This is a genomic window from Gemmatimonadales bacterium, from assembly GCA_019637315.1.
Lineage (GTDB): Bacteria > Gemmatimonadota > Gemmatimonadetes > Gemmatimonadales > GWC2-71-9 > SHZU01.
On the sequence record JAHBVU010000007.1, the window covers coordinates 1 to 208,951 of the forward strand.

Here is a 208,951-nt window from a genome sequence, read left to right on the forward strand (position 1 = left end):
ATGACCGGGCCGCTGCCAAGGCGAAAGCGGATGAGTTGGCCGCCGAGCTGCGGCGCTTCGCCTCGACCCGGACGGTTCGCCTGACGCTCGGCGCGCTCTTTGACAAGTATCTGCAGGAAGTCACCCCGACCAAGACGGTGACGACCCAAGGGCACGATCGCCGCAGCGTGCGGCTCTTCCTCACCGTGTTTGGTGCGGACCAGCCGGCGGCCGAACTCTCGCGGCGTGATCTCGAGCGGTTCGTGCAGTGGCGCCGCACGACGGGCGACACGCGCAGCGGGGCCCGGAAAGGCCAACGCATCGGCCCCCGGGTGATCGGGTATGATCTGGCGCTACTGCGGGCGATGCTCAGCTGGGCGGTCGGGGCGAAGTGGCTCGATCGGCATCCGCTCGACGGGGTGAAGGTCCCCCTCGGGGCCCATACGCCGAATAGTCCGGTCCTCAGCCTCGAGCACTACGAGGCGATGCGGTCGGTCGCCGCGTCGATCGATCCCGGTTTCGAATTGGCGCTGATCCTGGCCCGCGAGACCGGGCACCGGATCAATGCCATTCGGCAGCTGCGCTGGTCCGATGTCGATTTCACGGCCCGGTCGGTGCAGTGGGCGGGCGGGCACGATAAGCTGCGGTTCGCCCATGCCACACCGCTGACGCCGGCCGCGCTCGCGGCCCTGGAGGCCCACCAGCAGGCGACGGCGGCGATCGGCAACGCCTGGGTCTTTCCCGCCCCAGGGGACGCCACAACGCCCGTCTCGCGCGATCAGGTGCGCGGCTGGTGGCAACGCGGGGAATTGCTCGCCCGGATTCCCCCGCATCCTGGGCGCGGCTGGCATAGCCTCCGGCGCGCGTTCGCGACCGACCTCAAGCATATCCCGCTGGTCGATCTCGCGGCGCTTGGCGGGTGGAAGAGCGCGCAGACGATTCTGAAGTGCTATCAGAAACCGGATGCCGACACGATGGAGGCCGCGCTCGCGAGCCGCAGCAGTCGCGCGGCGCTCGGCTGAACGGACACCATTACGGACACCATCGGGCGTGGTGTCCACAAAAAAAGTCCCGCTCGACTCCGTAAGTCGTTGCGGGACAGTGCCTAACGAAATGGGCCTGGATAGAGTTGAACTATCGACCTCACGCTTATCAGGCGTGCGCTCTAACCACCTGAGCTACAGGCCCCAACACACACTGCCCCCGACCAGGAACAGCCCTTCAGGATAGCTACCAACCGTCCAGTTGCGCAACCCGACGCCGGAACCACACAGATCCGGAGCCGGGACGCATCCGACTACTCCTCGTTGTCGTCGTCGACGTCGAAACCGAAGTCTTCATCGAGTTCGTCCTCATCCTCGAACTCGTCACTGTCGCCATCGAGTTCGTCGTCGAACTCGTCGTCCTCGTCTTCATCATCGAACGAGAAACCGTCGCCGTCTTCATCCTCGTCTTCATCGAACCGACGACGCAGCTCCACGTCTTCAAATGACGCCCACACGGCCGACATGGGAACTCCTGCCTTCCTAGAGATTGAGGGTAGTACGGTACGCATTACGCATTCGCCTCCCGAGCCATGGCACGGGCCACCTTCCGACGCTCCGTCTGCGGCAAGATCCGCTTTCGAAGCCGAATCGTTTCCGGCGTGACTTCGATCAACTCGTCATCCTCGATGTACTCGAGCGCGTACTCCAGCGTGATCTCTCGCGGCGGCTCGAGCATGACGTTCTCGTCCGACGCCGTGGTCCGCATGTTCGTCAACTTCTTTTCCTTGGCTACGTTGACGTCCATGTCCTCGGGCCGCGAGTTTTCTCCGACGATCATCCCCTCATAGACATCCGTACCAGGCGCAATGAACAAGGAGGCACGCTCCTGCAGATTGCCGAGGGCGAATGCCACTGTTTTGCCCTCCCGATCCGCCACCAGCACGCCCCGCTTCCGCCCGGCGAGCGGGCCAGCCCAGGGACCGTACTCCAGGTACCGGTGATGCAACGTGCCCGTGCCCCGAGTGTCAGTCAGAAACTCGGACCGATAGCCGAAGAGACCGCGGGCCGGGATTTTGAACATCAGCCGAACCGTTCCCTGCCCCGAGTTGCGCATCTCGACCATCTCGGCCCGACGCGGACCGAGCTTCTCCATGACCGCCCCCATGTACGTTTCGGGAACGTCGATCATCAGCTCTTCATACGGCTCGAGCCGCTGCCCATCCTCACCCTCTCGGGTTATGACCCGGGGCCTCGAGACCTGAAACTCGTACCCCTCACGCCGCATCGTTTCCATCAGGATGCCGAGGTGGAGTTCACCACGGCCGCTGACGGCCAGCGTGTCCGGCGAGTCCGTCTCTTCGACCTTGAGCGCCACATTGCGCTCGAGCTCCTTGAACAGCCGGTCCCGCACCTGACGACTCGTGACGAACTTGCCCTCCCGCCCGGAAAACGGCGAATTGTTGAGCGCAAAGTCGACCGAAATGGTCGGCAGCTCCACCGCGATGCCCGCCAGACGCTCCGGATGCTCGACATCCGTCAGCGTCTTGCTGATGTCGATGCCGTCGAACCCGGACACGACCACGATGTCGCCGGCGGCGGCCTCGGGAACCTCGACCCGGGCAAGACCCTCGAACGCAAAGAGCTTGCTGATCCGGCTCCGCTCGATGCCTTCCGTCACCAGACCGGGCTCGCCCAGCGGCAAGAGGGCGATCGGATCGCCCACCTTGACCCGGCCCCGCTCGATCCGGCCGATCCCCAACCGACCCAGGAAGGTCGAGTGGTCGAGGGTCGAAATCAGCATCTGGAACGGCCCCTCGGGGTCGCCCTTGGGCGGAGGAACATGGGCCACGATAGCGTCAAAGAGCGGCTCCAGATCGACCCCGGCCGTTTCCAGGTCCTTCGAGGCGGTTCCATGCCGACTCGAGGTGTACAGGAACGGAGCCTCCAACTGCTCATGCGAGGCCTCCAGATCGATGAAGAGACCCAGAACCTCGTCGTGTACCCTGTACGGCTCGGCGTCAGCCCGGTCGATCTTGTTGATCGCCACGATCGGAGTGAGGCCCAGGCCCAGGGCTTTCCGGGTCACGAAACGGGTCTGGGGCATCGGCCCCTCCGCCGCATCGACCAGGATGAGCACCCCGTCGACCATGCGCAGAATCCGCTCGACTTCCCCTCCGAAGTCGGCGTGACCGGGCGTATCGACGATGTTGATTTTGGTGCCCTTCCACCGAACGGCCGTGTTCTTCGCGAGAATGGTGATCCCGCGCTCCCGTTCCAGCGGATTGGAATCCATCACCCGCTCTTCGACCTGTTGATTCTCGCGGAAGACGCCCGCCTGGCGGAGCATCTGGTCCACCAACGTGGTCTTCCCGTGGTCTACGTGCGCGATGATTGCGATGTTCCGAATTTCCACAGCCCAGCCCCCTTGCGCGGCCATATATAGGGGTAGCCCCGGAGGGGCGCAAGGGATGGGCCAGACGAGCGCCTAGTGGCGGTGGGACTCGTGCCAGGCTCCGTGGAGGTGGTGATCATGATCGCCGTGCTCGGCCAGCGTTCGATCGGCTCCCCGCAGCAGGCAGTCGAGGCCCTCGCAATGGTCCTCGATCTCGAGCTGGAGGGTCGAGTGCTGGATTCCGAGATCGGCCAGATGGTGAAGCATTTCCCGCAGCGCAACCGGGTGCCGGGCGAGGTCCGGCACCAGGGCGTGTCCGCTCATGGCGACCACCCCGCTGGTCACGGTCCAGACATGCAGGTCGTGGATGTCCTGAACCCCGTCCACGCCCAGCAGGCGGGCCCGGACCTGATCGAGCGATACATGGGGCGGCGCCGCCTCGAGCAGGACCGAAGTGCTCTCCCGGAGTAAGCGCCAAGCCGCCCAGAAAATGACCACGGACAGGATGATCGAGACGATCGGGTCCGCGGCAGTCCACCCGGTCAGCCAGACCACGAGCGCCGCCAGCAACGCACCGACCGAGCCCAAGGCGTCGCTCACCACATGCAGATAGGCGCCCCGCACGTTGAGACCACCATGCCGGACATCATGCAGGACCCGAAGGCTGACCAGATTGATCAGAAGCCCGGCCGCCGCCGCGGCCAGGAAGATTCCCACCCGAATCGGCTGCGGGTTGCCCAGCCGCTCGATTGCCTCGAAGATGACGGCGATGGCAATCCCGATCAGCGCAACGCTGTTGACGACCGCGGCAAAGACCTCGAGCCGGAGGTAACCGAACGTCTTCGACGGGGTGGCAGGCCGCCGAGCCAGCCACGCCGTGAACGCGGCCAGCGAGAGCGCCCCGACGTCGACCAGCATATGACCGGCATCGGCCAGGAGCGCCAGTGACCCGCTGATCCACCCGGCAATGGCCTCGATCACCATGAAAATCGAGGCCAGTACCAGGACCAGAATCAGCTTGCGCGATACGACCTCTCGCTCCGGCCGGGTTGCGGTACTAACGTTGTGGCGTATGGAACCCCCAGAATCCACCGGCGTCATCTCAGGCCTGATCGGCGTCGTTGCCCTCGTGCTGGCCAATGCCTTCTTCGTTGCCGCCGAATTTGCCCTCGTCGGCGCCCGAAGGACCCGGCTCGAGGAAATGGTCCGGACCGGCGACCGCAAAGCTATCCTGGCCCGCCGCGCCGTTCAATCACTCGACCGCTACATCTCCGCGACCCAGCTGGGCATCACCCTGTCGTCGCTGGGCCTGGGCTGGATCGGCGAACCGGCGCTAGCACACCTGATCCAGGACCTGTTTGCCTTCCTGCCGAGTGCCGTCCAACCGGTCGCGGTCCACTCGATCGCGATTGCCATCGCCTTTACCATCATCTCCGTCCTCCACATCGTGCTGGGCGAGCTGATGCCCAAGGCCGTCGCACTCCTGTTCCCGGAGGAAGTCAGTCGCTGGACCGCCGGACCACTGATGGGCTTTGCCTGGTTCATGACTGTTCCGATCCGGATCCTGAACGGGTCCGCCAACACCCTCCTCCGCCTGCTCGGCGTGCGGCAGCCCTCCGAACACGCCCGGGTCCACAGCGCCGAAGAAATCCGGATGCTGATCGAACAGAGCGAGGTCGGGGGTCAGGTCAGCCGGGAGGATGCTCGCCTGATCGAGGGTGTCTTCGAGTTTACCGAGAAGACCGCGCACGACGTGATGACCCCGCGGACCGAAATCGTGGCTCTGGAAGCGGGTCTGACGGTCGACGAGGCCGCCGGGATCGTCGCCGCCGCGGGGCGATCCCGCTATCCCGTCTATCACGACTCACTCGATGAAATCGTCGGCATTACCCACGCCAAGGACATCCTGAAGGCGCTGCGGGAGAATCCTTCGCATCCGATCCACAGCATCGTTCGACCGCCGCACCTGGTACCAGGCACCCGGGAGGTCGAAGACGTCCTGGCTGACATGAAGCGGCTCAAGGTCCATATGGCCATCGTGCTCGATGAGTTCGGCGGTACGGCAGGACTGGTCACCATGGAAGATCTGCTCGAAGAAATCGTCGGACCGATCTTCGATGAGCACGACGTGGCCGAGCAGCCGCTCGACACCGCGGCGGCGCCGCTGATCGATGGCGCCATGCCGATCGACGAATTCAACGATGCGTACCAGGCCGAGCTCGACGACACCGACTATACCACGATCGGCGGTCTGCTCTTCGGCGAGTTGGGGCGCCTGCCCGTTTCAGGCGACCGGGTCAGCGTCGGCGGATTGACCTTCGAGATTACCGCGATGGAAGGACGGCGGGTCAAGACGGCCCGGCTGAGCAGCCGCCAGGACGCCACGGCAGAATCGAAGGGCTAGGGTTTGCGCAGCGAAGCCAGCCGGACGGCCAGTTCGAGCGACTCCCGCATGCTGCCCGGATCGGCCCGATCGAGCCCGGCAATATCGAACGCGGTACCGTGGTCGGGCGAGGTTCGCGGAAACGGCAGACCGAGCGTGACGTTGACCCCCTGCCCGAATCCCGCGACCTTGACGGCCGTCATCCCGACATCGTGGTACGGAGCGAGCACCGCGTCGAACTCACCGCGCATCGCTCGGACGAAGACGGTGTCCGCCGGGTAGGGCCCGTGGGCGCCCAGCGCGGCAATCGCCGGTGCCAGCACCCGGGCTTCCTCGTCGCCAAACAGACCCTGCTCGCCCGCATGCGGATTGAGGGCACACACCGCCAGACGCGGCTGGTCGATCCCGAACCAGGCTCTGAGTCCGGCTGCGGTCACCCGACCGGTTCGGATGATCCGCTCCGTCGTCAACACGGCCGGCACGTCCCGAAGCGCGATGTGGGTCGTGACCAGCACCACCCGAAGCGCACCGGCGGCAAGCATCATCGCGACATCGACATCACCTGCCAGGTGCGCAAGCCACTCGGTGTGTCCGGGATACCGGAAGCCGGCGAGATGCAAGGCATGTTTTTCGACCGGAGCCGTCACGATCGCGTCGACCGCCCCGGCCTTGGCCAGCGCCACCGCCCGCTCGACCGCGTGACCCGCCAGCTGCCCCGCGCGAGCCACCCGCCGCCGGTCCTCCGGGCGGGCCCCCGAACCCGCACCCCAGGGGCCCAGCCCGACCGTTGCGACACCCGGAACAGCCGCGACCTGGTCGTCGGCGCCGATCAGGGTGAGATCGGCGTCGAGCGGCAGGGCCAGCGCTTTGGCTACGATTTCGGGACCGATGCCCCGGGGATCACCCAGGGTGACGGCCAGGCGGGGACGGCGTTGCGAGGTCACACGTCGTGAATCAGGACAAAACTCGCCTTGCGCATCCGCTCGAGGTGGCGCCCTTCGCCCAGTCGGCGGGCCAGACTGCGTCGGATCTGTTCACGAACATCTTCGAACCGCACTTCACCGGCGGGAATCCGACGGGTCAGCTGAACGATGGCCCACTTGGACCGGATCGGATCGGGCGACGGCAACTGGAATACGGGCCCCACGCCGCCCTCGGCCAAACCGGCAAAGGCCTGACCGTATCCCGGCGCCTGCTGCGCCAGCTGACCGACGGGATACTGCTGGATCTCGCGCTCTTCCATCCGATCGTGGTAGACCCGCTGCAAGCTGTCGAACGAGGCTCCGGCAACCAGCGCAGCGCGAACTCGCTCAGCCAGCGTGTACGCGCTGTCCGCGTTGGTCGAGTCGATCACGGGCATGATCAGGATGTGCCGAACATGCACTTCGGCCGCCTGGACCCGCTCGACCTGAATCAGATGGAATCCAAAGCCCGTCTCGACCGGATCGGAGATCTGTCCCGGACGCAGCGAAAACGCCACCGACTCGAAGCGCGGGTCGTACCCCTGGCCACGCCGGATCCAGTTGAGCGATCCCCCCTGCTCACGAGTGCCAGGATCCATCGAAAACCGGCGCGCCGCAGTCGCAAAGTCCGCCCCTTTCCGCAACTCGACCAGAATCGAGTCGATCAGCTGGCGCGCGGCGGCCTTGGCCGTGTCACTCGGCTGCGGAGCAATCACGATCTGCTTGAACGACACCAGCTCTGGCCGGGGTTCGAAATTACCCTTCTGCTGGTCGAAATACTGCCGCATCTCCTCATCGGTAGGCGGAACGTCCTTGACCCGTCCGCGCTGGCGGAGATTGTCCCAGAACCGGTTGGCCAGGAAGGTCCGACGCTGTTGCTCCGCACTGAAGGTGCGCCACTCTTCGAGCGTCTGAAAGCCGGTCCGCTGCAACTCGGTCCGGAACTGCTCTTCGGACTGATACTGGCCTCGGACGTTGCGGTAAAGCTGATCCACCGACTGGGTAATCTCCTCGTCGGTGACCTTGATGGTGGTATCGCGCGAGGCCTGCTGGATCACCAGTTCCTCATTGACCAGCGACTCGAGGATGCCGCGCTGCAGCTGGCGAAGCACCGACTGGTCGGTGGGCGCCGGACGCCCGCGGAGTTCGATCAGGATCCGCTCCTGCACCTCCGACAGCAGGATCGGACGAGTCCCGACCACGGCCACGATCCGATCGATCGTGGTCGCCGAATCGGCCGTCTGGGCGGCGGCGCTGCCGGCGGGCGCACCAACCATGGCGCCCACCAGCCCGAGCCACACCAACCGCGCTACCGGCAACTGTCGCATCCAGACACCTTCCACGTTCCTCACGTCGTCAGGGCCGCGGCGGCGCGGCGGGTTCCGCACCTTCGATCGGCGGGCCACCAGGCGCCTGCTGAATCGCACCCGGGGCCGGGCGAGCGCTCGCCTCGGCCGAGTCCTTCTTGAATTGCGTGGTGGCCAACTCGACCGAGCGGGCGATCCCGGGCTGATGGACCTTGCCCAGCTTGAGCCCGCGGAGGTAGGACGCCAGCTCTGGCGGCAACTGGATCATCTGAGCCTGGCCCTCGAGCAGCCGATTGAAGAAAGCATCGATCTTCTCGCTGGCCAGCTTGGCCTTCGCATCCGCGGCAAGCGTCGACGAATCCGAGAGCTCGGGCACATCGAGGCCCAGTTCGCTCTCGATCTGCGTGACGAGCTGGTTGTACCGCACCAACGCAAATTGCTTCATCTGCGGCTCGGGGTTGATCCCGGCCGAGTCGGCGGCTCGAAGCAGCAGCGTGCGCAGCCCCAAATCCTTGGCAAACGCCGTGAGCAGGCTGTCCGGCGCGCTCCGGATCGACATCTTCGCCTGCACGTTGAACATGGCGCCCCACTTGGCAAAGTCGCCGACGGTGACGTTGCCGCTCTTCGCCTTGACGAGCACCTTGCTCGATCCTCGCGCTCCTTCGATGTCCGCAACGGCACTCTTGATGGCCGCCGGAGCTCCGCCGGTGACCTCGAGATTATTGGCCGCGATCAGTTCAGCCTGGTAGGTCGAGTCGACCGACGAGAGCCCGAACTGGGCAAATCCGGTCTGGAACCGGTCCTGCGCCTCACGGAACGAGGGGCGCCGGATCAGGTGGTACCCGAACTGGGTGGTGATCACGTCCGTCACCGCTCCTGGAGCGAGCTCCCAGGCCGGGGCCTCGAACTCAGGCACGAACTGTCCCCGCGGACCGAACGGGAGATAGCCTCCGTCGTTCTTGCTGCCATCGGCGCTCAGCTGCGACGCGATCTGGCCGAAATCGGCACCGCCGCGAATCCGCGCCAGCGCAGCGGTGAGCTGCTGCCGGGCCGCGGCGCTGTCGCGAGCAGTCGGCCCGGACGGAATGACGATGATGTGCTGGAAAACGCGGTAGGTCGGTTCGTTGTAGGCAGCCTCGAGCGCCTCCGGCGTCATCGAGAAACGCTTTGCGCGCACCGAGTCACGCAGCAGATTGAGCCGGATCGTCGCCATGGTCGGCCACAGCAGCGCCTCGACCGCGGCAGAATCGGTCGGGATCTTGTTCTCGGCCACAGCGCGGCCCACCAGCGAATAGTCGAGCCACAGGTTCGAGATGAACTCCGCGGCTTCGACCGTCGGGGTTCCGCCGCCCGACTGGTTCATGATCGACGCCACCCGTTCGGCGGTCAGCTGATGCTCACCCACCTGCGCTGCGACGTCCGATCGCGCCGAGAAGCGCTCACACCCTCCGAGGAGCGCGCTTCCGACTACCAGTCCCAACACCAAACGGCTCATGTCCACTCCATTCAAGTTGCTTGGATGACCGGCGCGGCGCACCGGTCGTATCACTGCGTGACGACTTGCCTCAACGCCCGCACGACGGCGGGAATGATTGCCTCACCGCCCAGGCGAACCAGCCGGAGCGACAACGGTACCGTCCGCCGCACGTCGGCGGACAACTGCACCCGATCGAGCGCGGCCGTGAGGCGAGCCATCCGCGGGGTCGTCCCCGCCCGAAAGCTGACTCGTGCCTCCTCGCCACGCACCAGAATGTGCTGGATGCCGAGCGCCGCCCCGACGACCCGAAGACGGGTCAGGTCGAGCAGATTCTCAGCCTCATCCGGTGGGGCCCCGAAACGTTCCCGAAGCTCCTGGCGTAACTCATCAATTTCGCCAGGCGAGGCCGCCCGCGCCAGTCGCCGATAGACATCCAGCTTGGTGTCGTCATCTGCGACGTACTCGTCCGGGAGGTGCGCGGGTCGGTCAAACACGACATCCGGCGGTGCCGGCGCCTCGACGACCCCGCCCGACGCCCGGAGCGATTTGACAGTCTCCTCGAGCCACCGCAGGTACAGATCGAACCCGATGGCGTGGGCGTGCCCCGATTGCTCACCTCCCAGGAGATTCCCGGCGCCCCGGATCTCCATGTCTTTCAGCGCAATCCGGTACCCGGCCCCGAGTTCGGTGTGGTGCTCCAGCACCTTGAGCCGATCCTCGGCGTCCTGATCCATCAAATCCGGCGTCAGCAGGTAGCAGTAGGCGCGGCGGTGGCTGCGACCGACTCGACCGCGCAACTGATACAGTTGGGCCAGGCCAAAGCGATGCGCATCGTGCACCACCATCGTGTTGGCGTTCGGCACATCGATACCGGACTCGACGATCATGGTCGACACCAGGATGTCGATCTCGCCCAGGACGAAGCGACGCATCACGGCCTCGAGCGAATCGGCAGACATCTGACCATGCGCAACGCCGACCCGGGCGCGCGGGGCCAGAGTGCGCACCCGCTCCGCAATCGTCTCGATCGTCTCGATCCGATTGTGAATGAAAAAGACCTGACCGCCACGATCGAGTTCCCGGGCGAACGCCTCTTCCAGGAGTCCATCGTCCCAGGGCTCGAGAAAGGTCAGGATGGGCGAGCGATCGCGGGGAGCCGTCTCGATCAGGCTCAGATCCCGAATCCCCGCGAGCGACATGTGCAGGGTCCGCGGAATCGGCGTCGCCGTCAGGGTCAGCACGTCGACCGCCAGCCGCAGCGCCTTGATCTGCTCCTTGTGCTTGACGCCGAACCGGTGCTCTTCATCGACGATCAGCAGGCCCAGATCTTTGAAGTGGACATCCGGCGACAACAGCCGGTGGGTGCCGATCGTGATGTCCACCACGCCGGCGGCCACCTCGGCGAGCACCGCCTTCTGCTCCTTCGCAGTCCGGAAGCGCGAGACGACCTCGACCCGAAGCGGAAAATCCGCCAGTCGCTCCGCAAAGGTCCGCCCATGCTGCTCGGCAAGTACGGTGGTCGGAACCAGCACCACGACCTGTTTGCCGCCCTGGACCGCCTTGAAGGCGGCCCGGACGGCGATTTCCGTCTTGCCGTAGCCGACATCACCGACCAGCAGTCGATCCATCGGCACGGGGCGTTCCATGTCCCGCTTGACGTCGTCGGTCGACCTGCGCTGATCGGGAGTATCCTCGTAGAGAAAACTCGACTCGAGCTCCCGCTGCCATTTGGTGTCCGGTGGAAAGGCAAAGCCGGCCTGGACCTGCCGCCGCGCATACAGCTCGAGCAGTTCGGCGGCCATCTTCTGGATCGCCTCGCGGGCCTTCTCGCGAATTCGCTTCCAGCTCGTGCTCCCGAGGCGATGGATCCGGGGCGGTGCCGCGTCGCCGTCGTCGCCCGCGCTGCGATACCGCTCGACCTGGTCGAGCCGATAGAGCGGGACGTGGAGGCGGTCGCCCCCCTCATACTCCAGCACGGCTACCTCGAGCAGGCCACCTTCGACTTCGATGGTCCGGATGCCCCGATAAATCCCGATTCCGTGATCGAGATGGACCACGTAGTCTCCGTTGGCCAGCGCTCCCGCCGCCGCCACCGGCGCCGCCTGGCGGTAGCGCCGCGGCCGTCGCAGCCGCCGGGCCCGCCGGAAGATTTCATGGTCGGTCATGACCCGGAGCGACGGCATCACGAAGCCGCCATCGAGCGCACCAACCGTCAGCGCCGCGGCCGAGGCGCGGCCATGCTCCTCGAGCAGCTCCGAGAGGCGCTCGAGCTGTCCCTCGTTGTCGCAGAGAATCAGGGTGGGAAGGCCGCCATCGAGCAGCGAGCGGAGCCGTTTGATGTCGCGGTCGACCCGCTCGGGCGGAAAGAAGCCAGCCTGGAGATCGACCGGCTCATCCGCCAAGGCAAGCTGCGCATATCGGGTCGCGAGCGGCCGCCACTGCTCCGGATCGAGGAACAGGTCGCTCCGGGCCGGCACCTCCTCGCCCGTCCGCCGGGCCACCTCCAGATGGTGCTCCGCCTCGCGCCAGGCCCGGCTGACCTCCTCGCCAGCTGCGCTGATCGAATCGACCAGGAGCAACGCGCCGGCCGGCAGCAGTTCGAGCAGCGAGCGGCGGACTGGCGGCCCCAGGCCCGGCCCCGCTGCCTCGTAGGGCTTGGTTCGCACAGGCAGCACTGTGACCACGTCGAGCAGCTCGCCGCTCCGCTGGGTGGTCAAGTCGAAGCTGCGGAGGCTCTCGATCACGTCGCCCCACCACTCGGCCCGGGTTGGGGCACTCATGCCGAAGCCGTAGAGGTCGACGATGCCACCGCGGACACTGAACTGCCCGACTTCCAGCACCGTCGCCACTCGCTCATAGCCCATGGCCAGCAGCTGATCGACCGTTGCGGACAGCGGCTGATCCTCGGCCCGGCGCAGTTCCAGGCGCATCGCGGCAAGCGCCGCCGGCACCGCGGTCCGCTCCGCGGTGGCGCGGGCCGTCGTCACCAGGATGTCGAGGCGCCCTCCCAGCAGCGCCTCGATGGTCTCGGTTCGCTCGCCCGCGATCTCGACGTGGTGCTCCTCCTCGCCGAGGGCTTCCCGCTGCGGGTAGAGCGCGATCGGTCGATCGGTGAGCTGGCTCAGGTCTGCCAGCCAGCGCTCGGCCTCCGCGGGCGTGGTCGCCACCACGGTAATGAGCCGATTGGTCCGCTGTTCCGCGAGCCAGGCCGCCAGCACCGCGGCGCTCGACCCGGCCAGCCCGCCCACTCGGACCAGGCCACTGCCCACCGGCAGCCGTTCGAGCATCTCCGCTGCAAAGCGAGTGCGACCGAATGCGTCGAGAACGGCACGCAACATCAGGCTCGCCCCTTACCTCGAACCGCGCTCGCCAGCGCCGCCTCGGCCAGACCCAACAAGAGCGCAGCAAGCAACAACAGGCCGCGCAGATCACTGGTGGCGCCGGCATGGAACGCCAGCGCGCCGGCGCGATCGGGCTCGCCGATCCGGGCTGCGGGCCAGAGGGCCCGGATCTCACTGTCGGTGGCCCGGGCGAGATCGGATTCCCGCGGATCCGGATTGACGTTGAGCACGCCAATCGTGTCGCTGCCGGCGAGCAGGAAATGCGGCCCGGGATGCTGCGGCCGGAACCAGGCTCCGCCCTCGATCGGCCAGCGCTGATCGCCCTGGGCCAACGAGGTGACCCGGTCGGGCACCGCGACGGCATCGCCAGGTGCGGACTCGAGCTGGGTTCCTTCGCCGCGGCTGGCGCGATTGAGCACGCCGTCCAGGAACGGTACGAAGGCCGCCGATACCGGCAGGGCGGTCCACTCCGGCTCCAGCCGGCTGGCGATCAGCACGAGGCGCCCGCTGCGCACCATCCAGGGTTCTCCTCCCGCCGTCACCAGCACGTCGGTCGGGGCGCCGCCCTGAAAGGTCAGGCGGTAGCGCCGAGAGACCCCGACTCGGCCGACCCAGGGACCGCTGTCGGTCGCGGTCGGCAGGACGGTCAGGTCGCCGTATCGCCAGGAGGAACCACGCGCGGCCAGGGCGCGATTGACCGCGCCGATCCCGGCCGGGTCCCGAGGCGGGATTACCACCGATGCCCCGGCGGTGACCGGTCCGAGAGCCACCTCACCCCCAGGCACGATCCGCCCGTTCTGCACCAGCACCTCGGCCGCCGTGGCAATGAACCGGTCCTCGACCGACCATTGCACCCGCGCCGCCGGGGCCACCCGAACGGCTACTCGGCGCGCATCGTCGGCGCGCAGCTCGTCCGGATCGAGTTCGGCTTCGACCGCCCACCACCCGGCCGGCAAGCCGGCGATCCGATGGGTTCCCTGCCCGCCAACCGGAACGAGCAGCTGCCGAACCGGCCGACTGCCGGCGACCACGGTGACTGGCCTCGGTGCCGTCCCGACCCCGGTCACCGTGATTCCGACCGTACCCCCGTCGGCGCCCCACGGCTGCGCACCGACCGTGAGCGTGCTCAAGCCCGCGTTGGCCGGCGGAGGCTCGGCCGGTCGCAGTACGGTCATGGGAACCGAGACCACCGAGCCCGCCAGGGCCGAGCGCTGCAGATCCGACACGACGACGATCTCGCCTGGAAGGGCCTGAGCGGTCACGATGTCAGACGCCCGGGCCACGACGGCCCCGAGATCGAGCCGGTGAGACGAGGGCACGACCGAGTCGAGCTGCGCGGCCAGCGCTGCTGCCGTGCCGGCGCGGGGTACCCCGTCGGCCGTGATGAGCCAGAGCTGATCATCGGGCGTGGCCCGATCGAGCACAGCCCGGGCCGCCGCGACCAGCCCGTCGAGCACCGGCACCCCACCCTGAATCGCGCCGCTCGACAGTGAGTTGTCGAGGACCAGGACCAGCGCCGCGGGAGGATGCGCGCCGAGTCCGGCCTTGGGCCACCGGGGTCCCGCCGCGGCCAGGACCAGCGCGACGATCAGCAAGGTCCGCAGCACCAGCAGCACCAGATGCTCGAGCTGCAAGCGGCGCTGGTGAAGCCGGGTCGCATCGGCGAGGTAGCGGGTGGCCGGAAATACCACCGTCGGCGGCTCCCGGCGGGCCAGCAGATGCAGAATGATCGGGATGCCGGCAAGCACGAGCCCGGCCAGGGCCAACGGAGTCGTGAAGATCATCAGGCGACGTGCGCCGACCGAACCAGCGCCTGGCGGAGCGCCAGACCAAACGGCAAGTCGGTACTGACCCGCTCGTAGCCAATGCCGTGGCGGCGACAGGCGAGCTGCCAGTCATGCACCACGCCCTCGACCGTTCGGGCATAGACGCCGGCCCAGTCGGCAGGACGCAGCGTCACGTGCTGACCGGTTTCCGGATCCTCGTACCGGGATTCGGTCGCACCTTCGAGGGTCATCTCGCTCGGATCCATCAGATGCAGCACCAGCACCTGGTGGCCACGGTGGCGCAGGAACCGGAGCGCCTTGATGGCCAGATCCCGATCGAGCAGCAGATCGGACACAAAGATGACCAGGCCGCGCCGTTGCAGCTGATCCATGACCCGGCGGAGCGCCGGCTCAGCCGCCGTGGCGCGTCCGGCCGTCGTGCGGTGAATCGCACCGAGCAGCTGCTGCCAGTGCGCCATCCGAGCCCGGGGAGGAAGCACAGCGCGAACGGATTCGTCGAACGTGATCAGTCCGGTCGCGTCTCGCTGGCGCAGCAGCACCAGTACCATGGCCGCGACCAGCCGCTTGGCGTACTCCAGCTTGGTGAGACGAACTGCGGCGTTGCCGGTCCAGCCCATCGACTTGCTGGCGTCGAGAACAACCATGGCCCGCAGGTTGGTTTCCTCTTCGAACTGCTTGACATAGAGGCGGCCAGTCCGCGCCAGCACCTTCCAGTCGACGTAGCGAAGTTCGTCCCCTGGCTGATAGGCACGATGCTCGGCAAACTCGACCGAAAAGCCCCGCCGAGGTGAGCGATGCAGGCCGGTGAGAAAACCCTCTACGATGCCCGGCGTCAACACCTCGATGCCGCCCAGGCGGGCAACCTCGAGAGGATCGAGCAGATCGAGTCGTTCAGCGCCGCGGGAGCTGGACATAAGCCGGGGGCAACGTACGGGAGGATGGAATCGGAGTCAACGTAAGTGTCACCAGTGTCCTGTTCCGAGGACGGATCAGGAGGGTCGAATCTCAGACACAATTCACATCTACTTGTAGTGACACGACTTAGCACAGTCACCCTGATGGCACGGCACCTGCTTCCCTGACCACGCGTTGGGAGGTAGGCAGACGTGAGAGTGATTCGTTGGGCTGTTCCCGTGTTGGTCGCCACGCTGTTGATCGGAGCTCGCTCCCCCCGAGAGCCGATCGCAGCGGAGGCGGCCGCACTGGTTCAGTCACAAGACCCACCCAAGACTGACAAAAAGAAGAAACCGACCCGCGAGCCCGAACTGCGGCGTCGGAAACCCCCGCCGCCCAAGCCGCCCAACGACAGCTGATAACCGGACGCTCGCGTTCCTCCTCAGGTTTCATCCGAATCACACCATGAATCAGGTCCGTAGTTTGTCCAACGGTCCTGCCACACCGGTTGCAGGACAGCGGCCGGTCAGTTTGACTTCCGGCCAGTCGACCCAATCGGTCGGCCTCGATCTGGAGGTGGTGACGTGAAGACTCGGCTTCTGGCAGCTCTGCTGCTTGCTGCGCCCCTGTGCCTCGCGGCCCAGGTAGGGCCACGCTCGGACCTCAAATCGGCCGCGGCACGCATCACGGCCGCCGAGATCCAGCATCGGATCGACATCCTTGCCCATGATTCCATGGGCGGGCGCGATACCCCGAGCCCGGGCCTCGAAAAGGCGGCCGAATGGCTGGCCCGTGAGTTCGCCCGTTTCGGCCTCAAACCCGCCGGCGACTCGGGCACCTACCTGCAGCGGTACGAGGTCAACGTCGCGGTGCCGGATCCCGATTCCACCTTTCTCGAGTTGCGGATTCCCGGCAGCGCACCGGCCCGGCTGGCCATCGGCCCCGACGTGCACATCGAAGGTGTGGCACCCCGCACCGCGACACAGTACGAGGTCGTTCTCCTGGGGGGCAAAAGCCTCGATCCGGGCGCGATCAAAGCCGAAGCGGTGCGTGGCAAACTGGCGATCATCGTTACCGACTGGACCGGCGGCATGGGGCCGCAGATTCAGGAGGCCGCCGTTACCGCCGTGACGCGCGGCGCCCTTGGTGTCCTGCTTCCGATCAACAACGATTCACTTGCTGCGCAAATGGGGCTGGGCACTCCGGCGGGGCCAACCGTCCGCCTGGGGCCGCCCCGACCGGCTGGTCCGTCCAACGGCCGGTTCTTTGCCCTGACGTCGGATGCCGCGCTGGCGCGGGCGCTGCCTGATGTCCGCCAGCAGATTGCCTTCTTGCGCAACTCACCGCGCACCACGGTCGCGCCGGTCACGGATTGGCGGGCCACGCTCGTATCCAAGGAAGGCGAGGCACGCTCCGTCCTGGTGCCCAACACGGTCGGGCTCCTCGAAGGCACCGACCCGAAGCTCCGCAATGAGTATCTGGTCATCACGGCCCATATGGATCACGTCGGTTCGTCCTGCGGCGGCGTGACTCCGGAGAATCAGGTCTGCAACGGCGCCGACGACAACGCTTCAGGCACGGTTGGCCTGATCGCCCTCGCCAAAGCGTTCGAACAGGCGCCCCCCGCACGATCCGTCCTGTTCGTGGCCGTGAGTGGGGAGGAAAAGGGACTCTGGGGCAGCGCGCATTTTGCCGAGCGGCCTCCTGTGCCCATCAGCGCCATGGTTGCCAACCTCAACATGGACATGATCGGGCGGAACTGGACCGACAGCATCGTTGCGGTCGGCAAACCACATTCGAGCCTCGGCGCATTAGTCGATCGCCTTGCCGCCGAGCACCCCGAACTGGGTATGACGGTGGTGGACGACCTCTGGCCCGACGAGAACCTCTTCATGCGATCGGACCAGTACAACTTTGCGCGCAAAGGGATACCGGCCCTGTTCTTTACCAGCGGCCTCCACGGCGATTACCACGCCGCTTCCGACACACCCGACAAGATCGACGCCGAAAAGCAGGCCCGGCTGCTCCAGCTGATCTTCTATCTCGGCCATGAGATCGCCAGCGCACCGGAACGGCCGGTCTGGGACCAGGCCAGCTATCAACGAATCGTGAGACCGGCGGGGCAACCCTGATGAGCAACGAAACGAAATCGCTGGAGCAGTTCCACGCCTTCCGGACGGCGATGAACGAGAAGATCTTCGCCGCGGGCAATCTGACGACGAATCGGTTCTTCAACCTCGACACTCGTGCCTACGAAGCAGGCGCGCTGGACGTCAAGACGAAGGAACTACTCGGCCTGGTGGCGTCCCTGGTGCTTCGCTGCGACGACTGCGTCACCTATCATGTCGAGCGCTGCGCCCAGGAAGGGGCAACCGACCCGGAGATCCATGAGGTCTTTTCGATCGGACTCCTGATCGGGGGCTCGATCGTGATTCCTCACCTGCGCCGCGCCGTGGCCCGCCTCGAGGAGGTCCGGACCGCCGGTTAAACCTCCTCGGCCTGCGCCGGTGCGCGGCTGACCAGAATTCCCGCAATCACCAGCGCCGCCCCGACTCCCTGGAGCGGCGTAGGTCGCTCGCCGAGCAGCAGCCAGGCCACCAGGGCAGCAAACACCGGTGTGACGCAGTTGTACAGGGCCGTTCGGCTGCCGCCCAGCGCCTTGAGGCCGCGGGTCCACAGCACCATGGCGACGAGCGAGGAAAAAACCGCAGAATAGATCAGGGCAATCCAAACGATCGGTGAGAGGGCTGGCAGATCGACCGCCACGAGCCCGGGCGTTGCCGCGAGCACCAGCCCCGGGGTTCCTCCGACATGCGTGATCGCCGCGACCTCGAGTGAACTGCGGGACATCGCCACCGTTCGAACCCCGACCAGGAACGAGGCCCAGCAGATCACGGCTCCAATGGTGAGCGCATCGCCCCGGAGTGTGTCGACCGTAAAGTGCGCACCTTGCGCTGCCACCACCAGCACGACGCCCAGGGTTCCCAGCCCGATCCCGGCCCAGACCCGCGCCTCCGGCCGTTCCCTGCCGCTCGCGATCCCGAACAGCGCGACGACCACCGGCAGGGTCGCAAAGATCAGGGCGCTGTTGGTGGCCGTGGTGTGCCGCAGACCGTAGAGAAAGAACCCCTGATTGAAGGTATGGCCAACGATGCCCCAGGCCAGCAAGCGCCACAACACCGACCGAGGGATTCGGCCTGGGCGCTCGACACTCCAGAACACGGCCACCAGCAGCGCGCTGCTCAGCACGAACCGCATCGCCGCAAAGGGCAAAGGACCCAGGTGCCCCAGAGCCAGCTTGGAGATGCTGAAGTTGGTGCCCCAGATCAGGGAGACGCCCAGCATGCCAGCGTCGTAGCGTGAGAAACCGCGACCCATGCTAGCGGCCGTGCGGTGCGCGCACAGCGGGTCGTACCATGCCCTGACTCAAGAAGACCCCCGCAAACACCAGGGCCGCGCCGAGCCCCTGAACCGGCAGGGGCCGTTCGCCAAGCACGAGCCAGGCAACCAGCGCGGCAACGACTGGCACGACGCAGTTGTACAGCGCGGTCCGATTTCCGCCGATGCGCTGGACGGCGACGCTCCAGATGGCGTAGGCCACCACGATAGCGAGGACGGCGGAGTACAGCAGCGCACCCCAGGTCCACGCGCCCAGCTGCAGCCACTCGGTTCGGACCAACTCAGGCCAGGCGAGGAGCACCAGGAGCGGTGTTCCGCCCGTGGTGGTGAGCAATACCACGCGCAAGGGATGGACCCCCCGACCGACCTGGCGAACACCCACGGTAAAGATCGACCAGCAGAGACAGGCGAGCAGGGCCAGCAGATCGCCACGGAGGGTGGCGGAGGAGAAGTCGAGGCCGCGCGCGGCGATGACCATGACCACGCCAACGGTCGCGACCAGGATGCCAACCCAGAGCCGCGGGCTGGCGCGCTCGACGCGGAAGACTGTTCCCAACACCGCGACGGAAACCGGCATGGCTCCCAGAATGAGTGCCGCGTTGGTCGCGGTGGTTGAAACCAGCCCGGTCATCAGGGTTGCCTGATAGGCGGTGTTGCCGATCAGGCCAAGACCGGCGAGCAACCACGCCGTGCGCCCGGGCACGCCCTCACCAGGCCTCAAGACGGCAACCACCGTCCAGAGGAGGCCGCTCGCGATCAGGAATCGAACGGCCGAAAAGGCGAGCGGGGGCACTGAGACGAGTGCGTACTTGTTCGCGCTGAAGTTGGCGCCCCAGATCAGGGCGACGAGCAGCATTCCGAGATCGGACTTGGAGAGTGGCGGCGCTGAGGAGGCCATTGCGGCGTACAATCTAGCAGCCCCCCTGAGCCGCCGCCCGGATTCTCCGAGGCACGGGGGAACACGCTGGGCACCCGACTATATTCGGGCCCATGAAGCAGTCGCGAATCCGGAACTTTTGCATCGTCGCCCACATCGATCACGGCAAGTCCACCCTGGCCGATCGGCTGATCGAAACCACGGGCACGCTCCAGAAGCGGCAAATGCGGGAGCAGGTGCTCGACAGCATGGATCTCGAACGCGAGCGCGGGATCACCATCAAGCTCAATGCGTGTCGAATGGCCTACCGGGGCCGCGACGGACAGGAGTATCAGCTCAACCTGATCGATACGCCGGGGCACGTCGACTTTACCTATGAAGTGTCCCGGTCGCTGGCGGCCTGTGAGGGCGCGGTCCTGGTGGTCGACGCCTCCCAGGGCATTCAGGCGCAGACGCTGTCGAATCTCTTTCTGGCGATGGAAGCCGGGCTCGAGATCGTCCCGGTACTCAACAAGATCGACCTCCCCGGCGCGGAGCCCGAGCGCCGAGCGCTCGAACTGGTGGAACTTCTGGGGGTAGCGGAGGAGGACATCCTGGCCGTGTCGGCCAAAGAAGGCACAGGCGTCCCGGAGCTGCTCGAGCAGATCGTCGCCAAGGTGCCACCGCCCAAAGGTGACCCCGACGGCCCGCTTCGGGCGCTGGTGTTCGATTCGTACTACGACCGGTATCGCGGTGCCGTGCCAAGCGTGCGCGTCGTCGACGGCTCCGTTCGCAAGGGATCGAAGATTTTCTTCGGTTCGCATCCGGGCGACATCTACGAGGTCGATGAGGTCGGCTTTCCCGCCCTTGGTCGGCACCCGACCGACGTGCTCGAAGCCGGCGAGGTCGGCCATATCGTCGCCAGCGTGCGCGGCGTGCGGGACGCTCGGGTGGGCGACACCATCCTTGACGCGGCCAATCCGGCTGCGGAGCTGCTGGCTGGGTACCGGGACGTCCGCTCGATGGTCTTTGCCGGCATCTACCCGACCACGACGGATCAGTACGAGGACCTGCGCGACGCGCTCGAGCGTCTCCAAGTCAACGACGCGAGCCTCAACTACCAGCCGGAGTCGTCGCAGGCGCTCGGGTTCGGCTTTCGCTGCGGCTTCCTGGGCCTCCTGCATATGGAGATCATCCAGGAGCGGCTGGAGCGCGAGTTCGATCTCGACCTGATCACGACCGTTCCGACCGTGGAGTACCACGTCTACCTGACCAGCGGCGAGATGGTGGTGGTCGAGAACCCGTCGACCCTCCCGGAATCGGGGTTGCGCGATCATATCGACGAGCCGTTCGTGAAGGCCCGGATCGTGTCGCCGGTCGATTACATCGGGCCGATCATGAAGTTGGGGCAGGATCGCCGCGGCGTGTACCACGGCATGCATTACATCGACACCACGCGGGTCGAGTTTTCCTGGGACTTCCCGCTGGGCGAGATCGTGCTCGATTTCTACGATCGGCTCAAGTCGATTTCGCGGGGGTACGCCTCGCTCGATTACGAGATGGCCGGCTATCGCACCAGCGACCTGGTCAAACTCGACATGCTGATCAACGGCGAGCAGATCGACGCCTTCAGTGTGATCATTCACCAGGACAAGTCGTACGACTGGGGCCGCAAGGTGGCCGAGAAGCTGAAGGAGCTGATTCCCCGACAGCTCTTCGCGGTGTCCATTCAAGCCGCGGTCGGCGCCAAGATCATTGCCCGCGAGACGGTGTCGGCGCTCCGCAAGGACGTGCTCGCCAAGTGCTACGGCGGCGACATCACGCGAAAGCGCAAGCTGCTCGAGAAGCAGAAGGAAGGCAAAAAGCGGATGAAGCAGGTCGGCCAGATCGAGATTCCGCAAGAAGCCTTTCTCGCCGTGCTCAAGGTCGACAGCGACTGAGGATCGGATCCGTGTCGCAGAGTGGCTCCGGCCCGATCGACGGCGGCACGCTGGTGATTCAAACGGCCTTCCTCGGCGACGTGGTCCTGACCACAGGACTGATCAGCCGTCTCGCGACGCAGTTCGGCCCGGTCGACATGCTCGTCACGCCCGGCGCCGTACCACTGGTGGAAACCCACCCTGCCGTTCGCGAGGCACTTGCCTACGACAAGAAGGGGCGCGATCGCGGTCTGCGCGCCTGGTGGCGACTCGTTGGCACCCTCCGCGACCGGCACTACGCCCGCGCCTACCTGCCGCATCGATCGGCCCGCAGCGCTGCGCTGGCATTGGCCGCTCGGATCCCGATTCGGATCGGCTTCGAGGGCTCGGCCGGCGCACCGCTTTACACCCACCGCGTGGCACGGCCGGACGCTGCGCACGAGGCCGAGCGGCTGCTGGCGCTGGCGTCACCAGCGCCGGGCGAGATTGCCGAGTTGCAGGTGGCGCTGACCGACGACGACCGTGCCGTGGCCTACGCGTGGCTCGCAGCGCGCGGCATCGGTGATGGCTTCGTCGTGATGGCACCCGGCTCGGTCTGGGGCACCAAGCGGTGGCCCTACTATCCGGAACTGATCAAACGGCTTCCCGGCCGGATCGTGGTGATCGGCGGCCCCGGCGACCGCGAGTTGGCCCAGACCCTGGTCGATGCCGCGCCCGACCGGGTGGCCGATGCCACCGGTGCGATGTCACTCCGTGAATCGGCGGCCCTGCTCGAACGGGCCCAGCTCCTGATCACCAACGACTCCGCCCCGCTCCATCTCGCCAGTGCACTCGGCACCCCAACCGTGGCGATTTTCGGTCCGACCGTGCCGGCCTTCGGCTTCGGCCCCCGAGCGCCGCAATCGGCCTTGATCGAGCGTGAGCTCGACTGCCGCCCCTGTTCGCTCCACGGCCCGGCACGCTGCCCGCTTGGTCATCATCGCTGTATGCGCGAGATTCCACCGGACAGCGTACGGGACGCGATTCACCAGCTGACGGGATCGTGACGCGAATGGAATACGTCCTCGGCATCGACATCGGAGGCACCAACCTGGTCGTGGCGGCGGTTGCGACCGACGGCAGCCGGATCGAGGGGTTGCGATCGGAGCCGACGGAGGCGGGCCGAGGCGCTGACGACGTGATCAGCCGCCTGGTGGCCATGGCTCGGCGCACCATCGACGATACTCGGGCCGCCGATCCCTCCAGCCGCCTGACCGGGATCGGCATCGGATCGCCAGGACCGGTCGATGTCGGGGCTGGAGTGGTGCTGCTGACGCCCAACCTCGGCTGGGTCGACATGCCGGTCCGAGACCTGATCGCCAACCCGCTCGGCTTGCCGGCGACCCTGGACAACGACGCTACCTGCGCAATGGCGGGGGAATGGTGGCTCGGGGCGGCCCGCGGGGCGCGTCACGCGGTGACCTTCACGCTTGGCACGGGTATCGGCGGCGGATTGGTGGTCGACGGTAAGGTCGTCCACGGCGCCTCGGACGTGGCGGGCGAAATCGGCCACATCACGATCGAAACCAACGGGCGCCGCTGCGGCTGCGGCAACGACGGATGCCTCGAAGCCTATGCCTCGGGAACCGCTATTGCGCGGCGGATGACGGAGGCAATCGGCGCGGGTGGGGAATCGTTGCTAGCCGGCCCTGGTGATCGTGGCCCGCTGACGGCGCAAGCCGTTTACGAGGCCGCGGCGTCCGGAGACGCGCTGGCCCTCGAGGTTGTGCACGACACCGCCAAGTACCTCGGCGTCGGGGTCGCCAACCTGATCAACATCCTCAATCCGGAAATCGTGGTCATCTGCGGTGGCGTGACGCAGGCCGGCGAACGGCTGTTCACCCCGCTTCGCCGTGAGGTGACCCGGCGGGCCTTCAAGCCGGCGGTCGAGGTGTGTCGGATCGTACCCGGCGAGCTGCCCGGCACGGCGGGCGTCGTCGGCGCTGCCAAAATCTTCTTGGAAACCCATGCCTAAAGTCGGGGTCATCGGCTCACTGGTCTGGGATGAGATCCATGGCCGAGACCCCGGCCGCGCCGCGGTGGAAGAATGGGGCGGAATCGCCTACGCACTGGCCGGTTTCGATGCGGCTCTCGCTGACGATTGGGAAATCGTCCCGCTCATCAAAGTGGGGCGCGACCTGGCGGGGCCGGCGGAGCAGTTGCTGCGCTCACTGAGCCATGTGGCGCGGTCGGTTCGGTTCATCGAAGTCCCCGCCCCCAACAATCGGGTGGTACTGCGGTACACCTCCACGGAGCGCCGGACCGAGCGAATGCAGGGAGGCGTCCCCGGTTGGACTTGGGCAGAGCTCGGGCCGCTGGTCCGCGATCTCGATGCGATCTACGTCAACTTCATCTCGGGTTTCGAGCTGAGCCTCGGCACCGCCGCCGCGCTTCGGGATGGATTCCGGGGGCTCATCTATGCCGACCTTCACAGCCTCTTCCTGGCCATGGGCCGCGATGGGATGCGAGCGATGCAGCCGCTGCCGGACGCCGCCGGCTGGTACCGGTGCTTCGATCTGATCCAGCTCAACGAGGACGAGATGGCGGAGCTCTCGACCGACCCAATCAGCCTGGCCGCCGCGATGATGTCGGTTGGCGTCAGCACGGTTCTGGTTACCTTGGGAGCTCGGGGAGCCGTGTACCTCACCGACGGCAGGGTCGGTGGCGGCGAGCCGGGTCCGCTGCGTACGGCGCTGATACCGTCGCCTGCGGTGGACGACGCGGATCCGACGGGGTGTGGCGATGTCTTCGGCGCAACGACCTTTGCCCGAATCCTCGCGGGTGAGCCGCTCGACCGCGCTGTCGCGGCCGGCACGCGCGCCGGCGCCCGCAACGCGGGGTATCGCGGTGCCACCGGCCTGGCGCATCATCTCAGGGGCTCTCTCGTCTCACTATGATTGATCCATGATTCACGTCGCGCCGGTTCCGGCATCCTTTGATGATCGCGGTCTCGACACGCTGGCGCAGTCACTGGGCGGATGGCCGCCGCCCGAACGCCTCCTGCTCGATGCGCGGGGTACCACCTGGGCCTCGCCGTACGGCCTTGCTGCGCTGCTCACGCTCGGGCAGTCCATCAAGGAGCTCGGCCTGCCCCGCCCCAAGTTCGCCGCGCCCGACTCCGACGACACTCGCGGCTACTGGGCCCGGACCGGATTCTTTGCCTATGCAGCGGAGTACTACGATCTGGTGGGCAAGATTCCCCGCCGGAGCAGCGAAGCAGCCAGCGACACCCTGCTGCCGCTGACACCGATCCGAGATGCAGAAGACGTGCACGAGGTCGTCGGCAAGCTTCAGGAAGTTGCCACCCGGATCCTCACCTCCGAGCTCAAACTCGAGGCCAAAGCCACGATGGGTTTTGCCATGGCATTGTCGGAAGCCTGCCAGAATGTCGTCGAGCATGCCGAAACCGGCGGGTGGGTTGCTGCGCAGACCTATTTCTGGAAACGTCGGCTCGGTCGCAAGGTCGCGGTCATTGCCGTCAGCGATGGAGGCATCGGGTTCCGTCGCTCGCTCGAGGCCACCGAGGCCAAGAAGGTCGGCGAGCGCTGGGGCGACGGCGCCGCGCTCGAGTCGGCCGTGCTGCACTCGGTCAGCCGCTTCCGCGACAAGGAAAAGGGCCGCGGCCAGGGCATCGCCGGCATCAAGCGCTACATTTTCCGGTGGCATGGCAAGCTGTCGGTTCGAAGCGGCTCAGCCCGCATTGCGTTGCTGCCGGAGTGGGATGACGACGTCCCGCTGGCCGAGCATCTGCCGTTCTTTCCCGGTGCTCAGCTCCAACTCACGATTCCAGCGCAGGAAGCGGTGTCCCGATGAGAGAGCACATCGACCTCGCTCCGATCCTCCGTGACAGTGTCCGGACCAGCTACTCCGACCTCGTGACGCGACCGACCGGCGCCAATGTCCGTTCCCGGATCCAGGCGGTCATCGAGGCGAGCCCGTACCCTACGACGCAGCTCGATTTTCGCGCCATCGGCTTGCTCGACTTCAGCTGTGCCGACGAAATCGTGGCCAAGCTGCTGCTGCTCGAGGACTTCGACCGCCCCCGCTACATGGTGCTGCTCAACGTGTCCGAAACGCACCGCGAGACGATCGACCACGTGCTCGAGACGCACAACCTGACGGTGGTCGCGCTCCTGTCCGACGGACCGGGGCCCGTCATTCTCGGCTGGCGAACGCCCGATCTCGTGGCGGTATTCGATGCCGTGATGCGGCTCGGACCAGGGGATGCGAGCCGGGTGGCCGACGCATTAGGTTGGACGGTAGAACGTGCCGCTGATGCGCTCCAGTCGCTGGCGCTCAGGCGCCTGGTTCAGGCAGCATCAGGAACCTATTGCCCTGTACCGATCCGATGACATCGCCACGTCCGGGCCGCTCCACCATTGCCGTTCACGGCACCCCGCATCGGATTCCCGATGGGGCGCCGGTGGTGCAGCCGGTCTATCAGAGCACGACGTACGCGCTCCCTGTCGGTGGCGGCAGTGAGGTGTTGTATGAGCGCTACGGCAACACGCCGAATCAAACGGCCCTGGCGCGGAAGTACGCCCTGCTCGAGGGTGCGGAGGCGGCGATCGTGGTGGGCAGCGGTGCGGCCGCGACCGCACTGGCCCACCTTGCGGTGCTCCGACCGGGAGACCACTTGCTTGCCAGCGCCTGGATCTACGGCGGCACCAAGTTGTTCTTCGACGAAGAGCTGGGCCGCTTCGGCATCGACGTTACCTATGTCGATCCAAGCCAACCTCGCGCCTGGCGGCGGGCCGTCCGCAAAAACACCCGGGCCGTCTTTCTCGAATCCCCGACCAACCCGTTGATGCGAGTGGTCGACCCCGCTCCGATCGCCGCGATTGCACGGGAATCAGGGCTGGCGCTCCTGGTCGACAGCACCTTCGCGAGCCCGATCAATTTCCGTCCACTCGAGCATGGCGCCGATGTCGTCATTACCAGCGCGACCAAATACCTCAACGGGCATTCCGATGTAACGGGCGGGGCGGTGGCAGGAGCGCAGGCGGTCATCGACGAAGTCGCTCGCCTGGCGCGGATCTGGGGCCCCGCTCTCAGTTCGCATGCGGCGTGGCTGCTCGACCGGGGCCTCAAGACCCTGGCCCTCCGGATGGCTCGACACAATACCAATGGCCTGGCCGTCGCAACCTGGGCCAGCCGGCAGGCGGGCATCAGTGCGGTGTTCTACCCCGGGCTTCCTGACCACCCGGATCAAGCGGTCGCGTCGCGCCTGCTGGACGGGTACGGCGGCATGGTGGGTATTGCGCTGGCCGGCGGGGTTCGTGCCGCCGAGACCGTGCTTCGCAGGCTGCGCATTTTTTCCCATGCTCCAAGCCTGGCAGGCGTCGAGAGTCTCGTCTCAGAGCCACGACTCACGTCTCATGCGGCCATGTCGTCGGAGCAGCGGAGTGCCATCGGAATCCCGGACGGGTTCCTGCGGCTGAGTTGCGGTATCGAAGACGCCGATGACCTGATCGCCGATCTGCGACACGGACTCGATGGACTATGATCCGGTTCAATCACGTTACGAAATCCTATCCCAACGGCGTGGTCGGCCTCGCTGACGTCACCTTCCATATTCCGAAGGGTCAGTTCGTCTTCCTGACCGGCCACTCGGGCGCAGGCAAGTCGTCGATTCTGTCGCTCATCTTTGCGGAGCAGCGACCGACGGAGGGCGAGGTCCGGGTTTCCGGGTATCAGATTGCCAAGCTGACGAGCAAGGAAATTCCGCGACTCCGCCGTCGCCTGGGCGTGGTGTTTCAGGACTTTCGACTGCTCGAGTATCGCACCGTGGAAGAAAATGTCGCCTTTGCGCTCGAGGTTACCGGCGCCCGTCGCGAGGGCATCCCCAACCGGGTCATGCGGGTCCTGACCCAGGTCGGGCTCGCCTCGAAAGCGCGCGCTTACCCGAAGGAGCTGTCGGGCGGTGAGCAGCAGCGGGTCGCGATTGCGCGCGCACTCGTCAACGATCCGCACATCCTGATCGCCGACGAACCGACGGGTAACCTGGACGAGCGCGCCACCCGGGGCGTCTTTCAGCTGCTGCGCGAAATCAACGCGGGCGGCACGGTCGTCGTCATGGCAACGCACAATATGGACCTGGTTCACGACACCGGGTATCGCACCATCGAACTTCGCGGCGGTCGGATCGTGTACGACAGCGCGGTCGATGTACCGGAGAGCGCATCATGAAGCAGCGAACCCCGGTCCGCGAGGCCATGCTCACCTTTCGACGCACCCCGCTGCTCTCCGCTCTTTCGGTGGCGTCGATCGGCTTCTCGCTCTTTACGGTTGGCCTCTTTGCGCTGGTCGCCCTCAACTTCCGGCAAGCCCTGGATACCCTGGCCGAGCGGGTCGAGGTGGTCGCCTTCGTGCTGCGGGGCACACCCACCGAGGCCGTCAGCCAGGCCACCCAGGACATCGAAGCCTTTCCCGAGGTGCTGTCCGTCCACTACGTGACCTCCGATGAAGCGTTGAGTCGGGCGCGCCGGGAACTGGTCGAGTTCCGGGAGGCGTACCAGGAGCTGGAGGTCAATCCGCTCCCGCCGTCGTTTGAGATTCGGCTGCAACCGGCATTCCGAGATGCGGCGCATGCGCAGGCGGTCGCCGAGCGATTGCGCGGCTTTCCGTTCATCGAGGATGTCCGCTATGGTCGAGACTGGGTGGAACGGCTCGACAAGATTCGCAACATCGCCGCCGTGGTCGGTCTCGTCATCGGCTTCGCGTTTGCGGCGGTCGCGGTCGTCATCATCGGTGTGACGATCCGGATCACGGTGCTGCAGCGAGCCAAGGAGATCGCCATCATGCGCCTGGTCGGCGCCACCAACGGCTACATTCGGGGACCCTTTCTGATCGAAGGGGCAGTCAAAGGCGTGCTCGGCGGCTTGCTGGCGGTCCTGATGTCGTGGCTCATGTTCACGATCTTCCAGCGCACCGTGGGCGACGCCGGAACGACACTGGCCTTTTTCCGGGTCCCGGAGATTCTGTTGATGCTCGTCTTCGGCACTACGATCGGTCTGGCCGGCAGCATCATGTCGGTCGGCAGGCAGCTCAAAAGTGTCTGAGACCCGCCGGGTCCGGTATCGGCAGGCCGCGCTGCTCGTGCTGCTGGCGGTCGGCTTGGGTCTTGCCGAGCCGGCCACTGCGCAGCAACCCACAGATCTGGAGAAAAGCCGGCAGCGCCTCGAGGAGATTCGCGCGGAGCGGGAACGGCTGCGGCGCGATCAGGAGCGGCTGCAGGGGCAGGTCCGAGACGCGGGTCGCGAACTCGACAATCTCGAACGGCAGCGCGATGTCACCAACCGGATCGTCAACGAACTCGAACGGCAGATTGGCGGGCTCGGCTCGCAGCTGGATGGAACGGCGACGCAACTGGCCCTGGCGCAGGACAATCTGATCGACCGTCGCGCCGTCCTCGAGCGTCGCCTGGTCGACATCTACAAGCGCGGCTCACTCCACACGTTTCAGGTCCTCTTGGCGGCCGAATCGTTTTCGGATCTGCTCTCCCGCTACAAGTACCTCTTCCTGACCAGCCGACAGGACCGCGCGCTGGTGCGCGACGTCGAACGACTCCGCAACCGGATTCAGGCGCAGCGAGGGGAGCTGGTCCTGGTTCAGGAGCAGCTCGACCGCCGCCGGGCCGATCGCGAGACCGAGCTCCGGAGCTATCGCTCCCTTGCCGACGAGCGAGCGGCCCAGATCCGACGACTCCGGCAGAGCACCCAGACGACCGCGCGCCGGCTGACCGTGCTGGCCCGCGACGAAGAACAGCTCAACGAAGTCCTGGCGGCATTGGAGCGAAGTCGCGCCGCAGCCGGGCGGGCCCCTGCTCGTCCCGCTCCGGGGGCCGCACCGTCGGCGGCGCGTACTACCGGCGTGTCGACGGCCGACCTGGGCCGGCTCGACTGGCCGGTTGCCGGACGGATCCTTCACAACTTCGGCCCCGACACGCTGACGAGCGGGGCCCGGGTAACCCGCCACGGCATTTCCATCGCGGCGGCCGCCGGAACACCGGTCACGGCCGTGTCGCCGGGTCGCGTGGTCATGGTGCAGCGGCTCGGTACCTACGGACTCTCGGTCATTCTGGAGCACCCGAGCGGCTACTTCTCGCTGTATATGCAGCTGGCTTCGTCGGTCGTGAACGTGGGTGACGAGATCGGCAAGGGTCAGACGATCGGAACGGTCGGTGGTGAGAACACCGAGTTCGGTCCTCACCTCTACTTCGAGATTCGCGGCGACAAGCAAATCGCCATGGATCCGACCGCCTGGCTCAGGCGCCGGAACTGAGCCCCGTGCTGAAGCGCCGGCTAGGCTGCGTGGCTGGCCGGCTTGGCCTTCCGTTCGATCAGCCCGGCCTCCGCCGCCGCAAAGAGATCTTCGGGTGTCAGCACCGTTGCCGCCGGATAGCTGACCCACCCTCCTGAAATCGACAGGTTCTGACCTGCGTCATCGAAGGTGTGACTCGCGATCGCGCTGCGCAGACGAGCCAGCATATCCCGGGCGCCCGCCTCGTCCGTTTCCGGAAGTATGAAAGCAAACTCATCCCCGCCGTAGCGCGCCACGAAGTCGGGAGACCGCAGTTCCCGCTGAAACAGGCCACCCAACTCACGCAGAATCTGGTCGCCCGCTTCAATACCGTGCTGCTGATTGATGAACCGGAGGCCATCAACGTCGACCAAGAGCAGCGAGAACCGGCGGCCATACCGGTCGGACCGCTGGGTCTCATCGCGCACCCGGCGATCGAGCGCATCCAGCCCGCCACACCCGGTCAGCGGATCGATCACGCCCGCGCTGGCCTGACGGCGGTAGACGGTGGCTCGGCGGTCTTCCTGCTCGAGCAGGCGGGCAGTTGCAGCGACCAGGGCTTCGATGAAGGCCACATCGTCGATCGTCAGATTCGGCTGCGGCAGCGCGGTCCGAACGACCAGGACGCCGACCGTACGACCTTGAAAGGCGATCGGGACTGCCGCGGCGCTGGTCGGCACCTGCGCCTTCCAGGCGGAGTCCGGTGAATCACCGAAGAGCGGATGCTGCGCGACATTCGGCACGAACGCCGTGCGTCCGGTGCGCACGGCATGCCTCACCTCAGGGTACTCCTGCAGATCCACTTCGAGGTTGCGAACCTCGGGACGTTCGGCGACCGAGATGACCCGACCCCGCGCGGCATCGATCGTAAAGATGCAGGCGCAGTGTGCCGCGCCCAGCGACGCCGCAATCCCGCGCACCAGCAGCTGCAGCATCTCCTCGGGCCGAGCCGCCATTGCCACGTCTTGAAAGACGGCAAAGAGCTGGGCCTGCCCGTTGGCCGACCGCATCGAACGGAAGCCGTCACGGACGCCGCGGAGCCGCGCCACCACCCGCGCAACGAGCTCCGGCAGGTAGACGGGCCCGACCATAACGTCGAGCGCCCCCAGCGAGAGGACCCGCTCGACGGCGTCCGTGGTGCCTTCGGGAAGCAGCACGATGGCGGGCACGTTGCGCCAGGCCTCGTTCGTAATCGGCAGCAACTGGGCCGTCAGTTCTTCACCGACACACCCGAGCGACAGAATCACCAAGTCCGGCGAGCCGGCATCACCCGGCGCCTCGGGCAGGAAGCCAGCCTCGCCCAAACCAAAGCCCGCGCTGATCAAGGATCGCTCGAGCCCAGGGGGACGGGCATCTGCATTGCCAAGCAAGAGAACGCGAGTATGCACGCTGGGTTTCTGTAATCCGCAAAAGTCAGGTTCGCAAACGCCCCCGATCCGAGTGACCGGGCAATCGCGGAATTCGCACGATCTGTACCCACTTGTGCCAGCCGGCGACTAGCGAAGCAAAACCTTACCCTGCAACAAGATACACGTCGGCAACGCAAGAAAATGCAGTCCGGGAGAACCGTTGGATTGTCGCACTGAAGCCACTACCGCCCGGCCACCACGGCCCGATCCCTGAACCTCCGGACGTCGAGCACCAGTACGACAAAGGCCTGCCTCTGGCTCGAGGATGGCACAGTCCTTGTCTGGTAGGACCATACGGTCGATCTTTAGCAACTAGTCGCTAACTTCGCACGTTTCAGTTTGCTACAACGCTAATGACGGGCGTGATTCGCGTCCCTTTCATTTTTAAAGGCCTATGAACGCACCCCTGAATCTGTCGGCCCACGGTATCACCACGAAGACCGTATGGGCCAACCTCACGAACCCCGCGCTGTACGAGCATGCGGCCCGGCGGAACGAAGGCAGCTTCACCGATCACGGCGCGTTTGCCGTCAATACGACCCCGCACACAGGGCGATCCCCCAAGGACAAGTTCGTCGTCGATGAACCGGACTCGACCGGCCGGATCTGGTGGGAGAAGAACGAGCGAATCTCCGAAGCGCACTTCGACCGCCTGCTGGCCGACGTCAAACAGTACCTGAACGGACTACCGGAGCTGTTCGTGCAGGATCTCTACGGCGGCGCCGATCCGGCGTACCGGCTGCCGGTCCGGTTTCTGACGCCGAATGCCTGGCAAGCCATGTTCGTTCGCAACATGTTCATCCGGCCCGGCGCTGCCGACCTGCCCGCGTTCTCACCGTCGTTTACCGTCTACCACGCGCCTGAGTTCCAGGCGGACCCCGCGACGCACGGCACCCGGACCGGGACCTTCATCGTCCTCAACTTCGCCAAGCGGACCGTGCTGATCGGCGGAACCCGCTATGCGGGTGAGATGAAGAAGTCGATCTTTACCGTCCTCAACTACCTGTTGCCCCAGCAGGGCGTCCTCCCGATGCACTGCTCGGCCAACATCGGCAGCGGCGGCGATACGGCCATTTTCTTCGGCCTGTCGGGCACCGGCAAGACGACCCTCTCGGCCGACCCGAACCGCAAGCTGATCGGCGACGATGAGCACGGTTGGAGCGACCGCGGCACTTTCAACTTCGAAGGTGGTTGCTACGCCAAGGTCATTCGACTCTCCGCGAGCGGTGAGCCCGAGATCTACGCCGCGAGCCATCGGTTCGGCACCGTGCTCGAGAACGTCGTGATCGACCCGACCACCCGACGCGTCGACTTCGACAGCCAGGATATTACCGAGAATACGCGTTCGAGTTACCCGATCCATTTCATACCCAACTTCGAACCGAGCGGGGTTGGCGGGCATCCCAGGAACATCGTGTTCCTGACGGCCGATGCCTTCGGCGTCATGCCCCCCATTGCGCGGCTGACACCAGAACAGGCGATGTACCACTTCCTCTCCGGCTATACGGCCAAAGTGGCCGGTACGGAGCGAGGGGTGACGGAGCCGACGGCCACCTTCTCGTCCTGCTTCGGAGCGCCCTTCCTGCCGCTTCACCCGGGTGAGTACGCCAGGATGCTGGGAGAACGAATCGCCAAGCACGCGGCCAACGTCTGGCTCGTCAACACGGGATGGACCGGCGGCGCCTACGGGGTCGGGTCGCGGATGAAGCTCGGGAACACTCGCGCCATGGTCACGGCCGCCCTGTCCGGAGGCCTCGACAAGGCATCCTACCGCAAGGACCCGGTCTTCGGTTTCGACGTCCCGACGGCCGTCCCTGGCGTCACCGACAAGGTGCTCGACCCGCGGTCCACCTGGGCCGATGCGGCGGCCTACGATGCCCAGGCCGCGAAGTTGGCCGCCATGTTCAGAGATAACTTCAAAGGATTTGCCGGTCAGGTGCCGGATGCGGTGACCAGCGCTGGCCCCGCCTGACGAATCCGGAATGACGGGAGGCTCGGCGCCCGCCGGCCTCCCCTCGTTTGAGATGCCCGAGATCATTCGCGATCCCCTCTGGGACAACATCGAACTCGACGCGACCATGATGTCGGTCGTCGACACCGCGCCGATGCAGCGGCTCCGCTACATCCGCCAGCTCGGCCACGCCTTTCTGGTCTATCCCGGCGCAACCCACACCCGCTTCGAACACGCGCTTGGCGCGTACCATCTGACCGCTCGGGCGCTGGCGATCCTGGGCCGGCGGGGCGAACTGGAGGGCATTGCCGCGGTGGACCAGCAGGCAGTCCTGCTGGCCGCGCTGCTCCACGATGTCGGTCACTATCCCTTTTCGCACGGGCTCGAAGAGGCCGGCTTTGCCCACCACGAAGAGCTCGGCGTTGCCCGCCTGCGGACCGGTGAGCTGCGCACCGTCCTGGACGGATTGGGCGGACCGGCTCTGATCTCGGATATCGGCGCACTGATTCAGGGGCGCAGCACCAACCCGCTCCAGGGCCTGATCTCGGGCACGCTCGACCTCGACAAGGTGGACTACCTGAGTCGTGATGCCAGAGGCTGCGGCGTTTCCTACGGCACTTTGGATGTCGACCGCATGCTGGCGACCCTGACCCTGGTACGGAACGACGCGGGACAGCTCGAGGTCGGGATTCTCGACAAGGGCATCAGCGCACTCGAGACCATGCTGTTCGGCAAGTATCAGATGTACCGCAACGTCTACTGGCACCATGCGGTTCGGTCGGCCACTTGCATGTTCAAGCGGGCCGTACGGTCCGCAGTCGCGACCGGGCGCATCATGGCGGTCCAACTCGCCGACGCCACCGACGGAGCGCTGATGGAACGACTCCTGGCATCAGAACCAACCGGCCTTGCCCGCGCCGTGCACGAGCGGCGCCTCTACAAACGGGCGCTCGACCTGCCCGCCAGCGACGTTCCAGCCAACGCGGGAGATTGGATTGATCGCGACCCTGACCTGCTCGAGCAGGTCGAGAACGCGCTCGCGAAGGAGCTCGATCTCTCCCCGGGCGAGCTGCTGCTCGACTATCCCGCCCGCAGCAACATGCTCGCGGTCGACCTGGCCCTCAAAACGCGCGACGGGCGGACCGAGCGGTTGACCGGTGCGGGGCGAGCCGGCCAGTTGGGCTTGCCCAGGATTGCGGCGGAGTTGTATCAGAGCGCTCGGCGCCTCCGGATTTTCACGGCACGCTCGCCGCGGAAGGAGCTGAAGGGCATCGTTGGAATGCTGACCTTGCCAGAGGACGAGATCCTTCGCCGACTCCAGACCGGAGCACCGCTCCAGTAGCCCCCTGGCGCCGATAGCGGCTGCGGGGCCTTGCCTCCGACCCTGTGGTCTCGGTGCGCTGGCCATGTGGACCACGCAAGGCTCGACCGTCCGTAGAGGTTCCGGTCGACAACATCAATTTCAATGTCACCGCCATCCGTCAGTACGCGGCAATCGAGATCCACCAGTGGCGTTCGGCCGTTCTGATCGAATACACGGCCACGGGCTTCCGTTGCGGTGCTATCTTCCTCCAGACCAGGACCTGACCGCTCGACCGGCCCGGACCTTCCGGCGCCCCGATTCCGCAGCCCGACAACCGGGCGGCAGCTGATGGCACCCCGCCATGAAGAGGCACATAACATGTCGACTCGTCCCATCTTCGCGTTGATTCCGATGCTGGTGCCGCTGCTGGCGGCGAGCGGAGGCCCGCTTACGCTCCGTTCGTCAGCGGCTGACGCATCGGTCGCTCCGCAAGGCAACGGCAGCTTCGCGTTACGAGACGTCCGTGTCTTCGACGGCGAACGTGTCATCGCCCGCGCCAACGTGATCGTCAGGGATGGCATGATCCAGACGGTGGGTCCGGATCTGGCGATTCCCGCCGGCCTTGCTGTCACGGATGGTACAGGCAAGACCCTGCTGCCCGGCTTCCTCGATGCGCACACCCACAGCTGGGGCGATGCGCAGCGTGATGCGCTTCGTTTCGGTGTGACCACCCAGTTCGACATGCTGGGGGACTGGAACCGAATCCCCTCGCTGGCAGCTCAGCGCAGCTCGACTGCACCCACCGCGCTTGCGGATCTGTGGACCGCCGGAGCGGCCGTCACGGCGCCCGGCGGGCACGGAACTCAGTTCGGGATGCGAGTGCCAACCCTGCCTGCCGACGCCGATGCCTCCACTTTCGTTCGGGCGCGGTTGGCCGAGGGCTCCGACTACGTCAAGATCATCGTCGAAGACATGAGCGTGTACGGTGCTCCAACCCGAATGCCGACGCTCTCACCTGCGCAGGTTACCGCCGCGATTGCCGCGACCCGCTCCGGCGGAAAGCTCGCGGTGGTGCACGTCGCCGCCCAGCGAGATGCCCGACACGCCGTGGCATCCGGCGCGAGCGGTCTGGTCCACATCTTCCAGGACGAGATCGCTGATGCCGCGTTCGTCGCCGATGCCAAGCGCCGAGATGTGTTTGTGATTCCGACACTTTCGGTCATCGCGACTATGGCCGGCAACGGCGCCGGCCCGGCCCTCGCGGCGGATGCTGCGCTCACCCCGCTCCTCACCCCGGATCAAACCGCCGGCCTGGCCCGCACCTTCGGCTCGTTGAAGCAGCCGGCATTCCTCGAGCGAGCGCTCGCGTCGGTCCGCGCGCTGCACCAGGCTGGTGTCACGGTGCTTGCCGGCACCGACGCGCCCAATCCAGGCACGGCGCACGGTGTCAGTATCCACGGGGAGCTGCTGCTGCTTACGGAGGCCGGCATGACCCCTGCACAGGCGCTGTCCGCTGCCACGGCACGGGTGGCCGATCGTTTCGGCGTGCCTGACCGCGGCCGAATCGCGCCAGGGAAGCGGGCCGACCTGATCCTCGTCACCGGTGACCCGACCACCGATATCCGAGCCACCCGCGCGATCGAGGCCGTCTGGAAGAACGGCTATGCCATCGATCGGAGACTGCCCGCGCCTGTGGCTGCCACGGCCACCGGAGCCCTCATTCCGGCCGATGGCCTGATCAGCGATTTCGACGGGGAGCGGATCGAGGCACGGTTCGGAGCCGGATGGCAGCCGACCACCGATGCGATGATGGGTGGAACCTCGTCGGTGACGCACCGCCTCGTACGGAGCGGCGCAAACGGCTCCCCAGGTGCGCTCGAGGTCGCCGGCGAGATCATGGCGAATGCGGCATTTCCCTGGGCCGGAGTCATCTTCTTTCCCGCCGCGCAGCCGATGCAGCCGGCCGATCTCTCGGCGCACGGTGAGCTCGTCTTCCAGGCCAAGGGTGATGGGCGAACCTATCAGGTAATGCTTTTCTCGGGCGAGGCGGCCCAGGGCGCCCCGGCCGTGCAGACCTTCACGGCGGGGCCGGAGTGGGCTCAGGTGCGCATTCCGCTCACCGCCTTCGGTGGCGGCAACCCGGCCCTCGTCCGCGGGTTGGTTTTCGCTGCCGGGCAGCCGGCAGGGGCGTTCCGGTTTCAGCTCGATGAGGTTCGCCTGCGCTGAGGCAGCAATCGCGAGGACCAGGATTCCTCCGCGCCGTGAGCGGCGGAACTTCCGCTCGGTACCAGGCGAGGTACCTTATGGCATACCATCCCCGGGAGCGTTCCATGCGTCGCATTGCCACCGCCATGTTCGCCGCGGCCATCGCGGTAAGTGCACCGGGCGCTCGGGCTCAGGCTGTGCCTGAGGGCTTCGCGTCCGAGTTGCTCAGACAGTTCGACGGATCGATGCAGAAGTTCATCGCGCTGGCTGAAGCCATGCCAGCGTCGGCCTACGGCTGGAGCCCGGGTCCGGGCGTGATGACCGTTGCCCGGGTATACGGCCACGTCGTTCGTTACAACTACCTGTACCCTGCCACCTCGCTCGGCGTTCCCGCGCCGAGCAATCGGGACGCCGCAGCCACTGAGGACATCACGGACAAAGCCCAGCTGGTCGCGCTGCTGCGGGAATCCCGAGAACACGTTCAGCGCGCCATCCGAGGCCTGCCAGCAGACCTGGCCCAGCCGACGAGGCTCTACGGGCGGGAGGTGACCCAGGCAGCCGTGCTGCTGCAACTCGTTGCTCACATGAATGAACACCTGGGTCAGTCGATCGCCTACGCCAGATCGAACAACGTCGTGCCGCCGTGGTCTCGCTAGGGGGGAACCTCAGCCGGACGACAGCGGCAGAGCCCGCCCGGCGCGGGCACCTCGATGATCTAGTCCAGGGAGGCTCTGGCGGACGGAGACGGGTCAGGGTCGCCGGGCAGCGGGAGTAGCGACCGCCACGGTCACTCGTGGCGGATGGCCTCGATGGGGTCCAGGTTGGCTGCGCGCCGCGCGGGATAGAGGCCGAAGACGAGACCGATGACCATCGAAGCCCCGACGGCAAAGACAAGCGTCCCCGCACTCGTCGCTGCGTGTACCTCAACGCCCGCCATCCTGCGCATCAAGCTGGAACCGGCGTACGCAATGGTCAGCCCCAACGCGATTCCCAATCCGGCGCCCACTCCGGTTATGGTCACCGACTCGGCGAGAAACTGAAGCAGGATATCGCCCCGACGAGCTCCAGCCGCCTTGCGGATGCCGATCTCACGGGTCCGCTCAGCCACCGAAGCAAGCAACACGTTCATGATCCCAATGCCGCCGACGAGCAACGAGACCCCGGTGATGGTTCCCATCAGGACCTTGAACACCATGACACCGCGCTCGACCTGCGCCACCCGCGCCGCGTTGGTTTCGACTCGGACCGACGCCCGCCAGACCGGCCCCTGCTGATCACGCCATTGCTCGGCCACCCGCTGCGCAGGCAGGACGTCCTCGATCCGAGCGAGCCGCACCACCAGCGTATCCGGTCGCGGCCGTCCAACCGCGGTCATGACCCGCGCAGCCAGTCCCGGTGGCACGAGCACCTCGTGCAGCGAACCAACATCCTGGCCCGAACGGTGCACGCCAACGACTTCGAGGTCCGTCGCTTCGAGCCGGATCCGACGCCCCAGCGCCGAGCGACCATCCGCAACGAGCGCGCGCGCCAGGCTCTCGTTGATCGTGGCCACGAGCTGCTCGCTCCGCACCTCGTCCTCTGACAGCGCCCTGCCCTCCACCAGCGGCAGCATCGTCGGACCCGCGTGCCCGGTCACGAGAACACCGAGCGGACGCGCGAGCCCCTCGGCGGAGGCGACGCCCGAACCGCGCGCATACAGCGTGACTTCGGCGTCGGACGGCAAGCGTCCGATCAGCGAATCGCGATCGGCCATGGTGAAGACGGGATAGGAATCGAGCGGAACGGTGATGCCATCGACTCTGGTCGTCGTGGCCGCGGTGATCGAAAGGAACTGCAGACCGGTGGTCGAGCCAACTTCGCGGCGGCCGTACTGCTCGACCCCGTCGCCGATGGCCAGGACCGATACCAGCGCGGCAACACCCATGACAATGCCCAGGGTCGACAGCATGGTGCGCATCGGATTCGCGCGTAAGGCGTCGAACCCGGTCAGCAATGCGATGAGATCGCGCGATCGCACAGGTTAGGTCGTCGGGCCGACTTCGTCGATCCGAACGATGATGGCCGTGATGTTGTCGAGTCCGCCGCGCCGGTTGGCCTCGGCGATCAGCCGGTTGACGACCACCTCGGGTGGATCGCCGCCCTGGAGGAGTTTGGCCAGCTGCTCGTCCTCGAGCATGCCCGTGAGGCCGTCGGAGGCGAGCAGAATGATGTCATCCCGTTGCAGGGTCCCGAAGTACACGTCGGGCACCACATCCTCGTTGGCACCGACACAACGCGTGATCACGTTGCTGTACGGGTGGGTCCGAGCTTGCTCCGCAGTCAGCAGACCAGCGTCGACCTGTTCCTGCACATAACTGTGATCTTTGGTCAGCTGGATCAGGTGGCGACTGCGGAGGAGGTAGGCCCGGCTGTCTCCCACCTGACCGATCAGATAGCGGCTTCCCGAAAGCACCAGCACCGTGGTCGTCGTGCCCATGCCGCGCTTATCGGCTTCGGCCAGGGTACGCTCAAAGATCGACTGGTTGGCGGTGCGGATTGCCAGGCGAATCCGCTCGTAGGCATCGCCATCCGGAAGCCCGCGCAGATTGCCGATCTCGCGAGCGATGATCTCGACCGCCATCTCACTCGCGACCTCGCCGGCGGCATGCCCACCCATCCCGTCGGCCACGATGAATACACCGTGCTTGTAGTCGAGCAGAAAGCTGTCCTCATTACCACTTCGCACCACACCGACGTGGGTGTCGCCAGCACACGAGATCAACATGCGTTAGACGACGAAGGCGAGGAGCGCGAGGGACACGATCAGAACCGCGATCGCGACGTGCATCAGGAGATTCGGCCGGGCCGCAATCGGTGCGAGCAGGACCATTGCCCGCTCACCGGCCCGGCGGCGGCGCCGGTCGGCCTCAACCTCGGGAGAATCGACACTGGAGTCGACGTCGACGACGACGTGGTGCGGTCGCTGCCGCCCGCCGGGTGCCGCGAGTTGAGCCGGATAACTGCGGCCTGACGTACGACCAGACCCTTCTGCCGTGCGGCCCGCGGCGACAGGCTCAGGGCGCCGCACCGGTTCATCCTGCGGCTCGAATGAAACGACCACGCCGCCCAACAGCAGCGTCGATCCGGGCGAGAGTGGCGCGTCATCCTCAACGACGACCCCATCCACCCAGGTACCGTTGGCCGAGCCGAGGTCGCTGATCGACCAGACGCCATCCCGCAGCAGAAGCTTGGCGTGGGCCAAGCTGACCGTCGGATCGTTGAACCGCACCTCACAAACGTCGGCCCGACCGATCGTGACCGACGGCGACCAGACCGGGATCCGCCCACCCTTATTGAGACCGCTCTTGATCCGCAACGAGGCGAGCGGCCGAGCGGTCGGATTGGACAGGGGTACCGGCTGCGCTCGAACCGTTAAACCCACCAGCGTGTCGCGAAGGCGCAACTCAGCACCCAGGGCGGGCATGGACGCGGTGAACTCGCCGGGGTGGTACCTGAACTCGGAGGTTCCGATTCGCAGAACGTCGAGCGGCTGGAGCCGGTGCCGGCCGCTGATCCGCTCACCGTTGACAAAGGTGCCGCTCGACGACAGGTCAACCAGAATGTCGCCATCAGGGCGCGACACGATTTCGGCGTGACGGCGGGCAACGTTCGGCGCGTCGACCACGACCTGAGCGGAGGCATCCCACCCGAGCGTGAAGGGAACGACGGCAATCCGATACTCGCGGCCATCGGTCTGGCTGATCAGTCGCCCGGCCCCCTCGACAAGCGCGGGGTCCAGGCGCGTGGGAGCCTCATCCGGAGCCCACTCACTGTCATTCCGACTCGGGCCCAGAACGATCACCTCATGCTCTCCGATCCGGAGTCGGTCACCATGCAGCAAGGGCGTAGGCTCGGGACCCACTGCCGTGCCGTTGACCAGAACGAGCGCTCCCGACACCGCCGGGCGAATGGCCAGGTGGCCACCCGAGAGTCGGGATACGACGGCATGCCGAGGCAATACGGTCTCCCCTTCAAGACGGAGATCGGCCTGCGCAACGGAACCGATTGAACACTCACCGGCGGCGACGGAGACCCGCTGCCCGCCGTACTCGAGCTGCATGCGCCGTGTTTCCTGTTCGAGCGTCGTGGGCCACAAACGTAGGCCGAGCCTCGCGGCTTAGCAAGCAATTTCAGCCGGTCGGGCTGGGGTCCTGCTCGATTCCCCGAAGCCCCTGACGGACCCATCGGGAGAACACGATGGAGCCGAAAACAATGGTATAACCGCTCACGACCAGGCGCCAAAGGAGCACGTACAGCGGCGCCAGCGGTCGCGGCACATAAATCGACATCACCGCCGTCGACAGGAGCTCTCCGATCCCAGAACCGCCCGGTGTCGGTGCGAAGAAATAGAGAACGAAGGTGATGAACGTCTGGAGCAGCAGAACGTCGACGAACTGCGCCTCGACACCAATGGCCCGGAGCGCGACATAGCCAGCCAGGAGCTTGTTGGCATGTGACGGCCCCGAAAGCACAGTCGCAACGGCCAGGGCCATCCACCCGCGCGGGGAATTGAAGCGCTCCACCGCCTCATGCGTCTGATCGATACCGCGTTCCAGGGCCTCGAGCCGATGGCCCACCCACTTGCTGCGGCGGCCGAGCAGGAGTGCCAGCTTGCGAACGACGTCTCGAATGGCCTTCGGAAAGAGGATAATGACGAGGAAGAGGACGCCAAGTGCGCAGAATATCGCCAGGCTGCCGATGAACAGGTCGTACAGCGAAATCCCCAACGCCACGCCATGGCTACCAAGCGACTTCCCGGCCCCGAAGGCAATCGCAATCGGCCCGGCAATCGCAAAGAACGCGACGGTGGCGATAAAGCTCATGAACGTGATGGTGAAGCCGACCGGAACCGGCACACCATAACGCTTCATGGTGTAGACCATCATCGGACCAGCCCCCGACATGACCGGCGTCAGGTATCCCGCCCAGGCACTCATCCCGCCGGAAAGCACCATCCCCTTCATCGAGGGGTTGGGCATGATGTTGCGGGCCAAGACGTAGTTGCGCAGTCCTCCGCCGAACCAGTCCATCGATGCCAGCCCCACCCCAACCAGGAGCCATTCGAGCCGAATCTGCGGAATGGCCTCGAGGAAAGCCGAGGTCCCTTTGCTGTACCAGAGTACCGCCCCGAAACTGATGAGCGATATCAGGAGGAATAGTTCGAGCCCGCGAAGCAGGACCTTGGGGGTAAGGAGTTTGGCCATGGATTCCTGGTCAAGTTAATGGGGCCCGAGGGGGTAAACGAGCCAATCCGGCTGCAAGATCCGACTCGGCGTTATTTTGCCCCGGTGCCGGAACCGTTCCTTCGCGTCGTCAACGCCCGCCAACACAACCTGAAAGGCGTCACGGTCGAGCTTCCCCATCGAAAGCTGATCGTGATTACGGGCCCATCCGGGTCGGGCAAGAGCTCACTGGCCTTCGACACGATCTACGCCGAGGGTCAGCGCCGATATATCGAGTCCCTCTCGACCTATGCGAAGCAATTCCTCGAGCGGATGCCCAAGCCCCTGGTCGACCGGATCGAGGGTATCGCGCCGGCCATTGCCATCGAGCAGCGCAACCCGACGGTCTCGAGCCGCTCGACGGTTGGGACCGCAACGGAGGTCTATGACTACCTCCGCTTGCTTTGGGCCCGGGTCGGGGTCCAGTACTGTCGAGTCTGCGGCGCCCGGGTGGTCCGGGACAGTCCGGCCACGGCCGCCGATGGGGCCCGGGGCTTGGGCCAGACGCCGATTCAGATCGCTTTCCCGCTTCCCGACTCGGCCCGACAGTCTCATGCCGCAATTGCCGACAACCTACGAGCGATGGGGTTCGTCAGGATTCAACTCGGCGGGGTCGCGACCCATCTCGACGACCTGCCGACTGGTGCGGACCTGAGCACCGCCCCGGATCTGCTGATCGTCGTCGATCGCCTGACGGACCCGACCTCGGCCGGTCCGCGACTCGAGGAGGCAATTGCGCAGGCCATGGCCGAGGGTGACGGCGTCGCCGTGGTGCTGCACTCGGAGGGCCGACTTCGATTCACCGAGCACCCGGCCTGCTCGACCTGCGACACACCGGCGTTTACGCTGAGCCCGGGCCTGTTCTCGTTCAACAACCCGCGCGGCGCCTGCGCCGGTTGCAACGGGTTCGGCGCGGTCCTCGAGTACGACGAGTCCCTGATCGTGCCCGACCCGAAACGCTCACTACTGAACGGCGCGATCGACCCCTGGACCAAACCCCGCTACGAGAGCCGCCGGCGGCTGCTCTACGATACGGCCCGAAAGCTGGGCGCCGACCCTTCGGCCCCGTGGGATAGCCTCAAAGCCACGGTCAAGCGCGAACTTCTCTATGGCAGGCAGGGCCGCTTCCTGGGCGTATTCCCGTTCCTGACCAGCCTCGAGGAAAAGCGCTACAAGCAGTACGTCCGCGTGTTTCTCAGGCGGTACCAGTTGGCGAAGGAATGCCCGGCATGCCATGGGTCCCGGCTCAATGAGCAAGCACTGGCGGTGCGGATCGGCAGCAACACGATTGCGGAGGTCGGGTCGTTGGCGCTAACCGAGATGCGAGACTGGCTCGCGCGGTTGGAGTTGAACGAGACCCAGCGTCGGATTGCGCAGGACGTCCTGACGGAACTGGTCGCCCGGGTGGAGTATCTGACTCAGGTCGGGCTCGGCTACCTCACCCTCGATCGGCAGACCCGAACATTGTCCGGCGGTGAGGCCCAGCGAATCTCTCTTGCCAACGCGCTGGGCGCCCGGCTGGTCGATTCGCTCTACGTGCTCGACGAGCCGTCGATCGGCCTTCATCCGCGCGACACCGATCGCCTGCTCGGCATTCTCGAACGGCTCCGCGATGCGGGCAACACCGTCGTCGTGGTCGAACACGATCTCGAGGCGATTCGTCGGGCCGACCATATGGTGGAACTCGGTCCCGCATCGGGAGAACGCGGCGGCCGCCTGGTCTATGCAGGCCCGCCGACCGCGTCGACCGAAACCGTGACCGGCCAGTACCTCACCGGAACCAAGCGAATCGGCGTGCCCAGCGGCCGTCGCCCGCTGGGTGCACGCAGGCTGCGCATAACCGGCGCCCGGCTCCACAATCTGGCCAGCGTCGACGTCGAGATCCCGTTGGGCACTCTCGTCGCGGTCACCGGCGTTTCCGGCTCTGGCAAGAGCACCCTGGTCCACGACGTCATCTACCGGCAGCTCGAATCCCAGCTGACCGGCGAGTCGTCAGTCAAGGCCCACCTGGGCGAGGTTGCCGGCGCCATCGACACGATGTCGGGGCACGAATGGATTCAGTCGGTCGTCATGATCGACCAGTCGCCCATCGGCAGGACACCTCGTTCGAATCCGATTACCTACGTCAAGGGATTCGACGAGATCCGTGAGTTGTTTGCCGACCAGCCCCTGTCGCGGTCTCGGCGATACACGCCCGCGACGTTCTCCTTCAATACCGCCGGTGGTCGCTGCGAACAATGTGACGGCGCCGGTCAGGTCATGGTGGAGATGGTCTTTCTGGCCGACGTCTTCGTGCCGTGCGAAGCATGCGGCGGGACCCGTTTCAAGCGCGAGGTGCTCGACGTCAAGGTGCGCGGCCACTCGATTCACGATGTGCTGCAATGGACGGTCGACGAGGCCATCGGGCGGTTTCGGCATCAGCCGAAGCTGGGCGCCGCGCTTTGGCAGGTGCAACAGGTGGGACTCGGCTACCTGCGCCTGGGTCAGGCCGCCACCACCCTGTCGGGCGGCGAGGCCCAACGGCTCAAGATTGCCCGTGAACTGATTCAGGCCAGCAAGCGGTCCGGTCGCAAGCTGTACCTGCTCGACGAGCCGACGACCGGTCTGCACCTCGACGACGTTCGCCAGCTCATCACGGTGCTCGACCGCCTGGTCGATGCCGGCAACACCGTGCTGGTCATCGAGCACCACCTCGACGTCGTCAAGCGGGCCGATTGGGTCATCGACCTGGGACCCGACGCTGGCCCCGCAGGTGGTCGAATCGTCGTCCAGGGCCCGCCCGAACTTGTCGCCGCCACCCCAGGGTCGGAAACTGGCCGATTCCTGAAGCCGCTGCTGGCGTCGGCGCCCTGACGCCAGCCGCGCACCGCACGATCAGGCCGGGCTCAGGCCCTCGATCGAACTGAGGACCCGGTCCCAGACGCGTCGGACGATCGCTTCGTCGGTCGAGAGATGACCAAGCGCGAGCCGGAGGGTATACTGCCCGTCCAGCACGGTGTGGGTCAGGAAGAGATCGCCATCGGCGTTGATCCGTTCGAGCAGCCGGCGATTGGCGTCATTGACTTCCTCCTGTGCCAGCCGACCGTCGACTGGCCGCCACCGGAAGCAGACCAGCCCGACCGGCGCCGGCGCCGCCAGTTCGACCTCCGGGTGCGCCTCCACCCAGCCGGCAAAGAGCAACCCCAGCCGCACGTGCTCGCGAATCATGGCGCGGAGTCCCTCGACCCCGTAGCTCCGGATCACGAACCAGAGCTTGAGGGCGCGGAACCGCCGGCCAAGCGGAATGCCCCAGTCGCGATAGTTGACGACCTCGGCGTCATGCTTGGTCTTGAGATACTCGGGCGAGGTGCCCATCGAGCGTACCAGAGCCGCCGGATCCCGAACGAAGTAGGCCGAGAAGTCATGGTTGACCAGCAGCCACTTGTGGGGATTGACGACCAGGCTGTCGGCGTGTTCCACACCATCGAGCACCCAGCGCAGCTCCGGCGCCACGGCGGCCGAGCCGGCAAAGGCCGCGTCGACGTGAAGCCAGGCGCCTTCGCGCTGCGCAATCGGCGCAATCTCCGAAATCGAATCGAAGCCCGTCGTCGAGGTGGTGCCCCGCGTCGCGATGATGACCGACGGCACCAGCCCCGCAGCACGATCGGCCCGAATGGCGGCGTCGAGGGCATCGATCCGCATGGCAAAGTTCTCATCGACGGGAACGGCGCGAATCAGCTCGGGACGATAGCCTGCAAGCCGCGCACCCTTGGCAACCGACGAGTGCGCCTCACGCGAGGTGTACACCGTGGCGCGATCGAGTTCGTTGCGATGCCGATCGCGAGCGGTGATCAGCGCCACCAGCGTGGAGCTCGAGGCATAGTCCTGAATCACGCCGGTGAATCGGTCGGACAAGCCGAGCATCTGCCGCAACCAGTCCATCACGACCTGCTCGACTTCGGTGCCCGCCGGGGACGTCTGCCACGACATGCATTGCGCACCGATCGCGGCCATCATCATCTCCGCCAGAATCGAGGGCGGGCTGTGATTCGACGGGAAGTAGCCGAAGAACCCGGGATGACCCCAATGGGTCGTGCCCGGAAGCACGATCCCGTCGACGTCCTCACGAATCCGCGCGAAGGGCTCCGGAGCCTCCGGAGGAGTCGACGGCAACGCTCGCCTGACGGTACCGGGTTCGACCAGCGGAACGACGCGGCGGTCGTCGACCGTCGCGAGATAGTCCGCCATCCAATCCGCGAGGCGGTGCGCCTCGAGCCGGAACTGCTCCAAGTCCATGGGTCTGCCTGAGCTGAGACGTTCGGGCGTGTCCGCTACCGGATCGGGACGGTCCGGCGGGACGGAGTTGCGGCCCCCGCAGATCCCGCCCCAACGGGTGGGATCTGTGGCGGCCTCAATCTATTCGTTTGATCGCTGCGCGGTATGTTTCAGAACCCGGGCGAGCCGTCGCTCGATGGCCGGTAACTCGAAGGGCTTGCGGAGATAGTCGACCACGCCGAGGTCGATCATCCGCATCACCGTGGCACGCTCGACCGTGGCCGTGATCGCCATCACGGGCAGTTGCGCGAAGGCGGGGTCCGCTCGAAGTTCCGCGAGGACTTGAACTCCATCCGTGGCGGGCATCGAAATGTCGAGGAGCAGCAGGTCGGGTGCCTCCTGCCGACACGCTTCGAGGGCCTGCGCACCGTCGGCCGCTTCCCGGACCACGGCACGGAAACGCCGCTCCAACACCCGGCGGACCAGCAGCCGCGCAGTTGGATCGTCGTCGGCAATCAGAACTCGCGGCCCAGCTTGGGCAACTCCAGATCTTACCGGTTGAACCGACAATGACACCCTCGGCGTTTCCTGTCCTTGCTCGACTGTGGCGCGACGACCCGGGCCCGATCGTCGACCGGGACGTTGCGCTCCGAAACCTCAGCGATCGCGACCCGGAACTGGGACGCATCATCGCGCGGGTTGGTCCGCTGAACCTCGCCCCGCCGGCCATCAGAACCCCGCACCACTATCTCCAACGCGCCATCGTGTACCAGCAGCTATCGGGCCGCGCTGCGGAAACGATCTACGGTCGCTTCGCTGGCCTCTACCCCGGTGGCCGCCTGCCCTCTCCCTCGAGGATTCTGGCCACGCAGGAAGCGGTTCTCCGATCTGCCGGGCTCTCGTCGGCCAAAGCGCGGGCCATCATCGATCTGGCAAAGCACACGAAGTCGGGCACCGTGCCGAGCAGGCGGGTATTGGCGCGACTCGACCCTGAGGCCGTCATCGAACGACTGACCCGGGTCCGCGGCGTCGGGCGGTGGACGGTCGAGATGCTGCTGATCTTCTACCTGGGCCACCCCGATATCCTGCCCACCAGCGACCTCGGGATCCGCAAGGGATTCAGCCGAAGCTTCGGCGTCAAACGGCTGGCCAGTGAGCGGACCGTGGCCCGCCGGGCCGAGCGGTGGCGGCCCTGGCGCTCGATTGCCTGCTGGTACCTGTGGCGGTCGCTCGATCTCGAGCTGTAGCGGCCAGCCCCGTCACCGCGCCCGAGCCAAGATGACCGAGGCGTCTTCCGGCAAGCGTCCGAGGCCGCCTGCAATTCGCTCGATCATCGATTCGAGCGGGCTGTGCCGGTGGCGCCAAAGGGCTGCCAGTTCCCAGACGTCCACGACGCCATCGGCAGCCAGGGCCAAGGCCCCACCTCGCGGCCACGGCAGGGTCCTGACCGTCGGCACTTTGGGAAGCCCGAGACCGACCGTACCAGGCTCGCTGGTCAGGACGGCCGGGACGTCGCCCGCGACGAAGCCGTAGACGCTGCCGATACCCGCAAACTGAAGTTCGCCGCGGTCCGGGTCGATGCGGACGATTCCCAGCGAAACGCCGCCCCCGCCGCCGAGGGCCCGGTGGGCCGGCTCGAAGACCGAGGCCGGATGGTTGTCCGCCTGCCGACGGACCACCCCTTCGACCACCCGAACAGCGGCCTCCGCCTCGGCGCTGCGCCCCGTAGCGTCGATCAAGGCGAGAATGACGTCGTCGCCGCGGTCGATCACGACCGCCGCGTCACCCGAATGCGCCGTACCGGCCAGGGGTACGCAGCGCGTCAGGCTCTCGATCCTCGTCAGAGCGGATATCATGGCTCAACTATCGGCCGGACCTGACGATAGCTCAAATCTGGGGATGCGTGACTCGCATCTCGACACTATGTTTCGAGACTTGTTCAACAGGGAAGGCCCGGACATCCTGATGCGGATCCTGCTTGTCGATGACGATGATATGAGCCGCCGGACCATTGACCAGATGCTGACTCGAGCCGGTCACGAGGTCACCAGCACTGGCAGTGGCTCCGAAGCGCTGACGCTGTTTCGGGAAAGCAGCGTGGACCTGATCGTTACAGACCTGATCATGCCGGACACGGATGGCCTGGAACTGATCCAGGAACTCCGTAAGCTCGACCCGAAGGTCCGAATTCTGGCCATTTCCGGGGGCGGGCGCGTCAACGCCAATGAGTACCTCACGGTCGCGCGTAAGTTCGGCGCCGCCGGCATTCTGGCCAAGCCGTTTTCCAATCAGGAGTTCAAGGACGCCATCAACGCCTTGATGAGCGCCAAGTAGCGGAGGGGCTCGAGACGCGAAACGCCCCGGTTGCATCGAACGATGCGACCGGGGCGTTGCCTTAAAGACTTTCAAGTACTCCCGAGACAGGACTCGAACCTGTGACCCGCTGATTAACAGTCAGCTGCTCTACCAACTGAGCTACTCGGGATCGTGCGCTTGCGCGCGACGCATAAAGTACCCGGGGCCCTCCCGACGAGCAACCACCCGGGCGGACCCCGCCAAGTTGGCCCCTGATCGATTCCGATCCAGTCGGTTTTCACCGTATCTGCAGGATCATGCATTTGCCCGAGCCTCGGACCTGACACCTGGCAAGAACTTCCGACCCGGTCAAAACCCAACAGGACAAAGACTTACTGGCACCCCCCACGACCGGGGGTCGAATAGTGAACAGTAGCTGCCGTTGAGACGCGGGACCAGGCTGCAATGATCGGCACGATTCGAGTCCTCGACCCTGGTGCTTAAAATCATGATTTGAAACAACTTACACGGTCGCAGACCCCTTCTTTCCCGCTGCCGGTCCGGTTAACTTTTCACCCCGTATGAGCGACCCGTTCATCATCGGACACGAGCAGGCGCGGACCAACCTGGCCGCGGCGCACCAAGCCGGCCGGCTGCCGCAAGTCCTCCTGGTTACCGGAGAGCGCGGGGTTGGTAAGCAGACCTTGGGGCGCTGGCTCGCTGCGCTGACGTTATGCGAGAATGCCGGCGCCCCGTGTGGCACCTGCCGGGGCTGCCGGCTGGTTGCCGGGCTCAGTCATCCGGATTTCCACTGGTTCGTCCCGATACCGCGCCCCAAGGCATCAGATCCCGACAAGCAGGTCGAGGAGGTCCGCGAAACGCTGGGCGAAGTCATGGCGGGCCGCCGGGAAAACTCCGCCTATCTGCCCCCAGACGGTCTGGCGATGCACGGGGTTGCCTCGGCACGCCTGATTCTCCGAACGGGAACCCTGACCACGGTCCACGGCGGGCGCCGGGTCATTCTGATCGGTGGAGCCGAGCGCCTGGTTCCCCAGGAAGCCAATCAGGAGGCGGCCAACGCGCTGCTCAAGTTCCTGGAAGAGCCGACCGCCCAGACGATCGTGGTCCTGACCACGACCGATCCCTCGCGGGTCCTGCCGACGATTCGCTCGAGAGCGGTTCCGATTCGGCTCGGGCGACTCACGCCGGACCAGGTCGAGGCCGGGCTGACCCGCCTGGCGCCCACCCTCTCAGCGGCGGAGCGCCGCCAGCGGGCCGCCCACGCCGACGGATCGATCGGGCGCGCCCTGGCGGTCGAGGGCGGAGCAGCGATCAACGACGAGGTCGAGCAGCTGCTCACCGCCACGCGCGACGGTGGCAGCGCCCGCTTCGAGCGGGTGCTCAAGCAAGGACCTTGGGCGGCCCGGGGCGATTTCAGCCTGCTGCTCGACGGCCTGACCCAGGTGTTGAGCAATGCCGCCCGGGCAACCGCGGGAGGCCCCGCCGAGCCGGTTCCGGCCATGCTCAGGGACGTCCGAGTACCGGGTCGTTTCCTCCGGGCCCTCGACCGAATCGAGGCAGTGCGGGAAGCCGCGCGAGTCAACGTCAACCCGCAGTTGCTCCTGGCCACCCTCACTGCGGAGCTATCGGACGCGCTATGGGCTTGAGCCATATCGACGCCGAGGGACGCGCCAACATGGTCGACGTCTCCGCGAAAACGCCGACCGAGCGGACCGCCACTGCCGAAGGATGGGTCAGGATGTCGGCTGTCGGGTTCGACCAGGTCCGGACCAACAGTCTTGCCAAAGGCGACGTGCTCGGCACCGCGCGGCTGGCGGGGATTGCGGGAGCCAAGCGCACGGCAGACCTGATTCCGCTGTGTCACCAGCTCCCTCTCGATAAGGTCAGCGTCGAAATCGTGTTAGATGAGGCCCTTCCAGGCGTCCATATAACGGCGACCGCGAAGGTCACGGCCCGAACCGGGGTGGAAATGGAAGCCCTGACCGCGGTTTCAGTCGCCGCTCTGACAGTGTACGACATGGTAAAGGCAGTCGATCGGGCCATGGAGATCGGTCCGATCCGCCTGGTTGCCAAACAGGGGGGGCGCAGCGGGGTCTACCACCGCGACGCCACGCCCGAATAGACGAAGGAGACACCAATGCAGCGGATACGACGGACAGCAGGCCTGATTCTACAGCGCGGCACCCTGCTCCTGGCAAGCGGGTTGCTCCTGGGGGTCGGCATGAGCGTGTCGGAGCGGTTGACGGCGGCGCGGGACGTCCCGCCGGCCCCGCCGGCCGATGTCGATCACGAGCTGTCCCGACTCAGCAGGCTGGTCGAGGAACTGGAGGGAAAGTTGTCGGTCACTGATCTCAAGCTCGATCGGCTGACGCGGGTGGCGCAGTACTCGACGGCATACCGCATTCCTGCGAACTTGGCGGGGCAGATCTATGATGCCGCGGTCGCGGAAGGGCTGCATCCCTCCCTCGGCTTCCAGCTGGTCAAGGTCGAAAGCAGCTTCCGCTCAAATGCACAGTCGTCCATGCAGGCACTCGGGCTGACCCAGGTCCGTCTCGCCACCGCCCAGGAAGTCGACCCGACGATCACCCGGCGGGACCTGCTCGTTCCGGAGACCAATCTGCGGATCGGCTTCCGGGTCCTGCGCCGGTTGCTGGCCAAGTACGATCACGATCTGGAAATGGCGCTGCGGGCGTATAACCTGGGACCGACGGGTGCGATGATGTCGTTCGAGGATACCACCTCCAACGCCCGCGTTGCCGTCTACGCGGATAAGGTCATGCGCGGCGTGCGGGGAGCTCCCGTCACGCCGCGCCGACCCTGATCACTTCGGAATGGTCAGGCGCTGTCCCGCCCGGAGTGCGGAGGCCGACGACAGCTGGTTGGCCGCCATCAGTTGCTGCACCGACACCCCGTAGCGCCGCGAAATGGCCGACAGGGTGTCGCCGCGACGAACGAGGTACACCGTGGGGGTTGCCGCCGCGGTCCTCGCGGGCGCCTGCGCAGCAGTTGCGCGCCCCGATTCCGAACCGCTGACCCGGATCCGCTGACCCACCCGAATCACACTGCTGGCCCGAATCCCGTTGAGACGCTGGATCTGGCTGAGCGACATCCCGTACCGCCGCGCAATTCCGCCCAACGTTTCGCCCTGACGAACGACATGGACTCCAGCTGAGGCCGGTTCGGCCCCGCGCAGGCGCGCGATGCCGGGAATCCTGAGCACCGTGCCCCGCTTGAGCGGGCCGCTGGCAATCTCGGGATTGTAGCGGGTCAGCTCGGCGGTCGTCATACCATAGCGACGTCCGATGGCGCGAAGGGTTTCGTTGGGGCGCACGGTGTGTGCGATGGTCGGCAGGCGTTCGGCGCTCGGCAGCGCAGCAAGCGCTTCACTGGCCGCCACGCCGGCCCCAACCGGCACTCGAACCCACCAGGTGGACGATCCGGGCGGCGTCACCCCGCGCAGGTAGTGTGGATTGAGGCCGGTAATGACGCTGGCCTCGGCCCCGCTGGCCGTCGCCACGACCTCGAGGCTGGTCGGCTCACTGACCGCGACCGAGTCGTAGGCGTACGGCTCGACCTTCGGAATCGGGTCGAAACCGTACTTCTCCGGCTGCTTCGCGATCATCGCGGCCGCAATCAGCTTCGGAACGTAGTCCTTGGTTTCCTGATGCAGGTAATTCGACTCACGGAGGTGGAAGAAGCGATCGTCGCCCGTGGTGTCGGCAGCGAGTTCGCCGGCGAAGTCGGCCGGGTTGAAGTACTCCACATCGGCACCCGCACCGAGCATCCGCAGGCCGCGAGACACCCGGCCTCCGCCACCATTGTACGCCGCCGCCGCGAGGTAGTGGGATCCGGAGAACCGACGGGTCAGGTCAGCGAGATACCGGGTGGCCGCCAGGGTGGCTTTCACCGGGTCTCGCCGCTCGTCGACCCAGCCATCGACCCGCAGCCCGTACTCCCGAGCGGTCGGCCGCATGAACTGCCACATTCCGACTGCGTAGGAGCGGCTCACGGCGGTGTTCGAATACCCCGACTCGATCAGGGCGAGATACAGCAGGTCTCGCGGCAGCGAATGCGCAGCGAGCGCGTTATGGATCATCGGCTCGTAGACGGGCAGCCGTTCGAGCCAGACCGCCATCCGTTCGCGGGCGCGGGTCTGGAAGAAATCGAGGTAGAACTGGACCCGAGAATGTTCGGCGTACCGGGCCACATTGATGTCGAAGAGAGCACTCAGGCTGACTTCAGCCTCGGTCTCGGCTGCAGACACGTCGTGCAGCTCATCGAGCATCGCCATGTCCTTCTCGTCCTGCACCGAGTCGGCTGCGAGCCTGCGCAACAATCCGGTGTCCGAGGCAGCACCCTTGGCACCAAGCTCAGCAGCCTGGGCGCCGGGCGCCTGATCGGCCGCCACGGGTGCCGGACGGAGCACCGGGTTTCCACCATTGGGAGCAACGGAGGCACACCCCGCCCCTCCTCCGACCACGAATACGACAGCGAGCCAGCGCTTCATATCACCTCGCCCACGGTGATTGGAAATCGACCGTTGATTCAGAGTCCAGGTTGCAAGTTAACCGTGTGAGCGGGTCCAGTGAGACCCAATCAGAAGTTTGATGCCCGAACCGGGCAAACCGTTGCAATGTATGAAATTGGCCACTAATGCCTCAACTCGCTCGACGAACCGATCAGGCGGTTCGTGGCATTCAGGACCGCAAGGGCCGCGCCGCGAGGGGAGTCCTCCTGAACCAGGGCCGACCCGACGACCCGCGGGCCGTCCATCCGTCCCTGCGTGGCAAGCGATGCGATCACCACGGTCGCATCGAACGCCCTGACGGCCTTGACCCCAACGAGTTCGAAGACGGCCTCCGGCATTGCCCGGGAGATCGCCGCCAGGCACGCCTGGGCGGCACAGCGCATTTCCCCGGCGGGTGAGGACAGGCCCGCGGCCTCGCCTACGAAGGGCGTGCTGGTCGGCCACGACAGCACCACGCGGGCGCGGCACAACCCGGTTGCGTCCCGGTCGAGAACGAACTCCGCAAACTTGAGACGGCCGCGGCCCTCCACTCAGGCGGCCCCGGAATCGAGATTGACCTCGAGCTGCGGACCGAGCTCGTCGAGCGGCAAAGCCACGTCGACCGAGAGGTGCGGACGCCCGGCATCGTCGAGCTCGATGGCCACGACCAGGATTCGACCGTCGTCCAGCTCGACTTTGAGCTGACGAAGATCGGACCGCATCACACAATCACCGATGGTCTCGCCCTTGAGTGCCTGGAGCGTTCCAGCCACCCGGCGGAGATCCTGGAGCGGAATCTGCTGCAACATGATACTCGCCTATCGCCGCGCCAGATACTCAGTGAGCACTTCCTGCAGCTCCCGATTTGAGAGCTTCTCGGCCTGAGCGTAGATGGTCGCCTTGGAAGTCGACTGCATGGGGACGGGCGCCCAGAACCGCTTGGGAACCGGACCGGAGGATCGGAACGAGAGGACCAGGCCCCACTGCTCCGAGTTGGCCCGGCGCTCCGCAGCCATCGAGATGTTCCAGGTTTCGTCGCCTACCTCGAGCACGCGCCAGGGCACGGGACGGCCTCCAAGAATAACCCGTGAATAATGAAGCCAGCCGCGTCGAGCGGCAATCCCGCAGTCCGCCCGGATATCGCCGGGCGGACCGCGGACCTGGCGCTACTCTCCGCGCACCAGGGCGCGATAACGCCGCATGATCTCCTGCGTTACCGGTCCGGGCCTGCCGGTGCCGATGGTGCGGCCGTCATAGAGCCGAACCGGGGCAACCTCGGCTCCCGTCCCGCAGAGAAAGATCTCATCGGCGGTGTAGAGGTCATACCGGTTGAGCATGGCTTCGCGCGCGTCATATCCGGCGGCTGCGGCCACCTCAAAAATGACCTGGCGCGTCACGCCAAGCAGAATTCCGGCGTGCGGCGGCGGGGTCTTGAGCACACCGTCCTTGACCATCCAGACGTTCATGCCCGACCCCTCGCAGACGTGACCTGCCGAGTCGAGCATGATGGCGTCGTCGGCACCGGCGACGTTGGCCTCGTGCTTGGCGAAGACATGCGGGAGATAGTTGAGCGACTTGATCCGAGGCGACAACGCCTCGCGCTGCGGAATCGGGGTCCCGGCCGTGACCAACGCCAGGCCGTTCTCGTACCGATCGGACGGCCACATCTTGATACCGTCGACGATAATGATCACCGTCGGCGAGGTGCACTTCTTGGGATCGATGCCGAGATCGCCGTCACCACGAGTGACGATAGGACGGATATAGGCTTCGGAAATGCCAAGCTTCGCGACACCCTCCTCGATCAGCCGCGCCATCTCTTCGCGCGGCATCGGGATGGTCATCGCAATCGCCTGTGCTGAATCGTACAGGCGATCGACATGTTCTTTGTTGCGAAACACCTTGCCGTTGTAGGCGCGGATGCCCTCAAATACCCCATCACCGTACAGCAGACCGTGATCGAACACGGATACTTTGGCGGCGCTGCGATCGACCCAGGCGCCGTTCATCCAGATAATGGCCATCAGACCGTCTCGTCTCGAGTTACCGTTTCACATTCGTTAGCGGACCCGGACAACTTAACCCTGCGAGTTACTCACTGCAGAGCGGCGGGCCATTCTCGCGTCAGGTGTTCGCGTCGGATGATCAGATGGTGCCGGTTCAGCCAGTTGAGGGCCCGGTCGCGCGTGGTCATCCCGGTCTCGACCGGATCGAACGGGAAACCGTAATAGGTGATTCCATCGAGCTCATAGCACCAGACCGCCCCGTCCAACCTGTGATCCGGCTGCTGCGGCCGCGCTTCCGGATCGTCCGCAGCGATGGCCCGCCACTCGATTGACTTATTGCACCAGCGAACCGTGTGCCGACCGACCGTTTTCGCCACAACGACGCTCCTTTCTTGAGCCACGAGCGTTCTACCCGGGCATCCAGAGCCCCCAGGGACCATGGGGCGGGTCGGCATTCGATGCCGACCCTCGGCGCTGTTCCAGCAATCAGAGTGCCAGATAATCAGACAGTCAAAAAATCAGACAGCAAATTGCCATTTTTACCTGTATGACCGGCTCAACTGACTAGATTTTCCACCCCAGCAAGTTGAAGGTCGAGAGGGACCAAAAGAACAGCAGTGCCAGTACAACTACGGCGCTGTGCCTGACTCGCGCCATCACCGTTCCGGCGCCCTCCCGCCATTGCCCGATAGCCACCCACCCTGCCAGGAGCGTCAGGACTGCGCCAAGAACTGGCAGGACCAGAGCCACCTTGAGGCTGGTTGGCGTCTCCTGGAAGATCGCCTCGGCACCTTTGGCGAAGATCGATACCAGCACCAGGACAAACACGATCTGACTCAGGGCAATCAGCACGGTCAGGCGCCGCCCCCGGCCAATCAGGTCGGGAACCGGCTGGCGTCCCGGGTTCCCACGATTCGCGAAGCGAACCAGCGCGATGATCAGGATCAGGACGAAGACGACGAGCCCGGCAATCAACACGTTCCGGTGGAAGGCGATGCCACCCAACCCCTCGTAACGTTCGATGGCCATCATCGGCCCGGCACCCATGAAGCCGTGGGTGATGACCCCACGATCATTCTCCCGGAAAGCGAAGAGACCACCGGACACCATGTCACGAAACAAGAGTGAATCGACAGGCACCAGCCGCGCACCGATGCTCGGCAGATACAGCGATCCGTCCTCATCGGCCTGAATCACCACCGGACTCGCCAGGTCGAAGACTGCCATGTAGGTGGAGTAGTTGCGGCGGTTCATCAGATACTCACCGGCGTAGCGCTTGGCGCCCGTCTTGGCCCCCTCGCTGAGCACCGGGAACGGCGTGGTGTCGGGATAGAAGCGATCGAGCACGGTCTGCAGAAACGGAGCAAAACTGACCGCGCCACCTGTGCTCGTGTTGGTCGACATGAAGATGCCGACGTTGTCCTCGAGGATCAGCGCCAGGTCCGAATGAAACCACTGGGTGTCGCCACCGTGACCAATGATGCGAACGCCGTGGCTCGACTTCTCATAGAAGCCGTGGGCAAAGCCAGGAATCCTCGGGTCATGCCCCTGCAAACGGCTGTACATCAACGCGGCCGTGGCCGGCGAAAAGATCGTGGCCGAGCCGGACGTGCCATTGCCGAGGTAGGCAATCATCAGTTTGGCCATATCGTTGGCCGAAGCGGAGATCGAACCGGCGGGCGCTGCACCTGTGACGATCTCGAAAGGTCGCGGCTCGTACCGGTGCGCCTTCCACTCGTAGCCTTCCGACATGTAGGGCACCAGGTTGGCTGGCAGCGGCTGCCGTCCGGTGGTGTGCGCCATGCCCAGCGGCTGGAAGATGTGCTGTTCGATGTAGTCATCCCAGCTCAGACCAGAAACCCGCTCCACGATGTAGCCGGCCAGCGCGGTCCCCCAGTTCGAATAGGCAGAAAAGGCACCCGGCGGCCTGACGCGCGCCGGCATATGACTGGGCAGCCATTCGCTCATCGGCCGAATGGCGGTGGAGTCCGTAGTGAAGAGCCCGCGCGGATCTTCTTCGAGCCCTGGCGTATGCGCCAGGATATGCCGCAGCGTGATTGGCTCGGCGAAGGTGTCCGGAATCTTGAAGTCGAGGTACTCGTTGACGTCCCTGTCGAGATCGAGTTTGCCCTGCTCGACGAGCTGCATCACGGCCGTCCAGGTCACCAGCTTGGTGACCGAACCGATTCGGAACATCGTGGTGGCCGGATCGACGGGGGTCCGCTTGGCTATGTCCGCGTAGCCATAGCCCCGGGAAAAGAACAGCGCCCCATCCTTGACGACCGACACGGTCACGCCCGCGATATTCTTCTCGCGCATGTAGACCCGCACCACACCGTCCAGGTAGGTCTCCAACTCTGCCACACTGTGAATCCCGCGCGGTGGGGCCGACGCCGCAACGGGAACCGACTGTCCTGCCGCTCCGGTCTGGCCAGCCACCAGCAGAGCCATCACCGCCAACACGAAACCTGCGAGAGCCGGCACCTGGTGCCTCCCGGGGAGAACGGTTCGCTGCTTTGTATACAATTATTGGAAATCATACGTTGCATCCTGCCGGCAGGTTTCGCAAGCCTGGCGGTCACCGCTGGCCGGGCGAGCAGGTAGCGTAGTACTTTGGGATCCGTCCTCCTTCACTTCCCCAAGACGCCGGAGCAACCCCGACGGTGCGAATCGCCGTAGTCTTCGACACCCCCTATACCGGGTGGACGGCCGAACGACATCGCAAGCAGATGCAGGACGAAATGGCCGGTACCGTCGACGTGCCTGACGTGGAGGTCGAGTATCAGGTGACGGCGGCGCTGGAGGCCAACGGCCACGAGACGCTGATGATCGGGGTTTACGACGATCTGCGTGTCGTCCTGGACGCATGCCTCGAGTGGAAGCCCGACCTCGTGGTCAATTGTGCCGAGGCGTTTCGCGATCCGCGGAACGACTATGTCTTCCCTGCGCTGCTCGATTCGATCGGGGTCCGCTATACCGGCTCGCCAGCACAGGGGCTCCTGGTCTCGCGAGACAAGGCGATGAGCAAGAAGGTGCTCGCCTACCACGGCATCAGGGTGCCGGGCTTCACCACGTTTCGCCTGGGAGAAACGGTGAGCGAAGCCCCGACCATGCCCTTTCCGCTGATCGTCAAGCCGCTCTCGTCGGATGCGTCGGTTGGGATTGCGCAGGCTTCCGTGGTCAACGACGTGGCCAGCCTGGCCGAGCGGGTGGGGTTTGTTCATCAGCGCTACCAGCAGCCGGCCATCGTCGAGGAGTTCGTGGCGGGTCGCGAGTTGTACGCCGGGGTGCTCGGCAACGGCCCAGGTCTCCAGGTGCTGCCGCTCACCGAGCTCGTGTTCGACAAGGAAATGAACGCGCCCGAAGAACGGATTGCGACGTCGTCCACCAAATGGGACGAGCCGTACCGACTCCGGCGGCGGATCCGTTATCAGTTTGCCAGGCCGGTGTCGGCAGCTGCGCGAGAGCAGATCGAATGGATTTGCCGCACCGCCTGCCGCGCATTGTGGCTCTGCGACTATGCCCGAATCGACGTTCGGCTCACCGACAACGACGAAGTCTGGGTGCTCGAGGCCAACGCGAACCCGTATATCTCGGAAGGGCACGAGTTTGCCAACTCCGCGGAGAAGATCGGCCTCGACTACCATCAGTTGATCGAGCGGATCGTCACCGACGCCATGGCCCGGTACGCCAATGCCTAGGGTGCCGCCGGACGATCCGCGCTGTCGGTGCGGCTACCCGCTCAAGCGGTACTGGTGGTATTGCCCCGACTGCGGCCGATCGCAGCGCTGGCCGGAGATGAGCGAAATCACCGGCAAGCGCTGCCCCGAGTGCAGCTGGGCCGTTTCGCCCAAGTTCTCCTATTGCCCTTGGTGCGCATCCGACATCGCGGAATCCCGATCGTCGCCGGAACCGCTCAAAGCCCCGGCCGGCTTTCGCATGGACGCCCGCTGCGATGGGGGGTGCGGCGGCGGGGTGCAGTACCCGATGGCCTACTGCCCTTGGTGCGCCGCGGAACAGGAGTGGAACGAGGACAGCAAGTTCGAAGGCGACTGCGCCCACTGCGCGCGGGGGGTGGACGACTGGATGGATCACTGCCCTTGGTGCGGTGAGGATGCCACGGGCCGAGATCTGATTCCGCGCGCGCTGCTCCGGGTTCGCCGCCTGCTCAAAGTGTCCCGGGTACCGAGCTGGGGCTATCGGGTGCTGCTCCGACCCGGAGTGTCAGGGGTCGATCCGGCCTATCCCAAGATCGTCGAGATCGAGCAGAAGTATGTCTCGGGCCGTCGGCGTGACGAGATACCCTGGACGATGCTGGTGGGCCTGATCAGCCATGAGCTGGGCCACAGTTTCCTCTATCACCATTGGCATTGGACCCAGTCCGCCGCGTTTCGGCGCGTCTTTGGCGAGGCCAAGAAGGCCTATCGCGTCAACGACGATGCCTGGGTCGATTTTCAGCGGCGGCGGGTCGCCATCAATCCCGTCGATCACGTCAGCGGCTATGCCGCCCGGCACCCGCAGGAAGACTTCGCCGAGACGTTCCGGTACTATGTCACTCGGGGCGGCCGCCTGCGGGAGCTGTTTGCCGAACTGGGCCAGAAGCGCAAAGGGGTCCCGGTCTACGAGAAGTTCCTGGTGCTGCAGTCCTTGATCCGATCGGTCAACGCCTCGCGCTGAGGGGGGCTGCCGGCCCAGGCCCTTTCTCGCCGGGTGGCACCCCGTTACCATCCGGGGCGGAAGCTGCTGTCCAACGCGGAAACCGGGAGGTCATGTGGGCAAGAAGGAAGACGCGATGATCGCGAAGCTGGTCAAAAAGGCCAACGCGAAAGTCGCTCCGCCGAAAGATCGTTCGTCGCAATACGATGACACGCTTCGGGTCCGGCAGAACGACGAAAATTCCGAGACGAAGCAACTGTTCAAAGAGATGCGGCGCCGCGAGTTCTGACGGCGCCGTTGTCGTTTGTCGGACTGAATCAGGGCTCGGTGTTACGCTGCAGGTGCAGCCAGGCCTTCGCTTCGCGATAGGCGTCCTTCCCGAACCGGCTGTCCGAAAAGTACTTACTCCGACCGCGATAGCGGGCCTGCCATCCGCAGGTCGTCGCAGAGTCGAGCCGAACCACGCATCCTCCCGCCGCCTTGCTCGTTGGCCCGTGAAACGGCGCCGCAACCCGGTCGACATGAGAATAGGTCAAGCCGCGTAACGCGTCGCGGAGTGTCTTATAAGAAACACGATTCGCCCGGGCCATGCGCGCAATGGGATAGTAACCCATCCCGTGCGCGGCACGTCGGATTTCCATCACGAAATCTTCGGACAGGCGAGCGGAGCCGTGTCGACTGCCGCGCTTCGGTGGCACAGTTATCGTTGGCATCGAGGCAGATCAGTTTCCAGGTACGACATGACGGTGACGTGCAACCCCTGTATCTCGTGAGGACGATCGAGCAACGAACCGCCAACACGCGCGGATCGACCGCAATGAAGAACGACCGTTGCCGAAACCACGAGGCTCGAGAACACCGGAACGACAGGACGAGTGAATCAGCACGGCAGAGGCCCCGTCTCGGCAAAGCAAATGCGAATACACAATTGTATACGAACTTCGGGGATACTAAGGGTCTCTCGGGCTGTTGTCCATCGGCCAGTTGCAACAAAACTGCTTCGATACGGGCGACGAGTGAGGAGTCGCCGCGAGGTCACCCCGTTTCATGTAGCAAACGCGACGATTACCTGATCGGAGGCGGAACCACCGCCGAGGCGCCAAACGACTCTGCCGCGAGGAAGTACCCGAGGGGGACGCGACTCGGCGTGGTCAGATTCACGACATTACCTCGGACCGAGACCGGCGGGGCAGCGAAAGGATTGCCGCCTCCGGTCATTTGCTCGAGCAGCACGAAGTAGTAACGATATGCATCCTCAGAGAGGGCAACCTGTCGGATCTGGACGTGTTGACCCGGCAGAAGGACCTCTTCGTCGAATGGCGTGTAACCAACTATTCGCCCCCCGTCGTAGAAGCGGTCGGCGCTGAGAATCCGGAATCGCGTTCCGGGGTCGATCTGAGCACGGCGACGACCATCGACGCTCAGTTCCCAAAAGTAGAAGTTGTTGACGCCCGGCGGGTCGGCGTAATCGATCGTCGCGCGATACCCGGCTTCGCTTCCGAGCGAGGCTTCCTGATAGACGAAGTAGAGCTCCTCGATCGGGGCGACCGGCAAGAGGGTCGAGGTGGCGCGATAGCGATCGCCTTGATAGTCGATCAGCAGCGTGTACCGACGACCCACCACCGGTGTGAAGCTCCCATGCAGGTACTCGCCGCTGCCCCGTTGACGCTCCGTGAAGAGATAGCTCTCGCCAGGCTGGCCTTCGACTCTGACCACAGCGCCGGTGGCTGCGGGAGTGGCGCCGACTCCGGTGACCGCATCGGTCGTGGTCAGCACGATCCGCTGCTCGCCGGGGTTGCCCCAGTTGCGGAGCTCGATCCGGGCATCGACGACCAGACGACGCGGCCCTTCCGGCAAGTCGAGCTCGACCACGCGCGTGCATCCCGGCAGCGCCAGGAGTGCGAGGAGCGCGAGCAACCGGAACGGCGAATCGAGACGCGGCATCGATCAGAACCGGAAGGAGAACGAGGCGCTGGGAACCAGACCAAAGATCGAAGTCTGCACCGCCTCGAGCTGGGTCGGGTTGCCTTCGACTTGCTGAAATGCGATCGACTGAGCGTTGAACCTGTTGTACGCGTTGAAGAGACCGAGCTGGAGCTGCTTCCCGCCCCAGCTGCGGGTAAAGGTCAAATCAAGCCGATGATAGGCCGGGAGCCGCGCCGCATTCCGGTCGCCGTACTGGAGCAGCCAGAGGCCATCGTAGACACCGCGCGATACCGGGTAGGTAACCGGCAACCCGCTGCGGAGGACGAAGGTGCCGCCGACCGACCAGCGGCCACCCAGCGGATGCAGCGCCACGACTGCGAGATCGTGGGTCTTGTCGAACGGTGAAGGATAGAAGCGGCCCTGGTTGATGCCGGCATCACCCGCTCCGAGTCCGGTCAGCTGTCGTTCCGATCGACTCAAGGTGTAGCTGACCCAGCCCGTCAGCCGGCCGGACCGCTTCCGAGCATGGACTTCGAGACCATACGCGCGCCCTCTTCCCTGCAACATCTCCGTTTCCAGCCGTTCGTTGAGCGCGAGATCCGCACCATCGACGAAGTCGGTGACATTGCTGAGCCGCTTGTAGTAGCCCTCGACCGACAGCTCGTACTGGTCGCCGCCGAGCGTCGCGGCGTAACCCAGTGCGACCTGATCTGCTTGCTGCGGATCGAGATAGGGCCCCACCGGCTCCCAGACGTCGACCGGCGTCGGGGCGTTGCTGTTCGAGACGAGATGGAGATACTGACGGGTCCGGGTGTAGCTCGCTTTGAGACTGGCCGTCGGACTGACACCGACCCTGAGTGAGACGCGTGGTTCGAGGCCGGCAAACCCTGCAATCCGTTCCCCAGTGCCATAACGCACACTGTCGATGGGCTCGCCGCGCTGGTACCGTTCGAGCACCCGATCGTACACCACCGGCGCGTTGTCGGCGTACTGATACAAGGTTCCCGGTCCGTTGCGATGAAAGCCCGCATACCGGATTCCGTAGCGAACCGAGACTGCCGGGGTGAGGTCGATCTCGTGACTGAGATGAACCGCCCGGCTCGTCCCTCGACGTTCGTCGAGCCGAAACGGCACCACGGGCGACGCGCCGACCGGATCGACGCTGCCCGGTTCGATCCGATGCCAGACGAGCTCGGCGCCAGCTTCGACCGTGTTGCCGTTGCCGATGTAAAAGGTCTCGTTCACCTCGAAGGTGGTGCCACCGATCCGCGAGGCCCAGCGCAAATCTCGGCCCGTGCCGAGGAAATCCAGGGCATAGTCGTATTCACTGCTGGCCAGCACCACCTTGGAGAAGATCCGATTGCCGACCGCCTGATTCCAGACAGCGCTCCCTGCGGTGTTGCCCCACCCTGCCTGAAACCGATCGATCAGGCCCAGGCGGTCGCGGCCGCGGTATCCGGCCAGCATGAGCGAGCCGTTCGAGCCCAGGCGCAGCGTGGTCTTGACATTGAGGTCATAGAAGTAGGCCGTGTTGCGGTTGAGCTCCGGATTGCTCGACAATCGCAGAAACAGATCGGCATAGGTGCGCCGACCGGCAACCAGGAACGAGCCCAGCTCGTTGGGCAGCGGTCCTTCCACCGCCAGTCGACTGGCCAGCACACCGACCGACCCGGTTCCTTCGACCCGGTTGCGGCTGCCCTCACGCTGCCGCACATCGAGTACCGAGGAGAGTCGCCCGCCGAAACGGGCCGGGATAGCACCCTTATATAGCTTGACGTCGTCGACCGCGTCGCCGTTGAAGACGGAAAAGAAACCGAAGACGTGTGACGGGTTGTAAATGGTCGCCTCGTCGAGCCGAATCAGGTTCTGGTCGACGGTGCCGCCACGAACGCTGAACCCGGTCGTGAAGTCGCTGGCGTTGCTGACACCGGGAAGCAGTGTCAGAGTACGGATCGGGTCGACCTCACCAAGCACGGCGGGAATCAGTCGGACCGTCCGGATGTCGACCCGTGCAGTGCTCATCTCCACGGTTCCGGGATCGATATCGGAGCTGTCGCGTCCGCCCTGCACGGCGACTTCCTCCAGTTCGTACGGGCGCGGAGTAAGCAGGAAGTCTCGAGAGAGCGACGTCGTCAGTTCGACCGTCGTGGTATCGGGGTAGTAGCCCACCGCGCGAATCCGGATCGGCGTGACACCTCGCGGCAGCGACAGCACGAAGAAGCCGTCCTGGTTCGTCTCGGCTCGAATCCCTTCGGATCCGGCCACCAGCTGCGCGCCGCGAATGACTTCGCGACTGGCCGACGAACGAACGTATCCGCTCAGTCTGACGCGGCCCGTTGGCTCCGGTTCCTGCGCGGAAAGCGAATCGCCCAGAAAGGCGAGCACGGCGACGAGCAGGCAGGTCGCGGCCGGACGGAAAGCGGCCTGCGTGGTCGGGGTCCTGCCGGGCGGAACGAAGGGATGACCGTTGAGCGGGGGTCGAATCACGAGGTACCGGTCAGGAGGTCGAGTGAGGGCGCTGGGACTCGAACCCAGAACCTACGGATTAAAAGTCCGGTGCTCTACCATTGAGCTACGCCCCCGACCTCGATCAAGATAATCGGGCCAGCACCGGTCTCACCATCTGACCCGGTGCCCGGCCGCCTCCCCTGACGGGCGTCATAGTTCCCGCCAGGGCCCTTCCGTCAGCGGCCCTGTCCGAAGACCTCGCCGAACATCCGGAGCATAGCCGCCCAGGATTCCCGGTCGGCGGTCGCATCGTACGCCAGGCCATCCATTCCGAAGCTCGCGGCGTCCGGATTGGTAAAGCTGTGCTTCACGCCCGGATAATTGATCACCTCGAATCGGGCCCCGGCGGCCGCCAATTGCTCCGAAAACGAGCGCACCGCCTCAGGGGGAATCATCGGGTCGTCGGCGCCGTTGAGCACCAGGATCCGGGCTTTGACCGCTCCCGAGTCGACCGGCGGATTGGTCAGCAAAGCACCGTGGAAACTCGCCACCGCATCGAGGGCGACACCGGCGCGCGCCGCACCAAGCACGACCGCGCCTCCAAAGCAGTACCCGATTGCCGCGGTGCGGGCCGAATCAACCCGCGCATCCTGTTTTAGAATGTCGAGGGCCGCGGCCAACCGCGCCGCCGTCGTTGCCGGGTCGCTCGTAGCAGCCATCATGAACGCCTGGGCCGTGTCCGGGTGAGTCGTCGAGCGCCCGTCGCCATACATATCCACGGCAAACCCGACATAGCCCGCCTCTGCCAGGCGGCGAGCCTGGTTGCGCGCGTGCTCGTTATGGCCCCACCACTCATGCACGACAAGGACACCCGGACGGCGATCAGTCCGGGCGGCATCGTACGCGATAAAGCCTTTCAGGGTGGTTTCGCCCTGTCGATACTCGATTTCTCGGGTTTGAACGTCCGGACCGGCAGGGGATTCGGAACGACCGCAAGCAGCAGCCAGCGCCACAACGGCCAGCAGACCACGATTCAGCAGCATCAGTCAGACCTCGAGGCAGAGATTCCGTTCAATCTATCGCTCGAACCCGACCCGCGCAGCGAGTGGCACGCCCCACAGGACGGTGTGGAGGTCGTGCGATCGGAAAACGTCCCCCGACGAGACGGGACCAACAGGAGAAGCCATGAGTTTACCGATTCGCCTTGCTGCGACCCTTGCCGGTGCCAGCCTCGTCACTGGTTGCCTGCTGGCTGCCGCTGGCGCTGGCGCCGGCGGGGCCATCTACGTCAGCGATCGCGGGGTCGAATCCACCGTTGCCGTGTCGCCGGATCGAACGCTGGTGGCCGCGCGGGCCGCCTTTCAGGCGTACGACGTCCGGGAAACCAAGACGAGCAGCGAGCAGGAAGGGGCCGTCAGCAAACGCACCCTGGAAGGGGCTACCAGCGATCGCGAGGTCACGGTCACGATCCGGACCGAGGGCACCGGATCTCGCGTCGTGGTCGTGGCGGCCAAGACTGCAGTGACCTGGGACAAGGAGTTTGCCCGAGCCATCCTCGAGCGGATCAGCGCCGAGGTCCGCTAGCTACGGAGTTTCGAAGAGGCGGAGGATTTCCCCGGCCAGGGGCTCCAGGCCGCGGTGACTCGCGTTGCTGAGCATGGCGACGGCCAGCCCCAGCTCCGGCACGACGAGGAGATAGGCCGCGGCGCCGACATGCGACCCGCCATGCCCGACGGCGCGCCGGCCACCGAGCGCGGTGACACGCCAACCCAGCCCGTACCCGGTCGATTGCCCCGCAGCCGTCGTCATCGGGGTGAAGAGCAGTTCGCGGGTCCGGTCGTCGATGCTCCGGGCCGTGACGACGCCGTGGGCAAAGCGAACCAGGTCATCGGCGGTCGACAGAAAGCCGCCACCTGCCCAGACATCACTGTTGTCGACGGCCGGACCGTTCGAGACCGCACCGGCTGAATCCACCAGGTAGAACGCGGTGCGGCCCGGAATGATCCGGGCGTAGTGATCCGCAATCGTCTCGCCCATCCCGAACGGATCGAAGACACGCCGCTGCATTTCCCCGAGGAACTCAGCCCCTGCGGCACCCTCGACCACGGCCGAGATGAGGTTCCATCCGAAGCTCGAGTAGGCGTATCGCTCGCCGGGAACGAAGAGGAGCGGACGATCGCGAAACTTGTCGAGGGCTGCCGTCACGGTGGGATAGTGGACCGCGTTGACGATATCGGCGGCGTTGTAGTGGGGAATGCCCGACAGGTGGCCAGCGAGTTGGCGGGTGGTAATCGGGTAACCCTTGTCCGGAAAGGTCGGAACGTAGCGCTGCACCGGAGCGTCGAGGTCCAGCTTGCCCTCCTGCCAGAGCGCAGCAACCGCAATCGAGGTCAGCGTTTTCGAGATGCTGCCGATCCGAAACCTGGTCCGAGGTGTGGCCGCCACGCCGAGTTCCAGATTGGCCATGCCAAAGCCTTCCGACCAGACGATGGCACCATGCCGGGCCACCGCAATGCTGGCCCCCGGAACATGATACCGAGCCAGGTGAGCCCGGAAGAGCGCGCGCGCCGAGTCGACCGGTGGCGTCTGGGCGCTGGTGACACCGACCAGCCCAACCACGGCCAGCAGTGCAGCTCGGATCGGACGCATCAGCATCGGGTACCTTCCTACAGTTCGAGACCGAGTTGGACAACCGGCATGAAAGTACGACGATGATGCGGAGTGGGGCCGGCCGCCTCGATGGCCTGCCGGTGCCGCTCCGTGCCATAGCCGCGGTTGCTGCCCCAGTGGTAGGCCGGATGCCGGGCGCCCAGACTGCTCATCAGGCGATCCCGAACCGTCTTGGCGATGATGCCGGCCGCAGCAATCGAAAGGCAAAGCGCGTCGCCGTCGACGAGGGCGTCGTGATCGAGCCCCAGGTCAGGCATGGGCAGGCCGTCGAGCAGGATCTGATAGGGTCGGCCCGCCGGCAACGCGGGAAGGGCTCGCCTGACCGCGCGACGCATGGCGAGCACCGTGGCGCGCCGGATGTTGAGCCGATCGATTTCACGAACCGAAGCGGCGCCAACCCCGATCGCAACCGCGTGCTGGCGAACCAGCCCCGCCGCAACGTCGCGCTTCGCTTCGGCGAGCGTCTTACTGTCACGGATACGCCGGAAGCGGGTGACACCTTCCGGGAATACGACGGCCGCAGCCACCACTGGACCGGCCAGGGGACCGCGGCCTGCTTCATCGACGCCGATCAGCAGCCCACCTGCCTGCCAGGCGAGCCGCTCGCGTTCCAGCGATGGCACCTTGCCGGCCATGAGCGCTCCGGGAGGCCCGGGACGGTGCGTCCCGGGAGATCGACTGTCAGCCGGGCAGCGAGGCCGCCACCCGGACCTGCAACGGAGCTACTTCTCGCCCTTGCCGGTGTGCGCCGGGTCGCGACGCTCACGGATCCGGGCGCCCTTGCCGCTCAGATTGCGCAGGTAGTAGAGCTTGGCGCGCCGCACCCGCCCCCGTCGAACCACGGAGATCGAGGCAACGGTCGGGCTGTGGAGCGGGAAGATGCGCTCGACACCAACCGACGCGGAGACCTTCCGCACCGTGAAGGTCTCGTCGATGCCACCGCCCCTACGCGCGAGGCAAACACCCTCGAACGCCTGCAGTCGCTCTTTGTCGCCTTCACGAACACGGACCATCACTTTGACCGTGTCGCCTGGCGCAAAGGTCGGGATATCGGTCTTGAGACCTTCCCGGGTAAGCGTCGAAAGTTCCGTCATAACCCCTGCTCCTTGAATAGCGAGACGTCCCTCACGTCTCAGTGTCGTGTTCCCGTTTCCAGGCCGCCCAAAGGTCGGGCCGCCGCACCGAGGTCAATCGCTCGGCTTCCTGCTGCTTCCACGCCGCAATCTCGGCGTGATTGCCCGACCTGAGCACCGCCGGCACCGCCATTCCCCGGAACTCCGGCGGGCGGGTGTAGCTCGGCGGGCTCAACAACCCGTCATAGAACGAGTCGGAACTGGCCGACTCATGGTCTCCCAGCGCACCCGGGAGCAACCGTACCACCGCGTCGATCAGGCAGAGCGCGGCCGGCTCCCCACCCGAGAGGATGAAATCGCCGACGCAGACTTCCTCGGCGTTCAACCCGTCGACAATGCGCTGGTCGAGGTCCTTGTAGTGACCCGCAATCAGCGTCAGCACCGGTGCCAGCGAATACCGCACCACCGCGCGGTGGGTGAGCGGAACTCCGCGCGCCGACATCACCAGGACCCGTCCTGGGTTACCCAGTGACTCGACCGCCGCAAACACGACATCCGGCTTGATCACCATCCCGGCCCCGCCCCCGTAGGGCGTATCGTCGACCGTCCGATGCCGATCCGTGGCGTAGTCTCTCAGCTGCACCAGCCGGAACTCCACCAAGCCCTTCTCCACTGCCCGGGCCGGAATGCTGGCCGCGAGATACGGCGCCATCACCTCCGGAAAGAGCGAGATGACGTTGATCCTGGTGCGGGGCGGCGCCTCGGCCTCACTCATCGATCAGGCCATCGGGCGCATCGAGCACCAGCCGGCGCGCCTCCCGCTCCACCTGGACCACGAATTCCTTGCGAAACGGCACCAGGAACTCACGTTTCCTGCCCTGCACTTCCAGCATCAGCCCGGTCGGGTACTCCTCGACCGCGGTCACCACACCGAGCGGGTTACCCGCCGGATCCTGCACCGCGAAGCCCTCGAGCTCGTGGAGGTAGACCTCTCCCTCAGCTGGCGGCGTCAGCGTCTCGGCTGGCGCGGAGAGCAGGTAGTCCCGCCACCCCTCGATGATCAGCCGGTCCTCGTACCCGACAAAGGTGACGAGGATCTCGCGATGATAGATCCGGCTCCGCTCGATCACGAGCGGTCCCGCAACCTGCTCACCTGCCAGACTCGTGACCCAGACCGACCGCCCCGGCGCAAACACCGTCTGCGGGTCGTCCGTGAGCGGAAAGACCGCACACTCGCCCTTGAGTCCGTGCGGCTTCCGCAACCGTCCCACCACCAGGTGGCGGGGCGGTAGATCCGTCACGCCGTGACGCCCGCCTTCTTGAGCAGCGTCCCGACAGTGTCCGACGGCGTCGCGCCCTTACCGACCCACTCCTTGGCCGCTTCGACGTCGATCTGGAGCTGCTTGTCGGTCTCGGCGCGCGGATTGTAGGTGCCGAGAATGGCGATGAAACGGCCATCGCGCGGCTTGGTCTTCTCGGCCACGACGATCCGGTAGATCGGGAGCTTTTTCCGCCCGACGCGGCGAAGACGAATACGAGTTGCCACAGACTACTCCTTAGATAATCGTGAGGGTAGAGGTTCCGACCTCACCCGACCTGCCGTTTACCTCAGCCCCGCCTGCCCGGGAACACTGCGCCCCCGCCGCCGAACGGCAGCTTGGGCCCGTTTTTCCCGCCCTTCATCAGCTTCTGCATCTGCTTGAACTGATTCAGCAGCTGATTGACTTCCTGAACCGTCCGGCCGGAGCCTTTGGCCACGCGGAGCCGGCGCGATCCATTCATCAGATCAGGATCGGCCCGCTCACCGGCAGTCATCGACAGCACGATGGCTTCGACGTGTTTGATCCGATTGTCGTCGACATTGGCCGACTTGAGCATCTGCGAGTTCACGCCTGGCAGCATGCCCAGCACGTTCTTGAGCGGCCCCATCTTCTGCATCTGCTTCATGGCGGTGAGAAAGTCCTGGAGGTCCAGGCCCTTCTTCGACATCGCCTTCTTGGCCAGCTTCTCGGCTTCTTTTTCGTCGATGGCGCCCTGGGCTTTTTCGACCAGGCTCAGCACGTCGCCCTGCTGGAGGATCCGGCCCGCCATCCGCTCGGGATGGAACGGCTCCAGCGCATCGAGGCCTTCACCGACGCCGACGTACTTGATCGGCGCGTGGGTGACACCGTAGATCGACAGCGCCGCACCGCCGCGGGAGTCGCCGTCCATCTTGGTGAGCACGACGCCGGTGACACCGAGCGCGTCATGGAAGCCCTTGGCAATCCGAACCGCGTCCTGGCCGGTCATGCCGTCGGCGACCAGCAGGATCTCGTGCGGTTTGATGGTGCTCTTGAGCTTGATCAGCTCGGCCATCATCTCGTCGTCGATCTGGAGGCGGCCCGCGGTATCGACGATGACCGAGCGCGCGCGCGCCTTGCCGGCCGCTTCGATGCCGCGCCGGACGATGCCGACGACGTCGGTCTGCCCGGGCTCGCCGTGGAAGCCGACCCCGACCTGCCGAGCAAGCGTATCGAGCTGCTCGACGGCGGCCGGACGATAGACGTCCGCCGCAATCAGGAAGGGCGCTTTCTGTTCGAGCTTGAGTCGCTTGGCGAGCTTGCCGGCGCTGGTCGTCTTACCAGAGCCCTGAAGACCGACGATGAGGATGACCGTGGGCGGAACCGACGCGTGAGCAATCGGCGCCTGCTTCTCACCCAGCATGGCGACCAGTTCGTCGTAGACGATCTTGACGATCTGCTGGCCGGGCTTGACGCCCTTCATCTGAACGACGCCGACGGCCTTGTCCTGAACCCGCTCGAGAAACTGGCGGGTCAGCTCGAAGCTCACATCGGCTTCGAGCAGCACCCGGCGAATTTCCCGGAGGCCCTCTTTGACCGCGTCCTCGGTGAGGACGCCTTTGCCCGCAAGACGCTTGAGGGCATCGGTCAGTTTGGTAGACAGGTCGTCGAACATAAGCCCTGAAAGATAGCCGACTTACAGGGGGGGCTCAAGACCGACGGAGCCCACTGAATCGGCCCCCGCCAGGAGCCAGAGACATGGGACGCCCCGGTGGGGAGACTACCTCAGGCGGCGATGATGCTGTCGTCGTCCCGCTCCGGCAGGTAGAGCACCTGGACCGCCTCGCCGACCTGCCAACGTTCTGCCCGATTTCGCGACACCAGATCGGAGCTTCGAATTACCCGCCCGTCGACCTCGAACTGGTATCTGACTCGCATTTCTTTGGTTCCGAGGCTGGAGGTCTCGATTTCCATGCCCAGAATCACGGCCTCTCTCAACTGGCCGCTCTCGAGAAACGGGCGGACCCGGTTCCGGCGGTTTGCCACGGTAACGCCGTAGATCAGGGGGAGGACCCCGAAGCTGACTGCCGAGAAGAACCCGACCACCAGCATATCGATCAGGCGCCACCGTCCCCCCCGGCGGGCGGCATCGGGGTCAATGGTCTGGAGGACGCCGGGGGCCAGCCTGTGGTAGAGTTTCTTCAGGTCGCCAGTGATGACCCGCGGCCCGGGGTCGAGGGCGATCGGCGGACCAAGAGCCGGGACCCGGACGGGGGCCGAAGACTGGGCCACGGCCACCGCGACCCCAGGACCGGTCGGTGCCGCCGCTGGTGCGCGGAACAGGCTGTCGCGGACCTCGCGGGCCGACTGGTACCGATCCGATGGCGACGGTTGGAGCATTCGGGCCAGAACCGATCGAAGCGGTTCCTGGCAGGACAGCGCCTCGGGCACCTCGATCCGGCCGGCCGGATTGAGGAACATCGGTGGCGGGGATCCGGTGACCAAATGCAGGAACGTGGCGGCCAGGGCATAAAGGTCGCTGCTGGCGGTAGCCTGCCCCATGTACTGCTCGTACGGCATGTAGCCGTAAGTTCCGGCGATGGTGGACCCCCCATCGCCTCGCACCACGTTGCGGACGGCCCCGAAGTCCACCAGCACCGGATTGCCATCGGCCTGACGATGATATTGGCCGGTTTGATATCGCGATGGAGGATGGGCGGGATCCGGCTGTGGAGGTGAGTCGAGCACGCCGAGCATTTCGAGGAAGAGGTGCATCACCCCGGCCCGGTCTAGCCCTCCGCCCTGCTCGATCCGCTGGGCAATCGACTGGCCATCGATGAACTCGAGCGCAATGGCGTGCACCTGGCGGCCGAGCCAGTCGCCGCGCACCGTCTCGAACACCTCCGGAATACCCTGGTGCCGCAAGGTCTTGAGGACGGCGGCCTCACGTTCGAACATCTCGAACGTCTTCCAATCCTCGGCCTGCGCCGGATCGAGGATCTTGAGGGCAACCTGACGCCCACCGGTCGAGTCCTCGGCCAGATAGGTCCGCGCAAAGGCGCCCTGACCCAGGCGGCGTACCACATCGTAGCGGTCGGCAAACCGAGTTGGCCAGTCAGTCATGACAAGATCGGATTCCGGGTAGCTGGGCACCGAGAGGACCGAGGGCCCACAGGTCGCTCCCGCACGTCACTGCAGGATCGAGCCGGGCCGGACCGGCAATCTACCTGTCCGGGGTGGCTGATGCCGGATCGGTCGGCTCCTGCCCGAGCACCTCGCGCACCTTCTTGGTCAGTCCGCGCGGGGTGTACGGCTTCTGAACGAAGGCAACCTCGGCTGCCAGCAAACCATGGCGAACGATTGCGTCGTCGGTGTACCCGCTCATGAACAGCACCTTGAGGCCCGGAAACCTGGCGCGAAGTACGGCCGCCAGCTCCGGACCACTCATATTGGGCATGACCACATCGGTCAGCAGCAGGTCGACCGTTTCAGCACCGTCGTCGAGCACCCGGAGCGCTTCGAGCCCGTCGACCGCAGTAAGGACCCGATAGCCGTGCCGTTCCAGGCTCCGGACGGTGAGCCCCCTGACACCCGGGTCATCTTCGACCACGAGGATGGTTTCGGTGCCCCGTTCAGCCTCGGTGGCCGTTGCAGCTGGCACCTCGGTGACCGGTTCGTCAACGGCGGGGAAATAGAGTTTGAATGTGGTCCCGCGCCCGGGTTCGCTGTAGACATGGATCGAGCCCTCACTCTGTCGTACCGTACCGAACACCATCGGCAAGCCAAGTCCGGTGCCCTTCCCGACCTCCTTGGTGGTGAAGAACGGATCGAAGATCCGGGCCTGGACTTCCGGGGTCATTCCGCACCCCGTGTCCGTCATCGCGAGCATGACGTGTGGCCCCGGCCGGCAGTCAAGCCGACTGGCGGCATACTCCTCGCTCAGCACCACGTTAGCCGTTTCCACGGTGAGCTTCCCGCCGCGGGGCATCGCGTCCCGGGCATTGACCGCCAGGTTCAACAACACCTGACCGATCTGGCCCGGGTCAACTTTGACCCTCCCCAAGCCGGGGTCCAGGACGGTGTGGAAGGCGATATCCTCACCAATCAGGCGGTGAAGGATCTTCCCCAACTCTTCGACGATCGCATTGAGGCTGACGACCCTCGGCTGAAGCATCGACTGGCGGCTCAGTCCGAGCAGTTGCCGGGTCAGTGCGGCGGCGCGCCCGGCCGCTTCGGCGATCGCGGTGATCGCTTCACGATCGTCGCTCGGCATCTCGGCGTTGCCAAGCATCAGCTCGGTATAGCCGGTAATGATCGTCAGCAGATTATTGAAGTCGTGCGCCACACCGCCCGCCAGGCGACCAACCGCTTCCATCTTCTGCGCCTGGCGGTACTGATCCTCGAGGCGACGGCGCTCGGTCACGTCGCTCTGGACGCCAACGAAGTGTGAGACCCGCCCGTGCGCATCATGGACGGGGTTGATGGACAGCGCATTCCAGAAGGGCGTTCCGTCCTTCCGGTAGTTGAGCACTTCGACCGCGCAGCCGCGCCCTTCGGCGATCGCCTCGCGCATCGAACGCACCGTCTCCGGGTCGGTGTCCTTGCCTTGAAGAAATCGGCAGTTCCGCCCCACGACCTCGTCGGTGCGCCACCCGGTGATCCGTTCGAAGCCGGCACTGGCGTAGATGATCGGTCCGTCGGGCTCGTTCGGGTCGGTGATCAGGATCCCTTGCGACACCTGCTGGATGGCCCGATCCCGCAGCTCGAGCGCTACCTGCGTCTCCTTGAGCTCCGTGATGTCTCGGGATACGCCGATGACACCAATCACCTCGCCCCGCTCGCTGCGGTACGGGGCCTTGATCGACTGGAAGATCCTCGGCTTGCCGTCGACAGGAATGAGATCCTCGACGTTGTGAACCCGGCCGGACTCGATGACGAGGCGGTCGCTCGCCCGAACCGCTGCGGCCTGGACCGGCCCGAAGATGGCGTCGTCGTCCCGGCCCAATACTTCGTCGACCGGTCGTCCTGCCGCTCGGCTGGCGGCCTGGTTGAACAGCAGGTAGCGACCCTCGAGGTCCTTGACGAACACCGTGTCAGTGGTGCCTTCGACCACGGCCTTGAGCAGCTGGCTCGTTCGAGCCAGCTCTGCTCCGGCCCTGCGGATCTGGGTCACATCCCGGGCTTCGACCAGGCTTGCCGGCTTCCCAGACCAGGTCAGCCCATAGGCAAAGATCTCCACCTCCAAGATCTCACCCGACTTGGTCCGGTGCCGCCACACCCCCCGTACCTCCGAGTCGCCGAGGGATCGGCCGACCATCTCGAGCAAGGCCGGAATGTCCTCCGGGGGCCGGATGTCCTTGATCGTCATCGTCAGGAACTCGTCGCGGCTGTATCCGTACCGATCGACGGCGGCCTGATTGACCGCCAGATAGCGGAGCGTCTCGCGGTCATAAACGAAGAGCGGTTCCGTGATCGCCTCGAAGAGACTGCGGTACCGCAGTTCGCTCTCTCGGCGAGCCACTTCCGCCGCGGTGCGCTCGGCAATCTCGGTTCGGAGTCGTCCGTTGGTGGCTTCGAGCTCCCGCACTTTCTGTTCGAGCTTTCCGATCAGCAGCGCGTTGTGTCGTTCGATCAGGTCCGGGGTGGCCGTCCCCGCCCGCAACCCCACCGAGAGCTCGCCCCGGCCGGCCCGCTCCAGGATCTCCCGGATCCGATCCATGAACTCCTCCGGTTCGGCCGGTTTGACGATGAAGTCGTCCGCGCCGAGATCCATCGCCAGCCGCTCGTCCTTGGGGTCGGTATAGGTTGCCGTGTAGACGACGAAGGGAATCGGCGCGAGCCGATCATCCGCTCGCCAATGACGCAGGAGGGCGTAACCGTCGAGCACCGGCATCAGCAAGTCTGAGACGACGAGGTCGGGTGCCTGCAGACGTGCGCGGGTCAGCGCTTCGGCGCCGTGGACCGCCTCATCCACCGTGTATCCATGGCCCTCGAACAGCGACCGCAACATGTAGCGATTCGTCTCGATATCATCGACGATCAACACCCGTGTCATGATCCGGCCGCCTTGGGTTTCATCTGAAGAAACCGCTCGACGTCTGCGACGAACGTTTCGGGGTTGATCGGTTTTTCGAGGTATCCGGTCGCGCCGGCGGCAAGACACTTTTCCCGATCGCCGACCATCGCATATGAGGTTACCGCCACGATCGGAATGGCTGCGAGCACCGGATCGGCCCGAAGCGCGCGAGCGACCGCGTACCCGTCCATGCCTGGCAACTGAATATCGAGGAGGATGAGGGCCGGGTTGGCCGACGCCGCCAGCGCCAATCCCTCGGGTCCGGTCCCGGCCTGTACCACCGTGTGTCCGCGCTGTTCAAGGAGAAAACAGGCGAGATAGCGATTCTGGGGGTTGTCCTCGATCAGGAGAATAACGGCGCTCATGAACTCTCCTGGGAACGGAGCGGCAGCGTCACCGTAAAGACGCTTCCGACTCCCCATTCGCTCTCAGCAACGACATCGCCACCCATTAAACTCGCTAGCCGGCGGCAGATCGCCAAGCCCAACCCGGTGCCGTCGTGTCGACGAGCCATGCCGACATCGAGCTGCCGAAACGGTTGAAACAGGGATGCGAGGTCCTCGGTGCGGATGCCCGGACCGGTGTCCGCCACGCGAATCCGAACCACCGGCCCCCCAGCTTCGGGGTGCGGTGCGTCCGCCAGCTCCGCAATAACCGAGACCTGTCCCCGTTCGGTGAACTTGATGGCGTTGCCGAGCAGATTGAGGAGGATCTGCTCCACCCGCCGCTCGTCGCCAAGGATGGTGCCGAGATCCGCAGCCACCTCGGACACGAGCGCGAGTCCCTTTGCCTCTGCCTGCGGAGCGACCGAAGCAACAACCTTGGCCACCGACCGTCCCAGGTCGAATGGCTCGCGCGCGACGTCGAGCTGCCCCGCCTCGATCTTCGAGATATCGAGCACGTCATTCACCAGCGCGAGCAAATGGCGGGCGCTCCGTCTGACCATGTCGAGTTGCTTGTGCTGCTCCGGATTGACCGGGCCGGCCAAGCCCTGGAGCATGATGCCGGTGAACCCGATGATCGAGTTGAGCGGGGTCCGCAGTTCGTGTGACATGGTGGCCAGGAAGGCCGATTTGATCCGGTCGGCGGCCTCGGCGCGGTGCCGCTTCTCGCGTTCGGCGTCGGCGGCCTTCCGCTCGGTCACGTCGCGAACCACGGCAATCAGATTACCATCGGGGGTCCCGGCAGCAATCACGTCGGCCGGAAAGGTCGATCCGTCCTTCCGCAGGAAGGTCCATTCCTGGTTGTGGGCGCCCACATCCCGGATTTCGCTCAGGGTTCCGGCAACACGACGCAACTCCGCAGGGGGAAGAATATCCACCGGGAGCTTGCCGATGAGCTCATGTCGCGCATAGCCGAGCATCCGGCAGATGCTCGGATTGGCGTCGAGATAGCGGCTTTCCGGATCGGCGATCAGGATCCCGTCGGGCGCGTACTCGAACAGCGTTCGGTAGCGTGCCTCGCTCGCCCGCTGCGCTTCCTCCGCACGGCGGCGCGCCGTGATGTCGGTTCCGATACTCAGAAACTCGACCAGCCGGCCCTCGGCGTCTCGGATGATCCGATTGGTCCAGGCAATCCAGACCCGGTCCCCGTTTCGAAGCATGTTCTCATTGACGCTCTGTTCGTAGGACTCCGGCGCGGAGCAGATATCCTCGATCAACCGCCGGAGATCCCGGCCTCCGCTTTCGGTCGTCGGGACGATCGTTCCGATCACATGGCGTCCGAGGATCTCGTCGGCGCTGAAGCCGAAGAAGCGCTGGCCGTACTCGTTGAGCAGGGTAATCCGTCCGTCGGCGTTCCAGCGAAGGATGATGCTGTTGGCATGTTCGACCAGCTCGCGATACCGCCGTTCGCTTTCGGCGAGCCGGTCTTGCGCGCGTTTCCGCTCGGAGATGTCAATCCCGACACCCACGAGACAGGGTTTACCCTCGAGTACCACCCGGCGGCCAGTGAACAGATATGGGGTGGCCGTGCCATCCCGGGCAATGAAGTCCGCCTCGATGGCTGACCCTCCGCTGGCAAAGACTTCGGCGATCCGGCGCTCGAGCAGGGGCCGGTCGCGCTCGCTGAAGAAATCGAGCGGGTGCATCCGAGTGATCTGATCCGCCGAGTAGCCGGACGCCACTTCGAACGAGCGGTTCCAGCGCAGGAACCTCCCCTGCTCGTCGTAGCAGTACAGAATCCCGGGCAAGCTGGCGACCATTGCCTCCGAGAAGACACGTTCGTCGGGCAACCCGCTTCCCCCGGGCGTGATCGTCATAGGCAGTGCCTCGCGCTGGGTCCGGCGCCGGTTGAATGGTTGGCCCGGGTTGGGATCCGGGTCATTCGCCTAATGATGCTGCACGAACCGCGCCGCGGTCCAGGCAGGGGGCCTACCCGCTACGGCAACCTTGCTCGCGGCCGGCTGCCGTCGACCGCTCGCTCATGGGAGGCCTTCGCGGTGCCCCGGCAGCACGGCGACGCGGACGATCGGCAGGTCCGCACCGCGGCGCAAGTCGCGGTCGAGCAGGTTCCAGACCGCAAAGCCATCCTCGCTGGCGGGCTCCAGCAGGTACGCAGCGAAGAGCCCCAGGCGCTGATCGGTCGGCACCAGGTACGACCCCTGTGCCGCCTCCGCGTGGCCGGGGCGCCAAGCACCGTGAACTCCGATCAGGCGATGCCCCTCGAATACGCCGCCGGCCACCGACAACGAATCGACCCGGAAGACCTCGGCGGGACCGGACCAGGGAGCCAGCAAACGCTCGACGAGGATGCCCTGTCGTCGCAGCAGGGCGACGAGATGCTCGTGCTGCGGCGGCAGGATGTATCCGGCGCGAACCGGTTCCTTGGCCGCGGCAGCGAACCGTACATAAGCCGGCATCCGAACGGTCCGGAAGGTTCCCGTCCGGAGCCGTCGCGCAAACGGGCCAGCTCCTTCCCCGGCGGCGTGGGTAATCTCGGCAATCACAGCTTCGTTGACGGGGTCGGCCCACCGGCTGCTCACCACCACCGAGTCGGGACGCGCAATGGCAGTGGCGGCATTGATGGCCTTGATAGTGGTTCGCTCCGCTGCCGTGTACCGCAGAATCTCGAGCACGAAGTCGTAGGTTGCCCGGATCCGGGTCGGGAAGTCGGCATTCGAGTAGGCTTCACTCAGAATCGACATCCGTCCGCGGAGGCCGAACCAGTTGGTCGCGTATCGGGCTCCGGGGTCAAACGTCTGCCAGCCGCGCACCAGCGAATCGGGATGCTGGCTGAGAAAGTTGCCGTACCAGTAGGTCTCGTGGCCATGCCTGGTCCGCATCCGGGTCCTGATTTCGGGGAGGAGGCGATCGCGGACATAGTCGTTGGCCAGCGACGGGTTGGCATTGTTGCCCGCTGAGTAGGTCAGGACATAGCCGTGGTAGCTGCCGTTGGTGGTGTGGAGGTCCAGGTAGAGATCGGGATCCCAGCGATCGACCAGGGCCAGGAGATGCCTGGTTTCCGGTGCCTCCTGCTTGACGAGGTCGCGGTTGAGGTCAAGTCCCTGCCCGTTCTGGCGGCGCCCGACGACAGCAGGGCCCTGTTGCCCTCGACGGTTCTGGTCGCCCGGCCCGAACGCCTCGTTGCCATCGGCATTGTAGACCGGCACCACCACGAGCACGAGGCTATCGAGCAGCGGCTGCAGCGACCCGACCGTGAGGTCCCGGAGGAGCATCAGACTCGCCTCCTTCCCTTCGACCTCACCGCCGTGAATGTTGGCCTGGATGTACACGATCGGCCTGCCTGAGCGATGTGCGTCCGCCGGGTCAGTGACCAGCGGCCTGGACGCGACCACATAGGGCGTCTGATGCCCCAACGCCGTCCGACCGAAGCTGGCGATCCGAACGAATGGAGTTCTGGCGGCAAGGCTATCGAGGAACAGACGCACGTCAGCGAGCGTAGAGGTCTCACGAGACCCGGTCCGCTCTGCCCGGGTACTCTGGCCAGCCACGGGTGCAGCCATCGCGCCCGCGAGCAACAGCCCGAATGAGAAGCGGATGATCATGCTCCCAAGATAGCGCCCGCAGCCGCTCACGCGGGCACGAGCTTCGGGCCCGCCCGCCGGCACGCGGCTATCGCTTGACTCCCAGCACGTCGATCGCGACGGCTACGAAGAGGCGCAGCGACTGGTCGAGGCTGCTCTCGTCGATGTCGAACCTGGGATGATGATGGGGCTCGACGATACCGCGCGACGGGTTCCCTGCGCCGGTGAAAAAGAAGGTTCCCGGCGCCTTCTCCATGAAGGCCGAGAAATCCTCGCCGCCCATGTTGGGCTTGAGGGTCACGACCCGATCGTCGCCGAACAGATCTCGCGCCAGCGCGGCAACCCGGCGCGTCACCTCGGGATCATTGACGACGGGCCGGTAGCCGTTCTGATAGGCGAACTCGTACCGCGCTCCGTGGGCTTCGGTAATGCCCTTCACGATCCGTTCCATGACCTGCGGAATCTCGGCACGGAGCGCCTTGTCGAAGGTCCGGACCGTGCCGGCCAGCTTGGCTTCTTCGGGAATCACGTTGTGAATGGTGCCGGCGTTGAACTGCGTGACGCTCACCACGGCCGGCTCGATCGGATCGACGACCCGTGAGACAACCGTCTGGAGCGCCATTACGACCTGCGCACCAATCATGACCGGGTCGACCGACTTGTTGGGCTGCGCAGCATGACCTCCCTTGCCGCGCACTGTGATCCAGAACGTGTCAGGAGCGGCCATCATGGGGCCTTCGCGAAACGCGACCTGCCCCTCCTCGAGCAGCGACCAGACGTGCTGGCCGACGACGAGGTCGACACCATCCATGACCCCGGCATCGACCATGGCCTGGGCCCCGCCTGGCAGCACCTCCTCGGCATGCTGGAAGATGAAGCGGAGTTCACCGGAGAGTTCGTCGCGCCGCTCGAGCAAGATCTTGGCGACGCCAAGCAGGACGGCGGTGTGTCCGTCGTGTCCGCAGGCGTGCATGACGCCGGGGACCGTCGACACGAACTCGTGGTCATTCTCCTCGTGGATCGGCAGGGCGTCCATGTCGGCCCGAAACGCCAGGGTCGGCCCCGGGCGCCCGGTCACCAGGCGCGCGAGCACGCTCGTTTCCGTCGGACGGGTCACGGTCAGGTTGCCAAATCCGACCAGCGTGTCGTGAACGAACCGGGCCGTTTCGTGTTCCTGGAAGGAAAGTTCAGGATGCTGGTGGAGATGGCGCCGCCAGGCCACGACCTGGTCGCGCAATGCGTCAGCGACGGAAGCAAGAGTCGAGTTGGTCATCAGAAAATCCGGACAGGATGGAAGAAGGTCGAAGGGTAGCGCGGCCAGATGTCCGGCGCCAGCGGCGCGGTGGTTTATCTTGTTCGAGGTGCGGCGAACTCGCGTCGCTTCGAGGGTCACCCATCAACCCAAGAGCCGTCTCATGCGAATTCCAACGATTGCTATTGCGGCCGCCATGCTCGCCGCTGCCTGCGCCAAGGAGGGCGCGACCCCCATGACCGCTGCCATCGACTCGACCACGTTTGCCCCGGCCTTGCAGGTCGACTTGAGTCAAGCCACCAAGACAGGGTCGGGCCTGTACTACCGTGATCTCGTGGTCGGCAGTGGTCCTGAGGTCGAGGCAGGCCAGACCGTTGCAGTCCACTACGCTGGCTTCCTGACCGACGGAACGTCATTCGACGCCAACCAACCCGGCAAAGAGCCGTTCACGTTTCAGCCGGGGACCGGTCAGGTCATTGCCGGCTGGGACGAGGGAGTGGTCGGGATGCGGGTCGGTGGCAAGCGCCAGCTGATCCTGCCCCCGGACCTGGGCTACGGGGCCCGCGGGATCGGACCGATTCCGGGAAACGCGATTCTCGTCTTTACCGTTGACGTGGTCGCGATTCGCTGACCGGCACGCTCAGGGCAGCGTGGCGCGCGCCGACGGAATCGAGTCCCAGCGGCTCCAGCCCGTCGGCGCACGCACGATCCGGACACCGGGGCGGCCATCCAGTTCCAGGCGGGTCACTTCGGTTCGGTATCCGTAGCGAGCTCGCTCCGCAAAACGATCGCCGGTCAGGGTGGCGAATCGTCGGGCCGAGGTCGAGTCGTCCCAGACGCTGTAGAGCACCAGGGCCGGACCGGCGGCCGAACGATAGACACGGAACCGGTCTCCGCCCCAGCCCATCGGCAGATGGTCGAGCACTTCTCCCCCGCCCCGCAACTCGGCCGCCCAGATCTGCAGTTCGAGCTCGCCCATCGTATCCTCGTGCATCACGCCGCCAGGTGCAGTCGGGCTTGCTGCGGAGTCGGCGAACGCTACGGTCACGGGCTGATCACGGTTGAGGTATTTGATCGGATGGAGCACTTGCTCGGTCGACTGCGGCAGTTGCTCGAGCGTCGGCAGCGATCCCTTGCCCGGCTGGCCGCTCCACCAACGCATGAACTCCGCGCCACCAAGGTACGGAAAGATCAGTCCTTCGCGAAGGACCAGCGGCGCGGCGCGAAAGACAGGCATGCTCGACTGCGAGGCCCGGACCTGCTCCCGGTACTGCTGCCAGAATCCGGGATTCGCGAGCAGCCCGTCGACGCCACCGGCGGCATCGGCCTGACCCGCGAGCATCACGCCGAGCATGGCCAGCGTGGCGTGGCCTTCGAGCACCGCCTGCACTGCCGCGAGACGATCTGAGTTGGCCGAGTGCTTGAGCAGGCGGTCGAGAGGGAGTTGCTCGTGTTGCAACGCGTGCACGAGCTCGTGTGCCAGCACGAGCCGCAGCTGATCGGATTTGGCTCCCTCGACCGCATACAGCGTGGTGGAATCCGGATCGTAGTAGCCGGCGACCTGCTCTGCGTACAACGGCAGCAGCGCATCGCGAATCCGGAGTGTGTCAGGAATCAATTCGAGCAGTCGGTAAGCAGCCTCGATGCCCTCAGTCCTCGATTCAGGCATTTCCTGGTCCAGTTTGGCCAGGAGAAACGTCTGAACCTCGGCTTTGGTGCGAATGGCGAACTTGGGTTGACTCGTGAAGGAGAAGCCGACGGCCTTCTCGACATGGGGTACCAGACTGTCGACGAGGGCAGCAAGAGCATCCGTATCGAGGGCGGCATCGGCGGCGCGGCCCCGGCACCCGCCAAGGGTCAGGAGCGCCAGCAGGCACAACAGGAGATATCGACGCATCAGACCACTCCGATGAAACCCTTGTACCAGTCGATCACCGCGGGACCGACCAGGTAGGTAACCGCCGCCCCGAGCGCCAGAAAGACGCCGAAGGGCACCAGCTTCTTTTTGCCCATCAGCGCAGGCGGCAGAAAAATCAAAATCCCGACCAGTGCGCCCATGAAGATGGTGAGCAACACGCCCTGCCAGCCGAGGAACGCACCGACCATTGCCATCATCTTGATGTCGCCGCCGCCCATGGCTTCCTGCCTGAAGAGCCAGGTTCCGGCGATTCCGACCGCCCAGAGTAAGCCAAACCCGACTGCGGCCCCCAGCACTGCCGTCAACAGCGCCCCAACGCCACCGGTCGCTGCAAAGACGAGCCCGACAACGAGACCGCCCCAGGTGAACTCGTCGGGTATGATGTATTCTCGCGCATCAGTGGTCGCGATGCCGAGCAGAATGGTGAGGAAGATGGCGCCTTCCAGCGCATCGAGCGAGAGTCCGTGTCGCCAACCCATCCAGGCCCAGATCAGCGCGGTGGTCAGCTCGATGAGCGGATAGAGCGGCGCGATCGGCTCGGCACAGCTGCGACATTTACCGCGCAACCAGAGCCAGGCCAGGACCGGCACGTTGTCGTACCAGGCCAGCTGATTGCCGCAACGCGGGCAGCGGGATCGAGGCCGGACCACCGACTGCTCGGCGGGCCAGCGCACGATACAGACGTTGAGAAAGCTGCCGACCAGGGCCCCGAACAGGCCCGCAATCAGCGCCGCGATTCCGCTATCGGTCACGGGTTGCTCCGTAAAGAAAGATCCCCGCAGCGACGGCGACGTTGAGCGACTCGACGCCCGGGTCGAGGGGAATGGCAAGCCGAAGGCGGGCTTCCTGTGCCAGTCTCGAACGAAGCCCGGCCCCTTCGTTGCCGAGGATGAAGGCGACCCGGTCCGGCAGGGTAACCCGGTCGAACGACACGCCGTCTGTGGCGGTGGCGGCAATCGTCACCTCATGCTCCGCCAGCCACGCTCGGGCCGAATCCTCGTCGACCGTCACGATCGGAAGTCGAAAGCCCGCCCCCATCGAGGCCCGGAGTGTCTTGGGATTGGTCCATTCCGCGGTGCCGGGCAACGCGATCACCGCGGTGGCGCCGAAAGCGAGCGCGGTCCGGGTGATCGTGCCGACGTTTCCGGGATCCTGGAGGCCGTCGAGGACGACCAGCACCGCCCGCGCACCTACCGCGAGCCGCTCGAGCGTCCAGGCGGGAGGCGTCACCACCGCGAGCACGCCCTGCGGGTGATCCGTCGCCGCGAGGTCGGCGAGCGTTGCATCAGTCACTTCGGTGACACCGACGGGCGCCGTTAGCAATGCCCGTTTGAGGGCGCGCCCTCGTTCGGTACTTTCCAGCGCGGGGCTGGTCACGATGGCGCGACACGGGACCTGCGCCGCCAGCACCTCTTCGACGAGGCGGACACCTTCGGCAATCGCCAGACGCCGACGTTCCCGCCCCCGTCGCCGGTGGAGATCCCGAATCATGGTTTGGAGCGCGAGTCCCATGCTTCCCATAGCGCTGACGATTGCAGGGTCGGATTCAGGCGGAGGTGCCGGAATCCAGGCCGACCTGAAGACGTTCCATCAGTACGGCGTCTACGGCACGACGGCTATCGTCGCGCTCACTGCGCAGAACACGCGGGGCGTCACCGCCGTTCATCCGGTGCCGGCCGAGATGGTCGACGCGCAGCTGCTCGCATTGGCCGACGACCTTCCGCCCGATGCGGTCAAGACGGGGATGCTCGCCACGGCGCCCTTGGTCCGTCAAGTGGCCGGGGCCCTCGAACGCTTCGGATGGCGCCGCTACGTCCTCGACCCCGTCATGGTCGCCAGCTCTGGCGATCGCCTGCTCGACCGCGACGCTGAGGCTGAGATCCTAGCGAGATTGGTGCCGCGGGCGCTCCTGGTGACTCCCAATCTCGACGAGGCGACCATTCTCGCGGGCCAGCCGGTGACGGACCCGGCCTCCATGATTGCCGCCGGGCGCGTCCTGCTGGCCCACGGAGCCGGGGCCGTGCTGATCAAAGGGGGTCACCTGCCGGGCGACACGCTGGTGGACGTCCTGGTTGCCGAGGCAGGGATCTTTCAGTTCGAGCACCCGAAACTGGCCACGACCTCGACCCACGGCACGGGCTGCACACTCTCGGCGGCACTGACAGCTGGTCTGGCTCGCTGGGGCTTCGGTCGCGCGGCGCCGGCGGCACCCGAGTTTTCCGAGCTGGTGGCGATCGTGCAAGACGCCCTGGACTTCCTGCAACGCGCCATCGCGGCAGCGCCGTCCCTCGGCAGCGGGCACGGCCCGGTCGACCACTGGACCGTGCCCGGTTCCCTCGGGCGGCCTCGCTGATCCACCCGTTCGGCTGCTACTTCAGCGGCACCGCCACCGGCTCGGGTTCCTTGCGCATCGCCGCCCGCAACATCGTCACCGCTGCGTAGAGCACGACGACCATCACGAGCCACCTGAGGGCAACCAGCGGCAGCGATTTGACGATGAACGCCGCCAGCAAGACGGCCGGGAGACCGCCGATGGTGAGACCCAAGGCGGCCCGAAGGTCATACCGACCCGCCCGGATGAAGCGCATCCCGGCAATCGGCATCAGGAAGGCGCACGAGCCCATCATGATCGGAAAGGCCGCGATCGGGTTCATCCCGAGCAGGCTGATCATGATCAGGCAGGGTGCAAACAGGCCAATGCCGAGCGTCATGAGCGCACCAAGCAAGAAGTTGCCGGCGATCCCGATACCGAGCAGCGTACCGCGCAAGGCCAGCTCGTTACCGCCTTCCGGGCCCAGGTTCATGTTGCGCATGAAGAACAGCAGCGCGGCCGCGAGCAGCGCCGTACCCATACCCCACTGGATCCGGCGTCTCGGCCACTGCGCGACGAAGCCGGCTCCAACCCACGACCCCAGGACAGCCGCGATGATCAGCACCAGCAGCGTGACGAACTCGACCTCGACGATCTGGATGTAGATCAGCGCCTGCGTGATGGCCGCCATGCTGTGGCCGACGTTGAGGGTGCCCGGAATCTTTTCGTCCGGCACCGACCGGGAGAACTTGAACCATGCGGTGGTTGGGGCAAAGGACCCGATACCGAGGGTATCGAAGAACGCCGTCACCATGCCGATCAATACTTGCTTCGCAGCCGGGAGTGTGACTTTGCCATGGGTCCGCTTGACTGCGGTGATCCAGTACGCGACGAATCCGATGGTAACCAGGATGAGCAGCAGCAACAGCACGTTCTTCGGGTCGGCCATCGGCTCACTACCTCGGGAATGTGGAAGGGGAACTGCCCTCAATGAAACGCGGCAATCAGGGCACGAGTGACCTCGGCAGTGCTCGCGGTGCCGCCAAGATCTGGAGTACGGACCTTGCCCGTCTCGAGCACCCGATCGACTGCCTGGCGGATGACGCGCGCGGCGGCGAGCTGCTCGAGGTGGTCGAGCATCATGGCAGCTGCCAGGACCGTCGCGATCGGATTTGCGACGCCCAGCCCCGCAATGTCCGGAGCCGAACCATGCACCGGCTCGAACATGCTCGGTCCGGTGCGGCTGGGGTCGAGATTGGCGCTGGGCGCCAGGCCCAGTCCGCCGACGACCGCAGCCGCCAGGTCCGAAAGGATATCGCCGAACAGATTACTCGCCACGATGACATCGAACTGATCGGGGCGACGAACCAGATCCATCGCGGCGGCGTCGACCAGCAGTGACTCGGTTGTCACATCCGGGTACTGCGCTGCCGTCTCGCGGAACACCTCGTCCCACAGCACCATGCCGTGGGCCTGCGCGTTCGACTTGGTGATCGAGGTCAGCTTGCCACGCCGACCCCGCGCCGCCACGAACGCCGCCCGGATGATGCGGGCGGTACCCCGCCGGGTAAAGACGTTACCCTGCACCGCGACCTCGGCGTCGGTGCCTCGATGCACTCGTCCGCCGACATCGGCGTACTCGCCTTCGGTGTTTTCCCGATAAACGACCAAGTCGACCGAACCGGGGCCGAGCCTGCGGAGCGGCGACTCGACTCCCGGATGCAGCACCACGGGACGAACGCAGAGAAACTGGTCGAAGCGGCGGCGAATCGGAAGCAGCAAGCCATGCAGCGTGACGTGATCCGGAACCCGGGGGTCGCCCACCGCACCGAGCAGGATCGCGTCGGCGGCGGCCAACTCGGCGAGGCCATCCGCCGGCATCATGACGCCGTGGGCCAGCCAGTAGTCGGAACCCCAGGGCAGCCGGCGCCAGCGGCAGCGACCGGCGCCTAACGCCGCATCGACGACCTCGACCGCGGAGGCGACGACCTCAGCTCCGATGCCGTCGCCGGGAATGACGGCAACCTCGAATGGCTCAGAGCGTGCGGGCGACATCACCGATGGCTTGGTCGACCACCTCGACGATCTCATCGGCTTGCTCCGCAGTCAGGATCAGCGGCGGTGAGAAGGTCAGGACATCGTTGATGTTCCGGAGGATCACGCCGAGTTCCTGCGCCCGCCGCTGCACCTTGCCGCCGACGGAACCGGCAGGTTTGAACGGTTCCTTCGACGCGCGCGACTTGACCAGTTCGACCCGCGCGAGCAGACCGATACCGCGCACGTCGCCGACCATCTCGTGCGACCGGAGTCGCTCGAGGCCGTTCAACAGATGGCGACCGACGACCGCCGCGTTCTCGGGCAACTGCTCCCGTTCGACGATGGCCAGGTTCGCAAGAGCAGCGGCGGCGGCCGTGGCATGCCCGGTGTAGGTGTTGCCATGGCGCAGTTCTTTGCCGTCGCCGGGCGTACCCAGGAAGGCCTCGTAGACCTCATCGCGGCAGAGCGTTGCCCCCATCGGGATGTAGCCGCTGGTGATGCCCTTGGCAAAGCACATCAGATCAGGCTGCACTCCGTAGGTGCGGGACCCGAACCAGGTTCCGGTGCGCCCGAATCCGGTGATTACCTCATCGGCGATCAACAGCACGTCATACTCGGTGCAAATGGCTCGGCACTTGGCGAGATAACTGGCCGGCGGGACCACCACGCCGCCCGCGCCCTGAACCGGCTCAGCCATGAACGCGGCCACAGTGTCCGGGCCTTCGAACTCGATCTGCTTTCGGAGAGCGTCCGCCGCAGCGACCGACACCTCCTCCTCGGTCAGGTCCGCACCGAAATCGTTGCGATAGCAGTTGGGGTCCGCAATGTGACTGAACCCCGGCAGCAACGGCTCGAAGGCACGCCGATTGGCCGACACACCGGTGGCGGACAGCGCACCCATGGTGACGCCGTGGTAGGCATTCCGACGTGCGATGAACTTGTACTTGCCACCCTTGCCGCGATTCTTCCAGTACTGCCGCGCGATCTTGATGGCGGTTTCGACCGCCTCTGATCCGCTGTCGGAATAGAAGACCTTGCCCATTCCCTCCGGCCCCGCCAGCCGAACCAGGCGATCGGCCAGTTCGATGGCGGGCTCGTTCGAGAACCCCTGGAAAAGGCTGAAGAAGGCGAACTTCTGCATCTGGCGGTACGCGGCGTCGGCAATCTCGTTGCGCCCGAAACCGACGTTCATGAGCCAGAGGCTGGCGTGTGCATCGAGATACCGGCGCCCACCCACGTCGTAGAGGTAGACGCCCTCACCGCGATCGAAGATGAGCGGCCCCTGATCGAGCACCGTCTGCATCTGCATGAACGGGGTCCAGAGCGCACGCTGATGCTTGGCCGCCAGGCCAGTCGATTCCGCCGTCATTCCCTGTCTCCGAAGTTGTTACAGCGCAGCAATCACACCCTCGATCAGCCGACCGATGGCGTCGCCGGTTTGCCCGGCCATATCCATGACATCCGTATGTGACAAAAGCGCAGCCGTGACACCCGCCGCAGGGTTGGTGACGGACGAAATACCGAGGCAGCGAATCCCCAGACTGCGGGCCGCAATCACCTCAGCCACCGTAGACATGCCCACCGCATCGCCCCCCAGACGCTCCAGCATGCGGATTTCCGCAGGCGTCTCGTAGTTGGGGCCGAGCAGCCCGACATAGATGCCCTGAGCCACCGCAACGCCGAGCCGCCCGGCAACCCGCTCGGCGAGGCTGCGCAGCTCTGCGTCGTAGGCCACCGTCATGTCCGGAAACCGACTCTCGCCGCTTCGGACCGGCCCGATCAGCGGATTCCGACCGGTCAGATTGATGTGGTCCGAGATCAGCATCACCGTTCCTGCCGCGAAGGCACGGTTGATACCGCCCGTGGCGTTCGTCACGATCAGGGTACGAACACCAAGCGCAGCAAAGACGCGAACCGGCAGGACAGCCTCTGCCGCGGAATACCCCTCGTACATATGAAAGCGACCGCTCTGGCCGATCACGACCTTGCCGCCCAGCCGACCGACGACCAGCTCACCACGATGACCCGCCACGGTCGGGAGGTGAAAGCCGGGAATTTCTCCGTACCCGATCCGGATCGGCTCGGCAATCCGATCGGTGAGGGCGCCAAGCCCCGACCCCAGGACGATCGCAACCTCGGGAGCACGTCCTCCCAACTGTCGCTCGATGTGTGCTACCGCTGCGCGCACCGCGTTGGCCGATCCCGGCTGGAGGTCCGTCATGCGATATCCGCAAGCTCCGCACGCACTCGCTCGACCAGGGCGCGCTTACTCTGAGGTGGAAGGAAGGCGGCCTCGAAGCCGTTCAGGATCAAGCGGTCGATCTCGTCACGATTGAAGCCGAGAGCCTGGTGCGCCAGCCAGTACTCGTCCGTCAGGCTGACGCCGCACATCAGCCAGCTGTCGGTACAGAGTGTCGCCGGGATGCCAAGGTCCAGATAGCGGCGGACCGGGTGCTCTGCCGCGCTTCGGACGACCCGGGTCTGCAGGTTGCTCGTGAGGTTGATCTCGATCGGAATTCCGGCCGATGCAACCCGACACTCGAGCTCCGGATCCTGGTACAGCCGAGTCCCATGCCCCAGCCGCTGAGCATGACAACGATCGATGGCCTCGGCAATCGACGGCGGCCCCGCCGCCTCGCCGGCGTGAACGGTTATTGCCAGACCGCCCGCCTTGGCCACGTCGAATGCCCGGGAGTGTACCCCGGGCATCCGACCCGCTTCGTCGCCGGCCAGATCGAACCCAACGACGCCGTGCGCCCGCATCCGGACCGAATGCTCGGCAACTACCACCGACAGTTCCGGCGCATAGTGTCTGAGCGAGCAGTTGATGATGCCGACGACAACACCGAACTCAGCCTGCCCGCGGCTCAGGCCGCGCCACTCGGCCTCGACCACCTGATCCATCGTCAGCCCGCCTTTGGTGCTCAGGTGCGGGCAGTACCTGACTTCCAGGTAGCGCAGGTTGTCACGCGCGGCGTCCTCGACCATCTCGTAGGCCACCCGCTCGACCGCCTCGGGCGTCTGCAGCAGCGGAACCGTCAGATCGAAACGATGGAGAAAGTCGGCCAGGTTGGTCGCGTCGTCAACGACCATGTACCGGCGGAGCGCGTCCGGGTCCGTCGTTGGAAGCGTCAGCCCCTGATCGGCAGCAAGGGCAATCATCGTTTCGGCTCGAAGCGAGCCGTCCAGGTGCACGTGAAGCTCCGCCTTCGGCAGCCGGGCGATCAGCTCCCGCGTGATCATGCGTCCGACGTCGCCTCCGGCAGGTCACGTGTGGCGCTCACGATGACGCGAAGGATGTCACCGGCCGCGAGGATCTCGGACGGATCACGTCGGATGCCCCGGCCATCGGTCAGATAGGCTCGGCCGGCCTCGGCCGCCTCGGCATAGCGCGGATCCGCCTGCGCAGCTGCTGCTCCGGCCGTCGTACCCGGTGCGACGAACAAACTTCCGCTATTCACAAAGACAGGTATTGTCACCGCTTCACCAGAATCCATCGTTTGTCGCTCGGGCCGCGAACCGGACCGGGCTGCCGCTCGAACCAGGCGACCAGGGCTTCGAGCGCCCCGGTGTCGACCACCTGGTAATCGAGGCCCGCGAACATGGTATAGCCACTGCCGCCCCCGAAGAGAAAATCCGAGACAGCCAGCGTGTAGGTTCGATCATTGCGAACCAGCCTCCCGCCAACCGTCCGCATCTCGACGACCCGCTGCCCCTGCGGTCGAGCAGGGTCGTAACGGACCCGCATGCCTGAGAGATGCGCATCCGGCCGGCCATCGGCCAGGGCGTGCTCGACCATCCGGCGCACTACCGCCCCGTTCACGCGGACCCGCAGCATCTGGTTACCGAACGGCTGCAGCTCGAAAAGGTCGCTGTAGGTGACCGGGCCGGCCAGGAGCGAGCGACGGATCCCGCCGTTGTTCATCAGGGCAAAGTCGGCGCCGACCGCCTCCCGCTGCGCATCTGCGATCAGATTGCCCAGGGTGTACTCGACTCCACGCGCCGTGGTGAGGGCCGACGCCAGGTTGGCCACCACTCGGCGAGCCATCGGGCCGGTCTGGGCGTCGTAGCGGGCCACCAGTTCGCCCGCGGCCGAATCAGGCCGCACCGCATCGGCGTAGACGGTCTCGACCCGGACGGTCCAGCGTCGACCGCCATCAGCCGCCTGCACCAGATCGACGACGCCGACGGCGGTGCCGTTGGCCCGCGCCGAGACGATCGGGACGCCGCGCTGGATCGTGCTGATCAGCGTGTGGGTATGGCCCGCCACGATCAGATCGAACGCCGTCGAATCGTACTGCCTGGCAAGCGAGACGATCTCGCCTTTGCAGGCCAGCGAATCGCAAAACGCGCCTTCATGCGCAACCAGAACGGTGAAGTCCGGCTGCGCAGCTTTGACGGCAGCAAGCGCATCGGCAATGGCGTCCGGCGCCTCGCGGAACTCCAAGCCACGGACGTGCCGCTCTATCACGATCGACTTGGTCGCGGTCGTCAGGTACCCGACCACACCGATGCGATAGGGCCCCTTGTCGATGATCGCATACGGCCTGGCCCAGGCAGGCCGGGAGCCGGTCGTCGAATCGAAGACGTTGGCTGCCAGCCAGGCATAGCGGGCCTCCGCCACCCGCGCCGCCAGGGTGTCGGCGCCCCAATCGAGTTCATGATTGCCGATGGCCGCCGCATCGAGTCCGAGCAGGTTCATGGCCTCGACCACCGAGCGCCCATACATCAGATTGGAGCCGAGACTGCCCTGCAGCTGGTCGCCGGCATCGAACCGGAGTGTCGGGCACCCGCAATCAGCCTCGAGGCTGTCCATCATGCCCTTGAGCGCCGCGAGGCCGCCGATCGGACGCCCGTTGGACCAGGGGAGGACGCGAGACCCGAGCGCACCGTGGAAGTCGTTGATCGACAGGACTCTGAGCACCACAGAGTCGACAGGCGCGGCCAGCAGTGATGCGGCGAGAAACAGGGTCAGCATGGCCACAAAACATAGACGCGACCGCCGGCCCTGGCGAGGCAGCGTCACAGTCCTGTCACGTGCCTTGTAGGGCGGCCGGCCGGCTTCCATATTCGTTGCGACGCATATGACCGCTCAGCCTTCTTCGGTCGATCTTCTGGCCACCGTCGCGGAACCGACTCGGCTCCGAATCCTCAACTGCCTGGCGGCGGCCCCGCTATTCGTCTCCGATCTGCAGGACGTCCTCGACCTGCCGCAACCGACGGTCTCACGCCACCTGACCGTGCTCAAGCGCGCCGAGCTGGTTCAGGATACGTCCGTCGCGCCGTTCGTCCTCTACCGTCTGAGCCGAGACACCGGTGTGCTGGGCCGCTTGATGAGAACCATTCTTGATACCGTCGCGACCGAGAGTGATTTCCGTCGCGAACGAGACCTGGCTCTGGAACGGAGCCGCAGCCGAGGAAAGAAGCTACCGAAGCGATGAGCCATCGCATCCTTGTCGTCGACGACGAACCGGATATCACTGCCCTGGTCGCCTATCACCTGGCGAAAGCCGGCTACCGGGTGTCGACCGCGGCAAACGGCACCGACGCACTGCGCGCCGCGGCCGAGCAGCGCCCGGATGTCATTGTACTCGATCTGATGCTCCCCGGTTTGTCGGGTTTGGATGTGCTGCAGGCCCTCCGCAAACAGGAGGAAACCCGGGACGTCGGCGTGATCCTCCTGACAGCCCGGCGCGAAGAGGCCGATCGGATCCGAGGACTCTCGCTCGGTGCGGACGACTACCTGACCAAGCCCTTCTCTCCCAACGAGCTCACCCTCCGCGTGGCGGCCATCATTCGGCGACTCGCCGCCCCAGCGGTTGCGGGTGGCTCACAGGTTTCGGCCGGGCCGCTCACGATCGACCGGTCGGCTCACCGCGTCACCGTGGATGGCGAGGACCTGCAGCTCACGGCCACCGAGTACAAGCTGCTGGTTACCCTGCTCGAGCGGCGTGGTCGGGTCCAGACCCGACCGCAGCTCTTGGAAACGGTCTGGGACGCGCAGCCCGACATCCAGACCCGCACGGTCGACATGCACGTGCAGCGCCTCCGCACCAAGCTGGGCTCCGCCGGCGACCTGATCGAAACCGTACGCGGCTTCGGCTACCGGTTCACCGCACCGGAGAAGGCCCGCGCCCGGTGACCTACGCCGGGCGGGTGGCGACCGGCACCTTCATCGTTCTGGTCGCCACGGTGGTCGGGGTGCTCGGGGCCGTCGGCTACTCGGTTCGACGCGACCTGGAGCGCGACACCCGCGCGAGCCTCGAGCGCAAGGCCGCGCTGGTCGCGATGGCTCTCCCGAGAGATTCGCTGGCCTGGCAACGCACCGCGGAGGCGGTCGCGAGTCGAACCGGTATTCGTATCACGGTGGTCGATGGGACCGGTCGGGTCCGGGCAGAGTCCGAGGCCACTGCGGCCGACCTCGCCAGGATCGAGAACCATCTCAACCGCCCGGAGATCGTGGCCGCCCTGGGGGGCCAGCCCAGCGAGGATCGACGGCCCAGTGCTTCGATGGGCGTGCCGTCCATGTATGTCGCCGTTCCCGGCGGTCCGGGCGCGATCCGAGTCGCGATGAGCCTGGAGGGGGTCGACCGGTCGGTTCGCACGGCGCAGCGCCCGATCCTGATTGCCGGCCTGATCGCGCTGCTGCTGGGTCTTCCCCTGGCCTACCTGGCGGCCCGGCGCGTCGTGCGCCCTTTGACCGAAATCGCAACAGCTGCGCGCAGGATCGCATCGGGCGAGTCCCCGGAGTTCCCCTATGCGGGCATCCCCGACATCGACCGTCTCACGGCTGATCTGCACGCCATGCACGATCAGCTGGCAGGGCGCTTCGAGAACCTCCGCCGCAAGCAATCCGAAACAGCCGCCATCGTCGACTCGATGGTCGAGGGGGTGCTCTCGTCGGACGCCAAGGGCCGAATCATCACGGCCAACCCTGCGGCTCGGCGCCTGCTTGGGTTTCGCGACACCGAGCCGATGCCCGACCTGCCCCTCATCTTCCGAACCAAGGATGCGCGCGACCTGATCGACCGGGTTCTCGAAGGCACCGCCATCGCCGATCGCGAAATCACCTGGGGAGAGCGCACCTATCTCATGAACGCCCGGCCGCTCCCCACCGGGGGTGCGGTGGTGGTGCTGCACGATCTGACGCACCTCAAGCGCCTGGAAACGGTTCGCCGGGATTTCGTCGCCAACGTTTCCCACGAACTCAAGACGCCGCTGACGGCGATTTCCGGCTACGCGGAAACCTTGCTGGCCGACGATACGGATCCGGAAACCGCCCGGCGGTTCCTCGACACCATTCTCTCCAATGCCCGTCGGATGCAGCGACTGGTCGACGACCAGCTCGATCTGTCCCGGATCGAGTCCGGGGCCTGGACCCCGGCCAACGAGCAGGTCGCGATCGAGCCGACCGCCGCCGACGCCTGGGCCGTGGCCGCCTCGGCATCGAGCAACCGGCCGTCGTTCTCGGTCGACCTCGCGGACGACTGTCAGTTCGTCCCCGGCGACCCCGACGCGGTCCGGCAGATCTTCCGAAACCTGCTCGAAAACGCCATCCGCTACACGCCGACAGGCGGCTCGGTCACCGTCCGAGCCGCGCGCGACGGTGCCGGCATCCGGATCTCCGTCGCAGATACAGGAAGCGGTATCGCATCAGACCATGTGCCGCGCATCTTCGAACGCTTCTATCGGGTCGACGCGAGCCGGGCCCGAGCTCAGGGCGGCACGGGTCTCGGACTTGCCATCGTCAAACACCTGGTCGAGAACCAGGGCGGCCGGATCTGGGCCGAAAGCGCGCTGGGACGCGGTACAACGGTTCATATCTGGTGGCCCTCCCGATCTCCTCACGAAACTGGGGCCGCCCAGCCCCACGTTACCTGAACGTGACGATTAATTGACACGGCAGTGACCGCCGCGTCACATTCTTCGCCTGGTTTCGTTACATCTACAACCACAGCGAAGATTTCCAGGACTCACATCGATGCGGATCTGGCTCGGCGCGTTGCTGGCGGCGGGGGCGGCTGGCGGACTGTCAGCGCAGCGGTATCCAGCGATCGTACTGAATGGACGGCTGCAAACTCAGGGCTACGCCTTCTCCAGCGAGAACCCGGGAGCCTCCAGCAACTTCTTCATCCGACGGGCCCGAATCCAGGTCGACGCCAACATCTCGGACCGCCTCAGCCTCGTCATTCAGCCCTCGTTCGAAGGTGGTCGACCGGGCGGCGTACGACTCAGGGATGCCTTCGTCGACCTGCGGCTGACCCAGCCCGAGTCCAAGACCGGTCTCTTCCTCCGAACTGGCGCCGAGAAGGTTCCCTTTGGTCGCTACGAGTTGCTGTCGTCGAACAATCTTCCGTCGATCGAGCGAAATGCGGGGCGAGGCCTGGCGCAGTCAGCAGCCTACAACCTCTTCGAGGCTGGCGGCTTCATCCAGACCGATCTTGGCGCATCGCTCCGACTGGTCCACCCGCTCGGCGCGGGACGGACCATGGCGGTCAAGGCCGGGATCTACAACGGCGAGGGCGAAAGCCTGAGTGACGTCAACGACGCGAAGTCCTTCGGCATCCGGACGACCGCTGACCTCACTCCGAAGCTCGGCGTAGGCTTCGCCTGGTATTCCCACGAGGGCGTCGTCACGGTGCAGCCCGGAATCACCGACAGCGGCTTCCGCAACCGGGCCATCGGTCTCGACGCTCAGTGGGGTAAACCCGGTGACCGGGGTCTCTTTGCTGTGGTCGATTATCTGTCAGGCGAGGACGACTCGGCCGACCGGAACCCGATTCGCGGGCTTTCGGCGGTCACGGCGTACCACGTTCGCCTCGCTCCAGGCCGGACCGTTTACGCGGTCGAACCTGTCGTTCGGTTCGACTGGGCCGACCCGAATGCCAACGCTCCTCGAAACGGCTCGATGCTCCTGTCAGCTGGAGTTAACCTGTACCTCACGGCTCGAGCCCAGGTCCGACTGATGTTCGAGCGGCAGAACCCCGAGGCGCCCGGAGCGCCGACGATTTCAGGTCTCCGTGGCGCCATGACGGTTAATTTTGAAACGTTACCACTGACGCCTTAGCAAACCTCCCGCCAGATACCCCCTGTTGACGTGTTTGTGATCTGATTGTGACGAACGGCTGGTTAGTTCAAGCGCGGTTTGACTGACCTCGAGCAAGGAGCATACGGTGAGGATCGATCGCACGGCGGCACTGATCGGCTTTGTCACATTCGGCTCAGTGGGTGCAGCCCAGTGTCAAGCCAACTTGAACGGGGCAGGTGCCACCTTTCCCAATCCCGTCTATACCCGCTGGTTTCAAGCCTACGCTCAGAAGACCGGTGTCAAGATCAACTATCAGTCGATTGGCTCGGGCGGCGGCGTACGCCAGTTCACTCAAGGAACCATCGATTTCGGGGCGACCGACGGCCCCATGACCGACGAGCAGATCGCTGCGGCCAAGGGCAACGTCGCGCACCTGCCGACCGTACTCGGCGCGGTCGTACTCACCTACAACGTGCCGGGTCTTGGTACGACGCCTCTCAAGCTCGACGCCGCGACGATCGCCGACATCTTTCTCGGCAAGATTACCAAATGGAACGATGCCCGGCTCGTGGCGCTCAACCCGGGAATCAAGCTGCCCAATCAGGACCTGATCGTGGTGCACCGGTCTGATGGCTCGGGCACTACCTACGTATTTACGGACTATCTGGCCAAGGTGTCGCCGGACTGGCGCTCTCGGGTCGGAACCTCGACGGCGGTCAACTGGCCCAAGGGCCTGGGCGGGCGTGGCAACGAAGGCGTGACGCAGCAGGTCAAGCAGTTGCCTGGTGCGATCGGCTACGTCGAGCTCGTCTATGCCATTGCCAACAAGCTGCCCCACGCCATCGTCAAGAACAGCGCCGGGGAGTTCGTCGACGCCACGCTGGAGTCGGTCACGGCCGCTGCCGCCGGCGCCTCGCTGGCCAAGAACACCGATTTCCGGGTCTCGATTACCGATGCGAAGGGGGCAAACGCCTATCCGATCGCCTCGTTTACCTGGCTCCTGGTGTATGTCGACAACGCCAATCCGGCCAAGGCCAAGCTGATTCGCGACTTCGCGGTCTGGATGCTGACGCCTGAGGCCCAGGGTATGGCCAAGGCCCTCGGCTACGCACCGCTGCCGGCCGAGGTCGCCGGCCTGGTTCGGGAGCGGCTCAAGACGCTCAAGGCCGGCGGCAAGGCCATCGCGTGACCAGCGGCTCCGACGGCACTCCGGCAGTGGCCGGAGTGCCCCTCGAGGGACGCAACATCGGAGATATGGTCTATCGCGGCGTCCTGACGGCCGCCGCGATTGCCATCCCGACCCTGCTGGCATTTCTGGTCTATGAACTCTGGATCGGTGCCGAGCTGGCGATCAGCCGCTTCGGTTTCGACTTCATCACCGGCACGACCTGGGACCCGGTCGCCGAAGAGTTTGGGGCGTTCCCGCTCATCGTCGGCACACTGGTTTCCGCTGCGCTTGCCCTGGTCATTGCGGTTCCCTTGTCGCTGGGCGTCGCGATCTACCTGACCGAGTTCAGTCCGAGCTGGCTCCGGCAGCCGGTCTCCTTCGTGATCGAGCTCCTGGCCGCGATTCCGAGCGTGGTCTACGGCCTGTGGGGCATCTTCGTCCTGATTCCGTTTCTCCGCGCCACCGTATTTCCGTTTCTCCGCGACACCTTGGGCTTTCTGCCCTTCTTCCAGGGGCCGATCTACGGCAACTCGATGCTCGCGGCAGGAATCATCCTTGCCATCATGGTGATGCCCTACATCATGTCGGTGTCGCGGGAAGTCCTGATGGCAGTGCCGTCCAGCCAGCGCGAAGCGGCGCTCGGGCTGGGTGCCACCCGATGGGAAGCGGCCTGGACCGCCGTGGTGCCGTACGCCCGCTCGGGCATCATTGGCGCCGTGATTCTCGGTCTTGGCCGGGCGCTTGGCGAAACCATGGCGGTCACGATGCTGATCGGCAACCGGCATGAGATCGTCGCCTCGCTCTTTGCGCCGGGCTACACCATGGCGGCCGTGATTGCGAACGAGTTCAGTGAGGCTTCGACCGATCTGCACTTCTCGGCGCTGACCTATGTTGCCTTTACGCTGTTCCTGGTCACCGTTCTCGTCAATGCGGGAGCGCGGCTCTTGATCTGGCGTGTGTCCCGCGGCGGAGGCGGCAACTCCGCATGAACCGTCTGATCTGGCGCCGTTGGAAGAGCCGCCTGATGGTCGGCGCAATGATGGGCGCGGTCGTGATTGCCGTCACCCCGCTGATCCTGATCCTCGGCACCCTGTTCGCCAAGGGCGCCAGCAGCATCAACCTGGCGTTCTTCACCTCCCTGCCGGCCCCCCCAGGCGAAGCGGGCGGCGGGGTGGCGCACGCCATCGTCGGCACGCTGATGATGGTGGCCACCGGCGCGCTGATTGGTCTTCCCGTCGGGGTCGGAGCCGGGATGTACTGCGCCGAGTATCCCCGAAGCCGGTTGGCGACGGTGAGCCGCTTCGTGGCCGACGTGATGAACGGCACGCCGTCGATCGTCGTCGGCGTCTTCATCTGGACCCTGATCGTGGCCAAGCAGAAGCACTTCTCCGGTTTTGCGGGGAGCGCGGCACTCGCGATGATCATGATCCCGATGGTGATGCGCACCACGGAAGAGATGATCAAGCTGGTGCCCCACGCGCTGCGTGAAGCGGCGCTGGCGCTGGGATATCCCTACTGGCGGACCGGCTTGACCGTGGTGATTCGGACCTGCTTGCCGGGCATCGTGACGGGCAGCCTGCTCGCTATTGCCAGGGTGGCTGGGGAAACGGCGCCGCTCCTCTTCACCGCGCTGGGCAGTCAGTTCATGAACACCAACCTCAACGAGCCGACCGCCGCGCTGCCGCTGACCGTCTACACCTATGCCACCGGTCCGTACGAGGAGTGGCACCGGATTGCCTGGGCCACGGCGCTGGTGCTGATCCTCGTGGTGCTGGTCCTGAGCCTGCTCGCACGACTCGCAACCCGGCAGCGATTCGATGTCCGATAGTTCGGTTCGTCTCTCTACCGATTCGCTGACCGCGTTCTACGGCAACTTCGCGGCGGTGCGCGATGTCAGCCTGGGCTTTCGCGCTAACCAAGTCCACGCTCTGATCGGCCCGTCCGGGTGCGGCAAGTCTACCTTCCTCCGCACCCTCAACCGGCTGCACGAAGTCGGCGGAGGTCGGGTGACCGGCACGGTTCGACTGGACGATCTCGACATCTATGGCGGGCGGGTCAGTCTGACCCAGCTTCGGCGCCGGATCGGCATGGTCTTCCAGAAGCCGACGCCGTTCCCGACCATGTCGATCTACGAGAATGTCGCGGCCGGCCTCAAGGTCGGCACCCGTCGGTCGCGTCAGGAAAAGGACGCGACTGTCGAGCGGGCCCTCCGCTATGCCGGCCTCTGGGACGAGGTCAAGGACCGGCTGACCGCGAGCGCCGTGGCGTTGTCCGGCGGGCAACAGCAGCGGCTCTGCATTGCGCGGACCGTCGCCCCGGCTCCCGACGTGGTCCTGCTCGACGAGCCAACCTCGTCGCTCGACCCGCAGGGCACTCAGCGAATCGAAGAGCTGCTCTTCACCCTGAAAGAGCACTTTACGATTGTGATTGTGACCCACAACATGCAGCAGGCTGCCCGCGTCTCGGACACCACCAGCTTTTTCTACCTGGGGCAACTGATCGAAACCGGACCGACCAAGCAGATCTTCACGGCTCCGACTCAGGAACGTACCGAAGCGTACATCACGGGACGGTTCGGATGACGGCGCGGGAAGCACCGATGGGCACACCGGCGGTGCAGGCCGACGACTTCACGTTCCACTATGGTGAACGTCAGGTGCTGCACGGTATCTCGCTCGCCATTCCCGCGCGCGCGGTTACGGCCATCATCGGCCCATCGGGATGCGGCAAGTCGACTTTTCTGCGATCGATCAACCGGATGAACGATCTGATCGTGGGCGCCCGCTACGGCGGCGCCATCCGAGTTGGCGATGACGAGGTGGTCGGCGGCAATGTGGACCTGGTGTCATTGCGCCGCAAAGTCGGGATGGTCTTTCAGCGTCCCAACCCGTTTCCGAAGTCGATCTTCGACAACGTGGCATACGGCCCCAAGCTGAATGCGCTGGTGCGCAAAGCGGAGTTGCCCGACCTGGTTGAACATTGCCTGCGCCAGGCCGCCCTGTGGGATGAGGTCAAGGACCGCCTCAACCAACCGGCGCTGGGCCTGTCGGGGGGGCAGCAGCAGCGCCTCTGCATTGCGCGGGCGCTCGGCAATCGCCCGGACGTGCTATTGATGGATGAGCCCTGCTCGGCCCTCGACCCGATTGCGACGCAGCGGATCGAGGAGCTGCTGCTCGAACTCCAGCAGGATTACACTATCGTTATCGTTACCCACAACCTGCAGCAGGCCGCCCGGGTTTCCAGCCGGACCGCGTTCCTCGAGGCAGGCAGGGTGGTCGAGTATGATACCACGAGTCATATCTTTACCGCGCCACGCGAGCCGCGGACCGAGGCATACATCACGGGGAGGTTCGGATGAGTCCGGACGTTCATCGGCATTTCCACGACGAGTTGAGTCAGGTCAAGGTCCGACTGCTGACCCTCTCGGGTGAAGCAGAAGCAGCCGTACAGGGCGCCGTCGAAGCGTTGCTGGACCGCGACGCCGAAAAAGCCAAGCGAGTCATCCAGGGCGATCGGGTCATCGACGCCATGGAGATGGAAATCGAAGAGCTCTGCCTGAGCCTGCTCGCTCTGCAGCAGCCGATGGCGCGGGATCTTCGCCTGCTGGTCGCGGCCATCAAGATTGCCAACGATCTGGAGCGGGTCGGCGACCACGCCGTCAATATCGCGCAGACGGCGGAGCGGCTGGTCCAGAGCCGGCCGATCACGCCGGAGCCGGAGATCATCGAAATGGCCCGCCTGGCGCGTGAGATGCTCTCGGACGCGCTCGATGCCTTCGTGCGTGGCGACCCCGCAGCCGGACGAGCGGTCTGCCTGCGCGACGACAAGGTCGATGCCCTGAACCGCTCCACGTTCCGGATCCTGCTGACGCACATGATGGAAGATCCGCACGCAATCGGCGCGGCCATGAGTCTGTTCCTCGTCTCCCGCAACCTGGAACGCATTGCGGACCTGGCAACCAACATCGGTGAGGAAGTGGTCTTCCTGGTCGAAGGAAAATCGATCAAGCACCATGCGGAGGAGTTCGGCGGCGACAGCTGAACTCCCCGCTCCGCCGGTTGTGACGCGGCTGTGGGCAATCCGCGACCCCCGAGCCGGTGGCCCCACTGGCGAGGTGCCCGCTCGACCGGGTAACCTTCCCCCGTGACTGTCATTTCCAGCGCATCGACGCGAGGCCGGGCCTCCACCGGCGACACCAAGCCCGAGCGAATCGCCGCGATCGACGTCGGATCGAACTCGATCCGCCTGTCGATTGCCGAGTACGATCGGAATCGCGGCCTGCGGATTCTGGACGAGGTCAAGGAGCAGCCGCGACTCGCGGCTGGCATCGCGAGCACCGGTGCCCTCGACGAGCATGCCATGGACGCCGCGGTTGCCGCGCTGAAGCGGATGCGGGAAGTCGCGGATCGGCGTGGGGTGACGCGGATCCGAGCCGTTGCGACATCGGCCGTGCGCGAGGCCGAGAACGGCCGTCTCTTCGTCAAACGCGTCCGGCGCGAAACCGGCCTGGCGCTCGAAGTCATCGACGGTGACGCCGAAGCCACGCTGTCCTATCGGTCAGTGGCGCATCACTTCTCACTCTCCGGCACCCGGACCCTGATCGCCGACATCGGCGGAGGAAGTCTCGAGCTGATCGGCGTGGTCAACGGCCTGGTCGAGATGACCGATTCCCTCCCCCTGGGTGCCGTTCGCCTGACCGAAGCCTGGCTCGACAGCGACCGACCGACGGCGCGGGCCGTCAGCGACCTGCGACGCTGGGTCCGCAAGCGGCTCAAGCGCGCCGTCTCCGGTCGGGACTGGAATGCAGCGGCTGTCATCGGATCGGGCGGCACCTTTACCAATCTGGGTCGAATGATCCGGGCACGGCGGGGTTTCGACATTGGTGACGCGGTTCACGGCGAGACCGTCGCCACCGGCGAGATCGAGCAGATCCTCGAATGGCTCACCACCAAGACCTCGGCCGAGCGGGCGGCCATTCCCGGCCTCAATCCGCAACGCGCCGATATCATCCTCGCCGGACTGGCCGTCACTGCCGAGCTGCTCGATCTGACCGGCTCACCGAGCCTGACCATCAGCGCCTATGGCCTGCGGGAGGGCCTGCTGCTCGACATGGTCGGCGACGACCGTGCGTTGACCGTTGACCCGCTTCGCGCTATGCGGGAGTTCGTCGACCGTTGTCAGGGCGACCGGCGGCACGTCGAACAAGTCCGCATTCTCGCTCTGACGCTCTTCGATCGGTTGCAGGAGTCGCTCGGTGCGGATACGTCGGAACGCGCCTTGCTCGAGGCTGCCAGCCTGCTGCACGATGTCGGGCAGGTCGTCAGCTACCGCCAGCACCATAAGCACAGCTTTCAGTTGATCATTCACGCCGACCGCCTCTCGCTCAACGCGCGTGACCGGCTGCTGGTGGCACTGATCAGCCGGTATCACCGGAAGAAGGGTCCCAGTAAGAAGCATCCTGATTTCGCGCGTCTGAGTGAGGCTGATCGGGCTGTGGTCAGGCGTCTATCGGGCATCCTGCGCATTGCCGACGGCCTCGACCGCGGCCACGCTGCGGTGGTCGATCAGGTCACGACGCGACTGACGCACGATCAGCTCTTCATTCGGGTTACCCCGAAGCGCCTCGGCGCCGACCTGGCTCTCGAAGTCTGGGGCGCATCCCGCAAGGCGGACGTGCTGGAGGACGTTCTCGACCGCAAGGTGCGAATCTCAGTCGCCGCGCCCTGAACCGGTGCCGGCCCCGCGAGGCCACCACCGGACCCTCCCAGGTCACCCGTTCCCCACCCGCATCTCCCCCAGGCACATCGCTGCCTGTGATCCATTCCCGCCGAGTTTCTCGTAGAGTGGCGAGAACCCCGACTGTGGCCGGGGTTCATCACTGCCACACGAAAGGACGGCGCCGATGCTCCGAACCTGGAGACGATATACGGCCGTCACCTGCCTTGCCGCGGCTGCGGCATGTGGCGGCGACGGCTCCACCGACCCGAACGAACCCGGCCCGATGACCGCCCGCATCGACGGCGACCGCTTCGTCGCGATCCAGACAACCGTGCTGGAGAGCGGTGGCATCACCGCCGTCAACGGCGGCAGTGCCGACCTGCGCGCCATCGGCTTCCAGATTCAGAACCTCAGCACCGGGACCTTCACCATCGCGCCGGGGAACTTGGTCAGTGCCGGCGTCACGATCGGCAACGCGGCTTGGGGCGCCGGCGGCAACATGGGTAGCGGAACGATCACGATCTCCATCCTCACCGCCAATCGAGTCGCGGGAACCTTCCAGCTCACCGTTGATGCCATCAGCGGCGGTGCGTCCGGAACCCTGACAGTGACCGACGGGGTGTTTGACATCGACTTCTAGCACCGGCAGACGTCGGTGAGGGATACGCCCCGTCGAAACCCACGCCTCGTCCCAACCGGTGATCCTCCATACCCGAAAGCCAACTCGGCGAACGACGCGAGACCACCAGATCAGGAGGCACATCGATGCGAAACGCAGCCCTCATCCTCGGTATCGTCGGCGGGCTCATCGCGGGCGCCCTGGGCATGAAATGGTTGGCCGATTATGGCCAGCTCAACGAACTCCAACGTCTCGCAGGCGGCGAGCAGCTTCGCAACTTCGGGATCGCCGGTCTGCTGCTTGTCGGCAGTCTCGCGGCCGGCGTCGCGGGCGGGATTCTCTCATTCAGGAGGAAGTTTCTAGCCGGGAGTGTGCTGATGTTGGCTGGCGCAATCCTTCCGCTGCTCTTCACGCGCCAGGCGATCCTCTTTCTTCTTCCGCTGCTTGCGGGCGGCATCGTCGCGGCTCTGGCACACAGCAAGCGGAACACGCCCAGCGAACGGACGGCATAGAACGGGCCGGGGGCCGCGGGGAAGCGGAAGCCATCCCCACGGCCCCAGCATTGCAGCCACTGCGCTTCAACTAGCGGCCATGACGATACAACCGAGGGGCGACACCACGACCATGCACAGGATCGCCAGGATCCAGTTGAGCACGGCGGACGGCGTCTTCTTCATGTGTCGCTGCACATACTCGGCCTCGGAGAGTCTCGCCTCGGGATCATCGGGCGCCTCCCGTACCAACCGCGCGTACGCCGCCTGCGCCGCGACCATGTTGCGACGCTCACCCTTTCCGAACATGCTTGCCTGCGCCCGAAATGCGAATACGAACGCGCCCACGAGCCCTGCCAACGCGAGTAACGCACCCATGGATCTCTCCTTGTGAAGGTCGACCTCGAGAACGGGCCGCACGCTGGTCCACGTCGCGGCGCAGCGGCCGTTGCCTTCACTACGAGAAACTCCGCCGCCCTTTGTCATCACCCATGACGTACACCGACGAGAGGTCCTGAGGAACGGTTGCGATAGCCCTCGAGGCGCGATAGTATCCGAAATCTGATGCCGCCAACACACCCCTCGCTCGACGAGTTGTTCAGTCTGGCGTACGAGGAACTTCGCCGCCTCGCGGCCACGGTACGACAGAACGATCCGAACAGCAGTCTGAGCCCAACCGCACTCGTCCACGAGGCATGGCTCAAGCTCCAGGGCCGCGCTGGCGTGACAACCGAGTCGCGGCTGCATTTCCGCCGCCTCGCGGCGCGCGCCATGCGCCAGATCGTGGTCGATCTCGCCCGCCGCCGTCTCACCGAGAAGCGCGGGGCCGGGCCCGCCCTCATCACTTACGGCGACGACCTGAACGACGCCGGCCCGACTGGCGACGACGTGCTGCTGCTGCACGACACGCTCGAGTCGCTTGCCACGCATGCGCCACGCCAAGCGCGCGTCGTAGAACTGCGCTACTTCGGTGGATTCGACATCCACGAGATTGCGGAGTTGCTGGAGGTCGGACCGGCAACCGTCAGCCGGGACTGGCGGGCCGCCAAGGCCTGGCTCGGCGCCCACCTGGCCCACGACGCAGCACCAGTCGACGGCAAACGCGCATGATGGACGAGACCCGCTGGGATCGGATCCAGAGCCTCTTCCACGCCGCGCTCAATCGGCCCCCGAAGGAACGGTCCGCCTGGCTCCTGAATGAGTGCGGCGGCGACAGCGCGCTGCTCGACGAGGTCGCCCACATGTTGGCGGCCGACGCGCAGCGCGATGGACTGCTCGAGCAGGATTTGGCCGCGGTGGCCGCATCCCTGGTGCGTCGGGAGGACCACGGCACACTGGCGGGGCGCACGTTCGGGCCCTATCGGGTCCTCGACCTGGTCGGCCAGGGAGGGATGGGCGTCGTCTATCGCGCTGAGCGCCGTGACGTGAATCAGCAGGTTGCCATCAAGGTACTGCGCGATGCTGCGGTCTCGCCCGCACGACGGGAACGTTTCTCAGTCGAGCAGCAGACGCTGGCGCGGCTCAATCATCCGGCCATCGCTCAGCTTTACCACGCCGACACGCTGCCAGACGGCACGCCGTGGTTCGCCCTCGAGTTCGTCGATGGCCGCCGGCTGACAGAGTACTGTCGGGAGCAGCAATCCTCGGTGCAGGAGCGGCTGCTGCTGATCCGCGCGGTTGCCGAAGCCGTCGAGCATGCACACCGACATCTGATCGTTCATCGCGACCTCAAGCCTTCGAACATCCTGGTTCGGGATGACGGCAGCGTCAAACTGCTCGATTTCGGGATTGCCAAACACTTGGAGGATCTCGAAACACCAGCCGACCAGACACGGACCGGCCTCCGCTTGATGACGCCAGCCTACGCCGCGCCCGAACAACTCCGCGGTGATCCGATCGGCATTCACACAGACATCTACTCCCTGGGCGTCATCCTGTATGAAGTCCTCGCCGGCCGCACACCGTTCGACCTCGCCGGAAAGACCCCCGGCGAGGCCGAGCGCCTGGTGCTCGAGCGCGACCCCGAGCGGCCGTCGCTCGAAGCCCGCCAACACGCCTGGGCTGCACCTGCGGGCCGCGCTGCCTGGTCTGATCTCGATGTGCTGTGCCTCACCGCGATGCATAAGGACGCAGCACGGCGATATCGTACCATCGACGCGCTGATCAAGGACATCGATCGTTACCTGGCGGGTGAACCACTCGCGGCCCAACCCGACACCATAGCCTATCGAATCGGTAAACTGCTCAAGCGTCATCGGGCTGCGGCACTTGCGGCGGCAGCAACGCTTGTCACGCTCATCGCCCTGATGACGTTCTACACGGTTCAACTCTCCCGGGCTCGAGAAGCGGCGCTGGCCGAGGCGACACGCACACAACGAATTCAGCGCTTCGTGTTCGCAATGTTCCGCGGCGGCGACGAAACCGCAGGGCCGGCCGACAGTCTGCGAGTAGTCACTCTGCTCGACCGCGGCCTCGATGAAGCCCGCACCCTCGACGCCGAGCCACGCCTGCAGGCCGACCTGTACCACACACTGGGCGGCATCTCACATCAGCTGGGCCAACTCGAGCGCGCCGATTCCCTGCTCTCGCTGGCGCTCGAACGCCGGCGAGCGTTGCTGGGTGCAGACCATGCCGACGTCGCGGCAAGCGAACTGGCGCTCGGAGAACTCCGGATCGAGCAGGCACGGTATGACGATGCCGATGCGCTTGTACGCCCGGCCTTGGCCCTCCTCGAACGCGGGCGACCGTCCGATGACCCGACTATGACGGCAGCACGCGTCGCCCTTGGTAAGATCCTGCAGGAACGTGGGCAGTACGAGGAGTCGATTGCGGAGCTCACGCTTTCGGCAGCCAGCGCGTCGCCCCGGCGTCACGAGGATCCGACGTATGCCCTGGCCGTGACAGAACTCGGGAACAGCTACTTCTACGCCGGCCAGTACGGCGCGGCCGACTCTCTCTTCCGCCTGCTCCGAGACTTCCACCAGGCCCGGTACGGACCTCGCCATCCGCTGGTGGCAGGCGATCTCATCAATATCGGCGCCGTCGCGTTCGAGCAGGGTCGCCACCCCGATGCAGAGGGGACCTATCGGGAAGCACTGAGCATCACGGAAGAGTTCTATGGCGGCAACCACCCCAAAGTTGCCGACGGTCTCACCATGCTGAGCCGCCCGTTGCTGTTCCAGCATAAGACCGAGGAAGCGTGGTCCATCCTCCACCGCGCGCTGGCCATTCAGGAGCGCGTCTACGGCAGTGACCACCCAAAGGTGGCCTCGGTGATGAACGAAGTCGGCAATGTAGCAGCACACCTGGGACGGCTGCCCGAGTCGGAGAAGGCCTATGCGCGCGTGCTCCGCATCTATCGAGGCGCTTATGACAGCACGCACTATACGGTCGGCGTGGCCATTTCCAACCTGGCACATGTCCATCTCGTGAGCGGCCAGTACGAAGAGGCTGTTCCCCTGTTTCGAGAGGCGATTGCAATCTTCTCGGAACGGCAGTCGCCCCAGCACACCAACACCGGTATCGCCAGGATCAAACTCGGCCGGGCATTGCAGCGACTCGGCCGGAACGCCGAAGCAGCAGTCGAGTCCCGGGCGGGCTACGAGATCATGAGGGCGCAAGTCGACCCGAGCTCCGGGTGGCTCCGGGCGGTGCGAATCGACCTGCTGGCCGCGCACGAGGCGCTCGGCGATGAAGAGGTGGCATCGCGGTATCGGGCCGAACTTGCCGATACGGCGGCCAGTCCGAGCACGCGCTGAGTGCAGCTCAGGCCACGAGGCTCCTGAATACTACCATTGCGTATATAGCCACTATGGCTATATTTACGCGATGCGTCCCTCGTCCCGTCCCATCGACAGCCTGTTGCCCCTGCCGCCAGTCACGTTCCACATCCTGCTGGCCCTTGCAGACGAAACGCTGCACGGATACGCCATCATCCAGTCGGTCGCAACTCGAACGGGCGGCGGCCTCACCCTGGGTGCCGGGACCCTCTACCGCTCGATTCAGCGAATGGTCGAGCAGGGTCTTGTCGTCGAGACCCGAAGCCGCCCCGCCCCCGAGTTCGACGACGAACGCCGCCGGTACTACCAGATCACGCCGTTTGGGACCAGCGTTGCCCGCGCTGAGGCGGCCCGGCTGACCGAGTTGGTCCGCATGGCTCAAGCGTCAGGCCTGATTCCGCGCCGCGCCTGATGCGCGCCTATCGTGCCTTGCTCCATCTCCTTCCCGCCAGCTTCCGGCGGGAGTTCGGTGCAGAGATGGAAGCGATCTTCGCGACCCGACGCCGGGCGGCTCACGGCATACTCGAAGTCGCCTGGCTGTGGCTTGCGGCGGCCGGTGACATCCTGGTCAGCGCGGCCGCATCGCACTGGGACATCCTACGGCAAGACCTTCGATTCGTTTTCCGAGCCTTCGCGCGCAATCCCGGCTTTACCGTCACAGCCGTGCTCGTCACGGCGCTCGGGGTCGGCGCCAACGCCGCTTCATTCTCGGTCACCGACTTTGTGCTGCTTCGGCCCCTTCCCTACGACGATGCCGGCCGTCTCGTTCGTCTTTGGGAGACGAAGCCGGGCTATACCCAACTCGAGGCCGCGCCAGCCACCTACCGAGACTGGCGCGAGGGCACTCGATCGTTCGAGTCGATGGGTGCCTATCTGTCGATGGCCGTCAATCTGACGGGCCAAGACACGCCGGAACGGCTCGACGTTTCGGTCGTCGAGAAGTCGGTGCTCGAGACGCTGCGAGTCCAGCCGATGATCGGACGGCGATTCTCTGCGGACGACGTGGCCGGGGCCCCCCACACGGTGATCCTGAGCTACGCACTCTGGCAGAGCCGCTTCGGGGGCGACCCCGGCATCCTCGATAGAACAATTACCCTCGACGATCGCGCCTTTCGGGTCGTAGGGGTCATGCCGCCAGACTTTCAGTTCCCGTCATCTCGAACCCGACTCTGGATTGGAATCGCGTTCCATGAAGGCGGGTTCGAGAACCGCAACGATCACTCGTATCTCGTTGTCGCGCGGCTCGCTCCGGATGCAACCCGGCCTCAGGCTCAAGCCGAGCTCGACGTCGTCGCGAGCCGGATCGCCCAGTCGCACCCCGAAACCAGCACCGATTCAGGGGTGGCCATCGGCGACCTCCGCGACGGGATCACTGCGGGAAGCCGCACGCTCCTCTGGGCACTGTCAGGAGCCTCACTCTGTATTCTGCTGATTGCCTGCGCCAATCTCGGCAACCTGCTCCTGGCACGCGGACTGAGCCGCCAGCGAGAACTGGCCGTCCGCGCCGCGTTAGGCGCTGGACGAGAGCGCGTGGTTCGGCAGCTGGTCACCGAAGGTATGGTCATCGCTGTGCTCGGCGGCGCCTGTGGCGTTCTCACAGCGGTGGCGGCGATGCCGTTGCTCGCACGACTGATTCCGGACGGACTTGCCTACGGCGGCGCGCCTGCGGTCAACCTCCGGGTCCTGGCATTCGCAGCTGTCGCTACGGTGCTGACGAGCATTCTCTTCGCGATCATCCCGGTCATTCGGCGCCGAGGCACGCTCGACGCCGATGAGTTGCGAGGTGCCGGGCGCGACGACCGCGCCAAGGTCCGGCTGCGCACAGTCCTGGTAACGGTCGAGATCGCAGCCTCGGTGGTCCTGCTGATCGGCGCCGGCCTGCTGATGCGTGCCATTGCGAAAGTCCAGGACGTCGATCCGGGGTTCCAAAGCGCCGGCGTCTTCACGCTTCGGACGGCGCTGTCTGCACCCAGGTTCGCGACCGTCGCCTCCCGAGAGCGTTTCTACCGAGACATCCTGAACGCGGTCGAGGACATCCCGGGAGTCGAAGGCGCGGCCTATGTCAGCTGCCTTCCCATGGTCTGCGGCGGCATGATCTGGCCAGTCTCGGTCAACGACCTGACGGGTACCTTCAGCGAAGCCAACACCGCAAGCCTCCGCTATCTCACGCCGGGATACTTCCGCACCATGGGTATCGCATTGCTCGACGGGCGTGATGTGACCCGCGACGACCGTCAGGACACCCGGTACGTCGCCGTCGTCAGCCAATCCTTTGCCAACCGGTACTGGCCGGGGGAAAACCCGATCGGCCGACGATTCCATATCGCCTTCGCCGAACGCGAGGTCGTCGGCGTCGTGGCCGATACCAAGGTCCGCGGGCTCGAACGACAGTCCGAACCCCAGGTCTTCCTGGCGGCGGCGCAGATCCCGGACGGTATGCTGCCCTATTACTGGCCCAAGGACCTGGCCGTCCGATCCGGGCAGTCACCCGAGGTCCTCCTTCCGGCCCTGACGCGAATCATCCGGGCAGCCTACCCGGATCAACCGATCTCGGATCCGCAGACGATGGCGGAGGTACTTGCGGGGCAAACAGTGTCTCGTGCTGCGCAGCTCCAGGTCTTAGGGGTCCTCGCGGCGGTGGCCCTGCTGCTGGCCGCGGTCGGCATTCACGGGCTACTGTCATTCATGGTTGCGCAGCGATCCCGGGAAATCGGCGTTCGCATGGCGCTGGGCGCTGGGAGCACGCGCGTGATCCACCTGGTGCTCAAACAAGGCGCCGCCATGGCGCTGACCGGCATCGCGCTCGGTGCGGCGGTTGCCTACTTTGCCGGCCGCGCACTGCAGGCAGCGCTGTTCGGTGTTCCAGCCAGTGACCCGCTGACGTTCGCCATCGTGATCGTCCTCTGCCTGATCATGACCCTGGCCGGCTGCCTCGCTCCCGTACGTCGAGCAGTTCGGGTCGACCCGCTGACCGCTATTCGCACGGAGTAGGTCGCCCCGAGTTCCAGCGCGGCGCGTTCCTGGCGGGTAAGCCATGCGACCTGCGTCCGCTCCCCGGTACCGTCGCGGGAGTCGACGTTGGCGTTCATGGGAACGGGTGTGGCAGCCTCACTCAGAATCTCCGAGGTCACAGCCTGGACAAACGTCGAGTCTGCTTCACTTCGGCTGTATTGAAGCGACTGAAAACGACGACGGCTCCGGTGCACCCGCTATGGGCGCTCCGGAGCCGACATCTCGCGCAGCAATCAGGGCGTCGCGCCCGCCGACTGATCGCCGTACTTCTTGTACCAGCTCATCATGTAGAGCTGCGTCCGCATGAAGTTGGACGGCTTGGATGAGGTACCGTGTGCCTCACCGTTGAACCGCAGCAGCTCGGTCGGGACACCAAGGCGCTTGAGCGCGGCAAAATACTCCTCCGACTGCGCCATCGGGGTCCGGATGTCGTCGTCGCCCGTCATGATCAGGGTCGGCGTCTTGACGTTGCCGACATACATCAGCGGCGACTGCTTGAGCCATGGCATCGGATCTTCCCAGAACGGCTTGTCGAAGAAGTTGTCGGTAAAGAGCGGCACGTCGGTGGTGCCTGCCATGCTGAGCCAATTGGTCACGGGGCAACGCACCGCAGCCGCGGCAAACCGGGTCGTCTGTCCGATGACCCAGCTCGAAAGCACGCCACCGCCACTGCAGCCACCCACATACATCCGCTTGGTGTCGATATACCCGCGGTCGATCACGGCGTCGACGCCGGCCATCAGATCGTCGTAGTCGACGCTCGGATAGGCGCGTTCGATCGCGTTGCCGAACTCGGTGCCGTACCCGGTGCTGCCGCGCGGGTTGGTGTACAGCACCACGTTGCCGTTGGCGGCAAAGTTCTGGAACATGTAATTGAACGCGACGTTGTACATGCCGTGCGGCCCGCCGTGGATTTCCATTGCCAGCGGATACTTGCGGTTCGGGTCGAAGTTGGGCGGCTTGACGATCCAACCATGCACCCGCGTACCGCCCGACGACGTGTACCAGATCTCCTCGACCTCACCGAGCTTGATCCCGGCCAGGACATCGTCGTTTACGGCGGTCAGGCGGGTAATCTCCGTAGGCCGCGCCAGCGCCAGGCGAACGACATCCCCCGGCTGATGGGGGGAACTCAAGGTTCCGACCGCGATACCGGTCTTCGAGATCGACGTCACGTTGAGCATGTGCATACCCGACGTGACCTGACGGTACCCGCCACGAAGCGGCGTGAAGAAGAGCTGGGAGGTTCCCTTGTCCTGCGCTCCGTAGTAGACGCCGCTGCCATCAGAAGCCCATGTGATGCCGCCAACGTCGCGGTCGAGATCGCCCGATGCCAGCCGCGGATTGCTGCCATCGATGCCCATGAAGTACAGCTCGGCCGTCTTATAGCTCTTCCGGGTCGAGTCGTAGCCCGCATAGGCAACCGTCTTGCCGTCCGGTGAGATGGCCGGACTGCTCCAGGCCCCGGGCGTGCGCGTCAGAATGCGCAGCTCGCCGGACTGGACGTTGACCGCAGCCAGCTGCGAGTTGCGGTAGTTGGCGTCGGCGTTGCCCTCGAAGAATCCTTCCACCACGATCGACTTGCTATCCGGCGTCCAGTCATAGCCGGCGCCGCCGAAGCCCAGTCGGTCCATCCGAGCGCCGAGATCGAAGTTGCCCTGCGTCAGCTGACGCGCGGTGCCGCCATCGGCGGGTACCATGAAGAGATGCAGGTGGGCCAGCTGGAAGTAGCCCGCGCGATCCTGGCGATAGTGCAGGTCGGTGACCCGCCGCGGAGCCGGCGTCCACTTGGCACCGGCGGGCGGCGTCGGCATACTGATGCTCCAGGGCCGTTCAAACCGCACCAGACTCGTGAACGAAAGCCACTTGCCATCGGGCGACCAGGCGAGGCTGCCCGGCGACTCGAGCAGTCGGGTCACCTGCGACACCGCCCCCTCCGCGTCCATCCAGCGCACGAAGATCTGCGCCTTGCCGTCCGCCTCCGCAATGTACGCGATCCGACTGCCGTCGGGCGACCAGCGCGGACTGCCCCCTTTCAGCAGGTAGCGCTGACGAGAGCCGTTGGCATCCATGATCCAGATCGCGCTGTCCCAGCGATCCTCGATCTGGTTGATCCAGCGGCGAGTAAACACGATCTGGGTTCCGTCGGGCGAAAGCTGCGGATCGCTGACCTGCTCCCAGTTGAGATAGTGCTGCACCGTAAGCAGCGTGTCCGACGGCACTTCTTGCGCGGCGACTGCGCCCGCGCTGACGGCGAGCGCGATCAACGCCCCCGCGCTACGGAAACGACCCATACCGTCCTCCAGATGATTGAACTGCGATGGAAGCTGAATCCTGCTGTCCTGCCTGCACTGCCCTTCCCAGGCGCATCAGGCGCCGTAGGGAATCCAGATATTCTTGACCTGCGTCGCTGCCCGCAGCAACTCGTCGGAGGGCGGCTCCAGCTCGAGCCAGTCCCGCTCCGGTTCCCGATCCACCCAGGTACGCTTGAGATTGCCGGCGGACAGCCGCTCGACGTCGCTCCCCAACTCCGGTGCGCCGCAGTACCAGAACCCGTCGACATCGTCGTGCGCAGCAAGGACCGGGACCAGTTCCGCGGTCCGCCCGGACACGATGTTGACTACGCCACCAGGCAGGTCGGACGTGTCGAAAAGCTGGTAACAGTCGAGCGCGGTAAGGGGAAACCGCTCCGAAGGAACCGCCACGACGGTGTTGCCCATGGCAATCGCCGGCAGCACGAGCGAGAGAAACCCCGCCAGGCTGGGCGCCTCTGGCGCGGCAATCCCGATCACGCCTAACGGCTCCACCATGGCCACCGTCACGTTCCGATACGGCGTGCCGTGCACTCGGCCGTCATACTTGTCCGCCCAGGCGGCCGCATGATAGATCCGTCGCAAGGCGACCTCGAGCTCCCGGTCGGCGTCCGCCTCCGCCACCCCGGCCGACCGAACGAGCCCCCGGGCCAGCTCGTCCCGCCGCTGATCGAGATTCTCGCCCAGGTAGTAGAGAATCTGGGCCCGCTGGTGCCCCGAGAGCTTGCTCCACCCCGGCTGCGCGCCGCGAGCGGCTTCGACGGCGTTCCGGATATCCTTCCGATTCCCGTGCCCCACCTGCCCGACCGCTCGGCCATCCGGGCCCAGAGCATCGAGCACATAGCCCGAGTCGGGCCGAACCTGCTTCCCCCCAATGTACAGCTTGTAGGTTCGATCGACCGGCGGCAGCTCCCCCCCGGCCCGAGAACGACTGGCTCGCCGCCTGCGAGCCAGCTTGGTACGGGCGGGTGATCTCGGCGCGGCCGTGACGTACTCCCAGAGGCCTTCCTTCCCCCCTTCACGACCGAAACCGCTCTCCCGATAGCCCCCGAAGCCGCTTGCCGCGTCGAAGACGTTGGTGCAGTTGATCCAGACGGTTCCGGCCTTGACCTGCGGTGCGATGTCGAGCGCGGTATTGAGGTTCTCGGTCCAGATGCTGGCGGCAAGACCATACGGTGTATTGTTCGCGAGTTCGACGGCCTCCGCCGGAGTCCGGAACGTCATCATCACGACGACAGGACCGAAGATCTCGACCTGCGCAATAGTCGATGCCGGCGCTACGTCGGTAAAGAGAGTCGGCGGATAAAAGAGGCCGTCGACAGGACACGCCCAGCTGGGCTGCCAGCGGGTGGCTCCCTCCTGCTCTCCCTGCTCGACCAGACCCCGAATCCGGTCGAGCTGCGCGGGCGCCACGATGGCGCCCATGTCGACCGCCTTGTCGAGCGGGTTGCCAATCCGGAGCCTTTCCATTCGGGCGCGGAGCTTGTCGACCAGTAGAGCCGCGATCGGTTCTTGAGCAAGAATCCGCGACCCCGCGCAGCAGACCTGCCCCTGATTGAACCAAATCGCATCCACAACACCCTCGACGACGCTGTCGAGATCGGCATCGTCGAAGACGATGAAGGGACTCTTGCCCCCGAGTTCGAGCGACAGCTTCTTGCCGGACCCCGCCGTGGCAACCCGGATAGCCCGGCCCACCTCGGTCGAGCCGGTAAACGCGATCTTGTCGACATCGGGATGCCGTACCAGCGCCTCGCCAGTGCGCCCGTCTCCCGTTACGATGTTGACGACCCCCGCCGGGAGACCGACCGAGCGGCAGAGCTCGCCAAACAGCAGGCCCGTGAGCGGGGTGAACTCTGCGGGCTTGAGAACAACCGTGTTCCCCATGGCAAGCGCGGGAGCAATCTTCCACGCCAGCATCAGCAGCGGGAAATTCCAGGGAACGATCTGCCCGACCACCCCGACAGGGCCGTACCCAGGCAGTTCTTCACTCATCAGCTCTGCCCAGCCGGCATGATGATAGAAGTGGCGCGCCACCAGCGGCACGTCGATATCGCGCGACTCGCGAATCGGCTTGCCGTTGTCGAGCGTTTCGAGCACCGCAAAGAGCCGGCTCTGCCGCTGGAGCTGGCGTGCGATGGCATAGAGGTACCGGGCCCGCCCATGCCCACCAAGCCCCTCCCAGGCGGACTGCGCCTCGCGCGCGGCGCTGACCGCCCGAGCGACATCATCGGCCGAGCCCTGGGTCACACGGGCCACCTCGTCGCCATTGGCGGGGTTGATCGTCGCGAACAGGTCCGCCCCCGGGGCTTCCAGCACGCCGTTGATGAAGTGGCCAAACCGCCGCTCATGCCCGGCAAGCCAGGCGGCCACCTCGGTGGTCGACTCCGGCGCCGGTCCCCAGTTCATACCTTCGAATTCGTCTCGGACCCGACTCATGACGGCCTCTCCATCACGCCACCGGGTGGCGGTACGCGGCCGAGTAGCGACCGGTCACATGGAACTCGAGCTGGCGTTCGATGTCGGCCAGCAGGGTGCTGGCCCCGAACCGAAACAGGTCCGGACGCAGGTAGCGATCGCCCAATTCTTCCTTGATCATGGCGAGCCAGTCGAGGGCTTCCTTGGCACGCCGAATACCGCCGGCCGGCTTGAACCCGACGACGTGCCCGGTGCGCTCGCGGTAGCTCCGAATAGCGCGGGCCATTACGAGGCCGACCGGCAGCGTGGCATTGACGGCTTCTTTGCCGGTCGACGTCTTGATGAAGTCGGCGCCGGCCATCATGCAGACCAGGCTGGCCCGATAGACGTCACGAAGGGTGCCGAGGTCGCCGGTCGCAAGGATGGTCTTCAGGTGCGCCGAGCCGCACGCCTCGCGGAAGGCCCGGACCTCATCGTACAAGGCGTCCCATTGGCCGCCAAGTACGTGCGCGCGCGTGATCACGATATCGATCTCGCTCGCGCCGGCCGCGACCGAGGCGTGGATTTCGGCCAGTCGAGTTTCGAAGGGGGAGAGCCCGGCGGGAAATCCGGTCGAGACGGCGGCTACCGGAACTCCGCTGCCGGCCAGCGCGGTTACCGCGGTCGGCACGAAGGCGTGGTACACACAAACCGCCCCGACGGTGACCGGCAGGTCGTGCACACCGAGCGACACGAGTAAGTCATCCCGAATCGGCCGCCTGGCTTTGGCACAGAGACGCCGGACCCGATCGGCTGTATCGTCACCCTGAAGGGTGGTCAGATCCATCAACGTCACGGCCCGCAGCAGCCAGCCGAGCTGCCACTCCTTCTTGACCGTCCGGCGAGCCGGGAGCGAGGCCGCCCGACGCTCGACCGCGCTGCGGTTGACACGCGCGTCTCGCACCCAGTCGAGTTCGAGGAGCGTCCCCGGATTCCGGGCAATGGGCGGTTCCGCGGCCGACCTGGGGCCGTGCGACATTCACAACTCGGGCGAAGGACTCGACGTAATTTAGCCGGCCCGACCCGAAACGCCTCCCCTCAAAGTCACCGCCGCTCGACCACCCTGCGGAACGAGGCCCGCTCGGCCGGCGTGAGGCCGAACGAAGCGGCCGAGACCGTGCCATTCGGTTCGGCGTCGAACCGGACGAAGACATACGGCTGGAGCGTCCCCATTGCGCCCGTCAGATCCCATCGGAAGGTGTTGCCGTTCCAGTACTCGAGCCGACCAGTCCACTCACCCCGCGTTGCGACCAGATCGTCGCCCTGCTGCCGGACCGTGAAGTCGCCGTACATGGCGTCCCGATAGGCGCCAGCATACCGCTCGGCAGGTGCGGGAGGCTTGCCCCCGACCCGGGTGCGCTCGAGGGCTCGCGCGCTCGAGTCCTGCATGACCCGCGCTCGGGCAGCACGGTCGGACGCCTCAGCCACCCAATCCTTGAGCGGGGCACCGAGGTGCCGATCGAAGACGTAGCGCATCAGCGCGGTCGGGGCCACGGTGCTCGCCACGTTGGTGAGCACCACCACACCCAGCCGATGTTCCGGCAGCATGGCCACCATAGTCGTGGTGCCGTCGGTGGCGCCGCCGTGGTGCCAGATCAGCGCACCCCGGTAGTCCTCGACGAACCACCCCATTCCATAGGTGCTGAAGCGCCGCAGCGAATCGACCTCGTTGTCACCGAGCACGATGCTCTGGGGCCGGCGCATCTCGGCCAGCGCCTCGCGACTCATGACCCGCTGTCCGCCAAAGCTGCCATCACCGAGCTGGAACCGAAGCCATTGCGCCATGTCGCGGGCGTTCGACGTCATCGCGCCAGCCGGGGCAATCCGATCGGCAAACCAGAACTGCTTTCGGTAGACGCTGTCGCCCATTGGGGCATGGCCCGACGCCAGGTTGGCGAGGCCGTCGATCGTGCTGGGATTGACGATCGTCTCGGTCATCCCCAAGGGGCGGAGCAACCGCTGCCGGACCAGCTCGTCGTAACCGAGACCCGAGACCGCCCCCGCCGCTTCGCCGGCTGCAAGGTACATGATGTTCGAGTAGCCCCAGTGCGCCCGGAGGCCGAACGTGGGCTCGAGATAGCTGACCCGTTTGAGGATCTCGGCGCGGGAGATGTTGCCGGCGCCGATCCAGATCAGGTCGCCTCGCGGCAACCCGGTTCGATGCGACAGCGCATCGCGCACCGTCACGGTTGCCGTCAGGTAGGGATCGTGCAGCCGGAACCCGGGCAGCAGGCTCACCATCGGGTCGTCCCAGCGCATCGCACCATCAGAGACCATCACGGCTGCCGCAGCCGCCGTGAAGGCCTTCCCGGACGAGCCCAGCGAGAACAGGGTCCGGTCGTCGACCAGCTCGGCGCCGCCAGCTGCGCGGACGCCGAAGCCGCGGCTGAACACCACGGAATCGTTGCGCACAACCGCGATCGCGATCCCCGGGACCCGCAGCGCGGTCAGCGTCGTGCGCGCATAGGCATCGAGCCCCGCCAGGGGGTCGCTTCGACGCTGGGCGGCAGCGTCGGCGACGGCTCCTGCAATCACGGCAACCGCCGCCGCGGCGGTGACTCGGCATCTCCACCCTGCCCACCTGGATCGAGCTTCGTCTCTCATACCTTGCCCCTTCGAGTTCGGACGGGTCGCGGCGCCCCCGCAGCGCGCGACCGGGTCGATGTGGTACCACCCAATGCCCTGATAAGGACCTCGTCGCCTGCGGAGCAGACCGCCAGGACGCGACAGCGCCCGCGTCCCTTGCGCAGGTAGGCGTGCCCCATGGTACTGTCGAGGTACGCCGATTCGCCCTTCCGCAGCACGAAGGGCGCGTAGTCTTCGGTGTGGACCTCGACGGCCCCCTCGAGCACAAAAACGAACTCCTCGCCTTCGTGCCGAACCAGCGGACCAAACTCCGCCAGCGAGGTGGCCAGCGGAATTCCGATCATTGGAACGAAGCGCTTCCGGACCAGCTCCGTGCTCAGGTACCAGTAGTCATAGGCGGGCGTCAGCAGCTGCTTTCCCCCGCCAACCCGATTGATGCTCCGCCGGGCGCCGGGTGTCTCCCGAGACCCGGGCGCGGCAAAGAGATCCGCGATGTCAGCACCGGTTCCGCGGGTCACCTGCAGCAACTTGTCGTACGTCAGGGAAATCTTGTCGCGCTCCACCTTCGACAGCGTCGAAATCGAAAGCCCGGTCCGCTGACTGAGTTGCGCCAGGGTCCAGCCGTGACGCGCACGCAGGGCGCGGAGGGCGGCCCCGAGCCGGGGCTCAACCGCTGTCGACATCGCAATTATCCTTTTTGGCCAAAATTGTCTACTAATGCGCAAGATAGATCCGCGCCGCCGCACCCGCCAGATCCCGCACCGGAACCACGGATCCCGCTCCGTCCTCGCCCCGGTCAACCCCGCCTGAAACTGAATCGGGGCTTGACTCGTTGTGACCGCTTCACTGCCACTCCATCGACAACGAGGCCAACTCGTGCACTTCACCCTCCCGACCCTGGCCCTGGGCTTGAGTCTCGCACTCGCAACTGCAACGAGCGCGCAGTCTCCCACTGAGCCGGCGAACCCTCGATCTGCCCCGCCGCTGACCGCGACCGACCTCGAGGCATTCCTCGACGGCATCGTCCCTCTGGCACTCAAGAGCAACGACATCACCGGCACGGTCATCGCCGTGGTCAAGGATGGCAAGCTGCTACTGGCCAAGGGCTACGGTTTTGCCGATCGCGACCGCCAGCTGCCGGTACGCCCGGACAGTACACTCTTTCGGGTGGCCTCGATCTCGAAGCTGTTCACGGCAACGGCCGCGATGCAGCTGGTCGAGCAGGGTAAGCTCGATCTCGACGAGGAAATCGACCGCTATCTCGACTTCGCAGTGCCGAGAAAGTTCCCCGACAAGATCACCCTGCGTCACCTGCTGACCCACACGGCGGGGTTCGAGGAGGCCTTCAAGAAGCTGCCAGCCGACTCCGGCAAGAGTGTCCCTCTCAAGGAGTGGGTCAGCAAGACAACACCGGCCCAGTTGTACCGGCCTGGCACGGTCACGTCGTACTCGAACTACGGCACCGACCTGGTCGGCTACATCATCGAGCACACCTCCGGCACGCCGTTCGCCGAGTATGTCCGGCTCCACATCCTGGACCCGCTCGGCATGCGGCAGTCCTCGATTGCCGAACCGATGCCGCCGGCCCTCCGTGCCCAGCTGTCGCGTGAGTACCCGACCGCGTCCGACTCGGCCGGCGAATTCGAGGTCCTGTTCGGGGAGCCCTCTGGCAATCTCTCCGCTACGGCTGTCGATATGACCAAGTTTGCCATTGCCCACCTGGCTCTCGGTCGTTTCGACTCGATTCAGATTCTCAAACCTGAGACCGCCCGACTGATGGGGACCACGCAGTTCCGGACCCACCCGCGGGTGCCCGGCATGGGGCTTGGCTTCTTCGAAGAGGACCGCAACGGACTGCGAATCCTCGGTCACGGCGGCGACCTAGCCCGATTCCACAGCCACCTGTCGCTGCTGATGGATCACGGCGTGGCGTTCTTCGTTTCGGTCAACAGTACGGGTCGAGGCGCCGCCTTCTACAGCCTCCGCGAGGCCGTTCGCGATGCCTTCCTCGATCGGTATTTCCCGAACCCGGTGCCGCTCGAACCGGTCCTCGCAAACGCAGCGACCGTCTCGGCCGCCCACACCGGGACGTACACCCTCTCGCGGCGGGGCGCCTCGACGCTGGGCGGCGTTATCGCGCTGCTGATCAATCTCGACATCACGGCCAACCCGGATGGCAGCATTCAGATCGGCTTCGTCGCCGGACCAAACGGGCTGCCGATGCGCTGGTACCCCGTCGACGAGACGACCTACCGCAGCGAGGACGGATCCCAGTTGCTGGGCTACGTTCCCGGATCGAACGGAGTACCCGACCGCTTTGGCTTCCTGGGCGGCCACGAACTCCACCGCGTCGGAATGCTGAGCAGCAGGAGCTTCAACCTGGCACTGCTGATCGGTTCGCTGAGCACATTCGCACTGAGTCTGTTGCTCTGGCCGGTCGCCGGGTTGATTCGTCGACGCTATGGCGCGGGTCGGGTGGACGACGGTGTGTCGCCGCGCTTACGGGCTCTGACTCGATGGACCGCGCTTGCGGCCCTCGGGTTCACCGTTGCACTCGGCGTCTTCATTTCGCGAGGCTTCGAGGGTGCCATCAACCTGGACAGCCGCTCGGACGTCTGGCTGGGGTTGATTCGGCTGATCGGCGTGGCCGCAATCGTCGGAACGGTGGCGTCGATCGCTGCGCTCTCGCGTTCATTCCGTCTCGGGCGGAGTGGGTGGGCCAGGGTCAAGTACTTCGGGCTCAGTGCCGCTGGGCTCGCGTTCAGCTGGATTGCGCTGCACTGGAACCTGGTATCGTGGAATTTCCGGTACTAGCTGGGCTCAACCTGGTCCGACCCGGTATCCGACCTCGGCAACGATGACGAATGACCACCTTCCCGGCGGACCCGCTCAGTCGTCTGGGAAGGCGGCGGGACTGCGAAGCGAAGTGCGCCATGGGCGCATCGAACCTCCAGCGGCGAGGCGACCTGAACCGTCTCGCCGTCCATCTCGAACGGCAGCTCACCCCGCCATTCAAGGGTGAGACTGGACACGGAGCGCCGGCTCACCAGCGGTGACGTGCAGTGCCGGCCTGCAACGACGCGGGCGAGTAACCCCAGCAAGCGAAGGCGGGTCGTGGCGCACGCCAGCACGAGATCGAGCTGGCCGTCGCCGAGGGCGGCCCCGGGCACGATCGGCATCCCGGCACCGAACCAGGCCCCGTTGGCGAGCACGCCGGCGGCAAGACGCTGCGCCGCCAAGGGCGCCTGGTCTAGGGACAAACGGACCTCGTAGTCGGCGCCGCGCCAGACACTCCGAATCGCACCAGCTACGTAGCGCCCGGCTGTGACCCGGACGCCCGGCCAGGTTGCCAGTGCCACCGCACGCGCCGTCAGCCCAAAAGACGCCGCGTTGATGAACCAGCGCGTGCCACCGGGCCAGCGTGCTTGCCAGGCATCGACCTGCCGGGTCGTCGATCCGTAGAGCCCCGCGCGCAACCCATCCCACGACGGACGCACACCCAGACTGCGGGCAAAGTCGTTGCCCGAACCGGACGGCCAGAGAATCAGCGTTGGGCCCGGCGTGCCGTCGAGCGCTCCCAGCAATCCGTTGACCACGTCGTGCAGCGACCCATCACCGCCGACGACGACAATCGCGGTCGCAGCTGCGCGTACGGCCTCCGCCGCGAGACGCACACCATCCCCGCCGGACTCGGTAGCGTGCACCCGGATCTCGTGCCTCGCCCGGACCTGGGCCTCGACCCGCTGCCAGGTCCGCGCCGCCCGACCAGCGGCGGCACGCGGGTTGATGATGACGTGAATCACGAAAGGTGCCGGAGCGATGACCGGCAGAAGGTACTCGACAGCCCCCAGAGCCGCGAGACCGCGGGGGCATGCCGGTCGGCTAGCGACGCAGGGTCAGAATCCAATCCGCCAGCGTCTTACCGACGGCGGGTGCCAGCGGAAGCGAGGGATCAGTGTACGCAGCCATCTGCTCCTGAGCCGTTGCCCCAGCGGCCTCCTTCAGAACGTGGTTGACACCGGGAAGGACGACGAGCTTCACATCGGATCGTGCCCCCGCCAGCGCCCGGGCGTCGTCCTGAGTGACCTGCACGTCGGTTGCCCCTTGAAGCACCAGGGTCGGCAGGGCAAGACCGCGCAGGATCGCCACCGGGTCGGCCGCCTGCCAGCTCTGCATGAAGCGTCGGTTGGCGGGCACGAACAGCATCTCCAGGCCAGCCGGAGCCGTGTACTCCCCACCCTCCTTGATGTAGCCCGCCCAGGCGTTATCGAACTGGGCCAGCAGCGGCGGCGGCAGCTGCCGACTCAGTTGTTCGCGCAGAATGGTCGATGCATCCCGACCGGCAGCGGCCACAAGCACGAGCCCGGCAACCGGTGCTTTCTTCTGCGCGGCGAGGAGTGCCAGGAGACCGCCTTCGCTGTGTCCGATGAACACCACCGGGCCGATGTCACTACGTGCGTCGAGCATCTGCGCAGCGGCCGCCGCGTCGGCGGCAAAGTCATGGACCGTTACTGAGGCAGCGTCAAAGCTGCCCTTGCTGCTCGGCAGACCGCGCTTGTCATAACGAAACGAGGCGATCCCACGCTCAGCGAGCGCCGCCGCCACCATCGCGTAGGTTCCCGTCTTGCCCATCATGGTGTTGCCGTCCCGATCCGTCGGACCCGATCCGGCAATAATCACGGCAGCCGGCCAGGGCCCCGCCCCGCTCGGCAGCGCCAGCGTACCCTGCAGGGTGAGGTTCCCGCTGCTGAAGCTCAGTTCCGATTGCCGGACCTGACCATCGGCCTTGCCACCAAGCAAGCTTGCGCTCATAACCACAGCTCCAAGGAAACGACCTGCGATGCGCCTCATGACGAACGTCCTCGATACCAGAAGATGAATGACGCCGCAACCGGCACCAGTACGGCTGTGACAACCGCAGCAATGACAGCGTACGGTAGCCACGCAGCAGAGAGCAGGGCGACCCCGAGAATTGCGATGCCGGCTCCGACAAACAGCCAACCCGTCAGACGATGCGTCCGGCGCCAGATCTCGGGATGCTCGAGCGTCCAGGGCGTGCGAATGCCCAGAAACCAGTTGGGGCGGACGCGACCGAGATAGTTGCCTGAAACCGCCAGCAGCACACCGATCCCACCGGCGGCGACGCGGGAGAGGTCGATCGGGTACCCGACGGCCAACCCCAGCATGCCCAGATGCAGGAGGCCAAAGAAGAGGCCGAGGCAGTTCCCCATGATCCAGTACGCATCAGCGAACTTCTCATAGTTTTCGCGTCGCGGATCGATCTTGGGCAGGATCCGGAGGCCGAGCGCAACCCCGGCAATCATGAGAGGAAGCAACAGCGCCGCAACGAACCGCGATGACCAGCCATCCGGCTCACCGCGAGCATTCCAGTGCGTCGGCACTTCGGCCGGCAGCCGACCCCACGCCAACGCCGACGCCAGCAGCGCCACCGCGAGAACGCCAAACAGCAGCCACCGACTACGCATCGTCGTCACCGGTCCCGAGCACGTTCATCATGTACCGAATGACCTCCTGATAGACCGTCGTATTGAGACTGTACCTTATGTGCTGACCCTCCCGCTCTGCGGCGACCAGCCCGGCTTCCTTGAGAACCCCCAGGTGCCGGGACACCGAAGGGAACGCGATCGGGAACTCGTCGGCGATCTCGCCGGCAGTCAGATCCCGTCGAGCCAGCAGCTCGAGAATCCTGCGACGTGTCGGGTCGGCCAGGGCCCGGAATGCACCATCACTGAGTGCCATTTCCATAATTTAGCTATTTAGCTAAATATATCAATACTGAACCCGGGAAACCGGCCTCAACCTGTCACACGGACCAGGCTCGAGTGAGTACTCTGGCAAAGTTCCCACCAAGAACAGCGACCCGGTCGGCCGGCGTGAGTCCGGCACGCCCCAGTGCATCGACCAGCCCCGCGAAGCCATCGAACCCCTCCAGCCCCTGGACATAACGAAGCGGCTGCGGCGGCAAATGATCCGAGGGGTACCGGCGCGACGGGGCGGCGTCGAGGTCCCACCCGATCCCGACATGAGCGATCCCGACCAGTGACGCGATGTGGGCAACATGTCGAGCCAGGTCCGCCACCGAGGGTACCGCTCCGCCAACCAGCTCGGCCAGAGCGCTGACGCCCACCACGCCACCGGTACGTGCGCAGGCGCGGATCTGTTCATCACTCAGGTTGAGAGGATGGGCATGCACGGCTGCCGCATTCGTGTGGGTAAACACAACGGGAGCCGTACTCAGCTCCATCGCATCGAGGCCGCTCCGCCGGCCGGTCGACGCCAGGTCGATCAGCACACCGCGACGATTCAGCTCACGAACTGCTGCACGGCCATATCGCGTCAAACCAAGATCCGTCGGCTCGTGGACCCCATCCACCGCTCGATTCCGCCAGCCGGAGGAGAGCTTGGTTGCCCGGAGACCCGCCGCCTGCAGGTCGGCAATCAGGCCGAGATTGCCATCGGCCCACTGAAAACCGTGCGCATGGGCCACGACGGCAACCCGCAAGCGCGGCCCAGCCGACCAGTCGGCTGCCTGCTCGGCAGCCACGCAGAGATCCGGCATACCGAGCAGCATCCGCCGGTGACGCGCCAGGGCCAGGAGCGCCGCGTCGCGCCTGGCACCCTCGAACACCGGAACCACCACGACATCGACCCCCGCACCCCTGGCCCGCTCGAGCGTGAGGCGACTGCGAGTGCCCCCCGGGTCACTGACCGGCAGAGTCACCGCACCAACCACGACGGGAACCGTCGCCTCTGACGCGGCTGCCACAACGCCAGGCTCGGCCGCAAGGGCAACTGCGCCGGCACCGGCCGACGAAACGAACGCTCGACGTGAAATGAGATCCTGTTTCATGCGCCCCAGATCTCCCGCCAGACGCGCAGCCAGTTGCCGCCCATCATGGCCGCAATGGCCTCCTGCGAGTGTCGACGTGCAAGCAAGCCCGCCACCACCCGCTCGAGCCCCCGAAAATCTGAGAGGCCCTCGGGATAGACCCAGTCGTCGAACTGCTGCGGATAGGCCTCGGCGGTAAACATGTCGGTGTCGGTAACCGGGCCTCGATACTCCTTGCCGAGGATGAAGTCGAGGCCGAGACCAACGTGCTGAGGACCGATCAATCGGGCAACGTAATCGAGATGGTCGACGAAGTCGTCGACCGTGCCACGCCCCGATGGCACCAGGAAGAAACTGAACGCTGCAATACCCACCACCCCGCCACGATCCGCAATCGCTCGAAGCAGCTCGTCGCTCATGGCTCGCGGCGTGTTCCGCAGGGCCCGTGCCGTGGTGTGAGTGCAGACGACCGGGCCGCGGGTGTGACGCAGCGCGTCGAACGATGTTGCCTCGCTGCAGTGCCCGCCGATATCGACCGCGATACGCAGCGACTGCAACGCTTCGACAAACCCGACGCCGAAACGCGACAGCGGCCCCGGATCGAGCTCGGTGCACCCGGAACCGATGTAGTTGCCGACGTTATAGGCCAGACCGCAGCTGCGAAGGCCGAGCGCATGCAACACCGTCAGCCGTTCGAGGTTCTCCTCGAGCATATCCGCCACCTGCAGGCCGAAGACGATGGCAATCTTCCCCGCTCGGCGTATCCCCTCGATCTCGGCCACCGTGGTGGCAAGCGCAATCCGATCCGCCCGATCGCGCAGGTACTGGTGGTGGGGCGAGGTCTGGCCCGACATCAAGCCGACACCGTTGCGCGTGCTGCTCACGAGACAGGCGCCCACCCGCCCCGCGGAAAGGCTGTCCAGCAACACATCGCCAAAGTCGGAGGCGTCGAGGCCATTGACGAGCACGAGATCGTCGATCAGCGCTCGTGCGTCCCGTTCGAGGCCCGGATCGATCCGCCGACCCGAAACTGCGTCATTCACCGCGCACCTCCCGAAACACTCGCAGAAAGTTGCCACCCAGGATCTTGGCAACATCGTCGGGGCGGTATCCCCACTCAAGCAGGCCTTCCGTCAGACGGGGAAAGTCGCTGACGCTGTCCATGCCCAGCGGTGTCGGGATCATGGTGGAATCGAGGTCACTGCCGATTCCAACATGATCGACACCAGCAACCTGGACCGCGTGATCGATATGCTCCAGGATGCGGGCAAAGGGCGGTCGGGGTGGCGGATCCTTGAAGAAGCCTTGGGATCGCTCGCGGGCCCGATCATCCAGATCCTCCGGCGGCACCACCGGGGGAGCGTTCAACTGTGCGATGATCTGCCCGGTCCGGCGCGACAACTCGTCCCGGTACCCTTGATCGATGAACTCGTTGTAGAAGTTGATCCCGACGACGCCGCCACGCGCGGCAATCGCCTTGAGCAAGTCGTCCGGAAGATTGCGCGGGTGGTTGGTCAGGGCGCGGCAGGAGGAGTGCGAAGCGATGATGGGTGCGCTCGAAAGGTCGAGGCACTGGCGAACCACATCATCGGAGACGTGCGACACGTCGACCATCATTCGCAGCCGGTTCATTTCCCGAACGACCTCACGCCCAAAGGGGCTCAGGCCGCCGGAACGGGGCCGATCGGTCGACGAGTCGACCCAGTCGAGGCTGGCGGTGTGCGTGAGGGTCATCGAGGTGGCGCCGAGCCGGGCGTAGGTCCGGAGGAGACCGAGGTCGTTCTGGATCGCCACCCCGCCCTCGATGGCAATCATCGCCGCCAGCTTTCCATCCGCGGCAATCCGAAGCACCTCAGCTGCGGTCCGCGCCAGTTCGATCTGATCCGGATACCGTTCGAGCAGGCAGTAAAGGGCATCGATCTGCTGCAACGCTCGGCGGGCAGCGTGATACGGCGCGTAGATCGTGTCGATCCAGACCGCAAACACCTGGGCACGTACCCCGCCCTCGCGCCAACGGGTCAGGTCGGCCTGCGCTTCACTCCGGACACCGAGGTCGATCCCATGCTCGACCACGCGAACGAGACTGTCCATGTGAGCGTCCCAGACGAGCGACTGCTCGTGCAGGGCGCTGGCGGCTGTCAGTGCGGACACAGTTCACCTCGCAGGGGGAAGACCGCTGGTGTCACCAATGATAGGGAGGACCGGCAATCGGTGTAAGTTTCGGCTCCCGATAACTCGAGAGTCATGATGCCCCGACGTCTGATCAGTTCCGGATCCACCTTCGAGGAGCAGATCGGCTACTCCCGTGCGGTCGTCGACGGCGACTGGGTCTTCGTCTCCGGCACGACCGGATTCGACTACGCCACGATGACCATTGCTGACGGAATCGAAGCCCAGGCCGAGCAGTGCCTCAAGAACATCGAAGCCGCACTGGTCGAGGCCGGACTTGGGCTGGGTGACATCGTACGGATTACCTACATCGTACCGAAGGCCAGCGAGTTTGAGCAGTGCTGGCCGGTGCTTCGACGCCACCTCGGTGAATCGCGTCCCGCTGCGACGATGATCTCGGCCGGCCTGCTCGATCCGCGCATGAGGATCGAGATCGAGGCCACCGCCAAGGCAGGTCGCGCGACCCAGGGGTAGTCCCGCCCTGCCAGTCCGAACTACCAATCCGAAACACGCTCGGGCCTCAGATTCGTAGTGTCTGATGGAGTCGCGCCCCCGGTCTCGGAAGCCGGGAATGCCACCCTCAGCCTGCGGACCAGTTTTCCATGTGGACTACCCGCCCTCAGCGACCACTGCCCTCGTTGCTATCTGCCTGCCTTGCGGTCACCCTGTCTGCCGCCGGTTGCAGCGGACAGACCGGCCCGGGAGTCGACTTTCCTCCGGGAACGACTCGAGTGCTGTTCGTCGGAAACTCGCTCACCTATACCAATGACCTGCCCCGAATGGTCAGCGCCCTGGCCGGCCTGGCCGGCGGTGCGCCGGTCGGGACCGCATCGGCGACCTATCCCGACTTCGGGCTCGAAGATCACTGGCAGCAGGGTACCGCCCGGAATCTGCTTGCCAGGCATCGGTGGGATTACGTGGTGATGCAGCAGGGGCCGTCGGCACTTCCCGAAAGTCAGCTGAACCTGCGCCACTGGAGCATGCAGTTCAACGGCCCGATCAGAGATGCAGGTGCGCAGCCGGTGCTCTACATGGTCTGGCCTGCCTCCCAGCGCCGAGCGGACTTTCCCGGCGTCAGGACGTCCTATCACAACGCGGCGGCCGCAGTGTCGGGTCTTCTGGCCCCAGGAGGAGACGCTTGGCTCGCAGCTTGGGACGAAGCGCCGAGTCAGGCACTCTACGGACCGGACGGGTTTCATCCCTCGGTAACCGGGACCTACCTCGCCGCCCTCGTCATCCTGGAGCGGATCGCCGGCATCGATCCGCGCTCGCTGCCTGCCACGATCCCGGGCAACGGACTCGATCAGGCCACGGTCCGGGCGCTGCAGCGGGCGGCACGCGTGGCGCTCGATCGCAACCCGGCGCGGCCCAACCCATGACCAGACTGCTGGCGTTCCTCGCCCTGGCTCCCGTCGCCGTCTCTGCTCAGTCGCCCCCGGCGGTCGACTCCGCGGCAGCCGCCCGAACGGCGTGGCAAGCCGCTGTCGCTGCCCAGCGGCAGGGCGATGCCGCAGCCGCAATACGGCACACGCTCACGGCAACGATGGCGTGGCCGGAGCAGCCGTACTATCACGAGATGCTTGGCCTCCTGTCCGCGCGGGCCAGCGACACTGCCAACCTCCTCCGAGCCGTCCGTTCGTTGACCACGATCCAGGCCGGGGCCCGATTGGTAAGTGATTCGTCCGTCGCGAGGCTGCGCCAGGCAGCGGCGGTCGAGACGGCGGTCAGCCAGCTGAGCACCGCGCTCGCGCCGCAGCAGCACAGTACCGTCTGGGCCCAGCTGACCGACAGCACTGTCTACCCCGAGGGGCTCGACGCCGATGGTGCAACGGGAACAGTTTACCTTGCCAGCATTCGGCATCGGACGGTCTATCGGCTCAGTCGCGGCCAGTCACACGCGGTGGACCTCGGTCTCGGGGCCAGAGCGGACATTGGGGCCGTCATGGGCGTGCGTTTCGATGCGGCTCGCAAACTGCTCTGGCTGACGACCGCTGGCCTGCCCACCATGGCCGGGTTCCGGAGTGCCGACACTGCCCTTGCTGCGCTGGTGGCGGTTCGCCCCGACAATGGCGCCATCGTCCATCGGTTCGACCTTCCAGACGGAGAGCCGCACCTGCCCGGCGACCTCGCCATCGGGCCAGGCGGGGATGTGTTCGTCACCGATTCGCGCAGTCCGGTCGTCTTCCGGCTCCCGCCTGGCGGGCACGAACTGGAGAGCATCCGCCACCCGCTCTTCCGCTCCCTGCAAGGCCTGGCGCCGACCCGAGACGGCCGCTACCTCTACCTGGCCGACTACACGCACGGGTTGCTACGCATGGACCTGGCCACTCGCGCCGTCGTGCGGGTGGCGCTGAGCGGCGGGGGTACCTCCCTCGGAATCGACGGCATGGTGCTGATCGGAACGAGGCTCTATGCGGTTCAGAATGGCGTTGCCCCGCCTCGAGTCGTTCGCTTCGACCTCGCGTCGGACGGCATCTCGGCGCGCGTCCAGGTCGTCGACCGGAACCTGCCCCTGGCCGATGAGCCGACCATCCTGACGGTCCTCGGCGATCAGCTCATCTACGTGGCAAACAGCCATTGGGAGAAGTACGATGACACTGGCGTTCGGCGGCCTGGTACCCGATTGACCGGGCCGGTTCTCCTTGCCCTGCCGCTGCAGCGCTGACATCCGGGTGAGGCGTCAGCCGGCCGATGTCGCGCTCGACGACGATGCATTCCACAGGATCGTGACACCGAGCACCGCGGAGAGAGCGGACGCACCGAACACCGCGATCTTGCCGGCCGCAAAGTCACCCGGGTCCGGAAAGGCCTGACCGGCAATGAAGAGCGACATGGTAAAACCGATACCAGCCAGGGCACCGGCGCCGACCATCTGACGCCAGGAGTACTGGTCCGGCTTCCTGGCAATCCCAAGTCGCACCGCCAGGGCCGATGCCGCGACGAAGCCCAGCGGTTTGCCGAGCAAGAGGCCGGCCGTCACAGCCAGCATGAGCGGACCGCGGCCATCGAAGACTTCCGGCGTGATGGCAACTCCCGCGTTGGCAAGGGCAAAGATCGGCAACACCAGATAGCTGGATCGCGGAGCTGCGGTGCGCAGCATCCGATCCGCGGGCGACTCGATTCGATCGTGAATGCTGTCGAGGGCCCTGAGCGCCTGCGCCGAGGGGCCATAGCGCAGTTGCTCACCCCCGCGACTGGCTTCCGCGCGCAAGATCGAATCCGCCTGCACCGCCAGCGCCCGATAGTTGGGCGGCGGACGAGTCGGAATGCATGCGGCGAGGAGGACGCCGGCCAGCGTGGCGTGCAGGCCGCTCTCATGCACCATCACCCACAACACCACACCGAGGATGAGGTAGGGTGCAGCGCGATAGACGCCAGAGCGATTGAGCACGATGAGCAGACCCAGGATTCCCGCAGCTGCGATCAGGAAGGACCAGTGCTGCTCGGTCGTATAGGCAAACGCAACCACGATGATCGCGCCGATATCGTCCACGATTGCGGCGGCGGTGAGAAAGACGCGCAGCTCCACCGGCACCCGCCGACCCATCATCGCAATCAGCGCGACGGCAAAGGCCGTATCCGTCGCCATCGGTACTCCCCACCCGCGCGACCAGACCCCTGCAGGAATCAGAAGGGCATAGAGAAGAGCCGGAGCAACCATCCCGCCTACTGCCGCCGCCATGGGCAGTGCGGCTGACCGTCGATTGGCCAGGCTGCCGATGGTAAACTCGCGCTTGATTTCGAGCCCCACGACGAAGAAGAAGACGGTAAGCAGCCCGTCGTTGATCCAACTCAGCAGCGGCATCGTGAACGCAGCGGTTCCGGCGGACACACCGACGACCGTCTGCCAGAAGCGTTCGACCGCCGGACCCCAGGCAGAGTTGCCGAGCACCACGGCCAGAACCGTGGCAAGCAGCAGCAGCAGTCCCGTCGACGGTGCCCAGCTGGCAAACTGCAACGCCGCCGAGCGGACCCGGTGACCGAGCGTACCCAGGATGGCGTCGGCCAGAGAACTGTCGTCCCAGGGACCGTCGTACCGGGCGCCGTTGATGTAGAACGTTGGCGTAAAGCGCACCCCGCTGGCCCGGGCGCTGGCCTCGTCGGCATCGACCCGAATCTTGGCCTGTTCGGCGATCGCGGTGGCCGCCGCGTCGTCCAACGCCGCCAGTGCGAGCTCCCGTGCGACGACTTCGAGGTCTTCCTCGGTCAGGCGCTCGGACCGGGTCATCAGGAGAGAGTGGGCCCGCCAGAACTGCTCGTCGTTCGGCGCGGATTCGGCCAGCTCCGCCGCTCGTCGGGCCAGGTCGTTGTTGGGAAGCGGCTTGTGGCGAAAGATGTAACGAAGCCGATCGCCCAGGTCGGTGCGGACCTGCGTGACGCGGTCATTGGCAACCCGGCAGTCCGGGCAGGCGTAGCTACCGTACTCGACCAGCGTGACGGGTGCGCGACCGCTCCCCAACACGTGGTCGCGCGTCGGATCGACCGGGCGGTCGAGACGCCCGACGCCGTCGTCAGAATGGGACATCAGACAGCTCCAGGAGGGACATGCTCGCGCATGTAGTATAGGCCCTCCACTGGACAGAAGCGCCTTCCCCACTTCTTTTGTGTCGTCCGCTACCTCCCGGCTCGAGTCACGGAGGTTCCGTCCGACTCTGGTTCGGGTACGATGCATTCCAGATTGTTCAGCTCTTCAAGTGCCAACCGGCCCGCGGCGTGGCTTTCCGCCAGCGCCGTTCTGACAGTACTCGCCGCGACGACAGTCTTGGCGCAGGCGCCATCGTCCCGCCCCGCCCTCCGCGCCGTGCGGGTCGAGGCGGCTCCGGTCATTGACGGCCGTTTGGACGAACAGGTCTGGCAGCGTGCGCGGCCCGCGACCGACTTCGTGCAGAGTGCTCCACAGGATGGGAGTCTCGCCTCGGAGCAGACCGAAGTTCGGATTCTGTATGACACCGTGGCGCTGTACATCGGAGCGTGGCTTTTCGATTCCGATCCGAACGGCATCATTGCCGGCGAGACGCGAAGAGACGCCAGCCCGAACCAAACGGATGCGTTTCTGATTCTGCTGGACACCTTCCTCGACGGCCAGAACGGCTTCGTCTTTGGCACGACGCCCAACGGGATCGAGTATGACGGCCAGGTCTCGCCAGATGGAGGCGGCGGCGGTGGCTTCAACCTGAACTGGGACGGCAGCTGGACGGTCGCCACCAGTCGCGACGGCAACGGCTGGTATGCGGAGTTCCGGATACCCTTCTCGACCCTCCGCTACGGCAGCGGCGAGGTGCAGACCTGGGGCCTCAACTTTTCCCGCCGGATTCGACGGCGCAACGAGCAGTCGTTCTGGTCGCCCATCCCACGCCAGTTCGACCTGTATCGGGTGTCGCTGGCCGGCCGCCTCCACGACCTCGAAGCGCCGTTCCGTCTCAGCACCACGGTCATCCCCTATGTGCTCGGCTCGGGCAAACGAAACTACAGCCTGCCCGGCGGCGCCGAGTTCAATGGCGAAGTCGGGGGCGATGCCAAGATCGCGTTAGGCCCGAGCCTGAGCCTCGATCTGACCGTCAACACCGACTTCGCCCAGGTCGAGGCAGATGACCAGGCTATCAACCTGACCCGCTTCAACCTCTTCTTTCCGGAGAAGCGGCCGTTCTTCCTCGAGAACGCCGGCATCTTCGCGGTCGGGACGAGCCAGGCCACCGACCTGTTCTTCAGCCGGCGAATCGGCATCGAGCGGGGTCTCGAGGCCCCCATCCTGGCCGGCACCCGCCTAACGGGCCGAGTCGGTGAAACGATCGTCGGTCTGATGAACGTGCAAGCCCGGGGAGTCGAGGTCGACGACCCAATCACCGGGCAGCGAACCCCGTGGTCGCCGGCCAACAACTTCTCCGTTGCGCGGGTCATTCGTGAGTTGCCCAACCGCTCACGCCTCGGGGCCATCTTCGTCTCCCGCCTCAACACCGACGACGGCAGCGACTACAACCTGACCTTCGGCCTCGACGGACGCCTTGGCGTCGGCACGGCCTGGACCATCGATGGCTACGCTGCGCGAACCAGCACGCCGGGGCTGGACGGTGGTCAGTACGCCGCGAGCGCCAATGTCGGCTACAACACGGCCAACTGGAACAGCAGTGTCTCCTACCGCGAAGTGGTAGAGGGATTCAACCCGGAAGTCGGGTTTCTCCCTCGCACCGAGTATCGCTTTCTGTCGGCCAGCCTGATGCGGCGAGTTCGTTTCGAGAACACTCCCTGGCTCTATGAGTGGCGTCCGCACATCAGCTATCGGGAGCACTTCGCGCTCGATGGGTTCTCGGAGAGTCGCTTCATCCATATCGATGGCCACTTCCAGTTCGCCAACGGCGCCTTCTTTCAGCTGCCGGCAGTCAATTTCGTCAGAGAGGGCCTCCGTGAGCCGTTCGAGATTTCTCCCGGCGTGGTCGTCCCCCCAGGCACCTACGACAACTTCGAATGGGGCTTTGCTTACAACTCGAACTTGAGCGCGCCGCTGCGGATCGAGGGTCGGCTCGACATTGGGGGCTTCTACAACGGCACCCGCAAAGGAGGCAGTGCGACGGTCAGCGGGCAACTCACCGATGCCCTGGTCTCCTCGTTGCGGGTCCAGTACCACGACGTCGACTTGGACAGCGGGCGATTTCAAACGGCGCTGGCCGCCCTCCGGGTTGCCTACTCCTTCACGCCGCGTATCTACCTGCAGTCACTGATTCAGTACAATGACCGAAGTCGCAATCTCTCGAGCAACGTTCGGTTCGGGTGGCTCACGACCGCTGGAACCGGACTGTTCGTGGTTTTCAACGACCTCGAACACGTCGGTCCCGTGTCCCGTACCGGGATCGACGGCGGTCCCCTCGAACGCGCGCTCATCATCAAGTTCACCCGACAGTTCATGCTCGGGGGATGACGCGACCCTGCGTTTTCGATCCGGCCCCCATCCAGCGGGGCCGCCGACTACTCGCCAGGATGATCCCCGCCAGCGGTATCCTGCGCCTCTAAGAGACACCTGCCGTGGAGGGCAACCAATGCACCACTCTACTCGATCGATTCGCCCCGGCCTGGTCGCCGCCGTCGCGGTCGCCGTTCTTGCCTGTGGCGGCGACTCGACACAACCAACGCCTCCCCCGCCACCGCCCCCGCCGCCCCCGCCCGCCGCCGTGGCCTCTGTGGCCGTTCAACCGGCAGCAGTTACAATCGCACCGCAGCAGACGGAACAGCTGACGGTCACTGTCCGCGACGCCCAGGGCAACGCGCTGACCGGGCGCGCTGTGACTTGGAGCAGCAATGCCCAGGCTGTGGCCACGGTCAGCACTGCCGGACTGGTCACGGCCGTCGGCGCAGGCACAGTCCAGATCACCGCCACCAGCGAGGGGCAGAGCGGATCGGCCACGGTAACCGTCATCAACGGCGTCCAGGTCGGCACGACGGGCGGCACCGTCACCTTCGAGGACGGGGCCGTCACCGTTACCGTCCCCCCCGGCGCCGTCTCCGGTCCGACGCTGGTGACGGTCTCGCGAGTGACGACGCCAACCTCCGTCCCACCGACGGGCTGGCAGCGGGTTGGGCCGGTCTACGCCCTTGGCCCGGCCGGCGTCACGTTTTCGCAGCCTGTCACCGTGACGCTGGCATACCGCATGGAGGACCTGCCGGCGTTTACCATGAGTGGCGATGTCGGGGTGCTCGCCTCGAGCGGCGGCACCGCTGGCAACCTGACGAACATTACAGTGAATACCCAAGCTCGCACCGTTTCGGGGCGGACCACCAGCTTTGGCGCCGCGCCGCTTGCCGGGCTGGCGCCCCGCGGGATGTTCACGACGGCCACTCAGTCAGGAGAGACTGAGGTCGCGGTGATGGTTCAGGACCCGACCGTGAGCCTCTCCCCCGGTGAAGCCAGCGTGAACAGCACCCACCGCTACGCGAACTTCACGGTCGCCGTCGAGGCCCGCGGCGAGGGTGTTCCGTTGCCGGAGAACACGCCGGCGCTGCGCTACCGCTGGCGCTCATCGAATCAGCACGGCGGCCTCGGCATCGACGCGCCCGGACCGAACGAATGGACCGAAACCGCCTCGGTCGAGTACGTCGCTACCAATCCACAGCTCGGGGACATGAGCGGCGAAATCGATCGGGTCTGGGTGGATGTCCTGCTCAATCCCGAGTCGCTGACCAATCCGGAAGCCGGGCCGCAGCGCATCGTCACGGCCGAGGCCGTCGTCGATGCTGATCTTCAGCTCACCTACGACATCACGCCCGACCGGACCACCATCAAACAGGGTGCTGAGGCCAACCTCCGCGCGCGTATCCGCGACAAGCAGGGCCAGGAACGCAACTTCAGCGGCGACCTGACCGCAACCTGGGAAACCTCCGGAAATCACGGGCAACTGCTCGAGACCACTGGGCAGCAAGTGGCATACCGGGCCAACGAAGAATTCGAGTTTCCTCCGCCCCGGGTGGATCGCGTGGTCGTTGTCGTCACGGAGCTACGCCGGCACGATGCCGTGATCCGCGAGAAGCGAGCCATCACCAACACGATCACCGGCGAGAAGCACGCCCTACTCGAAGCCGTGGACTTGGAGACCAACGTCGAGCGCGGCCGTGACACGGCGTTCGTTACCGTCGAGGTCGAGTACGAGGTGGAGTTGATCACGAACCGCGACACGGTCCGGCTCGGCGAGACCGCCCAGCTCCGGGCCGAGCTCGACCCGGAAGCCGAGTCCGAAGTCCGGTACCGGTTCACGTCCGCGCAAACCCACGGCACGCTGACACCCGCTAGTGGTGTCCTTTCGCAAGGCGCGACTGCCCAGTACCAGGCCCGTCAGCAGGCGCTTGGCGGCCCCGAAACGATCAAAGTCGAGGTCCTGGACGCATCGCTCAAGGTTCTCGCCGAGGCCGAGGTGGTCATCGAGGTCGACCCGTGGCGGTCCGGTGGCTTCAGCGTGTTCAACGATGGCCCGACCTGCGTGGTGCCGTACCTCACGATTCCGAAGGTGACGGGCGCAACCAGCTACGAGGTCCGGGCCGACGGGTTCAATCATCCGACGCTGGGCACCGAGTACAATCGAACCTTCTCGGGCCCGGAGGGAGGCACGGCACTCTACTCGGTTCAGGACGCCGGCAGCTCCTGGCGGATCCGCATCGAGGGCGGCGGGTGCGCAATCAGCGACGAGGCGCGCGCGGTCATGCGCCAGGCGATGTTCACCCGGTTTGCTGGTATCAGGGTTCGCTACCGGGTAACCGGCTCCTTCTGATCGGCCGCGGTCGCAGCACCGTGTGATACGACGAGGGGCGCACCGATGGTGCGCCCCTCGTTCGTCGCTGGAGGCAGGATCGATCGGCCCGCCTGCCTAACGGTCCACGGCCTCGTCTGCTGGCTTGGATGTGGAATCGACCCCGTTTTCGACTGCTGCACCGGAGCACAAGTAATGAACGCTCCGCTGGAGGTGATGGGCCGCTGACTCGAACCAGCGCATCAGGTCGAGCAGTGCCACGGCCTGATCCAGTGGAACGGCGCCGGATGCGCCCTGCTCGATGACTTGTCGCCGATCGTGCCGCGCCAGATCTCGAAGATTCGCGGCGGCCTCGGCGGCGTCCGACGCCCGCGCACCGTGAAGCTCCCGCACCGCTGCCTCCGCGACGGCAACGACTCGTTCGAACTCGTGCCGTTGCTGCGTCAGCAGCGGGTTCGCCATCAGGACGGCCGCAGGCGGCTTCTGCAGCATCTGAGCCAGCTGCGCAAGGTGATCGACCGTGTGCAGCGCGGCCACGTGGCGGGCGTGAGCCTCAGCCGATTCCGACTCGGTCCGAACGTCGGCGAGAAAGCTGCGAATCTCGTCCAACGCGGCGGTAACGGCGACCGGCGCAGGTCGGTGCACCCGTACTGCCTCCAGGATGGCACCGAGAACGGACTGCAGGCTGCGGTGGGCAGCTTCGACCGCCACCGAGGGCAACCGTGTCACACTCCGATCGAGGTAGCGCGTCAGGGTCGGGCCGCGATCGGGAATCAGCCGCATGACCAGCCGAGAAAACGGCTCAATCGCCGGCAAGAATATGAGAACGCCAAGCAGGTTGAAGGCGGTATGGAAGGCGGCAATCGTCATGGCCTCGCTGCCGTCGCCGGTTGCCCCCGAAACCCACTGCATCAGCGGCATCAGGAACGGCAGCAGACCGAAGGCAATCAGCCCCGTCAGCAGGTTAAACAGAATGTGGGCCAGCGCCGTGCGTCGTGCCGGAACCGACGCGCCGATTGCCGCGAGAGCAGCCGTGACGGTAGTACCGATGTTCTGTCCGATCACCAGGGTCCCGGCCTGAGACAGATCGATGGTCCCGGCATTGAGCGCAGCAAGCGTCGTGGCCACGGCCGCGCTGGAGGACTGCATCAGGACTGTCATGAGTGCACCCGCCGCCAGCAGGATCAGGCGACTGGCCAGGCCGGAGCCCGGCAGCGATCCTGGATCGAGTCGCTCGGCCAGCCCGGCCATGCCGACCTGCATGGTGTCGATGCCAACGAACAGGAGCCCGAAACCCGCGAAGGCAAGTCCCGCATCGGAGAGCCAGCCCCGTCCGAGCAGCCGAAGCAGTGCGCCGATCCCGACGAGCGGCAGAGCAATAGGGAGGATGCTGAGCTTGAAACCGAGTCCTGCCACGATCCACCCGGTGGCCGTGGTTCCCAGATTCGCGCCGAACACAACGCCCACGGCCTGAGGGAAGGTCAGCATCCCGGCGCTCACGAAGCCGATCGTCGTCAGCGTCGTGGCGCTCGAGGACTGCACCAGCGTCGTTATGGCGGCTCCAGCGGCGACCGACCGGATCGGACCCCCGGTAAAGCGAACCAGGAGCACGCGCAGCCGGTCCCCCGCCGCCGCCTTCAGGCCCTCGGTCAGCAGAATCATGCCGATCAGGAAGAGACCGACCCCACCCAGCAGGCTTGCCATCCGTTCTCCGCAATTCGAGCGCGACGCAATGTGGGCTATTCGCGGCGCGCGTACCAGGGCTTGCGACGTGAGGCTCGCAGAGGCTCCAGACAGGCCGGCAGCGCGCTTGACCTCTCCCCACCCGATCGCCACATTGGCAAGGGTCTCTCTCGAAGCGATCACAATATGCCGAAGAACCGCGTCATCTACCTCGGACTGGTCCTCGTCGTCGCTACGGCGCTGGTCTGGCTCGGCGCCGAGTTCACCCGGCGAGTCGAGCCGCTGCTGCCCTACACGATTGTCGTGGGCATTGCTCTGCTGGTGATCGGTGCAGGCACGGAGGTGTACCGGAAGTTCCGCAAGGAGCGAACATCCTGACACTGCCGTCGCGCTGATCCCCGGTGCAGGACCACGGATCGGCAAGCGACAAAGCAAGCTCAGCACGAGCACTGCACCGCTCTCCTCCTCGTGACCACAGTACACCGCCTCGATCCGAGTCGTTGACAGCGTTAGCAGGTTAGTTAACTTGCTAACCGTGCCCGAACTCCTCGACGTTCTCCGAGCCATGAACAGCGACAAGCGATTGCAGATCCTGACCTGGCTCGAGCACCCGACACGGCACTTTCCGGCACAGGTAGACGGTGATCTCGAGACTGACGGCGTCTGCTCGGTTCTGATTGCTCGCCGGCTCAAGGTCAGTGAGCCGACCACATCGCGGCACATGAAGATCCTGGTCCGGGCCGGACTGGTTCGGGCCAAGTCGATCAAGCAATGGACCTTTTACCGCCGTGATGAGCGGGGTATTGCCCAGGCCAGGCGCCAGATCGATGGAGTCCTCCGCACTCAGAGGAGACCATGACCAATCCAGATGACCTGCCCGAGGCGCGCCTGCTTCGGTCGGGACTCACGCTTCCCACAATCGGGGCAAGCCCGGGGAATTTCCTTCCCTTTACCCGGACTGGGCGGCTGCTCTATGTCTCGGGTCAGATCCCGATCGGTCCGGATGGGCCGATCACCGGCCAGGTCGGCTCCACCGTCAGCGAGTCGGCAGCTCGGGAGAGCGCCCGGCTGGCTGCGCTGCGCGTCGTTGCCGTCATCCGCCTGGCGCTGGGGTCGCTCGACCGGGTTGCCCGCATCGTCAAGGTGAATGGCTACGTCAACGGGGTGGCAGGATTCGGGGGTCAGCCGGCCGTCATCGACGGCTGCTCAGAGCTCCTGGTCGAGATCTTCGGCGAACGCGGTCGTCATGCGCGGGCCGCGATCGGAGCCGCGGGTCTCCCCTTTAACGTCCCGGTTGAGGTCGAAGTGATCGTCGAAGCGGTTGACGAGTGGTGAATTCGCCGACTGCGAACCTCCCCAGCCGGGCAGACGTCGAACGAGCCTATTCGGTCATTTCACCCTTCATCCGCCAGACTCCGGTCTTGACGGTTGCCGGCCGAGACCTGGACCTGGCAATCGAGTCGGTCACTCTCAAGCTCGAGACCCTCCAACGGGCAGGCTCCTTCAAGATTCGGGGCGCCTTTACCAACCTCCTCACGCGCCGGATTCCGCCAGCTGGTGTGGTAGCGGCATCCGGCGGCAACCACGGGGCCGCAGTCGCGTGCGCAGCCGGAATACTGGGCATCCCAGCCCGAATCTTCGTGCCGGCGACAGCAGCGCCACTCAAGCTCGACCGGATTCGCCAGGCTGGTGCACAAGTTGAATCGGAAGGTGCAGGCTACGCCGAAGCGCTGGCCCGGTCAGAGGTTTGGACCCGAGGCAGCGGAGCGCTCGCGATCCATGCCTTCGATCAACCTGAGACCATCTGCGGGCAGGGAACGCTGGCGCTCGAGATCTCTGCCCAGGTACCTGACGTCGACACCGTGCTGGTAGCGGTCGGGGGCGGGGGGTTGCTCGCGGGGATCGCGACGTGGTACGGCGGGGCGCGGCGGATCATTGGCGTCGAACCCGAGCGGTCACCTACTCTGAAACGCGCGCTCGAAGCCGGGCAACCAGTCGATGCCCCAACGGAAAGCTTCGCAACGTCACTCTCTCCCCGCCGAATCGGCGATCTGGTCTACCCGATTGTGGCCCGCCTTCGCGACAAGCCGATCCTGGTCACCGATGACGAGATCGTCGCGGCCCAGCGCACCCTCTGGGACGCGGTGCGAATCTGGCCCGAGCCCGAGGGAGCGGCAGCCTTCGCCGCGCTCACGTCGGGACGCTACCGGCCGGCCCGCGACGAACGCGTGGTCGTGGTTGTCAGCGGCGGCAACGCGACCATGCCATCCGCCTGAACACCGTCGACTCGGGGAGGAGCCTCGCATGGGACGCATTGTGTTCGCAGCCACGCTGCTCGGATACGCCCTCGTACCCGTCGCCGCGCTCCTGCTCCTCCGGTCGACCGACCGAGAACTCTCACTGATCCTCCGCGATGCTGGGATCGCGACCATCCCGATGATCGCCCTGGCTCTGATTACCTGGCGTCTCGTCTGGCCCCGGTGGAAGCTGGTCGCCAAGGTCGTCGTTCACCCCTTCCTCTATGCCATCCTCTCGATCTTCCTGGGCGCTTGGAGCATCCTGATTGCCTGGATTCACCAAGGCGTGCTCGGGCTCGGGGGTCATATCTGGTTCAGCCGGAGGCACGGCTTCACTTGGTATGCCGTCGAGGATCCGGACCGATACGTCGCCCTGTCCAAGGCCATGGTCAGTCGGCTCGACGGGACCCCGCCCGCCCCCCCTGCCTCGGAGACATGAAGACGACCTCATAATCGCTCAACATCCACTTCACGCCCCCCCAGAGAACTTCCCAGCGCCAACATCGCTATCCGCCCGAGAACCGACGGCGGGCCGGTGCGACCACCGGCGGACCTGCGCGGTCCGGCGATCGTGATCACGACAAGGAGATCGGGTATGGGCGGATCCGCCGTCGGGACCGCGCCGAGCGAAGGATTGCTCGACGAGTTCACCTACGATGATGCCATCGTCCGGAAGTTTCTCATTGCGACTGTGGTGTGGGGTTTGATCGGCATGCTGGCCGGATTGCTGGTGGCGCTCCAGATGGCCAATCCGGCTTTCAATCTGGGCATCGAGTGGACCTCGTTCGGTCGACTCCGGCCCCTGCACACCAACGCGGTCATCTTCGCTTTCGGCGGCAACGCCTTCTTTACTGGCGCCTACTACTCAACCCAGCGGCTGCTCAAGGCACGCATGTGGTCGGACGGGATGTCCAAGTTCCACTTCTGGGGCTGGCAAGCCATCATCGTCGCCGCTGCGCTGACGCTGCCGCTGGGTATGACCCAGGCGAAGGAGTATGCGGAGCTGGAGTGGCCGATCGACATCGCGATTGCCGTCGTCTGGGTCGTCTTTGCCGTCAACTTCCTGATGACGATGATCCGCCGCCGCGAACGCCACCTCTACGTGGCGATCTGGTTTTACATCGCGAGCATCGTCACGGTCGCCATCCTGCATATCTTCAACAACCTGTCGATCCCAGCCGGGCTCTTCAAGAGCTACTCGATCTATGCCGGGGTCCAGGATGCCTTCATGCAGTGGTGGTATGGTCACAATGCCGTCGCATTCTTCCTGACGACACCGTTCCTCGGTCTGATGTACTACTTCATGCCGAAGGCGGCTGAGGGGCCGGTCTTTTCCTATCGGCTGTCCATTCTCCACTTCTGGTCGCTCGTCTTTCTCTACATTTGGGCTGGTCCGCACCATCTGCACTACACCGCGCTGCCTGAATGGGCATCGACGCTGGGCATGCTCTTTTCCGTGATGCTTTGGGCTCCGAGCTGGGGCGGCATGATCAACGGCCTGCTCACGCTGCGCGGTGCCTGGCACAAGGTGATCGACGACCCGATCCTCAAGTTCTTCGTAGTCGGCATCACCGCGTACGGCATGAGCACCTTCGAGGGCCCGATGCTCTCGATCAAGAGCGTCAACGCCCTGGCTCACTACACCGACTGGATCATCGCCCACGTTCATACCGGCGCTCTGGGCTGGAATGGCTTCATCACGTTCGGCATGATCTACTGGCTCCTGCCGCGCCTGTTCCAGGCCCCGCTGCATTCGAAGAAGCTCGCGGAGGTCCATTTCTGGATCGGCACGCTGGGCATCATCCTCTATGTACTTGCGATCTACTCGGCCGGCGTGACACAGGGCCTGATGTGGCGCGCCTTCGACGACACCGGCCGCCTGACCTACCCCGACTTCGTCGAGACGGTGGTCCGCCTGCTGCCGATGTACTGGGTTCGCGTTGCGGGCGGCTCGCTCTACATCATCGGCGTCGTGATCCTGCTGTACAATGTGATCATGACCTGGCGGAATCGGCCCGCCCGGTATGAGGAACCTGTTGTTCGCGCCGCCCCGCTGACGCCGGCGTACTCGGCTCCTGCGGCAACACCGGTCACCGGCGGCCTGCTGGCCCGGTTCCGGTCGATGGCATTCCATCGCCGGTGGGAACGGATGCCGGTCCTCTTTACCGTGCTCACGACGCTGGCGGTGATCATTGCGTCACTGTTCGAGATCCTGCCGACCTTCCTGATCCGGTCGAACGTCCCGACCATCGCGTCGGTCAAACCCTACACGCCACTCGAGCTGTACGGCCGCGACATCTATATCCGCGAGGGATGCTTCAACTGTCATTCACAGCAGATCAGACCGCTGCGGTACGAGACCGAGCGGTACGGCGAGTACAGTAAGCCGGGCGAATCAGTTTACGAGCATCCGTTCCTGTGGGGTTCGCGACGGATCGGACCGGACCTGGCGCGCACCGGCGGCAAGTATCCGAACCTCTGGCACGTTCGGCACTTCGAGAATCCGCAGGAGATCGCGGCCGGGTCGATCATGCCCCCATATCGCCACTTCAGCACCCGCACGATCGACTGGGACGTGCTTGGTAAGCGGGTCGGAACCATGGCGATGCTCGGTGTGCCCTATGGCGAGGCGGTTACCAACGCACAGCCGATGGCCAAGACCCAGGCGGAGGCGATTGCGCGGGACATCGAGGCCGCCGGCGGCCCCAAGGGGCTGGCTGACAAGGAAATGGTGGCCATCATCGCGTATATGCAGCGTCTCGGTCGTGACATCTCGACCAGCGCCACGACGGCAGGTGCACCGTGAAGCTCTCCGACATCATGGGCAACGCCGGTCTCTCGGCCTATGCCCAGGTAGCACTGGTGTTCTTTCTGATCGCCTTCGTGCTGATCGTCTGGTGGGTTTTTCGTCCCGCTTCCCGCTCACGCTGGGAAGCGGACAAGAGGATTCCGCTCGAGGACGGTCAGAACGGTACCGTTCCGGACAACACGACACCGAACCATTCCAAGACCCGGTGAGGCACGGATGAGCGAAAAGGATCGGCTGGTCGAGCACGAGTACGACGGCATTCAGGAGTATGACAACCCGATGCCACGGTGGTGGGTCATCATCTTCTGGGCCACCATCATCTACTCGATCGTCTATGCCCTCAACATCGGCGGCATCGGCAGTGGCAAGGGTCGCGTCGCAGAATACGAGGCTGACATGGCAGCCTGGCGCGAGGCTCACCCGCAGGGCGCAGGCCCGGCCGATCCGGCGGCACTCCTCGCGTTGGCAGAAGATCCCGCCGCGAAAGCGGAGGGAGGTGCGATCTACCAGCGCTACTGCGCCGCATGCCACGTCGCCGACGGCGGCGGCCTGATCGGACCGAACCTGACCGATGATTACTGGCTGCACGGAGGCAGTATCGATAGTGTCCACGCCGTCATCGTCGATGGCGTGCTGGCCAAAGGCATGCCACCCTGGGGCAAGACACTGACACCTGCGCAGATCGATCAGGTGACCGCGTACACCTGGTCCCTGCGCGGTACCACGCCCAAACAGGCCAAGGCGCCTCAGGGCGTGCTCGTTCCCAGGTGAGCACCAACGCCCCCGCACCCGCCGGCCGCGTTCTCCCGACTCTCAACGAAGACGGGACGCGCAACTGGCTGCGGCCAAAACCCTCTACGGGGCGCTGGTGGCACCGGCGGCGCGCGGTGGCTTATCTGCTGATGACGGCCTTCATCGCGATCCCGCACATCAAGATCAACGGGAAGCCCGCCATTCTTCTCGACGCACCTCGCCGCGAGTTTACTCTCTTCGGCACCACGTTCCTGCCAACGGACACGGTGCTGTTGATGCTCCTGCTCGCGACCCTGGTGATTGCCGTGTTTCTTTTCTCGGCGCTGTTCGGACGAGTCTGGTGCGGCTGGGGCTGTCCGCAGACCATCTACCTCGAGTACCTGTACCGCCCCATCGAGCGCCTGGTCGAAGGGGGCCGCAGCGGCTCCCTTCGACTTGATCGGAATCACGGGCACTTCCACCCGCGAAGACTGCTCAAGTACGCGATCTACCTCGCGCTTTCCCTACTGCTGGCGCATACCTTCCTGGCGTACTTCGTAGGGGTCGACGCGCTGGCCCAGTGGGTCCGGCTGTCGCCGCGTGAGCATCCCGTCCCCTTTCTGGTCATGGCGGTGACGACCGGTCTCGTCTTCACCGACTTCACCTGGTTCCGCGAACAGACCTGTCTGATCGCCTGTCCCTACGGTCGCTGGCAGTCCGCGCTGCTCGATCGGCAATCGCTGGTCGTCGCCTATGACTACAATCGCGGCGAGCCGCGAAGCCGCGGTAAGGTGCGCCCAGAGGGGGCAGGCGACTGCATCGACTGCGTAGCATGTGTCACCACCTGTCCCACCGGCATCGATATCCGTAACGGACTCCAGATGGAGTGCGTCCACTGCACCCAATGCATCGATGCCTGTGACAGCATCATGGCCCAGGTCGGGAAGCCGCCCGGCCTGATCAGATATGCCACGCAGGATGCCCTCGCAGGCAAGCCCGGGAAACGGCTCCGTCCCCGCGTCGTCATCTACCCGTTGCTGCTGCTCATGTTCCTCGGCGCCTTCATCGCTGTGCTGGGCACCAGGTCGAGCGCCGACATCACGCTTCTGCGCAGCACCGGCGAGCCATTCCAGCTGGAGGCCGATGGAAGCGTTGCCAATCAGATCCGGATTCGAATTGCCAATCGCAGTGCCCAGGTCCGCACGTACACCATTGCTATCGACGGCGCGGAGGTTGGAACCGTCATCACACCGGAAAGCCCCCTGAGCATCGAGCCCAACAAGCTGCGAACCACCAGCGCCTTCATCCTGCTGCCGCGTACCGCCTTCAGCGGCGGGCGGCGGGATGTGACGGTCCGGATCAGTGACGACCAGGGACTCGACGAGCGGATCCCCTTCAACCTGCTCGGTCCGACCGACTCCATCGGAGGCACCAATCCATGAGCCGTCTGTTCCGCAAAGACCGAATCTGGCCTGCCGCCATCACCCTCGTCCTGTTGGGCAATGTTGCCCTGGGCATCACCTTGATGCGCGTCGCCTCGGCTGATCCGCACTTTGCCGTCGAGCCGGACTACTACCGGCGCGCGGTAGGGTGGGATACCACTCAGGCGCAGGTTCGCCGCTCAGCTGAACTCGGCTGGCGTGTCCATCCGACGCTGGCGCCCGTGTCCGGCGACTCCACCCCCCTGATCATCCTGCTCACCGACCGTGACGGCGCACCGCTCGATGCCGCCACGATCGATGTCGTGGCCCGGCCGATTGCCCATGCCAACCGAAGCGTGACCAGTACGCCGACCCCGCAAGGCGATGGCAGGTACACCACGACCATGGCCATCGATCAGCCCGGCCTCTGGGAGGTCGTCGTCACGGTGGACCGCGCGGGCGAGCGACTGGTCGCCCCGCTGCGCATCGACGCCAGCTACGATGCAGTCGGCACCCTGGTGACCCGACGCCCCGGTGAGCCTGATCCGGCGCGTGTCGCAGCCGGGCTTCGACGAGAGTAGCCAATGAACACGCTCGCCCCTGCCGTGCTGGGAGCCTCGCTGCTCGGCAGCGTGCACTGCGCCGCGATGTGCGGGGCGTTCACCTGTCTGTACGCCGATCCCGACCCGCAGGGTGGTCGCGGACGAGCGGCGCGGCGCCATCATCTCGCCTACAACCTCGGGCGGCTGGCCTCGTATCTCCTGCTCGGCATCTCGGCCGGCGTCGCGGGTGCCTGGCTCGGCCCAGCGGCGGCGCTGGCAACCGGCCTCCTCCTGGTCAGCTGGGGCATTCACGCCCTGCTTCGCGCCAAGGGCGTGCGACTCGGCGCACCACAGGTTCCTGGCTTCTGGCAGCGCGCCATGGGCACGGTGCTGCTCCGGTTTCGCGATCGCGCGCCAGCAGTCCGTGCGGCCACGACCGGGCTCGCGACAACCCTGATGCCGTGCGGCTGGATGTGGGCCTTCGTCGCCGTAGCTGCGGGAACCGGATCGGCGCTGTCCGCTGCCGCTGTGATGAGCCTGTTCTGGGTCGGCACCCTCCCGATGATGCTCACTGTCGGCGCGGCAGCCCAGCGGCTGACCGGGCGGTTTCGCACCCGGCTGCCGCTGGTGAGCGCCGTCGTCATCATCGTGCTCGGGCTGGCATCGATCGCGCTGCACCTGGGTGTTCTGCCAGGCGGCAATGCCCTGCACCGTCTGCTGCCGGCGGTGCCCGGCTTCGAAGCGGCTCATCATCATGGCCCGTGACGTGACGGCGACCATCGGAACGCCCTGTGCGCATTGCGGCCTCGCCGTTCCCCTGGATGCGAGCCGGGCAGATGGCAGTCCGTCGTTCTGTTGCGCCGGCTGCGCAACTGCCTGGGATATTCTCCACGCCGGCGGGTTGGAACGGTACTACGAACTCGGCGAGCGGCGCGGTATGGCCGTGGCCAGCAGCGGACGGAACTACGCCGAGTTCGACCACCCTGCCTTCGAGGAGCTGTACGTGCGCCACGATGCCGACGGCACCGCCAGCGCAGAGCTCTACCTGGAGGGCGTGCACTGCGCCAGCTGCGTCTGGCTGGTCGAGCGGGTACCATTGCTCGTGCCGGGAACGTTGAGCGTCGAGCTGGACGTGCGCCGGGCGCTGGCACAGGTGCGCTGGTCGCCGGCGCAGGCACCTCTTTCGACCATTGCGCAGACACTCGACCGGCTCGGCTACCCGCCCCATCCGTTCCGCGGCGTTGCCCGCGAAGCCATGCGTCGGCGCGAGGATCGGGCTGCGCTGGTTCGGATCGGCGTGGCTGGCGCCATTGCCGGTAACGTGATGCTTCCGGCGCTGGCGCTGTACTCAGGAGAGTTCCACGGGATGGAGGAGGCCTATCTCGGGCTGTTCCGGTGGGTCTCGCTGCTGCTCACAATTCCCGCGTTTCTCTTTCCGGGCCGAGTCTTCTTTACTGGCGCGATAGCGGCATTGCGCACCAAGTCGCTGCACATGGATTTGCCGATTGCCATCGCCCTGGCGGCAGGTTTCATTCGCGGAGCAATCAACACCATCACCGACAGCGGGCCAATCTACTTCGATGGCCTGACCATCCTGATCTTCCTGCTGCTGGCGGGGCGATACCTGCAGCAACGCGGCCAGCGTGCAGCAACCGATGCCTCCGAGCTGCTCTTCTCGCTGGCACCGGGTGCCGCACGCGTCGTTGCGGCCGACGGCACCGAGCAGGAGCTGCCGGCGGTTGCCTTGCTCCCGGACATGGAGATCCTGGTGCGCGCCGGCGAAACCTTTCCCGCCGACGGACTCGTTTCATCGGGCACTACCACCGTCAACGCTGCACTGCTGACGGGCGAATCGGAGCCGATCCGGACCGGGCAGGGCGACCGCGTCTACGCCGGCACGCTCAATGTCGGAGCCCCGGTTCGCGTTCGCGTCGAGGCAGCCGGCAGCGGCTCGCGACTCGCCCGGCTGCTCCGCCAGGTCGAGGAAAGCGCGGCACGTCGCGCCCCGGTAATCGCGTTTGCCAATCGACTCTCGGGCATCTTCGTCGCCGTGATCCTGACGCTCGCAACGATCACGTTCCTGATCTGGCTGCCACGGGATTCGGCCGCCGCCTGGGACTATGCCATTGCGCTGCTCATCGTGACCTGTCCCTGCGCACTGGCCCTCGCGACGCCGCTGGCCGTCACCGTCGCGGTTGGGCGCGCAGCCGGTCGGGGCATCTACATCAAGGGCGGCGATGCGCTGGAGCAACTCTCGACTCCAGGCGAGCTGATTCTCGACAAGACCGGCACCCTGACCGAAGGGCAGTCGACACTGGTTGAGTGGCACGGCGACCCGACAGCCCAGGCGTTGGTGCTCGCACTCGAATCCGGCTCCTCCCATCCGCTTGCCGACGGGTTCCGACGCGCTTGGCCCGATGCACCACAGCACGAGGCAACTGAGGTCAGGCACGTGACCGGCGGCGGAATCGTCGGTACGGTCGCCGGACGCGAGGTCGTGCTGGGCTCGCCCGCCTTCGTCGGTCGCTACGCTGAGGACGGTGAACGCTGGCTGACCCGGCTGACCCAGCCGACCCTGACGCCGGTGCTCGTCGCCGTCGATGGCCGCGTGATCGCCATCGCCGGCCTGGGTGACCGGATTCGGGCAGACGCCGCGGCGGCGCTGACCGCGCTGCGCGCGCGCGGCTGGCGCACCCTGCTGCTCTCGGGCGACGATGCCCGGGTTGCCAAGGCCGTCGGCGCCGCACTCGGTTTCGGACCGGACGAGATCATCGGCGCCGCTACACCGGAAATGAAGCAAGCAGTCGTCGAGACGCGGCGGCAAATGGGTGGACGAACCGTTGTTATGGTGGGAGACGGCGTCAACGACGCCGCGGCCATTGCCGCCGCCGACGTCGGCATCGGTGTACACGGAGGTGCGGAGGCATCGCTGTCGAGCGCTGATGCGTACCTGACCACGCCGGGACTCACACCGCTGGTCGAGCTGGCCGATGGCAGCGCCCGCACCATGCGTGTGATCAAGCGGAACATTGCCTTCGCATTGGGCTACAACGCGCTCGGTGTGCTGTTCGCCATGACCGGGATCCTGTCGCCTCTCGTGGCGGCGATCCTGATGCCGGCTTCGTCCGTCACCGTCGTGACCGCCAGCTGGTTCGGACACACCTTCGGCCTGCAGCAGTCGGCCAGCCGGAGCGAGCCACTTCAGGCCTCCTCGAACCTGGCGGAGGCGGCATGAGCATCCTGTTCGTGGTGCTTCCTCTGGCCATCATCGTTGCAGGCGCAAGCGTCCTGGCCTACGTCTGGTCCGCACGTGCCGGACAATTCGACGATCTCGACACCCCGGCGGTGCGGATGCTGTATGACGACGACGTCGGGACGCCCCGGTCGCCATCTCCTCCCAAACGCGCCCCGGACGCACCCCCAGACCGGCAAGACGCTACCGTGCCGAGTGGCGAACCCGAGCGCGAGGCGTAAGGTAGGGCCAGAGCAGGGTGCGAAGGTCCTGCCTGACGAGACGCCGAAGCGATCCGACTGGTGCGTAGGCCCAGGCGGTGTAGGTCCCGACCCAGGTAATCCAGACTGCCCGGGCCAGCGCCGCACGATCGAGCCCGGGCGCAATCCATCGTTCCATCACCGCACGGTCGATGATGGCACGGATTCGTCCGATGACCAGCGTCTCGCGCGCCTTGGCAGCCCTGGCGCCCCCTGGTGTCGCGAGGTGCCCGGGATCGTAGAGATACGAATTGGAGAGGAGGTAGAGCCGCGCCGCGTTCCGGACGGCGACCTGCGCCAGCCTGTCGATCAACGCCCCGATCGGGTCGCCCTCGAGATCGAGATCGTCGAGGACCGCATCGAGGATTCTACGATCGGCACGGTCCTCGATCAGAGCCAGCAACCTCCCGCGCGACCCGAATCGCTGAATCAGCCGAGCGGCGGTCAACCCGACCTCGGCGCCAATTTCGGCCAGCGTGACATGACGTCCGCGCCGGCGGACGACGCGGATGGCTTCCGCCAGAATCTCGTCATCCGTTTTCGCGGCGCGGCGGCTCATCTCGATCTCCGAATGGCGGGCGAGGCTTGCTTGCCCGTGGCCGGACAATCATTACCTTAATTCCATTAAGTATACGCCGGTACTCTGACCGGCCTCAACCCATCTGGTACGAGGCACTGCATGCGGGCTGTCGTTACCGTGGCGCACGGCGGGCGGGACCAGCTCGTCTATCGCACCGATTATCCCGATCCAACCCCCGGCCCCACCGATGTCCTGGTTGCCGTGGCAGCGACGGCTCTCAACTATCACGACATCTTCACCCGTCGCGGCATGCCCGGGATCCGGATTCCCCTGCCGATCGTCGTGGGGTCGGACATCGCGGGCACGGTCGCATCGATCGGTTCGCAGGTAACCCGCTGGTCCCCCGGCGATCGGGTGGTGATCGACCCGGTGTACCGCGGAGGCAACCGGTTCGGCATGATTGGCGAGGTCGCCGATGGTGGGCGCGCCGAGTTCGTCTCTGTTCCCGAGACGCAGCTGATTCGTGTGCCGGATGCTGTATCACTCGAGGACGCAGCGTCGCTGCCGCTGGCGTATGCCACCGCGCACCGGATGCTGGTCACCCGGGGTCGAGTCCAGGCCGGCGAGCGCGTCCTGGTACTGGGTGCGAGTGGCGGTGTGGGCGTCGCGTGCGTTCAGCTGGCCAAGCTGCTCGGCGCTGAGGTCGTCGCATGCGCCAGCTCAGCCGCGAAGATCGCCCGCCTCGAAGCACTCGGCGCCGATCATTGCATCAACTACCAGGAAACGCGTTTTGTCGACGGGGTCCGTGCGCGGTATGGCAAGCCACGCATCACTGGTGAAGGCGGCGTCGATGTGGCTGTCAACTTCACCGGAGGCGACACCTGGATCGAAACCCAGAAATGCGTTCGGGTGGGTGGGCGCATTCTGACCTGCGGCGCGACTGCCGGCTTCGACCTTCGTACCGATGCGCGCTACCTCTGGACCTTCGAGCACGAGATGATCGGCTCGAACGGCTGGACCCCGGACGACATCGTCCGGCTGATGGCGATGATTGCCGAGGGACAGCTGGCACCCGTCATCGACACGCGGTTGCCGCTCGACCAGGCGGCCGAGGGTGAACGATTGCTCGAGGACCGTGAAGTTGTCGGCAAGGTGCTGATCATACCATGATCGATCGCGTCAATCTGGGCAACGTTACCTCGAGTGAAGCGCCGGACCATCCGGCCTTCATCGATCTCCGCACACCGGGCGCGCCGGTAACCTGGTCGACAGCCACCCTCGACGCTACCGCCAACGCCGTTGCCCGCGGGCTGGTCCGACTCGGCCACGCGCCGGGGACCCGAATCGCGATCCTGGCGGAGAACCGGGCAGAGTTCCTGGCGGTCTATTTCGGCATCCTCAGGGCCGGCATGGTCGCTGTTCCGATCAATTTCAAGCTGCCTGCGGAGACGGTCGCGTTCATCTTCGCGGACGCTGACATTGCGGCGGTCGTGACGGACCAGGAACGGGCGGGTCTCGTACCCGAAGGGGTTGTAACGATCCGATTCGATGACCCCGGGCCACACGGTTTTCAGCAGTTCCTGGATGCCGGCCCGTGGGAGACAGTCCACCCTGGCCCGAACGATCTGGCCAAGATCCTCTATACCTCCGGGTCGACCGGACGTCCCAAAGGCGTGCCCCTGCTCCACGAGGGCCAGCTCTGGGCACTCCGGAAGTACTACGTGGGCTGCGACGCCGGGCGACGGGACGTCACGCTGGTCGTCGCGCCAACCTATCACAAGAACGGCCTCTTCTTCTCCACGGTGGCGGTGTCGAACGGGATGACCATCGTGTCGCTGCCGCGTTTCGAAGCCCGGCAGTACCTGGAGACGGTTGCCGCCTATCGCTGTACGGTCTTGTCAGGCATTCCCACCATGTTCGCGCTGATTGCGCGAGAGCGCGAACTGCTGGCGCAGCTCGACCTCCGGCACGTCCGCCAGGTACTGATCGGCTCTGCTCCACTGACTGATGCGCTGCTTGCGCAGGTCCAGTCGATCTTTCCGGACGCCGTCATTGGCAACAGCTACGGGACGACCGAGGCCGGCCCGTGCCCCTTCGGCCCGCACCCGGCTGGCCTGGCGCGACCGCCGCTCTCGCTTGGGCACCCGTGGCCTGATGTGGAGTGGCGCCTTGCCGGCGGGTCGTCTCCCGACGAAGGTGTCTTCGAGCTGCGCAGCCCGGCCCTGATGCCCGGCTATCTCAACCTCGACCGCGTCACGGCCGAGCGAGTTCGGGATGGGTGGTATACCACTGGCGACCTGATGCGTCGCGACGTGGACGGGTTCTTTTACTTCATTGGTCGGGCGGACGACATGTTCGTCTGCGGCGGTGAGAACGTCTACCCCGGTGAAGTCGAGGGGGTGCTCGAGCGGCATCCGGGCGTGGCGCAAGCTGCGGTCGTCCCGGTGGCCGACGAGATCAAGGGCCAGATCCCGGTAGCGTTCGTGGTCGCAACGCCAGGGCAGGCCATCTCGGAAGCAGAGCTTCGGCGTTATGCGCTCGACCACGGTCCCGCCTATGCCCACCCCCGCGCGGTCGTCGTCGTTCCGGAAATCCCGGTCGCGGGCACCCACAAGGTCGACCGCCACCGGCTGATCGAGGAGGCCACCAGGGTGATTCGAGGTCGCGGCCGCCGTTAGGTTGCCAAATCGTCGGCGGTAAGGCATGGTACGGCGACATGAATCCAGCCAGGACCGCGGGCCTCACCGCGCTCGCCCTCACGGCGTTTGCTGCCAACTCCGTTCTCTGTCGGCTTGCGCTGGCCGAAGCAGTCATCGACCCCGGAACCTTCACCGCGCTTCGGCTCGTGGCCGGCGCGGTTACGCTTGGCGCGCTGGTTCGGAGCCGGCCGAGCGCTTCGAGAAGCTCAGGACGGTCCTGGTGGCCAGCCGTGCTCCTCTTTCTGTATGCGGTTCCCTTCTCGTTTGCCTATGTCGGCCTGAGCACCGGTACCGGAGCACTGCTGCTCTTTGGCACCGTGCAAGTCACCATGATTCTGGCCAGCCTCCGTCGAGAGGGGCGTCCGCGACCGGGCCAGTGGGCGGGCCTGGCCGTCGCGTTCGGGGGGCTCGTGTACCTGCTGCTTCCGGGCGTCACGGCACCGCCAGTCGCCAGTGCAGCATTGATGGTCGTAGCCGGCGTGGCGTGGGGGTTCTACTCGCTTGCTGGGCGGGGGTTGCCTGACCCTCTGGCGCAGACCGCGACCAACTTCGGGCGGACGGTTCCGATGGCCGCGATCCTGCTCCTCGCAACCTGGAGCGGGGACGACCTCGAACTGCGCGGCGTCGTGCTGGCCGTGATCTCTGGAGCGCTGGCTTCGGGCGTCGGCTACGTCATCTGGTATCAGGCGCTGCGCGGACTCACCGGGATAGCAGCAGCAGTCGTCCAACTCGCCGTGCCGGTCATCGCAGCGGCCGGCGGTACGGTGCTCCTCGCTGAGCCGGTCACCATCCGGCTGGCGGTGGCGAGCGCGCTCGTCCTGGGTGGCATCGGCTTGGCGCTCAAGGCGGGGGTGACGCCATCAGGTGTCCTAGTGCCCGGTAGAAGGTCGGGACGACACCGTCCGCTATGAGGTATGATCCCGGCGCGCCAGGACCTGATAACCAGAGACGATATCCAGGAGCTCGGTCGTGATCGATGACTGGCGGTGCAGATGAAACTCTCCTCGAAGGACCAGCAACCGATCGTCGACATTCCGCTCAGCAGCATGCATGGCGGCACGACGGCTGGCGTGCTCGCTCGCGAGTGACTCCGCAGCCGCTCGGCAGAGCGTCACGAACAGGTACTGGCGCACCACCGAAGTAAACAGCGAGGTCCAGTCACCCGCCGCCATTGGAAGCGCCCGAGGGCGCCATGGCTCAGCCGCCAATGCCTCGAGCCTGGCGCGTTCGAACGGCAGCACCGTACGGACGGTCGGCCGGAAGATGGCACCGCTATATGGACGATTGAAGTACACCCGAATTCCGTCCGTCGAGCCCGCGGTACGCCAACCATCGATTCGGGCGAGCAGTTCCTCAACCAGGGCTCCAATCAGCGCAGCCGATGCCGGGAGCGACAGGGTCGCTTCCGGCTGCGCGCCACCATCGGCCAGGCGCGCACCAATCCGGGCCCCGACAGCCAGTACCGGACCGCGGGCCTCTGCGCGGCGAGCCTGGTGCTGATCGAGAAAGTAGGCTGCGATCCTCTCGTTGAATGCTCCGCACAAGCCCTGATCGGACCCAAACACGATCGCGCCCGCCCGGTGGACGGCCTCGTCGCCAGCGATCTCGCCAACCGCGCCGGGTCGTGTATGAAGCAGGATCTGCAGCCCATAGTCGACGTTCTGGGCATATTCCTCCAACGCCGCAGCCGCGACCTCGTACTGCCGGATACTCACCGTCGCAAGCGCCTTCATCGTGCGAACAATGGAACGCAGATCCTCAGCGGTCTCCAGCCGCCGCCTGATCCGCTCATACGTTTGCATCAGACCCCGCTCGCCACGTGTCGAGGTGACGGCCAGCCACCGTCAGGATCTGGTCACGCTGCGTATCGGCCAGACGATCTCCCCTCCTGATGGCGGCAGCCACGTCCGGGAGCTCGCGGACGACGGCATCGCGAACCAGCGCTTCCGCCTCGGCGATGCGGGAAACCGAGAGGTTGTCGAACAACCCGGACGTGACGATGAGCAGCGTGATCACCTGCTCCGCAGCTGGCACGGTTGCAAACTGCGGCTGCTTGAGCACTTCGCGGACCCTCTCGCCGCGGATCAGCGTTCGCCGGGTCTCCTCATCGAGGCGAGTTCCAAAGCGCGTGAATGCCTCCAGTTCCTCGAACTGACTGTACGCCAATCGAAGGTCCGCCGCGATGGCGCGATACGAGGCCAGCTGCGATTTACCGCCCACCCGGGACACGGACAAACCAACGTCCACAGCCGGAAGAACCCCTTTCTGGAACAGGCCAGGAGACAAGTACACTTGGCCATCCGTGATCGAAATGAGGTTGGTCGGAATGTAGGCCGACAGGTTCTGGGCCTCCGTCTCGACGACGGGCAGCGCCGTGATCGAGCCGCCCCCAAACTCCGGCCGCAGGCGCGTCGCGCGCTCGAGCAGACGGGCATGCAGGTAAAAGATGTCGCCCGGGAACGCCTCCCGCCCTGGCGGCCGGTGCAGCAACAGCGAGAGCTCGCGGTACGCCTGGGCGTGGCGAGTCAGATCGTCGTAGACGATCAGCACGTCCCGCCCGTCCTCCATGAAGTACTCCGCGATGCTGGTTGCTGCGTATGGAGCGATGTACTGGAGGCCGGGCGCCGCCTCGCCGGGTGCCACGACGACGACCGAATACTCGAGGGCGCCGCGCTGCCTGAGCTCAGTTACGAGGCCGGCAACCGAGGCAGTCTGCTGTCCAATGGCGCAGTACACGCAGATGACGTCCTGATCGTGCTGATTCAGAATCGTATCCAGCGCCAGCGCCGATTTGCCCGTCTGGCGATCGCCCAGGATGAGCTCCCGCTGGCCCCGACCGATCGGCACCAGCGCATCGACAACCTTGAGCCCCGTCTGGAGCGGAACGGTGACCGGCGCCCGGTGAATGATCGGACGCGCCTCCCGCTCGACCGGCCACCGAGCCGCGGCGCGGACCTGCCCGCCGCCGTCCAGCGGATGCCCCGTCGGATCAATGACTCGGCCGAGCAGCCCGGGGCCGACCGGGACATCGGTTACCCGACCGGTCCGACGCACCTCGCTCCCGGCCACGATGGCTCGGCCATCGCCCAGGAGAATGACGCCCACCTCGTCGGGGTCGAGATTGAACGCAAGCCCGGTCACCCCGGCAGCGAACTCAACCAGCTCCTCCGCACCAACCCCAGGAAGGCCGTCTACCCGAGCCGTCCCCTGTCCGACCGACCGAACTGTTCCTACCTCACGGAGCGTCAGGCCGGGCTGGCGGCTCCGATTGGCCGCCGCGAGAAGGCCTGGAGTCCCGTCGAGCGCGGACAAAAGCTGCGCATTCGATTCAATCACGGTCGCGATCCGGAATCGGCTCGGCAGCCAGCATCTCACTCATGGCATCTTCGAGCGACTGAAGGTAATCGTCGATGGCCCAAGCGACCTTCCATCCTCCGGCCCGCAGTTCGACCCCGGCCACGAGGGCCGGGTCGGTCTCGAACCGCATGTCGCCCTCGTACGCGGCGGCGACCCCGACCGCACGCCGAACCTCCATCTCTTGCTCCGCAGACAAGGGAAACGCCGTTCGGACAACCGGCTGGCGTGCACCGGCGTCGCGGGCGGCCGTTCGAATCCGCTCTCGGGTCTCGGAGTCGAGCGTCGCCAGCCGCTCCGTAAAGCGAGTCACCAGCCGCGCCTCTATCTCCGTATCGGCCATCTCCCGGAGCGCCTGCCGGATCACAGCCAGGCTTTCGTGACCTACCCGGCGACGGAGCTCGCGAACGAAGGCCGCCCGCTCCTGCTCCAGCCCATGCTGCCACCGCGCCCGCAGTGCCTCGACCTCAGCCCGTGCCACGCGAACCTGTTCCAGCCGCATGGCCTCGAGCTCGGCCCGAGTCTCAGCCAGCCGACGCTCACGGTCCGACTCGAATTCGGCAGTCAGCCGCCGGTACTGCTCGCCCTCCGCGGCTGCCGCCTCACGCAACTGTCGGGCGTCCTCCGTTTCCGCGCGAATCCGTTCTTCACGCGTGCGCATGACCCGGGTGACGGGGTCATACAGAAAGCGCCGGAGCAACCAGACCAGCAACGCAAAGTTGATGATCTGCGCAACGACGGTAAACGGATCGATCAGCAACTGCTTATCCGCCGGCGCGCGAAAGCAACGCGGCCCAGAAGGGGTTGGCAAAGATCAGAACGATCGCGATGACAAAACAATAAATGCCGGACGACTCAATGATCGCGAGGCCGATGAACAGCGTTCGACTGATCGAGTTTGCCTCATCCGGCTGCTGTGCGATCGAGGCCAGTGCCTGGACGATGGCGCGGCCTTCGGCGAGGGCCGGGGCTACCGATCCGACGCTCACCGCCACGCTGGCCATGATGATGGACACGATCCCAACCCAATCAAGCCCCCCTAAGCTAGCCATCGGTGCTCCTCTGTCGTTCCGATGTGGCGACCACCTCGTCATGCGCTCGAGTGGCCGAAGCGATGTACACCATCGCCAGGACGGCGAAGATATATGCCTGAATGACGCCGATCAGCAGCCCGAATGCCTGCATGATGGCGGGGACGAGCAGCGGCGCGAGACCGAGCAGGAGAGCGACGATTACCGTGCCACTCATCATATTGCCGAACAGCCGCAGCGCCAGCGCGAGCGTACGGGACAACTCACCCAGGATCGTGAAGGGCAGGATGAACAGCGACGGCTGCGCATATTGCTTCAAATAGCCGCGAAGCCCGTGCTCCCGAATGCCGAACACCGGCACCGCAACAAAGACGCAGAGCGCCAGCGACGCCGTGGTCGACAATGAACCGGTCGGGGCGTGGTATCCCGGCACGATGCTCAGCACGTTGGAAACGAGGACGAAGAGGAACAGCGTTCCTACGAAACTGAGTACCGGTCCAGGACGTTGTCCGCTCACCTCGCGGATCTGATCGAGAATGAGCGACACGACCGCCTCGAGAATGTTCTGACCGCGGGTGAGGGTGCCGTCGGTTCGCAAGCCACGTCCCAGCAACCATGACGCGCCTGCCAGCAGGATCATCACGGCCCACGTCCAGACCAGGGTGGCATTGACCTTGACCACACCCCACTGCCAGAAGACGATCTCGTCCGGAGTCAGATCCACTCCCGTTCCCTCCTTACGAACCTGACGGGGGATCGCCGGCTGGGCTGGGTTGCCCGGGCCGGTCTGGCGCACCCACGACGCGAATCAGGATCGTGCGCGCCACCAGGAAGCCCGCAACCGATACCAACAGGGGAACGACCTGTCCACCGGACAACAGGACGATACCCGCCGCGGCTCCCGCGGTCCGAACCAGGAAGCTGCCGACCACGAGCAATGCCGGGAATCGAACCGTCGCGATCCGACGCACGGTCCACCACAATCCTCCAAAGTACAGCAGGCCGAGCCCAAGACCGCCAGCTGCGGACAGCAGTGACCTCGCAACGACCTCAGTCATTGGTTCCGCCCGGATCGCTGCCCTCGTCCTTCGACTGAATCGCACGTTGCTCGAGCGAGACCCAGTACCAGGCGTTCCAGCACCCGATTACCAGGCCAGCCACCAGCAGCATCAGCGTCCAGGAGTACCGGCTCGGCCAGCGGGCATCGATCCATACGCCAAGCGCAACACCCAGAACGGTGGGCAGCGCGATCGACCAGCCGACCATACCGTACATGCCAAGCCCGAACCAGGTGCCGCGCTCCCGATGGCGGCGAGCACGCTGACGGCGTCGGGCGCGGCGGGCAATGCGGCTCGCCAGCGGATCATCGGGCGCCGACACGATCCTCCAACTCCATCAAACGGCGGATGAAGTCCGCTTCGAGGCGAGCGACGGCGCTGCGCGCCTGACGGGTCCGCTCGTCGACCGCCCGAAACTCTTCCTCGACCAGAACGTGTAATCGATCCGGATCGTCGCCGAGAACCCCCCGCGGGGTGGACACCGTTACCAGGGCACCGCGCTTTACCATCAGACCGCCGTCGACCGCCGCAAACCGTTCCTCCCCGCCTGGCAACAGGTAGGATACCAGGCCGGGCACAAGGGCAGCCAGAACGTCCGTGTGCCGCGGCAGCAGCGTAAAGCTCCCGTGCAACCCGTCGGCTGTAACCTTCTCGACCGTCTCGTCAGTCAGCACCTCGGTTGCCAGCAGGATCTTCAATCGCATTGGACCTACCGCCCGGCCGCGTCGGAGATCGGGCCGATCATGTAGAGGGCCCGCTCTGGCAGGTCGGCGAACTCGTCTCCGAGGATCCGCTCGCAGCCGTCGAGCGTGTCATTCAGGCTGACCGCCTTCCCTGCCATCCCGGTGAACTGCTCGGTGGTATGGAAGGGCTGGGTCAGAAACCGCTCCAGACGGCGTGCCCGCTGCACGATGCGGCGATCCTCAGCCGACAGCTCTTCCAGGCCAAGCATCGCAATGATGTCCTTGAGGTCTTCATAGATTGCCAGCGTGCGACGAACCTCACGAGCAACTTCGTAGTGCCGAGTACCCACCGTCGTCGGTCGCAAGATGCTCGAGGACGACTGCAGCGGATCGACGGCAGGGTAGAGTCCCTCGCTGGCCCGCCGCCGAGACAGCACCACCGACGCAGACAAATGGGCAAAGGTGTGTACCGCGGCGGGATCAGTGAAATCGTCAGCAGGGACGTAGACAGCCTGAACCGACGTGATCGCTCCATTCTCCGTATTGCTGATTCGTTCCTGCAGTTCCGCCAGCTCCGTTGCCAGCGTGGGTTGATAGCCAACCCGTGACGGAATGCGCCCCAACAGGCCCGACACCTCCGCACCGGCCTGCACAAACCGGAAGACGTTGTCGATCAGCAGCAGCACATCCCGTCGCTCACGATCGCGGAAGTGCTCGGCAATGGAAAGTGCGGCATGACCGGCCCGAAGACGGGCGCCTGGCGGCTCATTCATCTGCCCGAACACCATCACTGTGTTCTTCAGCACGCCCGCTTGGTTCATCTCCCGGTACAGCTCCTCTGCTTCCCGGCAACGCTCCCCGATTCCGCAGAAGATGCTGACACCTTCGTACTGCCCGACCATGTTGTGGATCAGTTCCGTGATAACGACCGTCTTGCCAACGCCGGCACCGCCAAACAACCCGGTCTTTCCGCCACGTTCCATCGGGGACAGCAGGTCGATGGCCTTGATGCCGGTAACCATGACTTCGGCCGTCGTCGCATGCGCAGTGAGTGGGACGGGTTTTTGCAGGATTGGACGCCTCTCAGCATCCGGGAGCGCGGCACCGCCGTCGACCGTCTCGCCGAGCACGTTGAGCATTCGGCCCAAGAGCGCGGAGCCGACCGGTACGTCGAACTGCCGACCGGTATCGATGACAGGCACACCGCGCGCCAGGCCCCACGTCGGGGTCAGGGCAACGGCCCGAACGGTATGCTCATCCAAGTGACTGAAGACTTCGAGAACCACGCCGCCGTCCGCTCCTGCCTCGAGCCGGCTGTGCATGGCCGGAAGCGAACCGGGGAACCAGGCATCGACAACGTTGCCACGAACTGCGGCCGTACGACCGGTACTCCCTGCGAACCGCCCCCCTCGACCCACCATAGTCACACCTTCTCATCCTCGGAGGCAGCCCGGCAGCTGATCACCTCAGCGAGAGCCTACCTCGCACCGGCGCCGCGGTCGGTCGAGGACGCCGACCCGACCCCATGCGACATCTGGCTCCTGATTATACCAGCGGCACGTAGAAATACGACTGGCGCCGCCAGATCGCGCCATCCTTGAAGCGGTAGCAGTCGGCAAAGGCGATATCCACCGGCGTGCCGTCCGTCCTGGCGCCGACGAAACGACCCCAGGAAGCACCTGCATCGCCCTCGATGACAAAGGCCTCGAAGCGATGCTCACCGCGGATGGCTCTGATCCGCCGGTAGAAATCGAGCACGGCCTCTCGGCCGTTCAGCAACGGAAACCCGGGGCGATCGTACGTCATTTCCGGATGAAAGAACGGGGGCAGCGCGTCCCAGTCTGTCGCATCGATGGCGCGGAACATCGCTTCCAAGTCAGCTCGTGTCATTATCATCCCCCGAGGATCAGGGCTTGGGCCGCAGAATACCGTCGAGCACACGGTCCGCGAACGCATCTGCGATTTCCGCCGGGCTCAGCGAGCCCGATGCGGAGTACCATTGAGGCACCCAGTTGACCGCGCCAAGAATGAACAGTCGGGTCAGCCGCACGTCGAGGCCAGATCTCAGCTGATCGGTTTCGAGCGCGCGACGGATCAGACCGTCCCACAGCGCATCGTAGCGGTCACGCAGGCGCGTCATCCGCTCCCGGGCCTCACCCTCGAGCTGCCGGGTCTCGTAGAGCAGCACGTAGGTGCCGTGATCATTGCCAACCAGCCGCGCGATGTGGGCACGAAGCGCCTGGCGAATGGCTGCAATCGGATCGTCCGTCGTCGCCATAGCTTCACGAAACCCGGACTCCATGATGGCAATGCCGCGCTCCATCAGCGCAAGCAGCACAGCCTCCTTAGTCCGGAAGCGATAGTGAAGGCTGCCGGGCCAGACACTCGCCGCTTCCGCGATGTCGCGGATCGTGGTCGCGGAGTAGCCCTTGCGGCGGAACAGACGTCCCGCCGCATCGAGCATAGCTTCGACCGGATCAGATCCTATGCGGGGTGCCGGGGCGGGTTTGGTCATTCGGCCAATCTCGAAAGATGGACGGAGCCTGTCAACGTTCTCCGCTACGGATTCCCCCGCGTCACGGCGTTCGGTCGCTGGCTCGGATACCACATCCGAGCCGCATCGACCGAGGGCTACTGCGCGCGACTGGGCGCTGCGATGGGAAGGTCCAGGCGACTCGGGAAACGGTCGCCGTGATGCAGATTGACCCGCGCCGTTCTCGCAACTGATCCCGATTCGCGAGCCACGACGCCGCCCGAGTTGTAGTTCTTCTCGAAACGGATGGAATTGAGCGCACCAACCACGAGACGAAGTCGACTTCCCTGCTTGATCCTTCTGGCAAAGAAGTCGAAGTCATCCAGCACGAACGGCGTGACCTCCCCGGGCGTCATCAGCCGCTCACGTTCGAGGCTTTCGCGATACCGGGCCCGCTGGAGCTGCCGGGTCAGGTAGATGGCCTTGCCATCCGAGGTCACCTCGTACAACGTCGCGTGAAAGTCCGTATCGGGAACATCCATCGAGAGCCAGATGGTCAGCTTGACGTAACCGGCCAGGTCCACCGCGTTTGTCAGGGGAGCCGTCTGATAGATGACGCCGGCACCGAACAGATCGAGCGAATCGGCAGAGCTCAGGTAGCCCCCGCTGCTGCGAAGCTCATGCGCCCCGGGACGCGTATCCAGAGGATCATAGGTCCACCAGTCGGGTGGCACCTGCGTTCCGGATCGCGTGCTGGTCAAAGCGCCCGCGGATGCAACCGTTGCCGGATTGCCACCCGGCGAGGCGAGAAAGTATTGCTGCCTCGAAGCAGTGACCGACTCGAGAGCGTCCGCGTAACGCCATTCCTCGGCCCCCATGAGGTAGTAGGCGACCCGGTTCTTGAGGAAAGCCGGCTTAGCCTTACCCTTGAGGACCCAGTCGTACCACTCCGTATGAACCGAACCGAGATCGAGAACACTGGCCGGCGCGAAGGAGAGCCCGCCGATATCAGCGCGCGGCCAAAACGTCGCAAAGTGATCCCAGGGGCCAATGATGAGGTAATGGTTGGCCTTCGCGCCCGCATTGCCGAACTCCATATGCCGCTTGTAGTGCCGCATGGCGGCGCGCTGTTCACTGTCGAAGTGACCGCTGACCGTCAGGATGGGAATGTCGATCTTCGGGTAGTCAGCCTGACTGACGGCCGTCTGCTCGACGAAGTCGCCGTGCATCGGATGCCTGATCCACTCCTGCAAGTCGGTGGTCTGATTCCCAGCGACACTGTCGAGCACGGCAAACGGCAGGTGATTCGAGTACCAAGTCCAGAGGACCTGCCTCCAATAGTCCTCATCGCCATTGAGCTGCGGGTTGAGTGACCGTCCACTGACACCGGTCAGCCAACGAATGGCATAGGTCGAGAAGATGTTATATGGATTGAGCGACGTGTAGGAAAAGTACCCAGCGGCGGTCGGCACGATCGTCGCCAGGTGAGGAGGGAACTCCTTCAGCGTCGTCCACTGAGTAAATCCCAGATACGAGAGGCCGGCCATGGCGACCTTCCCGTTCGACCAGGGCTGACGGGCAAGCCACTCCGTGATGTCGTAACCGACCGGGCCGTCCTGCAGAAAGGGCTTCCAATTGCCCCCGGTGTGGCCTCGACCGCGTGTGTCGGCGGTCACGAAGACGTAGCCACGCTGCGCGAAGTACTTGGCCGTGAGATGATAGGCATCGGCCATGTAGGGCGTCAACGCGAAGACGACAGGGAGCGGCTCGCGCTGATGTGCCGGCCGATAGACGCTCACCACGGCCTCGACACCGTCCCGGAGCGGTACCCGGAGGCCCCACTCGACCCGAATCTCCTTCGGATCGGGCGGAGCGGGCCAGGTGTTACGCTGGGCCCCAAGCGCATCCGCCCCTCCGGTGAGCGAGACTACAACTGCCGCAACAAGGAACCGGAGCATTGCCCTATTCCACCAAGCAGAGATCGTTGTCGGTTGAGGACTGGCGACATGACTTGCGCGCAAACAACTGGCCTGCGGCGTCGCAGACCGGCGCAGCCGGGTCGGAAGCACCTTCGGAACTACTTTCAAGGTGGTCGCTCGACCAATCTCAGAAGCGGTCATCAATCTGTCAATGGAAGTTACGCGATCGAACGGCTATGTCCCGAAGCACCCGCGCGGCGTCGCCCACAGCGAAAGGGGGTCCCTCTATTGACAGGGTAACGTCACGTTAGATTGATGGACCAGAGGAGAATCCCTTCCCATGACCAGCAACGGCAGTCCCGTCCGCGAGGTCCGCGAAACGGCCGTGATCCGATTCGCCGGCGACTCGGGCGACGGCATGCAGCTCACCGGGTCGCAGTTCACGGTCGAATCGGCCCTCGCCGGCGTCGACCTCGCGACCTTCCCCGACTTCCCCGCCGAGATCCGCGCGCCGGCCGGAACGACGTTCGGGGTTTCCGCCTTCCAGATTCATTTCGGCTCGGTCGACATCGTGACCGCCGGCGACGAGCTCGACGTGCTGGTCGCAATGAACCCGGCCGCGCTGACCACCAACCTGCGCGACTTGCGTCTGGGGGGGCTGATTCTGGCCGACAGTTCGGCCTTTACCGCGCGGAACCTCGAGAAGGCGAACTACGCCGCCAATCCGCTGGAGGATGGCAGCCTTGCCCCCTATCAGCTGCTGTCGCTCGACGTAACTCGGCTGACCCAGTTGGCGGTGGCCGACAGCGGCATCTCGTCGAAGGAGGCGCTTCGGTGCCGGAACATGTGGGCCCTGGGCCTGATGCTCTGGATGTACGACCGCGAGCGCAGCGCAACCCAGGCCTGGCTCCGCCAGAAGTTCGCGAAACGCCCGGACCTGGTGCAGGCCAACATCGCAGCGCTCGATGCCGGCCACGCCTACGGCGAAACGGCAGAGCTCGGCCGCACGGTCAGCGGCTACACCGTTCGACGGGCCGATCTGGCGCCAGGGCGCTACCGAACCGTCACCGGTACCGACGCGCTCGCCTGGGGCTTGATTGCCGGGCTCCGGGCAACCGGGCTGCCGCGGCTCGTCTTCGGGTCGTACCCGATCACGCCGGCATCGCCCCTGCTCCACGCCCTGGCCAAGCTCCGGAACTTCGGGGTGGTGACCTTCCAGGCCGAAGACGAGATCGCTGCCGTCTGCTCAGCCATCGGAGCGAGCTACGCCGGCGCACTGGGTGTTACCTCGAGCTCGGGCCCGGGTATCGCCCTCAAAACCGAGGCAATCGGTCTGGCCATCAGCGCCGAGCTGCCGCTCGTCGTGGTCAACTCGCAGCGGGGCGGACCATCGACTGGTTTGCCCACCAAAACCGAGCAGAGTGACCTCTTCCAGGCCGTCTACGGTCGCAACGGCGATGCGCCGCTTCCGGTAATCTCGACCGCAACGCCTTCCGACTGCTTCGAAGTCGCCATGGAGGCGGTTCGGCTCGCCACCAAGTACATGACGCCGGTGATGCTGCTGACCGATGGGTACCTCGCCAACGCGGCAGAGCCGTGGCGACTCCCGGACGTTGCCAGCCTGCCGACCTTCCCGGTCACGCGTCGCACCGACCCCGCCGGGTTCCATCCGTTCGTGCGCGATCCGGAGACCCTGGCACGCGTCTGGGCGGTGCCCGGTACGCCGGGACTCGAGCACCGGATCGGCGGGCTCGAGAAGAGCGCCACGTCCGGCCACATTTCGTACGACGCGGACAATCACCAGCGGATGACCGACCTCCGCGCCGGCAAGATCAACGGCATCGCCCGGGACATTCCGCCGCAGGACGTGGCACTCGGCGAAGCGACGGGCGACCTCGCGGTCGTCGGTTGGGGCTCGACCTGGGGGCCGATCAATCAGGCCGTCGCGCGCGCTCGGCGCGAGGGGCTGTCGGTCAGCCACATCCATATCCGCTACCTGCATCCCTTCCCGCCGAATCTCGGCGAGCTGCTGCGCGGCTTCCGAAGGATCCTGGTGCCGGAAATGAACACCGGGCAGCTCGTCACGATGCTGCGCAGTACCTATCTGGTGCCTGCCGAGGGCCTCAACAAGGTGACGGGCAAGCCCTTTCTGATCAGCGAACTCACGACCGCCATTCGCGGTCGGCTGGAGGCAACCGTATGACCACGACGCCACTGACGGTCAAGGACTATGCCTCGAACCAGGAAGTGCGCTGGTGCCCGGGCTGCGGTGACTATGCCATTCTCAAAGCGGTCACCAAGACGCTGGCAGACCTGCAGCTCCCGCGGGAACAGACGGTCTTCGTCTCGGGCATTGGCTGCGCATCGCGCTTCCCCTACTACGTGTCCACTTACGGGTTCCATACCATCCATGGGCGCGCACCGGCCATCGCCACGGGCATCAAGCTCGCCAATCCCTCGCTCGACATCTGGGTCGTGATGGGCGACGGCGACAGCCTGTCGATCGGCGGCAATCACACCATGCACGTGCTGCGTCGCAACGTCGATCTCACGCTGCTGCTCTTCAACAATGAGATATACGGCCTCACCAAAGGCCAGGCGTCGCCAACCTCCCGGCGCGGAACCCGTTCACCGTCGACGCCGCGCGGTTCGATCGACACGCCAATTGCCCCGGGCGCGTTTGCTCTGGGCGCGGGAGCACGTTTCTTCGCACGCGGGGTGGACGTCCAGCAAGCTCAACTGGTCGACGTGATGACCCGGGCGCATGCGCACCGCGGCGCCGCGCTGGTCGAGATCTTTCAGAACTGCGTCGTCTTCAATGATGGCGTCTTCGATGAGTTCACCGCCCGCCCCGTGGTCGACGACAATCAGCTCTACGTGAAGCACGGGCAGCCACTCCGTTTCGGGAAGGGTGGCGTGCGCGGCCTTCGGGTCCGACCGGGCACGCTATTGCTCGAAGTCGTAACGCCAGGCGAGGACGGCGTTACCGATGACGACATCCTGGTGCACGACGAGAAGGATCTGACGCTGGCCGGGATGCTGGTCCAGCTCAAGCCGCCGATCTTCCCGGTTGCCGTCGGCGTGATCTACGACCACCCGGCGCGCACCTACGAAGCGGACCTGATGGCCGAAGTCGAGAGCGAACTCGCTCGCGGTCAGGACTTCGCCGCGCTCCTGGCCAGCGGCCAGACCTGGGAACGCTGACGCAGCGCGCGACCCTCTGCCCATCCGCGACGCTCAGGCCTACATTGCGACTACCTGACGAGGGGCCCGGCGTTGTACCCATGCCAACCGGCTGACGGTCAACGCCTGCTGCACGCCGTAACCGCCCCGCCCGAACCCGATGCGTGCCGCCTGGAACAGACGGCGCGTATCCGATCGATGAGCCAACCATGAAGATTCGTACCGCAACCCTGGCACTCGCCCTTCTGCCCGCCCTCCTTACTGCCCAGCGCCCGGGGGGCGCAGCACAATCGACCCAGATCAAGCCGGGCGAGTCCTGTCCACCGGGTATGACGGAAATCCGGCCGCGCAACTGCCAGGCGCCGACGCTCGAACCGCCCAGCATTCTGGACTACCGGCCACGCTCCACCCTGATTGCTCCGGAGCATCCGATTCCGCGGGCCAAGTATCCGGTCATCGACTACCACGGCCACCCGGGCGCACTGCTCAATTCCGCCGAGGGGCTCGAGCAGCTCCGGGCCGCCATGGACGGCCTCAACATTCGAGTCATGGTATCCGCGAGCAACGCATCGGGAGAAGCGCTTGCTCGGCAAGTTGCGCTCGTCAAGGCAAGCCCAGCCATGGCCGACCGGGTCCGCATCCTGGCCGGGATCGACTTCCGCAACGTGGGACCCGGATGGGCCGAACGTGCCGTCAAGCAGCTGGAGGCGGATGTCGCAGCCGGTGCCGTCGGTATCGGCGAGATCAGCAAGTCGTTGGGGCTGTCGATCCGGAAGGCCGACGGCAGTCGATTGCAGATCGACGACCCCGACCTCGATCCGGTCTGGGCGGCCGCGGCGCGGCTCCGGTTGCCGGTCTTCATCCACACCGCCGATCCATCGGAGTTCTGGCAGCCGCTCGACTACAACAACGAGCGGTGGCTCGAGCTGGCCCTCTTTCCCAACCGGCGCTACCCGGCCGATCAGTTTCCGAGCTTCGAGCAATTGGCCGCGGAACGCGACAATCTGATTCGGCGGAACCCCAAAACCACCTTTGTCGTCGCACATCTCGGCTGGCACGCCGCGGACCTGGGCCGCCTTGCCAAGCTGATGGACAGCTTTCCCAACATGTATACGGAAGTCGGCGCCGTGCTGTATGACATCGGACGCCAGCCGCGCGCCGCCCACGATTTCTTTGTGCGGTTCCAGGACCGGATCCTGTTCGGCAAGGATTCGTTCCAGCCGGAGGAGTACCCCTACTTCTGGCGCGTCTTCGAAACGCGAGACGACTACTTCAGTTACTACCGCGACTATCACGCAACCTGGAAGCTCTACGGCATCGACCTCCCCGACGAGGTCTTGAAAAAGGTCTACTACGCCAACGCCTTGCGCATTACCGCCGGGCTGCCGCAGCGCGGCTGGCCCTGACCGCGATGGCAAGCCATACGCATTACCTCTGGTTCACGACCAGGAAGCGCCAGGAGATCATTGATATCACGGGTGAAGTCGAGACGCAGTTGCGGGCCAGCGGCATTCAGGAGGGGTATGCGCTGGTCTCTGCCATGCACATCAGCGCGTCGGTCTTCGTCAACGATCACGAGTCAGGCTTGTGGCACGACATCCTGCACTGGCTCGAACATACCGTGGCGCCCTGGGATCCCGACCGCTATCGCCACAACGAAACCGGCGAAGACAACGCTGCGGCGCACCTGCGCAGCCTGACCATCGGGCACGAGGTCATCGTGCCGGTCACGGAGGGCAAACTCGACCTGGGCCCCTGGCAGCGAGTGTTCTACGGCGAGTGGGACGGCCAGCGACGGAAGCGGGTCATCATCAAGATCCTGGGGGAGCGATAGCCGCACACTCCCGACATGCGAAGCAACTAGGTCGAGCAGCCCGGATCGGCAGCTGTCTCGAGACCGAACGGCCCCGTAGTTCATGCCGGCATGCGGTACGAACGCCGCACCGCAAGCAGCTTCGGGTCTCGAAACAGGAACACGAGGACCATCCCCGCGACGAACCCGCCCGCATGCGCCCAGAAGGCAACCCCGCCCCCCTCGCGCGCCAGCGCCGGGATTCCCCCGACCAGCTGGAGCAGAAACCAATAACCCAGCATAAAGACCGCAGGGACCGCCACCCGGGTAATGAAGATGCCCAGGAATACCAGCATATGAACCCGGACCCGCGGGTAGAGAACGATATACGCTCCCATGACCCCGCTGATCGCCCCTGAGGCGCCAACCATGGGAATCACGCTTCCCGGATTGACCCCGATCTGCGCCGCCGCTGCCGCCGCCCCGGTTGCCAGGTAGAACAGCAGGAACCGGGCACGTCCCATCGAGTCTTCGACATTGTTGCCGAATACCCAGAGGAACCACATGTTGCCGAGCAGGTGAAACCAGCCGCCGTGCAGGAACATCGAAGAGAGCACCGTTATCCAGCCGACGCCGTCGGTCTCGCAGCTCCATGCGCCCATCGGAATGGGTACTCCCGCGGGCACCCGCCCGAGCACCTCACCGGGAATCAGACCCAGTTCGCAGACCGAGGCAGACAAGGCCGGCTCACTGCCCAAGCCCTGCAGCAGGAACCACGAGGCGAGGTTGAGCCCGATCAGCAGATAGGTGACCACCGGGGTCCGCAGCGTCGGGTTCTCGTCCTTATATGGGAACATTCACGGAATCTACGAGGTTCCGGACCCGGCCGCGATCAGCATTGGTGCGGCACCGTTTAGATTTCGCCTCGGATTCGCATTCCGTTCCCCGATATGCCGACCCGAGGCGCCATGTCGATCGCCCGTTCGTTGTTGCTCAAAGCCGCCGACAGTCCCTGGCTGGCTGCCCAAATGTCCAAACGGCGGTTCTCGCAGCGCGCCATCCGGAAGTTCATGCCCGGCGAAACGATGGAGGATGCGCTCCAGGCGGCGGCCGTGCTCGCCACGCAGGGCCAGGGCTCGCTCCTGACGCAACTCGGCGAGGCCATGACGAGTCTCGACGCGGCAGCCGCCGTGCGGGACCACTATCTCCAGCTCTTCGATGAGATCGCCAAGCGAGGGATCCCGGCGTGGGTCTCGATCAAGCCAACTCAGCTCGGAATCGACCAGTCCCTGGCAACCTGCCGGGATCACTTACTGCAGCTCGGCGAGGCGGCGGCGGCCAGCCGCTCCTCGCTCTGGATCGACATGGAAGATCACAGCTACGTCGATCGCACCATCGAACTCTATGCCGAGGTACGGCAGCATCACGAGCGGACCGGCTTGGCCATCCAGGCATACCTGTATCGGACGCCCAAGGACATCGAGGCCCTGTTGCCGCTCAAGCCGTGGATTCGACTCGTGAAGGGCGCCTACCGGGAACCCGCCACGGTGGCCTTTCCCGCCAAGCGAGACGTCGATGCTGCCTACTATGACCTGGCCGTCCGGCTGCTCGAGGCCGCGCGCGCCCAGGGGGCACTCGCCGTGTTCGGAACTCATGACGTTCCGCTGGTCGAACGCCTGCGCGCCAAGGCCAAGCAGCTGGGCGTCAGCCGGGCCGACTATGAGATCCACATGCTCTATGGCATCAAGGTCTCCGATCAGGCTCGCCTGACCCGCGAAGGCGAAACGATCAAGACCCTGGTGAGTTACGGACACGCCTGGTTCAAGTGGTACATGCGGCGGCTGGCCGAGCGACCGGCCAACGTCTGGTTCGCCCTCAAGAGTATCATCGCGTGACGGCTCCCGAGCCCTGGCTGAGAGGGCCGATTCCCGGGGTCCCCGCACTGCTGCAGCCGGCGGCTCACGCCTTCGTCATGGCTCGTGAGGACGTGGACAAGGCAACCTTTGGACTAGACCAATCTTGTACCTGGCTTACCCCTGGCGGCTCGCCGTCGATCGGCTTCCATATCGCCCACCTGTCGGGCAGCACCGATCGGCTGCTCACCTACGCGCGGGGTGAAGGATTGTCCGACACCCAGCGAGGTGCGCTCCTGGCCGAGTCGACGCTGGCCACGTCCCAACCCAGCCTCGACTTGCTCCGCAGCGCCTGGCATGCAACTGTCGAGGCGGCGCTCCGCCAGCTGGCAAGCACCGACCCCGGATCCCTGCTGGACCCGCGTGAGGTGGGTCGAGCCAAACTGCCCTCGAACGTGATCGGTCTGCTCTTCCACGCTGCGGAGCACGCATCCCGGCACGTCGGGCAGATCATCACCCTGGCACGAGTCGTTCGGACAACGACAACGCCGCCTGCCTGAGGGGCGCTACGCTAGCAGCGAACGATGGACCCTTGCGCTGTGTCAGCCAAGGTCCTACGTTTGCTCCCCATGCCGATCATCGGAAGCGGAACGCGTACTCTCACTCTGCAGAAATCGCAGGGAATGATGCGTTGTTGTCCCATGCCCGCGCCACCTAACTGACGGCTAGCACACCATACACAGCTTCACCGCTGTCGATATGCCCGCGAGCCGTCATGGCGCGGGCCTTTTTTGTGTTCATCTTGCATAGCAGGTCACCGAGAAGAAAGGATCCAATTGGAAAGCGATGGTTCGACATTCACTCCCACTGAGTACCACACCGCTAGCTCCGTCTTGTGCAGAGCTAGGTGGGCTACTCGTCATCATATCGTCACCAACGGACATTCAGGTATGACTCAATTTCGACAGGCCGGTCGCGGTGCCTCCGCGTTCCGCGCCGCAGGTCGACCGGGCCGGATTGCCGCGCTCCTGGTCGGCCTCCTCGCGTTCAGCGGTACGGCCGCTGCGCAATCCACCGGAACGCTTCGTGGTCGCGTCATCGAACGCGGCAACGACGCCCCCATCCCGGGCGTTCAGATCCAGGTCACCGCAGGCACCACCCGTGTCTCGGCGCTGACCTCTCAGGATGGTCGCTACTCTCTCGCGGTGCCGAGTGGAGCGATCTCGGTTCGGGCCGTGCGGATCGGCTACGCACCGGTGACGCAGACCGGCAACGTGGCCGCCGGCGGTGAAGTCGTCCTCGACTTCACACTCGAGCCAACCGTCGTCCAGCTCGAAGAGGTCGTCACCACGGCCACCGGCGAGCAGTCTCGCCGCGAAGTGGGCAACGTGGTCGCGACGCTCAAGGTCGACTCGCTGGTCAGCCGCAGCCCGGTCACCAGCGTGGCCGACGTCCTCAACGCCCGAACCGCCGGCGTCCAGGTCGTCCAGGGGGCCGGTCAAACCGGTTCATCGCCCTCGATCCGGATCCGTGGCTCGAGCTCGCTCTCGCTCACCAACGAACCGCTCTTCATCGTGGATGGCGTCCGGATGGACAACTCGCCGCAGCCCGGCGGCACCACCATCTCGTCGCAGCGGGTCAACCGGCTCGCGACCTTCAACCCGGACGAGATCGAGTCGCTCGACGTCATCAAGGGTCCGTCGGCCGCCGCGCTGTACGGTACCGCTGCTGCCAACGGCGTCATCGTGATCAAGACCAAGCGCGGACGCGCCGGGCGGACCCAGTGGTCCACCTACGCCGAAGCGGGTCGGGTATCGCAGCCGGCCCAGTTTTTCGACAACTACCGCAGCTGGGGCCGCAACATCGTGGGCGGCGTGCCGCAGCCGGCGGCCATTCAGTGCCGGATTTCGCAGCAGGCGCTCGGCAACTGCGTCATCGACAGCCTGACCACCTTCAATCCGTTGATGAACAAGGAAACCACGCCGTTCAGCACCCAGCCGCGGACCATGTTTGGTGCGCAGGCCTCGGGCGGCAGCGACCGGTTCCGGTTCTTCATCAGCGCCGAGCGTGAGGACGAAACCGGCCCGTACGAAATGCCGGAAGCCGAAATCACGCGCCTGACCGCGATCCGCGGCAAGGCCCCGATCGACGAGCATGTTCACCCGAACAAGCTCGGCCAGACCAGCTTGCGCGGCAATTTCTCCGTGGGCCTGACCCCGACACTCGACCTGACGGTGTCGACCGGCTACCTGAACCGTCAGCTGCGGACCCCGTTCGACGGGGGCTACTTCGCCGGCCTGTCGTTCCAGACCTATTTCGCTCCGGGCTTCCGCACCGCGTTCAACGGCGCCTCGGCACAGCACATCGGCGACATTATGTCGGTCGAGCAGTGGATGCGCGATCAGCGGCTCACCACCAGCAGCACGCTCAACTGGACCCCGAACTCCTGGCTCAGTGGCCGCGCCGTCATCGGCATGGACCAGACCCAGGGCTACGGCTACCGGTTTGCCCGCTTCGGCGAAGGCACCATCACCGGGTGGGGCCCGCCCGGACAGACCGGCGGCAAAGACGTGAACCGCAACACCTACAGCCGGTACTCGGTCGACCTGGGTGGCTCCGCCGCCTGGAGCGTCAACTCCTCGATCTCGGCCAAGACAGCCGTTGGCGTGCAGTGGTTCAAGGACACACAGTACCAGACTCTCGCACGCGGCTACTCGCTGCCACCGGGCGCTACGACGCCGAACGCGGCCTCGATTCAGACCTCCGGTGAGTTCACCGAAGAGAACGCCACCTACGGCGGTTACATCGAGCAGACCTTCGGACTCAAGGACCGCCTCTACCTGACCGGCGGCGTCCGGACCGACCAGAACAGCGCGTTCGGTTCCAATATCGGTAACACGATCTACCCGCGGGCTGCGCTGTCGTACGTGATCAGCGATGAGTCCTGGTTCCCGGAAATCACCGATGGCGGCAACATCCGCCTGCGCGCCGCCTTCGGCCGCGCCGGGGTGCAGCCGACCACGATTGCGGCACTGCAGTTCCTCAACGCCTTCACGGTTCCGATCGACGGCGTCGAGACTCCGGGTCTCCGCATCGCGGCACTCGGCAACGCCGACCTCAAGCCGGAAGTCACCACGGAAATCGAAGCCGGTATCGACGCTGGGTTGTTCAACGAGCGGATCCTGCTCGAGTTCACCTACTTCACCAAGACCAGCAAAGACGCGCTCGTGCAGCAGCCGCTGCCGCCCTCATTCGGCGCTGGTGCAACCCAGTGGCAGAACCTCGCCAAGGTGCGCAACCGCGGCTTCGAGGTCTCGCTCAATGCCGACGTGATCCGCGCCAAGCCGGTCTCGTGGAACGTCAACGTCACGGCATCGTCGATCAAGAACCTCCTGGTCGACGCTGGTGGCGCCGCCCTCGCGGAAACGCAGGGTCAGCGGAACGCTGTGGGCTATCCGCTCTTCGGCCTCTGGGATCGTCCGATCCTGGGCTGGAACGACACCAACGGCGATGGCATCCTGGTCGACAGCGAGATTCAGGTCGGCACCACCGCAGTGTACCGCGGTCCGACCCTGCCGACGCGCGAAGGCGCCGTCACCAGCACCATTGGTCTCTTCGACCAGAAGGTTCGGCTGGTCGGTCTCGTCGACTATCGCGGCGGTCACTACAACCAGTGGGGCTTCGAGAACCAGCGGTGCGCCAGCGGTAACTGCCGGGCCGTCAACGACCCGTCGACGCCGCTGGCCGATCAGGCCGCTGCGCTGGCCCGCAACAGCGGGGCTTTCGGTAACTCGACCTGGGGGTACTTCGTCGAGAACGACTTCATTCGTCTCCGCGAACTCTCGGTCTCGGTCGACGTTCCGACTTCCGTGACCCGGAAGATCGGCTTCGGGACCGCCAACGTCGTGCTGAGCGGCCGCAACCTCGGCACGCTGTGGACCAAGTACCCGGGCATCGACCCCGAAACCAACGCCATCGTCCAGAACACCGGTGGCGGCAACAACGACTATTACGCGCCGCCGCCGGCTCGCTACTGGCTGCTCCGCGTCAACCTGGGCTTCTAAGCGATGTCCAGAACCGAGAAGACTTCGATGACTTCGACCGCGCCAGAAGGGGCCGGTACCATGCGAACCTATCGTAAATTGAGCACCCCGCTTGCCGGGTTGCTGACCGCATCTGTGCTCGTGACGGGCGGCTGCAGCCGGGAGGATCTCCTCTCGGTCAACACACCTGATCAGCTGCAGGTGGTCGAGGGCAACAGCCCGGCCGGCGCGACCGCGCTCCGGGCGGCGGCCGTCGGCAACTTCAACAACTTCTACAGCGGCACGACGCTGATGGGCGTCGTGCTGTACGTCGGCGTCCTGAGCGACGAGTTGATCAACGCCCGTCCGGGCGGCGAGCACCTCGACATTCGGGCCTTCAATCCCAACGTCTTCCCCAACCGACCGTGGGAGAACTTCTCCAACGCCTACACCCAGATCATCCGAGCCACCGGCGCGCTGCAGGAGTACGGCGCCCCAGGCGCGACCCGCAACACCCAGATCGGCAACCTGCTGGCGTTGCGCGGTTTCGCCACCACCCTGGTTGGTGAGCTGTTCTGCAACGGCGTTCCGCTGTCCGACGTGGCCGATGTTCGGGGCGAACAGCCCACGACCACGACCGTAACGACGACGCAGCTGTACGAGCAGTCCATCCGTGCTTTCGACAGCGCTCTGGCGGTTCTCGGTACCACGGGCGCCGACGTGAACCAGCGCTACCTGGCCCGGATCGGGAAAGCCCGCGCGCTCGTCAACCTGAACCGGCAGGCAGAGGCAGCCACTGTCGTCGGAGCCGGCGGCGACGGAGCAGGATCGATCGCGGTACCCTCGAACTTCGTCTTCCGAAGCAGCCACTCGCAGACTTCGAACGCCCATGGCGTTTACGACTGGATGGTCGGCACAGCGAACTTCGGGCCGTCCGAGCGCGAGGGCGGCAACGGCCTCAATTTCCGTAGCGCCGACGATCCGCGGGTCGTGATCGGATCCACCTTCCGACTCGGTCAGGACGGATCGACCCAGGTCTACACCATCGCCGGCTATCCGAACGGCAACGCAAGTAGCGACATCGCGACGGGCGTCGAAGCTCGGCTGATCGAAGCCGAAGCGGCGCTCAAGGCCGGTCAGGTTGGCGCATTCCTCGCTGCGCTCAACGCGCCCCGCGCCGACGCGGCCGTCCGGGCCAGTCGGCTCGTACCGATCTCGACGGACCCGGCCGTACTCCCGCCGCTTACCGACCCGGGAACCCCTGAGGGCCGGGTCGACCTGCTCTTCCGCGAACGGGCCTTCTGGTTGTATCTGACGGCCCACCGCGTTGGCGACCTCCGCCGCCTGGTGCGCCAGTATGGGCGCAACTCCGAAACCGTCTGGCCGACGGGCGCCTACTTCAAGGGCGGCGTCTATGGCACGGATCAGAACCTGATCCCGATGGGTACGGAGCTGACCAACCCGAATTGGACTGCCTGCACGGATCGGAACGCCTGATCTGACCTCTGTGATGCAGCGCCCTTCACCCGGCGCTGTATGGACGGCAGGAAACGGCCCCGCCCGCGATTCCGATCGCTGGCGGGGCCGTTTGCTTTCGCTCTGCTACTTGCTGCAGGTCTAGGGAGCCACGTCGTGGAAGGTGAGCTCCTTCTCGTGCTCCAGTGCACCTCGCAGATTCCACTGATCCTGAAACAGCAGCACCGGGGCACCTTTGGCATCGTACACGAGGTAGCGACCCCGTTGATGTCCGGCCCGAATAATGGCATCCTCAGGCCCGGTCACCCACCGGGGATGCCCCAGGCTCAGCGGCTCCAGTCGACATGGCGCGCTGTACTCGTGCGCCAGCCGATGCACCATCACGTCGAACTGCAGCCGACCAACCGCGCCGAGGATCGGAGCCGAGCCCGAGCGCTCATCCGCGTAGAACACCTGAGCCGCACCCTCCTCCGACAGATCCCGCAACCCGGAGTCGAGCTGCTTCCGCTTGAGCGGATCGGCCGGGAGCACGCGGGCAAAGTGCTCGGGCGGAAACCGCGGGATCCCGTCATACCGCAGCGCCGGGTTCTCCGCCAGGGTATCCCCGATGCGCAGCGTGCCGCGGTCCATGATACCAACGACATCGCCTGACCAGGCCTCTTCGACCTGGCTTCGTTCGCGCGCCAGAAACTGCTGCGGAGCTGCCAGCTTGAAACGGCGCCCGGTCCGCACGTGCACGACGTCCTTCCCCGCTTCGAAGCGGCCCGAACAGATCCGCAGAAACGCAATCCGGTCGCGATGTTTGGGATCCATGTTAGCCTGGATCTTGAAGACAAACCCGGAAAAATCCGGCGCATTCGGCATGATCGTACCGATCGAAGACTCTCGTGGACCCGGGGCCGGTGCCATGCTCAGGTAGTCGGCCAGAAACGGCTCGACCCCGAAGTTGGTGAGCGCACTGCCGAAATACACCGGGGAAAGCTCCCCTGAATGAACCTGATCCAGGTCGAACGGATGGCCCGCCTCGTCCAGCAGTGCGATTTCGTCACGAAGCGCAGCATGCCCGCTCGGTCCGATGATCTCGGTCAGAGCCGGATCGTCGAGCGCGAGGGTCGACGCCTCGGTACGTGAGGCGCCGTGATCACCAGCACGCTCGAACAACAGCACCAGGCCAGACCGCCGCTCGTAGACGCCGGCCAGGCCGAGCGGACCGTACACCGGCCACGTCATGGGGCGGCAGACGAGCCCAAGGTCGCGTTCGACATCGCCAATCAGGGTCAGGGGGTCGGTGCCGGCCCGATCACACTTGTTGACGAACGTGACAATCGGCATTCGCCGGCGTCGACAGACATCGAACAACTGTCGCGTCCGCTCTTCGACGCCTTTGCGATTGTCCAGCAGCATGACGGCACTGTCAGCCGCCATCAGCGTCCGGTAGGTGTCTTCCGAGAAGTCCTGGTGACCCGGGGTATCGAGCAGGTTGAGACGCACACCCTCATAATCGAACTGCATGACGCTCGACGTGACCGAAATTCCGCGCTCCCGCTCGAGTTCCATCCAGTCCGAGGTGGCATGGCGTGATTGCCGCCGCGCCTTGACGGTTCCGGCCAGATGAATCGCGCCACCGTACAACAGTAGTTTTTCCGTCAGCGTGGTCTTGCCGGCGTCCGGATGACTGATAATCGCAAAGGTCCGGCGGCGGGCCACCTCGAAATCGAGGCGCCGATCCGCGGAACCTGCTTCAGGCGACGTCAGAGGCGGGGCCAAACGCTCCGCATCGGGTATGGTCACGACAACTCCAGTGTAAACGCGCCCATCGCGCTCGGGCCCAAGATAACGCCCCCCCGCGGGAACGCGCCGACGGCTGACAGTGACCCAGTTCAGGGCGATATTGGAAGGGCTGGCAGGATGATCGGTCGGCAAAGTGTGCCCCACCGGGCCGGCCCGGCGTCACCAACACGCGGGCGACCACCACGAGGAGGCTTCACCATGCAACGGTATGCTCTCAATCTCGCGGTTGTCGGCGCACTTGCGGTTCCGATGACGCTCGACGCCCAGGCCGTTCTGATCGGGCGGGTCGTCAACGATTCGACCAAGGCGCCGATTGCCGGTGCCGAGATCATCCTGGAGCCCAACGCCCGTAGGCTCGAATCCGACTCGCTCGGTCGGTTCGTCCTCGACCGCCTGCCCCTCGGCGCCGCCAGCGCGATCGTTCGGAAGATCGGCTACCGGGGTGTCCGAATTCGGACCCTCATCTTCAGCAGTGATACCCTCGACGTCGAAGTCCCGCTCGAACCGGCAGGTGCCTACGAGCTCGCGCCGATCGAGGTGGTCGCATCCGGCGTTCCACCGGGCATGGCTGCCTACGCAGAGCGCCGACTCCGAGGCACCGGCAGCTATATCGATGCGGATGAACTTCGACGCTCGGAATACCGCGGGCTGAGCGACCTGCTCCGCATGCAACGCGGCATTCGGATGGCCTCAAACCGGTACGGTCGCTGGATCGTGACCGGATCACGATCGAACTGCCCCATGTCGATCTGGCTCGATGGGGTAAAGATCTACAGCTCGGCCGACCGAATCGGGCCGCCTGACATCGACGACTTTCCGATTGCCCAGCTGGAGGCAATCGAGATCTATCGAGGTGGCGCCGACACCCCGCCGGAGCTGGATCCGGGCAAGAGCAGCTGCGGAACCATCGTACTCTGGACCCGCCGCCGCTGACAGGCAGCTGTGTGCTGGAACCCTCCAGCCGGGCGTCTCCTATGATAGAACTTCAACACGGAGCGCATCATGCTGGAGACCATTGCGGTCGTGCTCTTGGTGCTGTGGGTGCTTGGCCTTGTGAGCAGCTACACCATCGGTGGATTCATCCACGTCCTTCTGGTGCTGGCGATCGTCATCGTCCTGCTCCGGGTCATTCGGGGTCGCAGACCGGTCTAGGACGACCACCCGAGCAGTCGTGGTAGCTGGGTAAAGACGGTGTATCCACCCAGCGCGGCCATCGCCACGGCAACACCAGCTGCCGCGGCGATGAGCCAACCCGGCTGAGGTACCAGATCCCGATATGGTGAACGCCCCAGCGCCACGAGAACCGTACCCAGCGCCAGCGGCAGTATCAGTCCGTTCACCGCACCAACCGCCACCAGAATCGTGACCGGCTGCCCAACCAGCAGGAAGATCACGGTCCCGGTCAGAATGAACACCGCGGTCAGTAGCGTCCGCCGGGTGCTCCAGCGCCCCAGAAATGTTACCGACGTGTACGCCGATCCGATCACGGATGTCAGCGCCGCCGCCCACATCACCAGCCCGAAGATCCGGTAACCAAGGTCACCCGCCGCAATCCGAAACACCGAGGCTGGTGGATTGGCCGGATCGATCACATGCCCGGCCGCGACCACACCAAGCGCACCCAGAAACAAGATGACCCGCATGACGGTCGCGATGCTGATGCCAAGCAACGCGCCTTGCGTTGCCAGGCGCACGTTGTCCGGCCCGGCGACGCCCGCTTCGAGAAGTCGGTGCGCACCTGCAAAGGTGATATATCCCCCAACCGTTCCGCCCACGATGGTAAGCACGGCGAGCGGATGGATCCGTTCTGGCAGCACGGTCCGGAAGAGCGCTTCACCCACCGGCGGATTGGCGCGCACCGCCACGGAGAGCGCCAGCACCACCATCACGAGACCGAGCACTTTGACGATGGCATCCATGACCCGGCCGGCATCCCGAACCAAAAAGACGGCCAGGGCAACGCCCGCACTCAGAGCCGCGCCAAGCCGAATATCGATCCCGGTCAGGGCATGCAGGCCCAACCCTGCCCCGGCAACGTTCCCGATGTTGAACGCCAGCCCGCCCAGAGCCACCAGGCCGCTCAGCAGCGACCCGAGCCCCGGCCAGACCCGGTCGGCCACCCGTGGCGCCGGCTCGCCTGCCCCGATCAGTACCCGCCAGATGAGCAGCTGGGCCGCCAGGTCGAAGACGACAGACACCAGGATGGCAAAACCAAAGCTCGCGCCGAGATCGCGTGTGAAGACGGCCGTCTGGGTCAGAAATCCGGGCCCGATGGCGGAGGTCGCCATCAGAAAGGCCCCGCCGACGACGGCAGAACGCACCGGCGTCCTCATGAGTTCCCTGACCCGGTCCGCCAGCCTGACCCGGCCGATCGGCCGACGTTATATTCGCAGATCGTGACCTCCATGACACCATCATCGCCTCTGCGGGTTGCCGTCATCGGCGCCGGCCCAGCCGGATTCTTTCTGGCCGACAAGCTGCTCTCGCAGCCGGACGTCCCAGTAGCCGTCGACATGTTCGAGCGGCTGCCGGTGCCATACGGGCTGGTCCGCTTCGGTGTTGCCCCCGACCACGAGAAGATCAAGCTGGTTACCCGGGCCTTTGACAAGGTTTCGGCACGACCTGGCTTTCGCTACTACGGCAACGTCGAGGTTGGCACGACGGTCACCCTCGGCGAACTCCAACAGCACTACCACGCCGTCGCCTTTACCACGGGCGCCCAGTCAGACCGTCGGATGGGCATTCCGGGCGAGGATCTGGCCGGCAGCCACGCAGCGACCGAGCTGGTAGCCTGGTACAATGGGCATCCTGACTATCGGGATCGCCAGTTCGACCTGAGCGCCGAGCGGGTCGCTGTGATCGGAGTCGGCAACGTCGCCGTCGACGTGGCCCGCATTCTCTGCCGCTCGGCCGACGAGTTGGGGCGGACCGACATGGCCGACCATGCGGTCGACGCGCTGCGGCAGAGCAGGATCAAGGAAGTCCTGCTGCTCGGTCGCCGCGGGCCGGTCCAGGCCGCCTTCACCACCCCGGAAGTCAAAGAACTCGGCGAGCTCGAACATGCCGACGCCGTTGCGCTTCCGGAAGAGGTGACCCTCGATCCGCTCAGTGCGGCCCAGTTTGCGGCAATCGAAGATCCAAGTGAGCGCCGCAAGATCGAGGTCCTGAACGAGCTGGCAACCCGAAGCCGGACCGGCAAAAGCCGTTGCCTGACGCTCCGCTTTCTGGTCTCGCCGCTCGAACTGGTCGACGACGGCACCGGTCGAGTCGGGGCGATTCGGGTCGGCAGGAACCGTCTCGTCGAGCGCGACGGAGCCCTGGTCGCGGAACCAACGGGTGAGGTGGAGGAAATCCCGGTCGGGCTGGTGTTCCGCTCGGTCGGCTACCGGGGCAAGCCGATCGCTGGCCTGCCCTTCGATGAACGCCGGGGCACGGTTCCGAACGCCAAGGGTCGGGTCACGGACCCCGCGACGGGACAGCCGCTGAGCGGCCTTTACGTCGCCGGCTGGATCAAGCGCGGGCCCAGCGGCGTGATCGGCACCAACAAGCCGGACGCGGCCGAAACCGCCGAGGCTATCCTCGCGGACGCCCGAAACGACGTGCTTCCGGTGCCTGTCTCCGCGTCGGGCGCCGCGATCGACGGGCTGCTGGCATCACGCCAGAGCGAGTTGATCACCTGGAAGGACTGGCAGCGGATCAACGAGGCAGAAACTGCGGCAGGCAAGACGGCCGGCCGGCCGCGAGTCAAGCTCACCCGGGTGGCCGAGTTGATCAAAGCGAGCCGCCCGGCGTCGTGACCTGCTTGCTGCGCTGGTTCGGGCCGGTCGTCGTCGGCACCACCCTGATTGCCGGTCGGCCATCTCCGGTTAGTGCGCAACAACCGCACCGATTCGACCCCGAGCGACTGGCGCGGATCGACCGAGCAATGGCTGACCTGGTCGATCGCGGCGCCATGGCAGGCGCCGTTACCCTGATCCTGCATGACGGCGTCGCGGTCCATCGCGGCGCGTACGGCTGGGCCGACAAGCCGGCCGGGCGCCGCCTGGAGCACGACGCCCTCTTCCGGATTGCGTCGCAGACCAAGGCAATCACCGCCGTCGGGGTGATGCTCCTGGTCGAGGAGGGGCGGCTGACCCTGGCCGACCCGGTGTCACGCTACCTGCCCAGCTTTGCCCGGACCACGGTCGCGGTCGCGACGGACACCGGACGCGCCATCGTTCCCGCCCGACGCCCGATCACCATTCGCGACTTGCTGACCCATACCTCGGGCATTTCCTACGGCACCGATCCGCTGGTCGCTCCGCTCTACCAGGCCCAGGGGCTCGGACCCGCAGCCGGATTCGGGTGGTACACCGCCGACAAGGACGAGCCGATCTGCGATACCATGGATCGGCTCGGCGCGCTGCCCTTTGTCCGCCAGCCAGGCGAGGCCTACGTCTACGGCTACGGCAACGACATTGCCGGGTGCCTCATCGAGCGAGTTGCCGGTCTGCCGCTCGACCGCTTCTTTGCGGCCCGCATCTTTGCACCGCTCGGCATGAACGACACCTATTTCTTCGTCCCGACCGACAAAGCTGCGCGGCTGGCAGCAGTGCATCGCGACAGCGCCGGGTCGATCGTCCTGGCGCCCGAAGGTGCTCGCGGCCAGGGACACTACGTCCAGGGCCCGCGCCGGAGCTTTGCCGGAGGCGCCGGCCTGGTGTCCACCGCCCCGGACTATGGCCGCTTCCTCCAGATGCTGCTGAACGGCGGGGCACTCGACGGCGTGCGCCTGCTGGCGCCATCGACGGTTCGCCTGCTGACCGCCAACTCGGTCGGCACGATGCACTCCGGTGACGGCTACGGCTACAGCCTGGCATTTCAGACGACCGAGCGCACCGGCGCCGGTGCCGCACCGCAATCGGTCGGCAGCTACGGATGGGGTGGGGCCTACCAGAGCAGTTATCTCGTCGACCCCGCCGAAGGAGTCATCGCCATCCTCCTGACCCAGCACCTGCCCAATCTTGCCGTCGACGTCCGCGGCATCTTTCGCAACCTGGTTTATCAGGCCCTCGTACCGGCGCCCTGACACGCTCGCAATGTCCCTTCTGCTCTGGGTCGGAGTCACTGCGGTCATGTCCGTCGGGGCTTTCTTGCAGGCCACACTGGGCTTCGGGATGGCTTTGGTCGCCGCCCCGCTGCTGGTTCTCATCAACCCCTCGCTGATTCCCGGCCCGATGCTCTTTACCTCGGCCGTGCTCACCCTGCTGATGACCCGGAGAGAGTGGCACGCGGTTCGGGGCCGCGACCTGGGCTGGTCGCTCGGTGGCCGGGTCATCGGCATCGGCATCGCGCTCGCCGTAATGGATCGGATGTCCACCAACGGCATGGACCTGCTGTTCGGCGCCATCGTGCTCGGCGCTGTGCTCATGTCGGCCGGCGGAATCTCGCTCCCGCTGACGCGCGGCACGCTCTGGCACGCCGGCATGCTGTCAGGCCTGATGGGTACCGTGACTTCGATTGGCGGGCCGCCGATTGCCCTGGTCTACCAGAACGAACGCGGGCCGGAAGTTCGAGGCACCCTCTCGGCCTACTTCCTCGTCGGCACTGTCCTGTCCCTGGCCGGGCTGGCCTGGATCGGCCGTTTCGGGCTGCCCGAACTCCGCGCCGGCCTGAGCCTCTGCCCCGGCGTTATCCTTGGCTATCTGGCGTCCCGAAACGCCTTGGGGTTGGTCGACCGACGCGGCCTCCGCCCTGCCATTCTCGGGCTGGCCGCCGCCTCTGCCCTGGTGGTGATCCTGCGGCGAATCCTGTAGACCTTTCTCGACTCCGCAGGCAACGCCATCTTTCGGGTGTCCCTTCTTTTTTCTCCGGTGCGAGCGTCACTATGAGCATGATGAGACGAACCGAACGAATCGTGGTAGCGGGTGCCAGCGTGCTGGCCCTCCAGGCGGCCGACGCCGTTGCCCAGGATCCGGCCGACCTGCTCTCCAGGGCACGAGCCATCCACGAGCGCGTCCTCACGCTGGATACGCATGTCGATATCAATCCGGCCAATTTTACCCGCGAGCGCAGCTACGCGACGCGGCTGCCGACCCAGGTCAACCTTCCCTCGATGGAAGAAGGAGGTCTCGACGCCGTCTTTCTGATTGTGTACGTCGGCCAGACCCAGGACTTCACCCCGGCGGGGTTTGCCAAAGCCACAGCCGCGGCCATGGAGAAGTTCGACGCGATCGACCGCCTCGTCACCCAGCTGGCGCCGGATCGGATTGCCTTGGCCCGCACTGCCGACGAGGTCCGTCGGATCTATGCGTCCGGCAAGAAGGTGGCCCTGATCGGGGTCGAGAACGGCTACCAGCTGGGCACTGATCTCAAGAACGTCGAGCGCTTCGCCGCGCGCGGTGCGCGCTACGTCTCGCTGGCGCACAACGGGCACAGCCACCTGTCCGATTCCAACACCGGCGAGCGTGACGGCGTCTGGTTGCACAACGGCCTCTCGGATCTCGGTCGCCAGATGGTTGCCGAACTCAACAAGTGGGGCGTCATGATCGACGTCTCGCATCCGTCCAAACAGTCGATGATGCAGACGGTCGCCCTGAGCCGCGCCCCGATCATCGCGTCGCACTCGGGCGTGCGGGCGCTCTGCGACCACAGCCGGAACATGGACGACGAACAGCTCCGTGCCCTGGGCCGCAACGGTGGCGTGATTCAGATCGTGGCCTTCAATGGCTACGTCAAGTGCCAGCAGGACTCTCCGGAACGACAGAAGGCACTTGCTGCGCTCCGAGCCGAGTTCGGCGTGCAGGGCAACCCGAACGCGCTGCCCGAACCCGCACGGACCCGGTTCCGCGAGCGGATGGCCGATCTCAACCGCCGGCTGCCTCCGCCCCCGCGGGCCACCGTGGCGGAGTTCGTCGACCACATCGACTACGCCGTCAAGCTGATCGGCCTCGATCACGTCGGCATCAGTTCCGATTTCGACGGTGGCGGCGGGGTCGAGGGATGGAACAACGCCAGCGAAACGCTCAATGTCACCGTTGAACTGGTACGGCGCGGCTACAGCGAAGAGCAGATCGCCAAGCTGTGGAGCGGCAACCTGCTGCGCGTGATGGAGCAGGTCGACGGAATCGGCCGGAAGCTGCGCGGCGTGGCGTGACGGTCGAGCGCGGCTACGTCAATCGGCAGCTGCCGGCATCGATTGGACGCCGCGGCGGCGCCCTGACACGCTTGGTGGGAAGACTGATCCTCCGCGCGCTCGGCTGGAGGGTCGAAGGCAATCTCCCCGACCGCACCAAGCTCGTAGCCGTAGTCGCCCCCCACTCATCCAACTGGGACTTCCTGGTTGGCATCGGGCTCGTCTTTGCCTGGAACCTTCGGGTGCGCTACATCGGCAAGAAGGAGCTGTTTCGGTTTCCTCTGGGCCCGCTGATGTACTGGCTCGGCGGTATCGCGGTGGACCGGAAAGCCCCGGCCGGTCTGATCGATCAGGTCGTCGACGAGTTCGACCGGAGCCCGCAGATCCTCCTGGGAATCACGCCGGAAGGCACCCGGACACCGGGCGCTCGGTGGAAGGCCGGATTCTACTGGATCGCCCGGCGCTCCGGGGCCGCCATCCTGCCCGTCTACCTCGACTGGGGCCGCAAAGTGATCGGCATCTGGCCTGCCTTCGACCCGACCGAATCCCCCCAGGAAGACCTGGCCTATCTCGTTGCGAAATATGCACTTATCCCTCGACGAGATGGTACATTCCTCGACCCCGACCGCGCCCTGCCAGACCTTGGCTGAGCCTGTAAGCGCCCTGTAAGCGGAGTGGACCACATTCAACGGACCATGACCGACAATTCCAGAGAGCAGCCCACCCGGACCGGGAGCTTTCGCGCTGCCGTTCGGGCCGGTGCCAACCTGACAGAGTACACCCGCGCGGGCGCCGGCCGACCGGTGCTCCTGTTGCTGCAGCGAGATGGCCAGGACACGGCATACCCCGCCGACATCCTGACCGCCATTTCCAGCCAATTCCGGGTCATTGCCCCGGAGCGGATTCCGAATGGCACTGAGTTCGGGCAATGGCTCAGCACCTTCCTCGACGGTCTGGGACTCGACGCGATCAGTATCGTGACCGAGGACGAGTTTGGTGTACCCGTATTCGGGTTTGCGCTGCTCGAGCCGGCCCGGGTCCGCCGGGTGGTCGTGCTGTCGAAAACAAGTCCGGAAACTGAGGCCGCCGGTGCTGCGGTGGCTAACCCGGGCGTGCCGGAAGGCTCGCATCCCTTCTTGATTATCCGGTACGGCGGCCCCGTCGACGAGACCGTTCACAGGGTGGTCCAGTTCCTGGCCACGCCATAGTAAGCAAGCGAGCGCTACCACCAGCCATGTCATCCGACGCGGTCTCGCCTCCTCCCGTCGTCGCCGGTGTCCCGGCGGCCCTGACCCGGTTTGTCGGGCGGAGTCGTGAACTGGATGACCTCGAAAGCCTCCTGTCGGCACATCGCATGCTGACCCTGACGGGTGCCGGTGGAAGCGGCAAGACGCGACTTGCCCGCGAGGTCGTGTCCTGCAGCCGTCTGGGGTGGGAACGAATCGTCTGGATCGACTTGGCCCCCCTGACCGAGCCTGCCCTGATAGCTCCGCAACTTGCCAACGGCTTTGGGCTGGTCGAAACGGCAGGCCAGTCTCCCATTGACCTGATCCGCCGGGTGGTCGGCAACCAGCGCGTACTCCTCGTCCTGGACAACTGTGAGCACTTGGTCGACGCCGTTGCGCTGCTGGTCGAAAACCTGCTCAGCACCATTGCCTCACTCAGCATTCTGGCCACCAGCCGCGAGGCACTTGGCGTCCAGGGCGAAACCGCCTGGCTGGTTCCCCCTCTGGGCGACGTCGAGGCAGCACTGCTGTTCGTGGAGCGGGCCCGGAGCGTCTCGCCCGGGTTTGCGATGACCGAAGCCACCCGTCCCGCCGTCGAAACCATCTGCCGACGCCTCGACGGGATTCCCTTGGCAATCGAGCTCGCGGCCGCCCGGGTGCGTGTCATCACGCCCGACCAGATTGCCGAACGACTGTCGGACGCGCTGCACCTGCTCAACGTCGGGAGTCGAACGGCCCTGCCAAGACAGCGCACCTTACGAGGCACCCTGGACTGGAGTTTTGCGCTGCTCAACGACTTCGAGCGCTGCCTGCTCGAGCGCCTCGCCGTGTTCCCGAGCACCTTTTCACTGGAGTCGGCCGAGGCGGTGGTCTCAGCCGACCAGGTCGCTGCGGAAGCGGTGTTGGACGGCATCTCGGCCCTGGTCGACAAATCGCTGATCGCGCTCGACCTGAACGGTACCGAGACTCGGTACCGCCTGCTGGAAACGGTTCGCCAGTACGGAGAGGAGCGACTGCGGGCGACCGGCGGATGGGAAGCGGCCCGCCACCGCCACGCCACCCACTTCCTGGCCAGCGCGGAAGCCGCGGCACCACATGTATTCGGCGGCGCGTCTGACCCGACCTGCATGGCGCGCCTGACGGCCGACACCCCAAATTATCGGGCCCTTGCCGAGTGGGCCGCCGAGCGCGGTGATCGCTGCGAATATGCACTTCGACTCGGCTGGGCCCTGCATTGGTTCTGGTTTGCCCGCGGATCGTTCGAGGAGGGGCGAAAGCAGCTGAGCGGCGCGTTGGCGGGAGCGGATGAGGTTGCAGTCGAATGGCGTGCCCGGGCCTCCCTTGCCCTGGCGCATATCGGCATCTGGCAGGGCTGGCGAAGCGGCATCACGCCGCTGATGGCTCAGGCCGCCGAGGGCCTGGAGACGACCGGCAGCCGCTTCGACCTGGCCTATGCTCTTGTCGCATGGGGCGCGGGGTTCATCATCGAGGGCATCCCGACGGAGGCAGGGCCGCGCCTCGACCGAGCCGAGGCCATGCTGGCATCGCAGCCGCCACATGTGATTCATTCCCTGCTGCATTTCTGGCGTGGGCTTGCTGCGCAACACCTCGGCGACCTGGCCGGCGCTCGCGCAGCCTTCATCGAGGCCGGCAACAACGGCCGGGTCATCGATCACAAGTCGGCGATTGCCTACCCCATGGCCATGCTCGGCAGCATCGACCTTGCCGAACGCAAGCCGCACGACGCGATGCAACACTACGGCGACAGCCTGTCCATCCACGAGGCCATCGACGACCGCTGGGGCATGGTCCGAGGCCTCGAAGGAGTCGGCATCGCGGCGGGCATGCTCGGCAACGGTCCCGATGCCGCCGTGCTCCTTGGTGCAGCGGAACAGCTGCGGGACCGGTATGCCATTCCCCACGCAACCGGGGAAGTGGCCGACTACCAGGCTGCGGTAGCGCATTTGCATACCTCGCTCGGCGATGCCACCGCGGAGTTCTGGCAGCAGGGGCACAGTTTGGAACTCAGGGACGCGGTGCGACTCGCCCGCCGTGTCGCGAAGCTATCTGGCGACAGCGAGACGCCCCACCTCGCCGTTGCCGGCGCCACCGGCTCTGATCCGGAGGCCGCTCCCGATCTGGTGATCCAAACGCTGGGCACGTTTCGCGCAGTCGTTCGCGGCCGCGAGGTCGCGCCGTCGGCGTGGGGATCGGCCCGGCCGCGCGAACTGCTGGCATTCCTCGCGCTGCACCCGGCCGGCGTCTCGCGAGAACAGGTTGGTGCTGCCATCTGGCCCGAGGCATCGGCGGCCCAGGTTCGCAACAATTTCCATGTGACGATGCATCGGCTCCGCAAGGCGCTCGGTGAGAGCGACTGGATTGCGGTCGATCAGGACCGCTACCGCCTCGACCCGGCGCTCAGCGTGGCTTTCGACGCCAACGAGCTGGAATCCGGGGTCGCCAGCCTTTCATCCGAGCTCGACGACGGCAACGCCGCCCGCTTGGCCGAGGTGCTGAGCCGCTATCACGGTGAATTCCTCGCCAGAGAACCCGCCGGACCCTGGCGCCACGGGGTGGCTCAGCGGCTTCAGCGTCTCTATGTCGACGGGCAACTGGCACTGGTCGGCCGGTACCATCTGCGCGGGAAGGTGGAGGCTGCCATCGAGGCGGCGCGGCGGATCATTGCTCAGGATCCGCTCAATGAGGACGCCTGGCGGTGGCTGATCCGCTGCCGGGCCGATCAGGGCCATGCGGACCAGGCACTAGCGACCTACCGCCAGTTTGCTGACCTGCTGCAGCACGAGCTCGGCGCCGCACCGGACAACGCCACCAGCGCCCTTGCCGAGCGGATCAGCGCAGCAATCCAGCAGACCACCACCGCGCGCTGATTGCGGCGACGACGATGGCGAGCTCGAAGCTGTCCTCGCAGCGGAATCGGAATCCTCGAGGAACGGCCTCCGTACACCCGGCAGCGATACCGATGGTCCGAGCCGTCGACACGGGCTGCCCCAGTTGGCTTGGCAGACCGCGCCGAGAGCGGCCTAGGCAGTAAACTGCCGCGCGCGGACTCCGATAGCACCGACTTCCGCCAGGAATGTTTCGCGAGAGTCTGGATCGAGGTCCAGTCGATCGAACACCTCAGCCGGAGATACTTCGGCATGCCCTTCCTGAGCCAACTCGAGCCCGGCCGCGGTGCAGAGCGCTTCAGCGCCCCAGACGACCGCAGCCAGCGCCGCTGCATCCGCAGGGGCAGCATCAAGACGGTGGTGACTGATCACGGACCATTGTACGACCGAGGGCAGCGACCATCGCTCGAGCATCCGACCGCCAATGGCGCCGTGATCCATCCCGAGCAGTTCAACCTCAACCTGGTACCTGGGCACCATATCCGCATCAGCGGCCGCCTGCACCTGTGCGAAGTCGCTGCTGAAAAACTGGTCTTCGATCAGGAGCCCGACATCATGGAGCAGGCCCGCCGTATACGCCTCGCCCCCTTCGACGGATCCGTAACGACGACTCAGCCCGGCAAGCCGCTCCGCGACCAGCCCAACCGCTGCCGAATGTTCCCAGTAGCGGGTGTGATCGAGCCCCCCGGCATTCTGTCCGAACGCACGCACGATCCCCACGGTAAGGCACAAGGCACGCACGTTGGCGATGCCCAGCTGCCCGATCGCCGTCCGTACCGTCGTGATCGGTTCACCCCGCGAAAACGCGGCCGAGTTGGCCACCCGAAGCACCCGGGCCGTCAGGGCCGGATCGCGCTCGATGATCGACCCGATGTCGCGAAGCCCGGACATCTCATTGGCCAGGGCGCGCTGAACCTCGAGCACCAGACTCGGTAAGGTCGGCAGCTGCTTCCCGCTGGTAAAGAGCCCCTCGAGGCGCGTCGGAAATGTGGTCACGGGCCCTCGCATACTCTGCTCGTTTCAGGCGTTCTCGGGCGAGGCTACCCCACCCACCACAATCATGCCCCCGGCAACCGCCCGGGACCAGCCCCTCACCTGCACGATACGGGCCGCCTCGGCCGCTTCGAAGACCTGGGTTTGGGCCCCCGCCCGACTCGGCTGTAAGTTACTGGTTCGACCGCCCACGCCATCGGAGAATCTCATGTCTGAACTTCGGCCCCGCCCCTTGCGGGTCCTGTTGCTGCTCGCTGCGATCGCAGGGCCCGCAACCGCCCAGGCACCGACTGCCGGGAAGCCAACCTCGACGGATGAGGTCATCCAGTCCGAACGCTTCGCGGTGCCCCCCGACTCCGTCAGCGCAGCCGTGCTTGCTCCGCGATACCTCAACATTTCGCCGGCCAACCCGAGTCCGGATAAGCTGCGCTTCGTTCATGAAGTGGGTGACGGCCCGGTCGGCATGGACATCTTCGCGAAGCCGTACGACGAGCTCGGGGGCCTCTTCATCGACGTCGCCGCCAACCGGAACCGCAACCTGACCCTCCGGAACTCGGTACGCCTCGACCTCGTCTCGGCAGCTGACGGCAGCATTACCCGGATTGAGACCCCGGCCGGGTCTCGGGTTTCCAACCCGACCTGGAGTCCCGACGGCCGCCACCTCGCATTCTACCTGCACACCACCGACGCCACCCATCTCTGGGTCGCCGACGCGGCGACGGGTCGAGCCCGCCAGGTCACCCGCACGCCCGTGCTCGCCACGCTGCTGACCGAGGTGAGCTGGACCAGCGATAGCCGTCGCATCGCGACGGTCCTGATCCCGGCAAACCGCGGCACCCGGCCGACCGCACCCCGAGTCCCGACCGGACCCCAGGTCAAGCTGGCCGAAGAGAAGGACAAGAACCTGCTCCGCACCTACCAGAGCCTGATGGCGACCCCGACCGATCAGGCCCTGCTCGCATGGCATACCACCGGCCAGCTTGCCCTGATCGATGTTGCCAGTCGCGCCGTGACCATGGTCGGCACGCCGGCAATGATCCGAACCGTCGAGGCCGGCTCGGGCGGCCCCTACCTCCGGGTCATCCGAATGGTGGAGCCATTCTCCTACGTCGTACCGGTGTCGAGTTTCGGTACCGTGGACGAGATCTGGAGCACGGATGGCGCGGTGCTTGCCACCATCGACCGCCAGCCCCTCAATCTCGGCGTCGATACCACTCGAACCCCGTCCGCACCCGGCGTGGGTGGCGGCGACGGCAACATCCGGCGCCGGGAAGTCGCCTGGCGGGCAGATGGCAAGGGCCTGTCCTTCCTGGAACAGGAGCCAGCCGCTGCCGGCGCCGACGGCGCCCGAAACGAGGAGGACGGCTCGCCCGCCCGGCGACGCGATCGCGTCATGCTCTGGCCCGCGCCGTTCGACAGCACCAGCATCTCGGTGATCTACTCCACCACGGGTCGCATCACCAATCACCGCTTCTCACCCGACCACACGGTGCTGTTTGCTACGGAGCGAACCGGACAGAATGTGCACGAGTATGCGGTAGCCCTCGCGGAACCCGACAAGAAGGTCACCCTGGCCAGATACAGGACCGATGACGTCTATGGCAATCCGGGCAACTTGATTCTGGCCGGGAGCGCCGTGCAGGCACCGAATCCCTTTGCCTTTCAGTTCGGCGGCGGCCCGCGAGGAGCGCGAGTCGTCGAGGTTTCATCCGACGGAGCGAGCGCCTACTACTACGGCTTGGCGTACGACAAGAACCCGCAGGCCGCCGGACCGCGCAGCTACATCGACCGCGTCAACATCCGCGACGGTAGGAAGACCCGCGTCTTTGAGAGCGACAACGCCGGCGTGTTCGAACGCGTGATCGCTACGCATGACATCGAAGCGCGACGCCTGGTGGTGTCCCGCGAATCGTCGACAGCCGTTCCCCAGGCCTTCCTGCGCAACGGCGACGAGCTGACCCAGATCACCCGGAACATCGACTACACCCCGGACCTGACCAACGCGCCCCGCGAAAGCTTCATCGTGGAGCGACCGGACGGGTTCAAGTTCAAGGTCAATGTCACACTACCCCCGGGCTATCAGCCCGGTACGCGGCTTCCGGCCATGTTCTGGTTCTATCCGCGCGAGTTTACCGGCCAGGATGAGTACGATCGGGGTGCCCGGACCTTCAACAAGAACGAGTTCCCGAGCTTCAACCCCCGATCCATCCAGTACCTGGTCCGGCTCGGCTATGCCGTCGTCGAACCCGATGCCCCGATCGTCGGATCGGCTGGGCAGCAGAACAACAACTACGAGAATGATCTTCGCAACAACCTCGCGGCCGTGATCGACGAAGTCGATCGGCGCGGCCTGGTCGACCGGACCAGGCTGGGCATCGGCGGGCACAGCTATGGAGCGTTCTCGACCGTCAACGCCATGTCGCACACGCCATTCTTCAAGGCCGGTATCGCGGGCAACGGGAACTACAACCGAACGCTGACCCCGCTGGCCTTCCAGACCGAACGGCGCACCCTCTGGGAATCACGGGACACCTATCTCAGCATGTCCCCCATCCTGCACGTCAACAACCTGACGGGCGCCCTCCTGATGTACCACGGCATGAGCGATCAGAACGTAGGAACCGAGCTGTCCAACTCGCCCAGGCTGTTTCATGCGCTGAACGGACTGGGCAAGGTCACCTCACTCTACCTCTATCCCTTCGAGGACCACGGCCCGGCCACCCGAGAAACCCTCCTCGATCTTTGGGCCCGCTGGTCCGCCTGGCTCGACAAGTACGTGCGCAGCGCCGCACCAACCGAAAGCAAGCCGGTTTCAGAATGATTCGATTGCACTCGATACGACAGACCCGTATCCTGATGGCATTGACCCTGACGCTCGGAGCCGCTTCCTGCGGCTCCGACTCCTCCGGTCCCGACGATCCGGATATTGCCACCACGACCTTTGCGCCCTCGCTCGGCGTGGACCTGAGCGCCATGACCGTGACGGGAACGGGCCTCTACTGGCGGGACCTGACGGTCGGCAGCGGAACGACGGCAACCATCGGTCGGCAGGTCGGGGTGATCTACACCGGCTGGCTGGTCAACGGCACGCAGTTCGACTCCAACGTCGGTCGGGCCCTGCTCAGCTTCCGCGTTGGCCTGGGAGAGGTCGTTCCGGGGTTCGACGAGGGTGTGCGCGGCATGGCGGTCGGGGGCGAACGCCAACTGATCATTCCCCCTTCACTCGGCTACGGCAGGTCCGGCAGCGGCCCGATTCCTCCGAATGCCATTTTGGTCTTCCGGGTCCAACTGGTATCAGCACAGTAAACCTGCGCTACTCGCCAAGCGGCCGATAAATCGCATCGGCCGCCTGGCCTGCCCGCGTCCGTGACGTCGGATCACCAAAAATCTTCTCGCCGTCGTAGCGGCCGTTTTCGATGAACACCTCGGAAATGAATTTCCCCGCCGTCAGACTCCCCGCGAGGTACACCCCCGGCACGTTGGTCTCGAGCGTGGTCGGGTCGTGCGACGGGCGACCCGTCTCAGGGTCGAGCAGGATGCCAATCCGCTGCAGCAGCTCAAAGTCAGGTCGATAGCCGGTCAGCAGGAACACGCGGTCCGCAGCGAGCCCCCCCTCGCCCTCGGGCCCGCGAATGCTCACCTGCTGCCGCGTGATGGCGGCTACCGTGGTATTCCAGTGAACCGCGATTTCGCCGGCTTTGACCCGGTTCAGGAAATCCGGGCGCAACCAGTACTTGACACTCGGCTTGAGCTCGGGGCCGCGGCACACCACCGTCACTCTCGCCCCGACCCGAAACGCGGCCAGCGCCAGCTCGATCGCCGAGTTTTTGGCGCCGACGATCACGACATCGAGACCGGCCAGCGGATGGGCCTCCTCGGGGTAATGGGTCACGTGCGGCAGGTCCTCGCCGGGAACCTCGAGCCGGTTGGGATGCCCGAAATACCCGGTCGCGAGCACCAGACGCTCAGCCACCACCAGCTCCGGTCGCTTCTCGCCTAACGTTCGCTCCAGGACACAGTGGATGGCGCCCTCACGCCGCTGCGCCCCAACCAGGCGAGTGTACGGGTGGATCCGAAGACCCTCCACCCGGGCCACGCCACGATAGTACATCAGGGCATCTTCCCGCGTTGGTTTGGCGCCGGACGTGACGATCGGATGATTCCCGATCTCGAGCCGCTCCGGGGTCGTAAAGAACGACATCCCGTTGGGATAGCGGACGATCGATTCGGCAATCGCCCCGGCATCGATGACGGCCGGGTTGAACCCTCGCCGTTTGGCGGCAATTGCCGTGGCCAGCCCGATCGGCCCCGCCCCGACGATGAGGATCGGTTCATGTGGATGCATGGCTGCAAAAGTAGCCGCCCGACCGCCTCAACGGTCGGGGGTCCGGCAACGTATAATTAGGATGGGCCCGTTGGCCCGTTCCCTTCAGAGTCGATTGTTCAAGCCCCGCCTCACCCGAGGAACCGGTATGTCTCGTTTTGCCCCCTGGATTCGCCTTGCCATCCTGGCCGCCGTTGCCATGGGCGGGGCAACCAAGGCGTCTGGTCAGGCCGTCGATCAGGAGTACACCCGCCTGATGCGGGAGTACCTGCGCGACCCCAGGATCACGACCGAACTGGTCGACCCGATGCCCGCGTCCGCAACCGTCCCGACCCCGCTCAAGTTTCTGGGCCGGATCGTCGGCACCCCCGGTGAGCTGACCTACACCAAGGACATCTACCGGTACTTCAGGGCCCTGGCCGACGCCTCCGACCGAGTCGCCGTCTGGAACATCGGGAAGTCCGAGGAAGGGCGCGATATGATCGTGCTGGCCGTGTCCGACGCCGCCACGATCAAGCAGCTCGAGAAGTACCGGGGCATGCTGAACCAGCTCACCGACCCGCGCAAGACGACAGAGGCCGAAGCCCGACGCCTGATCGGCTCGGCCAAGCCGTTCTACTGGATCACCACCGGCCTCCATTCGCCCGAGACCGGCGGTCCCGAAGTCGTGATGGAGCTGGCCTATCGGCTGGCCGTTACGGAAACGCCGTACGTCAAGACGATCCGCGAGAACGTGGTGACGTTCATCACCCCCGTTCTCGAACCGGACGGCCGCGACAAGCAGGTCGACACCTACTACTACAACAAGGCGCTGCCGGCTGGCGCGCAGCGTCTGCCGCTGATGTATTGGGGCAAGTATGTCGCCCATGACAACAACCGCGACGGCATGGGACAGTTTCTGGCCCTGACGCGGAACTCGACCAAGTTCCTGCTCCACTGGAAACCGACCGTGATGCACGACCTGCACGAGTCGGTTCCCTACCTCTACGCCTCGACCGGCACCGGCCCCTACAACGAGTCGATCGACCCGATCACGATCGACGAATGGTGGCTGATGTCGAAAACAGAGGTCGTCGAGCTCACCAAGCGGGGCGTTCCTGGCGTCTGGACCTACGGATTCTACGACGGGTGGGTACCCAACTACCTCTTCTTCCTGGCGCACAGCCACAACGCCATCGGCCGGTTCTACGAGGTCCAGAGCTACGGGCCTGACACGAACACCGTCCGGAATCCGCCCGCGCGCACCAGCCGAGAGTGGTTCCGCGGCAACCCGCCGCTCCCGTCGATTGCCTGGGGCCCCCGTAACAACGCCAACATTCAGCAGTCGGCGTTGCTGGTGGTCCTGAATCACGTGGCCAAGAACCGCGAGATGTATCTCGAGAACTACTGGATCAAGAACAAGCGGGCGGTCGACAAAGGCCGCAACGGGCCGAACCACGCCTGGGTCGTGCCCGCGAATCAGCGCCGCAAAGCCGACGCAGTGGCTGCCATCAATGAACTCTGGCGACAGGGACTCGAGATCCACCGTGCCACCAGCGCATTCACGGCCGGCAGGGTGAACGTGCAGCCCGGCGACTTCATCATCCGCGGCGACCAGCCGTACCACACGCTGGCCGATATGTACTTTTCGGTCCAGAACTTCCCGCCCGAGAATCCGCGCCCGTACGATGACACCGGCTGGACTTTCCCGCTGATGCGGAACGTGGTGATCACCGCGGTCAGCGACAAGAGCATCCTGTCGCAACCGATGACGCCGGTAACGAGCGAGTCGCGCGCCGCTGGCGGGATCGAGGGCAGCGGCAGCGTCGTGGTGGTCGACCACACGACCGACAACAACCTGATGACCTTCCGGTATCGGCATGCCGACGTGGCGATGGACGCTGCGCAGGAAGGTTTCTCCGCGGGCGGGCGTCAATTCCGCGCCGGGGCCTTCATCATCCGCAATGCAGACCTGGCTGCGCTCGGCAAGACCCTGACCGACCTGGGCCTGACCGGCTACGCCATGGCCTCGGCCCCGACGGTCAAGACCCACGCCATGGACCTGCCGCGGATCGGGTACGTTCACGCCTGGCAACGGACGCAGGATGAAGGCTGGATCCGGGCCGCGCTCGACACCTACGAAGTCCCCTATACCTACTTTGCCGATCAGAAACTCCGTGAGGGCAATCTGCGGAGCAAGTACGACGTGATCATCTACCCGCACGTCGGCGGCACCCCGGTGGCTCAGATCAACGGCATCGCCAAGAACGACGACCGCCCATTGCCGTACCGTCGGACGGACAAGACCCCGAACCTGGGCGTCAACGATCAGAGCGACGACATCCGGGGCGGCATGGGCCTGGAAGGCCTCGCAGAGTTGGCCAAGTTCGTGCGCGAGGGCGGCACCCTGATCGTCGAAGGCGCCACCTCGACCATCTTCCCGGCGTTCGGGCTGACCTCCGGTATTACCGTCGAAGAGCCTGCCGACCTGTTCGTCCGCGGCTCGATCATGCGCGGCATCGTTGCCGATCGGACCAGTCCGATCGCGTACGGCTTCGATGCCCAGCTGCCGGTCTACTTCAACCAGGCGCCTGTGCTGAGCACCGGTGGCGGCGGTGCCTCCGCACTGGCTGCCGTCTTCAGCGGCGCCAACAGCGGCCCGGGCCAGAACGTCACCCCGATGGCGTCACGCCTCACGCTCTCGCCCTGGATCACCGACTCGGCCTCGCAAACCGGGGCGCCACGGACCGGGCCCGGTCAGGACGAGCAGGTAGCACAGTTCCGGCAAATGGCCCGTCAGCTCGGACTCAGCACGGAGTCGGCCGACCCGCGCGTCGTGATGCGGTTCCCGACCAACCCGAACGACATGCTTCTGTCAGGTACGCTGGCCAACGGCCAGTACCTCTCCAACCGGGCCCAGGTCATCGATGCCCCGGTCGGCAACGGGCACGTCGTGATGTTCGGGATCCGCCCGTTCTGGCGCTGGCAGACCCACGGAACCTTCTTCCTCGGTTTCAATGCGATCCTGCATTGGAACGATCTCAAGGCAGGACGCGGAGGCTCAGCCAACGCAGGCGAATAGGCCCAGAAATGACGGGCGGGGCGCAGACAAATCCGTCTGCGCCCCGTTTCGTTCGTTCCCCCTCCGTGCCTGGTTGCCAAGCAGCCTGGCCGAGCCAGCGTAGAGTAGCGTGACGACACCCAGAAACTGCGCTGCCTTCCGGCGCTGATCGACGGCCTCGCGATTCCCAGGCAGATCCGGAGCCCGGGAACGCCGGCTCGCTTCTGATTCGACCGCCGTCCGTGGGGGCACCCCCCGAACCTGACCGCCACAGCAGCAAGCCATTGATTCGAACACGGGAACTACGGGGGAGCGTTTACCGAAGCCGGGTCCAGATTACCAGCACACCGCACATGCCGCCGTCGGTCTGGAACATCAGCGGGATCTGGGCCGAACCGCGATAGTATTCGACTCCGGCCACGAGCCTGACCGGCGGCAGGTCTCGCAGGTAAAGCGTGTCACGCGTCCAGTTGAGCAGTGCACCATCGAGAATGACTCGTGCCGGACACGTCCTCTGCTGCATGCTCGACGACCCTCGCGACTCGGCCGCATAGGCTCCACGCCGTCCATATTCGATCGGTACCCCAAGCTCTCGCAGGGTGCTTTCGAGGCTCTGCCCCTCCTTCTCCATCAGCTGATAGTGATCGAGGAACCTGCCGAGCCCAAGCTTCAATCGCTGCTCGAAGCCAGCCATCATCGGATTGGGCCAAGTCAAGTCGTCGGCGCGAACTGTGACAGAATCGAGAACGATCGGAATCTCCTCGAGGCGGAACCCGACGCGCACAACCTCATCTGCTCCGAAGCGAATCCGCTGCCGCAGCGGACGATATCCGATCCGCCGAACCAGAACCTCATGCTGGCCCGGCCGAATGCCATCGATCCGGAATTGACCGGTCGAATCGGTGATGGCACCGAGCTCGAGCCCCCGAATTTCAACCAGCGCACCGAGAAGAGGGCCGATCGGCGTCCCACCGGCAACCCGGCCGGTCAAAACGGCCTGCCCGTGAACCGGCTCCCACCAGAGCGCGACGACGCAGCAAACCGCAATCCATCCAACCCGCGCCGGGGTCAGCACCGACATCGACACCGCTCCCGACAATCCCCCATCTCCATTGCCTCTCGCAGACGGACCGTTCCCGTATCAACCCGAAGAATGGCAAGCCCCCTTCGCGGAAAGCCCGGGTTATTGCCATGAACGCAGCGGGCAGAGTCCTACCGCATTCGCGTCCAGATGACAATCATCCCACACTGCGATTCATCCGTCTGGAACTCGAGCGGAATCTGGCCCGCGCCACGATAATATTCGACGGCGGCGAGGCTGCGCGGGTGTGGATACTGATGCAGGTAGAAGACATCGGACTCATGACGAAGCAACGTGCTGGTCACGACGATGCCGTCGATCATCACCTTGGTCAGGCACTGCTCGGCACCCCGCTGCAGCGACGATGGACCCCGTTTCTCGCCGGCAAATCGTCCTCGCTGGTTGCGCAGGAACGGCACCTTGAGCTCCCGCAGCAAACTCTCGATGTCGCGCCCTTGCCGCTCCGTCATCTCGCGGTAATCGAGGAATCGTCCGACGCCCAGCTTGCGCCGCTCCGTGAACCCCGCCATGCGGGGATTGAGCCGTTCGACGGATTCCGCCTCGACGGTGACCGAGTCAAGCACGACCGCCGCTGCCATGAGTTCTACGCGGAGATGCGTCGTCTCGCCGGAGCCGATCGAGACACGCCGTTCCGCCGGCTGGAATCCGATCCGACGGAAGAGTGCGACGTGCTGCCCCGGTCCGACGTCGTCGATCCGAAAATCGCCGGCGCTATCGGTCGTCGTCCGCAGCGAGGTGCCCCGAATCTCGACCTCCACGCCGGCCAGGGGAGTGACGGGACTGCCGCCGACCACGCGCCCCGTCAACCCTCCCTGCGCACATACCGGCCCAGCCGTTAGCAGCACCATGATCACGGCCGTCCATACCCGACCTGATCCGCTCACGGGCCCTCCTAGCGCAATCCCACCGTTCCCTTCACCGACGCGATCAGCTTCGCCGAGTCGTAGCCGATCCCCTCACGGAAAACGAGGGTGACGTTCCGGATCTCTGCAGGACGAGCAATCGGATCACCATTCAGGACCACCAGGTCGGCATACTTCCCCGGTGAAATCGTACCATACTCGGCGTCCGCGCCCAGGATCTTGGCCCCGTTGGCCGTCATGACCTGAATGGCTTCGACCGGCGTGAAGCCGCCCTCCAGAAATAGTTCGTAGTTCCGCTGGTTGCCGAACCCGGCGAGAATGCCACCGATGCCGGTCGGATCGACCCCAGCACCAAGCAGACCACCGGCGCGCACAAACGCAAGCTCGTACTCGAGCAGCTTCTTGAAGCCTGCATCGGTTACCGCAGCGGCCCGACCTTCCGGTGATCCCAGCGCCTCCCGCGCCCGGAGATACGCCTCCTTTGCCGGAGGATAGAGCGCGTCCATGGTGCGCTGCTCGATGGGAGGCCGCCCGACCATCAGGCCCTCGAAGATCACCACCGTCGACGTCATGGCGACCTTGTTGGCGATCATATCCTTGAACGTCGCGCGGACCGCATCGCCGTTGATGTCGAGCGCTTCGAACACGCTCATCTTCACACCCGGGCACTGGTCCGGACGCTTGGCGGGATCGTACTCCTGGTTGGCATAGAGGCCATGCTCGACGGCATCCATCCCGGCTGCCACTGCCTCGCGGTAGCCCACCGAGCAGAGATGCCCGGTCACTTTGACGCCGTGCTTGTGCGCTTCCTCAACCAGTGCCTTGAGTTCCGCCCTGGAAATCCGGTCATACACCTTGAGCCAGCTCGCTCCCTCAGCAGCCCAGTACGCTGCGATGCGCCGAGCGGCCTCAGGCGTGCTGACCTCATGCATGATTCCATGATTGCCCCCCGGGCCCGTGATATACGGCCCGGTCAGGTACATCCTCGGACCCGCCTCGGCGCCGCTCTCGATGGCGCGCTTGAGGATCAGATCCTGATAGGGTGCATTGGTTCCGGTGGTGCGAATCGTGGTGACACCCGACGCAAGGTAGAGTCGAGGCGCACTGACCGGCTGGTGCACGAACGGCCACCCGCCGCCTCCGTAGAACGTGTGATCGTGGAGGCCAACCATGCCGGGAATGACGGTATGGCCGGGCAAGGCGAGCACGCGCGCGTTGGCCGGGATCTTGGCCGAGCCACTCGCGCCAACCCAGCTAATCCTGCCACGCTCGATCAGGATGGTCTGATCATCGCGTGGCGCCGCTCCGGTGCCGTCGACCACTTTGACGTTGGTCAGCGCAACGACGGGGGCGTCGACGGAGACGAAATCTCGCGCCCCTTGCGCTGACACGGCAATCGGCCCCGCCGCCAACAGCATCACCCCACACCAGGCCCTGCGAACGGAACGGATCACCTCTACCCCTCCTTGGTTGATCGACTACGGACGCCGCGGCATTCCGGGAATTCGACCGGGCAGGCCCCCCATATCCATCTTCCTGTAGCCAGCCGGGACCTCGAACAGATCGGCAGCGAGCGACTTCTTCTCGACCGACCTCACCTCCATCACCAGCTCGCGCTTGGAGCCCTTGATCTGTTCGATCTTGAGCGGCTGGAAGCCGTCTTTGAAATGCTCGGCGAGCTGTCGGTACTGAAGCGGAACCGATGACCCTGGACCACGCCCCATCTGCCCGCCGCCCTGACCGGACATGCCGAAAAAGCCCAGGCCCTTGGCCGCACAGATATCCATGACAGCGTCGTCCGACGTCACCAGGTAGTGCTCGCAGCGATGCCCGGCAATCGTCTCGCTCTGACCGGTCGGTTCGATCTTCGGCAACTTGGTGTTGTCAGGCGTGTCGTCGCCGACTGCGGCGCCCTTGAAGGACGTGACCATATACATCTTCTGGGACGGCATCACCATCGTCATCGACCCCGCCCGCAGGTCGAGCACGGAATACCCGGACTCCTGACCCGCCTTCATGTCGATACGCGACTTGTCACCCTTGTGGCTCGTCACGACTTCCATAGAGGCCTTGCCGCGATCGAAATACTGTGTCACGATGGTGCCCTCGAATGCCTGCGCAGACAGGGAAACCGATACGGCGGCCAACCCGACCGCACCGACAAGAATGGCTCGAAGCATGTTGCGCCCCTCGTAAAGGAAGATGCCTGCAAAGTTACGAGCGGCGACCTCGTTCGCCTAGGGCAGCCGGGTACGCCCGTCAGCGGCCCCGAGCACCATAGAGGAAGCGCGCATAGCCAAGCTCGGCCGCATTCTTGGTCAGTTCGATCGTCGCCCAGGCCACGACGTCGCCGAAGGGGCGATCGGGAAACGGCCACCGCGTCCGTTCCGAAGAGGTGATTTCGCGATCAGACAGCGCTTCGATTCGCTCGCGCCAGGTGCGGTAATGCCGCCCCAGCTGCGCGCGCACCTCGTCCGCGCTGCCGGGCCAGCGAACATCCTCCCGGCGAAGCGTTCCGTTCCCGAAGGAGTAATCGAGCACCATTGACCACCAGAACAGCATGTGCCACGTGACCCAGCCGGCACTTGGCGGACCGATGTCATACTCTTCGCGCTCCGGCCAGTCCACCGCCCAGCGCCCACCTTCGTCCTGCCGGAGATGCATGCCATGTCCGGTCGGATGCCAGAGGCACTCGTCAGTGGTCAGTGTATCGAGGTGGTAGCTCGCAAGCATCCACGCCAGGTCGAGCTGGCGCAGCAGGTAATCTCGGGGTGTGTGGCTCATTGCAGCTGCATCCGTTGAAGGGGACCTGCCATGGCCGATCCGAGGCGGGCCGCCGATCGCTGTGGTGAGCCGCGAATCAGCTGGCGAGAATGTTCCCGGGCGCCATCAGGCCGAGGGGATCCAGTTCACGCTTGATGGCGCGAAGCATCCGCTGCTGAGTCCCGTCGAACTGGAGCGGCAACCACTTGGCCTTGATCTTTCCGATACCGTGCTCGGCAGCTACCGTTCCGCCTCCCGCAACGACATCTCGCAAGGTGCGCTCGACGACGGCCTCGATCCGGCTAACCTCGGCCGCATCCCTGCCAATGTAATTGCAATGGGGATGGCCATTGCCGGCGTGCCCGAAGATGACCGGCTCCAACACCCCCGCCTCGGCCGCTCGGCGCCGGACTGTCCTGATCGTATCCGCCAGTTCACGATACGGCACCGCCCAGTCGGTCGAGATCCGCCGTCCGCCCTGCGGGCGGAACGCGGCGGCCCGCTCGTGCATCTGCGCCGGCACGGCATGACGCAGCCGGCGAGCGACGACCAGCGCGGTATCGCCCTCGAACGCGTTGACCGCGTCGACCAGTGCACCATGCTGCTCCGCAAGCTCGAGCCAAGCCTCGAGCGGCGGCTCATCCTCCCGCGCCTCCTCGACGTAGGCCACCGCGCCAACGCCCTCGGGCCAGACGGCGTCTCCGCCGTCGTGGCGCGCGATGGCCGCCGCGCCCTTGTCGAGGAACTCGAGGCAGCGCGGTGCCACGACCGCCGACTCCCTCGCTGCGACGATAAAGGCCAACGCATCCTCTTCCGCAGCGAACGGAATCGCAAGGCCAAGTTCCACCGCCGGTCGGGGCAGCAGGGCAAGTTCCGCCGACAGCACCACGCCAAGCGTGCCTTCACTCCCCACGAACCAAGAGACGAGATCCTGCAGCGGCGGGTACCCGACCGTGTTCTTTTCGAGCGCCGGGCGGCGCAGTTCCAGCACTTCGCCCGAAGCAAGCGCAACCGTCACGGCCCGCAGGTGCGCCCCGGTCGCGCCATAGCGCAACGTTCTCGGCCCGGACGCATTACAGGCAATCGCGCCACCGACGGTACACTCCTGCTCGCTCGTTGGATCTGGCGCGAAGAACAAACCGTGCGGGGCCAGAGCTCGCTGCAGGTCGCCTATCAGAACACCCGACTCGACCCGGGCAATCCGAGCCGCCGGATCGACGTCGAGGATCCGGTCCATTCGGCGAGTCGAGAGCAGGATCCCCCGATCGGCAATGCTGGACGCGGTCGTGCTCGTCTGACCACCTGCCGGCGTGACCCAGGTGCGGTCGGCAGTTGCATTGCGCAGCAAGTCAACCACCTCGGCAGCGCTGTCAGGACGCGCCACCGCATCAGGCAGCAGGGTCAGGCCGGAGGCGTCGGCAGCGTAGCCTTCCCTGACGTCCCGGTCGACGACGAGGTCGGTCACGTCTCGGTTCGGAACCGGATGACCGAGGCCGACTGCACGTCCGGCAGCGCAATCAAAGTATCACGCAACCCCGCCCCGCCGGGGCCATCGACAGATATCACGGCCAGCGCCTGCCCGCCCTCCGCCAGACGCGCCTGGTGGTACTCGGCAATGTTGACGCCGGCATTGCCGAGCGCGGTACCGACGTGACCGATGACGCCAGGCACGTCGCGATTGGTCAGCACGATCAGGGTTTCCCGCGGTGCTACGTCGACGTGAAACGGCCCGACCTGGGTGAGGCGCATCGGCGCGTCGAGCGGCGCGACACCACCGATCCGCATCTCCTGTCCGTCCGCCACCACGACAACCTCGACCGCGCGCGGATGCACCGGTGCGGCATCCTCGGCCAGGCCGAGGGTCATACCCCGCGAGGCGGCCAGGGCGCGCGCATTGATCAGATTGAGGCGGGATTCGTCGATGATTCCCTGCAGCACACCAAGCGCTGCGGCCGAGAGCAGCGTAGTGCCGGCGGCGCTGAGATCGGCCCCGCGCCGCACGGTAATCGAGGCCACCGCACGAGCGCCACGATCGGCCAGCAGCGTCCGCGCCACATCCGCCGCCCGGCGAGCCAACTCGACCACTGGGCGCAACTGAACCCAATCGCCTGCAGGCATCGTCACGTTGAGGGACCGGGAAAGGTCCCCGCGCAGCAGCGCGTTCCGAACCCCTTCGCAGGCGTCGACCGCCACGTTCCGCTGCGCCTCCATGGTCGAGGCGCCGATGTGCGGCGTCAGGACCACCCGGTCCATCACCTGCCAGGGGTGGTGCCCCTGGACCGGCTCGGCCACGAACACATCGAGCACCGCCCCGCTCAGCTGACCCTCGGCAATCGCCGTGCGCAGCGCGTCGTCATCGACGATGCCCCCTCGGGCCAGATTCGCGACGATGGCGCCACGACGCAGGCGAGCAAGCTGCGCTTTGCCGATCAGCCCCGTCGTTTCGGGCGTGAGCGGCGTATGGACCGTCAGGATATCGACCGTCTCGCAGAGTTTGTCGAGCGAAGGCGCTCGCGTCACCGCCAGGGCCGTGAACCGCTCGTCCGGAATGTAGGGGTCGTAGGCCAGCACCTTCATACCAAAGGCCAGCGCCCGAGTCGCGATCGCACCGCCGATCCGGCCGAGCCCGACGATCCCCAGGGTGCGACCGTTGAGCTCGCTCCCGAGGAGCGCCGACCGGTCCCAGCGCCCCTCATGCATCGATTGATTGGCCCGAGTCAGGTGGCGCAGCAGCGTGAGCATCGACCCGAACCACAATTCGGCGACCGCAACCGTATTACCCGCTGGGGCATTGATGACAGCGATCCCGAGTTCGGTGGCAACCTCGAGCGCCACGTTGTCGATACCCACGCCCGCGCGACCCACAACCTTGAGGCGGTGGCCGCGACGAAGCAAGGCCTCGGAAATCCGGGTGGCGCTCCGGCCGACGATCGCATCGTAGTCCGGGATCCGCTGGAGCAGTTCGTCGGCAGAAAGGGTGGGCAATTCATCGACCTGAAATTCTTTGACGGCGCGAAGCAGGTCGACCCCGTCGCGATCGACCTCGTCCGTGACTAGGATGCGGAATGGCATGTCCGAAATCTAACCAGAACGAGCCCCCGATCGCGGCCCGATCCCGAGCGTCCTTCGCCGTGCGCGAACGCCCCCGAAGCCGGCGGAGACCCCGCCCGGAGGGCCTGTCCGAGCTGGACCCTCCCCCACCACGTGACGTCCGCCCCCGAGGACAGTGACAGATGCGCACCAATCGACAACGCGGCGATCGGTTGCGCTTCGGGTCGATCGCCCTATCTTGCGAAGACCGGAAGTGCGACACTGGCCATGACCCTGCAGGGAGATGCCTTATTCAACTACTCGCGACCGACCTCGACGGCACCTTCCTCGGCGGCCGGCAGGCCGACCGCCTCGCCCTCTACCGGGTCTTGCGAAGCCCGGGTGCACCCCGACTCGTCTTCGCGACCGGACGCGGCATCGAGACCATTCTCCCGCTGCTCGCCGATCCGCTGATCCCGAAACCAGACTATATCATCGCCGACGTCGGGGCCACGGTCGTCGATGGCACTGACCTTCGCCCGATCACACCCCTGCAGTGGGAAATCGACCGATCCTGGATTGGTGCGCATGCCGTGCTGGATGCGGTCGGCGCCATCCCGGAACTGGTTCGCCAACCGGTGCCGCAGGAACGCCGGGTGTCGTTCTTCATCGAGGAGGCGGAGACCGAGGCGCTGGTCCGACAACGCCTTGGCGATCTGCCGGTTGATGTCCTCCGCTCCGCGTCGAAATATCTCGACGTGCTTCCGACCGGCACCAACAAAGGGTCCACCCTCCGCCGCCTGATCGACTATCTCGGGATCCCCGACGAGAGCGTATTGGTCGCCGGTGATACCCTCAACGATCTCTCCCTCTACCAGCACGGATTCCACGGTGTGGTCGTCGGGCAGGCCGAACCGGCCCTGGTCGCGGCGACCCGATCGCTGCCCCGGGTTCGTCATGCTCGCCTCCCGGGGGCCGGTGGAATTCTCGAGGTGATGCGGGCGCTGGATCGGAATGCGCGGCTGACGCGGGCCCCGGCGCCTTCCCCGGAGGGCGATGCCCAGCTCGTCGTCGTGTACCACCGGCTTCCCTTCGAGGAGTACACGGTCGATGGGGCGGTCCGCCGCCGACCGCATGCGTCCCCGAACGGCATCATCCCCACCCTGCTTGGTTGCTTCCAGGACGGCCGACCCGGCTCGTGGGTCGCCTGGACGACACAGACCTCGGACGGGCCTCGTTCGATCATCCACGAACCCGTCGATGAGTCCCTCTATTCTGATCTCGTCGTCGCCAAGGTTCCGCTCGAGACCGAGGATGTCGAGCGCTTCTACAAGCGGTTCTCGAAGGAAGCGTTCTGGCCGGTCATCTTCTCCTTTGTCGATCGCGCCGTCTTCCGAGCGGAAGACTGGGAGCACTTCTGCGAGGTCAATCGCCGCTTTGCCGAAGCAGCTGCGGGCGAAGCCGACGAGGGCGCCCTGGTCTGGATTCACGATTACAATCTCTGGATGGTCCCCGCGTACCTGCGCCAGCTGCGCCCCGACGTGAAGATCGGGTTCTTTCACCACACGTCGTTCCCGCCGGCCGACGTCTTCAATGTCATCCCTTGGGCCAGCGAGATCGTGGGCTCACTGGTGCAGTGCGACCATATCGGATTTCATATTCCGCGCTATGCCGCCAACTTCCTCGACGTGATCCGGTCCCATATGGAGACGGAAATCGTCCAGGTCGAACCCTGCGCACCCAGGTATCGGGTCCACGGCGTCGCGCTGGCCATCCCGCGAGTGCCACGTCGAGTCCGCGCCGGCGATCGCATTCTCAGTCTCGGTGTCCATCCCGTCGGCATCGATCTGGCCGCGGTCCGGGACATCATTGCGGATACCGCTCGAATGGCCCGGATCAACGAGATCCGCGAGCGGTTCCAGAACGTTCGCCTGGTGGTGTCGATCGAGCGACTCGACTACGTCAAAGGGCCGCTCCAGAAGCTGGAGGCATTCGAGCGACTGCTGGAGCGGCATCCCGAGTATCGGGAAAACGTCTCGCTCGTTTTCGTCACGACCCCGGCTGCGCCCGGCATGGAAGTGTATGATGAAGTGCGCACCGCCGTGGATGAGATCGTCGGGCGGATCAACGGTCGGTTCGGGACGATCGGCTGGACGCCAATTCACTATTTCTTTCGATCGCTCCCGTTCGACGAGGCCATCGGCTACGCCGCAGCTGCTGACGTTGCCTGGATCACCCCGCTCCGTGATGGCCTCAACCTGGTTGCCAAGGAGTTCGTCGTCGCCCAGGATGCCGCTGGCGGCGCCGGCGTGCTGCTGCTCAGCGAGTTCGCCGGCGCCGCCGTCGAACTGCACGGCGCCCTGCTCACCAACCCTTATGACATCGAAGGGATGACGGCCAGGCTTCAGGATGCGCTCGCCATGCCCGAGCCGGAACGCCGACTTCGCATGCGACGGCTGGCTCGCATCGTCGCCAGCCATGACGTCGCCGACTGGAGCCGTGAGTTTCTCGACGCCCTGGCGGCCGATCCCGGATAGACGTGCTCCACGGGATCGATTGGGCCGTCATCGCTGGCTATCTGATGGTCGCACTCGCGATCGGCGTGTGGGCCAGCCGCGGAAGTCGGGCCGGTCGGACCAGCTTCTTCCTCGCCGATCGATCCCTGCCGTGGTGGTGGGCCGGTCTCTCGATCGCGGCCACCACGTTTGCCGCGGACACGCCCCTCGCCATCAGCGGTATCATCGCCGATCGGGGGCTGTCCGGTAACTGGCTCTGGCTGTCCTGGATCCTGGTTCACGCCGGTGTCGTCGCGGTCTTCGCCCGACGATGGTGGCGGACCGGGGTGGTGACCGATGCGGAGTTCATCGGGATGCGGTACAACGACCGTGCCGCCCCCTTGCTACGCACCACGAGGGCAGCCCTCTACGGCGGGCTCTACAACATCATCATCCTGGGCTGGGTTCTGCGAGCCATGGGCAAGATCGTCGAGCCCCTGGCCCCCTGGGAACGCTGGGCGCCGGGGCTGCTGAGCACCGTCAGCCGGATCCTGCCGGCTGAGAGCGCCGTCGGCGACCCGGCCTCGCTCCTCACCATTCTGGGCCTGGTGGCGCTGGTCACGACCTACTCGGCGCTGGGCGGCCTGCGCGGCGTGGTCCGAACCGACCTGATCCAGCTCGGGCTCGGCCTGGCTGGAAGCATCTGGCTCGCCGTCGCGGCCTGGGAAGCGGTCGGCGGCCGCACCGGTCTGCAGGAGGGGCTCGCAAACCTGTACGGCGACCGGCGATTCGAGCTGGTGGCACTCTTCCCATCGGCAGGAGGAGGTTGGCTCGGCGCGCTCGAGCTGGGAACGTTCGCCATCGGCAGCTACCTCTTGGTCCAGGGCTATGCCAACATCCCGGCGGACGGGGGCGGCTATCTGCAGCAGCGCCTCAATGCCACCCGAAGCGAGGGCGATGCCGTCCGGGCCGCCTGGCTCTTCGTCGGGGTGCAGTACCTGTTGCGCACCTGGCCTTGGTTCGTAGTCGGCCTGGCCGCCCTGGTGCTGATCCCGCTCGACGGATCAACAGCGCAGATCCCCGGCCCCCTCGCCGACACGGTACGATCGGACCGCGAGGCGGGGTATCCGGCCCTGATGCTGGCACTCCTCCCGCCAGGTGCGCTTGGAATGCTCGTGGTGTCCCTGCTCGCGGCCTTCATGAGCACGGTCGACACGCATTTCAACTGGGGCGCGTCCTACCTGGTCAACGACGTCGCCCTGCGGATCCGCCCCGATCTGTCAGAGCGGGTCCAGATTCGGATCGCGCGGCTGGCCGTGATTGGGTTTGCCGGCCTGGCGGTGGCGGTGGCCCTCAACATCGAAACGATCGAACAGGCCTGGAAATGGGTCGCGGTGCTGGGCGCCGCCCTCGGGGCGCCCACGGTGCTTCGTTGGCTCTGGTGGCGGATGACGGCGCTTGCCGAGCTGGCGGGGGCGGTCACCGGACTGGCCGTCGGCGCGGCCACCGGAGCCGCAGGAGTCGGCTACGAACGGCAGCTCCTCTGGGTCGCGGCCCTGAGTCTGGCCGCGACCCTGCTGACGGTATGCATCGGCCCTCGAAGCGACCGGGCCCATGCCTCGATCTTTGCCGCCCGGATCGAGCCGCCGGGCTGGTGGCCCGACCGCACGCCGATTGAAACCGCCCGGAGTCTCGGCCGCGCAGGTGGCGCCACCCTCCTGACGATCGCGGTCGTCGTCCTCGGACTCTGGATCGGGCACCGGCTGCTGTTCGCGCCCTGACCGCGGGGCGCCTGGCGCTTAGCGCAGCGACCGGCCGACGATGGTGGGCACCGAGCCCAGGTGACCCGCCACCGGCGCCACGCCATCGATCCAGAGACGCACGGTCGATCTGCCATCGGCAAACGGATCTGCTCCGTCCACCACGAGCGTAAAGGCTCGTTCGGCCGTTTCTCCCTGCTTGCGCACCACCCCGGTAATC

General features: G+C 65.6%; 186 protein-coding genes and 3 tRNA genes. 91 read left to right on the plus strand and 98 right to left on the minus strand.

The features are described from left to right. A partial coding sequence (locus tag KF785_08045) for a tyrosine-type recombinase/integrase (protein MBX3146711.1) occupies positions 1-1,001 on the plus strand: 1,001 nt, incomplete at its 5' end. 92 nt (positions 1,002-1,093) lie between these two features. On the opposite strand, the gene KF785_08050 is transcribed toward KF785_08045, so the two are convergent. The 4 genes from KF785_08050 to KF785_08065 form a co-directional block, all read right to left on the minus strand. After that, a tRNA-Ile gene (locus KF785_08050) sits at positions 1,094-1,167 on the minus strand. A gap of 109 nt (positions 1,168-1,276) precedes the next feature. After that, complete coding sequence (locus KF785_08055; protein ID MBX3146712.1) at positions 1,277-1,489, minus strand: hypothetical protein; 213 nt, start codon at positions 1,487-1,489, stop codon at positions 1,277-1,279. Positions 1,490-1,533: 44 nt separating this feature from the next. Further along, the gene (typA, locus tag KF785_08060) at positions 1,534-3,402 is read right to left on the minus strand and encodes a translational GTPase TypA (protein MBX3146713.1); all 1,869 of its coding nucleotides are present in this window, start codon (positions 3,400-3,402) and stop codon (positions 1,534-1,536) included. 48 nt (positions 3,403-3,450) lie between these two features. Next, positions 3,451-4,449, minus strand: a complete 999-nt coding sequence (locus tag KF785_08065) for a cation transporter (GenBank protein ID MBX3146714.1) — start codon at positions 4,447-4,449, stop codon at positions 3,451-3,453. Here KF785_08065 and KF785_08070 point away from each other — a divergent pair. Next, the gene (locus tag KF785_08070; GenBank protein ID MBX3146715.1) at positions 4,430-5,761 is read left to right on the plus strand and encodes an HlyC/CorC family transporter; all 1,332 of its coding nucleotides are present in this window, start codon (positions 4,430-4,432) and stop codon (positions 5,759-5,761) included. The two genes, KF785_08065 and KF785_08070, sit on opposite strands and share 20 nt — an antisense overlap. On the opposite strand, the gene pdxA is transcribed toward KF785_08070, so the two are convergent. From pdxA to KF785_08100, 6 genes are read right to left on the minus strand one after another with little or no spacing between them, the layout of a single operon-like run. Further along, complete coding sequence (pdxA, locus tag KF785_08075) at positions 5,758-6,684, minus strand: 4-hydroxythreonine-4-phosphate dehydrogenase PdxA (GenBank protein MBX3146716.1); 927 nt, start codon at positions 6,682-6,684, stop codon at positions 5,758-5,760. The genes KF785_08070 and pdxA overlap by 4 nt on opposite strands. Then, positions 6,681-8,030 carry a peptidylprolyl isomerase gene (locus tag KF785_08080; protein MBX3146717.1) on the minus strand — a complete coding sequence of 450 codons (1,350 nt, stop codon included), beginning with the start codon at positions 8,028-8,030 and terminating at the stop codon, positions 6,681-6,683. Before KF785_08080 ends, pdxA begins: the two co-directional genes overlap by 4 nt. Positions 8,031-8,058: 28 nt before the next feature. After that, complete coding sequence (locus KF785_08085) at positions 8,059-9,504, minus strand: peptidylprolyl isomerase (protein ID MBX3146718.1); 1,446 nt, start codon at positions 9,502-9,504, stop codon at positions 8,059-8,061. Between the two features lie 50 nt (positions 9,505-9,554). Further along, positions 9,555-12,824: a transcription-repair coupling factor gene (gene mfd / locus KF785_08090; GenBank protein ID MBX3146719.1), complete on the minus strand. Its 3,270-nt coding sequence runs from the start codon at positions 12,822-12,824 to the stop codon at positions 9,555-9,557. Further along, the gene (locus KF785_08095) at positions 12,824-14,611 is read right to left on the minus strand and encodes a BatA domain-containing protein (protein ID MBX3146720.1); all 1,788 of its coding nucleotides are present in this window, start codon (positions 14,609-14,611) and stop codon (positions 12,824-12,826) included. The genes mfd and KF785_08095 overlap by 1 nt, the downstream gene beginning before the upstream one ends. Then, positions 14,611-15,528 carry a DUF58 domain-containing protein gene (locus tag KF785_08100; protein ID MBX3146721.1) on the minus strand — a complete coding sequence of 306 codons (918 nt, stop codon included), beginning with the start codon at positions 15,526-15,528 and terminating at the stop codon, positions 14,611-14,613. The genes KF785_08095 and KF785_08100 overlap by 1 nt, the downstream gene beginning before the upstream one ends. A gap of 564 nt (positions 15,529-16,092) precedes the next feature. On the opposite strand from KF785_08100, the gene KF785_08105 reads away from it, so the two are divergent. Then, a complete protein-coding gene (locus KF785_08105; GenBank protein MBX3146722.1) occupies positions 16,093-17,640 on the plus strand; it encodes a M28 family peptidase in 1,548 nt (515 codons plus the stop codon). Beyond that, positions 17,640-17,996, plus strand: coding sequence for a carboxymuconolactone decarboxylase family protein (locus tag KF785_08110; protein ID MBX3146723.1), 357 nt, complete (start codon positions 17,640-17,642; stop codon positions 17,994-17,996). The genes KF785_08105 and KF785_08110 overlap by 1 nt, the downstream gene beginning before the upstream one ends. Here the strand turns inward: KF785_08110 and KF785_08115 are convergent. Beyond that, complete coding sequence (locus tag KF785_08115; protein ID MBX3146724.1) at positions 17,993-18,853, minus strand: EamA family transporter; 861 nt, start codon at positions 18,851-18,853, stop codon at positions 17,993-17,995. The genes KF785_08110 and KF785_08115 overlap by 4 nt on opposite strands. Before the next feature lie 34 nt (positions 18,854-18,887). Beyond that, positions 18,888-19,763, minus strand: a complete 876-nt coding sequence (locus KF785_08120) for a DMT family transporter (GenBank protein MBX3146725.1) — start codon at positions 19,761-19,763, stop codon at positions 18,888-18,890. 134 nt (positions 19,764-19,897) lie between these two features. On the opposite strand from KF785_08120, the gene lepA reads away from it, so the two are divergent. Genes lepA through KF785_08170 form a run of 10 tightly spaced genes read left to right on the plus strand, consistent with a single transcriptional unit; the run spans position 19,898 to position 30,004 of the window. Continuing rightward, positions 19,898-21,703, plus strand: a complete 1,806-nt coding sequence (gene lepA / locus KF785_08125; protein ID MBX3146726.1) for a translation elongation factor 4 — start codon at positions 19,898-19,900, stop codon at positions 21,701-21,703. Between the two features lie 11 nt (positions 21,704-21,714). Continuing rightward, positions 21,715-22,728: a lipopolysaccharide heptosyltransferase II gene (gene waaF / locus KF785_08130; GenBank protein ID MBX3146727.1), complete on the plus strand. Its 1,014-nt coding sequence runs from the start codon at positions 21,715-21,717 to the stop codon at positions 22,726-22,728. A gap of 5 nt (positions 22,729-22,733) precedes the next feature. Beyond that, a complete protein-coding gene (locus tag KF785_08135) occupies positions 22,734-23,696 on the plus strand; it encodes an ROK family protein (protein MBX3146728.1) in 963 nt (320 codons plus the stop codon). Continuing rightward, the gene (locus KF785_08140) at positions 23,689-24,618 is read left to right on the plus strand and encodes a carbohydrate kinase family protein (protein MBX3146729.1); all 930 of its coding nucleotides are present in this window, start codon (positions 23,689-23,691) and stop codon (positions 24,616-24,618) included. Before KF785_08135 ends, KF785_08140 begins: the two co-directional genes overlap by 8 nt. A gap of 7 nt (positions 24,619-24,625) precedes the next feature. Then, positions 24,626-25,534, plus strand: coding sequence for an ATP-binding protein (locus KF785_08145; GenBank protein MBX3146730.1), 909 nt, complete (start codon positions 24,626-24,628; stop codon positions 25,532-25,534). Next, positions 25,531-26,073 (plus strand): hypothetical protein, encoded by a 543-nt coding sequence (locus KF785_08150; protein ID MBX3146731.1) that lies wholly within the window; start codon positions 25,531-25,533, stop codon positions 26,071-26,073. The genes KF785_08145 and KF785_08150 overlap by 4 nt, the downstream gene beginning before the upstream one ends. After that, positions 26,070-27,227: an aminotransferase class I/II-fold pyridoxal phosphate-dependent enzyme gene (locus tag KF785_08155; GenBank protein ID MBX3146732.1), complete on the plus strand. Its 1,158-nt coding sequence runs from the start codon at positions 26,070-26,072 to the stop codon at positions 27,225-27,227. The genes KF785_08150 and KF785_08155 overlap by 4 nt, the downstream gene beginning before the upstream one ends. After that, on the plus strand, positions 27,224-27,910 hold the full coding sequence (gene ftsE / locus KF785_08160; protein MBX3146733.1) for a cell division ATP-binding protein FtsE: 687 nt from the start codon (positions 27,224-27,226) through the stop codon (positions 27,908-27,910). The genes KF785_08155 and ftsE overlap by 4 nt, the downstream gene beginning before the upstream one ends. Continuing rightward, on the plus strand, positions 27,907-28,782 hold the full coding sequence (locus KF785_08165) for an ABC transporter permease (GenBank protein ID MBX3146734.1): 876 nt from the start codon (positions 27,907-27,909) through the stop codon (positions 28,780-28,782). The genes ftsE and KF785_08165 overlap by 4 nt, the downstream gene beginning before the upstream one ends. After that, positions 28,775-30,004 (plus strand): peptidoglycan DD-metalloendopeptidase family protein, encoded by a 1,230-nt coding sequence (locus tag KF785_08170; GenBank protein MBX3146735.1) that lies wholly within the window; start codon positions 28,775-28,777, stop codon positions 30,002-30,004. The genes KF785_08165 and KF785_08170 overlap by 8 nt, the downstream gene beginning before the upstream one ends. Before the next feature lie 20 nt (positions 30,005-30,024). On the opposite strand, the gene KF785_08175 is transcribed toward KF785_08170, so the two are convergent. Then, complete coding sequence (locus tag KF785_08175; GenBank protein ID MBX3146736.1) at positions 30,025-31,410, minus strand: diguanylate cyclase; 1,386 nt, start codon at positions 31,408-31,410, stop codon at positions 30,025-30,027. 415 nt (positions 31,411-31,825) lie between these two features. On the opposite strand from KF785_08175, the gene KF785_08180 reads away from it, so the two are divergent. From KF785_08180 to KF785_08195, 4 genes are all read left to right on the plus strand, one after another. After that, entirely contained in the window at positions 31,826-33,403 is a 1,578-nt protein-coding gene (locus KF785_08180) for a phosphoenolpyruvate carboxykinase (protein ID MBX3146737.1), read from the plus strand. Between the two features lie 10 nt (positions 33,404-33,413). After that, on the plus strand, positions 33,414-34,724 hold the full coding sequence (locus tag KF785_08185; protein ID MBX3146738.1) for an HD domain-containing protein: 1,311 nt from the start codon (positions 33,414-33,416) through the stop codon (positions 34,722-34,724). 339 nt (positions 34,725-35,063) lie between these two features. Next, positions 35,064-36,911 carry a CIA30 family protein gene (locus tag KF785_08190; GenBank protein MBX3146739.1) on the plus strand — a complete coding sequence of 616 codons (1,848 nt, stop codon included), beginning with the start codon at positions 35,064-35,066 and terminating at the stop codon, positions 36,909-36,911. Positions 36,912-37,015: 104 nt separating this feature from the next. Beyond that, complete coding sequence (locus tag KF785_08195) at positions 37,016-37,546, plus strand: DinB family protein (protein ID MBX3146740.1); 531 nt, start codon at positions 37,016-37,018, stop codon at positions 37,544-37,546. Between the two features lie 131 nt (positions 37,547-37,677). Here KF785_08195 and KF785_08200 read toward each other — a convergent pair whose 3' ends face one another. The 4 genes from KF785_08200 to KF785_08215 form a co-directional block, all read right to left on the minus strand. Then, a complete protein-coding gene (locus KF785_08200; protein ID MBX3146741.1) occupies positions 37,678-38,907 on the minus strand; it encodes an ABC transporter permease in 1,230 nt (409 codons plus the stop codon). Between the two features lie 3 nt (positions 38,908-38,910). Next, a complete protein-coding gene (locus tag KF785_08205; protein MBX3146742.1) occupies positions 38,911-39,654 on the minus strand; it encodes a Stp1/IreP family PP2C-type Ser/Thr phosphatase in 744 nt (247 codons plus the stop codon). Positions 39,655-39,657: 3 nt separating this feature from the next. Further along, complete coding sequence (locus KF785_08210) at positions 39,658-40,989, minus strand: FHA domain-containing protein (GenBank protein ID MBX3146743.1); 1,332 nt, start codon at positions 40,987-40,989, stop codon at positions 39,658-39,660. 70 nt (positions 40,990-41,059) lie between these two features. Then, positions 41,060-42,133: a flippase-like domain-containing protein gene (locus tag KF785_08215; protein MBX3146744.1), complete on the minus strand. Its 1,074-nt coding sequence runs from the start codon at positions 42,131-42,133 to the stop codon at positions 41,060-41,062. 84 nt (positions 42,134-42,217) lie between these two features. On the opposite strand from KF785_08215, the gene uvrA reads away from it, so the two are divergent. Then, on the plus strand, positions 42,218-45,004 hold the full coding sequence (uvrA, locus tag KF785_08220; protein ID MBX3146745.1) for an excinuclease ABC subunit UvrA: 2,787 nt from the start codon (positions 42,218-42,220) through the stop codon (positions 45,002-45,004). A gap of 21 nt (positions 45,005-45,025) precedes the next feature. Here the strand turns inward: uvrA and KF785_08225 are convergent, their stop codons facing one another. Together KF785_08225 and KF785_08230 are read right to left on the minus strand one after the other, a co-directional pair. Beyond that, positions 45,026-46,426 carry an aspartate aminotransferase family protein gene (locus KF785_08225; protein ID MBX3146746.1) on the minus strand — a complete coding sequence of 467 codons (1,401 nt, stop codon included), beginning with the start codon at positions 46,424-46,426 and terminating at the stop codon, positions 45,026-45,028. Positions 46,427-46,546: 120 nt separating this feature from the next. After that, a complete protein-coding gene (locus KF785_08230) occupies positions 46,547-46,981 on the minus strand; it encodes a response regulator (protein MBX3146747.1) in 435 nt (144 codons plus the stop codon). Here KF785_08230 and KF785_08235 point away from each other — a divergent pair. Next, the gene (locus KF785_08235; protein MBX3146748.1) at positions 46,975-47,652 is read left to right on the plus strand and encodes a DNA-3-methyladenine glycosylase 2 family protein; all 678 of its coding nucleotides are present in this window, start codon (positions 46,975-46,977) and stop codon (positions 47,650-47,652) included. The genes KF785_08230 and KF785_08235 overlap by 7 nt on opposite strands. 12 nt (positions 47,653-47,664) lie before the next feature. Here KF785_08235 and KF785_08240 read toward each other — a convergent pair whose 3' ends face one another. Continuing rightward, positions 47,665-48,261, minus strand: a complete 597-nt coding sequence (locus KF785_08240; GenBank protein MBX3146749.1) for a SpoIIE family protein phosphatase — start codon at positions 48,259-48,261, stop codon at positions 47,665-47,667. A 109-nt stretch (positions 48,262-48,370) separates the two neighbouring features. Between KF785_08240 and KF785_08245 the strand changes: the two genes are divergently transcribed. Then, entirely contained in the window at positions 48,371-48,739 is a 369-nt protein-coding gene (locus tag KF785_08245) for a response regulator (GenBank protein ID MBX3146750.1), read from the plus strand. Between the two features lie 78 nt (positions 48,740-48,817). On the opposite strand, the gene KF785_08250 is transcribed toward KF785_08245, so the two are convergent. Continuing rightward, positions 48,818-48,890: transfer RNA gene (locus KF785_08250), tRNA-Asn, on the minus strand. Positions 48,891-49,281: 391 nt separating this feature from the next. On the opposite strand from KF785_08250, the gene KF785_08255 reads away from it, so the two are divergent. Genes KF785_08255 through KF785_08265 form a run of 3 tightly spaced genes read left to right on the plus strand, consistent with a single transcriptional unit; the run spans position 49,282 to position 51,542 of the window. Further along, complete coding sequence (locus KF785_08255; GenBank protein MBX3146751.1) at positions 49,282-50,367, plus strand: AAA family ATPase; 1,086 nt, start codon at positions 49,282-49,284, stop codon at positions 50,365-50,367. Then, a complete protein-coding gene (gene moaC / locus KF785_08260) occupies positions 50,358-50,843 on the plus strand; it encodes a cyclic pyranopterin monophosphate synthase MoaC (GenBank protein MBX3146752.1) in 486 nt (161 codons plus the stop codon). Before KF785_08255 ends, moaC begins: the two co-directional genes overlap by 10 nt. A gap of 15 nt (positions 50,844-50,858) precedes the next feature. Then, positions 50,859-51,542, plus strand: coding sequence for a transglycosylase SLT domain-containing protein (locus tag KF785_08265; protein ID MBX3146753.1), 684 nt, complete (start codon positions 50,859-50,861; stop codon positions 51,540-51,542). Here KF785_08265 and KF785_08270 read toward each other — a convergent pair whose 3' ends face one another. From KF785_08270 to KF785_08300, 7 genes are all read right to left on the minus strand, one after another. Beyond that, entirely contained in the window at positions 51,543-53,228 is a 1,686-nt protein-coding gene (locus KF785_08270; GenBank protein MBX3146754.1) for a LysM peptidoglycan-binding domain-containing protein, read from the minus strand. A 143-nt stretch (positions 53,229-53,371) separates the two neighbouring features. Next, positions 53,372-53,779: a hypothetical protein gene (locus tag KF785_08275; protein MBX3146755.1), complete on the minus strand. Its 408-nt coding sequence runs from the start codon at positions 53,777-53,779 to the stop codon at positions 53,372-53,374. Further along, positions 53,780-54,037: a hypothetical protein gene (locus tag KF785_08280; protein MBX3146756.1), complete on the minus strand. Its 258-nt coding sequence runs from the start codon at positions 54,035-54,037 to the stop codon at positions 53,780-53,782. Positions 54,038-54,046: 9 nt separating this feature from the next. Next, on the minus strand, positions 54,047-54,292 hold the full coding sequence (locus KF785_08285) for a hypothetical protein (protein MBX3146757.1): 246 nt from the start codon (positions 54,290-54,292) through the stop codon (positions 54,047-54,049). Positions 54,293-54,394: 102 nt separating this feature from the next. Further along, complete coding sequence (ilvE, locus tag KF785_08290) at positions 54,395-55,252, minus strand: branched-chain-amino-acid transaminase (protein ID MBX3146758.1); 858 nt, start codon at positions 55,250-55,252, stop codon at positions 54,395-54,397. A 71-nt stretch (positions 55,253-55,323) separates the two neighbouring features. After that, the gene (locus KF785_08295) at positions 55,324-55,611 is read right to left on the minus strand and encodes a hypothetical protein (GenBank protein ID MBX3146759.1); all 288 of its coding nucleotides are present in this window, start codon (positions 55,609-55,611) and stop codon (positions 55,324-55,326) included. Between the two features lie 187 nt (positions 55,612-55,798). Continuing rightward, complete coding sequence (locus KF785_08300) at positions 55,799-57,718, minus strand: beta-lactamase family protein (GenBank protein ID MBX3146760.1); 1,920 nt, start codon at positions 57,716-57,718, stop codon at positions 55,799-55,801. A 179-nt stretch (positions 57,719-57,897) separates the two neighbouring features. On the opposite strand from KF785_08300, the gene KF785_08305 reads away from it, so the two are divergent. From KF785_08305 to KF785_08315, 3 genes are all read left to right on the plus strand, one after another. Continuing rightward, complete coding sequence (locus KF785_08305) at positions 57,898-58,935, plus strand: ATP-grasp domain-containing protein (protein ID MBX3146761.1); 1,038 nt, start codon at positions 57,898-57,900, stop codon at positions 58,933-58,935. A gap of 97 nt (positions 58,936-59,032) precedes the next feature. Continuing rightward, positions 59,033-59,911 (plus strand): putative zinc-binding metallopeptidase, encoded by an 879-nt coding sequence (locus tag KF785_08310; protein ID MBX3146762.1) that lies wholly within the window; start codon positions 59,033-59,035, stop codon positions 59,909-59,911. Between the two features lie 94 nt (positions 59,912-60,005). Beyond that, positions 60,006-60,179, plus strand: coding sequence for a hypothetical protein (locus KF785_08315; protein MBX3146763.1), 174 nt, complete (start codon positions 60,006-60,008; stop codon positions 60,177-60,179). A gap of 28 nt (positions 60,180-60,207) precedes the next feature. Here the strand turns inward: KF785_08315 and KF785_08320 are convergent, their stop codons facing one another. From KF785_08320 to KF785_08340, 5 genes are all read right to left on the minus strand, one after another. Continuing rightward, on the minus strand, positions 60,208-60,603 hold the full coding sequence (locus KF785_08320) for a hypothetical protein (protein MBX3146764.1): 396 nt from the start codon (positions 60,601-60,603) through the stop codon (positions 60,208-60,210). A gap of 352 nt (positions 60,604-60,955) precedes the next feature. Further along, entirely contained in the window at positions 60,956-61,834 is an 879-nt protein-coding gene (locus KF785_08325; protein ID MBX3146765.1) for a DUF4249 domain-containing protein, read from the minus strand. A gap of 3 nt (positions 61,835-61,837) precedes the next feature. Beyond that, a complete protein-coding gene (locus tag KF785_08330) occupies positions 61,838-64,303 on the minus strand; it encodes a TonB-dependent receptor (protein MBX3146766.1) in 2,466 nt (821 codons plus the stop codon). A 23-nt stretch (positions 64,304-64,326) separates the two neighbouring features. Continuing rightward, a tRNA-Lys gene (locus KF785_08335) sits at positions 64,327-64,398 on the minus strand. A gap of 102 nt (positions 64,399-64,500) precedes the next feature. Next, positions 64,501-65,307, minus strand: coding sequence for a dienelactone hydrolase family protein (locus KF785_08340; GenBank protein ID MBX3146767.1), 807 nt, complete (start codon positions 65,305-65,307; stop codon positions 64,501-64,503). 142 nt (positions 65,308-65,449) lie between these two features. Here KF785_08340 and KF785_08345 point away from each other — a divergent pair, with 142 nt between their 5' ends. Next, positions 65,450-65,848: a hypothetical protein gene (locus KF785_08345; GenBank protein MBX3146768.1), complete on the plus strand. Its 399-nt coding sequence runs from the start codon at positions 65,450-65,452 to the stop codon at positions 65,846-65,848. Here KF785_08345 and KF785_08350 read toward each other — a convergent pair whose 3' ends face one another. The 13 genes from KF785_08350 to KF785_08410 all read right to left on the minus strand — a co-directional run bounded on the left by KF785_08350 (position 65,849) and on the right by KF785_08410 (position 80,621). Next, positions 65,849-66,919 (minus strand): beta-lactamase family protein, encoded by a 1,071-nt coding sequence (locus tag KF785_08350; GenBank protein ID MBX3146769.1) that lies wholly within the window; start codon positions 66,917-66,919, stop codon positions 65,849-65,851. 11 nt (positions 66,920-66,930) lie between these two features. Further along, the gene (locus tag KF785_08355; protein ID MBX3146770.1) at positions 66,931-67,569 is read right to left on the minus strand and encodes a ribonuclease HII; all 639 of its coding nucleotides are present in this window, start codon (positions 67,567-67,569) and stop codon (positions 66,931-66,933) included. Between the two features lie 87 nt (positions 67,570-67,656). Then, positions 67,657-68,028, minus strand: a complete 372-nt coding sequence (gene rplS, locus KF785_08360; GenBank protein MBX3146771.1) for a 50S ribosomal protein L19 — start codon at positions 68,026-68,028, stop codon at positions 67,657-67,659. A 31-nt stretch (positions 68,029-68,059) separates the two neighbouring features. After that, positions 68,060-68,782 (minus strand): tRNA (guanosine(37)-N1)-methyltransferase TrmD, encoded by a 723-nt coding sequence (gene trmD / locus KF785_08365; protein MBX3146772.1) that lies wholly within the window; start codon positions 68,780-68,782, stop codon positions 68,060-68,062. Continuing rightward, positions 68,775-69,308, minus strand: coding sequence for a 16S rRNA processing protein RimM (gene rimM, locus KF785_08370; GenBank protein ID MBX3146773.1), 534 nt, complete (start codon positions 69,306-69,308; stop codon positions 68,775-68,777). The genes trmD and rimM overlap by 8 nt, the downstream gene beginning before the upstream one ends. Then, positions 69,305-69,553, minus strand: coding sequence for a 30S ribosomal protein S16 (gene rpsP / locus KF785_08375; GenBank protein ID MBX3146774.1), 249 nt, complete (start codon positions 69,551-69,553; stop codon positions 69,305-69,307). Before rpsP ends, rimM begins: the two co-directional genes overlap by 4 nt. A gap of 62 nt (positions 69,554-69,615) precedes the next feature. Beyond that, on the minus strand, positions 69,616-70,962 hold the full coding sequence (ffh, locus tag KF785_08380; GenBank protein ID MBX3146775.1) for a signal recognition particle protein: 1,347 nt from the start codon (positions 70,960-70,962) through the stop codon (positions 69,616-69,618). A gap of 110 nt (positions 70,963-71,072) precedes the next feature. Beyond that, positions 71,073-72,410 (minus strand): serine/threonine protein kinase, encoded by a 1,338-nt coding sequence (locus KF785_08385; GenBank protein MBX3146776.1) that lies wholly within the window; start codon positions 72,408-72,410, stop codon positions 71,073-71,075. A 100-nt stretch (positions 72,411-72,510) separates the two neighbouring features. Next, positions 72,511-75,342: a PAS domain S-box protein gene (locus tag KF785_08390; GenBank protein MBX3146777.1), complete on the minus strand. Its 2,832-nt coding sequence runs from the start codon at positions 75,340-75,342 to the stop codon at positions 72,511-72,513. Then, positions 75,339-75,728, minus strand: a complete 390-nt coding sequence (locus KF785_08395) for a response regulator (protein MBX3146778.1) — start codon at positions 75,726-75,728, stop codon at positions 75,339-75,341. The genes KF785_08390 and KF785_08395 overlap by 4 nt, the downstream gene beginning before the upstream one ends. Further along, positions 75,725-77,623, minus strand: coding sequence for a PAS domain S-box protein (locus KF785_08400; protein ID MBX3146779.1), 1,899 nt, complete (start codon positions 77,621-77,623; stop codon positions 75,725-75,727). The genes KF785_08395 and KF785_08400 overlap by 4 nt, the downstream gene beginning before the upstream one ends. A 162-nt stretch (positions 77,624-77,785) precedes the next feature. Then, positions 77,786-79,369, minus strand: a complete 1,584-nt coding sequence (locus KF785_08405) for a hypothetical protein (GenBank protein ID MBX3146780.1) — start codon at positions 79,367-79,369, stop codon at positions 77,786-77,788. 67 nt (positions 79,370-79,436) lie between these two features. Continuing rightward, positions 79,437-80,621 carry an amidohydrolase gene (locus KF785_08410; protein ID MBX3146781.1) on the minus strand — a complete coding sequence of 395 codons (1,185 nt, stop codon included), beginning with the start codon at positions 80,619-80,621 and terminating at the stop codon, positions 79,437-79,439. A gap of 142 nt (positions 80,622-80,763) precedes the next feature. Between KF785_08410 and KF785_08415 the strand changes: the two genes are divergently transcribed. Continuing rightward, positions 80,764-81,231: an FKBP-type peptidyl-prolyl cis-trans isomerase gene (locus tag KF785_08415; GenBank protein ID MBX3146782.1), complete on the plus strand. Its 468-nt coding sequence runs from the start codon at positions 80,764-80,766 to the stop codon at positions 81,229-81,231. A gap of 9 nt (positions 81,232-81,240) precedes the next feature. Here KF785_08415 and KF785_08420 read toward each other — a convergent pair whose 3' ends face one another. The 3 genes from KF785_08420 to KF785_08430 are packed head-to-tail and all read right to left on the minus strand — an operon-like array spanning position 81,241 to position 84,030. Then, positions 81,241-82,497, minus strand: coding sequence for a hypothetical protein (locus KF785_08420; protein ID MBX3146783.1), 1,257 nt, complete (start codon positions 82,495-82,497; stop codon positions 81,241-81,243). Further along, entirely contained in the window at positions 82,497-83,270 is a 774-nt protein-coding gene (locus KF785_08425; protein MBX3146784.1) for a prepilin peptidase, read from the minus strand. Before KF785_08425 ends, KF785_08420 begins: the two co-directional genes overlap by 1 nt. Then, on the minus strand, positions 83,260-84,030 hold the full coding sequence (locus tag KF785_08430) for an RNA methyltransferase (GenBank protein MBX3146785.1): 771 nt from the start codon (positions 84,028-84,030) through the stop codon (positions 83,260-83,262). Before KF785_08430 ends, KF785_08425 begins: the two co-directional genes overlap by 11 nt. On the opposite strand from KF785_08430, the gene thiD reads away from it, so the two are divergent. Continuing rightward, positions 84,029-84,871: a bifunctional hydroxymethylpyrimidine kinase/phosphomethylpyrimidine kinase gene (thiD, locus tag KF785_08435; GenBank protein ID MBX3146786.1), complete on the plus strand. Its 843-nt coding sequence runs from the start codon at positions 84,029-84,031 to the stop codon at positions 84,869-84,871. The genes KF785_08430 and thiD overlap by 2 nt on opposite strands. A 16-nt stretch (positions 84,872-84,887) precedes the next feature. Here the strand turns inward: thiD and KF785_08440 are convergent, their stop codons facing one another. Genes KF785_08440 through KF785_08470 form a run of 7 tightly spaced genes read right to left on the minus strand, consistent with a single transcriptional unit; the run spans position 84,888 to position 91,844 of the window. Beyond that, positions 84,888-85,778 carry a sulfite exporter TauE/SafE family protein gene (locus KF785_08440; protein MBX3146787.1) on the minus strand — a complete coding sequence of 297 codons (891 nt, stop codon included), beginning with the start codon at positions 85,776-85,778 and terminating at the stop codon, positions 84,888-84,890. Between the two features lie 38 nt (positions 85,779-85,816). Continuing rightward, a complete protein-coding gene (locus KF785_08445; protein ID MBX3146788.1) occupies positions 85,817-86,884 on the minus strand; it encodes a tartrate dehydrogenase in 1,068 nt (355 codons plus the stop codon). Then, positions 86,865-88,235, minus strand: coding sequence for an aspartate aminotransferase family protein (locus KF785_08450; GenBank protein MBX3146789.1), 1,371 nt, complete (start codon positions 88,233-88,235; stop codon positions 86,865-86,867). Before KF785_08450 ends, KF785_08445 begins: the two co-directional genes overlap by 20 nt. Before the next feature lie 18 nt (positions 88,236-88,253). Continuing rightward, entirely contained in the window at positions 88,254-89,087 is an 834-nt protein-coding gene (locus KF785_08455) for a purine-nucleoside phosphorylase (GenBank protein MBX3146790.1), read from the minus strand. After that, positions 89,084-90,109 carry an adenosine deaminase gene (gene add / locus KF785_08460; protein ID MBX3146791.1) on the minus strand — a complete coding sequence of 342 codons (1,026 nt, stop codon included), beginning with the start codon at positions 90,107-90,109 and terminating at the stop codon, positions 89,084-89,086. Before add ends, KF785_08455 begins: the two co-directional genes overlap by 4 nt. Beyond that, the gene (locus tag KF785_08465; GenBank protein MBX3146792.1) at positions 90,106-90,312 is read right to left on the minus strand and encodes a hypothetical protein; all 207 of its coding nucleotides are present in this window, start codon (positions 90,310-90,312) and stop codon (positions 90,106-90,108) included. The genes add and KF785_08465 overlap by 4 nt, the downstream gene beginning before the upstream one ends. Positions 90,313-90,341: 29 nt before the next feature. Continuing rightward, positions 90,342-91,844, minus strand: coding sequence for a bifunctional metallophosphatase/5'-nucleotidase (locus tag KF785_08470; protein MBX3146793.1), 1,503 nt, complete (start codon positions 91,842-91,844; stop codon positions 90,342-90,344). Between the two features lie 106 nt (positions 91,845-91,950). Between KF785_08470 and KF785_08475 the strand changes: the two genes are divergently transcribed. The 13 genes from KF785_08475 (at position 91,951) to KF785_08535 (ending at position 103,911) form a co-directional block, all read left to right on the plus strand. Next, complete coding sequence (locus KF785_08475; protein ID MBX3146794.1) at positions 91,951-92,307, plus strand: winged helix-turn-helix transcriptional regulator; 357 nt, start codon at positions 91,951-91,953, stop codon at positions 92,305-92,307. Continuing rightward, a complete protein-coding gene (locus KF785_08480; protein MBX3146795.1) occupies positions 92,304-93,008 on the plus strand; it encodes a response regulator in 705 nt (234 codons plus the stop codon). The genes KF785_08475 and KF785_08480 overlap by 4 nt, the downstream gene beginning before the upstream one ends. Then, positions 93,005-94,747: a PAS domain-containing protein gene (locus KF785_08485; GenBank protein ID MBX3146796.1), complete on the plus strand. Its 1,743-nt coding sequence runs from the start codon at positions 93,005-93,007 to the stop codon at positions 94,745-94,747. The genes KF785_08480 and KF785_08485 overlap by 4 nt, the downstream gene beginning before the upstream one ends. Positions 94,748-94,847: 100 nt before the next feature. Continuing rightward, a complete protein-coding gene (locus tag KF785_08490) occupies positions 94,848-95,933 on the plus strand; it encodes a hypothetical protein (protein MBX3146797.1) in 1,086 nt (361 codons plus the stop codon). 106 nt (positions 95,934-96,039) lie between these two features. Then, complete coding sequence (gene pstS / locus KF785_08495; GenBank protein MBX3146798.1) at positions 96,040-97,083, plus strand: phosphate ABC transporter substrate-binding protein PstS; 1,044 nt, start codon at positions 96,040-96,042, stop codon at positions 97,081-97,083. A gap of 65 nt (positions 97,084-97,148) precedes the next feature. Further along, positions 97,149-98,051 carry a phosphate ABC transporter permease subunit PstC gene (pstC, locus tag KF785_08500; GenBank protein ID MBX3146799.1) on the plus strand — a complete coding sequence of 301 codons (903 nt, stop codon included), beginning with the start codon at positions 97,149-97,151 and terminating at the stop codon, positions 98,049-98,051. After that, on the plus strand, positions 98,048-98,890 hold the full coding sequence (gene pstA, locus KF785_08505) for a phosphate ABC transporter permease PstA (protein MBX3146800.1): 843 nt from the start codon (positions 98,048-98,050) through the stop codon (positions 98,888-98,890). The genes pstC and pstA overlap by 4 nt, the downstream gene beginning before the upstream one ends. Continuing rightward, positions 98,880-99,644, plus strand: coding sequence for a phosphate ABC transporter ATP-binding protein (gene pstB / locus KF785_08510; protein MBX3146801.1), 765 nt, complete (start codon positions 98,880-98,882; stop codon positions 99,642-99,644). Before pstA ends, pstB (KF785_08510) begins: the two co-directional genes overlap by 11 nt. Then, on the plus strand, positions 99,641-100,420 hold the full coding sequence (gene pstB, locus KF785_08515) for a phosphate ABC transporter ATP-binding protein (GenBank protein MBX3146802.1): 780 nt from the start codon (positions 99,641-99,643) through the stop codon (positions 100,418-100,420). The genes pstB (KF785_08510) and pstB (KF785_08515) overlap by 4 nt, the downstream gene beginning before the upstream one ends. Then, the gene (gene phoU, locus KF785_08520; GenBank protein ID MBX3146803.1) at positions 100,417-101,103 is read left to right on the plus strand and encodes a phosphate signaling complex protein PhoU; all 687 of its coding nucleotides are present in this window, start codon (positions 100,417-100,419) and stop codon (positions 101,101-101,103) included. The genes pstB (KF785_08515) and phoU overlap by 4 nt, the downstream gene beginning before the upstream one ends. A gap of 102 nt (positions 101,104-101,205) precedes the next feature. After that, entirely contained in the window at positions 101,206-102,789 is a 1,584-nt protein-coding gene (locus KF785_08525; protein ID MBX3146804.1) for a Ppx/GppA family phosphatase, read from the plus strand. A gap of 274 nt (positions 102,790-103,063) precedes the next feature. Further along, complete coding sequence (locus KF785_08530) at positions 103,064-103,420, plus strand: hypothetical protein (protein MBX3146805.1); 357 nt, start codon at positions 103,064-103,066, stop codon at positions 103,418-103,420. A gap of 125 nt (positions 103,421-103,545) precedes the next feature. After that, positions 103,546-103,911, plus strand: a complete 366-nt coding sequence (locus tag KF785_08535; GenBank protein ID MBX3146806.1) for a hypothetical protein — start codon at positions 103,546-103,548, stop codon at positions 103,909-103,911. A 66-nt stretch (positions 103,912-103,977) separates the two neighbouring features. On the opposite strand, the gene KF785_08540 is transcribed toward KF785_08535, so the two are convergent. Beyond that, complete coding sequence (locus KF785_08540) at positions 103,978-104,268, minus strand: hypothetical protein (protein ID MBX3146807.1); 291 nt, start codon at positions 104,266-104,268, stop codon at positions 103,978-103,980. A 186-nt stretch (positions 104,269-104,454) separates the two neighbouring features. Between KF785_08540 and KF785_08545 the strand changes: the two genes are divergently transcribed. The 4 genes from KF785_08545 to KF785_08560 all read left to right on the plus strand — a co-directional run bounded on the left by KF785_08545 (position 104,455) and on the right by KF785_08560 (position 110,660). Further along, positions 104,455-105,000, plus strand: a complete 546-nt coding sequence (locus KF785_08545; protein MBX3146808.1) for a sigma-70 family RNA polymerase sigma factor — start codon at positions 104,455-104,457, stop codon at positions 104,998-105,000. After that, the gene (locus KF785_08550; protein MBX3146809.1) at positions 104,997-107,648 is read left to right on the plus strand and encodes a serine/threonine protein kinase; all 2,652 of its coding nucleotides are present in this window, start codon (positions 104,997-104,999) and stop codon (positions 107,646-107,648) included. Before KF785_08545 ends, KF785_08550 begins: the two co-directional genes overlap by 4 nt. 70 nt (positions 107,649-107,718) lie before the next feature. Then, entirely contained in the window at positions 107,719-108,081 is a 363-nt protein-coding gene (locus KF785_08555; protein ID MBX3146810.1) for a helix-turn-helix transcriptional regulator, read from the plus strand. After that, complete coding sequence (locus KF785_08560; GenBank protein ID MBX3146811.1) at positions 108,081-110,660, plus strand: ABC transporter permease; 2,580 nt, start codon at positions 108,081-108,083, stop codon at positions 110,658-110,660. Before KF785_08555 ends, KF785_08560 begins: the two co-directional genes overlap by 1 nt. A 254-nt stretch (positions 110,661-110,914) precedes the next feature. On the opposite strand, the gene KF785_08565 is transcribed toward KF785_08560, so the two are convergent. From KF785_08565 to KF785_08585, 5 genes are all read right to left on the minus strand, one after another. Then, positions 110,915-112,975: a S9 family peptidase gene (locus KF785_08565; GenBank protein ID MBX3146812.1), complete on the minus strand. Its 2,061-nt coding sequence runs from the start codon at positions 112,973-112,975 to the stop codon at positions 110,915-110,917. 75 nt (positions 112,976-113,050) lie between these two features. Then, the gene (locus tag KF785_08570; GenBank protein ID MBX3146813.1) at positions 113,051-115,432 is read right to left on the minus strand and encodes an aldehyde dehydrogenase family protein; all 2,382 of its coding nucleotides are present in this window, start codon (positions 115,430-115,432) and stop codon (positions 113,051-113,053) included. A gap of 13 nt (positions 115,433-115,445) precedes the next feature. Further along, positions 115,446-116,429 carry a deoxyribose-phosphate aldolase gene (gene deoC, locus KF785_08575; protein MBX3146814.1) on the minus strand — a complete coding sequence of 328 codons (984 nt, stop codon included), beginning with the start codon at positions 116,427-116,429 and terminating at the stop codon, positions 115,446-115,448. Between the two features lie 65 nt (positions 116,430-116,494). Next, entirely contained in the window at positions 116,495-118,054 is a 1,560-nt protein-coding gene (locus KF785_08580) for a serine hydrolase (GenBank protein ID MBX3146815.1), read from the minus strand. After that, complete coding sequence (locus tag KF785_08585) at positions 118,051-118,719, minus strand: helix-turn-helix transcriptional regulator (protein ID MBX3146816.1); 669 nt, start codon at positions 118,717-118,719, stop codon at positions 118,051-118,053. The genes KF785_08580 and KF785_08585 overlap by 4 nt, the downstream gene beginning before the upstream one ends. A gap of 193 nt (positions 118,720-118,912) precedes the next feature. Between KF785_08585 and KF785_08590 the strand changes: the two genes are divergently transcribed. Then, the gene (locus tag KF785_08590) at positions 118,913-120,850 is read left to right on the plus strand and encodes a beta-lactamase family protein (GenBank protein MBX3146817.1); all 1,938 of its coding nucleotides are present in this window, start codon (positions 118,913-118,915) and stop codon (positions 120,848-120,850) included. Here the strand turns inward: KF785_08590 and KF785_08595 are convergent. From KF785_08595 to KF785_08625, 7 genes are all read right to left on the minus strand, one after another. Further along, a complete protein-coding gene (locus tag KF785_08595) occupies positions 120,847-121,839 on the minus strand; it encodes a hypothetical protein (protein ID MBX3146818.1) in 993 nt (330 codons plus the stop codon). The two genes, KF785_08590 and KF785_08595, sit on opposite strands and share 4 nt — an antisense overlap. Before the next feature lie 79 nt (positions 121,840-121,918). Beyond that, complete coding sequence (locus tag KF785_08600) at positions 121,919-122,848, minus strand: alpha/beta fold hydrolase (GenBank protein MBX3146819.1); 930 nt, start codon at positions 122,846-122,848, stop codon at positions 121,919-121,921. Positions 122,849-122,883: 35 nt separating this feature from the next. Then, positions 122,884-123,522 (minus strand): DUF1648 domain-containing protein, encoded by a 639-nt coding sequence (locus KF785_08605; GenBank protein MBX3146820.1) that lies wholly within the window; start codon positions 123,520-123,522, stop codon positions 122,884-122,886. Next, the gene (locus KF785_08610) at positions 123,515-123,796 is read right to left on the minus strand and encodes a winged helix-turn-helix transcriptional regulator (GenBank protein ID MBX3146821.1); all 282 of its coding nucleotides are present in this window, start codon (positions 123,794-123,796) and stop codon (positions 123,515-123,517) included. Before KF785_08610 ends, KF785_08605 begins: the two co-directional genes overlap by 8 nt. A 64-nt stretch (positions 123,797-123,860) precedes the next feature. Next, a complete protein-coding gene (locus tag KF785_08615) occupies positions 123,861-124,907 on the minus strand; it encodes a membrane dipeptidase (GenBank protein MBX3146822.1) in 1,047 nt (348 codons plus the stop codon). Beyond that, entirely contained in the window at positions 124,904-125,929 is a 1,026-nt protein-coding gene (locus tag KF785_08620; protein ID MBX3146823.1) for a membrane dipeptidase, read from the minus strand. Before KF785_08620 ends, KF785_08615 begins: the two co-directional genes overlap by 4 nt. Next, a complete protein-coding gene (locus KF785_08625; GenBank protein ID MBX3146824.1) occupies positions 125,922-127,037 on the minus strand; it encodes a dipeptidase in 1,116 nt (371 codons plus the stop codon). The genes KF785_08620 and KF785_08625 overlap by 8 nt, the downstream gene beginning before the upstream one ends. Before the next feature lie 93 nt (positions 127,038-127,130). Between KF785_08625 and KF785_08630 the strand changes: the two genes are divergently transcribed. The 3 genes from KF785_08630 (at position 127,131) to KF785_08640 (ending at position 129,720) form a co-directional block, all read left to right on the plus strand. Then, entirely contained in the window at positions 127,131-127,529 is a 399-nt protein-coding gene (locus KF785_08630; protein ID MBX3146825.1) for a RidA family protein, read from the plus strand. 257 nt (positions 127,530-127,786) lie between these two features. Next, positions 127,787-128,434: a hypothetical protein gene (locus KF785_08635; protein MBX3146826.1), complete on the plus strand. Its 648-nt coding sequence runs from the start codon at positions 127,787-127,789 to the stop codon at positions 128,432-128,434. After that, positions 128,431-129,720, plus strand: coding sequence for a hypothetical protein (locus tag KF785_08640; protein ID MBX3146827.1), 1,290 nt, complete (start codon positions 128,431-128,433; stop codon positions 129,718-129,720). The genes KF785_08635 and KF785_08640 overlap by 4 nt, the downstream gene beginning before the upstream one ends. Before the next feature lie 15 nt (positions 129,721-129,735). Here the strand turns inward: KF785_08640 and nhaA are convergent, their stop codons facing one another. Continuing rightward, a complete protein-coding gene (gene nhaA, locus KF785_08645) occupies positions 129,736-131,580 on the minus strand; it encodes a Na+/H+ antiporter NhaA (protein ID MBX3146828.1) in 1,845 nt (614 codons plus the stop codon). 153 nt (positions 131,581-131,733) lie between these two features. Between nhaA and KF785_08650 the strand changes: the two genes are divergently transcribed. Both KF785_08650 and KF785_08655 read left to right on the plus strand, forming a co-directional pair. Further along, positions 131,734-133,968 (plus strand): carbohydrate binding family 9 domain-containing protein, encoded by a 2,235-nt coding sequence (locus KF785_08650; GenBank protein ID MBX3146829.1) that lies wholly within the window; start codon positions 131,734-131,736, stop codon positions 133,966-133,968. Between the two features lie 118 nt (positions 133,969-134,086). Next, positions 134,087-136,306 carry an Ig-like domain-containing protein gene (locus tag KF785_08655; GenBank protein MBX3146830.1) on the plus strand — a complete coding sequence of 740 codons (2,220 nt, stop codon included), beginning with the start codon at positions 134,087-134,089 and terminating at the stop codon, positions 136,304-136,306. A 96-nt stretch (positions 136,307-136,402) separates the two neighbouring features. Here the strand turns inward: KF785_08655 and KF785_08660 are convergent, their stop codons facing one another. Further along, the gene (locus KF785_08660; protein MBX3146831.1) at positions 136,403-137,989 is read right to left on the minus strand and encodes a Na/Pi cotransporter family protein; all 1,587 of its coding nucleotides are present in this window, start codon (positions 137,987-137,989) and stop codon (positions 136,403-136,405) included. A gap of 165 nt (positions 137,990-138,154) precedes the next feature. On the opposite strand from KF785_08660, the gene KF785_08665 reads away from it, so the two are divergent. The 13 genes from KF785_08665 to ccoS all read left to right on the plus strand — a co-directional run bounded on the left by KF785_08665 (position 138,155) and on the right by ccoS (position 149,243). Beyond that, positions 138,155-138,346 carry a hypothetical protein gene (locus KF785_08665; GenBank protein MBX3146832.1) on the plus strand — a complete coding sequence of 64 codons (192 nt, stop codon included), beginning with the start codon at positions 138,155-138,157 and terminating at the stop codon, positions 138,344-138,346. A gap of 187 nt (positions 138,347-138,533) precedes the next feature. Beyond that, positions 138,534-138,827 (plus strand): helix-turn-helix transcriptional regulator, encoded by a 294-nt coding sequence (locus KF785_08670; protein ID MBX3146833.1) that lies wholly within the window; start codon positions 138,534-138,536, stop codon positions 138,825-138,827. Then, positions 138,824-139,303 carry a RidA family protein gene (locus KF785_08675; protein MBX3146834.1) on the plus strand — a complete coding sequence of 160 codons (480 nt, stop codon included), beginning with the start codon at positions 138,824-138,826 and terminating at the stop codon, positions 139,301-139,303. Before KF785_08670 ends, KF785_08675 begins: the two co-directional genes overlap by 4 nt. Next, complete coding sequence (locus tag KF785_08680; GenBank protein ID MBX3146835.1) at positions 139,300-140,244, plus strand: threonine/serine dehydratase; 945 nt, start codon at positions 139,300-139,302, stop codon at positions 140,242-140,244. Before KF785_08675 ends, KF785_08680 begins: the two co-directional genes overlap by 4 nt. A 28-nt stretch (positions 140,245-140,272) precedes the next feature. Then, the gene (locus KF785_08685; GenBank protein MBX3146836.1) at positions 140,273-140,704 is read left to right on the plus strand and encodes a hypothetical protein; all 432 of its coding nucleotides are present in this window, start codon (positions 140,273-140,275) and stop codon (positions 140,702-140,704) included. A 156-nt stretch (positions 140,705-140,860) separates the two neighbouring features. Beyond that, the gene (gene ccoN / locus KF785_08690) at positions 140,861-143,071 is read left to right on the plus strand and encodes a cytochrome-c oxidase, cbb3-type subunit I (GenBank protein ID MBX3146837.1); all 2,211 of its coding nucleotides are present in this window, start codon (positions 140,861-140,863) and stop codon (positions 143,069-143,071) included. Further along, positions 143,068-143,283: a cbb3-type cytochrome c oxidase subunit 3 gene (locus KF785_08695; GenBank protein ID MBX3146838.1), complete on the plus strand. Its 216-nt coding sequence runs from the start codon at positions 143,068-143,070 to the stop codon at positions 143,281-143,283. The genes ccoN and KF785_08695 overlap by 4 nt, the downstream gene beginning before the upstream one ends. Positions 143,284-143,290: 7 nt before the next feature. Then, positions 143,291-143,845: a c-type cytochrome gene (locus KF785_08700; GenBank protein ID MBX3146839.1), complete on the plus strand. Its 555-nt coding sequence runs from the start codon at positions 143,291-143,293 to the stop codon at positions 143,843-143,845. A 131-nt stretch (positions 143,846-143,976) separates the two neighbouring features. Further along, entirely contained in the window at positions 143,977-145,248 is a 1,272-nt protein-coding gene (ccoG, locus tag KF785_08705) for a cytochrome c oxidase accessory protein CcoG (protein ID MBX3146840.1), read from the plus strand. Further along, positions 145,245-145,808: a FixH family protein gene (locus KF785_08710; GenBank protein ID MBX3146841.1), complete on the plus strand. Its 564-nt coding sequence runs from the start codon at positions 145,245-145,247 to the stop codon at positions 145,806-145,808. The genes ccoG and KF785_08710 overlap by 4 nt, the downstream gene beginning before the upstream one ends. Positions 145,809-145,811: 3 nt before the next feature. Beyond that, complete coding sequence (locus KF785_08715) at positions 145,812-146,534, plus strand: sulfite exporter TauE/SafE family protein (GenBank protein MBX3146842.1); 723 nt, start codon at positions 145,812-145,814, stop codon at positions 146,532-146,534. Continuing rightward, positions 146,524-149,004, plus strand: a complete 2,481-nt coding sequence (cadA, locus tag KF785_08720; GenBank protein ID MBX3146843.1) for a cadmium-translocating P-type ATPase — start codon at positions 146,524-146,526, stop codon at positions 149,002-149,004. Before KF785_08715 ends, cadA begins: the two co-directional genes overlap by 11 nt. After that, complete coding sequence (gene ccoS, locus KF785_08725; protein ID MBX3146844.1) at positions 149,001-149,243, plus strand: cbb3-type cytochrome oxidase assembly protein CcoS; 243 nt, start codon at positions 149,001-149,003, stop codon at positions 149,241-149,243. Before cadA ends, ccoS begins: the two co-directional genes overlap by 4 nt. On the opposite strand, the gene KF785_08730 is transcribed toward ccoS, so the two are convergent. Continuing rightward, positions 149,206-149,820 carry a hypothetical protein gene (locus tag KF785_08730; protein ID MBX3146845.1) on the minus strand — a complete coding sequence of 205 codons (615 nt, stop codon included), beginning with the start codon at positions 149,818-149,820 and terminating at the stop codon, positions 149,206-149,208. The genes ccoS and KF785_08730 overlap by 38 nt on opposite strands. Positions 149,821-149,940: 120 nt before the next feature. Between KF785_08730 and KF785_08735 the strand changes: the two genes are divergently transcribed. The 3 genes from KF785_08735 to KF785_08745 are packed head-to-tail and all read left to right on the plus strand — an operon-like array spanning position 149,941 to position 153,391. After that, positions 149,941-150,951: a zinc-binding dehydrogenase gene (locus KF785_08735; GenBank protein ID MBX3146846.1), complete on the plus strand. Its 1,011-nt coding sequence runs from the start codon at positions 149,941-149,943 to the stop codon at positions 150,949-150,951. Continuing rightward, positions 150,948-152,459, plus strand: coding sequence for an acyl--CoA ligase (locus tag KF785_08740; GenBank protein ID MBX3146847.1), 1,512 nt, complete (start codon positions 150,948-150,950; stop codon positions 152,457-152,459). The genes KF785_08735 and KF785_08740 overlap by 4 nt, the downstream gene beginning before the upstream one ends. A gap of 38 nt (positions 152,460-152,497) precedes the next feature. Beyond that, positions 152,498-153,391, plus strand: a complete 894-nt coding sequence (locus KF785_08745; GenBank protein MBX3146848.1) for a DMT family transporter — start codon at positions 152,498-152,500, stop codon at positions 153,389-153,391. Here KF785_08745 and KF785_08750 read toward each other — a convergent pair. From KF785_08750 to KF785_08805, 12 genes are all read right to left on the minus strand, one after another. Next, on the minus strand, positions 153,386-154,282 hold the full coding sequence (locus KF785_08750) for a F0F1 ATP synthase subunit gamma (protein MBX3146849.1): 897 nt from the start codon (positions 154,280-154,282) through the stop codon (positions 153,386-153,388). The genes KF785_08745 and KF785_08750 overlap by 6 nt on opposite strands. Continuing rightward, the gene (locus KF785_08755; protein MBX3146850.1) at positions 154,269-155,816 is read right to left on the minus strand and encodes an alternate F1F0 ATPase, F1 subunit alpha; all 1,548 of its coding nucleotides are present in this window, start codon (positions 155,814-155,816) and stop codon (positions 154,269-154,271) included. The genes KF785_08750 and KF785_08755 overlap by 14 nt, the downstream gene beginning before the upstream one ends. After that, positions 155,809-156,594 carry a F0F1 ATP synthase subunit delta gene (locus tag KF785_08760; GenBank protein MBX3146851.1) on the minus strand — a complete coding sequence of 262 codons (786 nt, stop codon included), beginning with the start codon at positions 156,592-156,594 and terminating at the stop codon, positions 155,809-155,811. The genes KF785_08755 and KF785_08760 overlap by 8 nt, the downstream gene beginning before the upstream one ends. Positions 156,595-156,598: 4 nt before the next feature. Further along, entirely contained in the window at positions 156,599-156,838 is a 240-nt protein-coding gene (locus tag KF785_08765) for a F0F1 ATP synthase subunit C (GenBank protein ID MBX3146852.1), read from the minus strand. Between the two features lie 40 nt (positions 156,839-156,878). Then, a complete protein-coding gene (locus tag KF785_08770) occupies positions 156,879-157,589 on the minus strand; it encodes a F0F1 ATP synthase subunit A (GenBank protein ID MBX3146853.1) in 711 nt (236 codons plus the stop codon). Between the two features lie 13 nt (positions 157,590-157,602). Continuing rightward, positions 157,603-157,923 carry an ATP synthase subunit I gene (locus tag KF785_08775; GenBank protein ID MBX3146854.1) on the minus strand — a complete coding sequence of 107 codons (321 nt, stop codon included), beginning with the start codon at positions 157,921-157,923 and terminating at the stop codon, positions 157,603-157,605. Continuing rightward, the gene (locus tag KF785_08780) at positions 157,916-158,245 is read right to left on the minus strand and encodes an AtpZ/AtpI family protein (GenBank protein MBX3146855.1); all 330 of its coding nucleotides are present in this window, start codon (positions 158,243-158,245) and stop codon (positions 157,916-157,918) included. The genes KF785_08775 and KF785_08780 overlap by 8 nt, the downstream gene beginning before the upstream one ends. Continuing rightward, entirely contained in the window at positions 158,229-158,627 is a 399-nt protein-coding gene (locus tag KF785_08785; protein ID MBX3146856.1) for a F0F1 ATP synthase subunit epsilon, read from the minus strand. The genes KF785_08780 and KF785_08785 overlap by 17 nt, the downstream gene beginning before the upstream one ends. A 5-nt stretch (positions 158,628-158,632) precedes the next feature. Further along, a complete protein-coding gene (gene atpD / locus KF785_08790; protein MBX3146857.1) occupies positions 158,633-160,027 on the minus strand; it encodes a F0F1 ATP synthase subunit beta in 1,395 nt (464 codons plus the stop codon). A 124-nt stretch (positions 160,028-160,151) separates the two neighbouring features. Continuing rightward, positions 160,152-160,496 (minus strand): nuclear transport factor 2 family protein, encoded by a 345-nt coding sequence (locus tag KF785_08795; GenBank protein MBX3146858.1) that lies wholly within the window; start codon positions 160,494-160,496, stop codon positions 160,152-160,154. 16 nt (positions 160,497-160,512) lie between these two features. After that, on the minus strand, positions 160,513-161,121 hold the full coding sequence (locus KF785_08800; GenBank protein ID MBX3146859.1) for a TetR family transcriptional regulator: 609 nt from the start codon (positions 161,119-161,121) through the stop codon (positions 160,513-160,515). Positions 161,122-161,237: 116 nt separating this feature from the next. Beyond that, the gene (locus tag KF785_08805; protein MBX3146860.1) at positions 161,238-163,037 is read right to left on the minus strand and encodes a CocE/NonD family hydrolase; all 1,800 of its coding nucleotides are present in this window, start codon (positions 163,035-163,037) and stop codon (positions 161,238-161,240) included. A gap of 301 nt (positions 163,038-163,338) precedes the next feature. Here KF785_08805 and KF785_08810 point away from each other — a divergent pair, with 301 nt between their 5' ends. The 4 genes from KF785_08810 (at position 163,339) to KF785_08825 (ending at position 168,015) form a co-directional block, all read left to right on the plus strand. Beyond that, positions 163,339-165,201, plus strand: coding sequence for a 2-oxoacid:acceptor oxidoreductase subunit alpha (locus KF785_08810; GenBank protein MBX3146861.1), 1,863 nt, complete (start codon positions 163,339-163,341; stop codon positions 165,199-165,201). Next, positions 165,198-166,202: a 2-oxoacid:ferredoxin oxidoreductase subunit beta gene (locus tag KF785_08815; GenBank protein ID MBX3146862.1), complete on the plus strand. Its 1,005-nt coding sequence runs from the start codon at positions 165,198-165,200 to the stop codon at positions 166,200-166,202. The genes KF785_08810 and KF785_08815 overlap by 4 nt, the downstream gene beginning before the upstream one ends. A gap of 188 nt (positions 166,203-166,390) precedes the next feature. Then, positions 166,391-167,587 carry an amidohydrolase family protein gene (locus KF785_08820; protein ID MBX3146863.1) on the plus strand — a complete coding sequence of 399 codons (1,197 nt, stop codon included), beginning with the start codon at positions 166,391-166,393 and terminating at the stop codon, positions 167,585-167,587. A 5-nt stretch (positions 167,588-167,592) separates the two neighbouring features. After that, entirely contained in the window at positions 167,593-168,015 is a 423-nt protein-coding gene (locus KF785_08825; GenBank protein ID MBX3146864.1) for a secondary thiamine-phosphate synthase enzyme YjbQ, read from the plus strand. Positions 168,016-168,095: 80 nt separating this feature from the next. On the opposite strand, the gene KF785_08830 is transcribed toward KF785_08825, so the two are convergent. Then, positions 168,096-168,830, minus strand: coding sequence for a rhomboid family intramembrane serine protease (locus KF785_08830; GenBank protein ID MBX3146865.1), 735 nt, complete (start codon positions 168,828-168,830; stop codon positions 168,096-168,098). Between the two features lie 111 nt (positions 168,831-168,941). Here KF785_08830 and KF785_08835 point away from each other — a divergent pair, with 111 nt between their 5' ends. The 4 genes from KF785_08835 to KF785_08850 all read left to right on the plus strand — a co-directional run bounded on the left by KF785_08835 (position 168,942) and on the right by KF785_08850 (position 175,345). Continuing rightward, entirely contained in the window at positions 168,942-169,868 is a 927-nt protein-coding gene (locus KF785_08835; GenBank protein ID MBX3146866.1) for a proline dehydrogenase family protein, read from the plus strand. Beyond that, entirely contained in the window at positions 169,865-170,386 is a 522-nt protein-coding gene (locus KF785_08840) for a DinB family protein (GenBank protein ID MBX3146867.1), read from the plus strand. Before KF785_08835 ends, KF785_08840 begins: the two co-directional genes overlap by 4 nt. Positions 170,387-170,776: 390 nt before the next feature. Then, complete coding sequence (locus KF785_08845; protein ID MBX3146868.1) at positions 170,777-173,890, plus strand: SusC/RagA family TonB-linked outer membrane protein; 3,114 nt, start codon at positions 170,777-170,779, stop codon at positions 173,888-173,890. A 27-nt stretch (positions 173,891-173,917) separates the two neighbouring features. After that, positions 173,918-175,345: a hypothetical protein gene (locus KF785_08850; protein ID MBX3146869.1), complete on the plus strand. Its 1,428-nt coding sequence runs from the start codon at positions 173,918-173,920 to the stop codon at positions 175,343-175,345. Positions 175,346-175,465: 120 nt separating this feature from the next. On the opposite strand, the gene KF785_08855 is transcribed toward KF785_08850, so the two are convergent. After that, positions 175,466-177,109, minus strand: a complete 1,644-nt coding sequence (locus KF785_08855) for a peptide chain release factor 3 (protein MBX3146870.1) — start codon at positions 177,107-177,109, stop codon at positions 175,466-175,468. Positions 177,110-177,313: 204 nt separating this feature from the next. Between KF785_08855 and KF785_08860 the strand changes: the two genes are divergently transcribed. Then, entirely contained in the window at positions 177,314-178,048 is a 735-nt protein-coding gene (locus tag KF785_08860; protein ID MBX3146871.1) for a carboxypeptidase regulatory-like domain-containing protein, read from the plus strand. A gap of 69 nt (positions 178,049-178,117) precedes the next feature. After that, complete coding sequence (locus KF785_08865) at positions 178,118-178,267, plus strand: lmo0937 family membrane protein (protein ID MBX3146872.1); 150 nt, start codon at positions 178,118-178,120, stop codon at positions 178,265-178,267. Here KF785_08865 and KF785_08870 read toward each other — a convergent pair. Beyond that, on the minus strand, positions 178,264-179,436 hold the full coding sequence (locus KF785_08870; protein MBX3146873.1) for a divalent metal cation transporter: 1,173 nt from the start codon (positions 179,434-179,436) through the stop codon (positions 178,264-178,266). The two genes, KF785_08865 and KF785_08870, sit on opposite strands and share 4 nt — an antisense overlap. An 84-nt stretch (positions 179,437-179,520) precedes the next feature. Here KF785_08870 and KF785_08875 point away from each other — a divergent pair, with 84 nt between their 5' ends. The 7 genes from KF785_08875 to KF785_08905 all read left to right on the plus strand — a co-directional run bounded on the left by KF785_08875 (position 179,521) and on the right by KF785_08905 (position 188,343). Beyond that, positions 179,521-180,912 (plus strand): FAD-dependent oxidoreductase, encoded by a 1,392-nt coding sequence (locus KF785_08875; protein MBX3146874.1) that lies wholly within the window; start codon positions 179,521-179,523, stop codon positions 180,910-180,912. Continuing rightward, the gene (locus KF785_08880) at positions 180,909-182,183 is read left to right on the plus strand and encodes a beta-lactamase family protein (protein ID MBX3146875.1); all 1,275 of its coding nucleotides are present in this window, start codon (positions 180,909-180,911) and stop codon (positions 182,181-182,183) included. The genes KF785_08875 and KF785_08880 overlap by 4 nt, the downstream gene beginning before the upstream one ends. Before the next feature lie 46 nt (positions 182,184-182,229). Next, positions 182,230-182,910 (plus strand): sulfite exporter TauE/SafE family protein, encoded by a 681-nt coding sequence (locus tag KF785_08885; protein MBX3146876.1) that lies wholly within the window; start codon positions 182,230-182,232, stop codon positions 182,908-182,910. A 71-nt stretch (positions 182,911-182,981) separates the two neighbouring features. Then, positions 182,982-184,250 (plus strand): dipeptidase, encoded by a 1,269-nt coding sequence (locus KF785_08890; protein ID MBX3146877.1) that lies wholly within the window; start codon positions 182,982-182,984, stop codon positions 184,248-184,250. After that, the gene (locus KF785_08895; protein MBX3146878.1) at positions 184,247-184,879 is read left to right on the plus strand and encodes a 1-acyl-sn-glycerol-3-phosphate acyltransferase; all 633 of its coding nucleotides are present in this window, start codon (positions 184,247-184,249) and stop codon (positions 184,877-184,879) included. Before KF785_08890 ends, KF785_08895 begins: the two co-directional genes overlap by 4 nt. A 45-nt stretch (positions 184,880-184,924) precedes the next feature. Then, a complete protein-coding gene (locus tag KF785_08900) occupies positions 184,925-185,437 on the plus strand; it encodes a hypothetical protein (protein ID MBX3146879.1) in 513 nt (170 codons plus the stop codon). 26 nt (positions 185,438-185,463) lie between these two features. After that, entirely contained in the window at positions 185,464-188,343 is a 2,880-nt protein-coding gene (locus KF785_08905) for an AAA family ATPase (protein ID MBX3146880.1), read from the plus strand. 153 nt (positions 188,344-188,496) lie between these two features. Here KF785_08905 and KF785_08910 read toward each other — a convergent pair whose 3' ends face one another. Both KF785_08910 and KF785_08915 read right to left on the minus strand, forming a co-directional pair. Continuing rightward, positions 188,497-189,357 carry an HDOD domain-containing protein gene (locus KF785_08910; GenBank protein ID MBX3146881.1) on the minus strand — a complete coding sequence of 287 codons (861 nt, stop codon included), beginning with the start codon at positions 189,355-189,357 and terminating at the stop codon, positions 188,497-188,499. Positions 189,358-189,381: 24 nt separating this feature from the next. Beyond that, positions 189,382-189,564, minus strand: a complete 183-nt coding sequence (locus tag KF785_08915; protein MBX3146882.1) for a hypothetical protein — start codon at positions 189,562-189,564, stop codon at positions 189,382-189,384. Between KF785_08915 and KF785_08920 the strand changes: the two genes are divergently transcribed. Further along, positions 189,563-192,175, plus strand: coding sequence for a S9 family peptidase (locus KF785_08920; GenBank protein ID MBX3146883.1), 2,613 nt, complete (start codon positions 189,563-189,565; stop codon positions 192,173-192,175). The genes KF785_08915 and KF785_08920 overlap by 2 nt on opposite strands. Positions 192,176-192,210: 35 nt before the next feature. Continuing rightward, positions 192,211-192,660, plus strand: a complete 450-nt coding sequence (locus KF785_08925; protein MBX3146884.1) for an FKBP-type peptidyl-prolyl cis-trans isomerase — start codon at positions 192,211-192,213, stop codon at positions 192,658-192,660. A 7-nt stretch (positions 192,661-192,667) separates the two neighbouring features. Here the strand turns inward: KF785_08925 and KF785_08930 are convergent, their stop codons facing one another. Then, positions 192,668-193,699: a YpdA family putative bacillithiol disulfide reductase gene (locus KF785_08930; protein ID MBX3146885.1), complete on the minus strand. Its 1,032-nt coding sequence runs from the start codon at positions 193,697-193,699 to the stop codon at positions 192,668-192,670. A gap of 127 nt (positions 193,700-193,826) precedes the next feature. Between KF785_08930 and KF785_08935 the strand changes: the two genes are divergently transcribed. Further along, positions 193,827-196,739, plus strand: a complete 2,913-nt coding sequence (locus tag KF785_08935) for a hypothetical protein (GenBank protein MBX3146886.1) — start codon at positions 193,827-193,829, stop codon at positions 196,737-196,739. 295 nt (positions 196,740-197,034) lie between these two features. Here the strand turns inward: KF785_08935 and KF785_08940 are convergent, their stop codons facing one another. From KF785_08940 to serA, 7 genes are all read right to left on the minus strand, one after another. Further along, entirely contained in the window at positions 197,035-197,799 is a 765-nt protein-coding gene (locus tag KF785_08940; GenBank protein ID MBX3146887.1) for a carboxypeptidase-like regulatory domain-containing protein, read from the minus strand. A 131-nt stretch (positions 197,800-197,930) separates the two neighbouring features. After that, positions 197,931-198,704 (minus strand): carboxypeptidase-like regulatory domain-containing protein, encoded by a 774-nt coding sequence (locus KF785_08945; GenBank protein ID MBX3146888.1) that lies wholly within the window; start codon positions 198,702-198,704, stop codon positions 197,931-197,933. Positions 198,705-198,712: 8 nt separating this feature from the next. Next, positions 198,713-200,137 (minus strand): amidohydrolase family protein, encoded by a 1,425-nt coding sequence (locus KF785_08950; GenBank protein MBX3146889.1) that lies wholly within the window; start codon positions 200,135-200,137, stop codon positions 198,713-198,715. A 24-nt stretch (positions 200,138-200,161) separates the two neighbouring features. After that, positions 200,162-200,863: a DUF4412 domain-containing protein gene (locus KF785_08955; protein ID MBX3146890.1), complete on the minus strand. Its 702-nt coding sequence runs from the start codon at positions 200,861-200,863 to the stop codon at positions 200,162-200,164. A 79-nt stretch (positions 200,864-200,942) separates the two neighbouring features. Further along, complete coding sequence (locus tag KF785_08960) at positions 200,943-201,467, minus strand: DinB family protein (GenBank protein ID MBX3146891.1); 525 nt, start codon at positions 201,465-201,467, stop codon at positions 200,943-200,945. Positions 201,468-201,543: 76 nt separating this feature from the next. Further along, on the minus strand, positions 201,544-202,911 hold the full coding sequence (locus KF785_08965; GenBank protein MBX3146892.1) for an FAD-binding oxidoreductase: 1,368 nt from the start codon (positions 202,909-202,911) through the stop codon (positions 201,544-201,546). Continuing rightward, entirely contained in the window at positions 202,908-204,518 is a 1,611-nt protein-coding gene (serA, locus tag KF785_08970) for a phosphoglycerate dehydrogenase (protein ID MBX3146893.1), read from the minus strand. Before serA ends, KF785_08965 begins: the two co-directional genes overlap by 4 nt. Before the next feature lie 161 nt (positions 204,519-204,679). On the opposite strand from serA, the gene ggpS reads away from it, so the two are divergent. Beyond that, positions 204,680-207,013, plus strand: coding sequence for a glucosylglycerol-phosphate synthase (gene ggpS, locus KF785_08975; protein ID MBX3146894.1), 2,334 nt, complete (start codon positions 204,680-204,682; stop codon positions 207,011-207,013). Between the two features lie 2 nt (positions 207,014-207,015). Next, positions 207,016-208,752, plus strand: coding sequence for a Na+:solute symporter (locus tag KF785_08980; GenBank protein MBX3146895.1), 1,737 nt, complete (start codon positions 207,016-207,018; stop codon positions 208,750-208,752). An 18-nt stretch (positions 208,753-208,770) separates the two neighbouring features. Here the strand turns inward: KF785_08980 and KF785_08985 are convergent. Next, the coding region (locus KF785_08985) for a hypothetical protein (GenBank protein MBX3146896.1) at positions 208,771-208,951 on the minus strand (181 nt) is incomplete at its 5' end.

What these genes read in the sequence shown, in the direction of transcription:
- KF785_08210 (MBX3146743.1), bottom strand. Translation starts at nt 40,989, where the DNA reads ATGCAGCTCGAGTACGGCGGGCAGCGGGTCTCCGTCGCCGCCGGTGAG.
- KF785_08940 (MBX3146887.1), bottom strand. Translation starts at nt 197,799, where the DNA reads ATGTCGGTGCTGACCCCGGCGCGGGTTGGATGGATTGCGGTTTGCTGC.
- KF785_08800 (MBX3146859.1), bottom strand. Translation starts at nt 161,121, where the DNA reads ATGACCAAACCCGCCCCGGCACCCCGCATAGGATCTGATCCGGTCGAA.
- KF785_08195 (MBX3146740.1), top strand. Translation starts at nt 37,016, where the DNA reads ATGCGTCGCATTGCCACCGCCATGTTCGCCGCGGCCATCGCGGTAAGT.
- KF785_08205 (MBX3146742.1), bottom strand. Translation starts at nt 39,654, where the DNA reads ATGTTGATCTCGTGTGCTGGCGACACCCACGTCGGTGTGGTGCGAAGT.
- ccoN (MBX3146837.1), top strand. Translation starts at nt 140,861, where the DNA reads ATGGGCGGATCCGCCGTCGGGACCGCGCCGAGCGAAGGATTGCTCGAC.
- KF785_08155 (MBX3146732.1), top strand. Translation starts at nt 26,070, where the DNA reads ATGACATCGCCACGTCCGGGCCGCTCCACCATTGCCGTTCACGGCACC.
- thiD (MBX3146786.1), top strand. Translation starts at nt 84,029, where the DNA reads ATGCTTCCCATAGCGCTGACGATTGCAGGGTCGGATTCAGGCGGAGGT.
- KF785_08350 (MBX3146769.1), bottom strand. Translation starts at nt 66,919, where the DNA reads ATGCTGATGCGTCCGATCCGAGCTGCACTGCTGGCCGTGGTTGGGCTG.
- deoC (MBX3146814.1), bottom strand. Translation starts at nt 116,429, where the DNA reads ATGTCGCACGGCCCCAGGTCGGCCGCGGAACCGCCCATTGCCCGGAAT.
- KF785_08775 (MBX3146854.1), bottom strand. Translation starts at nt 157,923, where the DNA reads ATGACTGAGGTCGTTGCGAGGTCACTGCTGTCCGCAGCTGGCGGTCTT.
- KF785_08345 (MBX3146768.1), top strand. Translation starts at nt 65,450, where the DNA reads ATGAGTTTACCGATTCGCCTTGCTGCGACCCTTGCCGGTGCCAGCCTC.
- KF785_08835 (MBX3146866.1), top strand. Translation starts at nt 168,942, where the DNA reads ATGTCGATCGCCCGTTCGTTGTTGCTCAAAGCCGCCGACAGTCCCTGG.
- ccoS (MBX3146844.1), top strand. Translation starts at nt 149,001, where the DNA reads ATGAGCATCCTGTTCGTGGTGCTTCCTCTGGCCATCATCGTTGCAGGC.
- KF785_08355 (MBX3146770.1), bottom strand. Translation starts at nt 67,569, where the DNA reads ATGGCCGGCAAGGTGCCATCGCTGGAACGCGAGCGGCTCGCCTGGCAG.
- KF785_08310 (MBX3146762.1), top strand. Translation starts at nt 59,033, where the DNA reads ATGAGCGAAATCACCGGCAAGCGCTGCCCCGAGTGCAGCTGGGCCGTT.
- KF785_08740 (MBX3146847.1), top strand. Translation starts at nt 150,948, where the DNA reads ATGATCGATCGCGTCAATCTGGGCAACGTTACCTCGAGTGAAGCGCCG.
- KF785_08455 (MBX3146790.1), bottom strand. Translation starts at nt 89,087, where the DNA reads ATGACGGACCTCCAGCCGGGATCGGCCAACGCGGTGCGCGCAGCGGTA.
- KF785_08235 (MBX3146748.1), top strand. Translation starts at nt 46,975, where the DNA reads ATGACACCCTCGGCGTTTCCTGTCCTTGCTCGACTGTGGCGCGACGAC.
- KF785_08445 (MBX3146788.1), bottom strand. Translation starts at nt 86,884, where the DNA reads ATGTCGCCCGCACGCTCTGAGCCATTCGAGGTTGCCGTCATTCCCGGC.
- nhaA (MBX3146828.1), bottom strand. Translation starts at nt 131,580, where the DNA reads ATGTCCCATTCTGACGACGGCGTCGGGCGTCTCGACCGCCCGGTCGAT.
- KF785_08585 (MBX3146816.1), bottom strand. Translation starts at nt 118,719, where the DNA reads ATGTCGACAGCGGTTGAGCCCCGGCTCGGGGCCGCCCTCCGCGCCCTG.
- KF785_08430 (MBX3146785.1), bottom strand. Translation starts at nt 84,030, where the DNA reads ATGGGACTCGCGCTCCAAACCATGATTCGGGATCTCCACCGGCGACGG.
- pstC (MBX3146799.1), top strand. Translation starts at nt 97,149, where the DNA reads ATGGTCTATCGCGGCGTCCTGACGGCCGCCGCGATTGCCATCCCGACC.
- KF785_08440 (MBX3146787.1), bottom strand. Translation starts at nt 85,778, where the DNA reads ATGGCCGACCCGAAGAACGTGCTGTTGCTGCTGCTCATCCTGGTTACC.
- KF785_08785 (MBX3146856.1), bottom strand. Translation starts at nt 158,627, where the DNA reads ATGCGATTGAAGATCCTGCTGGCAACCGAGGTGCTGACTGACGAGACG.
- KF785_08490 (MBX3146797.1), top strand. Translation starts at nt 94,848, where the DNA reads ATGCGGATCTGGCTCGGCGCGTTGCTGGCGGCGGGGGCGGCTGGCGGA.
- KF785_08640 (MBX3146827.1), top strand. Translation starts at nt 128,431, where the DNA reads ATGACCAGACTGCTGGCGTTCCTCGCCCTGGCTCCCGTCGCCGTCTCT.
- KF785_08865 (MBX3146872.1), top strand. Translation starts at nt 178,118, where the DNA reads ATGCTGGAGACCATTGCGGTCGTGCTCTTGGTGCTGTGGGTGCTTGGC.
- KF785_08110 (MBX3146723.1), top strand. Translation starts at nt 17,640, where the DNA reads ATGAGCAACGAAACGAAATCGCTGGAGCAGTTCCACGCCTTCCGGACG.
- KF785_08845 (MBX3146868.1), top strand. Translation starts at nt 170,777, where the DNA reads ATGACTCAATTTCGACAGGCCGGTCGCGGTGCCTCCGCGTTCCGCGCC.
- KF785_08860 (MBX3146871.1), top strand. Translation starts at nt 177,314, where the DNA reads ATGCAACGGTATGCTCTCAATCTCGCGGTTGTCGGCGCACTTGCGGTT.
- add (MBX3146791.1), bottom strand. Translation starts at nt 90,109, where the DNA reads ATGATCACGCGGGAGCTGATCGCCCGGCTGCCGAAGGCGGAGCTTCAC.
- KF785_08405 (MBX3146780.1), bottom strand. Translation starts at nt 79,369, where the DNA reads ATGATCATCCGCTTCTCATTCGGGCTGTTGCTCGCGGGCGCGATGGCT.
- KF785_08080 (MBX3146717.1), bottom strand. Translation starts at nt 8,030, where the DNA reads ATGCGACAGTTGCCGGTAGCGCGGTTGGTGTGGCTCGGGCTGGTGGGC.
- KF785_08570 (MBX3146813.1), bottom strand. Translation starts at nt 115,432, where the DNA reads ATGAGTCGGGTCCGAGACGAATTCGAAGGTATGAACTGGGGACCGGCG.
- KF785_08750 (MBX3146849.1), bottom strand. Translation starts at nt 154,282, where the DNA reads ATGCAAACGTATGAGCGGATCAGGCGGCGGCTGGAGACCGCTGAGGAT.
- KF785_08665 (MBX3146832.1), top strand. Translation starts at nt 138,155, where the DNA reads ATGCCGAAGAACCGCGTCATCTACCTCGGACTGGTCCTCGTCGTCGCT.
- KF785_08765 (MBX3146852.1), bottom strand. Translation starts at nt 156,838, where the DNA reads ATGGCCAGCGTGGCGGTGAGCGTCGGATCGGTAGCCCCGGCCCTCGCC.
- KF785_08920 (MBX3146883.1), top strand. Translation starts at nt 189,563, where the DNA reads ATGTCTGAACTTCGGCCCCGCCCCTTGCGGGTCCTGTTGCTGCTCGCT.
- KF785_08815 (MBX3146862.1), top strand. Translation starts at nt 165,198, where the DNA reads ATGACCACGACGCCACTGACGGTCAAGGACTATGCCTCGAACCAGGAA.
- KF785_08875 (MBX3146874.1), top strand. Translation starts at nt 179,521, where the DNA reads ATGACACCATCATCGCCTCTGCGGGTTGCCGTCATCGGCGCCGGCCCA.
- KF785_08185 (MBX3146738.1), top strand. Translation starts at nt 33,414, where the DNA reads ATGACGGGAGGCTCGGCGCCCGCCGGCCTCCCCTCGTTTGAGATGCCC.
- KF785_08085 (MBX3146718.1), bottom strand. Translation starts at nt 9,504, where the DNA reads ATGAGCCGTTTGGTGTTGGGACTGGTAGTCGGAAGCGCGCTCCTCGGA.
- ilvE (MBX3146758.1), bottom strand. Translation starts at nt 55,252, where the DNA reads ATGGCCATTATCTGGATGAACGGCGCCTGGGTCGATCGCAGCGCCGCC.
- KF785_08805 (MBX3146860.1), bottom strand. Translation starts at nt 163,037, where the DNA reads ATGCTCCGGTTCCTTGTTGCGGCAGTTGTAGTCTCGCTCACCGGAGGG.
- KF785_08955 (MBX3146890.1), bottom strand. Translation starts at nt 200,863, where the DNA reads ATGCTTCGAGCCATTCTTGTCGGTGCGGTCGGGTTGGCCGCCGTATCG.
- KF785_08385 (MBX3146776.1), bottom strand. Translation starts at nt 72,410, where the DNA reads ATGACTGACTGGCCAACTCGGTTTGCCGACCGCTACGATGTGGTACGC.
- KF785_08930 (MBX3146885.1), bottom strand. Translation starts at nt 193,699, where the DNA reads ATGCATCCACATGAACCGATCCTCATCGTCGGGGCGGGGCCGATCGGG.
- ggpS (MBX3146894.1), top strand. Translation starts at nt 204,680, where the DNA reads ATGCGCACCAATCGACAACGCGGCGATCGGTTGCGCTTCGGGTCGATC.
- KF785_08340 (MBX3146767.1), bottom strand. Translation starts at nt 65,307, where the DNA reads ATGCTGCTGAATCGTGGTCTGCTGGCCGTTGTGGCGCTGGCTGCTGCT.
- moaC (MBX3146752.1), top strand. Translation starts at nt 50,358, where the DNA reads ATGGGCTTGAGCCATATCGACGCCGAGGGACGCGCCAACATGGTCGAC.
- KF785_08165 (MBX3146734.1), top strand. Translation starts at nt 27,907, where the DNA reads ATGAAGCAGCGAACCCCGGTCCGCGAGGCCATGCTCACCTTTCGACGC.
- KF785_08685 (MBX3146836.1), top strand. Translation starts at nt 140,273, where the DNA reads ATGGGACGCATTGTGTTCGCAGCCACGCTGCTCGGATACGCCCTCGTA.
- KF785_08055 (MBX3146712.1), bottom strand. Translation starts at nt 1,489, where the DNA reads ATGTCGGCCGTGTGGGCGTCATTTGAAGACGTGGAGCTGCGTCGTCGG.
- KF785_08395 (MBX3146778.1), bottom strand. Translation starts at nt 75,728, where the DNA reads ATGAGCGCCGTTATTCTCCTGATCGAGGACAACCCCCAGAATCGCTAT.
- KF785_08180 (MBX3146737.1), top strand. Translation starts at nt 31,826, where the DNA reads ATGAACGCACCCCTGAATCTGTCGGCCCACGGTATCACCACGAAGACC.
- mfd (MBX3146719.1), bottom strand. Translation starts at nt 12,824, where the DNA reads ATGTTGCGTGCCGTTCTCGACGCATTCGGTCGCACTCGCTTTGCAGCG.
- KF785_08655 (MBX3146830.1), top strand. Translation starts at nt 134,087, where the DNA reads ATGCACCACTCTACTCGATCGATTCGCCCCGGCCTGGTCGCCGCCGTC.
- cadA (MBX3146843.1), top strand. Translation starts at nt 146,524, where the DNA reads ATGGCCCGTGACGTGACGGCGACCATCGGAACGCCCTGTGCGCATTGC.
- KF785_08600 (MBX3146819.1), bottom strand. Translation starts at nt 122,848, where the DNA reads ATGAGCGCAAGCTTGCTTGGTGGCAAGGCCGATGGTCAGGTCCGGCAA.
- KF785_08480 (MBX3146795.1), top strand. Translation starts at nt 92,304, where the DNA reads ATGAGCCATCGCATCCTTGTCGTCGACGACGAACCGGATATCACTGCC.
- KF785_08400 (MBX3146779.1), bottom strand. Translation starts at nt 77,623, where the DNA reads ATGACGATCACGCCCGGGGGAAGCGGGTTGCCCGACGAACGTGTCTTC.
- KF785_08550 (MBX3146809.1), top strand. Translation starts at nt 104,997, where the DNA reads ATGATGGACGAGACCCGCTGGGATCGGATCCAGAGCCTCTTCCACGCC.
- KF785_08555 (MBX3146810.1), top strand. Translation starts at nt 107,719, where the DNA reads ATGCGTCCCTCGTCCCGTCCCATCGACAGCCTGTTGCCCCTGCCGCCA.
- KF785_08150 (MBX3146731.1), top strand. Translation starts at nt 25,531, where the DNA reads ATGAGAGAGCACATCGACCTCGCTCCGATCCTCCGTGACAGTGTCCGG.
- KF785_08100 (MBX3146721.1), bottom strand. Translation starts at nt 15,528, where the DNA reads ATGTCCAGCTCCCGCGGCGCTGAACGACTCGATCTGCTCGATCCTCTC.
- KF785_08255 (MBX3146751.1), top strand. Translation starts at nt 49,282, where the DNA reads ATGAGCGACCCGTTCATCATCGGACACGAGCAGGCGCGGACCAACCTG.
- atpD (MBX3146857.1), bottom strand. Translation starts at nt 160,027, where the DNA reads ATGGTGGGTCGAGGGGGGCGGTTCGCAGGGAGTACCGGTCGTACGGCC.
- KF785_08825 (MBX3146864.1), top strand. Translation starts at nt 167,593, where the DNA reads ATGGCAAGCCATACGCATTACCTCTGGTTCACGACCAGGAAGCGCCAG.
- KF785_08565 (MBX3146812.1), bottom strand. Translation starts at nt 112,975, where the DNA reads ATGGGTCGTTTCCGTAGCGCGGGGGCGTTGATCGCGCTCGCCGTCAGC.
- KF785_08830 (MBX3146865.1), bottom strand. Translation starts at nt 168,830, where the DNA reads ATGTTCCCATATAAGGACGAGAACCCGACGCTGCGGACCCCGGTGGTC.
- KF785_08580 (MBX3146815.1), bottom strand. Translation starts at nt 118,054, where the DNA reads ATGAGAGACGAAGCTCGATCCAGGTGGGCAGGGTGGAGATGCCGAGTC.
- KF785_08745 (MBX3146848.1), top strand. Translation starts at nt 152,498, where the DNA reads ATGAATCCAGCCAGGACCGCGGGCCTCACCGCGCTCGCCCTCACGGCG.
- KF785_08675 (MBX3146834.1), top strand. Translation starts at nt 138,824, where the DNA reads ATGACCAATCCAGATGACCTGCCCGAGGCGCGCCTGCTTCGGTCGGGA.
- KF785_08540 (MBX3146807.1), bottom strand. Translation starts at nt 104,268, where the DNA reads ATGGGTGCGTTACTCGCGTTGGCAGGGCTCGTGGGCGCGTTCGTATTC.
- KF785_08670 (MBX3146833.1), top strand. Translation starts at nt 138,534, where the DNA reads ATGAACAGCGACAAGCGATTGCAGATCCTGACCTGGCTCGAGCACCCG.
- KF785_08735 (MBX3146846.1), top strand. Translation starts at nt 149,941, where the DNA reads ATGCGGGCTGTCGTTACCGTGGCGCACGGCGGGCGGGACCAGCTCGTC.
- typA (MBX3146713.1), bottom strand. Translation starts at nt 3,402, where the DNA reads ATGGCCGCGCAAGGGGGCTGGGCTGTGGAAATTCGGAACATCGCAATC.
- KF785_08560 (MBX3146811.1), top strand. Translation starts at nt 108,081, where the DNA reads ATGCGCGCCTATCGTGCCTTGCTCCATCTCCTTCCCGCCAGCTTCCGG.
- KF785_08115 (MBX3146724.1), bottom strand. Translation starts at nt 18,853, where the DNA reads ATGCTGGGCGTCTCCCTGATCTGGGGCACCAACTTCAGCATCTCCAAG.
- KF785_08960 (MBX3146891.1), bottom strand. Translation starts at nt 201,467, where the DNA reads ATGAGCCACACACCCCGAGATTACCTGCTGCGCCAGCTCGACCTGGCG.
- KF785_08795 (MBX3146858.1), bottom strand. Translation starts at nt 160,496, where the DNA reads ATGACACGAGCTGACTTGGAAGCGATGTTCCGCGCCATCGATGCGACA.
- KF785_08410 (MBX3146781.1), bottom strand. Translation starts at nt 80,621, where the DNA reads ATGACCAACTCGACTCTTGCTTCCGTCGCTGACGCATTGCGCGACCAG.
- KF785_08120 (MBX3146725.1), bottom strand. Translation starts at nt 19,763, where the DNA reads ATGCTGCTCGTCGCCCTGATCTGGGGCGCCAACTTCAGCGCGAACAAG.
- KF785_08450 (MBX3146789.1), bottom strand. Translation starts at nt 88,235, where the DNA reads ATGACGGCGGAATCGACTGGCCTGGCGGCCAAGCATCAGCGTGCGCTC.
- KF785_08935 (MBX3146886.1), top strand. Translation starts at nt 193,827, where the DNA reads ATGTCTCGTTTTGCCCCCTGGATTCGCCTTGCCATCCTGGCCGCCGTT.
- KF785_08475 (MBX3146794.1), top strand. Translation starts at nt 91,951, where the DNA reads ATGACCGCTCAGCCTTCTTCGGTCGATCTTCTGGCCACCGTCGCGGAA.
- KF785_08240 (MBX3146749.1), bottom strand. Translation starts at nt 48,261, where the DNA reads ATGATATCCGCTCTGACGAGGATCGAGAGCCTGACGCGCTGCGTACCC.
- KF785_08325 (MBX3146765.1), bottom strand. Translation starts at nt 61,834, where the DNA reads ATGCCGCGTCTCGATTCGCCGTTCCGGTTGCTCGCGCTCCTCGCACTC.
- KF785_08215 (MBX3146744.1), bottom strand. Translation starts at nt 42,133, where the DNA reads ATGGCCAAACTCCTTACCCCCAAGGTCCTGCTTCGCGGGCTCGAACTA.
- KF785_08415 (MBX3146782.1), top strand. Translation starts at nt 80,764, where the DNA reads ATGCGAATTCCAACGATTGCTATTGCGGCCGCCATGCTCGCCGCTGCC.
- KF785_08190 (MBX3146739.1), top strand. Translation starts at nt 35,064, where the DNA reads ATGTCGACTCGTCCCATCTTCGCGTTGATTCCGATGCTGGTGCCGCTG.
- KF785_08470 (MBX3146793.1), bottom strand. Translation starts at nt 91,844, where the DNA reads ATGCTGACCCTGTTTCTCGCCGCATCACTGCTGGCCGCGCCTGTCGAC.
- pstB (MBX3146801.1), top strand. Translation starts at nt 98,880, where the DNA reads ATGTCCGATAGTTCGGTTCGTCTCTCTACCGATTCGCTGACCGCGTTC.
- KF785_08915 (MBX3146882.1), bottom strand. Translation starts at nt 189,564, where the DNA reads ATGAGATTCTCCGATGGCGTGGGCGGTCGAACCAGTAACTTACAGCCG.
- KF785_08530 (MBX3146805.1), top strand. Translation starts at nt 103,064, where the DNA reads ATGACCGCCCGCATCGACGGCGACCGCTTCGTCGCGATCCAGACAACC.
- KF785_08925 (MBX3146884.1), top strand. Translation starts at nt 192,211, where the DNA reads ATGGCATTGACCCTGACGCTCGGAGCCGCTTCCTGCGGCTCCGACTCC.
- KF785_08710 (MBX3146841.1), top strand. Translation starts at nt 145,245, where the DNA reads ATGAGCCGTCTGTTCCGCAAAGACCGAATCTGGCCTGCCGCCATCACC.
- KF785_08605 (MBX3146820.1), bottom strand. Translation starts at nt 123,522, where the DNA reads ATGCGTAGTCGGTGGCTGCTGTTTGGCGTTCTCGCGGTGGCGCTGCTG.
- KF785_08715 (MBX3146842.1), top strand. Translation starts at nt 145,812, where the DNA reads ATGAACACGCTCGCCCCTGCCGTGCTGGGAGCCTCGCTGCTCGGCAGC.
- KF785_08885 (MBX3146876.1), top strand. Translation starts at nt 182,230, where the DNA reads ATGTCCGTCGGGGCTTTCTTGCAGGCCACACTGGGCTTCGGGATGGCT.
- KF785_08270 (MBX3146754.1), bottom strand. Translation starts at nt 53,228, where the DNA reads ATGAAGCGCTGGCTCGCTGTCGTATTCGTGGTCGGAGGAGGGGCGGGG.
- KF785_08610 (MBX3146821.1), bottom strand. Translation starts at nt 123,796, where the DNA reads ATGGCACTCAGTGATGGTGCATTCCGGGCCCTGGCCGACCCGACACGT.
- KF785_08145 (MBX3146730.1), top strand. Translation starts at nt 24,626, where the DNA reads ATGATTCACGTCGCGCCGGTTCCGGCATCCTTTGATGATCGCGGTCTC.
- phoU (MBX3146803.1), top strand. Translation starts at nt 100,417, where the DNA reads ATGAGTCCGGACGTTCATCGGCATTTCCACGACGAGTTGAGTCAGGTC.
- KF785_08660 (MBX3146831.1), bottom strand. Translation starts at nt 137,989, where the DNA reads ATGGCAAGCCTGCTGGGTGGGGTCGGTCTCTTCCTGATCGGCATGATT.
- KF785_08390 (MBX3146777.1), bottom strand. Translation starts at nt 75,342, where the DNA reads ATGACACGGGTGTTGATCGTCGATGATATCGAGACGAATCGCTACATG.
- KF785_08225 (MBX3146746.1), bottom strand. Translation starts at nt 46,426, where the DNA reads ATGGACTTGGAGCAGTTCCGGCTCGAGGCGCACCGCCTCGCGGATTGG.
- KF785_08140 (MBX3146729.1), top strand. Translation starts at nt 23,689, where the DNA reads ATGCCTAAAGTCGGGGTCATCGGCTCACTGGTCTGGGATGAGATCCAT.
- KF785_08700 (MBX3146839.1), top strand. Translation starts at nt 143,291, where the DNA reads ATGAGCGAAAAGGATCGGCTGGTCGAGCACGAGTACGACGGCATTCAG.
- pstA (MBX3146800.1), top strand. Translation starts at nt 98,048, where the DNA reads ATGAACCGTCTGATCTGGCGCCGTTGGAAGAGCCGCCTGATGGTCGGC.
- KF785_08420 (MBX3146783.1), bottom strand. Translation starts at nt 82,497, where the DNA reads ATGCGTCGATATCTCCTGTTGTGCCTGCTGGCGCTCCTGACCCTTGGC.
- KF785_08730 (MBX3146845.1), bottom strand. Translation starts at nt 149,820, where the DNA reads ATGAGCCGCCGCGCCGCGAAAACGGATGACGAGATTCTGGCGGAAGCC.
- KF785_08265 (MBX3146753.1), top strand. Translation starts at nt 50,859, where the DNA reads ATGCAGCGGATACGACGGACAGCAGGCCTGATTCTACAGCGCGGCACC.
- KF785_08820 (MBX3146863.1), top strand. Translation starts at nt 166,391, where the DNA reads ATGAAGATTCGTACCGCAACCCTGGCACTCGCCCTTCTGCCCGCCCTC.
- KF785_08615 (MBX3146822.1), bottom strand. Translation starts at nt 124,907, where the DNA reads ATGAAACAGGATCTCATTTCACGTCGAGCGTTCGTTTCGTCGGCCGGT.
- ffh (MBX3146775.1), bottom strand. Translation starts at nt 70,962, where the DNA reads ATGTTCGACGACCTGTCTACCAAACTGACCGATGCCCTCAAGCGTCTT.
- KF785_08900 (MBX3146879.1), top strand. Translation starts at nt 184,925, where the DNA reads ATGACCGACAATTCCAGAGAGCAGCCCACCCGGACCGGGAGCTTTCGC.
- KF785_08320 (MBX3146764.1), bottom strand. Translation starts at nt 60,603, where the DNA reads ATGCCAACGATAACTGTGCCACCGAAGCGCGGCAGTCGACACGGCTCC.
- ftsE (MBX3146733.1), top strand. Translation starts at nt 27,224, where the DNA reads ATGATCCGGTTCAATCACGTTACGAAATCCTATCCCAACGGCGTGGTC.
- KF785_08630 (MBX3146825.1), top strand. Translation starts at nt 127,131, where the DNA reads ATGATGCCCCGACGTCTGATCAGTTCCGGATCCACCTTCGAGGAGCAG.
- serA (MBX3146893.1), bottom strand. Translation starts at nt 204,518, where the DNA reads ATGCCATTCCGCATCCTAGTCACGGACGAGGTCGATCGCGACGGGGTC.
- KF785_08135 (MBX3146728.1), top strand. Translation starts at nt 22,734, where the DNA reads ATGGAATACGTCCTCGGCATCGACATCGGAGGCACCAACCTGGTCGTG.
- KF785_08070 (MBX3146715.1), top strand. Translation starts at nt 4,430, where the DNA reads ATGGAACCCCCAGAATCCACCGGCGTCATCTCAGGCCTGATCGGCGTC.
- KF785_08545 (MBX3146808.1), top strand. Translation starts at nt 104,455, where the DNA reads ATGCCGCCAACACACCCCTCGCTCGACGAGTTGTTCAGTCTGGCGTAC.
- ccoG (MBX3146840.1), top strand. Translation starts at nt 143,977, where the DNA reads ATGACGGCCTTCATCGCGATCCCGCACATCAAGATCAACGGGAAGCCC.
- KF785_08810 (MBX3146861.1), top strand. Translation starts at nt 163,339, where the DNA reads ATGACCAGCAACGGCAGTCCCGTCCGCGAGGTCCGCGAAACGGCCGTG.
- pstB (MBX3146802.1), top strand. Translation starts at nt 99,641, where the DNA reads ATGACGGCGCGGGAAGCACCGATGGGCACACCGGCGGTGCAGGCCGAC.
- lepA (MBX3146726.1), top strand. Translation starts at nt 19,898, where the DNA reads ATGAAGCAGTCGCGAATCCGGAACTTTTGCATCGTCGCCCACATCGAT.
- KF785_08280 (MBX3146756.1), bottom strand. Translation starts at nt 54,037, where the DNA reads ATGTTGCAGCAGATTCCGCTCCAGGATCTCCGCCGGGTGGCTGGAACG.
- trmD (MBX3146772.1), bottom strand. Translation starts at nt 68,782, where the DNA reads ATGAGTGAGGCCGAGGCGCCGCCCCGCACCAGGATCAACGTCATCTCG.
- KF785_08905 (MBX3146880.1), top strand. Translation starts at nt 185,464, where the DNA reads ATGTCATCCGACGCGGTCTCGCCTCCTCCCGTCGTCGCCGGTGTCCCG.
- KF785_08850 (MBX3146869.1), top strand. Translation starts at nt 173,918, where the DNA reads ATGACTTCGACCGCGCCAGAAGGGGCCGGTACCATGCGAACCTATCGT.
- KF785_08535 (MBX3146806.1), top strand. Translation starts at nt 103,546, where the DNA reads ATGCGAAACGCAGCCCTCATCCTCGGTATCGTCGGCGGGCTCATCGCG.
- KF785_08095 (MBX3146720.1), bottom strand. Translation starts at nt 14,611, where the DNA reads ATGATCTTCACGACTCCGTTGGCCCTGGCCGGGCTCGTGCTTGCCGGC.
- KF785_08245 (MBX3146750.1), top strand. Translation starts at nt 48,371, where the DNA reads ATGCGGATCCTGCTTGTCGATGACGATGATATGAGCCGCCGGACCATT.
- rplS (MBX3146771.1), bottom strand. Translation starts at nt 68,028, where the DNA reads ATGACGGAACTTTCGACGCTTACCCGGGAAGGTCTCAAGACCGATATC.
- KF785_08890 (MBX3146877.1), top strand. Translation starts at nt 182,982, where the DNA reads ATGAGCATGATGAGACGAACCGAACGAATCGTGGTAGCGGGTGCCAGC.